This is a genomic window from Kribbella sp. NPDC104740 (assembly GCF_055583505.1).
Genome location: NZ_JBVJNV010000002.1, coordinates 1,201,904 through 1,408,671 on the forward strand (window position 1 = coordinate 1,201,904; position 206,768 = coordinate 1,408,671).

At 69.2% G+C, this 206,768-nt stretch carries 200 protein-coding genes, 2 rRNA genes and 1 pseudogene (1 of these 203 cut by a window edge); 76 read left to right on the top strand and 127 right to left on the bottom strand.

Going from position 1 to position 206,768, the window contains the following annotated elements; genetic code table 11:
* Both ACZ6Z4_RS15080 and ACZ6Z4_RS15085 read left to right on the top strand, forming a co-directional pair.
* Positions 1–261, top strand: partial view of a phosphorylase family protein gene (locus ACZ6Z4_RS15080; RefSeq protein ID WP_465563107.1) — the final stretch only. It extends 591 nt beyond the left edge of the window; only the last 261 of its 852 coding nucleotides appear in the window; its start codon lies off the left edge, out of view; it ends in the stop codon at positions 259–261.
* Positions 258–1,295, top strand: coding sequence for an NAD-dependent epimerase/dehydratase family protein (locus ACZ6Z4_RS15085; RefSeq protein ID WP_465563110.1), 1,038 nt, complete (start codon positions 258–260; stop codon positions 1,293–1,295). The genes ACZ6Z4_RS15080 and ACZ6Z4_RS15085 overlap by 4 nt, the downstream gene beginning before the upstream one ends.
* Here ACZ6Z4_RS15085 and ACZ6Z4_RS15090 read toward each other — a convergent pair.
* Both ACZ6Z4_RS15090 and ACZ6Z4_RS15095 read right to left on the bottom strand, forming a co-directional pair.
* Positions 1,276–2,412 carry a sensor histidine kinase gene (locus tag ACZ6Z4_RS15090; RefSeq protein WP_465563113.1) on the bottom strand — a complete coding sequence of 379 codons (1,137 nt, stop codon included), beginning with the start codon at positions 2,410–2,412 and terminating at the stop codon, positions 1,276–1,278. The genes ACZ6Z4_RS15085 and ACZ6Z4_RS15090 overlap by 20 nt on opposite strands.
* The gene (locus ACZ6Z4_RS15095; protein WP_465563116.1) at positions 2,409–3,107 is read right to left on the bottom strand and encodes a response regulator transcription factor; all 699 of its coding nucleotides are present in this window, start codon (positions 3,105–3,107) and stop codon (positions 2,409–2,411) included. The genes ACZ6Z4_RS15090 and ACZ6Z4_RS15095 overlap by 4 nt, the downstream gene beginning before the upstream one ends.
* 102 nt (positions 3,108–3,209) lie before the next feature.
* Here ACZ6Z4_RS15095 and ACZ6Z4_RS15100 point away from each other — a divergent pair, with 102 nt between their 5' ends.
* The 5 genes from ACZ6Z4_RS15100 to ACZ6Z4_RS15120 are packed head-to-tail and all read left to right on the top strand — an operon-like array spanning position 3,210 to position 7,584.
* On the top strand, positions 3,210–3,869 hold the full coding sequence (locus ACZ6Z4_RS15100) for a glycosyltransferase family 2 protein (RefSeq protein ID WP_465563119.1): 660 nt from the start codon (positions 3,210–3,212) through the stop codon (positions 3,867–3,869).
* A complete protein-coding gene (locus tag ACZ6Z4_RS15105) occupies positions 3,866–5,110 on the top strand; it encodes a DUF2064 domain-containing protein (RefSeq protein WP_465563122.1) in 1,245 nt (414 codons plus the stop codon). Before ACZ6Z4_RS15100 ends, ACZ6Z4_RS15105 begins: the two co-directional genes overlap by 4 nt.
* Entirely contained in the window at positions 5,107–6,420 is a 1,314-nt protein-coding gene (locus ACZ6Z4_RS15110) for a glycosyltransferase 87 family protein (RefSeq protein WP_465563124.1), read from the top strand. The genes ACZ6Z4_RS15105 and ACZ6Z4_RS15110 overlap by 4 nt, the downstream gene beginning before the upstream one ends.
* A gap of 38 nt (positions 6,421–6,458) precedes the next feature.
* Positions 6,459–7,316 (top strand): ATP-grasp domain-containing protein, encoded by an 858-nt coding sequence (locus ACZ6Z4_RS15115; protein WP_465563126.1) that lies wholly within the window; start codon positions 6,459–6,461, stop codon positions 7,314–7,316.
* A gap of 10 nt (positions 7,317–7,326) precedes the next feature.
* Entirely contained in the window at positions 7,327–7,584 is a 258-nt protein-coding gene (locus ACZ6Z4_RS15120) for a WhiB family transcriptional regulator (protein ID WP_465563131.1), read from the top strand.
* Here the strand turns inward: ACZ6Z4_RS15120 and ACZ6Z4_RS15125 are convergent.
* Positions 7,581–9,038 carry a glycosyltransferase family 87 protein gene (locus tag ACZ6Z4_RS15125; protein ID WP_465563135.1) on the bottom strand — a complete coding sequence of 486 codons (1,458 nt, stop codon included), beginning with the start codon at positions 9,036–9,038 and terminating at the stop codon, positions 7,581–7,583. The two genes, ACZ6Z4_RS15120 and ACZ6Z4_RS15125, sit on opposite strands and share 4 nt — an antisense overlap.
* A 152-nt stretch (positions 9,039–9,190) precedes the next feature.
* Between ACZ6Z4_RS15125 and ACZ6Z4_RS15130 the strand changes: the two genes are divergently transcribed.
* Positions 9,191–9,694, top strand: a complete 504-nt coding sequence (locus ACZ6Z4_RS15130) for a SigE family RNA polymerase sigma factor (RefSeq protein WP_465563138.1) — start codon at positions 9,191–9,193, stop codon at positions 9,692–9,694.
* Complete coding sequence (locus ACZ6Z4_RS15135) at positions 9,694–10,389, top strand: hypothetical protein (protein WP_465563141.1); 696 nt, start codon at positions 9,694–9,696, stop codon at positions 10,387–10,389. The genes ACZ6Z4_RS15130 and ACZ6Z4_RS15135 overlap by 1 nt, the downstream gene beginning before the upstream one ends.
* On the opposite strand, the gene ACZ6Z4_RS15140 is transcribed toward ACZ6Z4_RS15135, so the two are convergent.
* The 7 genes from ACZ6Z4_RS15140 to ykgO all read right to left on the bottom strand — a co-directional run bounded on the left by ACZ6Z4_RS15140 (position 10,358) and on the right by ykgO (position 17,245).
* A complete protein-coding gene (locus ACZ6Z4_RS15140) occupies positions 10,358–11,839 on the bottom strand; it encodes an arylsulfatase (RefSeq protein WP_465563145.1) in 1,482 nt (493 codons plus the stop codon). The two genes, ACZ6Z4_RS15135 and ACZ6Z4_RS15140, sit on opposite strands and share 32 nt — an antisense overlap.
* Positions 11,836–12,819 carry a LacI family DNA-binding transcriptional regulator gene (locus ACZ6Z4_RS15145; protein WP_465563150.1) on the bottom strand — a complete coding sequence of 328 codons (984 nt, stop codon included), beginning with the start codon at positions 12,817–12,819 and terminating at the stop codon, positions 11,836–11,838. The genes ACZ6Z4_RS15140 and ACZ6Z4_RS15145 overlap by 4 nt, the downstream gene beginning before the upstream one ends.
* Before the next feature lie 15 nt (positions 12,820–12,834).
* On the bottom strand, positions 12,835–13,716 hold the full coding sequence (locus tag ACZ6Z4_RS15150) for a carbohydrate ABC transporter permease (protein WP_363668484.1): 882 nt from the start codon (positions 13,714–13,716) through the stop codon (positions 12,835–12,837).
* Entirely contained in the window at positions 13,713–14,648 is a 936-nt protein-coding gene (locus ACZ6Z4_RS15155) for an ABC transporter permease (RefSeq protein ID WP_465563156.1), read from the bottom strand. Before ACZ6Z4_RS15155 ends, ACZ6Z4_RS15150 begins: the two co-directional genes overlap by 4 nt.
* A gap of 3 nt (positions 14,649–14,651) precedes the next feature.
* The gene (locus tag ACZ6Z4_RS15160; RefSeq protein ID WP_465563159.1) at positions 14,652–16,298 is read right to left on the bottom strand and encodes a type 2 periplasmic-binding domain-containing protein; all 1,647 of its coding nucleotides are present in this window, start codon (positions 16,296–16,298) and stop codon (positions 14,652–14,654) included.
* A gap of 113 nt (positions 16,299–16,411) precedes the next feature.
* The gene (locus ACZ6Z4_RS15165; protein ID WP_465563163.1) at positions 16,412–17,065 is read right to left on the bottom strand and encodes an HAD family hydrolase; all 654 of its coding nucleotides are present in this window, start codon (positions 17,063–17,065) and stop codon (positions 16,412–16,414) included.
* A 57-nt stretch (positions 17,066–17,122) separates the two neighbouring features.
* Positions 17,123–17,245, bottom strand: a complete 123-nt coding sequence (ykgO, locus tag ACZ6Z4_RS15170) for a type B 50S ribosomal protein L36 (protein ID WP_363668478.1) — start codon at positions 17,243–17,245, stop codon at positions 17,123–17,125.
* A gap of 278 nt (positions 17,246–17,523) precedes the next feature.
* Here ykgO and ACZ6Z4_RS15175 point away from each other — a divergent pair, with 278 nt between their 5' ends.
* Positions 17,524–18,399, top strand: coding sequence for a serine/threonine-protein kinase (locus tag ACZ6Z4_RS15175; RefSeq protein ID WP_465563166.1), 876 nt, complete (start codon positions 17,524–17,526; stop codon positions 18,397–18,399).
* An 11-nt stretch (positions 18,400–18,410) separates the two neighbouring features.
* Here ACZ6Z4_RS15175 and ACZ6Z4_RS15180 read toward each other — a convergent pair whose 3' ends face one another.
* From ACZ6Z4_RS15180 to ACZ6Z4_RS15195, 4 genes are all read right to left on the bottom strand, one after another.
* The gene (locus tag ACZ6Z4_RS15180; RefSeq protein WP_465563169.1) at positions 18,411–19,049 is read right to left on the bottom strand and encodes a hypothetical protein; all 639 of its coding nucleotides are present in this window, start codon (positions 19,047–19,049) and stop codon (positions 18,411–18,413) included.
* Between the two features lie 317 nt (positions 19,050–19,366).
* Positions 19,367–19,975 (bottom strand): hypothetical protein, encoded by a 609-nt coding sequence (locus ACZ6Z4_RS15185; protein ID WP_465563172.1) that lies wholly within the window; start codon positions 19,973–19,975, stop codon positions 19,367–19,369.
* Between the two features lie 57 nt (positions 19,976–20,032).
* Entirely contained in the window at positions 20,033–20,590 is a 558-nt protein-coding gene (locus ACZ6Z4_RS15190) for a hypothetical protein (protein WP_465563174.1), read from the bottom strand.
* Positions 20,591–20,809: 219 nt separating this feature from the next.
* The gene (locus ACZ6Z4_RS15195; RefSeq protein WP_465563177.1) at positions 20,810–22,819 is read right to left on the bottom strand and encodes an MMPL family transporter; all 2,010 of its coding nucleotides are present in this window, start codon (positions 22,817–22,819) and stop codon (positions 20,810–20,812) included.
* Between the two features lie 73 nt (positions 22,820–22,892).
* On the opposite strand from ACZ6Z4_RS15195, the gene ACZ6Z4_RS15200 reads away from it, so the two are divergent.
* Positions 22,893–23,378, top strand: a complete 486-nt coding sequence (locus ACZ6Z4_RS15200) for a MarR family winged helix-turn-helix transcriptional regulator (protein ID WP_465563179.1) — start codon at positions 22,893–22,895, stop codon at positions 23,376–23,378.
* On the opposite strand, the gene ACZ6Z4_RS15205 is transcribed toward ACZ6Z4_RS15200, so the two are convergent.
* Genes ACZ6Z4_RS15205 through ACZ6Z4_RS15220 form a run of 4 tightly spaced genes read right to left on the bottom strand, consistent with a single transcriptional unit; the run spans position 23,375 to position 26,072 of the window.
* A complete protein-coding gene (locus ACZ6Z4_RS15205; RefSeq protein ID WP_465563182.1) occupies positions 23,375–24,034 on the bottom strand; it encodes an anti-sigma factor in 660 nt (219 codons plus the stop codon). The genes ACZ6Z4_RS15200 and ACZ6Z4_RS15205 overlap by 4 nt on opposite strands.
* On the bottom strand, positions 24,018–24,587 hold the full coding sequence (locus ACZ6Z4_RS15210; RefSeq protein WP_465563185.1) for an RNA polymerase sigma factor: 570 nt from the start codon (positions 24,585–24,587) through the stop codon (positions 24,018–24,020). The genes ACZ6Z4_RS15205 and ACZ6Z4_RS15210 overlap by 17 nt, the downstream gene beginning before the upstream one ends.
* Before the next feature lie 55 nt (positions 24,588–24,642).
* Positions 24,643–25,254, bottom strand: a complete 612-nt coding sequence (locus ACZ6Z4_RS15215; protein ID WP_465563187.1) for a class F sortase — start codon at positions 25,252–25,254, stop codon at positions 24,643–24,645.
* The gene (locus ACZ6Z4_RS15220; RefSeq protein ID WP_465563190.1) at positions 25,251–26,072 is read right to left on the bottom strand and encodes a DUF4397 domain-containing protein; all 822 of its coding nucleotides are present in this window, start codon (positions 26,070–26,072) and stop codon (positions 25,251–25,253) included. Before ACZ6Z4_RS15220 ends, ACZ6Z4_RS15215 begins: the two co-directional genes overlap by 4 nt.
* Before the next feature lie 140 nt (positions 26,073–26,212).
* On the opposite strand from ACZ6Z4_RS15220, the gene ACZ6Z4_RS15225 reads away from it, so the two are divergent.
* Positions 26,213–27,631, top strand: a complete 1,419-nt coding sequence (locus tag ACZ6Z4_RS15225) for a TIGR01777 family oxidoreductase (RefSeq protein WP_465563193.1) — start codon at positions 26,213–26,215, stop codon at positions 27,629–27,631.
* On the opposite strand, the gene ACZ6Z4_RS15230 is transcribed toward ACZ6Z4_RS15225, so the two are convergent.
* The 3 genes from ACZ6Z4_RS15230 to ACZ6Z4_RS15240 are packed head-to-tail and all read right to left on the bottom strand — an operon-like array spanning position 27,583 to position 31,029.
* Positions 27,583–28,578 (bottom strand): methyltransferase, encoded by a 996-nt coding sequence (locus ACZ6Z4_RS15230; RefSeq protein WP_465563196.1) that lies wholly within the window; start codon positions 28,576–28,578, stop codon positions 27,583–27,585. The genes ACZ6Z4_RS15225 and ACZ6Z4_RS15230 overlap by 49 nt on opposite strands.
* A gap of 4 nt (positions 28,579–28,582) precedes the next feature.
* A complete protein-coding gene (locus ACZ6Z4_RS15235; RefSeq protein ID WP_465563200.1) occupies positions 28,583–29,548 on the bottom strand; it encodes an iron-siderophore ABC transporter substrate-binding protein in 966 nt (321 codons plus the stop codon).
* A gap of 44 nt (positions 29,549–29,592) precedes the next feature.
* Entirely contained in the window at positions 29,593–31,029 is a 1,437-nt protein-coding gene (locus ACZ6Z4_RS15240) for a GuaB1 family IMP dehydrogenase-related protein (protein WP_465563204.1), read from the bottom strand.
* A gap of 134 nt (positions 31,030–31,163) precedes the next feature.
* Between ACZ6Z4_RS15240 and ACZ6Z4_RS15245 the strand changes: the two genes are divergently transcribed.
* Complete coding sequence (locus tag ACZ6Z4_RS15245; protein ID WP_465563207.1) at positions 31,164–31,973, top strand: glycoside hydrolase family 16 protein; 810 nt, start codon at positions 31,164–31,166, stop codon at positions 31,971–31,973.
* Here ACZ6Z4_RS15245 and ACZ6Z4_RS15250 read toward each other — a convergent pair.
* The 13 genes from ACZ6Z4_RS15250 to ACZ6Z4_RS15310 all read right to left on the bottom strand — a co-directional run bounded on the left by ACZ6Z4_RS15250 (position 31,961) and on the right by ACZ6Z4_RS15310 (position 38,679).
* On the bottom strand, positions 31,961–32,344 hold the full coding sequence (locus ACZ6Z4_RS15250; protein WP_465563211.1) for a MarR family winged helix-turn-helix transcriptional regulator: 384 nt from the start codon (positions 32,342–32,344) through the stop codon (positions 31,961–31,963). The two genes, ACZ6Z4_RS15245 and ACZ6Z4_RS15250, sit on opposite strands and share 13 nt — an antisense overlap.
* 56 nt (positions 32,345–32,400) lie before the next feature.
* Positions 32,401–32,607, bottom strand: a complete 207-nt coding sequence (locus tag ACZ6Z4_RS15255; RefSeq protein WP_465563218.1) for a hexameric tyrosine-coordinated heme protein — start codon at positions 32,605–32,607, stop codon at positions 32,401–32,403.
* Between the two features lie 169 nt (positions 32,608–32,776).
* Complete coding sequence (locus ACZ6Z4_RS15260; RefSeq protein WP_465563221.1) at positions 32,777–33,007, bottom strand: DUF4926 domain-containing protein; 231 nt, start codon at positions 33,005–33,007, stop codon at positions 32,777–32,779.
* Positions 33,008–33,075: 68 nt separating this feature from the next.
* Positions 33,076–33,492, bottom strand: coding sequence for a hypothetical protein (locus tag ACZ6Z4_RS15265; RefSeq protein WP_465563225.1), 417 nt, complete (start codon positions 33,490–33,492; stop codon positions 33,076–33,078).
* A 38-nt stretch (positions 33,493–33,530) separates the two neighbouring features.
* Positions 33,531–33,863, bottom strand: coding sequence for a hypothetical protein (locus ACZ6Z4_RS15270; protein WP_465563228.1), 333 nt, complete (start codon positions 33,861–33,863; stop codon positions 33,531–33,533).
* A gap of 25 nt (positions 33,864–33,888) precedes the next feature.
* Positions 33,889–34,740, bottom strand: coding sequence for a hypothetical protein (locus tag ACZ6Z4_RS15275; protein ID WP_465563231.1), 852 nt, complete (start codon positions 34,738–34,740; stop codon positions 33,889–33,891).
* Entirely contained in the window at positions 34,737–35,054 is a 318-nt protein-coding gene (locus tag ACZ6Z4_RS15280; protein WP_465563234.1) for a hypothetical protein, read from the bottom strand. The genes ACZ6Z4_RS15275 and ACZ6Z4_RS15280 overlap by 4 nt, the downstream gene beginning before the upstream one ends.
* A 117-nt stretch (positions 35,055–35,171) precedes the next feature.
* Entirely contained in the window at positions 35,172–35,603 is a 432-nt protein-coding gene (locus ACZ6Z4_RS15285; protein WP_465563237.1) for a hypothetical protein, read from the bottom strand.
* A gap of 174 nt (positions 35,604–35,777) precedes the next feature.
* Positions 35,778–36,470, bottom strand: a complete 693-nt coding sequence (locus ACZ6Z4_RS15290; RefSeq protein WP_465563240.1) for an Imm52 family immunity protein — start codon at positions 36,468–36,470, stop codon at positions 35,778–35,780.
* A 27-nt stretch (positions 36,471–36,497) separates the two neighbouring features.
* Positions 36,498–37,025: a hypothetical protein gene (locus ACZ6Z4_RS15295; protein ID WP_465563243.1), complete on the bottom strand. Its 528-nt coding sequence runs from the start codon at positions 37,023–37,025 to the stop codon at positions 36,498–36,500.
* Positions 37,026–37,094: 69 nt separating this feature from the next.
* On the bottom strand, positions 37,095–37,655 hold the full coding sequence (locus tag ACZ6Z4_RS15300; RefSeq protein ID WP_465563246.1) for an imm11 family protein: 561 nt from the start codon (positions 37,653–37,655) through the stop codon (positions 37,095–37,097).
* Positions 37,656–37,865: 210 nt separating this feature from the next.
* Positions 37,866–38,096, bottom strand: coding sequence for a hypothetical protein (locus ACZ6Z4_RS15305; RefSeq protein WP_465563249.1), 231 nt, complete (start codon positions 38,094–38,096; stop codon positions 37,866–37,868).
* 373 nt (positions 38,097–38,469) lie between these two features.
* Complete coding sequence (locus ACZ6Z4_RS15310; RefSeq protein WP_465563256.1) at positions 38,470–38,679, bottom strand: hypothetical protein; 210 nt, start codon at positions 38,677–38,679, stop codon at positions 38,470–38,472.
* A gap of 357 nt (positions 38,680–39,036) precedes the next feature.
* On the opposite strand from ACZ6Z4_RS15310, the gene snpA reads away from it, so the two are divergent.
* The 3 genes from snpA (at position 39,037) to ACZ6Z4_RS15325 (ending at position 40,790) form a co-directional block, all read left to right on the top strand.
* The gene (snpA, locus tag ACZ6Z4_RS15315) at positions 39,037–39,696 is read left to right on the top strand and encodes a snapalysin (RefSeq protein WP_465563261.1); all 660 of its coding nucleotides are present in this window, start codon (positions 39,037–39,039) and stop codon (positions 39,694–39,696) included.
* 126 nt (positions 39,697–39,822) lie between these two features.
* On the top strand, positions 39,823–39,981 hold the full coding sequence (locus tag ACZ6Z4_RS15320) for a hypothetical protein (RefSeq protein ID WP_363668442.1): 159 nt from the start codon (positions 39,823–39,825) through the stop codon (positions 39,979–39,981).
* On the top strand, positions 39,981–40,790 hold the full coding sequence (locus ACZ6Z4_RS15325) for an amidase (RefSeq protein WP_363668440.1): 810 nt from the start codon (positions 39,981–39,983) through the stop codon (positions 40,788–40,790). The genes ACZ6Z4_RS15320 and ACZ6Z4_RS15325 overlap by 1 nt, the downstream gene beginning before the upstream one ends.
* On the opposite strand, the gene ACZ6Z4_RS15330 is transcribed toward ACZ6Z4_RS15325, so the two are convergent.
* Positions 40,787–41,797 (bottom strand): alpha/beta fold hydrolase, encoded by a 1,011-nt coding sequence (locus tag ACZ6Z4_RS15330; protein ID WP_465563265.1) that lies wholly within the window; start codon positions 41,795–41,797, stop codon positions 40,787–40,789. The genes ACZ6Z4_RS15325 and ACZ6Z4_RS15330 overlap by 4 nt on opposite strands.
* 173 nt (positions 41,798–41,970) lie before the next feature.
* Here ACZ6Z4_RS15330 and ACZ6Z4_RS15335 point away from each other — a divergent pair, with 173 nt between their 5' ends.
* The 3 genes from ACZ6Z4_RS15335 to ACZ6Z4_RS15345 all read left to right on the top strand — a co-directional run bounded on the left by ACZ6Z4_RS15335 (position 41,971) and on the right by ACZ6Z4_RS15345 (position 43,759).
* The gene (locus ACZ6Z4_RS15335; protein ID WP_465563269.1) at positions 41,971–42,408 is read left to right on the top strand and encodes a cupin domain-containing protein; all 438 of its coding nucleotides are present in this window, start codon (positions 41,971–41,973) and stop codon (positions 42,406–42,408) included.
* 99 nt (positions 42,409–42,507) lie between these two features.
* The gene (locus tag ACZ6Z4_RS15340; protein ID WP_465563273.1) at positions 42,508–43,227 is read left to right on the top strand and encodes a molybdopterin-dependent oxidoreductase; all 720 of its coding nucleotides are present in this window, start codon (positions 42,508–42,510) and stop codon (positions 43,225–43,227) included.
* The gene (locus ACZ6Z4_RS15345; RefSeq protein ID WP_465563276.1) at positions 43,220–43,759 is read left to right on the top strand and encodes a cytochrome b/b6 domain-containing protein; all 540 of its coding nucleotides are present in this window, start codon (positions 43,220–43,222) and stop codon (positions 43,757–43,759) included. The genes ACZ6Z4_RS15340 and ACZ6Z4_RS15345 overlap by 8 nt, the downstream gene beginning before the upstream one ends.
* Here ACZ6Z4_RS15345 and ACZ6Z4_RS15350 read toward each other — a convergent pair.
* Positions 43,725–44,594: an alpha/beta fold hydrolase gene (locus ACZ6Z4_RS15350; protein ID WP_465563279.1), complete on the bottom strand. Its 870-nt coding sequence runs from the start codon at positions 44,592–44,594 to the stop codon at positions 43,725–43,727. The genes ACZ6Z4_RS15345 and ACZ6Z4_RS15350 overlap by 35 nt on opposite strands.
* Before the next feature lie 83 nt (positions 44,595–44,677).
* On the opposite strand from ACZ6Z4_RS15350, the gene ACZ6Z4_RS15355 reads away from it, so the two are divergent.
* On the top strand, positions 44,678–45,130 hold the full coding sequence (locus ACZ6Z4_RS15355; protein ID WP_465563282.1) for a CGNR zinc finger domain-containing protein: 453 nt from the start codon (positions 44,678–44,680) through the stop codon (positions 45,128–45,130).
* Here the strand turns inward: ACZ6Z4_RS15355 and ACZ6Z4_RS15360 are convergent.
* Genes ACZ6Z4_RS15360 through ACZ6Z4_RS15370 form a run of 3 tightly spaced genes read right to left on the bottom strand, consistent with a single transcriptional unit; the run spans position 45,127 to position 48,914 of the window.
* Entirely contained in the window at positions 45,127–45,696 is a 570-nt protein-coding gene (locus ACZ6Z4_RS15360) for a flavoprotein (protein WP_465563285.1), read from the bottom strand. The two genes, ACZ6Z4_RS15355 and ACZ6Z4_RS15360, sit on opposite strands and share 4 nt — an antisense overlap.
* Positions 45,697–45,748: 52 nt before the next feature.
* Complete coding sequence (locus tag ACZ6Z4_RS15365; RefSeq protein ID WP_465563288.1) at positions 45,749–46,657, bottom strand: AraC family transcriptional regulator; 909 nt, start codon at positions 46,655–46,657, stop codon at positions 45,749–45,751.
* A gap of 40 nt (positions 46,658–46,697) precedes the next feature.
* The gene (locus ACZ6Z4_RS15370; protein WP_465563291.1) at positions 46,698–48,914 is read right to left on the bottom strand and encodes a penicillin acylase family protein; all 2,217 of its coding nucleotides are present in this window, start codon (positions 48,912–48,914) and stop codon (positions 46,698–46,700) included.
* A gap of 127 nt (positions 48,915–49,041) precedes the next feature.
* Here ACZ6Z4_RS15370 and ACZ6Z4_RS15375 point away from each other — a divergent pair, with 127 nt between their 5' ends.
* Positions 49,042–49,974: a GNAT family N-acetyltransferase gene (locus tag ACZ6Z4_RS15375; protein WP_465563294.1), complete on the top strand. Its 933-nt coding sequence runs from the start codon at positions 49,042–49,044 to the stop codon at positions 49,972–49,974.
* On the opposite strand, the gene ACZ6Z4_RS15380 is transcribed toward ACZ6Z4_RS15375, so the two are convergent.
* The gene (locus ACZ6Z4_RS15380) at positions 49,971–50,762 is read right to left on the bottom strand and encodes an MBL fold metallo-hydrolase (RefSeq protein ID WP_465563297.1); all 792 of its coding nucleotides are present in this window, start codon (positions 50,760–50,762) and stop codon (positions 49,971–49,973) included. The genes ACZ6Z4_RS15375 and ACZ6Z4_RS15380 overlap by 4 nt on opposite strands.
* Positions 50,759–51,562 carry an alpha/beta hydrolase gene (locus ACZ6Z4_RS15385; RefSeq protein WP_465563300.1) on the bottom strand — a complete coding sequence of 268 codons (804 nt, stop codon included), beginning with the start codon at positions 51,560–51,562 and terminating at the stop codon, positions 50,759–50,761. Before ACZ6Z4_RS15385 ends, ACZ6Z4_RS15380 begins: the two co-directional genes overlap by 4 nt.
* Positions 51,563–51,676: 114 nt before the next feature.
* On the opposite strand from ACZ6Z4_RS15385, the gene ACZ6Z4_RS15390 reads away from it, so the two are divergent.
* Positions 51,677–52,624, top strand: coding sequence for a helix-turn-helix domain-containing protein (locus tag ACZ6Z4_RS15390; protein ID WP_465563303.1), 948 nt, complete (start codon positions 51,677–51,679; stop codon positions 52,622–52,624).
* A gap of 513 nt (positions 52,625–53,137) precedes the next feature.
* Complete coding sequence (locus tag ACZ6Z4_RS15395) at positions 53,138–53,506, top strand: zinc ribbon domain-containing protein (RefSeq protein WP_465563306.1); 369 nt, start codon at positions 53,138–53,140, stop codon at positions 53,504–53,506.
* A gap of 13 nt (positions 53,507–53,519) precedes the next feature.
* On the opposite strand, the gene ACZ6Z4_RS15400 is transcribed toward ACZ6Z4_RS15395, so the two are convergent.
* Positions 53,520–54,128: a hypothetical protein gene (locus tag ACZ6Z4_RS15400; protein WP_465563310.1), complete on the bottom strand. Its 609-nt coding sequence runs from the start codon at positions 54,126–54,128 to the stop codon at positions 53,520–53,522.
* Between the two features lie 169 nt (positions 54,129–54,297).
* On the opposite strand from ACZ6Z4_RS15400, the gene ACZ6Z4_RS15405 reads away from it, so the two are divergent.
* The 3 genes from ACZ6Z4_RS15405 (at position 54,298) to ACZ6Z4_RS15415 (ending at position 57,165) form a co-directional block, all read left to right on the top strand.
* Positions 54,298–54,681, top strand: coding sequence for a hypothetical protein (locus ACZ6Z4_RS15405; RefSeq protein ID WP_465563315.1), 384 nt, complete (start codon positions 54,298–54,300; stop codon positions 54,679–54,681).
* A 608-nt stretch (positions 54,682–55,289) separates the two neighbouring features.
* Positions 55,290–56,495: a chymotrypsin family serine protease gene (locus ACZ6Z4_RS15410; RefSeq protein WP_465563318.1), complete on the top strand. Its 1,206-nt coding sequence runs from the start codon at positions 55,290–55,292 to the stop codon at positions 56,493–56,495.
* Between the two features lie 430 nt (positions 56,496–56,925).
* A complete protein-coding gene (locus ACZ6Z4_RS15415) occupies positions 56,926–57,165 on the top strand; it encodes a hypothetical protein (protein WP_465563322.1) in 240 nt (79 codons plus the stop codon).
* Between the two features lie 41 nt (positions 57,166–57,206).
* On the opposite strand, the gene ACZ6Z4_RS15420 is transcribed toward ACZ6Z4_RS15415, so the two are convergent.
* From ACZ6Z4_RS15420 to ACZ6Z4_RS15430, 3 genes are read right to left on the bottom strand one after another with little or no spacing between them, the layout of a single operon-like run.
* Positions 57,207–58,418 (bottom strand): acyl-CoA dehydrogenase family protein, encoded by a 1,212-nt coding sequence (locus ACZ6Z4_RS15420; RefSeq protein WP_465563325.1) that lies wholly within the window; start codon positions 58,416–58,418, stop codon positions 57,207–57,209.
* The gene (locus tag ACZ6Z4_RS15425) at positions 58,418–59,722 is read right to left on the bottom strand and encodes an acyl-CoA dehydrogenase family protein (RefSeq protein ID WP_465563328.1); all 1,305 of its coding nucleotides are present in this window, start codon (positions 59,720–59,722) and stop codon (positions 58,418–58,420) included. Before ACZ6Z4_RS15425 ends, ACZ6Z4_RS15420 begins: the two co-directional genes overlap by 1 nt.
* A 27-nt stretch (positions 59,723–59,749) precedes the next feature.
* Positions 59,750–60,964 (bottom strand): alpha/beta hydrolase fold domain-containing protein, encoded by a 1,215-nt coding sequence (locus tag ACZ6Z4_RS15430; protein ID WP_465563331.1) that lies wholly within the window; start codon positions 60,962–60,964, stop codon positions 59,750–59,752.
* Positions 60,965–61,085: 121 nt separating this feature from the next.
* On the opposite strand from ACZ6Z4_RS15430, the gene ACZ6Z4_RS15435 reads away from it, so the two are divergent.
* Positions 61,086–61,523 (top strand): alpha/beta hydrolase, encoded by a 438-nt coding sequence (locus tag ACZ6Z4_RS15435; protein WP_465563336.1) that lies wholly within the window; start codon positions 61,086–61,088, stop codon positions 61,521–61,523.
* Positions 61,516–63,060: an MFS transporter gene (locus ACZ6Z4_RS15440; protein ID WP_465563340.1), complete on the top strand. Its 1,545-nt coding sequence runs from the start codon at positions 61,516–61,518 to the stop codon at positions 63,058–63,060. The genes ACZ6Z4_RS15435 and ACZ6Z4_RS15440 overlap by 8 nt, the downstream gene beginning before the upstream one ends.
* On the opposite strand, the gene ACZ6Z4_RS15445 is transcribed toward ACZ6Z4_RS15440, so the two are convergent.
* The gene (locus ACZ6Z4_RS15445) at positions 63,011–64,285 is read right to left on the bottom strand and encodes an RNA polymerase sigma factor (RefSeq protein ID WP_465563343.1); all 1,275 of its coding nucleotides are present in this window, start codon (positions 64,283–64,285) and stop codon (positions 63,011–63,013) included. The two genes, ACZ6Z4_RS15440 and ACZ6Z4_RS15445, sit on opposite strands and share 50 nt — an antisense overlap.
* Positions 64,282–64,881, bottom strand: coding sequence for a TetR/AcrR family transcriptional regulator (locus ACZ6Z4_RS15450; protein ID WP_465563346.1), 600 nt, complete (start codon positions 64,879–64,881; stop codon positions 64,282–64,284). The genes ACZ6Z4_RS15445 and ACZ6Z4_RS15450 overlap by 4 nt, the downstream gene beginning before the upstream one ends.
* 100 nt (positions 64,882–64,981) lie before the next feature.
* Between ACZ6Z4_RS15450 and ACZ6Z4_RS15455 the strand changes: the two genes are divergently transcribed.
* Positions 64,982–66,727 (top strand): ABC transporter ATP-binding protein, encoded by a 1,746-nt coding sequence (locus ACZ6Z4_RS15455; protein WP_465563349.1) that lies wholly within the window; start codon positions 64,982–64,984, stop codon positions 66,725–66,727.
* 488 nt (positions 66,728–67,215) lie between these two features.
* On the opposite strand, the gene ACZ6Z4_RS15460 is transcribed toward ACZ6Z4_RS15455, so the two are convergent.
* The 15 genes from ACZ6Z4_RS15460 to ACZ6Z4_RS15530 form a co-directional block, all read right to left on the bottom strand.
* A complete protein-coding gene (locus tag ACZ6Z4_RS15460) occupies positions 67,216–68,049 on the bottom strand; it encodes an alpha/beta fold hydrolase (protein WP_465563352.1) in 834 nt (277 codons plus the stop codon).
* 79 nt (positions 68,050–68,128) lie between these two features.
* Positions 68,129–68,974 carry an ABC transporter permease gene (locus ACZ6Z4_RS15465; protein WP_465563355.1) on the bottom strand — a complete coding sequence of 282 codons (846 nt, stop codon included), beginning with the start codon at positions 68,972–68,974 and terminating at the stop codon, positions 68,129–68,131.
* Entirely contained in the window at positions 68,971–69,924 is a 954-nt protein-coding gene (locus tag ACZ6Z4_RS15470; RefSeq protein ID WP_465563358.1) for an ATP-binding cassette domain-containing protein, read from the bottom strand. The genes ACZ6Z4_RS15465 and ACZ6Z4_RS15470 overlap by 4 nt, the downstream gene beginning before the upstream one ends.
* A 104-nt stretch (positions 69,925–70,028) precedes the next feature.
* A complete protein-coding gene (locus ACZ6Z4_RS15475) occupies positions 70,029–70,622 on the bottom strand; it encodes a PadR family transcriptional regulator (protein WP_465563361.1) in 594 nt (197 codons plus the stop codon).
* Positions 70,623–71,016: 394 nt separating this feature from the next.
* Complete coding sequence (locus ACZ6Z4_RS15480) at positions 71,017–72,603, bottom strand: phytoene desaturase family protein (RefSeq protein ID WP_465563364.1); 1,587 nt, start codon at positions 72,601–72,603, stop codon at positions 71,017–71,019.
* A gap of 1,232 nt (positions 72,604–73,835) precedes the next feature.
* The gene (locus ACZ6Z4_RS15485; RefSeq protein ID WP_465563367.1) at positions 73,836–74,663 is read right to left on the bottom strand and encodes an HpcH/HpaI aldolase/citrate lyase family protein; all 828 of its coding nucleotides are present in this window, start codon (positions 74,661–74,663) and stop codon (positions 73,836–73,838) included.
* 70 nt (positions 74,664–74,733) lie between these two features.
* On the bottom strand, positions 74,734–75,978 hold the full coding sequence (locus ACZ6Z4_RS15490; RefSeq protein WP_465563370.1) for a CaiB/BaiF CoA transferase family protein: 1,245 nt from the start codon (positions 75,976–75,978) through the stop codon (positions 74,734–74,736).
* Complete coding sequence (locus ACZ6Z4_RS15495) at positions 75,975–77,966, bottom strand: formylglycine-generating enzyme family protein (RefSeq protein ID WP_465563373.1); 1,992 nt, start codon at positions 77,964–77,966, stop codon at positions 75,975–75,977. Before ACZ6Z4_RS15495 ends, ACZ6Z4_RS15490 begins: the two co-directional genes overlap by 4 nt.
* Entirely contained in the window at positions 77,963–78,841 is an 879-nt protein-coding gene (locus tag ACZ6Z4_RS15500; protein ID WP_465563375.1) for a ribokinase, read from the bottom strand. Before ACZ6Z4_RS15500 ends, ACZ6Z4_RS15495 begins: the two co-directional genes overlap by 4 nt.
* Complete coding sequence (locus tag ACZ6Z4_RS15505) at positions 78,834–80,150, bottom strand: ADP-ribosylglycohydrolase family protein (RefSeq protein ID WP_465563377.1); 1,317 nt, start codon at positions 80,148–80,150, stop codon at positions 78,834–78,836. Before ACZ6Z4_RS15505 ends, ACZ6Z4_RS15500 begins: the two co-directional genes overlap by 8 nt.
* 11 nt (positions 80,151–80,161) lie before the next feature.
* The gene (locus tag ACZ6Z4_RS15510; RefSeq protein ID WP_363668343.1) at positions 80,162–81,310 is read right to left on the bottom strand and encodes an ADP-ribosylglycohydrolase family protein; all 1,149 of its coding nucleotides are present in this window, start codon (positions 81,308–81,310) and stop codon (positions 80,162–80,164) included.
* Positions 81,310–82,590 (bottom strand): ABC transporter substrate-binding protein, encoded by a 1,281-nt coding sequence (locus tag ACZ6Z4_RS15515; RefSeq protein ID WP_465563383.1) that lies wholly within the window; start codon positions 82,588–82,590, stop codon positions 81,310–81,312. The genes ACZ6Z4_RS15510 and ACZ6Z4_RS15515 overlap by 1 nt, the downstream gene beginning before the upstream one ends.
* 26 nt (positions 82,591–82,616) lie before the next feature.
* Positions 82,617–83,450 carry a carbohydrate ABC transporter permease gene (locus tag ACZ6Z4_RS15520; protein ID WP_465563386.1) on the bottom strand — a complete coding sequence of 278 codons (834 nt, stop codon included), beginning with the start codon at positions 83,448–83,450 and terminating at the stop codon, positions 82,617–82,619.
* Positions 83,447–84,385, bottom strand: coding sequence for a carbohydrate ABC transporter permease (locus ACZ6Z4_RS15525; RefSeq protein WP_363668337.1), 939 nt, complete (start codon positions 84,383–84,385; stop codon positions 83,447–83,449). Before ACZ6Z4_RS15525 ends, ACZ6Z4_RS15520 begins: the two co-directional genes overlap by 4 nt.
* Positions 84,382–85,371 carry a LacI family DNA-binding transcriptional regulator gene (locus ACZ6Z4_RS15530; RefSeq protein ID WP_465563391.1) on the bottom strand — a complete coding sequence of 330 codons (990 nt, stop codon included), beginning with the start codon at positions 85,369–85,371 and terminating at the stop codon, positions 84,382–84,384. Before ACZ6Z4_RS15530 ends, ACZ6Z4_RS15525 begins: the two co-directional genes overlap by 4 nt.
* Before the next feature lie 519 nt (positions 85,372–85,890).
* Here ACZ6Z4_RS15530 and ACZ6Z4_RS15535 point away from each other — a divergent pair.
* From ACZ6Z4_RS15535 to ACZ6Z4_RS15545, 3 genes are all read left to right on the top strand, one after another.
* Positions 85,891–87,327 carry a serine hydrolase domain-containing protein gene (locus ACZ6Z4_RS15535; protein ID WP_465563393.1) on the top strand — a complete coding sequence of 479 codons (1,437 nt, stop codon included), beginning with the start codon at positions 85,891–85,893 and terminating at the stop codon, positions 87,325–87,327.
* A gap of 77 nt (positions 87,328–87,404) precedes the next feature.
* Positions 87,405–87,881 (top strand): HAD family hydrolase, encoded by a 477-nt coding sequence (locus ACZ6Z4_RS15540; RefSeq protein WP_465563396.1) that lies wholly within the window; start codon positions 87,405–87,407, stop codon positions 87,879–87,881.
* On the top strand, positions 87,851–89,653 hold the full coding sequence (locus tag ACZ6Z4_RS15545) for a hypothetical protein (protein WP_465563399.1): 1,803 nt from the start codon (positions 87,851–87,853) through the stop codon (positions 89,651–89,653). The genes ACZ6Z4_RS15540 and ACZ6Z4_RS15545 overlap by 31 nt, the downstream gene beginning before the upstream one ends.
* Positions 89,654–89,690: 37 nt before the next feature.
* Here the strand turns inward: ACZ6Z4_RS15545 and ACZ6Z4_RS15550 are convergent, their stop codons facing one another.
* The 3 genes from ACZ6Z4_RS15550 to ACZ6Z4_RS15560 form a co-directional block, all read right to left on the bottom strand.
* On the bottom strand, positions 89,691–90,641 hold the full coding sequence (locus tag ACZ6Z4_RS15550; RefSeq protein ID WP_465563784.1) for a potassium channel family protein: 951 nt from the start codon (positions 90,639–90,641) through the stop codon (positions 89,691–89,693).
* Positions 90,613–91,506, bottom strand: a complete 894-nt coding sequence (locus ACZ6Z4_RS15555) for a GNAT family N-acetyltransferase (protein WP_465563402.1) — start codon at positions 91,504–91,506, stop codon at positions 90,613–90,615. Before ACZ6Z4_RS15555 ends, ACZ6Z4_RS15550 begins: the two co-directional genes overlap by 29 nt.
* Before the next feature lie 81 nt (positions 91,507–91,587).
* Positions 91,588–91,989, bottom strand: coding sequence for a hypothetical protein (locus ACZ6Z4_RS15560; protein WP_465563405.1), 402 nt, complete (start codon positions 91,987–91,989; stop codon positions 91,588–91,590).
* Positions 91,990–92,151: 162 nt separating this feature from the next.
* Between ACZ6Z4_RS15560 and ACZ6Z4_RS15565 the strand changes: the two genes are divergently transcribed.
* On the top strand, positions 92,152–92,760 hold the full coding sequence (locus tag ACZ6Z4_RS15565) for a hypothetical protein (RefSeq protein ID WP_465563407.1): 609 nt from the start codon (positions 92,152–92,154) through the stop codon (positions 92,758–92,760).
* Between the two features lie 275 nt (positions 92,761–93,035).
* A complete protein-coding gene (locus ACZ6Z4_RS15570; protein WP_465563411.1) occupies positions 93,036–94,826 on the top strand; it encodes a glycerophosphodiester phosphodiesterase family protein in 1,791 nt (596 codons plus the stop codon).
* Here ACZ6Z4_RS15570 and ACZ6Z4_RS15575 read toward each other — a convergent pair.
* Entirely contained in the window at positions 94,816–95,859 is a 1,044-nt protein-coding gene (locus ACZ6Z4_RS15575) for a carboxylate-amine ligase (RefSeq protein WP_465563414.1), read from the bottom strand. The genes ACZ6Z4_RS15570 and ACZ6Z4_RS15575 overlap by 11 nt on opposite strands.
* Positions 95,860–96,093: 234 nt before the next feature.
* On the opposite strand from ACZ6Z4_RS15575, the gene ACZ6Z4_RS15580 reads away from it, so the two are divergent.
* Together ACZ6Z4_RS15580 and ACZ6Z4_RS15585 are read left to right on the top strand one after the other, a co-directional pair.
* A complete protein-coding gene (locus ACZ6Z4_RS15580; protein WP_465563417.1) occupies positions 96,094–96,831 on the top strand; it encodes a HipA family kinase in 738 nt (245 codons plus the stop codon).
* Complete coding sequence (locus ACZ6Z4_RS15585; RefSeq protein WP_363668317.1) at positions 96,828–97,226, top strand: DUF3037 domain-containing protein; 399 nt, start codon at positions 96,828–96,830, stop codon at positions 97,224–97,226. Before ACZ6Z4_RS15580 ends, ACZ6Z4_RS15585 begins: the two co-directional genes overlap by 4 nt.
* Here the strand turns inward: ACZ6Z4_RS15585 and pgm are convergent.
* The 6 genes from pgm to ACZ6Z4_RS15615 form a co-directional block, all read right to left on the bottom strand.
* Positions 97,223–98,845 carry a phosphoglucomutase (alpha-D-glucose-1,6-bisphosphate-dependent) gene (gene pgm, locus ACZ6Z4_RS15590; RefSeq protein WP_465563421.1) on the bottom strand — a complete coding sequence of 541 codons (1,623 nt, stop codon included), beginning with the start codon at positions 98,843–98,845 and terminating at the stop codon, positions 97,223–97,225. The genes ACZ6Z4_RS15585 and pgm overlap by 4 nt on opposite strands.
* A 63-nt stretch (positions 98,846–98,908) precedes the next feature.
* A complete protein-coding gene (locus ACZ6Z4_RS15595) occupies positions 98,909–100,399 on the bottom strand; it encodes a fused MFS/spermidine synthase (RefSeq protein WP_465563423.1) in 1,491 nt (496 codons plus the stop codon).
* A gap of 18 nt (positions 100,400–100,417) precedes the next feature.
* Entirely contained in the window at positions 100,418–100,771 is a 354-nt protein-coding gene (locus ACZ6Z4_RS15600; protein WP_465563426.1) for an MmcQ/YjbR family DNA-binding protein, read from the bottom strand.
* A gap of 12 nt (positions 100,772–100,783) precedes the next feature.
* Positions 100,784–101,422, bottom strand: coding sequence for a response regulator (locus tag ACZ6Z4_RS15605; RefSeq protein WP_465563429.1), 639 nt, complete (start codon positions 101,420–101,422; stop codon positions 100,784–100,786).
* Between the two features lie 8 nt (positions 101,423–101,430).
* Entirely contained in the window at positions 101,431–102,618 is a 1,188-nt protein-coding gene (locus ACZ6Z4_RS15610) for a sensor histidine kinase (RefSeq protein ID WP_465563432.1), read from the bottom strand.
* A 9-nt stretch (positions 102,619–102,627) separates the two neighbouring features.
* A complete protein-coding gene (locus tag ACZ6Z4_RS15615; protein ID WP_465563434.1) occupies positions 102,628–103,098 on the bottom strand; it encodes a hypothetical protein in 471 nt (156 codons plus the stop codon).
* A gap of 215 nt (positions 103,099–103,313) precedes the next feature.
* On the opposite strand from ACZ6Z4_RS15615, the gene ACZ6Z4_RS15620 reads away from it, so the two are divergent.
* Positions 103,314–103,874 carry a hypothetical protein gene (locus tag ACZ6Z4_RS15620; RefSeq protein WP_465563439.1) on the top strand — a complete coding sequence of 187 codons (561 nt, stop codon included), beginning with the start codon at positions 103,314–103,316 and terminating at the stop codon, positions 103,872–103,874.
* 126 nt (positions 103,875–104,000) lie between these two features.
* On the opposite strand, the gene ACZ6Z4_RS15625 is transcribed toward ACZ6Z4_RS15620, so the two are convergent.
* The 4 genes from ACZ6Z4_RS15625 to ACZ6Z4_RS15640 form a co-directional block, all read right to left on the bottom strand.
* Positions 104,001–104,945, bottom strand: coding sequence for a hypothetical protein (locus ACZ6Z4_RS15625; RefSeq protein ID WP_465563441.1), 945 nt, complete (start codon positions 104,943–104,945; stop codon positions 104,001–104,003).
* The gene (locus ACZ6Z4_RS15630) at positions 104,942–106,606 is read right to left on the bottom strand and encodes a peptidase M16 family protein (RefSeq protein ID WP_465563448.1); all 1,665 of its coding nucleotides are present in this window, start codon (positions 106,604–106,606) and stop codon (positions 104,942–104,944) included. Before ACZ6Z4_RS15630 ends, ACZ6Z4_RS15625 begins: the two co-directional genes overlap by 4 nt.
* 140 nt (positions 106,607–106,746) lie before the next feature.
* A complete protein-coding gene (locus ACZ6Z4_RS15635; protein ID WP_465563451.1) occupies positions 106,747–107,253 on the bottom strand; it encodes a hypothetical protein in 507 nt (168 codons plus the stop codon).
* A 165-nt stretch (positions 107,254–107,418) separates the two neighbouring features.
* On the bottom strand, positions 107,419–107,973 hold the full coding sequence (locus ACZ6Z4_RS15640) for a YceI family protein (protein WP_465563454.1): 555 nt from the start codon (positions 107,971–107,973) through the stop codon (positions 107,419–107,421).
* 182 nt (positions 107,974–108,155) lie between these two features.
* Here ACZ6Z4_RS15640 and ACZ6Z4_RS15645 point away from each other — a divergent pair, with 182 nt between their 5' ends.
* From ACZ6Z4_RS15645 to ACZ6Z4_RS15655, 3 genes are all read left to right on the top strand, one after another.
* Positions 108,156–108,644: an FBP domain-containing protein gene (locus tag ACZ6Z4_RS15645; RefSeq protein ID WP_363668293.1), complete on the top strand. Its 489-nt coding sequence runs from the start codon at positions 108,156–108,158 to the stop codon at positions 108,642–108,644.
* Between the two features lie 85 nt (positions 108,645–108,729).
* On the top strand, positions 108,730–108,984 hold the full coding sequence (locus ACZ6Z4_RS15650; protein WP_363668291.1) for a hypothetical protein: 255 nt from the start codon (positions 108,730–108,732) through the stop codon (positions 108,982–108,984).
* 32 nt (positions 108,985–109,016) lie between these two features.
* Positions 109,017–109,901: a DUF429 domain-containing protein gene (locus ACZ6Z4_RS15655; RefSeq protein WP_465563459.1), complete on the top strand. Its 885-nt coding sequence runs from the start codon at positions 109,017–109,019 to the stop codon at positions 109,899–109,901.
* On the opposite strand, the pseudogene pyrE reads toward ACZ6Z4_RS15655, so the two are convergent.
* The 3 genes and pseudogenes from pyrE to ACZ6Z4_RS15670 all read right to left on the bottom strand — a co-directional run.
* A pseudogene (pyrE, locus tag ACZ6Z4_RS15660) lies at positions 109,828–110,277 on the bottom strand (orotate phosphoribosyltransferase); the annotation flags it as partial. The gene ACZ6Z4_RS15655 and the pseudogene pyrE overlap by 74 nt on opposite strands.
* A 1,040-nt stretch (positions 110,278–111,317) precedes the next feature.
* Positions 111,318–112,550: an exonuclease domain-containing protein gene (locus tag ACZ6Z4_RS15665; protein ID WP_465563462.1), complete on the bottom strand. Its 1,233-nt coding sequence runs from the start codon at positions 112,548–112,550 to the stop codon at positions 111,318–111,320.
* A gap of 84 nt (positions 112,551–112,634) precedes the next feature.
* A complete protein-coding gene (locus ACZ6Z4_RS15670; protein WP_363668285.1) occupies positions 112,635–113,267 on the bottom strand; it encodes a hypothetical protein in 633 nt (210 codons plus the stop codon).
* 18 nt (positions 113,268–113,285) lie between these two features.
* Between ACZ6Z4_RS15670 and ACZ6Z4_RS15675 the strand changes: the two genes are divergently transcribed.
* Positions 113,286–113,441, top strand: a complete 156-nt coding sequence (locus ACZ6Z4_RS15675; protein ID WP_344182890.1) for a hypothetical protein — start codon at positions 113,286–113,288, stop codon at positions 113,439–113,441.
* Here ACZ6Z4_RS15675 and ACZ6Z4_RS15680 read toward each other — a convergent pair.
* Positions 113,438–113,929 carry a metallophosphoesterase family protein gene (locus tag ACZ6Z4_RS15680; protein ID WP_465563466.1) on the bottom strand — a complete coding sequence of 164 codons (492 nt, stop codon included), beginning with the start codon at positions 113,927–113,929 and terminating at the stop codon, positions 113,438–113,440. The two genes, ACZ6Z4_RS15675 and ACZ6Z4_RS15680, sit on opposite strands and share 4 nt — an antisense overlap.
* Positions 113,930–113,933: 4 nt before the next feature.
* Positions 113,934–114,926, bottom strand: a complete 993-nt coding sequence (locus ACZ6Z4_RS15685; protein WP_465563470.1) for an NAD-dependent epimerase/dehydratase family protein — start codon at positions 114,924–114,926, stop codon at positions 113,934–113,936.
* Positions 114,927–115,087: 161 nt separating this feature from the next.
* Between ACZ6Z4_RS15685 and ACZ6Z4_RS15690 the strand changes: the two genes are divergently transcribed.
* Entirely contained in the window at positions 115,088–115,402 is a 315-nt protein-coding gene (locus tag ACZ6Z4_RS15690) for a hypothetical protein (protein WP_465563476.1), read from the top strand.
* 97 nt (positions 115,403–115,499) lie between these two features.
* Here ACZ6Z4_RS15690 and ACZ6Z4_RS15695 read toward each other — a convergent pair whose 3' ends face one another.
* The 8 genes from ACZ6Z4_RS15695 to ACZ6Z4_RS15730 form a co-directional block, all read right to left on the bottom strand.
* Complete coding sequence (locus ACZ6Z4_RS15695) at positions 115,500–116,123, bottom strand: hypothetical protein (RefSeq protein WP_465563479.1); 624 nt, start codon at positions 116,121–116,123, stop codon at positions 115,500–115,502.
* A gap of 44 nt (positions 116,124–116,167) precedes the next feature.
* Entirely contained in the window at positions 116,168–116,395 is a 228-nt protein-coding gene (locus ACZ6Z4_RS15700; protein ID WP_363668276.1) for a hypothetical protein, read from the bottom strand.
* A gap of 211 nt (positions 116,396–116,606) precedes the next feature.
* On the bottom strand, positions 116,607–116,984 hold the full coding sequence (locus tag ACZ6Z4_RS15705; protein WP_465563484.1) for a hypothetical protein: 378 nt from the start codon (positions 116,982–116,984) through the stop codon (positions 116,607–116,609).
* The gene (locus ACZ6Z4_RS15710; RefSeq protein ID WP_465563487.1) at positions 116,981–118,330 is read right to left on the bottom strand and encodes a restriction endonuclease fold toxin-2 domain-containing protein; all 1,350 of its coding nucleotides are present in this window, start codon (positions 118,328–118,330) and stop codon (positions 116,981–116,983) included. Before ACZ6Z4_RS15710 ends, ACZ6Z4_RS15705 begins: the two co-directional genes overlap by 4 nt.
* A 10-nt stretch (positions 118,331–118,340) precedes the next feature.
* A complete protein-coding gene (locus ACZ6Z4_RS15715; RefSeq protein ID WP_012922179.1) occupies positions 118,341–118,601 on the bottom strand; it encodes a hypothetical protein in 261 nt (86 codons plus the stop codon).
* Between the two features lie 16 nt (positions 118,602–118,617).
* On the bottom strand, positions 118,618–119,295 hold the full coding sequence (locus tag ACZ6Z4_RS15720) for a hypothetical protein (RefSeq protein WP_465563492.1): 678 nt from the start codon (positions 119,293–119,295) through the stop codon (positions 118,618–118,620).
* Positions 119,292–122,042, bottom strand: coding sequence for an FtsK/SpoIIIE domain-containing protein (locus ACZ6Z4_RS15725; protein ID WP_465563495.1), 2,751 nt, complete (start codon positions 122,040–122,042; stop codon positions 119,292–119,294). Before ACZ6Z4_RS15725 ends, ACZ6Z4_RS15720 begins: the two co-directional genes overlap by 4 nt.
* A 124-nt stretch (positions 122,043–122,166) precedes the next feature.
* Positions 122,167–122,562: a VOC family protein gene (locus ACZ6Z4_RS15730; RefSeq protein ID WP_465563498.1), complete on the bottom strand. Its 396-nt coding sequence runs from the start codon at positions 122,560–122,562 to the stop codon at positions 122,167–122,169.
* Positions 122,563–122,988: 426 nt separating this feature from the next.
* On the opposite strand from ACZ6Z4_RS15730, the gene ACZ6Z4_RS15735 reads away from it, so the two are divergent.
* From ACZ6Z4_RS15735 to ACZ6Z4_RS15745, 3 genes are all read left to right on the top strand, one after another.
* Positions 122,989–126,084, top strand: a complete 3,096-nt coding sequence (locus ACZ6Z4_RS15735) for a PD-(D/E)XK nuclease family protein (RefSeq protein ID WP_465563501.1) — start codon at positions 122,989–122,991, stop codon at positions 126,082–126,084.
* An 84-nt stretch (positions 126,085–126,168) separates the two neighbouring features.
* Entirely contained in the window at positions 126,169–130,530 is a 4,362-nt protein-coding gene (locus ACZ6Z4_RS15740; RefSeq protein WP_465563508.1) for a UvrD-helicase domain-containing protein, read from the top strand.
* A 255-nt stretch (positions 130,531–130,785) separates the two neighbouring features.
* Complete coding sequence (locus tag ACZ6Z4_RS15745; RefSeq protein WP_465563511.1) at positions 130,786–131,409, top strand: LysE/ArgO family amino acid transporter; 624 nt, start codon at positions 130,786–130,788, stop codon at positions 131,407–131,409.
* A gap of 568 nt (positions 131,410–131,977) precedes the next feature.
* Here ACZ6Z4_RS15745 and ACZ6Z4_RS15750 read toward each other — a convergent pair.
* The 5 genes from ACZ6Z4_RS15750 to ACZ6Z4_RS15770 form a co-directional block, all read right to left on the bottom strand.
* Positions 131,978–132,334 (bottom strand): hypothetical protein, encoded by a 357-nt coding sequence (locus tag ACZ6Z4_RS15750; RefSeq protein ID WP_465563514.1) that lies wholly within the window; start codon positions 132,332–132,334, stop codon positions 131,978–131,980.
* A gap of 112 nt (positions 132,335–132,446) precedes the next feature.
* The gene (locus tag ACZ6Z4_RS15755) at positions 132,447–132,791 is read right to left on the bottom strand and encodes a hypothetical protein (RefSeq protein WP_465563517.1); all 345 of its coding nucleotides are present in this window, start codon (positions 132,789–132,791) and stop codon (positions 132,447–132,449) included.
* Positions 132,792–132,817: 26 nt separating this feature from the next.
* The gene (locus ACZ6Z4_RS15760) at positions 132,818–133,606 is read right to left on the bottom strand and encodes a hypothetical protein (protein ID WP_465563520.1); all 789 of its coding nucleotides are present in this window, start codon (positions 133,604–133,606) and stop codon (positions 132,818–132,820) included.
* Positions 133,607–133,937: 331 nt separating this feature from the next.
* Entirely contained in the window at positions 133,938–134,318 is a 381-nt protein-coding gene (locus tag ACZ6Z4_RS15765) for a hypothetical protein (protein ID WP_465563523.1), read from the bottom strand.
* An 82-nt stretch (positions 134,319–134,400) separates the two neighbouring features.
* Positions 134,401–134,613: a hypothetical protein gene (locus tag ACZ6Z4_RS15770; protein WP_465563526.1), complete on the bottom strand. Its 213-nt coding sequence runs from the start codon at positions 134,611–134,613 to the stop codon at positions 134,401–134,403.
* Between the two features lie 301 nt (positions 134,614–134,914).
* Between ACZ6Z4_RS15770 and ACZ6Z4_RS15775 the strand changes: the two genes are divergently transcribed.
* Complete coding sequence (locus ACZ6Z4_RS15775) at positions 134,915–135,541, top strand: DUF6308 family protein (protein WP_363668246.1); 627 nt, start codon at positions 134,915–134,917, stop codon at positions 135,539–135,541.
* A gap of 21 nt (positions 135,542–135,562) precedes the next feature.
* On the opposite strand, the gene ACZ6Z4_RS15780 is transcribed toward ACZ6Z4_RS15775, so the two are convergent.
* Positions 135,563–137,161: an LLM class flavin-dependent oxidoreductase gene (locus ACZ6Z4_RS15780; protein ID WP_465563531.1), complete on the bottom strand. Its 1,599-nt coding sequence runs from the start codon at positions 137,159–137,161 to the stop codon at positions 135,563–135,565.
* Between the two features lie 93 nt (positions 137,162–137,254).
* Between ACZ6Z4_RS15780 and ACZ6Z4_RS15785 the strand changes: the two genes are divergently transcribed.
* A complete protein-coding gene (locus tag ACZ6Z4_RS15785; RefSeq protein ID WP_465563534.1) occupies positions 137,255–137,686 on the top strand; it encodes a MarR family winged helix-turn-helix transcriptional regulator in 432 nt (143 codons plus the stop codon).
* Positions 137,687–137,690: 4 nt separating this feature from the next.
* Positions 137,691–138,608 (top strand): PLP-dependent cysteine synthase family protein, encoded by a 918-nt coding sequence (locus ACZ6Z4_RS15790; RefSeq protein WP_465563537.1) that lies wholly within the window; start codon positions 137,691–137,693, stop codon positions 138,606–138,608.
* Here the strand turns inward: ACZ6Z4_RS15790 and ACZ6Z4_RS15795 are convergent.
* On the bottom strand, positions 138,597–141,623 hold the full coding sequence (locus ACZ6Z4_RS15795) for an ATP-binding protein (protein WP_465563540.1): 3,027 nt from the start codon (positions 141,621–141,623) through the stop codon (positions 138,597–138,599). The two genes, ACZ6Z4_RS15790 and ACZ6Z4_RS15795, sit on opposite strands and share 12 nt — an antisense overlap.
* Positions 141,624–141,751: 128 nt before the next feature.
* On the opposite strand from ACZ6Z4_RS15795, the gene ACZ6Z4_RS15800 reads away from it, so the two are divergent.
* From ACZ6Z4_RS15800 to ACZ6Z4_RS15820, 5 genes are all read left to right on the top strand, one after another.
* Entirely contained in the window at positions 141,752–142,321 is a 570-nt protein-coding gene (locus ACZ6Z4_RS15800) for an NADPH-dependent FMN reductase (RefSeq protein ID WP_465563543.1), read from the top strand.
* 14 nt (positions 142,322–142,335) lie between these two features.
* Positions 142,336–142,875 carry a dihydrofolate reductase family protein gene (locus ACZ6Z4_RS15805; RefSeq protein WP_465563546.1) on the top strand — a complete coding sequence of 180 codons (540 nt, stop codon included), beginning with the start codon at positions 142,336–142,338 and terminating at the stop codon, positions 142,873–142,875.
* Positions 142,876–143,057: 182 nt separating this feature from the next.
* Positions 143,058–143,600, top strand: coding sequence for a hypothetical protein (locus ACZ6Z4_RS15810; RefSeq protein ID WP_465563549.1), 543 nt, complete (start codon positions 143,058–143,060; stop codon positions 143,598–143,600).
* Positions 143,597–144,082, top strand: a complete 486-nt coding sequence (locus ACZ6Z4_RS15815) for a hypothetical protein (protein ID WP_465563552.1) — start codon at positions 143,597–143,599, stop codon at positions 144,080–144,082. The genes ACZ6Z4_RS15810 and ACZ6Z4_RS15815 overlap by 4 nt, the downstream gene beginning before the upstream one ends.
* Positions 144,083–144,185: 103 nt before the next feature.
* Positions 144,186–144,860 carry a class I SAM-dependent methyltransferase gene (locus tag ACZ6Z4_RS15820; RefSeq protein WP_465563555.1) on the top strand — a complete coding sequence of 225 codons (675 nt, stop codon included), beginning with the start codon at positions 144,186–144,188 and terminating at the stop codon, positions 144,858–144,860.
* On the opposite strand, the gene ACZ6Z4_RS15825 is transcribed toward ACZ6Z4_RS15820, so the two are convergent.
* A complete protein-coding gene (locus ACZ6Z4_RS15825) occupies positions 144,857–146,227 on the bottom strand; it encodes an FAD-binding oxidoreductase (RefSeq protein WP_465563558.1) in 1,371 nt (456 codons plus the stop codon). The two genes, ACZ6Z4_RS15820 and ACZ6Z4_RS15825, sit on opposite strands and share 4 nt — an antisense overlap.
* 209 nt (positions 146,228–146,436) lie before the next feature.
* On the opposite strand from ACZ6Z4_RS15825, the gene ACZ6Z4_RS15830 reads away from it, so the two are divergent.
* A complete protein-coding gene (locus ACZ6Z4_RS15830; protein WP_465563561.1) occupies positions 146,437–147,012 on the top strand; it encodes a dihydrofolate reductase family protein in 576 nt (191 codons plus the stop codon).
* On the opposite strand, the gene ACZ6Z4_RS15835 is transcribed toward ACZ6Z4_RS15830, so the two are convergent.
* The 8 genes from ACZ6Z4_RS15835 to ACZ6Z4_RS15870 all read right to left on the bottom strand — a co-directional run bounded on the left by ACZ6Z4_RS15835 (position 146,990) and on the right by ACZ6Z4_RS15870 (position 156,715).
* Positions 146,990–147,655 carry a GntR family transcriptional regulator gene (locus tag ACZ6Z4_RS15835; protein ID WP_465563566.1) on the bottom strand — a complete coding sequence of 222 codons (666 nt, stop codon included), beginning with the start codon at positions 147,653–147,655 and terminating at the stop codon, positions 146,990–146,992. The two genes, ACZ6Z4_RS15830 and ACZ6Z4_RS15835, sit on opposite strands and share 23 nt — an antisense overlap.
* Before the next feature lie 58 nt (positions 147,656–147,713).
* Positions 147,714–148,616 carry a D-2-hydroxyacid dehydrogenase gene (locus ACZ6Z4_RS15840; protein WP_465563569.1) on the bottom strand — a complete coding sequence of 301 codons (903 nt, stop codon included), beginning with the start codon at positions 148,614–148,616 and terminating at the stop codon, positions 147,714–147,716.
* Entirely contained in the window at positions 148,613–149,470 is an 858-nt protein-coding gene (locus ACZ6Z4_RS15845; RefSeq protein ID WP_465563572.1) for a carbohydrate ABC transporter permease, read from the bottom strand. Before ACZ6Z4_RS15845 ends, ACZ6Z4_RS15840 begins: the two co-directional genes overlap by 4 nt.
* Positions 149,470–150,414, bottom strand: coding sequence for a carbohydrate ABC transporter permease (locus tag ACZ6Z4_RS15850; protein ID WP_465563787.1), 945 nt, complete (start codon positions 150,412–150,414; stop codon positions 149,470–149,472). Before ACZ6Z4_RS15850 ends, ACZ6Z4_RS15845 begins: the two co-directional genes overlap by 1 nt.
* Positions 150,415–150,416: 2 nt before the next feature.
* Complete coding sequence (locus tag ACZ6Z4_RS15855; RefSeq protein WP_465563578.1) at positions 150,417–151,730, bottom strand: ABC transporter substrate-binding protein; 1,314 nt, start codon at positions 151,728–151,730, stop codon at positions 150,417–150,419.
* 88 nt (positions 151,731–151,818) lie between these two features.
* On the bottom strand, positions 151,819–153,717 hold the full coding sequence (locus ACZ6Z4_RS15860) for an alpha-amylase family protein (protein WP_465563585.1): 1,899 nt from the start codon (positions 153,715–153,717) through the stop codon (positions 151,819–151,821).
* A gap of 47 nt (positions 153,718–153,764) precedes the next feature.
* Positions 153,765–154,622: a 2-hydroxy-3-oxopropionate reductase gene (locus tag ACZ6Z4_RS15865; protein ID WP_465563590.1), complete on the bottom strand. Its 858-nt coding sequence runs from the start codon at positions 154,620–154,622 to the stop codon at positions 153,765–153,767.
* The gene (locus ACZ6Z4_RS15870) at positions 154,622–156,715 is read right to left on the bottom strand and encodes a family 10 glycosylhydrolase (protein ID WP_465563596.1); all 2,094 of its coding nucleotides are present in this window, start codon (positions 156,713–156,715) and stop codon (positions 154,622–154,624) included. The genes ACZ6Z4_RS15865 and ACZ6Z4_RS15870 overlap by 1 nt, the downstream gene beginning before the upstream one ends.
* A gap of 94 nt (positions 156,716–156,809) precedes the next feature.
* On the opposite strand from ACZ6Z4_RS15870, the gene ACZ6Z4_RS15875 reads away from it, so the two are divergent.
* From ACZ6Z4_RS15875 to ACZ6Z4_RS15890, 4 genes are all read left to right on the top strand, one after another.
* Entirely contained in the window at positions 156,810–157,610 is an 801-nt protein-coding gene (locus ACZ6Z4_RS15875; protein ID WP_465563599.1) for a hydroxypyruvate isomerase family protein, read from the top strand.
* Between the two features lie 244 nt (positions 157,611–157,854).
* Entirely contained in the window at positions 157,855–158,706 is an 852-nt protein-coding gene (locus ACZ6Z4_RS15880; RefSeq protein WP_465563603.1) for an alpha/beta hydrolase family protein, read from the top strand.
* 49 nt (positions 158,707–158,755) lie between these two features.
* On the top strand, positions 158,756–159,442 hold the full coding sequence (locus tag ACZ6Z4_RS15885; protein ID WP_465563608.1) for a DUF429 domain-containing protein: 687 nt from the start codon (positions 158,756–158,758) through the stop codon (positions 159,440–159,442).
* A 24-nt stretch (positions 159,443–159,466) separates the two neighbouring features.
* Positions 159,467–160,525 (top strand): hypothetical protein, encoded by a 1,059-nt coding sequence (locus ACZ6Z4_RS15890; RefSeq protein ID WP_465563611.1) that lies wholly within the window; start codon positions 159,467–159,469, stop codon positions 160,523–160,525.
* A 3-nt stretch (positions 160,526–160,528) separates the two neighbouring features.
* Here ACZ6Z4_RS15890 and ACZ6Z4_RS15895 read toward each other — a convergent pair whose 3' ends face one another.
* The gene (locus tag ACZ6Z4_RS15895) at positions 160,529–161,323 is read right to left on the bottom strand and encodes a methyltransferase domain-containing protein (protein ID WP_465563615.1); all 795 of its coding nucleotides are present in this window, start codon (positions 161,321–161,323) and stop codon (positions 160,529–160,531) included.
* A 30-nt stretch (positions 161,324–161,353) separates the two neighbouring features.
* The gene (locus ACZ6Z4_RS15900; RefSeq protein ID WP_465563618.1) at positions 161,354–162,328 is read right to left on the bottom strand and encodes a helix-turn-helix transcriptional regulator; all 975 of its coding nucleotides are present in this window, start codon (positions 162,326–162,328) and stop codon (positions 161,354–161,356) included.
* A gap of 57 nt (positions 162,329–162,385) precedes the next feature.
* Here ACZ6Z4_RS15900 and ACZ6Z4_RS15905 point away from each other — a divergent pair, with 57 nt between their 5' ends.
* The 3 genes from ACZ6Z4_RS15905 to ACZ6Z4_RS15915 all read left to right on the top strand — a co-directional run bounded on the left by ACZ6Z4_RS15905 (position 162,386) and on the right by ACZ6Z4_RS15915 (position 164,605).
* On the top strand, positions 162,386–163,522 hold the full coding sequence (locus tag ACZ6Z4_RS15905; protein ID WP_465563621.1) for an epoxide hydrolase family protein: 1,137 nt from the start codon (positions 162,386–162,388) through the stop codon (positions 163,520–163,522).
* Between the two features lie 133 nt (positions 163,523–163,655).
* Positions 163,656–164,015 (top strand): hypothetical protein, encoded by a 360-nt coding sequence (locus ACZ6Z4_RS15910; RefSeq protein ID WP_465563626.1) that lies wholly within the window; start codon positions 163,656–163,658, stop codon positions 164,013–164,015.
* A complete protein-coding gene (locus ACZ6Z4_RS15915; protein ID WP_465563629.1) occupies positions 164,012–164,605 on the top strand; it encodes a hypothetical protein in 594 nt (197 codons plus the stop codon). The genes ACZ6Z4_RS15910 and ACZ6Z4_RS15915 overlap by 4 nt, the downstream gene beginning before the upstream one ends.
* A 6-nt stretch (positions 164,606–164,611) precedes the next feature.
* Here ACZ6Z4_RS15915 and ACZ6Z4_RS15920 read toward each other — a convergent pair whose 3' ends face one another.
* The gene (locus tag ACZ6Z4_RS15920; protein WP_465563632.1) at positions 164,612–164,824 is read right to left on the bottom strand and encodes a hypothetical protein; all 213 of its coding nucleotides are present in this window, start codon (positions 164,822–164,824) and stop codon (positions 164,612–164,614) included.
* Positions 164,825–165,010: 186 nt separating this feature from the next.
* Between ACZ6Z4_RS15920 and ACZ6Z4_RS15925 the strand changes: the two genes are divergently transcribed.
* Complete coding sequence (locus ACZ6Z4_RS15925; protein WP_465563635.1) at positions 165,011–168,112, top strand: DEAD/DEAH box helicase; 3,102 nt, start codon at positions 165,011–165,013, stop codon at positions 168,110–168,112.
* Positions 168,113–168,193: 81 nt separating this feature from the next.
* Positions 168,194–169,168, top strand: a complete 975-nt coding sequence (locus tag ACZ6Z4_RS15930; RefSeq protein ID WP_465563638.1) for an aldo/keto reductase — start codon at positions 168,194–168,196, stop codon at positions 169,166–169,168.
* 99 nt (positions 169,169–169,267) lie between these two features.
* Here ACZ6Z4_RS15930 and ACZ6Z4_RS15935 read toward each other — a convergent pair whose 3' ends face one another.
* Together ACZ6Z4_RS15935 and ACZ6Z4_RS15940 are read right to left on the bottom strand one after the other, a co-directional pair.
* Positions 169,268–170,149, bottom strand: a complete 882-nt coding sequence (locus ACZ6Z4_RS15935) for a LysR family transcriptional regulator (RefSeq protein WP_465563641.1) — start codon at positions 170,147–170,149, stop codon at positions 169,268–169,270.
* A gap of 61 nt (positions 170,150–170,210) precedes the next feature.
* A complete protein-coding gene (locus tag ACZ6Z4_RS15940; RefSeq protein ID WP_465563644.1) occupies positions 170,211–170,414 on the bottom strand; it encodes a hypothetical protein in 204 nt (67 codons plus the stop codon).
* An 85-nt stretch (positions 170,415–170,499) separates the two neighbouring features.
* On the opposite strand from ACZ6Z4_RS15940, the gene ACZ6Z4_RS15945 reads away from it, so the two are divergent.
* Positions 170,500–170,916: a hypothetical protein gene (locus ACZ6Z4_RS15945; RefSeq protein ID WP_465563648.1), complete on the top strand. Its 417-nt coding sequence runs from the start codon at positions 170,500–170,502 to the stop codon at positions 170,914–170,916.
* Positions 170,917–171,064: 148 nt separating this feature from the next.
* Positions 171,065–171,901, top strand: coding sequence for a L,D-transpeptidase family protein (locus ACZ6Z4_RS15950; RefSeq protein ID WP_465563652.1), 837 nt, complete (start codon positions 171,065–171,067; stop codon positions 171,899–171,901).
* A gap of 9 nt (positions 171,902–171,910) precedes the next feature.
* On the opposite strand, the gene ACZ6Z4_RS15955 is transcribed toward ACZ6Z4_RS15950, so the two are convergent.
* From ACZ6Z4_RS15955 to ACZ6Z4_RS15975, 5 genes are all read right to left on the bottom strand, one after another.
* Complete coding sequence (locus tag ACZ6Z4_RS15955) at positions 171,911–174,268, bottom strand: hypothetical protein (protein ID WP_465563655.1); 2,358 nt, start codon at positions 174,266–174,268, stop codon at positions 171,911–171,913.
* Positions 174,265–174,504: a hypothetical protein gene (locus ACZ6Z4_RS15960; protein WP_465563658.1), complete on the bottom strand. Its 240-nt coding sequence runs from the start codon at positions 174,502–174,504 to the stop codon at positions 174,265–174,267. Before ACZ6Z4_RS15960 ends, ACZ6Z4_RS15955 begins: the two co-directional genes overlap by 4 nt.
* 126 nt (positions 174,505–174,630) lie before the next feature.
* Complete coding sequence (locus ACZ6Z4_RS15965; protein ID WP_465563661.1) at positions 174,631–176,001, bottom strand: amidase; 1,371 nt, start codon at positions 175,999–176,001, stop codon at positions 174,631–174,633.
* A gap of 12 nt (positions 176,002–176,013) precedes the next feature.
* Positions 176,014–176,991, bottom strand: a complete 978-nt coding sequence (locus ACZ6Z4_RS15970) for an SDR family NAD(P)-dependent oxidoreductase (protein ID WP_465563666.1) — start codon at positions 176,989–176,991, stop codon at positions 176,014–176,016.
* 250 nt (positions 176,992–177,241) lie between these two features.
* Positions 177,242–179,035 carry an aldehyde dehydrogenase family protein gene (locus tag ACZ6Z4_RS15975; RefSeq protein ID WP_465563790.1) on the bottom strand — a complete coding sequence of 598 codons (1,794 nt, stop codon included), beginning with the start codon at positions 179,033–179,035 and terminating at the stop codon, positions 177,242–177,244.
* Positions 179,036–179,132: 97 nt separating this feature from the next.
* Here ACZ6Z4_RS15975 and ACZ6Z4_RS15980 point away from each other — a divergent pair, with 97 nt between their 5' ends.
* Positions 179,133–179,360: a hypothetical protein gene (locus ACZ6Z4_RS15980; protein WP_465563793.1), complete on the top strand. Its 228-nt coding sequence runs from the start codon at positions 179,133–179,135 to the stop codon at positions 179,358–179,360.
* Between the two features lie 61 nt (positions 179,361–179,421).
* Here ACZ6Z4_RS15980 and ACZ6Z4_RS15985 read toward each other — a convergent pair whose 3' ends face one another.
* The 7 genes from ACZ6Z4_RS15985 to ACZ6Z4_RS16015 form a co-directional block, all read right to left on the bottom strand.
* Positions 179,422–180,285: an ATP-binding cassette domain-containing protein gene (locus tag ACZ6Z4_RS15985; RefSeq protein ID WP_465563673.1), complete on the bottom strand. Its 864-nt coding sequence runs from the start codon at positions 180,283–180,285 to the stop codon at positions 179,422–179,424.
* 287 nt (positions 180,286–180,572) lie between these two features.
* Positions 180,573–181,625, bottom strand: coding sequence for an ABC transporter ATP-binding protein (locus ACZ6Z4_RS15990; RefSeq protein ID WP_465563678.1), 1,053 nt, complete (start codon positions 181,623–181,625; stop codon positions 180,573–180,575).
* Positions 181,622–182,482 carry an ABC transporter permease gene (locus ACZ6Z4_RS15995; RefSeq protein ID WP_465563681.1) on the bottom strand — a complete coding sequence of 287 codons (861 nt, stop codon included), beginning with the start codon at positions 182,480–182,482 and terminating at the stop codon, positions 181,622–181,624. The genes ACZ6Z4_RS15990 and ACZ6Z4_RS15995 overlap by 4 nt, the downstream gene beginning before the upstream one ends.
* A 34-nt stretch (positions 182,483–182,516) precedes the next feature.
* Positions 182,517–183,464, bottom strand: coding sequence for an ABC transporter permease (locus ACZ6Z4_RS16000; RefSeq protein ID WP_465563686.1), 948 nt, complete (start codon positions 183,462–183,464; stop codon positions 182,517–182,519).
* Between the two features lie 78 nt (positions 183,465–183,542).
* Positions 183,543–185,054 (bottom strand): ABC transporter substrate-binding protein, encoded by a 1,512-nt coding sequence (locus tag ACZ6Z4_RS16005; RefSeq protein ID WP_465563689.1) that lies wholly within the window; start codon positions 185,052–185,054, stop codon positions 183,543–183,545.
* 163 nt (positions 185,055–185,217) lie between these two features.
* A complete protein-coding gene (locus ACZ6Z4_RS16010; protein WP_363668157.1) occupies positions 185,218–185,712 on the bottom strand; it encodes a hypothetical protein in 495 nt (164 codons plus the stop codon).
* A gap of 180 nt (positions 185,713–185,892) precedes the next feature.
* The gene (locus ACZ6Z4_RS16015) at positions 185,893–188,451 is read right to left on the bottom strand and encodes an MXAN_6230/SCO0854 family RING domain-containing protein (RefSeq protein WP_465563692.1); all 2,559 of its coding nucleotides are present in this window, start codon (positions 188,449–188,451) and stop codon (positions 185,893–185,895) included.
* A gap of 402 nt (positions 188,452–188,853) precedes the next feature.
* Between ACZ6Z4_RS16015 and ACZ6Z4_RS16020 the strand changes: the two genes are divergently transcribed.
* Positions 188,854–190,095: an MFS transporter gene (locus ACZ6Z4_RS16020; RefSeq protein ID WP_465563695.1), complete on the top strand. Its 1,242-nt coding sequence runs from the start codon at positions 188,854–188,856 to the stop codon at positions 190,093–190,095.
* 76 nt (positions 190,096–190,171) lie between these two features.
* On the opposite strand, the gene ACZ6Z4_RS16025 is transcribed toward ACZ6Z4_RS16020, so the two are convergent.
* Positions 190,172–190,348, bottom strand: coding sequence for a DEAD/DEAH box helicase (locus tag ACZ6Z4_RS16025; RefSeq protein WP_363668150.1), 177 nt, complete (start codon positions 190,346–190,348; stop codon positions 190,172–190,174).
* A 146-nt stretch (positions 190,349–190,494) separates the two neighbouring features.
* On the opposite strand from ACZ6Z4_RS16025, the gene ACZ6Z4_RS16030 reads away from it, so the two are divergent.
* Positions 190,495–191,784 (top strand): GGDEF domain-containing protein, encoded by a 1,290-nt coding sequence (locus tag ACZ6Z4_RS16030; RefSeq protein ID WP_465563699.1) that lies wholly within the window; start codon positions 190,495–190,497, stop codon positions 191,782–191,784.
* A 144-nt stretch (positions 191,785–191,928) separates the two neighbouring features.
* Here ACZ6Z4_RS16030 and ACZ6Z4_RS16035 read toward each other — a convergent pair whose 3' ends face one another.
* The gene (locus ACZ6Z4_RS16035) at positions 191,929–192,915 is read right to left on the bottom strand and encodes a zinc-binding dehydrogenase (protein ID WP_465563704.1); all 987 of its coding nucleotides are present in this window, start codon (positions 192,913–192,915) and stop codon (positions 191,929–191,931) included.
* Positions 192,916–192,984: 69 nt separating this feature from the next.
* Here ACZ6Z4_RS16035 and ACZ6Z4_RS16040 point away from each other — a divergent pair, with 69 nt between their 5' ends.
* Genes ACZ6Z4_RS16040 through ACZ6Z4_RS16050 form a run of 3 tightly spaced genes read left to right on the top strand, consistent with a single transcriptional unit; the run spans position 192,985 to position 197,072 of the window.
* The gene (locus tag ACZ6Z4_RS16040; RefSeq protein WP_465563707.1) at positions 192,985–195,789 is read left to right on the top strand and encodes a DEAD/DEAH box helicase; all 2,805 of its coding nucleotides are present in this window, start codon (positions 192,985–192,987) and stop codon (positions 195,787–195,789) included.
* Entirely contained in the window at positions 195,786–196,601 is an 816-nt protein-coding gene (locus ACZ6Z4_RS16045; RefSeq protein ID WP_465563710.1) for an SWIM zinc finger family protein, read from the top strand. Before ACZ6Z4_RS16040 ends, ACZ6Z4_RS16045 begins: the two co-directional genes overlap by 4 nt.
* A 30-nt stretch (positions 196,602–196,631) precedes the next feature.
* Positions 196,632–197,072: a hypothetical protein gene (locus ACZ6Z4_RS16050; protein WP_465563713.1), complete on the top strand. Its 441-nt coding sequence runs from the start codon at positions 196,632–196,634 to the stop codon at positions 197,070–197,072.
* On the opposite strand, the gene ACZ6Z4_RS16055 is transcribed toward ACZ6Z4_RS16050, so the two are convergent.
* Positions 197,050–198,027 carry a GDSL-type esterase/lipase family protein gene (locus ACZ6Z4_RS16055; protein ID WP_465563717.1) on the bottom strand — a complete coding sequence of 326 codons (978 nt, stop codon included), beginning with the start codon at positions 198,025–198,027 and terminating at the stop codon, positions 197,050–197,052. The two genes, ACZ6Z4_RS16050 and ACZ6Z4_RS16055, sit on opposite strands and share 23 nt — an antisense overlap.
* A gap of 175 nt (positions 198,028–198,202) precedes the next feature.
* Between ACZ6Z4_RS16055 and ACZ6Z4_RS16060 the strand changes: the two genes are divergently transcribed.
* From ACZ6Z4_RS16060 to ACZ6Z4_RS16080, 5 genes are all read left to right on the top strand, one after another.
* Entirely contained in the window at positions 198,203–199,393 is a 1,191-nt protein-coding gene (locus ACZ6Z4_RS16060) for a hypothetical protein (protein WP_465563719.1), read from the top strand.
* Positions 199,390–200,052 (top strand): hypothetical protein, encoded by a 663-nt coding sequence (locus ACZ6Z4_RS16065; RefSeq protein WP_465563724.1) that lies wholly within the window; start codon positions 199,390–199,392, stop codon positions 200,050–200,052. Before ACZ6Z4_RS16060 ends, ACZ6Z4_RS16065 begins: the two co-directional genes overlap by 4 nt.
* Positions 200,045–200,698, top strand: coding sequence for a hypothetical protein (locus ACZ6Z4_RS16070; RefSeq protein WP_465563727.1), 654 nt, complete (start codon positions 200,045–200,047; stop codon positions 200,696–200,698). The genes ACZ6Z4_RS16065 and ACZ6Z4_RS16070 overlap by 8 nt, the downstream gene beginning before the upstream one ends.
* Complete coding sequence (locus ACZ6Z4_RS16075) at positions 200,695–204,369, top strand: coiled-coil domain-containing protein (protein ID WP_465563731.1); 3,675 nt, start codon at positions 200,695–200,697, stop codon at positions 204,367–204,369. Before ACZ6Z4_RS16070 ends, ACZ6Z4_RS16075 begins: the two co-directional genes overlap by 4 nt.
* Before the next feature lie 1,283 nt (positions 204,370–205,652).
* Positions 205,653–206,306, top strand: a complete 654-nt coding sequence (locus ACZ6Z4_RS16080) for a hypothetical protein (protein ID WP_465563737.1) — start codon at positions 205,653–205,655, stop codon at positions 206,304–206,306.
* Positions 206,307–206,419: 113 nt separating this feature from the next.
* Here ACZ6Z4_RS16080 and rrf read toward each other — a convergent pair.
* Positions 206,420–206,537, bottom strand: a 5S ribosomal RNA gene (gene rrf / locus ACZ6Z4_RS16085).
* 143 nt (positions 206,538–206,680) lie between these two features.
* Positions 206,681–206,768: ribosomal RNA gene (locus tag ACZ6Z4_RS16090) — 23S ribosomal RNA — on the bottom strand; the annotation flags it as partial.

Consider the following 206,768-nt stretch of genomic DNA (forward strand, 5'->3'; position numbering starts at 1 on the left):
CTGGTCGGCATGACCGGCGCCCCCGAGGCCTCCATCGCCCGCGAGCTGGCGCTCTGCTACACCTCGATCGCCGTCGTCACCGACCACGACGCCGGCATCGTCGCCGGCGAGGGCGTCACCCAGGCCGAGGTGTTCGAGGTCTTCGGCCGCAGCATCGAGCGCCTCAAGGCCCTTCTCACGAGAGCGATCGAAGACCTCCCGACCGGCGACTGCAGCTGTCACCACTCCCTCGACGGCACCGCCGCGGAGCTGGTCCGGTGAGGGTCCTGCTCACCGGCGGCGCCGGCTTCATCGGGCAGCACGTCCGCGCCCAGCTCCTCGCCGAAGGCCACGACCCCGTCGTCCTCGACTCGCTCCGCCCGGACGTCCACAGCACCCCACCCGACTTCGACCTGACCATCGGCGACATCCGCGACCCGGACGCCGTGGCCGCGGCGCTGCGCGGCGTCGACACCGTCATCCACCTCGCCGCGAAGGTCGGTCTCGGCGTCCACCTCGACGACATCGACGACTACGTCTCCAGCAACAGCCTCGGCACCGCGATCCTGCTCAAGCAACTGGCCGCGGCGAACATCCGCAACCTCGTCTACGCCAGCTCGATGGTCGTGTACGGCGAGGGCCGCTACGAGTGCGACCGCCACGGCCACGTCGCCCCCGGCCCCCGCCGTACCGAGGATCTCGACGCCGGCCGCTTCGAGCCGCCGTGCCCGATCTGCGGCGAGCAGCTGCGCCCCGGCCTCGTCGACGAGACCGCACCGACCGACCCGCGCAACACCTACGCCGCCACCAAACTCAACGGCGAACACCTCGCCGCGACCTGGGCCCGCGAGACCGGCAGCCGCGTCACCGCGCTGCGCTTCCACAACGTCTACGGCCCCGGCATGCCCCACAACACCCCGTACGCCGGCGTCGCGTCGCTCTTCCGCTCGGCCATCGCCCGCGGCGAAGCCCCGCGCGTCTACGAGGACGGCGCCCAGCGCCGCGACTTCGTCCACGTCCACGACATCGCCACCGCGGTCACCACCGCAGCCGCCACAGCCACCACAGCCATCGCCGCCCAGGACGCAATCACGGCGTACAACGTCGGCAGCGGCACGGTCCACACCATCGCCGACCTCGCCACCGAGCTGTCCACAGCCCTCAACGGACCAGCGCCGATCATCACCGGCGAGTACCGCCTCGGCGACGTCCGGCACATCACCGCCAGCTCCCAGCGCCTCCGCGACGCCCTGGGCTGGAAGCCCACCTACGACCTGACGACCGGCATCCGCCGGCTCACGGCAGATCGATACTGAACTCGCACCCACCCGGCACGTTGGTGACCCCGATCGTCCCTTCGTGCGACTCCACCACACCCTTGGCGATCGCCAGCCCCAGCCCGCCACCGCTGCTGCTCCCCGCCATCGCCGGCGTCCGCTGCTCGTCGCCACGCCACCCGATGTCGAACACCCGCTCCAGGTCGTCGTCGGAGATCCCGCCGCAGCCATCGGTCACAGCGAGCCGCACCCGCCCGTCGGCCTCCCGGTCGACGCTCACCTTCACCGTGCCGCCAGGAGCCGTGTGGCGAATCGCGTTGCCGACCAGGTTCGTCACAGCCCGCGTGAGCTCGTCCCCGTCGCCGTGCACCGCCAGCCGATCGTCGTCATCCGGTGCATTCACCGCCACCGTCACCCCGTTCGCCCGGGCATGCTCAGCGGTCTCCCCCACCACGTCCTCGGCCAGCTCACGCAGGCTGACCGCCGTACGCCGCCGCGGCGGCGGAGCCGTCGACAGCCGGGACAGCTCGAACAGGTCGTCCACCAGCCCGGTCATCCGGTCCACGGTCGTCTGCATCTGCCGCAGCGCACCCGGCACGTCCTCGATGACCCCGTCCTCCAGCCCCTCCGACAACGCCCGCAGCCCGGCCAGCGGCGTACGGAGGTCGTGGGACATGAAGGCGACCAGCTCACGTCTGCTGGACTCCAGCGCCCGCTCCCGCTCCCGGGAGGCCGCCAGGCGAGCCCTGGTCGACTCCAGCTCGTCAGTCAGCTCAGCCAGCTCAGCGGGCACGTTGCCGTTCGCAGCAACGCCCACTGCCTCGTACGACGTACCGAGGTGTCGCAGGCGCCGCCCGACGTCCCGCGAGCCCGTGCTGATCCAGTGCGCGAGCACCACCGACATCGCCAGGCCGAGCAACCCGGAGAAGGCCAGCGTCCACAGCACCACCAGCGAGTCGTGGGCGGAGATGAACATCGCCCGCACGCTCTGCCCGACCGCTGCGAGCGCGGCCGCCAGCGGAGCCAGCGAGACCACGATGATCGTGACCCGCAGCGAACGCCGCCGGAACTGCCACAGGACCGCCGCACCGATGGCGCCGACCACGAGTGTCCAGAGCGCCGTCAGCGCCAGGATCATCGCCTGGTCGCGACTCATTGCGCGTCACCGACGAACCGGTAGCCGGTCCGCGGCACGGTCAGCACCAGCTTCGGGTCGGACGGGTCGGCCTCGATCTTCTCGCGCAACCGCCGGATGTGCACGGTCACCGTCGAGGAGTCGCCGAAGTCCCAGCCCCAGACCCGGCGCAGCAGCTCGACCTTCGTGTAGGCCTTGCCCGGGTGCGCGACCAGGAACGCCAGCAGGTCGAACTCGCGGTGCGTCAGCGACAGCTCGGCGCCGTCCAGGGTCGCGATCCGGGCCGCGGTGTCGATGATCACCGGCCCCGAGTGCAGCTTGGTCGGCGTCAGGTCGAGCCCGGCCAGCCGCTCCTCGCGGCGCAGCATCGCCTGCACGCGCAGGATCAGCTCCCGCGGGCTGAACGGCTTCACCACGTAGTCGTCGGCGCCGAACTCCAGCCCGACCAGGCGGTCCTCCTCTTCGCCGCGGGCCGACAGCATGATCACCGCGGCGCCGTCGTCGGCGGCGCGCTGCCGGCGCAGCACCTCGAGACCGGACAGCCCGGGCAGCATCACGTCCAGCACCACCACCGACGGCTTCCACTGCTGCCACACCTCGACCGCCGTCACGCCGTCGGCGACCACGCGGGCGTCGTACCCGGCCTTGGTCAGGTACGCCGAGACGACGTTCGAGACGGTCGGGTCGTCGTCCACCACGAGCACACGAGTAGCCACGGTAGTGAGCCTAGGTGCTCCGCAGCCGATGACGAGGAGCCGTAAGGGAGCTGTAGGCGCTGAACACCCCGCGGGAGTGACGAATCTCCCTACGGTCGAGAGGTGTCTGTTGCCGAGGTCGATCTGATCCTGCCGTGCCTGAACGAAGCCGCCGCGCTCCCCTGGGTGCTTGGGCGGCTCCCGGACGGCGTCCGGGCCGTTGTCGTGGACAACGGCTCCACCGACGGCTCGGGGCCGCTGGCCTTGCAGCTGGGCGCCACGGTGGTGCACTCGGCTCAGCGCGGGTACGGCGCGGCCTGCCACGCCGGGCTGGAGGCGGCGACGGCCGACGTCGTGGCCTTCCTGGACGCCGACGCCTCGCTGGACCCGCGGCAGCTCGTTCGGGTCACAGCACCCGTGCTGTCCGGCCGGATCGACCTGATGGTCGGGCGGCGGCGGCCTGTCTCGCGACAGGTCTGGCCGTGGCACCTGCGGCTGGCCAACGCGGAGCTGTCGCGGCGCATCAGGCGGCGTACCGGCGTACAGCTGCACGACCTCGGGCCGATGCGGGCTGCTCGCCGGGAGGCGCTGCTGGAGCTGGCGCTGGTCGACCGGAGATCCGGCTACCCGCTGGAGACGGTGGTGAAGGCCGCTGACGCCGGCTGGCGGATCGCAGAGGTCGACGTGGACTATCTGCCGCGCTCGGGACGCTCCAAGGTCACCGGTACGCCGCTGGGCGCGCTGCGCGCGGTGCAGGACATGTCGAAGGTGCTGGCCCGATGACCACACTGATCGTGATCGCCAAGGCGCCGCAGCCCGGCAAGGTGAAGACCCGGCTGCAGTCCGAGTTCACTCCGCAGGAGGCGGCAGCACTCGCCCGGGCCTCGCTCTCCGACACCCTGGCCGCCGTCAGTGCGACACCGGCCGACCGGTACGTCGTGGCGCTCGACGGCGAGGCAGGGTCCTGGCTGCCCGACCACTTCGCGGTGGTGCCGCAGCGGGGCGACGGGCTCGACGAGCGGCTCGCAGGCGCGTTCGAGGACGCGTACGACGGGACGCCGATGCTGCTGGTCGGGATGGACACGCCGCAGCTGACCCCTGCGCTGCTGAGCGCCGACTGGGACAGCCACGACGCCGTACTCGGGCTGACCGAGGACGGCGGCTACTGGTGTCTCGGGCTGCGCACACCTGATCGCTGGGCACTGGTCGGCGTACCGATGTCGACCGACCACACCGGGCGCGACCAGCTGACGCGGCTGCAGGCGCTGGGCTACAGCGTGAAGCTGCTGCCCACGCTGCGGGACATGGACACTCCGGTGGATGCAGCGGTGATCGCTGCGGCGTACCCGGAGCTGCGGGTGTCGCGGCTGCACCGGAGGCTGCAGACGTCGGCTCACCCGGCGCTGCTGTTCGAGCGGGCGCTGGACGGAGTAGAGGTCGTTGCTACCGGCACTGACGGGCGGATGGTGCCTTCACTCAGTGAGATGGATCGCTGGAGCGCTCCTGCCGACGAGACCGATCTGCTGGCGCTGAGCCGCTGCGAGGGACCAGTGCTGGACATCGGCTGCGGGCCGGGGCGGATCGTGACGGCCCTTGCGGAGCAGGGCATCGCGGCGCTCGGTGTGGACATCTCCGAGCAGGCCGTCCGGCTGACGACGAAGCGCGGTGCACCGGCGCTGCTCCGGCCGGTCGAGTCGGCGCTTCCCGGTGAGGGACGCTGGGGCAGTGTGCTGCTGATGGACGGCAACATCGGCATCGGCGGCCGCCCGGAGGCGTTACTGCGGCGCTGCGCCGAGCTGATCCGCCCCGACGGCATCGTACTGGTCGAGGTGGACCCCGACGACGACCTCGACGACACCCAGCCGATCGTCCTCCGTACCAGCACCGGCCGCCGGTCGCACCCACTCCCCTGGGCCCGCCTGGGCACCCGCGCCGTCCTCCGCCACGCCCACACCGCCGGCCTCCACCCCACCGAGGACTGGCGAACCCCGCACCGCGCCTTCCTCACCTTCCGGGCCTCATGAAGACACTCATCACAGCTGTCATCTGCAGTACGGCGGTGATCGTCACCGCCGTCCACGGCTGGCACCCGAACGCCGTACTGATCTCCACCACCGCGCTGCTGCTCGTACTGATCTGGCGAGGCGGCACCAAGTCCACCCTCCTCCTGGTCGCCGGCGCCGCCCTCTGCCAGGTCCCCGCCCTCACCCACCCGCCGATCACCAGCACCGACGCCTACCGCTACGTCTGGGACGGCCGCGTCCAGCTCTCCGGCTCCTCGCCGTACACGCACGTCCCCCTCGACGACGCCCTCGCCGAGCTCCGCGACCCGATCCTCTTCCCCGGCCTCACGCCCACCGACCGCACCGGCATCACCGGCCCACCACGCGCCGACGCCTCCTTCGACGACGACCCCCGCACCCGGATCAACCGCCCGCACGTGCCGACCATCTACCCGCCGGTCGCCCAGGCCTACTTCACCGTGGTCGCCTTCCTCACTCCCTGGTCGGCCGGCACCTTCGGCCTCCAGCTGGCCGCGGCGGCGATCGCCGTCGCGCTCACCTGGCTACTCGCTGTAGAGCTGAAGCGGCGCGGCCGCGATCCACGCTGGGCAGCCCTGTGGGGTTGGTCACCGATCGTCGCCCTCGAAGCCGGCAGCTCGGCGCACGTCGACGTCCTCGCCGCGCTCCTGATCATCGCCGCCCTCACCCGGCGCCGTGCCTGGCTCACCGGCGTCCTGCTCGGCGCGGCCGGCGCCGTCAAGCTCCTCCCGCTCCTGCTGCTCCCCGCGATCCCGCGCCTCCGCCCCAAATTCCTTGCCCTAGGCACCTTCTTCGCCGGCTACCTCCCGCACCTCGCCGTCGCCGGCCCGCTCGTGATCGGCTTCCTCCCCGGCTACCTGCGGCAGGAGGGCTTCTCCGACGGCAGCACCCGGTACGCGATTCTCGCGCTGGTACTGCCTCCTGAGCCCCGCCAACTGGTCGCCGTGCTCATCGCCGCCGCACTCGCGGTGCTGGCCCTTCGCCGCGGCCCGACCGCCGTCACCGCCTGCTGGCTGTACGGCGCGGCGCTGCTGCTCGCGACCCCGACGTACCCCTGGTACGGCCTTCCCCTGATCGCCCTGGCCGTGCTCGCCGCCCGCCCCGAGTGGATCGCCGTACCGCTCGCCGCGTACCTCGCCTACGCCAGCGCCGGCCACGACGTCCGCCAGGGTCTGATCCACCTCGCGGCCTTGTCGATCGTCATCGCCGCAACTACACTCCGTAGTCATCCGGCAGCACCAACCAGGTTGATTTCTGGCCGTGCCGCTCGGACACTGATCCGGGCGCCGTAGCCACGGAGCCTCGAAGGCTGCACCCGAAAGGCACCACCGTGACCGTGCGTATCGCTCTCGCGACCTCCGCCGAGCACCCGGACCTGCACGAGCACGACCTGCCGCTCGTCACCGCGCTGCGCTCCGCCGGGCTCGAGCCCGGCGTCGAGCTCTGGACCGACCCGTCGGTCGACTGGTCGGCGTACGACGCCGTGCTGCTGCGCTCGGTCTGGGACTACCACACCCGGTTCCTGGAGTTCACCGAGTGGCTGGCCCAGCTCGACAAGGCCGGCGTCCGGGTCCTCAACGACTCCGACGTGGTCCGCTGGAACGCCGACAAGTCCTACCTGCTCGAGCTGCGCGAGCGCGGTGTCGCGATCGTGCCGTCGCAGGTCGCGGCCGGGGCCTGTCTGCGCGAGGTCGTCGGCGGCCTGTCCGGTCAGGAGGTCGTGATCAAGCCGACCGTCAGCGCCAGCGCGACGCACACCGTCCGCGGCGTCGCCGGCTCCGACGAGCTCAGCCGCGCGATGGACGACCTGCCCGACACCGTCTACCTGGTGCAGCCGTTCCAGCCGGAGATCCAGACCGCCGGCGAGTGGTCGCTGATGTTCTTCGGCGGCGCCTTCTCGCACGCGGTCGTGAAGCGGCCCAAGGCCGGCGACTACCGGGTCCAGGACGACTTCGGCGGCACCGCCGAGCTCGCCGAGCCGCCGGCCGTCGTGCTCGGCGGCGCGACCGACGCCCTGGCCGCGGCCCGCGCGACCGGTACGCCGTACGCCCGCGTCGACGGCATCGTCGCGAACGGCCGGTTCCTGCTGATGGAGCTCGAGCTGATCGAGCCCTACCTGTTCCTGCCCGAGCACCCGGCGGCGTACCAGCATCTGACACGGAGCATTGTAAGTGCACTGAATCAGTAGTCTTTCGGCCATGAGGCCGACGCTGACCGTGATCGTGGATCCTGCCGACCAGTGGATGAGCCGGGCCGCCTGCATCGGGCAGGGCCCGGCGTACGACGAGACCGCCAGCCAGTGGGAGCAGAAGGCCGCCCGGCGGCTCTGCCTCAACGAGTGCCCGGTGCTGGCCGAGTGCTACGCGTGGGCCCGCCGGACCAAGTTCACCGGCACCGCCGCCGGTGAACGCTTCCTCGAAGGCCGCCGCCGGGGCAAGCCCGGCTCCGCCGCCTAGACCGGGACCCGCTCCCGCGGCGGCAGGTCCGACTCGACGCCGTCGCCCGGGTCGTCGACCAGGTCACCCTGCCGCACCGGGTCCTTCTCCGGCAGCAGGATGTCGCGGGAGACGACCAGCATCAGGTAGAGCGTGCCGGCCATCCGCAGCACGACGGAGAACCAGTAGATCTTGTCCGGTGCGTCCGGCGTACCGGGCGCCAGGAACTGCGCCAGATGCAGCCAGACCATCATCCAGTAGAAGCACTCGCAGGCCTGCCAGATCAGCCAGTCCCTGAGCTTCGGCCGGGCCAGGGCGACCAGCGGCAGCAGCCAGAGCACGTACTGCGGTGAGTACACCTTGTTGATCAGCAGGAACGCGGCCACCACCAGGAACGCCAGCTGCGCGAACCGTGGCGGCTTCGGCGCCATCAGGCCGAGGATCGCGATCGACAGGCAGAGCCCGGCGAAGATCACGATGTTCAGCTTGTTGACGTCGGCGACCTCGTGGTTGGCCAGCTTCAGCACGTACCAGATCGAGCCGTAGTCGCTCGCGCGCTCGTCGTTGAAGACCCAGAACGACATCCACTCGTTCTTGGCCAGCAGGTAGATCGGCGCGTTCACCAGACCCCACGCGACCACCGCCGCGACCGTCGCCTGGAACCACGGCCAGAGCTTGCGGCCACGCAGACAGACGATCAGCAGCGGGCCGAGCAGCAGGAACGGGTAGAACTTCGCCGCCGTCCCGAGACCGAGCAGGATGCCGAACCAGATCGGCTTCCCGCGCGCCCAGGCCCACATCGCACCAGCGGTCAGTACGACGGCGAACAGGTCCCAGTTGATCGTCGAGGTCAGCGCGAGCACCGGCGCGGCGGCGACGTACAGGGCGTCCAGCGGCTGCCCCCGGGCCGCGCCCGGACGCGACGCGACCCCGCGAGCGGTCGCGACGGTTAGCCCGACCAGCAGCAGCGCGCAGACGAACAGCAGCGCGATGTTCACCACGAAGAACACCCCGGCGGTGTCGCGCTTCTGCTCGACCGTGACGTCGTGCTTCGGGTCGCCGGTGAACAGCCAGGTGATCTGCGCCGCGACCTCCATGAAGCCGCCGGTGAGCACCGGGTACTCCAGGACCGGGTAGTTCCCGGTGTCCAGGAACGGCCGGTTGCCCTCGGCGAAACCGCGCTCCTGGTACAGGTAGCCGATGTCGGAGTAGCAGAGCGCCTTGAACGGCCGCCAGTCCTGCCGGTCCCAGCCCTTCTCCATGCACGGCGCCTTCTGCAGCACCCCGAGCGCGAAGGTGATCGTGCAGACCGCCAGCGCGATCCGCAGCGGCGTCCACCACGAGGAGCTCAACCGGGCGAACCGCCCGGACGGGCCACCCAGACCGACCGTCAGGCCCGCGACGGCCGGATCGGTCTCCGACGGAGCCGGCCGGGCCTGCGCGTCCTGGGCGTCACGTGAGGTCACGGGGGACATCGTCTCCTATCGGATCGGCCGCCGGGGCAGGCGGCGCCCGCCAGGTTACCCAGGAACCCTTCCGGCATGCGCAACCGACACCGAGGCGTCCTGGCGGCGACCCGATCCGTATCTAGGCTTGACCACCGACCGCCGCCAGAACGGGACCCCCGATGGGCGAACGCCGCGACCGCGAGTTCACCGAGTTCGTGCTGACCAGACAGTCCCGCCTGCTCGGCGCCGCCTACCTGCTCTGCGGCGACCTGCACACCGCCGAGGATCTGGTCCAGACCGCGCTCACCAAGCTGTACGTCGCCTGGCCGCGGGTCCAGCGCTCCGGCAGCGAGGACGCCTACGTCCGCCGCATCCTGGTCAACGCCTCCATCGACTCCAGCCGCCGCGCCTGGCGCCGCGAACGCAGTACGGCGGAACTGCCCGAGGTCGTCGAGCCCCCGGACTTCGCCCTCGAGGACCGCGACGAGCTCGTCGCCGCGCTGTCCCAGCTGGCCCCGAAACAACGCCGCATCGTGGTCCTGCGCTACTGGATGGGCCTCCCCATCGAAGACGTCGCCGCCGACCTGCAGGTCACCGCCAGCACGGTCAAGAGTCAGAGCGCCAAGGCCCTCAACAACCTCCGAGCCCACCTGTCCCCCGCGTTGCTGCCGGAGGAATGCTGATGAACGACGAAGACCTGATCACCCGCCTCGCCACCAGCGCCGACCGCACCAGCCACCTCGGCTTCGACCCCGACGCCCTGATCACCGCCGGCCGCCGCCGCATCGCCCGCCGCCGCGTCGCGGTCGCCGCCTCCACGGTGCTGACGCTGGCCGTGGCCGTCGCCGCGACGCTCACGGGCATCCGCTCCACCACCACCGGCCAAGCACCGGAGGTCGCGAGCAGCCCGGCGCCCTATTCTCACCTCGTCGAACTGCCCACCATGACGCCGATCGCCATGGTGCTGCACAACCACCTCGGACCGCAGAAGTCACCGATCGTCGTCTCGCGCTACCTCGATGCCGCCCCGCCGGCGGTCAAGACGACGGACGCCAACGGCACGGTCGCGATCCTGGAGGTGACCAGGGCCGGAGACACCTGGGGCAACGACCCGGACCGCTGCGCGATCCGCGGAGAACTCTCCACCTTCACCAGCTGCTCGGTGATCACCGTCGCCGGTCGTCAGGTCAGGGTCGGGCAGCGCGACGACCGCGCCTACTTCGCCAGCACCTCCAGGCCCGGCGGTGTTCTGGTCGCGGCCTTGCTCGACAAGGACGCCAGCGCACCGGGAGACCGGCCCGGCAACTTCTTCTACGACATCGACGTGGACGACCTGGTCGCCCTGGTCATGGACCCGCAGGTGCCGAATCCGAAATGAGCCGCCGCGTGTGCTCCAAGATCGTCGTCACCGGCCGCCCGGTCACCAGCTCCCCGTCCTCCACGAACCCCTCCTCGCGACCGGTCAGATCCTGGATCAACCGCCCCCGCCACAACGCCCGCAGCTCCGGCGCCTCATCGACCAGGTTGTGCAGCTCCCCCGGGTCGGCCACCAGGTCGAACAGCTGCTCAACCCCCTTCGCCGACCCCCACACGTACTTCACCCGACCATCAGTCACCCACTGCAGCGACTGATCCCAGTACACGTGCTCCCCGTGCAGCCACTCCCGCACCTCCGGAGCCTCACCCCGCACGAACCCCGCCAGCGACTTCCCGTCCACCGACTCTGGAATCGGCAACCCCGCGAGATCCAGCAGCGTGGGCATCACGTCCCGCAGCTCGACCACCTGGTCCACCACAGCACCCCGCACAGCGGACGCATCCGACCGAGAACCAGCAACGATGAACGGCACCTTCGCCGACCCCTCGTACGGCACCGACTTCCGGAACATCCGGTGGTCGCCCATCATCTCGCCGTGGTCGGAGGTGAACGCGATCACCGTGTCCTCCAGCAGCCCGAACTCCGCCAGCGACTCCCGGATCCGGTTCACCTGCAGGTCGATCTGCGCCATCAGCCCGTAGTACCCGGCCCTGGCCCGGTGGACGACCCGGTTCGGCAGCTCGCCGATCGCGGCCTGGTAGTCCCCGTCCTGCCGGAACTCGTCCCAGGCGCTCTCCCAGTCGCCGAGCACCTGCTGGTACGCCGGCAGCGCGTCGTACTGCTCGAACGCCCAGCGCGGCGGGTCGTACGGCGGGTGCGGGCGGTGGAACGACAGGTACAGGAAGAACGGCTTGGTCGGGTCCCGCCGGTACATCCACTCGACGGCCTGCGTCCCGATCCAGTGCGTCGGGTGCAGCTCCTCGGCCTTGTCCCACGGTCGCGCGACCACCGAATTGCAGTTCACCCCGTGGTCGAAGTAGTCCGCGTCCGGGCTCACGCCGGGCTGCCGCCGCAGCCAGGGCACGTAGTCGTCGAAGAACCCGAAGTCGCGCCGCTGCGTCCGCCGCGCGTAGTGCAGAAACCCGTCGTGCAGTACGACGTCGTCGAAGCCGAGCCGCGCCCGCTCGGGCCAGACGTGCATCTTCCCGATCGCCTGCGTGTGGTACCCGGCCTTCTTGAACTCGCCCTGCACGGTCACCGGGTGCGCGGCCTCGAACGGCACGCCCTCCTGGTACCCGACCCGGCCGTGCGACTCCTGCGACTGGCCGGTGAACAAGGCGACCCGCGCAGGCACACACGTGGGCGTCGCCGAGTACCCGTTGCTGAACCGCACGCCCGACCGGGCCAGCTCGTCCAGGTGCGGCGTCTCGACGTACGGGTGGCCGGCGCAGGACAGCGCGTCGCCGCGCCACTCGTCGACGCAGATCAGGACGACGTTCGGCCGGCTCATCGGGTGGACTCCCGGACGATCAGCTGCCAGGGGAAGTCGAACACCTTGCCCGGGGCCCCTTCCCGGTCGGTCAGCCGGCCGACCAGGATGTCGGCCAGGGCCTCGTTGAAACCGACCGGTCCGACCGTCGACAACGACGGGTCGAGGTGCTCACCGTCGGGGGTGTTGCCGACGCCGATCACGGCTACGTCACCCGGTACGTCGAGCCGCAGCCGGTGCGCGGCGCGGACCGCGGCGATCGCCGCGAAGTCCGTCGTACAGAACAGGGCGGTCGGGCGGTCGTCCTTGGTGAGCAGGGACATCGCGGCCCGGTACGCGCTCTCGGGGTGCCGCTCGAAGACCACGACGTCGTCCTCTCGGTAGGGCAGCCCGGCGGCCGCCAGGCCTTCGACGTACGCGCGGAAGCGGGTCAGCCGGTGGTTCTCGGAGGTGAGCGCGCCGATCCTCGTGTGCCGCTCGAGCAGGTGCTCCATCGCGAGGTGGCAGGTCGGTTCGGCGCCGGAGCGGATCACGTCGAAGCCGCGCGGTTCGAGCACCTCGCTGAACGCGACGATCTGGACGCCGCGGTCGGCGAACCGCTCCAACTCGGCGACCACCTCGGGCTCGGGGTCGACGTTGTCGATGAAGATCACGTCCGGGGTCCGGTTGGCCAGCAGGGTCCGCCAGTCGCCGTCGGCGACGATCAGCGCGGTCTTGCCGAGCGGCGTGACGCGCTCGTTGACGGTCGCCGCGACCGCCTGCGACCACGGATCGGCGAGCACGGTCAGCGAGAGCAGCACCAGGTCGGACTTGCCGGTGCGGATCGCCCGGGCCGCGTCGTTGCGCCGGTAGCCGAGCCGGGTCGCGACGTCGCGGACCCGGTCGGCCGTGGTCGCCGAGATCGTCCGGCCCCGCTCGTGCCCGGACAGCACGTACGAGACGGTCGCGATCGAGACCCCGGCCTCGGCGGCGACGGTGCGCAAAGTCGGTCGGTCGGACATGAAGGACATTGTCTCCTAGCCCTTCACCGCACCCGTGATCACACCCTTCGTGAAGTGTCGCTGCAGGAACGGGTAGACCATCGCGATCGGGACCAGCGCGACCACGACGACGGCCATCTGCAGCGACTGCGGTTGCGGCAGCGGTTCGACGCCGAGCTGGTCGGCCGACAGCGACTTGCCCTGCAGCACGTAGGTCCGCAGGATCACCTGGACCGGCCACTTCGACGTGTCGTTGAGGTAGAGCAGCGCGTTGAAGAAGGCGTTCCAGAAGCCGACCGCGTAGAACAGCCCGACCACCGCGATCACCGCCTTCGACAGCGGCATCACCACCTTGCGCAGGATGGTGAAGTCACTGGCGCCGTCGATCCGGGCGCTCTCCAGCAGCTCGCCGGGCACGTTCATGAAGAACGTCCGCAGCACGATGAAGTTGAACGCACCGAGCGCGCCGGGCAGGATCAGCGACCACAGGCTGTCGATCAGCCCGAGCTGCTTGACCACCAGGAACATCGGGATGATGCCGGGCGCGAACAGCAGCGTGAACAGCACCATCAGCAGCACCGGCCGGCCGAACAGCACCGGCCGCGAGGTCGCGTAGGCGAGCGCGATCGTGGTCGCCAGCGCGACCGCCGTACCGACGATCGTGACGAACAGGCTGACCCCGATCGCGCGCGCCATCAGGCCGCCGCTGAACAGCGTCTCGTACGCCTTGACCGTCGGGTGCGCCGGCCAGAGCACGTACCCGCCGGCGTCGATGATGTCCTGGTCGCTGGCCAGCGAGGTCGAGATCACCACCATGATCGGCACGATGATCGCGACCGCGAACCCGCCCAGCACCAGCGTCTTCACCGACTGGTACAGCGGCGACGGCCGCTCCTTCCAGATCGGGCGCGCGCTCATTCGGCTCCTCGTTTCTGGAAGATGCCCGGCTCGCCGAGCCGGTGCGCGATCGTGTTGGCCCCCCAGAGCAGCAGCGCGCTGATCACGCCCTTGGCCAGACCGGCCGCGGCACCGCTGCTCCAGTCGCCGCCGACCACTCCGGCGTAGTACGTGAAGGTGTCGAGCACTTCCGCGGCACCCGGTCCGACCGAGTCGCGCTGCAGGATGAACTGCTCGAAGCCGACGCTCAGCACGTCACCGATCCGCAGGATCAGCAGCAGCACGATGACGGTCCGCATCGACGGCAACGTGATGTGCCACAGCCGCCGCCAGCGCCCGGCGCCGTCCGCGGCCGCGGCCTCGTACAAGGCCACGTCGACGCTGGTCAGCGCGGCCAGGAAGATGATCATCGCCCAGCCCGCGTCCTTCCAGACCAGCTGCGCGACGACGAGCAGCGGGAAGGTGTCCGGGTTCGTCATGAACGGGATCGGGTCGAGCCCGGCCTGCCGGAGCAGGTTGTTCACGAACCCCGCGCCACCGAGCGACTGCTGGAACAGTGCGATCACCAGCACCCAGGACAGGAAGTGCGGGAGGTAGGCAACGGTCTGGAAGGCGCGCCGGATCCGGTTGCTGACCAGCGAGTCGACGATCAGCGCGAGCGCCAGCGGTACCGGGAAGAACAGCACCAGCTGGGCCAGCGCGAGGATCAGCGTGTTGCGCAGCGCGTCCCAGAAGTCGGGGTTGGCGTACAGGTTGACGAAGTTCTGGACGCCGTTCCACTCGCTGTGCATGATCCCGAGGTACGGCTGGAAGTCCTGGAAGGCCACCACGTTGCCGATCACCGGCAGGTAGAAGAAGACCAGCAGGAACACGACGCCCGGGATCATCAGCAGCACCATCTGCCAGTCGCGGCGCCAGCGGACGGCGAACGGCAGCTTGTCAGGTCCACGCATCGCTCAGGACCCGGTCACCGGAACGCCCGCGGGCAGCACGGCCTCGAACTCGCCGCGCATCTTGTCACCGCCACCGGACTTCCAGCGCTTCAGCGCCTCGTCGTACGCGCCGATCTTCTGCCGGCCGGTGACGATGTCGACGATGGTGTCGCGGAACGCCTCGGTGAGCTTCGGCCCGACCTTGCTGCTGGTGTCGGAGTAGGTCCCGGCGGTCGGGTTGCGCATCGCGAACTTCAGCAGCTGCTGCTCGGTCGCGTGGATCTTGCGCGTGTCGTCGGGGTACGCCGGGTTGAAGATCACGCTCTCCGGCGCGGTCATGATCTGCAGCGCGCTGACCAGCCCCGGCGCCTGCTGCGTCCCGGCCTTGGTCAGCACCGGGTTCTTCTGCGCGTCCAGCTGGTACTGCTCGCCGGCCGTACCGAAGTTCTTCTGCAGGAACTCCTTGGTGCCGAACGGCGCCGACAGGTAGTTGACCAGGGCCAGCAGCTCCCGGATCCGGCCCTCGTCGGTCTTCTTGAACGGCGTGAACCCGACCGTGCCGTAGCCCATGTCGTAGACCGGCTCGGCCTTGCCGTCGTGGCCGAACGGGATCAGCGTGTCGACGAACAGCGTCGGGTCGAGCGCCCGGAAGTCCGACGTCGCGCGCGGGCCGACGGTGACCTGGGCGGCGATCTGGCCGTTCACGGTCTTCGGCGTCGCGTCGGCCAGGTTGAGGTCGGGGTAGAAGACCTTCGCGGCCCAGAGCTTGGCGGCGTACTCGACGGCGGCCTTGTAGTTGTCGGTCTCGTACAGGTGGGTCAGCGAGCGGTCGGAGTTGACCCGCCAGCCGTTCGGGGCGCCGAACCACTCGCCGAACATGTGCAGCATGTTCACGATCGCGGGCTCGAGCGCGTAGTTGGTGCCGCTGGTCAGCTCCTTGCACTTGGCGAAGAACTCCTCGGCGCTCGTGCACTGCAGGCCGCCGACCTTCGCCCAGGTCTTCGGGTTGCCCATCATCACCTGGCCGAACGGCGTCGACGGGATCGGGGCGCCCCAGATCTTGCCGTTCACGACCGCGGTCCGCCACGAGGCCGGCTTCAGCGCGGCCAGGTTCGGGTACTCCAGCACGGCGTCACCGGACAGGTACTTGGTCAGGTCCTGGAACTTCGCCTCCAGCATCGGGCCGACGTTCGGGATGCCCTGGTTCGGCGGCAGCCACATCAGGTCCGGCAGCGAGTCGCCGGCCAGCAGGGTGGCGAACTTCTCCGGGTAGCCCGGGTCGGTGCCGATGGTGAGCTTCAGGTCCCCGCCGAGCGCGCGGTTCAGCGCCTGCCACATCGGGTTGCTGCCCATCGGGGGCGGCGGCGTCGCGAACGTCTCGGTGAGCGCGGTCACCGCGCTCTTCAGCGGCGGCGACTGGACGCTGGCGATCGCGTTCTCCGGGAACTTCAGGAACCCCGGCTCGAGCCCGGACTCGGCGCCCGGCAGTTCCGGCGTCAGCCCGCCGAACGGCTTGTACGTCGGCAGCGCGACGTCCCCGGACGCCTTCGCGCCGCCCGCCTGCGCACCCCCGTCGCCGCAGGCGGAGGCGAACGCCACCGCGCCCACCGCGGCCGCGCTCAGCCCGAGGAACCGTCGCCGATCCAACCTGCGTTCCGCCGTACCCGACATGACCTGCCTCCTCGGTGACTGTTTCTGATCTTTTCGACGCCAAACGCTCAGAAAAAATCAGTTAAACGTTAACTCGGAGACCGTAGACCGCCGACCGACGTCGGCGCAAGAGATCAGTCGGCCAGAAGTGAGAGCGCGTCCGGGACCGAGTCGGTCACCGGGAAGCCCGTTGCCTGCAGCGCCGTCCGGGACATCGCACCGGTCGTCACCAGCACGCACTGCGCCCCGACGGCCTTGGCGGCGTTGGCGTCGTCGACGACATCACCGATCAGTACGACGTCCGCCGGGTCCAGCCGCTGCGCCTCGAGGTGCAGCGCCAGATGCTCGGCCTTCGAGCCGCCACCGACCGCGCTCTGCAGCCCGTCGACCCGCTGGAACAGCTCGGTCAGCCCGAATCCGTCGATGGTCGGGACCAGCTGCGCGTGGAACCACATCGACAGCAGCGACTGGGTCCGGCCCGTCGCACCCCACGTCCGCAGCCCGTCCGGTACGCCGATCGCCAGCCCGCACGTGTGCAGCAGCAGGTCGTACCGGTCGTGGTAGAGCTTGTCGACCCGCGCCCAGTCCTCGTCGTCGAGCTCGCGGCCGAGGAGCTTCTCGTACGACAGCTTCATCGGGCGGGCGTACACCTCACGCCACTCGTCCCAGGTCAGCACGGGCCGGCCGAAACCGGCGCAGACCTCGTTGACCGCGGCAAGCACCGCGGCGTTGTCGTCGAGCAGCGTGCCGTTCCAGTCCCAGACGATGTGGGACACCTTGAGCCTCATCACGCCGGTAACCCTAAAAGGCCCGCGCCGGGCGCGGGCCTTCCGGGGTTGGCGTTCCTAGCCCTGACGGGCCTTGACGCGCGGGTCGCGGCGGTTGATCACGAAGACGCGACCACGCCGCCGGACCACCTGTGCGCCGGGGCGCGACTTCAGTGCCCTGAGCGAGTTCCTGACCTTCATCCGTGGCTCCTTTCGTCCTGCTGCTGACAGAACACGGAAGGGGCCCGTGGTGTTCCCGGGGGTGTGAGATCGCGGCAGGTGGGCACCGAGTAGTCAGGTAATTCAACGACCCGCGGGTAGTTCAATTACTCAGGTCGCGCGCGTTGTGCGAACCAGCGCGCGCGACCGACCTCAATCATCGCCCATCCGCCGATCCGTTGCCCACTCGTCGCGGTCCGCGCATGGCCGGTCACCGCCCGGGGTACCTGACGGGTCACACGGGGACCCGGGAGGCGACGATGCGGATCGCGAATCGGTACCAGCTGGAGACGGTGCTCGGGCGGGGCGGGATGGGTGAGGTCTGGCGGGCCACCGACGAGCTGCTCGGCCGACCGGTCGCGATCAAGCTGCTGCCCCCGGAGCACACCGACGCCCGCGCGATGGAACGCTTCCGCCGCGAGGCGCACGCCGGCGCGGTGGTGAACAACCCGCACGTGATCGGCGTCCACGACTTCGGCCCGTACGGCGACAGCTGCTACCTGGTGATGGAGCTCGTCGACGGCAACAACCTGGCGGCCGAGCTGCGCCGCGAGGGCTCGTTCGACCCGTCGTCGGCCGCGTGGATCGCCGCCCAGGTCGCCGAGGGCCTCGCCGCGGCCCACTCCGAGGGCGTCGTGCACCGCGACATCAAACCCGGCAACCTGCTGATCACCGCCGACCGCACAGTGAAGATCGCCGACTTCGGCATCGCCCGCTTCGTCACCGACACCGCCGACGACGCACCGCCCGGCCACATCCTCGGCACCAGCTACTACCTCGCCCCCGAACGCGCCAGCGCCCAACCCTCCGGCCCCGCCGCCGACGTCTACTCCCTGGGCTGCGTCCTCTACCAACTCCTCACCGGCGACCCACCCTTCGTCGCCGACACCCCCACCGGCGTCCTCCGCCAGCACGTCCACGAGTGCCCCGCCCAACCGGACCAGGTCCACCGCAACTTCCGCCGCTACCTGCTCCGCATGCTCGCCAAGAACCCCACCGACCGCCCCAACGCCGCCGACGTCGCCACCTGGTGCTGGCACACGTACCTGAAGTACCCGCACCGCAAGCCCCGCCGCATCCCCCTCCCCACCACCCCAGCGGCCGACACAGCCCAGGCAACAGCCTTCACCCTCTGACGGCCTCCCCGCTAGCGGCCCTCCACCAAGTCCGCACAGATGCTCCAGGTCGCGCGCCTGATCAGCTCGGCGGTCTCGGCGTCCACCCCCTTCACCGGCACCTCGATCCCCACCGGGTTCTCCCCCAGCAGCGCGACCAGGAACACGCACGCCGCCAGGTAGCTCCCCGCCGGCGCCGGGTGACTGTTGTCGCGATCGTGCAGCACCGGTTCGTCGTACGTCGCCAAGAACCGCTCCCACACCAGCCCGACCGGGATCAGCGTCGCACCAGTCTCGGCCGCCGCTTCGGCGTACGCCGTCGTCAGCGCGGCCTGGGCCTCGGGCTGGTTGCGTCGGGCCCACGTCAAGTAGAGCGCCGTCCGCGCACCCGCCGCCTCGATCGCCGCGTGGAAGTCGCGCACGCTCTCGCGCATTCGCGCCGGGCTCTTCACCGGCAGCGTGCTCTGCTCCTGCAGCACCACCACGTCGTACTCGCCGGACGCGATCTCCGCGAGCGCCTTCCCCGCGTTCAGGTGCTGCCGCAACGACGCACCACCCGCCGAGATCAGCCGATGCTCCACGGAGATCCCCCGCGTCGCCGCCATCGCGGCGAGCGTCCCGGGCAGGTTGTTGCGCGAGGTGAAGCTGTTGCCGACGTACAGGATCCGCATCCGCCGACGGTACTGGACGCAAGGGCTTGTCTCCCGATTCCCGCCGTAGCGAGCAGGTGCTCGGTGCGGTAGCTCGGAGTGCTGGAGGGAAGCCCTCGATGCTTTTCCATCGTGGGCTTTTCTCCAGTGCTCCGAGATGCCGTGCCGAGTGCCGCGCAGTAGGCGGGAATCGGGAGACAAGCCCTAGGGGCTCGGCCTGGCCGTCACGGGGGGAACGGCCAGGTCGAGCCGGAAGGAAGGTATCGATTCCAGCAGGGATTCGGCAAGCCCTTGAGAGAAATCGACACCGTTCAGTCACCTAAGGGACGGTTGAAGGCTCAGCCGCAGTGCTGGGACTTCTCTTCGGGAGTCATCACGGCGGTCTTCTTGGTGATCAGTCCGGGCGCGTCCTTGACCGGGCCGACCGCCTCGAACTCCTGGTACCAGATGTAGTGGTCGTAGTACCGGTCCGGGAAGTGCATCTCGTACTGGCCCTTGACCCGGTTCATCTCGGTGGCTCGCTCAACCCAGCCCTTCTCGCCGGGTTTCACATCGATGCTGTCGTCCTGGCCGACCGTGCTCGAGCTCTCCCAGGTGTGCTGGTACGACGTCTCGATCGACACCTTGAACACGTCCGAGAACCCGTACTCCGCCGACAGCGAGACCCCGAAGCTGTTCGACTCACCGGTCGTCTCGGACCACTTCACCGTCGAGCGCTGCAGGTCGGCCGTGCAGTTGAAGACCGTGTCCCCGACCTGGTGCACGTCACCGCGGAACGTCTCCGGCGGCCCGTACGGGTGGAACACGCAGCTGTCGGTCCCGTTGTTGCACTTGTCCAGCAGCTCCCGCCCGGTCGGGCCGTCCGCGGCGTACGCCGAGCCGGCGGTCAGGGTGGTGGCGGCCGCGAGGAACGCGGCACCGGTCAGGGCGATCACTCGTTTCGACATGGTTCTACTTCCTCACTTGATTGGTTGGGGCGAAACCGTCGCAGGGGAAGGGGAATCTCAGCTGAAGCCGACGGAGTCGGTGCGGTCGTCCATGAACTCGCCGATCCAGCCGGTGTTGGCGGTGAAGGGGCCGTCCCGGTCGCCGGTCAGGTTGGCGTCGGGGTAGAGCCAGATCTTGCAGCTGGCCCAGGGCTGGACGGAGCTGATCCGGTTGAACCAGTCGTCCGGGAAGGTGAACTCGTAGTTGATCACTCCGTCGGAGCCGTCGCACAACCCAGCTCCGGTGACGGTGAAGGAGGCGCCGCCGAAGTCACGGTTGTCGAAGAACGTTCCTTGAATGACCTCGCCAGCAGCATCCCGACTCGCACTGATCCTGGAGTTCAGCGCTGCCTTCTCAGCAGCGTTCGGTACTCCGGCCGGCGCCGTCGTCACCGCGCCGTGCGTCGCCGTGCTGATCGCCTCGGTGAACGTCCCGAAACACTGCTGGGCGCCGGTCGTCCTGCTCCCCACGCAGTGCTGGCCGGGCGGCGGCGCCGCGGATTCTGCGGACGGGACGGACAGCAGTCCGGTGATCCCCAAGGTGGCGACTCCGGCCAGGGCGGTTGCCTTGCGCATCTGAATCAACTCCAACGTCGGCGGACACTCGACGCAGCATGTGCCCGCTCTCACGCCGTCCCAGACAGCTCATCTGAGCGCCAACTAGTTGCCTCATCACCCTTTTTCGACGCCTCCACGCGGGAGACAACGCTTTCCGATCACCCGCGCCTTTTTGCACACGTTAGGTGACCGCAACGTCACCGAGATGTGCGGAACCGTTTGCGCAAACGATTCCCTTCACTCCGCCCGCACTCGCGCCGGCCACCAGAACCGATCCCCGAGCAGGAAAGCCAGAGCCGGTACGACGACCGTCCGCACCAGCAGGGTGTCCAGCAGCACCCCCACGCAGACGATCACCCCGACCTGCGTCAGCGTGATCAGCGGCAGCACCCCGAGCACCGCGAAGACAGCTGCCAGCAACAACCCGGCACTCGTGATCACCCCACCCGTCACCGCCAACGCGACCCGCATCCCCTCCCGAGTCCCCCGCGTCGCCGCCTCCTCGCGCGCCCGCGTACTGAGGAAGATGTTGTAGTCCACCCCGAGTGCCACCAGGAACAGGAACGACAGCAGCACCACCGACCCATCGAGCGCCGGGAACCCGAAGACGTGGTCGAACACCAACCAACTCAGCCCGAAGCTCGCAAAGAACGACGCCACCACGGTCAGCAGCAGAAGCAGCGGCGCCAGCGCCGACCGCAGTACGGCGACCAGCACCGCACCCACGAGCAGCAGCACCAGCGGAATCACGATGAACTGATCCCGTCGATCCGCCTCGCGAAGATCCAGACTCTCCGCCGCACCGCCGCCCACCAGCACATCGGTGCCAACGGCATCGAGTTCGGCCCGCAGCCGCTCGACGGTCGCGAACGACTCCGCACTCCCCGGCTCCGACGTCAGCACCACGTCGTACTGCGCGAGCTCGGCCGTCCGCGCTCCCGGCCGCACGGACGCGACGCCGTCGACACCCTTCGCGACCCGCGTGATCTCGGCGGCATCACCAGGCGACCCCAGTACGACGACCGGCTCGGTCGTCCCCGCCGGGAACGCCGCCGCGAGCACCTTCGCCCCCTGCACCGACTCGGGCTCCACCCGGAACTGCTCGTTCTGCGCCAGCCCCGTCCGTACGCCGAACGTCCCCGCCGCGAACCCCGCGAGCAGCAGCGTCGCCGCCACCAGTACCGGAACCGGCCGCCGCGCGACCATCCCGCCGAGCCGCCCCCACACCTTGCCGTCGCGCGCCGCGTCGCCGACCCGCGGCACGAACGGCCAGAAGATCCCGCGCCCACAAACCGCCAGCGCGGCCGGAAGCACCACGAGCCCGGCGAGCATCGCCAGCGCGATCCCGATGATGCAGGTGACCGCGATCCCGCGCAGCGTCTCCGTGCTCGCGAGCAGCAGCACCGCGAGCGCGCCGATCACCGTGCCACCACTCGCGAGCACGGGCTCGGCAACTCGTCGTACGGCGGTGCGCAAAGCCTCCAGCGCATCCTCAGTGCCACGCAACTGCTCGCGATAGCGCGCGATCAGCAGCAGCGCGTAGTCCGTCGTCGCGCCGAAGACCAGCACGCTGGTGATGCCGGTGACCTGCCCGCCACCCGGCAGACCGAGCGCCGCGAGCGCCTGCTCCGACAGCGCGGTCGTCACCTGCTCGGTCAGCGCGACGACAACGAGCGGAACGAGCACGAGCCCAGGACTGCGGTACGTCAGCAGCAGCAGTACGGCGACCACTGCCGCGGTCACGATCAGCAGCCGCACGTCCGCGCCGTCGAACACCCGAGTCAGGTCGGTCGTGAACGCGGGCGGCCCGGTCACCTGCGCCTCGACGCCATCCGGCAGCTGCTCGCGGACGCTCGCCCGCAGCTCGTCGACCTGCCGCTCGGTCCCCGCCTCGTCCGCGGCGGGCAGCGGCCGGATCACCAGCGCGACCTGACCGTTCTCGGCGAACTGCGGCGGCGGTCCGGCCTTGGCGAACTGCCGGATCGCACTCTGATCCCCCGCGCTCAGCCGGCCGTCACCACCCCGGCTGAACACGATCAACGCGGTCGACTCGTCGGCCTTCGGCAGCTTGTCCCGCAACTGCTCGACCTGCGCCGACTCGGCGCTGGTCGACAGCCCGGTCGCCGACCGCGGCTCGGCCGGAGTGGCCGTCGGCAACAGCAGCGCCAGGACGGCGACGCCGAGTCCGCCGAGCACCACCAGCGCGGCAGCCCGGCGGGAGCGAAGGACGGAACGGACACCTGGCACAGTGACTCCACACAGTTCGACGGGAAATCTTGAGAATCAAGTATCTTGATGATCAAGACAATAGGAGGTGCAGGTGACTGCGCGCAAGCCGCCGGAGGCCGGACGCGACGAGCTGGTCCGGCTGGTGCAGACCTTCGTGGCCGAGGGACAGCGGATCGGCCATGCCTTCGCGCACCGGCACGGGGTGCACGGGACCGACATCGAGGCGCTGATCCGCGTCCTGGTCGCCGGCGACGGCGGCCGCCCGCTGACCGCCGGCGAACTGGCCGCCGAGCTCGGCCTCACCACCGGGGCAGTGACGACGCTGCTCGACCGGCTCGAACGGGCCGGTCATGTCCGCCGTGAGCGCGACGAGCGTGACCGGCGGCGGGTCAACCTGCACTACGGCGACGCGGGGCTCGAGCTGGCGCAGCAGTTCTTCGGCCCGCTCGGCAACCTGCACCGCGAGGTCACGAGCGACTTCACTCCGGAGGAGCTGGCTGTCGTACGCCGGTACCTGAGCGCCACGATCGATGCCTTCCGCACCTACCGGACCCAGCTGGACTCCGGCGAGGCCTAAGCCGGCAGCGCCCCCCGGATGATGCTGTCCAGCGAGTGCGCCGGATTCCCGTCATCGGGCTCCAGCGACACATCCACGATCCGGTACCCCTGCGCCGGCAGATCCCCCGGCACCTGGAACGTCCCGTCGTGCCCACCCGCGAGCACCCCGAGCGACACCATCCGCTTCCCGTCCTCGTTGATCAGCCACACCTCGAAGTACCCGCTTTCAGCGGCCAGCCCCGACGCCGAGACCCGCAACTGCTGCTCACCACCGGATCGCACCAACCCCGCCGTACCGCTCCCGGACTTCCCGGCCAACGGCGCCAGCTGTACGACGGCCGCCGGCTCCTCGTCCTGCCCGACCAGCAACGTCCCGCCGATCCCGACACCGATCCCCAGGACCGCAGCGACACTCGCCGCCAGCACAACCGACCACCGCCCGCGCCGCCGTACCGGCGTAGCTCCGGCCAACCCGAGCTCGGCACTCACCCGCTCCCACACCTCAGCCGGCGGCGCCTCGATCCGCGGCAGCTCACCACCGGCCAGCTCCCGCAGCTCCTCCAGACTGCCCGCGCACTCAGCACAGTCGCGAAGGTGATCGGCAGCCTCGCCGGAGGGCGCGACCCGCTCGAACGCCCACGCGGCCAGCTGCTCGTCGTCAAGATGCGTCGTCACCCTTCACCTCCTTCAACCGGTCCCGCAGCTGCAGCAGCCCACGGCGTACATGACTCTTGACCGTGCCCAACGGTAGGCCGAGCCGGTCCGCGATCTGCGCGTACGTCCGGTCTTCGTAGAAGGCGAGCCGGAGGATGGTTCGGCGCGGCTCGTCGATCCGGTCCAGCTCGTCGGCGATCACCACACGGTCGACCAGCACCTGGTCATGCCCGGGCTCGGCCTCCCGCTCGAGCACGCTCTCGGCCGCGACCTGGTTCCGCTGGGCGCGGTACCGCTCGGCGAGCCGGTCCGCGATCCGGTGCCGCGCGACCCCGGCGAGCCAGGCGCCGAGCTCACCGGCGCCCGGATCGAAGCTGCCGCGGCCGCGCCACGCCGAGACGAACACCTGCTGGGTGACGTCCTCGGCGTCGGCGCGGTCGCCGAGCGCGCGCAGGCAGAGCGTGAAGACCAGCCCCGACCAGCGCCGGTAGGCGTCGGCAAGGCTGTCCTCCCGGCCGTCCGCGAATCCCTTCGCGATCTCGGCCGGCGCAGGCCCGGACTCCACGCCGCTCACGAGCGGCACTCTAACCGCCTGAGCCCGGTCTCGGTCAGTGCGCAGCCGCGGCGACTCACTGCGGCGATGCGCTGACGACGAGGTTGTCGCGGTACCCACCGCCCTTCGCGTCGTACGGTCCGCCGCAGGTGACGAGGTGGAGCCGGCGGGCGCCGGTGCGCGCGAAGAGGTCACCGACAGCCAGCTCCCGCTTGTCGACATCGCGCACTCCTTCCACCCGGTACGTCGTCGTCGAGCCGCCGGCGCGGACCTCGATCACCGCGCCCTTCCGGAGCTTGCGCAGCTTCACCAGCGGCCCGACGCCGTACTCGCGGCTGTCCAGGTGCCCGCCGAGCACGACCGAGCCCTCGCGGTCCCCGGGCGCCGGCCCGAACTTGTACCAGCCGACGACGGCGGGGTCCTTCGGCAGCTCCATCTGCCCGTCCGCGGCCACCCCGACCGCCCGGACCGGAAGGTCCAGGCCGATCGAGGCGATCGCCACCCGCTCGGGCGCCGGCACCGGCTTCGGCGCCGGCTTCTGCTCCGGCTCCGACTCCGGTACGACGGTTGCTGATGGCAACGGAGTTGCGGGAGGTTCTGCTGCTGTTGGCGCGCTGCCACCGCATCCACTCACCAGCAGCAGCAGCAGCAGCAGCAGCAGCAGACCAACGATCACCCAGTTCCTCACGACCGAGCGCGCACCACTGTCACACCGGCACCGACCACCAGCGCCCCGGCCAGCAGCCCGATCCACACCGGCATCCCGCCGTCCTGCTGCGCGGCCTGACCACCGGTCCCGCCCGGCACCCCGCTCGGGTTGCCGTGCAGCCCGGAGATGCTCTGCACCGCGAGCTTCAGGTTCTTCCCGCTCGCACTCCCCCACGCGTACACGATCGTGTTCGTGCCCTCCTTCAGGTTCACGTCGGCCGGCCCGATCGCGACCGTCGACGTACCGGCGAGCACGACATCCGCCTTGACGGTCCCGGCCGGCAGATCGGCCTTGACCTCCTTCGGGTTGGTCAGCCCCTCGAAGACCGGCTTCCCACCAGCCCGTACGTCGACCGCCGGCGCGGCCGCGGTATGCCGCACGGTCAGCCGCGCCTTGCCCGCGGCCAGCTTCGACGTGTCGTTCACGAACGGCGTCAGCACCGGCTTGCCGGCCGCGTCCAGGTGCGCGACGACGGTGACGTTCGCCCCACCCGGTACGGCGACGTCGTTGGCCTGGATGACCGCCGCGCCACCCGCGCCGGCCCCGGCCGCGGTCACCTTCAGGTCGTACTCGCCCTCCGGCAGCTTCAGCGGGTCGGTCAGCGTGCCCGGCTTGAAGTCGGTGAGCAGCGCCTTGCCGTTGGCGTACACGTCGACGGTCGCGCCCGGGACGGCGTGCAGCACCGAGACGGTCGCGTTGGCGGTCGGCCGGGCCTGCGCGCCGGTCGCGGCCGCGAGGGGCAGCGCCGCGGCGAGCAGCCCGGCCGCGGTCAGAGCGGTGATACGTCGTACAGACATGGAACCCTCCTGGTCCGGTGTTCTGGTTCCTGTCTGTTCCGGCCCGGGCCGCGCGGCGGATGCACCGGGTGCGGCGCCAAACTTATGCAAAACTGGCGCGGTGGGATCCTGGTGACGAGTCGGCGACCGAAGGAGACACCGTGGGCCTGAGCCTCAGCAGCATCGTCCCCGCGCCGCGCGACGAGGTCTTCGGGTGGCACCAGCGGCCCGGGGCGATCGAGCGGCTGACGCCCCCGTGGATGCCGGTCCGGATCAAGCAGGAGACCGACGACCTGGGCGCCGGGCAGGCGGTGCTCGGCTTCCCGTTCGGCATCGACTGGGTCGCCCAGCACTCCGACCTGTCCGCGCCGGACCACTTCGTCGACGAGCTCACCTCGGCGCCGCTGCGCTGGGCGGTGAACTGGAAGCACACCCACTCGTTCGATGCCGTGGGCAACGACCAGACCCGGGTCACGGACCGGATCGACAGCAACGTGCCCGGCTTCCTGCTCCGCTCGATGCTCGCCTACCGGCACCAGCAGCTCGCCGACGACCTGGCCGCGCTGCGTCGTGTCCCGGGCTTCAAGCCGCTCACCGTCGCGGTCACCGGCACGCACGGCACGGTCGGCCGCGGGCTCGTCGCTCTGCTCGGTACGGCGGGGCACACGGTGGTGAAGCTGGTCCGCGGCGAGCCGTCGAGTCCGTCCGAGCGCCGGCGGGACGTCGATGGCACACCGTCGAGCCGGCGGGACGCCGATGGCGCACCGTCGGCTCCCTCGGAGCGCCGGTGGAACCCTGATCACCCGGCCGACGACCTGCTCGACGGCGTCGATGCCGTGGTCCATCTGGCCGGCGCGCCGATCGGCGGCCGGTTCACCGACGCGCACCGGCACGCGATCGTCGAGTCCCGGATCGGCCCGACGCGCGCGCTCGCGACCCTCGCGGCCGCGAGCGACCCGCGGATCTTCGTCTGCGCCTCAGCGATCGGCTGGTACGGCGCCGACCGCGGCGACGAGCTGCTCACCGAGCACAGCGAACGCGGGACCGGCTTCCTCTCCGACCTGGTCGAGAACTGGGAGCGCGCGACCGACCCGGCCCGCGACGCCGGCCTGCGCGTCGTGAACGTCCGCACCGGGCTCGTGCAGACCCCGGCCGGCGGCATCCTCAAGCTCCAGTACCCGATGTTCGCCGCCGGGCTCGGCGGGCCGCTGGCCGGCGGCAAGCAGTGGCAACCGTGGATCGGCGTCGACGACCTGCTCGACATCTACCACCGGGCGCTCCTGGACGACGAGCTGTCCGGCCCGGTCAACGGTGTCGGGCCTGACCCGGTCCGCAACCGCGACTACACGCGCGTGCTGGCTGATGTGCTGCACCGGCCGGCGCTGTTCCGCGTCCCGTCGATCGGCCCGCGCATCCTGCTCGGCCCGGAAGGCGCGAAGGAGCTGGCCGAGGCGTCGCAGCGTGTGGTGCCCGCCGTGCTCGACCGCCTCGGACACACCTTCCGCTACCCCAAGCTCGACGGCGCGCTGCGTCACCTGCTCGGACGCAACTCCACCGCCGACAGCGCTCCCAGCACCTGACGGGTGCCGGCAATCTCGAGTCCGGCCTCGGCCGCCAGCGCGGCATACTCCGCCTCGGTGCGCTCGCCTGCGCCGAAGACGGCGTACATCAGCAGGTCCGAGGCCACGTCGGCGGCGTTGTCTGCAACGCCGTTCACTCGCTCGACCACGACGATCGGCTGGTCGCCCGCGGCGGCGGCCAGCCGCTTGAGGATGGCAACGGTCTCGGCGTCCGCCCAGTTGTGCAGCACCTGCACGATCAAGTAGAGATCGGCGCCTGCTGGCAGCTCCTCGAAGAAGCTCTGCGCCGCGATCGTCACCCGGTCGCTCACGCCACGTTCCTCGAACAGACGCGTGGCTCTTGTCGCCGTTGACGGCAGTTCCACCAGCGTCGCCGTGACCCCCGGCCGCGCCTGGAGAATCGCCGCCAGCAACGCGCCCGTGCCGCCGCCCACGTCGACGACATGCTCGGTCGTCAACCCGAGCAGCTCGACCAGCCTCGTCGTCCAGTGCCCCGACCACTCCGCGAGCTGCCCGTCGAACGTCGCGACCAGCCGCTCGTCCTCGCCGAGATCGTCGTAGAACGCCTTCCCGCGCGCAGCTTCGTACCCGGACCCGCCCGAGCGGATCGCCTGCAGGAGCCCGGGCCAAGCGTCGTCCACCCGCGCGTACCCGTTGGCGTGGTCGAGGCGGGCCCGCACCGCGTCCTCCAGCAGCATCCAGCCGCGCTCGCCCAGGCCGACCTCGTCGTTGTGGAGAGTGAAGAAGCCGTCGAGCACCCGGACCAGCTTCCGCAGCCCAGCCGGCTGGGCGCCGACGGCCTCGGCCAGCGCCTCGACCGACCTGGGGCCGTCGGCCATCTGCTCGGCCAGGCCGAGCGAGACCGCCGCGCGGACGGCGTACGGGGTGGTGAGGTCGGTGATCCGGTGCAGTTCCTGCAGGGCGCGCTCGGTCTCGGCGGGGTTCATCCGGTCAGTCTTTCAGGGCCTCCGCGAACAGCGGAACGACCTTCTCCAGTGCGTACGTAGTCGACAGCACCGAGTCGGTCGCGAACGCCGAGCTGATCGTCTTGTCGTCGAAGACGACCACGTGCCCGGCCTTCACCGACGGCACCGCCTGGAACAGCTGGTCGGCGGTGATCTCCTGCGCCTTGACGCCGATCGGCGCCATCACGACGAGGTCGGCGTTGAGCTGGTCGAGATTCTCCCGCGACACCGGGACGGAGAACTTCTCGGTCGCCTTGGCCTGGATGGTCGGGTTGTTCTTGAAGCCGAGCCGCTCGACGAAGTTCACCCGGCCGGTCCCGCTGACGTACGCGCCGTACCCCTCACCGGTCTTCGCACCCAGCGTGATCGTCTTCCCGGCGAACTCGGGGTTCGCGGCAACGGCCTGCGCGAACTTCTCCTTGGTCGCGGCAATCAACTCCTTGCCCTGGTCAACCTTGCCGAGGGCCGCGGCAACCATCTCGGTCTGCTGCTCCCAGGACACCTTGTACGACTCGCCACCGGTCGGTACGCCGACCGTCGGCGCGATCGCCTTGAGCGTGTCGTACCGGTCCTGGTCACCACTGGACTTGGTGTCCAGGATCAGGTCCGGCTTCAGCGCCGCGACCTTCTCGTACTCCGGCTCCAGCGTCCCGATCAGCTGCGGCGCCTGCTGGTACTTGCCCTTGGCCCACACTCCGACGCCCTCGCCGCCGAAGGCCAGCCAGTCGCTCGCGCCGACCGGCTGCACCCCGAGCGCGAGCGCGGTCTCGGCGTCACCCCAGCCGAGCGCGACCACCCGCTTCGGCTCCGCCGGGATGCTCACCTCACCGAACTTCGTCGCCACCTTCGCGTACGGCGCTCCGCCGCTCTCGGTACCGCCGGAATCGCTTCCGCACGCCACCAGCGACGCACCCAGGACGGCAACCAGCGTTGAGGCAACAAGTCTGCGCATGAACTAAGGATAGGCTGCCCTAAACCTGCTTGAGCATCGGGTCCTCACCAACTCTTGTCGAGCGGCTTCCCCTCGGCGTACCCCGAGGCCGTCTGGATCCCCACCACCGCACGCTCGTGGAACTCCTCCAGCGTCCCCGCCCCGACGTACGTGCACGAACTGCGCACCCCGGAGACGATCGAGTCGAGCAGGTCCTCGACGCTCGGGCGTTCCGGGTCCAGGTACATCCGCGCGGTCGAGATGCCCTCGCCGAAGAAGCTCTTCCGGGCCCGCTGGAACGGCGTGTCCTCGGCGGTCCGGTTCGCGACCGCGCGCGCCGACGCCATCCCGAAGCTCTCCTTGTAGATCCGCCCGTTGCTGTCGTGGTGCGGATCACCCGGCGACTCGTACGTCCCGGCGAACCACGACCCGATCATCACGCTCGACGCACCGGCAGCGAGCGCGAGCGCGACGTCGCGCGGGTGCCGGACACCGCCGTCGGCCCAGACGTGCTTCCCGAGCTCGCGGGCCCTGGCCGCACACTCCAGTACGGCGGAGAACTGCGGCCGCCCGACGGCGGTCTGCATCCGGGTCGTGCACATCGCGCCCGGCCCGACGCCCACCTTGACGATGTCGGCGCCGGCCTCGACCAGGTCGGAGACCCCGTCGGCCGTGACCACGTTCCCGGCGACCACCGGGATCTGCGGATCGAGGGCGCGAACGGTACGCAGTACGTCGAGCATCCGCTCCTGGTGACCGTGCGCGGTGTCGATCACCAGGACGTCGATCCCGGCGTCGAGCAGCGCCTTCGCCTTCTGCTCGGCGTCACCGTTGATCCCGATCGCGGCCGCCACCCGAAGCTTGCCGCCGGCATCGACCGCGGGCTCGTACAAGGTCGCGCGGACCGCGCGCTGCCGGGTCAGGATGCCGACGATCCGGCCGTCGCCGTCGACGACCGGGGCGAGCCGGTGGCGGCCGTCGTACAGCTGATCGAACGCGGCCTCCGCGTCGATCCCGGCCGGAAGCGTGAGCAGCTCGCGCGACATCACCGAGTCGAGCTGGGTGAACCGGTCGACGCCCTGGCAGTCGGCCTCGGTGACGACGCCGACCGCGCGGCCCTGGTCGATCACGATCACCGCGCCGTGCCCGCGCTTGGGCAGCAGGTTGAGCGCCTCCCCGACGGTGTCGCCCGGAGTCATCACCAGCGGCGTGTCGTAGATGGTGTGGCGGTCCTTGATCCAGGAGACCACCTCGGTGACCACCGGCACCGGAATGTCCTGCGGGATCACCGCCAGGCCGCCACAGCGCGCGATCGTCTCGGCCATCCGGCGCCCGGAGACCGCCGTCATGTTCGCGGCGACGACCGGGATCGACGTCCCGCTGCCGTCGCTGGTCGACAGGTCGACGTCGAGCCGCGAGGCCACCGCCGACCGGTTCGGCACCAGGAAGACGTCGTTGAACGTCAGGTCCTGCCCTGGTACCGGTCCCTGGATGAAGCGCACACCGACCACCTCACTGTGTTGTCCCGCCCGGACGTGCTCCCGGTCCGAGGCTACGTGACCTGTTCCGGTCAGCGGCCGATCCGGGGCGCGAGGCGCTTGGAGAGTGGGCGAACCCCCACCTCGAGGAGCTCGTGATGCGAAAAGTTCTCCTGGCCGGCCCGCTGCTGGCCCTCACGCTGTGTACCGGACTGCTCTCTCCGGCCACGGCTTCCACGTCGGCTGACGCCTCCACCTCAGCTGACGGCACGACCGCGGCGGAGACCTTCGACTGGGGCACCCCTCTCCCCCAGTCCGACGAGTTCGACTACACCGGCTCCCCCGACGCCGCGAAGTGGTCCCAAGCCGGCGAGTGCTGGCCCGGCCACGCCGGCAACGGCCGCCGCTGCGCCTCCCGCTCGACCGTCGCGAACGGCGTACTGACCCAAACCGGCCTGGCCAACGGCGACTCCGCCTGGCTCGCCTCGAAACTCGGCCGGCAGTACGGCCGCTGGGAAGCCCGCATCCGCTCGAACCCCCAGGGCGCCGACAACGGCCGCCAGTACCACCCGCTCCTGATCGTCTGGCCCGACTCCGACCGCTGGCCCGAGGACGGCGAGTACGACTTCCTCGAGAACGGCGCCCCCGGCGAGGCCTGCGCCGAGTCCTTCATCCACTACCCGCACAACGCCGACGCCGCCGTCCAGCAGATCTTCACCCGCGAATCCGACTGCGGCACCCCACTCACCGACTGGCACAACGTCGCCGTCGAGTGGACCCCCGACCACGTCCGCGGCTTCATCGACGGCAAGCAGTGGTTCTCCCACTCCGGCGGCGCCAACAACCTCCGCAAGTGCATCCAGTGCATGCCGTCCGGCCACCTGACCATCCAACTCGACAACTTCCACGGCAACGCGATGCAACCGGCGTCGTACGACATCGACTGGGTCAGGATCTACGCACTCTGACCGTCGAGCGCCTCGACGACCTGCGCACACAACGCGCGCAACGTCTTCTCCTGCTCGGCATCCAGCCCCACCAAGCACAGCATCGCGTCAGCCACCCCACTGGCCTGCTGCTGCAACGCGCGACCTTCCTCCGTGACGGTCACCACCAGGCGCCGCTCGTCCTCCGACGAGCGGCGTCGCGCCACGACCCCCCGCGCCTCCAACCGCTTCAGCAACGGCGTCACCGCCGCCGAGTCCAGCCGAGCCCGCCGCGCGATGTCGTTCAGCGACACCTCATCGCGCTCCCACAGCAGCATCATCACGACGTACTGCGGATAAGTCAGCCCCAGCGGCTCCAGCAACGGCCGATAGGCCCGCGTGATGCTGTGCATCGCCCCGTACACAGCGAAACACGGCTGCTCCAGAATCGACGGTGTCGCGCTGATCGCTACCTCCAGTACTCGTTGGCCGCCGCAATGGTCGCGAACTCCACCGCCACCACGTGCGCCACCGCAATCAAACTCCCCGCATCCTCAGCGTAAACGGCCCGCAACCTCCCCCGCACCTCAGCATCCGGCTGCGCCGCCTTCACCGACAACCGAGCCAACTTCACCGCCAACTCCCGCCCAGCCTCCGGCGTCTCCGTCAACAACATGTTCGCCACCACACATCCCATTCCTTAACGCTTTAACTATTAATACGCAATCTATCAGCGCGACCCTGGACGGTCAACAAACCTGTTATCGAGATACCAAGGTCTAAGCCGCAAGGCCCCCGTCACGCGGGCCTGCGCCGCCAAGAAGTTCTCTCACCCGCGAATCCGTTCAGTCCCCCTGACGCCAGCCCGAGGTGTCATCCAGTTCGACCAAGCCGGCTTCGACCGCCCCGACGAAGATGCTTCTCCCCTCGGAGTCCGTGACCTCGATCTCGTACGCGGTCCCCCAGACCTCCAACACAACACCCCGAGCCCCCGCAGCCACCCCGTGCTCCGGAAGCCCCGCCGGAATCCGCACAACGTCAAGCGGACTCAGCACACTGCGCCCTCCCACGTCCACCGACCCAGCTCACCCCCGACCGGGTCAGCCATCACCAGCGTCCCCGAACGACGTCCTCGTACTTCACCTCACAGCTCGAACTCCCGCAGCTCGAAGTCCCCAGAGACCTTCTTCCCTTGGTAATACCCGACGAACAACCTCGTCGCCTCAACCCAGTCAAGCAACTCGTTCCCCCGCACCTGCAACGAGTAGTTCCCCGAGTCCCAGGTCACGGTCTCCAACCCGTCCTTCCGGCCGCCCGCACGCCCGATCACAAACTGCCGCCGTAGTCCGACATCCACCTTCTGGATCTCCACCGTCATCCGACTCGCAGTCCCAGCACACTGGATGTACCCCGCAGACCACACGTTGCGGTCGAACTGATCCAGGCTCTTGCCAACCGGCATCGGCCACAAGCAGACGGCGAAGATCTCAGCCCCGTCCATCCTCTCCAGCAACCGCCCAATGTCCTCGGCCGGAGTAGGCCGATGGTGAATGAACTCCATCGAGAAACCACCGTTCATCGTGATCGCATGCGTAGGTATCACCAACCACTCCCCCTCTCAGCAACAAACCCGCCCCTCAGATGCCCGACGACAGCGCTAACGGCAACACTCAACGGACTCCCCTCCAACCTCGCCACAACCTCGTACTCCGCCGGCAAGTCCACGGCGACCTCCAGCTCCACGGTGAAGTGCCCGGGGCGCTCTCTCCACGAACTGACGTAGGCCAACCGACCGGACGTAGCAGCGCCGATCAGCCCGATCGCACGCCGATCACCCTCCCAGTGGTCCTCCACCTGCCAGTCCGGAAAGACCTCGGACAACGCCGACAGAAACCCGTGGATCGTCTCGTCCTTGCCCTCGAGAGAGTTCATCCATCACCTCGGCAACCCGCACCGGTCACAGCGTTCCGCAGTACTGCGCGACCTCGGCCAGGAGACCAGTGAAGCTCCGGTCGCGTGGGTCCGCGTCCTCTTTGACACGCCACTCTTCATGGAGCTCAGCGGCGGCAAGGCCAACGGCCTCCAGCACCCTGTTGCCCTGGGCACTCTCGAGGAGGTCGACGAGCAACCCGTCCAGCGCGATCGCCTGCTCGAACACGTAGAAGTCGTCAGGATCCGCACCGATCTTCACCTGACTGCGTTCGAGCAGGATCCTGAATTCGTACCGCGCGATGATCCACACATCGTCGTCGGTCAGTGCCAGTGCCGCCATCAGGAACCTCCAGACAGTTCGAGAAAGAAACAGCGGCCCGCTGTCCAGCTCGCTGAGCATGAACGCGTGTACGCCGCCCGGGACGGCGTCGAAACGCAGGACGAGGCGCGGCACCGCCATGATCCGGCCGGAGTCGAAGCGCACGATCTCGGAGCGCTCCTCGTCCAGCGCCGCGAGGCGGCGGGTCGCGGCGAAGATCTCCAGGTGGGCGTCGGGGCACGACAATCGCAGCAAATCACCATGGCCGCGAAGGACAGGTCTGAGCTGCTCGGCGACCGCGTCCTCGAGGATGATGACCGACGTGTTGAGCCCAGGCGTCACCGCCCTTCTCAAGGTCCTCCCGTCTTCATCCGTTCGGACCACCTCGACAGGCGCCGGCCGCCAATCAGCACCCCGCGGCACACCATTCAGCCCAAGAAGTTCCAGATCTACGTCGTAGTCCGGCAGGGCCCACTCGTACCCCGGCACCCGCCGCGCCACGTAGAACGCGCGCCGCTTCCACCCACCCCGCGCCTCCAACCTGAACGTGGAATTCACCCCTCACCAAGCAGGATCAGCGCAATGTGCTCGAGTCGCCCGGTGTAGCTCCGGTCCCACTCGTCCGCATCCTCTTTGACGCGCCACTCCGCGAACAACTCATCCGCGGCGATCCCGATCGCTCGCATCAGCCGGGCCTCCTGAGGGTTTGCCGGCGCCTCGATCACCAGGCCCTCCAGCGCGATCGCCCGCTCGAGACGGTCGACGTCATCCTGATCTCCGCCAACTCCCTCCATTGCTCGCTCCACGAGAATGCGAAACGCCAGTCGCGAGAAGATCCACGGATCGTGGAAGGGAACCGCCAGAACAGCCATCAGAGAACAATCTTGGCGATGAGGACCCGAGCCCTCCGCAACGACGCAGCCCTGTGAAGGATCGACGCATCCTGACGCATGCGACGCTGCGAGATTCCGCGAACGCACCACGTCACGTCACTCCACCGCCTCCCTGTGCGCGGCACGTTCGCAGATCAGGTCGACCGCTCGCTGCAACCGCTCCTCCTCGAGGAGAGCCTGCTCATCGTCCTCTTGGTCCTCGTCGTCCTCTTCGCCGATGTCGCCCGAGTCTGTTGGCACCCGCGACTCGAAGCATCGTCCGATGGCTTCGCGAACCATTTCCTCAACTTCAGAACGTGCCAGCAGACTGAAATCGCCGTCAACCCGATCGGCCATCACCAACATCTCCCAGACGACATCCTCGTACTCGTTCGGTTGGTTCGGATGGACGACGAACTGAGGATCTGTCTCCTCGAGAGCTCTCGACAACAACTCGAAGGCGCCAGGAAACCGACGCCGCAGAAACGGGCCGATGGACGCCAACTCGCCTCCACCATTGTTCGACCAGAACTTTTGCCGCGGCCACATGCGATTCACCTCCCTTCCAGTACGGTTCTCGATTGAGCGGTGCCATTCTTCATGATCCGTTAACCGCGTAGCTGGCCTCGTCCGAACGGAACGAGCAAGCTGTCCGGGTTCGTGCCTGGAATCGTCCGTTCGGGAAGCCATGGGACATGGCAGCTGGGGGCTCCGGTCGGCTACCTACTGGCGCTCGAGTTCGGCTCGCAGTCTGAGGGCTGTCTCGACGTAGGCAGGATCGGTGATTGCGGAGTCCACGGCGTACAGGACGCCGTTGTCCAGCTGCTCAGCTCGGACGCCTGATGTCGCCAACTGACCTGTCGGCCGTCCCGATGTATCGGCCAGGTACGTAAGCCAGCCGACCACAGGGAAATCATCTTGATGCTGCTGGACTTGCAGAGCAACCGTGGACAACACAGACCAATCCGGCTGCCACACGTCAGCGACGGCGCGCATCAGCGGCGCTGCAACGCTTGTCTCCAGCAGTTCGTTCTTGTTGCGGTCTCCGATATCCGGAAGGTCGATGACACAGGTGTTCAGGAGCCCCTCGGTGTGGGCGAACACCCCACAGTTGATCGAGATGACCACGGGCATCCGGAGGTTGTTCTGGTTCCACAGATGAACCGAAAACCCCAACTCCTCGATGACGTTCTGCCCAAAATCCGTCCGGTTGCGTCCCTCCAGCAGCAGCCCGATCAACTGATCGGTCTGCCCTCCGACCGCCACCTCGCCCCGGGCCCGCCTGTCGTACCACTGGCGCAAAGCCGGGTGCAGGGCAGACAGCCGATCGAGGAACGCCTGCAGCCGCTGGGCACAGTCCCCTACCGACTCCGCACGATCGCTCCAATAGGCACCTAGGTACACGGGCTCACCCATGGTTCGTCACCTTACTTCTGAGGAACATCAGGCGTCCTCCGTGGAGGAGACCCAGGTGATGAAGGCGTCACTTGGGACCTCTTCGCCGGAGACGATCTGCTGTGCGTAGGTCGCGAGGACCAGGTCAACGTCGAAGTTGTACTTCGGATTCGGAACGCCAGAGAATCCCATCAGCACGTGTCGCTGGAAGGCATCCTCTCGCGACCCCTTGTCGAACATGACCCACTTCAGTCCGGGAGACCGCTCGATCGCCACGTCACCGAGGAACAACGCCAAGTCGTTCACCACCGCGTACCAGACCGATCGAAGCCGACCGGGCGCATCGCTGCTCTCAACCTCCGCACAGAACCAGTCGTTGAGCCGCTGCAGACCGTCGTCGTCCGTTGAGAGCGCCACACCGTTCGACGCCAGCAACCGGCGCAACTCGTCGATTCGCTCGCTCTTGGCCGCCATCAGCCGGTTGAAAGCTCCGCGCGCCTCCCGCTTGCTCAACTCGCCCAATGGCTGCCGAACCCCCGGATCAAATGGCGTGTAGACGCCGCACGAGACAGTCATGGAACGATCGTCCACGGGGTCCTCGCCTTGTTCAAAGCCTGCACCAGCGGCCCTGTAGGTCCGTTGAGGTCAAAGCCGGGTCGCCTCTTCGAAGTCGACACCGTCCAGTTCGACTGCATGCCGAATCTCCTTCACCAATTGTTCGGAGAGCAGCAGAGACTGGTTCCTCGGCTCCTCGAGGACGAAGGCATGCACCTCGCCGGGGATTTCTTCGCTGCGCAGCACCAGGTGTGGCACGGCCATGACGCGGCCCGAGGACAAGCGGACGATCTCGGAGCGCTCCTCGTCGAGCGCGTCGATCGTCCTGGTCGCGTTGAAGATCATCAGGTCGGCTTCAGAACTGACCAACGGCAGCAGCTCGCCGTGCGGCTCCAGGATCGGCTTCAGCCGACTGATGGCGTCGTCCCTGATGGCCATGACGGTGTGGTTCACCCACAGCATCAAGGCTTTCCGGAGGACCGCACCGTCCATCCCGTGCCGAAGAAGGTGCACCGGCGGAGGCTCCCAGGCCTCCGCCCGTGCTAGACCTCCCAGCCCGCGAAGGTGGCGGTGATCCTCGCCGTCTGGCATCACCCGTTCGTACCCATCCACACCGACCGGCAAGAAGAACCTCCGGGCCGCCTCGCTCATCACGGAAATCCTCCCGAGGAACGTTGTCGAGTGTGTCGAGGAGATCCTGTCGACTTTGCACTAGCGGCAGCACTCGCAACAGTTCGAGGTGCTAGCCCGCCGTTGCTAATCGATGAGCGCGCGCGGGCGCGACGGGCGCATCGACAAACAACCCGTCGCACGATGGTCAACGGCTGCCCTAGGAATTTTCGACGGCGACCATTAGAAATCTCAAGATAATTCGAACTCTCGCATCTCGAATCCGTCATAGATTTCTACGCCCTGGTAGTAGGCGACGAATATCCGGGTTGCCTCAACCCAATCGAGAAGCTCGTTCGGCCGGACCCGTACCGAGAAGTTGCCGGAATCCCACGTCACCACCTCGAACCCATCTTTCCGACAATCGACACGGCCGACGACGAACTGCCGTGCCACACCCGAATCTTTCTTCCGGATCTCCACGGTCATACGATCCGCACTGCCGGCACACTGGATGTACTCGCCATGCACCCTCTGACATCCACTGCATCCAGTCTCCTCCCGGCCGGTAAGGCCCACAATGAGACAGCGAAGATTTCAGCCCCATCCATCCTCTCCAGCATCTGCCCAATCTCTTCGCGAAGAGTGGGACGCAGGAGGCTGAACTCGAACGTGAAATCTCCGTTCATCGTGACTGCATACTTTGACGTCATGCAATCAAGGCCAATTCACCAAGATGACCGAAGTGATCGTTATCCATTTACCGTTCAATCGCGCTCGCGCCGGAGTTCCGTTGTTGACAGCATCGTCGAACTTCAATTGTTGTGCGTTGAGCCGTGCAGTATTGGTTTTGACTTCAATTCCGAGGTGCGCACCCGCGGTTGTAGGTCCTGGTGAGGGAGTGCGGTGCCGACGGTGTCTTCGCGGCGAACTTGTCGTCCACCAGCCACGTCACCTCACCGGTCGCCGTCGGCAGCACCTTCACGAAACCGGTAGCCAGCAACGCCAGGGACACCGCGACCGCCAGCAGTTTGGGCAGCAGCAGAGCACGCAAGCGAACAGTCACGAGAAAACTCCCCCATCATCAGCACCCCCGAGGTGCACCGCCGGAATCGCAGGCAGCCGGAACAGGCTGCGGGGTGCTGGAGAACCGCGGCAAGACTCATCCCGAACGTTGCAGGAAGCTGCAGTTTCGGGGTGAACAGGGCACGGAAGTTGGGCGACGAACGGGCCAACTCCGTTGTCGCCGGAGCGGTTCGGGGGTAGTGGGGCCGAGCGCGCAGGACAACCCGGAAGTGGCGAAGGTTAACCCCAGGGTTTTCGCCGGGGTGGTGCGGAAAAGTAGTGGGGGTGTCACGATCCGTGGCGTTGCGGTCAGTAGTCCGCTGGTCGCAGTCCGCCACGACTAGGGAGTGAGGCTCCTATGTCCCGCCGTTTGCTTTCCGCTGTCACCGCTGTTGCCGCCGCCGCGCTGGCTGTCCCCGCCTTCGCCGCGTCGTCGTCCACCGCCGCACCTGAGACCGCACCGACCGCCGAGGCCGCCACCTCGGCGTACGTCGGGACGGCTCAGGAGGAGGCCGAGACCAAGGCCTTCTACGACGCGGTGATGAAGTCCGCCCGGGCCAAGCAGGCCAAGAACCCGGACAAGACCGCTGCTGTCACGGTGGTCTACAACGCCAGCCGCGCGCCGCGGTTCGCGTCGCAGATCTCGCGCAGCGCGCAGATCTGGAACAACGCCGTCACCAACGTGCGGCTGGTCTCCGGCAGCAACTACGACTTCTACTACCGCGAGGGCAACGACCCGCGCGGGTCGTACGCGTCGACCAACGGTCACGGCCAGGGTTACATCTTCCTGGACTACCGGCAGAACCAGCAGTACGACTCCACCCGGGTCACCGCCCACGAGACCGGTCACGTGCTCGGCCTGCCCGACCACTACTCCGGTCCGTGCAGCGAGCTGATGTCGGGCGGCGGTCCCGGTACGTCGTGCACGAACTCGCAGCCGAACGCCGCGGAGCGCAGCCGCGTCAACCAGCTGTGGGCCAACGGCTTCACCGCGGCAGGCTTCACCACCGCCCGCTGAGCGACACCCCCTCGATCGGGCCGGTCCGCACAGGACCGGCCCGATCCCTTTTCACCAGGACCGAACAGCTTGGCCTGTGGTTCGTCGCGGCGTTTTACTGACAGCTCCGCCCCGAAGGAGACTGCCATGAGGAACACCCGCCCCCATCTGGTCGCGCGCCGGCGCCTGCTGCTCGGCGTACCGGCCGTCGTGGCCGCCGCGACCCTTGCCCCCCGGGCCGCGTCGGCCACCGAGCACCGTCCGCACGTGATCGAGTGCGTCGCCGATCTGCTGCAGGCCACCTGATGGCCACGATTCCCTGGCTGGCCGACGTCCTGCGCGCCGCCGGCGTCCAGGTCGTTGAAGAAGGCAACTGGCTGGGCCGCGCGGTGAGCGGCTCGTTCAACCCGATCGGCGTGCTCTGGCACCACACCGCGTCGTCCACCACGAGCCCGAGCAACCCGCACCCGGCGCTCAACATCGTCATCAACGGCCGCCCCGACCTGCAGGGCCCGCTGGCCCAGGCGCTCGTCGACTACAACGGCGTCTTCCACATCATCTCGGCCGGCCGTTGCAACCACGCGGGCGCGGCCAGGGTCAGCGGTCCGATCCCGGCCGGCGACGGCAACACGATGCTGATCGGCTGGGAGATCGACTACAACGGTGTCAGCCAGACGATGAGCCCCGCGCAGTACCAGGCCTCACTCAAGGCAACAGCCGCCGTACTCCGGCAGCTTGGCCGCGACGCGTCGTACGCCCGCGGCCACCGCGAGACCAGTACGACCGGCAAGATCGACCCGTACGGCGTCAACCTCGACACGATGCGCGGCGAGGTCGCCGCGATCCTCGGCGGCACCCCGCCGCCGACGTACAACTTCAGCACGTACGGCGCCGGCGTGAACGTCCGCGCGGACGCCCGGCTGAACGCGCCGATCGTGACCACGCTGGGCGGCCCGACGCAGGTGTTCGTGCAGTGCCAGAAGCAGGGTGACACCGTGAACGCCGAGGGCCACACCAACAACTGGTGGTCGCGGCTGCGCGACCAGGGCGGCTACATCAGCAACATCTACATCGACCACCCGGCCGCGCAGCTCCCCGGCATCCCCAACTGCTAGAGCCGGTCCGCGTCCATCACGGCCTGCGCGAACGCCTGCGGCGCTTCCTGCGGGACGTTGTGCCCGATCCCGGCGAAGACCCGGTGCTCGTACTTGCCGGTGAACTTGTCGCGGTACCCCGCCCCGTCGGCAGCGGCTCCGTCGAAGTCGCTGCCGATGGTGATCGCCGGTACGCCGATCGCCGGCCCTGCCTGCAGTACGCGCTCGTACCGGTCGTACCGGCGTTCGCCCTCGGCGAGGCTGAGCCGCCAGCGGTAGTTGTGGATCACGATCGCCACATGGTCCGGGTTGTCGAACGACGCGGCCGTTCGCCCGTACGTGGCCGCGTCGTACTTCCACAACGGCGAGACGATCTTCCAGATCAGCTCGTTGAACGCACGCCAGTTCTCCCGGTAACCGACAACGCCGCGCTCGGTGGAGAAGTAGTACTGGTACCACCAGCCCAGCTCCGCGGCCGGCGGCAGCGGCTCGAGGTTCTTCTCCAGACTCGTGATCAGATACCCGCTGACCGACACGATCGCCTTGCACCGCTCGGGCCACAGCGCCGCGATGCAGTCGACCGTCCGCGCACCCCAATCGAACCCACCCAGCACCGCCTGCTCGATCTCCAAAGCATCCATCAAAGCAACGATGTCGAGGGCAACAGCTGACTGCTGCCCGTTGCGAAACGTCTTCGCCGACCGGAACCGAGTCGGCCCGTACCCACGCAGGAACGGCACGATCACCCGATACCCCGCCTCGGCGAGCAACGGCGCGACGTCGACGAAACTGTGCGGGTCATACGGCCAACCGTGCAGCAACACAACAGGCTGCCCGTCCTGCGGCCCGAACTCGGCGTACGCCGTCTCGAGCACACCGGCCTTGACCCGCTTGATCAGCCCGAGCGAGGTGTGCGCCCCCGCCCCGCCACGAAGCTCTGGTACGGCGGCCGCGGCCGTTGCCCCGGTCAACGCACTCCCCGCGACGCCGGCCGCGACCGCCTGGGTGAACCGTCTCCTGCTGATCATCTTTCCTCCTTGGTCACCCGGCCACCCTGCCGTGCCGGTGTAGACGTTTTGTCTACGCCGGGGCGTCGATCAAACGTCTATCCGGCCGGAGTAGCCTCCGAACTGGTTGTCCTGAGCAACTGGGCCCAGGGCAACCAGTCCGGATCGGATCCCACTCGGAGGACAGCCCCGCCATGCCCAGAACTCCCCGCCTCGCCCTCGCCCTGACCAGCACGCTGACCGCCGGCCTGGCGCTCGCCGTCGTCCCCGGCACCGCCGACGCGACGCCCGGCAGCGGTGTCAGCGCGGTCACGCTCTTCGACTACACGGTCGGCGACACCCAGTACGTGCTGCGCGAGATCACCATCGCGCCCGGCGGCAGCACCGGCTGGCACGAGCACCCCGGCACGCTGCACGGCGTCGTCACCAAGGGTGTGCTCAGCCACTTCGACGCCACCTGCAAGAGCGACGGCGTCTACAAGGCCGGCCAGTCGGTCAGCGAGGGCAGCAACTACGTGCACATCGGCAAGAACCTCGGCGCCGTTCCGATGGTGCTCGACGTGCTCTACACCAACCCGGCCGGTCAGCCGCTGGCGATCGACGAGCCGAACCCTGGCTGCGCCTTTCAGTAGTCAGTAAGCGAGCGGTAATGCGTCACCCCTTTGACTGGTGACGCACAGAAGCGGCATCATCGACACCAGTCCAACCGGTGACGACGAACGAGGATGCCGATGACCGACAACGCAGCACCCGACGACTCCGCCGGCCGCCCGATCGGCCGGCGGATCGTCCTGGGCACGATCGCCGCCGGCGTCGCCGGGCTGTTCGTGGCGCCCACGCTGCAGAACAAGTGGAGCGACCTGCTCGGCGCCGCCTCCCAGCGCGACCCCACCGGCCTGTCCGGCCTGCTCCCCAACCCCGGCGGCTTCCGCTACTTCAGCGTCGCCGGCTCGGTCCCGGAGAAGGACGCGTCGACGTACGAGCTCACCGTCGACGGGCTGGTCGCCAAGCCCACGTCGTACACACTGCCGGGCCTCCAGAAGCTCCCGCAGGAGCGAGTGACGCACGACGTCGTCTGCACCGACGGCTGGCGCGTCGACCAAGTCCCGTTCGTCGGCGTCCGGTTGTCCACGATCCTCGACGCCGCGGGCGTGCAGCCGACCGCGAAGGCCGTCCGCTTCACCTGCTTCGACGGCGTCTACAGCGAGAGCCTCACGATGGAGCAGGCGCGCAGGCCCGACGTCCTGGTCGCCGTACAGATGCTGGACCAGCCCATTCCGCACATCAGCGGCGGCCCGGTCCGGCTCTTCGTCGGCCCGATGTACTTCTACAAGTCGGCGAAGTGGCTGTCCGGGATCACCGTCACCGACGAGGTGATCCCGGGCTACTGGAAGGAGTACGGCTACCCGGTCGACGGCTGGCTGCCCGGAGAGGAGCCGGCCGGTGCATAGATCCGTACGCCGCTTCAGCCGCGCCGAGCGGCTCGTGCACCAGACGACGCTGGTCTTGATGGTGATCTGCCTCGCCACCGCCGCCGCGATCTACTTCGGCCCGCTCGCGGCGGCGATCGGCCGGCGCCACCTCGTCGCGACCGTGCACGAATGGTCGGGGATCCTGCTCCCCGCACCGTTCCTGCTCGGACTCGCATCCCGCGCGCTGCGTCTCGACGTACGCCGCCTCAACCGCTTCACCGGCACCGACGCGCATTGGCTCCGGAACGCCTTCACCCGCAAACCGCACGACCACCTGACATCGGGCAAGTTCAACGCCGGCCAGAAGGTGTTCGCCGCCTGGCTCGCCGGCGCGATCGTGGTGATGGTGCTCACCGGACTGCTGCTCTGGTTCAAGTTCAGCCTGTCCGGCATCCCCCGCGCGGGCGTGATCGCGGTGCACGACACGCTCGCCTTCGCGATCCTGGTCGCGCTCGTCGGCCACGCCTACAAGGCGTTCACGACCCGAGCCGGCGGTCCAGGAAGTCGGTGATCAGCTCGCAGGCCTCCTCCAGGTGGCTCTCCAGCAGGAAGTGGCCGCCGTCGAGGAGGTGGATCTCGGCGTCCCGGACGGAGGTCGCGAAGGCCTCCGCACCAGCCGGTGCGAAGATCGGGTCGTTCCGCCCCCAGACCGCGAGCACCGGGGTCTGGGTCGCCGTCAGGTGCTCGTGCAGCTTCGGGTACAGCGCGGGGTTCGTCACGTAGTCCCGGAACAGCTTCAGCTGCACCAGATCGTTGCCCGGTCGCGTCACTTTCTGTACGTCGTGGTGCCAGGTGTCCGGGCTGACCACACTCTCGTCCGGCACCCCGGCGAGGTACTGCCACTTGATGCCCTCCAACGTCAGCGCCGTCCGCACGCCCGCCTCCGTCGTCGCGTTCGGCTCGCGCTGGTAGTCCCAGACGCCCTGCCAGAAGTCCTCGACGAAGCCCGCCTCGTACCCGTTGCCGTTCTGGGTGACGATCGCCGTCACCGGCGACGGATCCTTCAGCGCGAGCCGCCAGCCGATCGGCGCGCCGTAGTCCTGGACGTAGATCGCGTAGCTCTCGGCGCCGATCGCCCGGAGCAGACCGTCGGTGAGGTCCGCGAGCGCGTCGAAGGTGTAGTCGAACTCGTCCACCGACGGCGCGTCCGACAGCCCGAAGCCGAGCAGGTCCGGCGCGATCACCCGGTACCTCCCGGGCAGCCGCGGGATCAGGTCGCGAAACATGTACGAGCTGCTCGGGAACCCGTGCAGCAGCACGATCGTCGGCCCGCCGGCCGGTCCGGCCTCGCGGTAGAACAGCCGCTGCCCGTCGATCTCGGCGTACCGGTGGTGCACGGTGACCATGACTAACTCCCTTGATCGGTTTGAGTGGTTAGATGAAAACCCATCATCGTGTAACCTGTCAACATGACCAAGGGGGTTAGGCAATGACCGACGAGGAACTGCTGCTCGAGCTGCTGAACAGCACGCCGCTCGTGGCGGGCGTCGAGCACGACCTGCTCGAGGAGACCGAGGCGTGGGCGTCCGACCCGGCCGGGCGCAAGGCGCTGGTCGCGGTGCGGTCGGCGCTGCAGGACGTCGTACGGGGTGAGCAGGCGGTGAGCGTGCTCACCCCGTTTCTCCGCGGCGTTCGCCAGGTGCCGTTGCTGACCGAGGACGGTGTCGACTGGGCGCTGGAAGGGCCCGCGGCCACCCGTACGGCGGTACGCGCGGTGCTGGCCTGGAACGCGGTCAAACCCGGTCGACTCCGCCCCTGCGAGAACCCCGAGTGCCAGCTGTTCCTGCTCGACCGCAGCAAGGCGAACACCGCGCGCTGGTGCTCGATGGCCAGCTGTGGCAACCGGATGAAGGCCCGCCGGCACTACCAGGCGAACCGTTAGGACAGCATCGACCGGAGCTGCTGGATGAACTTCGGCGGCGCGGGCGGCATCGGGCTGTCGACGAAGGCTTTCAGGCCGACGTCGTACCGCGGCCCCCAGTCGGGCTCGACGACGTCGTAGCCGTCTGCACGGAGCTGGGTGACGTTGCGCTGGACCGCGGGCTTGGTCCACATGTCGCCGGTCATCACCGGGAAGAACACCACCGGGTACGTCGCGTGCAGCAGCGTCGTGCCGAGCAGGTTCGGCGCGGCACCCGACGCGGCGGCCGACAAGGTGTTCGCGGTGGCGGGGAGGACGGCCATCAGGTCGTGCTCGGCGGCCAGGCTGACGTGGTTGTCGGTGGGCCAGCCGGCGGGCGACTCGGCGGTGACGACCTTGTCGGCGAAGAGGGCCATCGTGTGCGCGGGGAGGAAGGTCGCCGCGGTGTGCGTCATCAGCACCGTGACCGTCCCGGTGAACTGGGCGCGCAGGGCGGAGAGGTACATCGGGAGCATCGCCACCGCGCCGGACCCGGTCGCGCCGATCAGCAGCCGTCCCCCGAACTGCGTCGCATCGTTGTCTGTCATGCGGTCAACGCTAGGCGGCACGGACGGCGGACCGAGCCGTTCTGTGCCACGCCTACTGACGATTCGTGCCAGTCGCTCGATAAGCGCCCGGAGTCGTGCCCGTGACCGACCGAAAGGCGCGGTTCAGTTGCGCGGCGCCCCCGAAACCGGACGCTCGGGCAACGACTTCCAGCGAGGGATTGGTCGCCGAGAGCAACAGTTGCTGTGCCTTGTTCACGCGGACCCGGCGGACCAGCGCACTGAGCGGCTCGTCGTCGGCGAGGGCGCGGTAGAGCGTACGCCGGGAGATCCCGCACCCGGCCGCCACCGCGGCAGCGTCGAGATCGGGGGCGGCCGCGTGACGGCGGACGAAGTGGTGGATGCGCTCGCGGGTCAGCGCCGCGTTCGACGGCGCGGCACCGGCGGCCCAGTCGAGCGCGGAATCGAGCAGGCCGACGGCGTGCGGAACGAGCTCGGCCGTCGGCGTCCGCTCCAGCCCGACCAGGAAGTCCGCGACCAGCCGGCCCGGGCCGTTCGGGTCCAGGGCGACGGCGGTGGCGCTCGCGCGCGTCCTGGTCGCCGACCGCGGCACCCGCACGACCAGCTGGGAGAACGGCCCGTCGAAGCCGAGCGAGTACGGGCGTGCGCTGTCCACGAAGGCGATCGCTCCTGGCGACAGTACGGCGTACCGGCCGTCCTGCTGGATCCGCGCCTGGCCCTGGAGCTGGACGTTGGCCAGCAGGTAGTCCTGGTCGGCCCGCGCGATCATCCGCCGGGTCCGGTCCACCGCCTGGGCGCCCGACGAGATGGCGGCGAACTCCAGCTCGCCGAGCGCGAGCTGCCGCATCCGTCCCTCGAAGACCTCGGGCCGGGCGGGCCGCGCCGACACCTGGACCAGGGCGTCGCGCACCACCTCGGCCCAGGAGTCGATCTCGCCCGTCGACCACTCCGCCCGTCTGATGCCCTGCGCAACCACTGTCACGACTCCATGGTGCCCAGGGCAAATAGACGGCTGGTAGACGCTACGGGTGGTAGCTGCTCTCGATGTGGCCGCGGAGGTCGTCGGGGTGGAAGTACACGGGTCGCAGGTTCCCGCTCGCGTAGCGTTTCACCTGGTCGTCGAAGTGCTCCGAGTCCGGATCGCCGCTGACACCGCCCGCGGTCACGGCCCAGGCGCGCAGCTTCGGGCCGAACTCGACGACCGCGACGAAGCTGTTGCCGCTGGTCCCGTAGTACCGCTTGGTGCCCGGATACCGGCGGGCGCCGAACGAGGCCAGCGAACCCCACTGGGCCGAGGTGAACGGCACCGGGCTGCTCGGCTTGGAGTCGTCGAAGGTCTGCACGATCGCGCCGTCGTTGCGCTGGAAGCGGTTGATCTGGCCCCACGGGACCTGCCAACTGCCGAAGTCCTGAACGAGCCGCGCCTGGGCCTCCTCGAGCGCGGTCAGCCGCTGCGCGTCGGTCGCGCGCTCGGCCAGGTAGTCCCACATCGACATCCCGGCGTCCCGCGCGGCCTGGGCCAGCGGCGCCCACAGTGCCTCGCCCCAGAAGACTGCCAGCGACGTCTCGGTCGAGCTCGCGCTCCAGCGGTGGTTCCACCGGCGGAGCAGCCGGATCGGCCCGGCGAGCTTCGTCTTCTGCGCCGCGCCGCCGGGCAGCTTGTCCCACGCCGCGACCAGACCGGGCACGAGCCGCGCGAACGCGGTCAGATACGGGTCGAACGCCGCGTCGATCAGCTTCTGCGGCGTGAAGCGGCGCTCCCGGCTCAGCACGCGGATCGCCTGCGGCCCGCGCGGGTTCTCCCCCGCCTGGTCGAAGTACTTCGGGAAGTCGGCGGCCTTCGGGCTGTCGGCGCCGGCTGCCGTCCACGGCCAGTTGTTCGAGTTGTACGTCCAGCCGTTCCGCGGGTTCACCACCTGCGGCAGGCTGCGCAGACTGTGCTCGCCCTTCCAGTCGGTCGCCGGGTCGCTGCCGTCGACCGGCTTGCGGTAGTCGAACCGGTCGTCGCGGACCGGCATGAACTGCGGCATCAGGAACGCGATACTGCCCCGCGCATCGGCGAAGAGCGTGTTGTTCGAGCTGTTCGCTCTGAAACCGGCGACGTCGATGAACTCCCGGTAGTTGCGCGCCTTGGTCCGCAGGAAGCTCTGCTGCAGCGCCGCGACCGGGCGGTTCATCAGCGCGAACGCGATCCACTTCCCGTCCGCCTCGCGCACGATCGGCCCGTGGTGCGTCGCGTACGTCGAGAAGCTCCGCTGCGCCGTCCCACCCTCCGCGGTCCGGTAGGACAGCGTGATCCGCTTCGTCGTCACCGGGCGCAGCGCGTCGCCGTACCGGTAGGAATGGTTGCCGTCGGCACCGGTCACGACAGTCTCGGCGAACTCGTCGACGTTGTCGACGCCGCTCGAGGTGTGCATCCAGCCGGCGGTCGCGTTGAAGCCCTGGTAGATGAAGAACTGGCCCCAGGTGGCGGCGCCGTACGCGTTCAGGCCCTCGCCGCTGGTGACGTGCTGCTCGGCGCGGAAGAAGAAGCTGGTGTGCGGGTTGATCAGCAGCAGCGCGCGGCCGTCGCGGGTGTGGCTCGGCGCGATCGCCATCCCGTTCGACCCGCTCGGCTCCTTGAACAGCAGCCCGCGCTCGTCGTCGGTCATCGGCAGGTCGCGCATCGCGTAGAACGCCTCGAGCTGACTGAGCGGCACCCGCTCGATGTCGCCACCGATGCTGCCCTCGGAGAAGCTCAGCGCCATCCACGGCTCGAACCGCGTGATCACCCGCGGCTTCACCTCCGGACGCGTCGCGAGGAAGTAGTTCAGGCCGTCGGCCCAGGCGCGCATCAGCGCCCGCAACCAGGCCGGGCTGCTCGCGTAGTCGCGCTTCAGCACCGCGTGGTCGACGAACAGCCGCTGCCGCAGGTCCTGCCAGATCGCGCTCTCCCCCTGCGCCTCGGCGAGGCGCCCGAGGCTGATCAGGTAGTTGTTCTCGATCCGGTTGAAGTCGTCCTCGGCCTGGGCGTACATCATTCCGAACACGGCGTCCGCGTCGGTCTTGCCGACGACGTGCCCGACGCCCCAGTCGTCGCGGGTGATCCGGACGCGCCGGGCGTGCTCCTGCCAGCGGGCGTTGTCAGCGTACGTCGTACTGGTGGCTGCGGACGCCGCTGTGCTCGGCAGGCCGAGGGCGACTGCTCCGGCCGCAGCGCCTCCCAAGACCCGGCGCCTGCTGACTTCATCGTTGTACACGCGGAGCTCCGTCACTCTCGGGACCAGGACCGCAGCCACGCTAGATCCCGTCCGTGACGATGACAACACTTCGCGTATACAACATTCACGGCGGTCGATCGTCCGGGATCGGCCCTAGCATCGGGCCATGGAGCACGAGCTGAGCGGCGAGATCGTCGAGTGGCGCGGGCCTGCGCCGTATTACTTCGTCCCGCTGCCCGAACGAGCCTGCGACGAACTCCGGTCAGCCGCCTCCGCCGCGGGGTACAACGCCTGGGGCATGCTGCCGATCCGCGCCCGGCTCGGAGCCACCGAGTGGCAGACGTCGCTGTGGTCGAAGGACGGTGGGTACTGGCTGCCGCTCAAAGACGCGGTCCGCAAACCCCTCGGTCTCGACGCCGGCGACGTGGTGGAGCTCCGGCTCACCTTCGAAGCTCCGGTACGCCGGAAGCAGCCGCCGGCCAAGCGGGCGCCTCGCGCGACAGGCTCACGCGAGCCGATCGCCCTCGAGCAGCTCACGATCGTCCCCGCCAACCAGGCGACACCAGCTGACCTCACCGCGGTCTTCGGCTCCGGCGACGCGGCCCGCTGCTCGTGCCAGCGCTTCCGGATGCTCCCCAAGGAGAGCTGGGCCTCCGAGGGCCCGGAGGAGCTGGCTGCCCGCCTCCGCGACCAGACCGGGTGCGGCAACCCCAAAGCGAGTACGACCACCGGCCTCGTCGCCTACCTCGACGGCGAGCCCGTCGGCTGGTGCGCCGTCGCCCCGCGCTCCCAGCACGTCCGCCTGCTCCGCGACTACCGCGTCCCGTGGCAGGACCGCAGCGAGGACAAGACCGACCCGACCGTCTGGGCCGTGACCTGCTTCGTCACCCGCGCCGGCTACCGCCGCCGGGGCGTCGGGCGCGCGCTGGCCCGTGCCACGCTCTCCCACGCCCAGAGCAACGGCGCCCGCGCCGTCGAGGGCTACCCGGACCTGGTCGACGGCGGCTCGGTCGGCACGCTCGCCATGTTCACCGCCGCGGGGTACGCCGTCGTGAGCCGGCCGGGCAACCGGCGGGCCGTCGTACGGGTCGACTTCTAGACCGCCAGCTCCTTCGGCTCGCCCGGCGTGAGCCAGGTGAGACTGTCGCGAACCGCGGCGGGTGCGGCGGCGAAGGCGCGCTCGATCGTGTCGCGGCCCTGGGTGAAGTGGCGCCAGCCCTCGTAGTGCACCGGTACGACGGTCCGCGGCTGGGTCAGCTCACACAACCGCACGCCGTCGGGGCCCGACATCGTGTACCGCACCGGCCCGGTGATCCCGAACTGGACCGCGCCGAGGTGCAGCAACATCGTGCCGACGTCGAAGCGGTCGGCGACCGCGCGCACGCCGTCGTACAGGACGGTGTCGCCGGTGATCCACAGGACGCCGTGCTCCTGGCCCTCCCAGCGCAGCGCGAAGCCGACGACCTCGCCGGTGATCGCGCGGCTGAGCGGAGGGCCGTGGCGGCACGGCGTCGCGGTGATCTCCAGCGTCGGCCGGCCCGCATAGTGCAGCGAGTGCGTCGACCACGGCGTGAGGCCGATCGCGTTGCCGCCGAGTCTCCGCGCGCCCGCGACGGTCGTCACCACAGCAGCCGCGCCCGGCAGCAACGCGCGACCGGCTTCGTCCAGGTTGTCGCCGTGGTGGTCGTGGCTGAGCAGTACGGCGTCGATCGGCGGCAGCTCGTCGACGGCGACCGCCGGCCCGGCGACCTTGACCGACGACGTCCCCCACCCGAACGGGTAGCGGCGTCCGGGTGGGTCGAACGTCGGGTCAGTGAGCAGCCGCCAGCCGCCGATCTCGATCAGCGCTGTCGGACCACCGATGTGCGTGATCCGAACGCTGCTCACGAGCGTTTCGCGGCCTGGGCCAGCGCCCAGTCGAGCACCTCGTCGGCGATCGCCTGCCAGCCTTCCTGCGCCGGGAGCAGGTGCGCGTAACCGTCGTACAGCTTGAGCTCGGTGACGGTGTTCGACTTGTAGTGCTTGGCGTTCGAGCGCTGGATCTCCGGCGGCATGATGTGGTCCTCGGAGCCGGAGACGAACAGCAGCGGCGCCCGGTTGTCGTTGTGGTAGTCGACCCAGGTGTCCTGGTGGCCGGGCTGGAAGTTGGCCAGCACGCTGCCCCAGAGGATGCCGCCGTTGGCCGGGATCGCGTAGCGCTCGTACAGCGCCCGGGACTCCTCGTCGGTGAACGTGTTGGTGAACGCGTACTGCCACTGCTCGAAGGTCAGCGGCACCGCCTTGTGCCGGTTGGCCGGGCTCTTCAGCACCGGGAACGTCGACTTCACCTGCGACAGCGGTACGACGCGCACGCCCTCGGTCGGCGCCGAGTTCATCGCCACCGCGGCCGCGCCGAAGCCGTGGTCGAGCAGCACCTGGGTGAAGGCGCCACCGGCGGAGTGCCCGATGATGATCGGCGGTGTGGCCAGCGCGCCGATGATCGCCTCGTAGTGCGCGATGATCTGCGGCACGGTCAGCTTCACGATCGGGGTCGGGTCGGCGTTCAGCGCCTCGACCTCGACCTCGAACCCCGGGTAGCCGGGCGCGAGCACCGTGAAGCCGCGCTGCTCGTAGTGGGTGATCCAGTGCTCCCAGCTGCGCGGCGTGACCCAGAAGCCGTGGACCAGGACGATCGTGTCGGGTGCCATGACCGGAACCTAGTCGGCCGTCGGCGGTGCGACCTAGGATGTGGCTGCACAGGGATGGGCTCTCGGTGCACACTTCGGCTGGTCGGCGGGGGCGACGGCGGCAGGGGGGTTGACGTGGCTGTTCTGCTGGACACCGCCGCGCTGCCGCGTGCGGACCGCGAGGAGGCCTTCTACACGGCGATGATGTCGGCGAGCGTACCGGCCCGGGTCGAGCACGAGACGCCGTCCGGCGAGGTCCACGCGCGGATGGATTTCTGGCTGCTCGGTACGCCGGACCTGTTCCGCAACGAGGGCACCGGCATCCGCCTGGTCCGGACGCCGAAGCACGTCCGGATCGGCGCGCCGGAGCGCCTCGCGCTCGCCGTACAGGTGATCGGGACGGGCAGGTTCGACCAGGCCGGCCGCGAGCAGCGGGTCCGCACCGGCGAGCTGATGCTGGTCGACCTGACCGCGCCGTACGACTTCGCCTGGCGCGGCGCCGGTGCGTCGCAGGCGTTCCAGATCGACTACGCCGACCTCGGCCTCAGCGTCGAGACGGTCCGCGCCGCCGCGCCCCGGCTGCGCAGCAGCCCGCTCTACGACCTGGTGCTGCACCACCTGACCGTGATGCCGACTGTCATCGACACCCTTCAAGGCACCGAGTCAGCCGTCCAGCTCGGCGAGGCGACCACCAGCCTCGTCCGCGCCCTCCTGACCTCCGCCGCCGACCACCGCGACTCCTCCCCCGCGATGGCCGACATCCTCTTCGCCCGCATCACCTGGTACGCCCGCAACCACCTGACCGACCCCGGCCTCACCCCGGCCCGCGTCGCCGCCGAGCACAACATCTCCCTGCGTTACCTCTACAAACTCTTCGCCAAGCACCAACTCAGCTTCGAGCAGTGGCTCATCACCGAACGCCTGGCCGGCGCCCGCCGCCAACTCACCAGCACGCCGCATCGCCCGATTGCGTCAATCGCTGCGCAGTGGGGGTTCCTGGACCCGGCGCACTTCACTCGGCGCTTCCGGCGGGCGTACGGGATCACTCCGCAGGAGTATCGCCGCCAGCATGACAAGTTCTGACACCCATTCAGGAAGCATCTGTCGGCTTGACCGTGACCTCCACCGCCGTAGCGATGACCGCCGCGGTGAAGGATCTCGTGCACGGGCAGCCCGTCGGCGAGGACGTCCCTGGTGCGCCAATGGACCACAACCCGTTGAGCGATGCCGTTGGGCTGCCTGATCCGCATCGGATCAACGAGCTGCGCAATCACCGAATACGTGTCGACGTCATCAGCAGACCCTTGCGTTGGACGGTGCAGAGTCGAATCCGCCCTGGAAACGCACTGCCCCGTGCCCGGCGCGGCCCTGCAGGCACGGGAAGGTAACGGTCGACCAGTTTATTTGCAGTCAGTGACTGATGACTGTTCCGCAGGTCGCAGAATAGCCCTATGCTCTGCGGAGTCGGCCACGCAGGCTGCAGTGCAAATGTTTGAATCGCCTGCTTGAATATGAGGTCGTGTCAATAGTCCCGGAGGCAGATTCGGCGAGGGGGGTCTTGCCGCTGCCTGCACAAGATCGAGGGGGATTTTCCGAATGGCGCTAGTGGCGTGCCGTGAATGCGGCAGCAAGGTATCTAGCAGTGCACCGACTTGTCCGAACTGTGGCGTAACTGCACCGGGAGGGCAGGCACGTCTAGAAATTTCACGGGTCAAGCGACTGCAGGGCGCACTGATTCCGCTGTCGGTGTGGGTCGACTCCAACCACGTGGGGAACCTGGGTGCGGGCAAAAGTCTCACTCTCTCGGTCTTGCCGGGCCTTCATCGAATCGAGTGCCAGCTTCAGCAGCCTCCTGCCAAGGGAGCGGCCCAGGAGGTGAATGTACCGGCCGGTGGTCATCTCGTCGTGACTGTTGCCACCAGCCGGATGACAGGGACACCGAGCTTCGCGCTCGAGTTGGCCTGAACCGCGGACCTGCTCAGGCGGCTCGATCGTCCTTCCACGATCGAGCTGACCTGATCCGCATCCGTAATGCGGATCCGAGGACTCCGATGCAACTCATGGCGGGACACACCCACCAGTCTCCTGGTTCTGGGCCGTTCTTCGCCGAAAAGGCGAAGACGGCCCACACCAGACCAAGCAGATAGCCGCCGACTAGGCCGAATAACGGTGTCCAGTGATGATCGCCGTGCTTCTCCGCCCGCGACGGAACCAAGTACAGGCAGCCGAGGACAGCGATGGCGCCGAACAGCGCGGACCACCGTACAAGCTCCTCGAATCCGCCCCCCTGGCCCGGCGAGTCGCGCGAGCCGGCCCAGATCTGCGTGACGAATGACGCGGCAAGGTAATAGACCGACCACCACACCGCCAGCCGAAGCGTCGCGCGCACCTTGAACGATCTCAGCCCGAATTTGTCGTGCGACCGGTCCAGAAGGACCTTGGCGGTAGTCAGCGAATCCCGCGCGAGGCTCCACCACGCCCAGAGACTGTTCAACACCAGAAATGTGGAAACCACCAGAGAGGGTGAGCCGAACAGAATCCCCAGAAACCAGGCAGCTGCAGAGTCCGGGGTGGGTGGGTCGATCATCGTCGAATTGTGTCACAAACAGCGACACCTCGAAACCACGATCTGACTCATCGGATCGCGAGCTGATCTATCAACCTCTTGACCACCAGCATCGTCAGCGCTCTCGAACCTGAGCAATGTGCTGAAGCTATTATGTCGAGAAATTTTCGGCATGACTCCGTGGTGCTGCGTGAGCCATTTCGAGCAAGGCATGTCGAAGGTCCTTATACACGCATCAAACTACCGGAAGCCGATCTGCCGGGCAGAAGATCCAGAGCCAGTAGCCGATTGCTCGGCAGGACGGATCTTCAGCCAGGCGATGACTCGGATTGATCTGCTGATCAACTACGGCTACAAGGAACCTGACGGAGGAGTTTCCGGCATGACCACCCAGGGCAAGCGCGCAGCGCGGCACTACCACAGGAACATGCTGATGGCGGATGGGTCAACAGAGAGGGGTCTCGAACCTCCTCGTCCCATCCGCCCGGGAGTTGGTGCCCCGTTCGGGATCGAAGGCGCACGTGTCGCCAAAGCGGGCTCAGAGCTTGGGCTTCCGCACCAGGTCAGCTGGTGAGGCACGATGCCAGGGCGGCACCGTCGGCGGATCCGCCACTGGAGGGACCGGGACGTCCGGGTCTGGAAGGACAAAGGCGAGGCCGTCGGTCGCCGCTTCGAGTTCGGCCGCACGATCCGCGTCTGCCCGGTCGAGCGAGATAGCGATCAGACCCGTGTCCGAGTCAACGCCCACTGAGGTGATCCGCGTCGATCCATCGGGTATTGCTTGAGACGGCATGAGGCTGAGGAGCCATGTCTGTACCGGCTCCAACTCGGCCTCCGGTGGACGCCAGCGCCGAACACGTAAGTCTTGGGGCGACCGCACCCTCCTCACAAGATCGGCACGCGCCCGCGCCATCTCTTCGCGACCGGGAACGTTGACGATGAGCAGGGTGTGGCGGGAATGAGCATGCGGATCGGGAATCTCAGTGAGCCTGGCCTCAGCGCCGGGATTCTCTGCCATCCAGGCTTCGACGACCAGCCGATCGCTTCGCTGCGGTGCAGTCGGCGCAGGATCCGGCATATTGGCCCCCTCGCTTTCCAGCTCAGAAATTTGCACCAAGTTGCAAGTGCTCTTCGTTGGCCTCCAAGCGTAGACGCTCCTACGGTGAGTGAGGAGGTGGGGAAATGACACGACGATGGATATCTCTCTGCACATTGGCGACAGCGGCGACTGTGACCTTTCTGGGCTCGACAACAAGTGCAGTGGGAACGACGCCGATGGGCGATCCCAGCGTCCCGGCAGCGCCGATCCCGGTCGATATGCTCCCCACCGCAGCCGAAGATACCGCCAGCGCGTTGGCGGGCTGGCTCGAAGCCAACCCGACGGCGGGCGAAGGCGGCGTCGCCATCTCGGACGACCTCACATCAGTCGACGTCTACTGGAAAGGCGCTTCACCAACCGGCATTCAGAACCTGGCCACGAATCAACCCGCCAGAGTTACGTTTCGCACTGCCCGCTACTCAAAGGACGAACTGATCGCCGGAGCGAAGAAACTACTGGACCTGGCACCGACCTGGGTGACGTCAGCGGCACCGAGTCCTGACTACTCAGGGATCACGATCACGCTCAGCTCTCAGGCGCCCTCGACGGCCTTGCCCTCGCTGACATCATCATCACCGATTCCGGTGGTGTCGGCAGGCATCGACGATCCGGCACCGCTCAGCCGGAACGCCGACTACGCACCCTGGTACGGGGGCAGCCTGATCACCTCGTCCACAGGAACCTGTTCCACCGGAGTCGCCGTCAGCATCGGGTCCGCCAGTTATATGACAACCGCATGGCACTGTGGAACCGGCTCGTTTCGCGGCTTCGACAACGGTGCGAACCTCGGAGTCGCCAATAAGCGCAATTACCTCAGGGACACCCAGGCGATGCCGACCAGCAGCAATCCCAGGGTCTGGAACGGCGCATGGAACACCTCAGCGAGCAACGCCGTCTACACCGCCAAGCGTCCTGTGGCCAATATGCGTGTCTGGATCAGCGGCGGGGTCTCCGGGACGACGGGCCAAGCCCGCTACGTCCGGCTCACGAACGAATATTGGCCTCTCAACGGTGGTTCAGTCGGACCTGGCTTCGTCATGATGGAGTCAGCGGCGGGGTGCGGAGGAGGCTGCGGAGGTGTGATGACTCGAGGTGACTCAGGGAGCCCCGTGATCCGCTACGTATCGTCCGGCGTCGAGGTCTCCGGTTTCCTCTCGGCCTCCTACGGCCCAGCCGCGACATTCTGTCAGCCCCGGCATCCCGGCTTCGCGTGCGGCTGGGCTCGCGCAAGAGTCGTGTACGCCCCCGACGCGTTGGCCGGAATCGGTGCAAAGCTCAAGGTCGGGTAGCCCTCGGACCGATGGGTTTGCCAGTCAACGCGCTGATCGCTCATCGTCGATCTTGTCCCTGGTCGGCGGCCGGCGAAGGAGTCAGGATCCAACGCGGGTGAATCCGACAGGGTGCGCGCCCTCGGCAGGTGGAGCATCGGACAACGAGGCCCCGTAACAACAGCCGCCACTCAACGCGCATGGTGTGCTTCGGTGACCGGGTGGATCTCCGCGCGCTGCCCGGAGGCGTCTGCGGACGTGTTCGTGATGCAGGAAGCATGGCGGCGGCACATTCAGCCACCGGTGAACTGCGCGACAACAGATCCTGAACACACCCACAATTCCGTCGTCGCAACACGGCGGTGGGTATTGCGGCGGCGTTCATCCAGAGGTTTCCCACAGCCCCCCACAATCGGAGCTCCTCTTTCGGTAGAACAGATTGGGAGCCAAAGTGAAGAAGCTGTTCATGGCCGTCGCGGCCGCTGCTGTAGTCGTCGGCGGAGGCATCGTCACGGCGCCTGCAGCCTCGGCGTCGCCGCTGCGCTACTACACCACCTTCTACGGCGGTGACACCTACTCCCAGTGCATCCAGCGCGGAAACCAGGGTCTCCGCAACGGCGAGTGGTGGGACTACCAGTGCAGGCTGGAGAGCTACGGCTCGGACCTCTACATCCAGATCAGCCCGAACTGACCCATCGGCCGGCCGTCACCCGTGTCGGGTGGCGGCCGCGCCTACTTCAGCTCGGCTGACGTCTTGCCGAGCAGCCTCCGCGCCACGATCAACTGCTGGATCTGCTGCGTCCCTTCGAAGATGTCGAGAATCTTCGAGTCCCTCGCCCACTTCTCCAAGAGCTCGTGCTCGGAGTAGCCGATCGAGCCAGCGAGTTCGACGCAGCGCAGCGTGATGTCGTTCGCCGTACGGCCGGCTTTCGCCTTGGCCATTGAGGCTTGCAGTGAGTTCGGGCGGGAGTTGTCGGCCATCCACGCGGCTTGCAGGGTGAGGAGATACGCCGCCTCCCAGTCTGCTTCGAGCTGGAGGAACGTCGCGGCGGCTGCGGGCTGGAGGTGGACGGGACGGTCGTAGTCGACCTCCACCCCGGCCTCCTTCAGCAGCTCCTTCGTGACCTCCAGCGACGCCCTCGCGCAGCCGACGGCCATCGCCGCGACCAGCGGCCGCGTGTTGTCGAAGGTCTGCATGACACCCGCGAAACCCTTGTCGGGATCGACATCCGGCGAGCCGAGCAGGTTCTCCGCGGGGACGCGGCAGGCGGTCAGGCGGATCGTTGCGGTGTCGGACGAGCGGATGCCGAGCTTGTGCTCGACCCGCTCGACGGTCAGCCCGGGCGCGTCCTTCGGGACCACGAACGACTTGATCGCTGCCCGCCCGAGCGACTTGTCGACGGTCGCCCAGACCACGACCGCGTCGCAGCGGGCGCCGGCGGTGACGAAGATCTTCTCGCCGTCGAGCACGTAGTGGTCGCCGTCGCGGCGTGCGGTGGTCTGGATGTTCGCCGAGTCCGAGCCGCAGCCGGGTTCGGTGATCGCCATCGCGGCCCACACGCCGTCGAAGCGGCGCAGCTGCTCGTCGGAGGCGACCGACGCGATCGCCGAGTTGCCCAGCCCCTGCCGCGGCATCGACAGCAGCAGGCCGACGTCACCCCAGCACATCTCCATGATCGACAGCACCGACGACAGGTTCGAGCCGTTCTTGATCTTGCCGTCGTCGTCACCATCAGTACGCCGTACGCCGCCAGCTCCCGCACCCGAGCCGGTCCCACTGGCCCCCAGCCCGTCGACCATCGCGGCCAGCAGGTCGAGCTCCTTCGGGTACTCGTGCTCGGCCAGGTCGTAGCGCCGCGAGTTCGGCCGGAGCATCTCGGCCGCGACCTGGTGCGCCTGGTTGACGAAGGCACGGAACTTGCGAGGGGTCTCCAGGTTGATCATCAGACCAGCACCGCGCCTTCCATCACGCCGACGGCCCGCAGGTCGCGGTACCACCGCTCGACCGGGTGTTCCTTGACGAAGCCGTGCCCGCCGAGCAGCTGGACGCCGTCGGTGCCGATCTGCATGCCCTTGTCCGTGCACAGCCGCCGCGCGAGCGCGACCTCCCGCGCGTACGGAAGCCCTTGTTCGGCACGCGATCCGGCACGGTAGGTGACGAGGCGCATCCCCTCCAGCTCGATCGCGATGTTCGCGACCATGAACGCGACCGACTGCCGGTGGCTGATCGGTTCGCCGAACGCGGTCCGCTCGTTCACGTACGGCGTGACGTGGTCGAGCACCGCTTTCGCCGTACCGAGGCTCAGTGCGCACCAGCCGAGCCGCGACAACCGCACGCACTCGGCATAGTCCTCCAGCGTCCCGAGCTGTGTCGCCGGTACGTCGGCCAGCAGCACCCGGCTCAGCGACGCCGCCCGCAGCCCCATCGACGGCTCGGCCTCGATCGTCACGCCGGGGTGGTCGGACTCGATCAGGAACAGCGCCGGCCCCTGGTCCTCGAGCTGCGCCGCGACCACGAACACCTCGGCCTCGGCGCCGCGCGGGACGAGCGACTTCACGCCGTTCAACAGGTACCCGGTGCGTTGCCTGGTCGCGCGGGTCTTCAGCGTGAACGGATCGAACAACGGCCGCGGCTCGACGATCGCGAGCGCGGCCGCCGGGACGTTCTCGCCGGTGAAGTGCGGCAGGTACGTCGCCTGCTGCGCCTCGTCGCCCCACAGCGAGATCGCCGTACTGACCGCGGCCGGGGCGAGGCACGCGACGGCCTGACCCATGTCGCCGTGCGCCATCGCCTCGGCGACCAGGACGCCGGTCATCGCGGACCGCTCGGTGACGATCCCGCCGAGCTCTTCGGGCACCTCGATCAGGCTCAGCCCGAGCTCGGCGGACTGCGCGAGCACCTTCGGGTCGGTGGTCGCGGCTGTGTCGGCCTCGGCCGCCGCGGGCCGCAGGACCTCGGCGGCGAACTCGGTCACCACGCCGACGACCATCGCCTGGTCGTCGGTCGGCGTCAGGTCGAACCGGCTCCTGTTCTGCGCCGAGGGCAGCCGGGCGGGTTTGCCGAGCTTCGTCGCCGTCGTGAAGCCCCTGGTCAGCGCCCCGGCGGTCCGGAACCCGGTCCTGGTCGCCTCGAACACCACCCGCTCGGCGCGCTTGCGGAGCCCGAACCGGTCGATCACCCGGGCGCCGGCCACCTTGTTGAGCAGCGCAACGCCGTACCCGATCACGTCCCTGCGGTCGTCGGCCATGCGGCAACTGTAAACCGAAGTTACAACTCAAGTCACGTTCGGCCGGGCCGCCGTCTCACTCGGCCCGAGCAGCCCGGCGGTGAACTCTCCGATCTTGGTCAGCGCCTCCTGCGCCTCGGGCAGGAACGACCAGAACAGCTGGAAGATGTGCGTGTCCACGGCGTACAGCTCCGCGACCACCGGGACCCCGTCACGCTCGGCGTGCTCGACCAGCAGCCGCGCTCCCGGTGCCACCGGGTCGCCGGTCGCCATCTGGATCAGCAGCGGCGGCAGCCCGGTCAGGTCGGCGGCCAGCGGGTCGATCAGCGGGTCCTCGATCGGGTGGTCGCCGATGTACCAGTTCACCACCTGAGCCATCGTCGAGAACCCCTCGTGCCGCGCCAGCGGCGACGTACCGTCCGCGATCGCTCCCATGTCGACCCCGGGACACAGCAGCAGCGCACCGGCCGGCAGCGGGTGCCCCTCCTCCCGCAACGCGATCAGCAGCGAGACCACCAGCCCACCACCGCCGGAGTCTCCACTAAGTAATACCTGTTCTGGCCGAACTCCCTGCTCGATCATCCACAGGTAGGCACTCCGAGCATCATCGAGCGCCGCCGGGAAGGGATGCTCAGGCGCCAGCCGGTAGTCCGGGATCAGCACACCCGCGCCGATCGTGTCCGAGAGCGCACCGGCCAGCCCGCGATACCCGTACGCCGATCCGAGCACGAACCCGCCGCCGTGCAGGTGCAGCACCGTCGGCAGGGCCTGGGCGCCCACCTTGAGCGCCGGCACTCCCCCACAGGTCACCGGCGCGATCACCATCTCGGCCGGCGGCGGCGCCTGCGCCAGCATCACCTCGTACGCCGCCCGCATGCCCACCAGGTCCTCGGCACCCGGTCCGCCCAGGGCAACCGGCGCCCACAGGCGGTTGGCCCGGCCGACCAGCTCCCCACCGACAGACCTGGTGGTCGCCACCGCCGTGTCCAGGTCGGCCAGCAGCGAGCGCGCCCGGTCCAGCAGCGCGTCGCCGGCCAGCGTCAGCTCCACCCGGTGCGTGGACCGCCGGAGCAGGTCGCAGCCGACCAGTCGTTCCAGCGCTCGGATCTGCCGGCTCAGCGCAGGCTGCGACAGGTACAGCCGGGTCGCGGCCCGGCCGAAGTTCAGCTCCTCGGCGACCGCGACGAACGCGCGCAGGTGCCGCAGCTCGATCGCGTCCGGGGTGTTGGACATCGCCAGCACGTCGGCGGACTCGTTGCTCATACCTGCCATTCTCACCACAGCAGCAGGCCGTTCGCCGTACGCCGGTGATGCCGATGCTGCACGACGGCCATGCACGATCGGCCTTTCCCCTGGACCAGGTCGCGCTGCGAGCGTTGCTGCCATGACCTCACCACTCGTGACCCGTAGCGCGGCCGTCCAGCTGCGCGGTACGACCGGGCCGATCTGGGCCCGCATCTACTGGCCGGCACGCGGCGGTGCCCGGACACCGCCGCTGCTGGTCTTCTTCCCCGGCTCCGACAGCACCGAGCCCGACCAGGAGTGCCGTGAGCTCTCCCGGCGCGGCGGTCTGGTGATCCTGGCCGACCCTACCGCACCGGAGCCCGAGCAGGCGCTGGCTGACGCCCGCACGATCGTCGGCTGGGCAGCTGACCACGCTGCCGAGCTGGAGGCCGACCCGGCCCGCCTGCTGATCTCCGGCCGCGGCGACGGGCTCGCGCTGGCGGTGGAGGTCAGCCGGATCGCCGTACAGGAGGGGTGGCCGGAGCTGCTGCTGCTCACCGACCTGATCACCACGTTGGAAAGGACGAACCATGAGTGAGACCACGACACTGCGCGCGACCAGACGGGAGTGGATCGGGCTCGCCGTACTGGCGTTGCCGACGCTGCTGCTGTCGCTGGACATCAGCGTGCTCTACCTGGCGCTGCCGAAGCTCAGCGCCGATCTGGGTGCGAACAGCACGCAGCAGCTGTGGATCCTGGACATCTACTCGTTCCTGCTGGCCGGCTTCCTGGTCACCATGGGCACGCTGGGCGACCGGATCGGTCGCCGGAAGCTGCTGCTGATCGGAGCTGGTGCGTTCGGTGTCGCCTCGGTGCTGGCGGCCTGGTCGAGCAGCCCGGAGATGCTCATCGCGACCCGTGCCCTGCTCGGCGTGGCCGGTGCGACGCTGATGCCGTCGACGATGGCGCTGATCCGCAACCTGTTCCGCGACCCGCAGCAGATGGGCCAGGCGATCGGTCTCTGGTTCAGCTGCTTCATGGGTGGCATGCTGCTCGGCCCGGTGGTCGGCGGAGTGATGCTGGAGCACTTCTGGTGGGGCTCCGCGTTCCTGCTCGGCGTACCGGTGATGGCACTGCTGCTCGTCGTCGGCCCGGTGCTGCTGCCGGAGTACAAGGACCCGGACGCCGGGCGGCTCGACCTGGCGAGCGTCGTACTGTCACTGGCCACGATCCTGCCGGCGATCTGGGGGCTGAAGGAGCTGGCCCGGTCCGGCTGGGCGGTGTGGCCGGTGCTGGCCCTCGCTGCAGGCATTGCTGTCGGAGTGCTGTTCGTACGACGCCAGCAGGCGCTGGAGCACCCACTGCTGGACCTGAGCCTGTTCCGGTTGCCGCGCTTCAGCCCAGCGCTCGGGGTGCAGTTCGCCGGTGGGGTCGTGATGGCCGGGATCGCCTTCCAGGCGGCGCTGTTCCTGCAGGTGGTCGAGGGGCTGTCCCCGCTGCACGCTGGGCTGTGGCTGATCCCGCAGAACGTTGCCATGATCGCTGGGCTCACGCTGGCTCCGCGGCTCGGGCAGCGGTGGCCGACGTCGACGGTGGTCGCCGGCGGGCTGGTGCTGTGCGCCGCGGGCCTGCTGGTCGTGACGCTGACCAGCAGCGACGGCGGGCTCGGCGTACTGGTGGGCGGGCTGGTCATCGCGTCGTTCGGGATGGGGCTGCCGATGGCGTTGACGATGAACCTGATGATGGCGGCGACGCCCCCACAGCGTGCCGGGTCTGCGGCCTCGCTCAACGAGACCAGCGGCGAGGCCGGGATCGCGTTGGGGATCGCGCTGCTCGGCAGCCTGGGGACCGTGGTCTACCGGCACTCGCTCGATGGGGAGCTCCCGGCTGGTCTGCCGAGCGGTGCTGCGGACCAGTCACTCCAGAGCGTCACAGCGGCTGTTGCCACCGCTGGGCAGCTACCCGGGCAGCTGGGCACTGAGCTGGAGGCGCTGGCGAAGGCTGCGTTCACGTCTGGTCTGCACGCCGTGGCCGCGGTCGGAGCTGTCCTCTTCCTCGGCTGCGCGGTGATGGCGGCCGTCCGGCTCAGGACTCCTGCGGAGGAGCCTTCGGGTCGGGAGACCGAGCTGGTCTGACGTTCGCCGTACCGGCTGCTTTGGCCGTCAGGTAGCGCTGCTCCGGCAGGCTCGTCGTACGACGCGCTGCCGCGAGGAAGTGCTCCCTGGCGGCACTGGCGTCGCCGGCCCGCTCCAGCAGGTGTGCCCGGACGGCGTCTAGGCGGTGGTTGTCGGCCAGGTGCTTGTCGTCGTCCAGCGTCGCCAGCAGCTCGAGCCCGGCCTGCGGGCCCTCCACCTGGGCGAGCGCGATCGCGCGGTTGAGCGTGACCATCGGGTTCGGCGCGAGCTTCTCCAGCAACAGGTAGAGCCCGAGGATCTGCGGCCAGTCGGTCTCGTCGGCGGTCGGCGCCTCGGCGTGCACGGCGGCGATCGCGGCCTGCACCTGGTACGAGCCGACCTCGCCCTCGGCGAGCGTCTTCAGGACCAGGTCGGCGCCCTCGGTGATCGAGTCCTGGTTCCACAGCGAGCGGTCCTGCTCGTCGATCGGGATCAGCTCGCCCGCGTCGGTCGTCCGCGCGGCCCGGCGCGCATCGGTGAGCAGCATCAGCGCGAGGAGCCCGGCGACCTCACCCTCGTCCGGCAGCGACTCGCGCAGCATCCGGGTCAGCCGGATCGCCTCGGCGGTCAGCTCGACGCGCTGCAACTCCTCGCCGGAGCTGGCCGTGTAGCCCTCGTTGAAGATCAGGTAGAGCACCTGCAGTACGACGCGCAGCCGGTCGGCGCGCTCCTCCTCCGGCGGGAGGACGAACCGGCTGCCGGCCGCCTTGATGCTCTTCTTGGCGCGACTGATCCGCGGCGCCATCGTTGCCTCCGGCACCATGAACGCGCGCGCGATCTCCGCCGTACTGAGGCCGCCGACCGCACGCAGCGTCAGGGCGACCTGCGAGGCCGGGGTGACGGCTGGATGGCAGCAGAGGAAGAGCAGCGTCAGCGTGTCGTCCGCTGCCGGCTGCTCGTGGTCGGCGCCGGGCGAGACGAGCTCCTCCGGACCGCTCATCGCGGCGACCGAGTCCTCGCGCTTGCGCCGTGCGCTCTCGCTGCGGAACTGGTCGGTGAGGCGCCGGGTCGCGACGGTGATCAGCCAGCCGCGCGGGTTCCCCGGTACGCCGTCGGTCGGCCACTGCTGGGCGGCCGCGAGCAGGGCCTCCTGGACGGCGTCCTCACAGAGGTCGAACTGGCCGTGGCGGCGGGCGAGGAAGCCGAGCACCTGCGGAGCCAGCTCCCGCAGCAGCGGCTCGATCACTGGTCGTCCGACGGTTCGAGGATGCCGGACTCGATCGTCTGCAGCACGATCGCCTGCGCCTGCAGCCGCGACAACGCCTTGTCCTCGACGGCGTCCCAGCCGATGAAGACCATCCAGAGCAGCATCCGCATGATCCAGTCGACGGTCATGTTCCGGGCGATCACGCCCTCGCGCTGCCCACGCGCGATCAGCACCTCGACCGGCTTGCAGACCAGGTCGAGCTTCGCGAAGAACTGGGCGACCTCGGAGTCGGGGTCGGGCTGGTTGAAGCTCGGCTCGCTGAACAGGAAGTAGATCCGCTGACCGAGTTCGAGGTAGCCACCGATCAGCCGCTGCAGCGCCTCGCGCGCCGGCCCTTGATCGGTCTCGGCCTCGCGGATGACCCGCTCGAACACCGTCAGCAGGTCGTCGGCGAGCGCCTGGACCAGCTCCGCGCGGTCCGGGAAGTACCGGTGCAACGTACTCCGGGCGACCTGCGCCTCCGCCGCGACATCGGCGAGCGACGCCGCCCGGCGCTGCGCGAACACCCGTACGGCGGCGTCCAGGATCGCGCGTCGGGTCCGGCTCCGGCTGCCCGATTCGACCGTGTCAGTCATAGATTCCGACCTTATACGCCTGGGGCGCCTGTGTATATTAATGGGACAGTGATGTCCGATTCTGCTACCTTGATGTTTCGCCGTTCCGGGAGGGGACCTGATGAGTGAGAACAAGCGCTGGCAGAACCTGAGACTCCTGTGGTCGTTCGTCCGGCCGCACCGAAGAACGCTCTGGATCGGCATCGTGCTGGGCCTGATCGCGACCGGCGCCTCGCTGGCGACCCCGCTGGTGACCAAGTCCGTGCTCGACGGGCTCTCGTCGTCGCAGCCGATCGCGCCCGCGGTCACGGTGCTCGTCGTGCTGCTGGTCGCGGGCTCACTGATCGGGATGGCGCAGTGGATCCTGCTCGGCCGGATGGGCGAGCGAGTGGTGCTCGACGCGCGCAGTTCGATGGTGCGCCGGCTGTTCCGGCTCCGGATCGGCGAGCTCGCCACCCGCTCCCCCGGCGAGCTGGTCACCCGCGTCACGTCCGACACCGTCCTGCTCCGCGAAGCCGCCGCCTCCAGTCTGGTCTCGCTGGTGAACGGCACGATCGGCCTGTTCGGCGCGCTGATCCTGATGGGCATGCTCGACGGCACCCTGCTGCTGACCACGCTCGCGGCCCTCGCGGTGGTCGGCGCGGTCATCGGCCTGCTGATGCCGAAGATGGCCAAGGCGCAGGAGCAGGCCCAGGGCGCGGTCGGCCGCCTCGGCGGCGTACTGGAGGGCGCGTTACGCGCGATCCGTACGGTCAAAGCCAGCCGCGCCGAGGGCCGCGAGAGCCGCCGCGTGATCGGCGAGGCCGAGGAGTCCGCCCGGCAGGCGATCCGCGCCGTCCGCTACGAAGCCGCCGCCTTCACCGCGGCCGGCTTCGGCGTCGGCCTCGCGATCATGCTGATCCTCGGCCTGGGCGCCTGGCGAGTCAGCGAGGGCCTGCTCACCGTCTCGGCCCTGGTCGCCTTCCTCCTCTACGCCTTCCAGCTGATGGAACCGGTCAGCACCCTCGCCATGACCTTCAGCAGCCTCCAGGCCGGCATCGCCGCCGCAGCCCGAATCCGCGAGATCGACGCCCTCGACGTAGAACCCAACGACCCCGCTCCCACCCGTCGCACCCCCACCGACCTCTCCACCTCAGCCCTCGTCTTCGACAACGTGACCGCCCGCTACGCCCCCGGCGCCGCCCCCGCCATCCAAAACATCTCCCTCAAGATCCCCCGCCGAGGCCACACCGCCATCGTCGGCCCCTCCGGCGCCGGCAAAACCACGATCTTCTCCCTCCTCCTCCGCTTCCTCAACCCCGACTCCGGCCAGCTAGTCCTCGACGGCCTCCCCCTCCAGAACTGGCCCCTGGACGACCTCCGCCGCCGAATCGTCTACGTAGAACAAGACACCCCCTTGGTCCCCGGCACCCTCCGCGAGAACCTCCTCTACACCCACGAATCCGCCACCGAACAAGCCATCTGGGAAGCCCTCACCGCAGTCCGCCTCTCCGACCGAGTCAAAGAACTCCCCGACGGCCTCGACACCGCCCTCTCCACCGCCGTCATCTCCGGCGGCGAACGCCAACGCATCGCGCTAGCCCGAGCCCTCGTCGGCGACCCCGAAATCCTCCTCCTCGACGAAGCCACCGCCCAACTAGACGGCCTGACCGAAGCCGCAGTCCACGAGGTCATCGACAGAATCGCCCGAACCGGCGCCGTCCTCACCATCGCCCACCGCCTCAGCACCGTCATCGACGCAGACCAAATCCTCGTCCTCGAAGCCGGCCACCTCCGAGCCCAGGGCACCCACGAGACCTTGCTGGCGACCGACACCCTCTACCAAGACCTGATCGCCGCCTTGAGAATCAGCACCCCGGCCCGCTGACCCGCGCATCACCTCGAGCCAGCCGCCCTCCACGGCACCTTCCGCAGCACCCACGACCACCGCGTCTCCCGACCAGCGCGGCGCCCTCTCGCGCCTGCTGAGGCTCACACCATCGCGCGGGCCGACGTACTTCCGTCTCGCTGCGGAGGTTTCGTCCGACACCGCTTGTTGGCGAGTTCTGACACCGCCGGGCACGTGTCGGTGCCGCGGATGTTGGTTTGCGTCGACGCCGTGCTTGCGCTGCAGCGCGCGGTTGGACATCCCAGATCGGGCATCCCGTCGGATCGCCGCGTACAGGTCGACCCGGCAACGCTGACCGCATGCGACCACAGCCTGGAATCACTGGCCCTGCCGAGGAGCCCGGTCATGTGCTGCGCAGGTCGAGTCCCACTGAAGCCCAGGTCAGTACGACGGCCCGGCCTTGCGTGGCGACGAAGATCTGCTTGCGCGGTGCCTGATCGGTCTTCCCGCACCACCTCGCGGGCCTCTCAGTGTTCGCTGCGGAAGAACCGTAGCAACAGTGGGCCGATGGTCTGTGGGTCGACGACGTGGTCCGGCCCGTCGAGGGTCTCCCGTTGAGCGTGGGGTAGTAGGTCTGCAAGCTCGTCGGCTGCGCGGTCGAAGAAGTCCGAGGGCAGGCCTGCCATGTAGGGGACCGTGATCGGTCCTCCGGTGGTGACCAGGACCGGTTGGGTGACCGTTGCCAGTCGATCGGTCGGCAATTGGTAGCGGTCGTGGAAGACGCTGTCGTGGACCAGCGTGGGAGCGAGGGCGACCGAATCCGCCCAATGCGACGTCTGCTTGCCTGCCGCTTTCCGGGCCGCGATGTTGTCGTCGGAAGCCCCGGACAGGCGCATGAACAGTTCGAGAACCTCCTCGTCTCGCCCGGCGTCGAAGGCGCGTCGGGTGCCCGCGACGTACTCCTCGAATCGCGGGCGTATGTCGTCCCCGATCGCGTAGGGCACCTCCCACACAGCGATCGTGTCGATGGCTGACCCGGCCGCGGCGGCTTCCAGCGCCAGCGCGGCACCAGAGGACGCCCCGAACAGGTGTGCCGAGCCACCCGCCTCCGCGATCAACGCATCCAGGTCCTCGATCTCTCTTTCCACGGCGTAGGGCTCGGTGAAGCCGCTCGCGCCGCGTCCCCGACGGGCATAGTTGTAGACCGTGAAGTGCTCGGCGAGAGCAGGTACCAAGGAAGCGTTCTCGGCTCCGTCGTCCAGCGCGCCGCCGACGAGGACGACAGCCGGGCCGCTTCCCTTCCGGTCGTAGGCGATGGTGGTGCCATCGTTCGATGTCACGCGAAAGTCCATCTCGTTCATCTCACATCTCCGTTCGAGAGGTTTGTCTCAGCACCTGAGCAGCGCGCCGACGACGACCAAGTGCTCGCGGTAGCGGCAGCTACTTCTTGTTGCGGTAGAGGACCATGCTGATGGGACCGAAGACCGCGACGAGAAGTACGGACGAGACGAGCACCCAGCCGATTTCCCCGGCGGGCACCGAGCCGGCCATCAGGCCGCGTACCACGGTTGCCAGGTGGCTGATCGGGTTGACCTCGACGACCGCCTGCATCCACCCGGGCATCGTCTTCGGGTCCACGAAGATGTTGCTCACGAACGTCAGCGGGAACATCACCATCATGCTGACCCCCGCCACCGAGTTCGGCGTGCGCAGAATCAGGCTGAGCATCGTCCACAGCCACGACAGGCAGAACGAGAACACCAGCAGCAGCGCGACCGACAGCACCACCCCGACGGCGCCACCCTCCGGCCGGAACCCCAGGACCAGCCCGAGCGTGATCACGATCGCCGACCCGATCGAGTAGCGCATCACATCGCCGAGCAGGGCGCCGACCAGCGGCGACGGTCGCCACACCGGAAGTGACCTGAACCTGTCGAACACCCCCTTCTGGATGTCGGTGTTCAGCGTTATGCCGGTGTTCATGGTGATCATGACGTTCGCCTGCACCAGGATGCCCGGCAGCAGGAACTGCAGGTACTCCTGAGTCGACCCGGCGAGCGCGCCACCGAACAGGTAGGTGAACATCAGCGTGAACATGATCGGGAACATGGTCACGTCGACGAGCTGCTCGGGCACGTGTTTGATCTTCAGCACAGCGCGCCAGCCGAACGTCAGCGAGGTGAGCACCGGTCCGGGGCGCGACGGCCGCTCGCCGGCCAACAGCACACTGCGCAGCGCATCCTCGGTCACCGGCACCGACGCCTGTTCCGCGGTCGTGGCACTCATGCGGCATCCTCCTCGGCGGCGTGTCCGGTGAGGGTGAGGAACACTTCGTCCAGGCTCGGCTGACCGAGCGCGAACTCGGTCACGTCGATGCCGCTGCGGGACAGCTCGGCCAGGGCGCGGGCGACCCGCTCGGGGTCGGAGATCCGCGCGGACAGCGCGGCCGGGTCGGCGGACGGCTCGGCCGGTACTTCGAGAACGCCGGCGAGGACCCGTTCGGCCTCGGCCCGCTGCTCGGGCGCACGGAGCCGTACGTGCAGCGAGCCGGCACCGACCGATGCCTTGAGCTCGCCACTCGAGCCCTCGGCGATCACCTTCCCGTGGTCGATCACCGCGATCCGGTCGGCCAGCTGGTCGGCCTCGTCGAGGTACTGCGTGGTCAGCAACACGGTGGCGCCCTCGGCGACCATCCCCCTGACGATCTCCCAGACCTGGTTCCTGCTACGCGGGTCGAGCCCGGTCGTGGGCTCGTCGAGGAAGATCAGTTCGGGGGTGACGACCAGGCTCGCCGCGATGTCGATGCGCCTGCGCATCCCGCCGGAGTACTTCTTCACCTGCCGGTCGGCCGCTTCGGTGAGACCGAACGCGTCGAGCAGGTCGGCCGCCCGCTCCCTGGCTCGGCGGCGTGAGTAGCCGAGCAACCTGGCGAGCAGCAACAGGTTCTCCAGCCCGGTGAGGTCCTCGTCGACCGACGCGAACTGCCCGGTGAGGCCCACCCTGCTCTGCACCGCCCGGGCGTCACGCACGACGTCGTAACCGAGCACTTGCGCCTCTCCGGCGTCGGGGCGCAGGAGCGTGGCCAGCATGCGGATCGTGGTGGTCTTGCCCGCCCCGTTCGGACCGAGTACGCCGTACACGCCCCCGGCGCTCACGGCCAGGTCCACGCCGGCCACCGCGTGGGTCTTGCCGAAGCTCTTCTTCAACCCGCTCGTCTCGATCGCGAGCTTTCCCATGGGTTCGACTCCTTCTCTCGGTGTCGCGAACCAATTGGTTGAGTGCTAGTCAAATTTGAGTACTTGATCAGACTGCATGAGAAGGAAGAGCTAGTCAAGTTTTACTAGAAGGACATCTCGAGGTGATCGGGGACCGTTCGCCACGAACCCGGATCATCGGCCATGGTGTAGGCGCCCTCGGACAGTCGTTTGCTCAGGCTCTTCGCCCACTCCAGTTCGGTGCGTGCATGTCCCGCCCAGAGTTCGGCCTGATCGCGAACGTGCTCGGGGGTGTCCCGACTGGAGTGCTCGCGCCACTTGGCCTGCTCTACGAGCTCCGCTTCCAGGCGCACGACCCGCTCGTTGACGTGCGCGATGGCATCCGCCCTGGTCAGCATGGGCAACATGGCGATGGCCGCATCGAGCATGGTGGAGTCATGGGTACGCCGCAGACCGTCGCGGACCAGATCGACGATCTCGTCACGTCCCCGAGCTGTCACGCGGTACAGAACGCGCTCCGGCCCGGAGTTGCCCGGCTCGGCGTGTTCGGTGAGGAGGCCATCAGCCGCCGCCTTTTTCAGCGCGTGATAAATCGAGCCGGGCTTGATCTTGGCCCAGATCTCCGCACGCCAGTTCTGCAGTTCGGACCGCACCTGGTAGCCGTGCGCGCCGCCGGAGAGGTGCACGACACCGAGCACCAGGAGCTTCGTCGCCGACATGCGCCCCCCTCCGCTCAATCTGTTCGGACTCGCTCCGCTTGCGCGCCCGTCAGGATGGTGTCAACTCCTATCAATACTAAGGCGCCCTCCTGGTCCGGGTGGTGTCAGCACTGACCTACAAACGGTGCTGGTGGAGACCTCCAAAGCCATCCGTCCCACCAGCGGCGGCGCTTCAGCGCCGACAAACTCCACCCGCAGCTGCTCAGCAATCTCTTCAGCAAGCCCGAGGCGTCAGGCTCCCGACGACACCGCATCGGCGAACCTGCTGCAGTGACGACGCGGACCATCGACCAGGCGGGTCATCGGTCGCGCTGCACCGAGAGGCCGTGAGCTGATCCCCAGCGAGAATCACCGGCCGCTAATCCGCCGGCGGCACGCCTGCACCGGAGTCAGCTCACCGCTGCAGATGCCGCAGCGCAAAGGTCGGGAACGCCCTGGTCACCGGCCCCAGCACCGACGCATCGCGGAGAGCGGTGCGCGCCGCCAAGTGCCCGCACGCGCCGTGAACCCCTGGCCCCGGGTGGATCGCGGAGCTGCCGAGGTAGAGACCCTGGACGAACGTCCGTGCACTCCCCAACCCGATCGTCGGGCGGAAGATCAACTGCTGGTGCAACTGAGCGGTTCCCCCACCCAGTGCCCCCAAGCCCAGTGACGCGTTGGACTTGATGAAGTCCCCCGGCCGCTGCAGATCCCGGTCCAGCACGACCTTCGAGAAGCCCGGGGCATAGCGCTCGATGTGGCGATCCATCCGGTCGCCGAGCTTCTCGGCTGAAGCGTCGTCGGCGACCCCGCGCGGCAAATGCGCGTAAGCCCAGACCGCCTCAGTCCCCTCCGGCGACCGCGTCGGGTCCGATTTCGTGGTCTGCCCGATCAGCAGGAAAGGAGCCGACGGCAACCGCCCGGTGTCCAGGTCAGCCGAGATGTGGACCAGATCATCCGCAGACCCGCCGAGATGCACCACCCCGGCCTGCCGCGCGTCGTCCGAGTTCCACGGGATCGGCGCACTGAGGCGGTAGTTCAGCTTGACCGTCGGGTAATCCCACTCGAACTGCTTCAGATCCCCCCGCAGCCCCGCCGGAATACTTGCTTCAGGCAACAGCCTGTCGTACAAGGTGCCGGCCGAGACGTCGCCGATCACCGCCCGCCCAACCGCGATCCGCTCCCCCGACGCAGTCTGTACGGCGACCGCGCGCCCACCGGCCAGCTCGATCCCGGTCACCGGCGTACCGGCGACGAACAGCGCCCCCGCCCGCTCCGCCCGTCGCCGCAGCGCGGTGGAGAGCGAGCTCGACCCACCCTCGGCCACCGGGAACCCGATGTCTTGGGCAAGCATCGCCAGCAGCCAGCCCATAGTCCCGCTCACCGAACCAGTCAGCGAAGCGTCGGCGTGCAACGCGTTCCCCGCGAGCAGCGCGCGCCCACCGGGCCCGTCGAACAACTCCTGCGCCATCCGATGCACCGGCATCGCCATGAACCGCGCGAACCGCACCAACTCCCCCGCCGACCCCAACCGCCGCGCCAACCGAGCGCCCGGCAGCACCGGCGGCCAAGAGGTCAGCAGCGACTGCAGCAACGGCTCCCGGATCCGCACGTACTTCGAGTACAGCTCAAGCCAGGCATCGCCGTCCTGCGGGTGCTCCCGCGAGATCGAAGCAGCCGTGTCGTTGGGATCCGGATGAATCGCCACCGAACTCTCCGGCTCCAGCAAATGCGCCAAAGGCAACGGAGCATGCGCCCACTTCAGCCCGAACTTCTCCAACTCCATCGCCTTGAACACCGGCGACGCCAACCCGAGCGGGTAGTTCGAGCTGAACCGATCACTCACCCATCCGTCCTCAGACGTAGAGCGCACCGCGCCCCCGAACGTCTCCGCCCCCTCCAGCACCAGCACGTCCCACCCGGCATCAGCCAGCTCGACCGCACTCACGAGCCCGTTAGGCCCGGACCCGATGACCACCGCATCGACCCTACGAGGAAGCATGCCTACGACCCTAAAGCATGCCCCACGTCACACCCGGTACGCCGCCACCAACCTGCGTGCGCCGCACGGTGCGCAGGTGATTCGCCGCAGGTGCTCGCCGGCACGCCACGAGGTGTGCGGCGAGATCGAGCTGCCGACGCCGGGCCCCCGACGGCTGGCGGGCGAAGCTCGAACTACTCGCCAACGCTCCCTGAGCCTCGAGCACGTCGCTGGCCGAGGCGCCCCGGCACCTGCTATCCGCGCGGCATCCGCGACCTCGGCTGCTCGCTGGGCAACACGCCGGTGGCGACACCGATCAGCACCGTCCAACCACTGACCACCCGACGCCCAGCCGATGCTCGTCGCCGCGGACCTCCACCACTCACCAAGCCCACCGACGGCCAGCTCACCACGCGCAAGCCACCCAAGAACATCCGAAATACTCCGCCTTACTGAGTGATGCAGGTCCATCGCCGCCAGCCGACAACTCCTGTGGGCAGACGACCCGGCGGTGAGATCTAGCTCCAACTCCACCCGACGCGGGTCCGCCGCGCATCGCGCGGTGGCGCGCCGCTCGTACGTCGCCTTGTCGGCCGACTGCTGCACCATCTCGCGGGTCGGCGTCGGCAGCGCCCGCTCCACCCGCCTCCGACGTCACGCCGAACCCGAGGGGCGAGAAGCGTCAAGCGCACATCCAGCCGCCTGCAGCGCACCCAGCCGACCCTCCTGGAGACCCAACCGAACACCAACCACCACGCTGCCCAACTGCCCAACTGCCGCCGAGTGTGGATCCGCCGGGCCAGCTCGGGGGCGACAGGTTTGTTGTGGAGGATCTTCCGGTGCGTGGCCTGGAGCGGCGCTGAGCAGACCGCTGCGTCGCCGTCCAGCGTGATCTGGGCGAATGTCCGACGAACCCCGCCGCAACCCGGCCGCGGGTCGGAGGGTTGGTGGCTGACGAGCTCAGTGCAGAAGGCGGCGTCGCGGCGGCCGAGGCGCTGGTCGCGGAGCGCCTTGTTGAGGGCGAGGGGCGACGACGCGGTGGCAGTGGCGGATGGCTCGTCGGTCCAGCCGCGGGGACGGAGGTTGGTGGGTCAGCGACGACCCAGTGGTGGCAGCGGTGGAGGGCTCGTGGATCCGGCCACGGGGACGGAGGTTGGTGGGTGAGCGACGAGCCGGTGGTGGCAGCGGTGGATGGCTCGGGTGCAGCCGCGGCGGGCGGAGCGTCCGGGGTGCCGCGCAGTAGAACGACGTCGTCAGGCCTGGCGGGACTCGATTTGTTGCATGAGAGTGGTCAGTTCTCTGGCTCGGCCGAGCATTGCGGGGTCGACCATGCGGCCGTCGGGGAGGACGATCACGCCGCCTTCGGTGACGCCGGCTTTTTCTACTGCGGCGAGGAGGTCCGCGGCGTCGGCGAGTTGGGTGGCGGTGGGGGTGAAGGCTTCGACGATGGTGGGGAGTTGGCGGGGGTGGATCGCCGTGCGGCCGACGAAGCCGAGGGTGCGGCCTTGGAGGCTGGTGCGGCGGAGGCCTTCCTCGTCGTTGACGTGGGGGTAGACGGACATCATCGGGGCGCCGAGGCCGGCGGCTCGGGAGGCGGAGACGAGGCGGCCTCTGGCCCAGCTGAGGCCTTCGGGGGTGTCTACGCCCAGGGCGCTGGAGAGGTCGGCTTCGCCCAGGGCGACGGCTACTACCCGGGGGTCGGCCGAGGCGATCTCGAAGGCTCGTTCCAGGCCCAGTGGGGATTCGATGAGGGCGGTGATCTTGGCTGAGGGGACTTGGGCCAGGACTGCGTGGACGTCGGCGGCGCTTTCGACCTTAGGGAGGCGGACGCGGACGTCGGGGACTGCCGCGAGTGCCGCTAGGTCGTCTTCGATCCACGGGGTGCCGGGGGCGTTGACGCGGATCTCGAAGGAGCCGGTGGCTCGGGCGGCGATCCAGGCGACGGCCCAGCCTCGGGCGTCGGATTTGTCGTCGACCGGTACGGCGTCCTCGAGGTCGAAGACCACAAGGTCGGGGCCTGCGGCAACGGCTTTGGCGAAGCGGTCCGGGCGGTTGGCGGGGACGTAGAGGGCGGTCAGCACGAGGGTGCTCCGGGGTTGAGTACGACGTACGGCATCAGTCCGCTCCGGGATTGCGCCGGCGTACGCGGCATCAGACCACCCCGGACTCTCGCAAAGCAGCCAGCTGCTCGGGGGTGACGCCGATCTCGGCCAGGACCGCGTCGGTGTCGGCGCCGTGCGGGCGGCCGGCCCAGCGGATCTCGCCGGGAGTTTCCGACAGGCGGAAGAGGACGTTCTGCATGGCGACCGGGCCGCCCAGTTCCTCGTCGTCGATCGTCGTGATGGTGCCGAGAGCGGCGTACTGCGGGTCCTCGACGATGCCTCGGATGTCGTGGACGGGGCCTACCGCCGCCTCGGCTTTCTCGAAGGCTGCCATGACCTCGTCCAGCGAGCGGGCGGCGATCCAGGAGCCGACGGCGTCGTCGAGTTCGTCGGCGTGTTCGGCGCGTTGGCGGCCGGTCGCGAACCAGGGTTCGGCGACCAGGTCGGGGCGGCCGACGAGCGTCACGACGCGTTCGGCGATGCTCTGGGAGCTCGTCGAGACGGCGACCCAGCGGCCGTCAGCGGTCTGATAGACGTTGCGCGGCGCGTTGTTCGACGAGCGGTTGCCGAGGCGGGGCTGGACGTACCCGGTCTGCTGGTACGCCGTGATGCCGCCACCGAGCATCATCAGGATCGGTTCGATGATCGCCATGTCGATCACCTGCCCCTGGCCGGAGCTGTCGCGTTCGCGGAGGGCGACCAGTACGGCGTACGCCGTCGCGAGGGCGGTGATGCCGTCGGCCAGGCCGAACGGTGGGAGGGTCGGCGGGCCGTCCGGCTCGCCGGTGACCGCGGCGAAACCGCTCATCGCCTCGGCCAGCGAGCCGAAGCCGGGGCGGTTCGACCATGGGCCGACCTGGCCGAAGGCGGTGACGCGGGCGATCACCAGGCGCGGGTTGGCCTCGAGGAGGACGTCGGGGCCGAGGCCCCAGCGCTCGAGGGTGCCGGGGCGGAAGTTCTCGACCAGGACGTCCTGGTCGCGGATCAGGTCGAGGAGGACCTCGCGGCCGCGGGACAGATCCAGGGTCGCGAGTCGCTTGTTGCGACCCAGGGTCTTGAACCACAACCCGATGCCGTCTTTCGAAGCACCGTGCCCGCGCGCCGCGTCGGGGCGGGCCGGGTGCTCGATCTTGGTGACGTCAGCGCCGAAGTCTCCGAGGAACGTCGCGGCGAGAGGGCCGGCGAAGAGGGTTGCCGCTTCGACGACCTTGACTCCGGCCAGGGGTGCTTGGCGACCGCTCACCGTGGTCCGGGGAAGACTTGGTTTGCTGGCGGGGTCTGCTGCGTTGCTCACCGCGCACACCGGAAGCCGATGGTCTCCGAACGGTCCAGCCCGCCGCCGGTCAGCACCAACTTGAAGCTCACCTCCGGCTCCTGCGGCCCGCCGTCCGAGTACCAGTCGGAGCCCTCGGCGACATACCAAGAGCCGCCCTTCAGGATGCTGAAGCGGCTGCGGCCGTCGCGGTGCTCGGACTCGGTCCAGTTCCAGACCAGCGGCTCCAAGCGCGTGAAGCCGTCGAGCCCAGCGGCGACCTGCCACTCGTCCTCCGTGGGCAGCCGCCCGCCGGCCCACTCGGCGTACGCCCGCGCGTCGGCGAGGTCGACGTACGTGACCGGCTGGTCCTCGGTGCCGGCGGCGGGAGCGCCGTCGACCCAATGGGCCAGGAATCGGTTCGCGATCAGCGGCCGGTACCCGGAGGCGGACATGAACGCAGCAAACTCAGCGTTCGTCACCTCGCGCACAGCGACAGACACCTCAGTGAGCGACACCTCACGAGAAATCGTCTGCTGATCGTGCAGGCGCGGAGGCAACGGCTTCCACTCCTCCACGTACGGCGCCGTGTCGTACAACCCCGTCTCCCGGCGCCGATGCCGGACCACCAGAGAGCGCTCTCCAGCGGGCACGACCACAACCGGACCGAACGAAGCCTCGCCAACAGGCACAGGCGGCGGAACAAGCCGCCCCGGCGCAACAGGGAACGCCGAGTCCTTCACATGCGGCCGCGACATCGTCCCCAGCCGGCGCGCAGTCGCCCGGCACGAAGCACCAGCCGTCGCTCCAACCCGGACGATCCCAGCCACACCACGCCCCGGTACGACCAACCGCACACCTTCATCATCAGCAGTGATCGGCACGCCCGAGGTCACGTCGTACCAGTCGCCGACCTGGTCCTCGGAGCGCAGTACGACGCCCTCGAAGTCCTCGTCGTCGCGGTTGATCAGCGTCCAGAACGTGACGTCGGCCAACTCGAAGCGCGACCCGAAGATCCCGTGCTCGCGGGCCTTGTCGGGGATCTCCGGTGTCAGCGGGATCCAGTCGCCGTTGATGAGAACCTCGGAGAACGCTCTCTGGGCCGCGACCATCCGCCGCAGCGTGGCGCGGTCGCGGGCGTTCCAGCCGACCCACGCCCCGAAGACGCTCTCCCAGACCAGGATGCCGACGCCGTTCACCCACGCCGACTGCAGCTCGTCGCTGTGGTCGCGGTTCCAGCGCCGGGTGTGGTGCATCATGTGCCGGCGCTCGTACAGGTGCGCCCGCAGTACGCCGGGCGCCCGGGTGTCGGCGAACCACTGCGCCCACGACAGCGCGTGGTCCGAGATCCTTGCCAGCGGCAACCGTGACTCGCCCTCGAAGGCGATCGCCGGGTTCACCTTGTTCAGCGCCCGGGTGAACGCCGGGTCGCCTTCCTTCAGCGTGTCGAGAAAGGCGCCGTCGGCACCGAAGTCGGCGACCAGCGCCGCGAACTCCTCGGCGTCCGGCCCGTCCGCGCGCCGGGTGCCGACGTCCCACGGGTTGTAGTCGAAGAACACCTTCAGCCCGAGGCCGTGCAGATCGTCGACCAGTTGCCGAAGGCCCGGAACGTCACGGTAGAAGTCGAACTGGTTGCGCGAGTCGATCCCGATCACCGGGTACGCGTGCCACAGCACCACCGCGTCGTACCCGCCGAAGTCCTCGACACCGTGCTGCACGAACGCCTCAGGGGTGAACGTCCCGGAAGCGACGTCGTAGAGCTGGTCGTCCCAGAGCCAGACCAGCGCCACCGAGTACGCCGTCTGGGTCCACTCGCGACCGGGCTGCTCGTAGTGCGAGCCACCGTCGTACGCCGTCCGCCCGTAGGCTCCGGCCAGCCACTCGGCGAGCTTGCCGCGCCAGCGCGGCAGGTCGGCCGGATCCTCGGGCGCGCCGAGGATCTTGGCGTCGTCGAGGAAGGTCAGGTCGGCCCGGAGGCCGAGATCGACCTTCGCGGGCAGATCGATGGGCCTCGGCTCCAGCGGGTTCACAGGTACACCTCCGCACAGCGCGCGTCGATAGCTTCCCCGTGAGGTACCGAAGGGATCGCCCCCGCGGTCTGGACACTCAATGAAGCAGCAACGGTAGCGCGTCGGACCGCATTCGTCAGGTCGCGCTCGGTAGTTGACGTCGCAGCGAGCGTCGCGGCGAGCACACCGCAGAACGTGTCGCCCGCGGCGGTCGTGTCGACCACCTCCACCCGCACCGCCGGCACCCGCACCTCGGCCACCGAACGGGTCAGGATCACCGCGCCCTCGGCGCCCAGTGTCACCACCGCCGCCGGCACCCGGTCCAGCAGGGCGGACAGCTTCGCACCAGCCACCGCTTCGGCCTCCGTCTCGTTCACGACCAGCAGGTCGACATGCCCCAGCAACTCGTCGGACAGCTCGACGGCCGGGGCGGCGTTCAGGATGAAGTACCTGCTCGCCACGGCCGCCGCCTGCACCGTACCGAACGGAATCTCCAGTTGGGAAAGCACTATTTTCGCCTCGCCCACGGCGGCCAGCGATCGCGGCGTCAGCGCCAGCAGACCGTTCGCCGAGGGCGCCACGGTGATCGCGTTCTCGCCGTCGGCGTCGACCGTGATGATCGCCGTCCCGGTCGGCGCGTCCACAGTCTCGACCAGCGACAGGTCGACACCGTCCAGGGCCGCGCGCAGCAGCGCTCCCCCGTCGTCGGCGCCGAGCGCCGCGACGAACGCGGTCGACGCGCCGGCCCGGGCCGAGGCGACCGCCTGGTTCGCACCCTTGCCGCCCGGACCGCGGGTCAGCCCGGAGGCCAGTACGGTCTCGCCGGGGCGCGGGATCCGCTGGACCGGGAGCACCAGGTCCACGTTCGCGCTGCCCACGACCACGACGTCAGCCACGCCGCTCCTCCTTCTTCACCACGGCCAGAGTTCTCGCTGCGAGTTCGTCGAACGAGACCTGGTTCATCCCCGGCAGACTGGTGGTCAGCCGGTTCTCCAGAGGTGCCGACCACTCTGCCGGAACACCCAGGACGGCGCCAAGCACAGCGCCGACGGTCGCGCCGACGGAGTCGGTGTCCCAGCCGCCCATCACCGCGCGGCCGACACCGGTCGCGAAGTCCGGAGCCGTCAGCGCGTACGCCGTGAGCGCGCTGTTGTTGATCGCGTGCACCCAGTGCAGCCGCCCGTACTCCGCGTGCAGCACGTCGAGCGCGTCGTCCAGCGGCTTGTCCGCGAGCGACAGCCCGAGCTGGACCGCCTGCGCGATCTCGCTGCCGGGATCGATCGCCTCGAGCCCGGAGAGCGCGATCTCGCGGGGATCATCGAGCACCAGCGCGGCGGCGGACATCGCGGCGACCCAGATCGCGCCGTCGACGCCGGCGCCGGTGTGACTCAGTCGCGCGTCGGTCAGCGCGAGCCGGGCGGCCGCCGTACGGTCGCCGGGGTGGACCCAGCCGTACACGTCGGTCCGGATCTGGGCGCCGATCCACCAGCGGAACGGGTTGCGGACCAGTGCGGCGCGCTCGGGCGCGACGCCGTCGAGCAGGTTCCGGTACGCGACCCGCTCGGCGGTGAACACCCGCCCGGCCGGCAGGTCGCTCAGCCACGCCTGCGCCACGTCCTCGGTGGTCAGCGCGTCACCGTGCTTCTCGACCAACTGCAGCGCGAGGATCGCGAAGTTCAGGTCGTCGTCCTCGGGCATGCCCGCGATCACTTCGCGCAGACTCGTCGGCTTCGAGCGCCGGTTCCACGGCCACCGCGCCTGTACGTCGTCAGGCACCCCCACGGCGGTCACGTACTGCGTCAACGGCCACTGCCCAGAGCTCGCCAAGATCTCCCGGATCCCCTCCCGGGGAATCTTCTCCACCGGCTTCCCGAGCAGGTTGCCCGCGGCCCGGCCGACCCAACCATTCGAAATCCGGCGTTCGATGCTCCGGGTGACCCGGCCGCCCGGGCCGAAGCCGGCGGCGAGCCGGGGAAGCTCGGGGATCTCCGGCGCGGTCCACGGGGTGGAACGCTTGTCGAGCTCGTCGAGCAGCACGCGGGCCAGCGCGCGAAGCTCCGGCCCGGCCGGGGTGGCCGAGGCTCCGGAGACCGGGGCCTCGACCGTTCCGCCGGCCGACTGCCAGCGCGTGACGATGTCCTGCACGTCCGCGCCCTCGGCCGCGGACTGGACCAGCTGGTGCGGCAGCAGATCTTCCGGCTGCACCCAAGTCAGTCTCATCCGAGCGCGTCCAGTGCTGCCGTACGCCGGGCCCAGCGCTCGGCGTCCGCCGTCCGCAGGTCCCGCGCCACCGACGCCATCACCAGGCCGGGCGCGACCAGGTCGGTCTTGCTCGCCTCGGCGATCCGCGTCGTCCACTCCTCCGGTACGCCGGCCTGCCCGCTCAGCGCGCCGGTGACCGCGCCGGCCATCGACGCGATCGAGTCGGCGTCGCGCCCGTAGTTGGTCCCGCCGAGCACCGCCTGCCGGACGTCGCCTCCGGACACCAGGACGAATCCCAGCGCCACCGGCAGCTCCTCGATCGCCTTCGTCCGACTCGGCCGCCGCGCGTCGAGCGACTGGTCGCGGTAGTCCGGACCGACCGTGTCGAACGGCTCGATCGCCTTCCGCAGCAGCGGAATCGCCTGCTCCCAGTCGTCCAGCCCCTCGGCCACCTCGGCGACCGCGGCAACGGCCAGCCGGGTTCCGTCCTTGGCCAGGTCGAGCGCAGCCTCGACCGCGCCCGAAGCCGTTGCCCCAGGCACCATCGCCGCGGCGACGGCGGCCGCGAACACGCCGGCCGCCTCCCGCCCGTAGCTCGACTGGTGCGCACCGGCCAGGTCGATCGCTTCGGCGTACGCACCCGCCGGGTCACCGGCGTTGGCGATCCCGATCGGGGCGGCGTACATCGCCGCGCCGCAGTTGACGATGTTGCCGACGCCGGCCTCGCGCGGGTCGATGTGCCCGTAGTGCAGGCGTGCGACCAGCCATTTCTCGGCCAGGAAGACCCGCTGCAGCAGCAGCGCGTCCGCCTCCAGCTCCGGCACCCAGCGCTTGCCGGCCAGCATCTTCGGCACCAGCTTCTCGGCGACGGCGTACGCGTCCAGGTGGGCGCGCGTCTCGTCGTACACCTCGACCAGCGCATGTGTCATCAAGGTGTCGTCGGTGATGTGCCCGTCACCCTTGTGGTACGGCGCGATCGGGCGCGCGTTGCGCCAGTCGTCGTACCAGGGCCCGACGATGCCGGTCACCCAGCCGCCGTGCCGCTCCCGGATCGCCTCCGGGGTCCAGCCCTCGACGGCGCCGCCGATCGCGTCGCCGGCGGCGGAGCCCAGCAGGGCTCCGACCGACTTGTCCTCCAGCAGAGACTTCGTTTGGTCAGGCATCAGCTGTTGACCTGGCCCCACCCGTCGTTCAGCTTCTGGCCGAGCGCCGCGAGGTCGATCTTGTTGGCCAGGAACTCCTGCAGCGCGGGAGTGGCGATCTGGTCCTTCCACTTCGGGTAGTTCTCCACGCTCTGGAACGGCGCCTTGGTCATCTCGGTGCCGCTGGCCAGCGTCTGCTGCCAGCCGTTCTTGCCGCCGGTCGCCTTCTGGATCGCGTCCCGGGCCGGCTGCGTGGTCGGGATCAGCCAGTCGCCCTGACCGACCGCGGCCAGGTTCTCGGCCTTCATGAAGAAGTCGATGAACTCCGCCGACTGCTTGATGTGCTTGCCCTCAGCGGGCACCGACAGCGTCTGCGGGTTCGCGGCCTGCTTCTCCGACGTACCCTTCAGCGGCGGCAGCACCTCCCACTGGAAGCCCTTCGGTGCCTGCTCGACCATCTGCTGGGCGGTGTAGTTGCCCGCGACAACCATCGCGTACTTGCCGCCGAAGAAGCCCGGCAGCACGTCGGAACCGCTCTGGGTCAGCGACGTCGGGTCGATCGACTTGTCGGTGTAGGCCATCGCGTGGATCCGCTTGGGCACCTCGAGCTCGGCGTCGCCGATCTTGGCCTTGGCGTCGCGGCCGCTGCCCTCGAAGAACGCGGCGTCGAAGTTCATGCCCAGGTTCAGCACGGTCGCGGTCGGGCTCTTCAGACCCCAGCCGAGGCCGAACTTGCCGCCGGTGGTCAGCTTCTTGGCGTCGGCCTGCAGCTGGTCCCAGGTGAGCGAGTCGCCGGTCGCGGTGACGCCGCCCTGCTTGAGCAGCGCGGAGTTGCCGAACACGACGTACGACTGCAGCAGGGTCGGTGCGGCGATGATCTTGCCGTCGCCGGACTTGACCGTGTCCCAGACCCCGGCCGGTACGGCGTCCTTCGTCTCCTGGCTCAGGTACGGCGTGAGGTCGGCCAGGTAGCCCTGGTTCGCGAACCCGGTGATGTCGGCGGACTCGTCGTGGATGATGTCCGGCGCGGTCGAACCCTGGAACTGGGTGACCAGCTGGTCGTGCACGGAGTCCCAGCTGCCCTGCACGTACTCGACCTGGACGTCGGGGTGCGCGGCGTTCCAGTCGGCGACGATCTTCTTGGTCGCCGCGACCGTGGTCTTCTGGAAGGCCAGGCTCTGGAACTTCAGCGTCACCTTCTCGCCCGGCGCGGGGTCGCCCGAGCTGTCGTTCCCGCTGCCGCAGGCCGCGAGCGCCACCAGGGCACCTGCCGCCATCAGGGCGGTCAATGCTTTCTTCATGGGTTTCTCCTCAGGGGACGGGCTGTTCAGCCCTTGACAGCGCCGGACAGCAGGCCGGACGTGAGCCGGCGCTGCAGGAAGGCGAAGAACACGAGACTCGGCACGGTGGCCAGGACGGACGCGGCCGCGAGCGGGCCGAACTGGACCTGACCCTCGGCCCCGACGAAACGGGCGAGCACCAGCGGCAGCGTCTTGAGCTGGGGGTCCTGGAGCAGGACCAGGGCGAAGAAGAACTCGTTCCACGCGGAGATGAAGGTGAACATCGCGGTCGCGATCAGGCCCGGCCGCAGCAGCGGCATCACGATCGAGACGATCGTGCGGACCCGGCTCGCGCCGTCGACCGACGCCGCCTCCTCCAGCTCCCGAGGTACGGCGGCGACGTACCCCTGCAACATCCACAGGGCGAACGGCATCGACCAGACCATGTAGACGATCACCACACCGGGGATCGTGTTGGTCAGGTGCAGCTGGCGCAGGATCACGAACAGCGGGATCACGATCAGGATCACCGGGAAGACCTGGCTGACCAGGATCCAGCCGTTGGTGATCGGCCGCAGCTTCGAGCGCAACCGGGCCAGCGCGTACGCGACCGGGAGCGAGACGATCAGCACCAGCACGGTGGTGGCGACCGAGATCTGCAGCGAGTTCAGCATCGAGCGGACCAGGCCCTGCTCCTCCAGCGCGTCGCTGAAGTTCCTGAAGGTCGGTGCCTGCGGCAAGAACGTCGGGTCGATGCTGGCGAACTCGCGCGGCGACTTCAGCGACGCGGAGATCAGCCAGACCAGCGGGAAGCCGAGGAACAGCAGATAGGCCAGTACGGCGACGTACTGGGCCGCGCGGGTGGCCGGACGCGTTCTCATGCCTCGCTCCTCAACCGGTTGCGCAGGTAGAAGGCCAGGAACACGATGATGATCACGACCATCACGTCACCCATCGCGGCGGCCATCCCGAAGTTGCCGTACCGGAACGCCTCGTTGTAGGCGAACAGCATCGGCAGCATCGTCTTGCCCCCCGGACCGCCGGCAGTCAGCACGTAGACCAGGCCGAACGAGTTGAAGTTCCAGATCATGTCCAGGCTGGTGATCGCGACGATCACCGTCCTGAGCTGCGGCAGCGTGATGTACCAGAACTGGCGCCAGGCACCGGCGCCGTCGACGGCCGCGGCCTCGTACAGGGAACGGTCAATGCCCTGCAGGCCGGCCAGCAGCGTGACGGTCGTCATCGGCATGCCGACCCAGATCCCGACCACGATCACCGCGGGCAACGCCGTACTGAAGTCGCCGAGGAAGTTGATCGGGTGGTCGGTCAGGTGCGTGGTCTGCAGGATGTCGTTGACCGGGCCGTTGGTCGGGTGCAGCAGCAGGCGCCACATGATCGCGACGACCACCGGGGGCATCGCCCACGGGATCAGCGCGAGCGTTCTCGCGATACCGCGGAACTTGATGTTCGTGTTCAGCAGCAGAGCGAGGCCGAGGGCGGCGACGAACTGCAGGACGGTGACCGAGACGGTCCAGATCAGGCCGATCCGGAAGGAGTCCCAGAACAGGTCGTTGTGCAGCAGCTTGCCGAAGTTGCCGAAGCCGATGAAGTTCGTGTCGACGTTCAGGCCGGCGCGGGCATCGGTGAAGCCGAGCGCGATCCCGCGCACCAGCGGGTAGACGCTGAGCAGCAGCACCGGGATCAGCGCCGGCAGGAACAGGAAGATCGCTTCCCGGTTCTGCTTCGGGCGCCCGGTGTTGCGTCCCGGCGGCTTCCCGGCCGCGCTCTCCGGCGCGAGAACAGCTTGGGTGGTCATGAAGATCTCCGCACACTCAGGGACGGCTGCACCACGATCCGCCGCGGGGCCCGGCTGTCGTCCTCGATCCTTGCCAGCAGCAACTCCGCCGCCCGGCGCCCGCGCTCGGCCGAGCCCAGGTTCACGCTCGTCAACGGCGGGAAGGACTGCTCGGCGAGCTCGCTGTCGTCCATGCCGATCACGGCGACGTCGTCGGGGACTTTGAGGTTTCGGGCGGCGAGCTCGTGCATCACGCCCACGGCGAGCAGATCGTTGGCCGCGACCACTGCATCAAGTTCTGTGTTCTGGTCGAGCAGTTCGCGGCCGGCCTTGCGACCGGCGGCGAACGTGAAGTCTTCCGCCTCGACCTGCGCGACCGGCGTCAGGTTGTTCGCCTTCATCGCGTCGGCGAAGCCCTTGGCGCGGGCGGTGCCCGGGACGGTGTCGACCGGGCCGTTGACGAAGGCAACCTTGCGGCGGTCGGTGGTGAGCAGGTGCTCGACCGCCAGCAGGATGCCCTTCGGGGAGTTCGCGCGGACGGTGTCGACGCCGGCCTTCGCGGGGACGTTACCGGCGACGACCACCGGTACGTCGCACTCCTGGATCGACTTGATCAGGTCGTCGTCGACGCGCAGCGGGCTGATCACCAGGCCGTCGGCGTACCCGCGGGCCATGCCGCGGACCAGGGCGACCTCGTCGGCGACGTCCGGGCCGGTGGTGGTGACCACCAGCCGGTACCCGGCGGCGGAGACGACCTCCTCGACGGCCCGCATCATCGTCACGTACACGGGGTTACCGACATCGGCGACCGCCAGCGTCAGCTGGAACGTGCGCCCGACCTTCAGCGAGCGCGCCCGCGCGTCCGGCACGTACCCGAGCTCGGCGACCGCGCGCTGGACGCGCTCGGCCATCTCCTCGGTGGCCGGCAGACCGTTCAGCACCCGGGAGACCGAGGCCACCGAGACCCCCGCGGCCCGGGCCACGGCGGCGATCGTCGGACGACTCACGCGGCGCTCCTGTAATCGTTCTTGTAATCGTTTACAGATCAGACTTTAGGTCGCCGGAATCGCCGAGTCAAGAACGGACCACTCCGTCACGTGGTCCGCACGGTCCGCGACCGGACCAGACCGGGAGCGGAGAGCGCGGGGAGCGCTCTCCGGCGTACTCGGCGCTCTCGCGCGCACTTGGCGCGGCCCTGTCGTCTCCGCCCACTGCGCTGTTCGCGCTCACCCGCGCTCACCGGCGTTTTCGGCGCTCGCCCGCGCACTCAGCGCCGCCCTGCCGTCTCCGCCCACTCCGCGCTGTCCGCGCCGTCCGCGCCGTCCGCGCCGTCCGCGCTCTCCCGCGCTCTCCGGCGTTCTCGGAGCTCGCCCGCGCACTTGGCGCTGCCCTGCCGTCTCCGCCCACTCCGCCCACTCCGCGCTATCCGCGCTCTCCGCGCTCCTTCGTGCTCTCCGCTAATTCGCTCGCCGCCGCCGCTCCCCCGCCGTACCGTGAGGCCGCCCCGACGAACCGAAGGAACGACCATGCGACCCACCGGCCACGCCGACGAGAAGTTCGGCGCCGTCGCCGACGCGTTCGCGCGCAACTTCGACGACTTCCCCGAGCTCGGCGCCGCGGTCGCCGTCTACTCCGGCGGGCGCAAGGTCGTCGACCTGTACGCCGGGACCGCCGACGCCACGACCGGTCGGGCCTGGACGAGCGAGACCGTCGTCCCGGTCTTCTCCTGCGCCAAGGCGCTGGTCAGCGTCTCGATCCACCTGCTCGCGCAGCAGGGCCGGCTCGACCTCGACGCGCCGGTCGCGACGTACTGGCCGGAGTTCGGCAAGGAGGCGATCACCAGCCGGATGGTCCTCGGGCACCGCGCCGGGTTGCCGGTGCTCGATCGCACGTTGACCTTCGACGAGATCGCAGCCTGGACTCCGGTGGTGCGCGCGATCGAGGAGCAGGAACCGCTCTGGGAGCCCGGTACGACGTACGAGTACCACGGCCACGTCTTCGGCTTCCTGCTCGGCGAGGTGATCCGGCGCATCACCGGGCTCACTCCCGGGCAGTACTTCCGGCAGGCGATCGGCGACCCGCTCGGCCTGCGCGCCTGGATCGGCGTACCGCCCGACGAGCCGGTCGCCCGCCTCACCGAGGCCGAGGGCCGCCCACCGATGCCCGGCCCCGAACACCTGCTCACCCGCATCGTCACGATGAACGGCGCCCTGGCCTTCCCCGGCCTCGACGAGCCGCACGGCTGGAACGACCCCGACCTGCTGGCGATCGAGCTCCCCGGCGCCGGAGCAGTCGCGTCAGCCGAGAGCCTCGCCGCGCTCTTCGCCGCAACGATCACCGGCCTCAGCCCGGCCGGGTCGGGCGTGAGCCCGGATGGGGTGGGGGTGAGCCCGGCCGGGGTGGGCACGAGCCCGGATGGGGTGGGCATGAGCCCGGCCCGGGCGGGCATGAGCCCAGACAGGGCAGGCGCGACTGCGGACGGGGCGGGCGCGCGCCCTGCCGGCGCAATCCCGGCCGCGGCGGGCGTGAGTCCGACCGGCGCGATCCCGGGCGGGTCGGGCCCGAGCCCGGCCGGCGTGATCCCGGGCGGGGCGGGCCCGAGCCCGGCCGGCGTGATCCCGGGCGGGGCGAGCATGACTCCGGCCGGCGTGACCCCGGGCGCGACCGCCTCCGGGCCGCTCCTCTCCCCCGCGACCATCACCGACGCGTTGACCGAGCAGTCCTCCGGCCCGAGCTACCTGGGCTTCGACGCCGGCGCCCGCTGGGGTTCCGGCTTCCTGCTCGACTCCGCGTTCCGCCCGATGCTCGGCCCGCGCAGCTTCGGCAACGACGGCGCCGGCGGCCAGTTCGCCTTCGCCGACGACGAGCACGGCCTCGCCTTCGCCTACGTCACCAACCGCATGATCGGCCACGGCGACGCCAGAGCAGTCAACCTGGTCGCGGCGGTCGGACAGAGCCTCTGACCGTAGAGAGTCGCCTGTTCAACGATCGCGGTCCCGCACTAGGCTGTGGCGACTGTACGCATGATTGACGGAGGCAGATGGAGCGGGTGGCACAGTACGTCAGGGCCACCCCAGCACGTGCTCTCGAAATCTGTCTCAGCTTCCGGCCCAAGGTCCTGATCCTGGACGTCGAGCCTCTGTTGATCGATTGGCGAGCCCCCGATGGAGCATGGGCACTCGACCTGGCCAATCTGCAGGCAAGGGTCTCTGACAGCGGCGTTCGGAGGCTGATCCTGCTGACCAACTCGAGGCGTCCCTTCTCACAGCTGCCCGAGGAGCTTTCCGCACAACTGATCAGGCGCGCCTGGAAACCATGGACCAGCCGACGGCGTCTCAGTCTCACCTCCGACGACGCACCCGGCGTCGTCTGCGGTGACGTGTCCCTGACCGACGGCCTGCTGGCAGCCAGACTCGGGTACATCTTCGTCCACCTGGAGATCGGCGACCGGCCGCTCTACCCGATGTTGCAGGACTGCTGTGGGCCATGGCTCAGAAGAAGGGCACAAAACCGATGAACGCACCTGAGCCTCCGGACGCGACAGTGGTGATCGAGGACTACGTCGCCACCCGGGAAGACGAGCGCTCCTTCCAAGCGACACAGGTCGCTCTGGCGTCCCTCGCGCTGACCACGCTCGGCGCGCTTGGAGGTCTAATCGGGCGCTACGTGCTGTCGGTGTCAGGAAGCCAGAACCCGATCCCTCCCGGCTTGCTGGTGCTGACGCCGATGGTCCCGCTGGCTCTGTTCGTCATGTTCGCACAAGCAGGCGCCCAAGCTACCCTCCGAAACCACTACCTGCGTGACCTCGAGCGCAAGCTGACGCACGCCAACTCGAACCAGTCCGGCATCCCGAGCCCTTCGTTCATCCGCATCGCGAGCGTGCTGGTCGGCCTACGCCACGGCAACTTCGCGTACCGCGCAGCCACGGGGATGTTGATCTCGATCGCGCTGGCGGCGTTCGTTCTCATCCTCATCCTGATCGGGACCCACGTACCTGCTCCCTGGGCGGCAGGCATGGCGGTGACGTACGCGTCCGCGATGTTCCTGCTGGCCCATCTGTCATGGATCGCGACCACCCACGGACGCAGCTTCTACCGATCAGCACGACTCCGACTCTCACGTCCCGGTTCAGCAAACAGCGCGCGGGCGAAGCTGATCAGTTACCTGGCGCTGCCTCGTCCTGCCGACTTCGTGAAGAGTCTCTACTTCATCGCAGGCTGTCTGCTGGCGAGCAACCTCGGAGAGACGGCCGACCGCACGCCGCTCCAACAGCTTGGAACCGCGATCTGGGGGTGGGTCGTCCTCGAGCTGCTCAGTTACCAAGCGCGGTATCAGTGGAACGACATCCGGGGCCGCGCCCGGGACAAGCTCCACCCCATGGCGGCGAACCGACGGCGGCTTCCGGACGTCGAAGGAAATGTCCGCGCCTCGGGGCTTGTGGCCGCGTGGAGAATCGCAGCCGCACTGGTGCTGGCACTCGGCGCACCGATGGGATCGCAGAAGGTACTCCTGATCGGCATCGCGGCAATCTTTGCACTCGCCGTCTGCTACGAGACGGCGCGGTACAACGGCTGGCAGTGGATTGTGATCTTCCTGGTTGCTCTCGGCTACCCACTTCGATTTCTCCTCGGGCTGGCCGTCGCAGGCTACGCCTGGCGGCCAGACGGACCGGCCGTCGTCGCCTTAGGGCTGGTTGCCTTCGCAGCCATCGGCTGGAGCACGGTAGGCCTGACCTGGACTCTCGAAGCGGATCATGTGCGCCCCTCCGGTACCGCGCCGGATGGTCATCAGGCGAGGCTCTGGCGCTCCGCGTCTCTGCCGCTCGACAAGCCGCACCCGTACGTTGCTCCGTTGAAGGTCGGATATCCCCTGTTCACCCTGCCGAACGTCGCACAACTGATCGGGTGCGTCGCGGTGACTTGTCTAGCGCATATCGCAACGCCAGCCGGCTGGTCCGGGCGCGCGGGAGTTCTTCTGATCGTCGCCGGTGCGGCGATGCTCGTCCTGTGCTGGCTGGGCATCCACGGAGCGTGGACCTTTGCGGTCCTGGCGCTGGGGCTCGCTGCTGTCACCGGAGCATCCTTCTGGTCGTCGTCGCACCCAACCGCACTCTGGGCCCCGGTCCTCTGGGGTGCCTTCGCCGGCTTCTACCTGGTTTTCAGGAATTCCAGATACCAAGACTTGAACACGTTCGGCGAGACCGCGACGAAGGTCGTCATCGGGACAGGTCAACGGGTCGGACGCTGGCTCGAGACGGGCGAGCGGACCAGCGGGACCCCATCGAACTGAGCAGCGTCCGCCACTCAGCCGAGACCTCGAGGCCTGGCTAGTCGTCCTGCTCGTCCGCCCCCGGGCGCTCGGCCCACGGGGTCTCCTTGGCGGGCCGTACGACGATCAGCTTGTCGCCCGCGGCGAGGACCGAGACGTTCGAGTCGTAGTACCGGTGGACCTTGCCGTCGCGGACGACGGAGACGACGCGGTCGGGCACCGACGACGGCGCCTTGCCGACCTCGCGGCCGAGGACCGGGCGTTCGGCGACCTCGAGGCCTTCGCCGTAGGTCAGCAGGTCCTCCATCACCTCGCCGAGGTTCGGGCTGACCGCGGACAGGCCGAGCAGCCGGCCGACGGCCTCGGACGACGTGACGACCGCGTCGGCGCCGCTCTGGCGCAGCAGCGGGACGTTGTCCTCCTCGCGGACCGCGACCACGATGTGGGCCTCGGGGTTGAGCTGGCGGACCGCCAGCGTGACCAGTACGGCGGAGTCGTCGCGGTCGGTGGTGACGATCACCTCGCGGGCCAGCGACACCTCGGCACGCCGCAGTACGGTGCGGTTGGTGGCGTCGCCGTGGAAGGCGGCCATCTGGTCGTTGCCCGCGTCACCGATCGCCTGGGCGCGCGGGTCGATCACGACGATGTCCTCGCGCTTCACCCCGTTGCTGAGCAGGGTCTGCACGGCCGAACGGCCCTTGGTGCCGTAGCCGACGACAACAGTGTGGTCCTTCATGCGCTTCCTCCACCGCGAGTCGCGCATGATGCGACGACCTTCGTTCGCCAGGACTTCCAGGGTCGTGCCGACCAGGACCACCAGGAACGAGATCCGCAACGGGGTGACGATGAACGCGTTCACCAGCCGGGCCGCGGGCGTCACCGGGGTGATGTCGCCGTACCCGGTGGTGGTCAGGGTCACCGTCGCGTAGTAGATGCTGTCGATCAGGTCGACGCGGCCGTCGTAGGTGTCCTTGTAGCCGTCACGGTCGACCACCACGATGAGCACCATCACGGTCAGCAGCCCCACCGCGATCAGCAGCCGGCGGAACAGCTCCAGGACCGGCGAGCGCGTGCTCGCGGGCAGGTTGACCAGTAGACCGTGCGGGTTGCGACCGGTGGGCAGGGATGGCACGCGTCTGACGATAGGGCACCGGCCCCCGATCCACGGAATGCGACAGGCTCTGCGCGGACAGCGCGATGGCCACCATCAGGTTGTCCCCGTCCGGTACGACGCGCGTCCGCATCCGCAGACCCTCCACCGTCCGCAGCATCGCGGCGTTGTCCGGCCGCACCAGACAGACCACCCGATCGGCCCCGAGCAGCCGCGCCTCACCAACCACCAGCCGCAGCAACTGCGACCCCAGCCCGCGCCCCTGCCACCCGTCCTCGACCAGTACGCCGATCTCCATCGCCGTACCTTCCAGCTCCTCCCAAGGCGCCGCAGTAGCCATCCCGACGACCACTCCATCGACAGTCGCCACCACAGAGACTCCACCGGCCGGAGCCGACAGGTGCCGAGCCGTCCGAGCCGTCAGCCGCGGCATGGGGACGTGGTAGCGCCGCGTGCGGCTCTCGTACGAGCAGCGGTCGTGCATGGCAACCACAGCAGCCGCGTCCGCAACAGTCGCCCGCCGCACCTCCAGCGCGCCGCCACTGTCCGGCCGCGGCGCGTCCTGCGGCTCGTCGAAGTACTGGACGGCCAGGCGCCCGGCGATCTCGACCAGTACGTCGGCGCGCGCCCACTGCTCCGAGCTGTACTCGCCGAAGCCCTGCAGCGCTTCCAGCTCGTCGTCGACGCTCAGCGGGTCGTCGATGAGCCGGAGCACCGCCTGCAGGTACCTGGCCGGGTCGTCGGTGGGGATCTTCCAGAGCATGAGGCCGCCCTCCCTCGTGGATCGTCAGTCCACTGTGGGCGACAGGTGTGACCGCGTCGGGTCCGGCGTGTTACGCGGGTGTCAAACCTTGCGGCGCCGCGGCTTGGGGAGGCGGTCGGTCAGCTTCGGGCGCTGCTGCGCGGCCAGTACGGCGGCCGGCTCACGCCGGTCGAGGTCGGCGTGGCGGAGCAGCTCCGGGTACGTCGCCTGGGGCACCGGTGGGTACGTCGTGACGATCGCGTCGCCGCTGAACACGAAGAAGATCGCCGAGCCGTCCTTGATGACCTTGAGCAGCGATCCCTCCCGCACGGTCAGCGCGTGCTCAACGGCCTTCCGGCGCGCCGAGCGCTTGGCCAGCGCGGCCTGGATCGCCTGCTGGGCCGGCTCGCGCCCGTGCTTGACCGCCTCGAACGCCATCGGTCCGTACCGGACGCCGTACTTGACCAGGTTCTTCGCCAGTCGCCCACGCTGAGGAGTCGCCATGCCGTCGACTGTACTAGCGGACCTGCACCACTCACCAAGGATCGCCGTGGCGGTTCGACCCGGCGGGAGCGACGGCCGGAGGCGGCGGAGAACGGAGGTTGGTGAGTGGTGGGCGTACCGGGTCGGCATGCGACTGTCGGCGGTGTCGGGGATCATGACTGCGTGACCGTTCCTACTCCGCGCCGGCCGATCCTGCCCGGCAACCAGCTGTTCGAGTCGCTGCCCGGTGCGGCGGCCGACCCGGCGAAGGTCGCCGAGGTGGCGCACCGGACCGCCGAGCTGCTGGTCCGTGGTGCCCGGTCGAGCGAGGACGAGGAGGTGGTCGCGCGGGTGGTGAAGCTGGCCGACGACTACGGTCTCGACGAGCTGGCCGACCTGTGGTCGGACTCCCCCGCCGACTCGCTGCCGGGGTCGCTGTGGCGGCTCTACCTGCTGCGTTCCTGGGTGCACAAGCAGGCCGACGCGGTCTCCCGCGAGTACGAGACCGGCCGCAAGTACGCCGAGGTGCACGCGGTCGTCGCCGGCGTCGCGGACCCGCCGGGCCCGGACGAGGTGCGCGCGATGGTCGACGCCGTACTGCGCGGTGTCGCGACCGGCGACTTCGCCACCACGCTCGACCGGGCGGCGGCGTTCGCCCGGATCGTGGCCACCGGCCGGGCGCACCTGGCCGACGACGGGCACGACCAGGTCCGGTCGGCGTCGAAGCTGGTCGAGATGGCCGACCAGCTCGCCACCGCGGCGCGCACCGAACGCGCCGGGCAGCTCTGGTAGTTGCGAAAACCGCTCGGTGGTGTTAGCAACCTCTCGCCGGAAACTCCAACAGGACAAGGGGTTTGGGCACCCGCTACACTGATCTACGCGTCGGGCCGTGGTAGCCCCGGGTCCCAAAATTAGCCGCTACGAGCGGCCACGCGCCGTGAGGCGCTTCCCGGTCCGGCGCACAAATCTTTCTGTAGCCTTGCTGTTCACGGTGAATTACTTGCCAACCGCGGGCGGTCACTGGTTACCTCGAGTCGGTCCCGTCGCCGACGAACAGGAAACCCCTCATGCGCCGCCTCTCCCGCGCGCTGCTCCCGCTCGCACTCTCCGCCGCCCTGCTCGGGCCGGGTCTGGTCACCGTCGAGGCGTCCGCGTACCGCGGCCGCGAGCTCGACCTGCAGGCCCACCGTGGCGGGCTCGGCCTGACCGTCGAGTCCACGATCGCGTCGTTCAGCCGCGGTCTGGAGACCGGCGTGAGCACGCTCGAGCTCGACGTCCAGATCACCGAGGACGGGTACGCCGTCGTCACCCACGACCGCCAGGTCACCGGCGCCAAGTGCAAGGACACCGCGCCGTACACGGCCGGGGACCCCGAGTACCCGTACGTCGGGAAGTACATCAACACGCTCACCCTGAAGCAGGTCCAGCAGCTCGACTGCGGGTCGCTCCCCCAGCCCGGCTTCCCGGGCCAGACGCCCGACCCGGGCGCCCGGATGCCGCAGCTGCGCGACGTGTTCGCGCTGGTCCGGCGCTTCCACGCCGACGACGTGAAGCTGAACATCGAGACCAAGGTCGAGGCCGGCGCGCCGACCCAGACCGCGCCGCGCGAGCAGTTCGTGCAGGTCGTGGCGAGCGAGATCCGCAAGGCCCGGATCGGCCGCCAGGTCACCATCCAGAGCTTCGACTGGGGCTCGCTGATGCGGATGCGCCAGGTCGCGCCGGAGCTGCCGCTGGTCGCGCTGACCACGCCGGAGATGCTCGCGGTCGGTCAGCCGGGCAAGTCGCCGTGGCTGGGCGGGCTCGACATCGACGACTTCGGCGGCGACCTGATCAAGGCGGTCCGGTCGTTCGGGGCGAGCGCGATCTCGCCGGTGCACGGCTCGCCGCAGGACGGGAAGGTCGGCGATCCGGCGTACAAGCCGTACGTGACCGAGGCGATGGTCAAGTCGGCGCACAAGGCCGGGATCAAGGTCGTGCCGTGGACCGTCGACGACCCGGCGACGATGGAGTCGCTGATCGACAAGGGTGTCGACGGGATCATCTCCGACTACCCCGACCGGCTGCGTCAGGTCGCCCGCGCGAACGGCTTCAAGCTCCCCAAGGCGTACGACGCCCCGGCGATCCGCCCGCTCGCCTCGGCGCACGCGCACAACGACTACGACCACCGCCGCCCGCTCCAGGACGCGCTCGACCGCGGCTTCAACTCGGTCGAGGCCGACGTCTGGCTGATCGACGGTGAGCTGCGGGTCGCCCACGACCTGGACTACGCCGTACCGGGCCGGACCCTGGAGAGCCTGTACCTGAAGCCGCTCGCCGACCGCGTCCGCGCCAACCACGGCCAGGTCTACAAGAGCGGCCGCGACTTCCAGCTGCTGATCGACATCAAGAGCGACGGCCCGACGACGTACGCCGCGATCGACGCCGCGCTGCGCAAGTACCGCGGGATCAGCACCGTCTTCGCCGGCGGGCACACGTTCCGCGGCCCGGTCACCTCGGTGATCAGCGGCAACCGGCCGCTCGACGTCCTGAAGGCCCAGAAGATCCGGTACGCCGGCTACGACGGCCGCCTGTCCGACCTCAACTCGAAGCTGCCCGCATCGCTGATGCCGCTGGTCAGCGACAACTGGACGAACAACTTCACCTGGCAGGGTGTCGGCCCGTTCCCGGCGGCCGAGCGGGAGAAGCTCCACCAGATCGTCACCACCGCGCACCGCTCCGGCTACCGGGTCCGCTTCTGGGCCACCCCGGACACCCGCGGCGCCGCCCGCGACGCACTGTGGGCCGAGCTGGCGGCCGCCGGTGTCGACCACCTCAACACCGACGACCTGCACGGCCTCGAGGACTTCCTCAGGAGCTAGCGATCTCCGTGAGGGCGACCACGTCGTCGCCCTCACGGAGAGCCTTCCGCTGCTTCACAGCGCCGTTGCCCTCGCGAAGCAGCCGCTCGATCGTCGTCTCCACCCGCTCGACCTCACCCAGCAGCTCCAGCGCCGGGCGCGCATGGTCGACCAGCAGCCGCAGCACCTGCTCGATCGGCAGCACCTCGGCCTTCAGCACGTCCAGGTTGTTCCCGGTCAGCCCGTCCTTCGCCGCCAGCCAGTACGCCGCCCGCAGCACCTCAGGTTGCAGCTCCGGCCCCAGGCTGCCGTCAGCGAGCGCGGTCATCACCAGCGCGCGGACCAGCGTCGCGTGCAGCACGGTCTCGTCCACGGTCAGCGGTACGTCGCTGACCCGGATCTCGACGGTCGGCAGGTGCGACGACGGCCGGACGTCCCAGTAGACCATCCGCTCGTCCATGATGCTGCCGGAGTCGACGTGGGTCCGGACGAGTGCGTCGTAGTGCGCGGCCGACTCGAAGTACGGCGGCTGCCCGACGCACGGCCAGCGCGACCACATGATCGACCGCCAGCTGGCGAAGCGGGTGTCAGCACCCAGGTAGACCGCCGAGTTGGCGCTCAGCGCGAGCAGCGACGGCAGCCACGGCCGCAGGTGATTGCTGACCCGTACGGCGGCCTCCCGGTCCGGTACGTCGATGTGCACGTGGCAGCCGCACACCGCTTGCTCCTGCGCCAGCAGCCCGTACCGCTCCTCCATCTCCTGGTACCGCGGCTTGCGGGTCACCAGGTGCGCCGCCTCTCCGGTGGGCGGGGCAGCGATCGCCAGCAACCGCCCGCCCTTGGCAGCAGCGGCAGCAGCCAGCTCAGCGCGCATGGCGGTCAGCTGCTCGTGCAGCTCGTCGGAGGTCTCGCAGACCGGCGAGTTGGTCTCCACCTGCGCCCTGGTCAGCTCCAGCTCGACGTCGACCCCCTCTGTCTCGGCCGCCACCGCCTTTCCCTCTGGCAGCGGCTGCCCGGCGGCGGAAACCAGCAGCAACTCTTCTTCGACGCCCATGGACGGATGCTTCACGCCGAGTCGGTACCCGGCGCCCACCGCGCAGAAACGGCCCTCTAGGGCAGGTCTCCCCGTTCCCGCCGTAGCGAGCAGGTGCTCGGTGCGGTAGCTCGGAGTGCTGGAGGGAAGCCCTCGATGTTTTTCCATCGTGGGCTTTTCTCCAGTGCTCCGAGGTGCCGTGCCGAGTGCCGCGCAGTAGGCGGGAACGGGGAGACATGCCCTAGGCTCTCCCGGGTGAGTCTGCAGACCGTCACCGCCACCCGCTACGTGCTGCCGTTGCGCGAGGGCGGATCGCTGCCGGGTGTTGTCGAAGGCAACGATCTCGGGACCTACGTGCTGAAGTTCCACGGCGCCGGCCAGGGCCCGAAGGCGCTGGTCGCCGAGGTGATCGCCGGTGAGCTGTTCCGCCGGCTCGGCCTGCGGATCCCGGAGCTGAAGCTGTGCCACCTCGACCCCGCGATCGGCAAGTCCGAGCCGGACGAGGAGATCCAGGAGCTGCTGGTCCGCAGCGCCGGCCTGAACCTCGCGGTCGACTTCCTGCCCGGCTCGTTCGGCTACGACGGGTCCAGCGGTACGCCGGACGCCGCGACCCGGGCGCGGATCCTCTGGCTGGACGCGTTCATCGCCAACGTGGACCGCTCCTGGCGCAACCCCAACCTGCTCGTCTGGCACAAGGAACTCTGGTTGATCGACCACGGCGCGGCCCTGTACTTCCACCACTCCTGGATGTCGGCGGAGCGGTTCGCCGCGCTGCCGTACGACGCGAACGACCACGTCTTCCGCGACGACGCGGCCGCCGTACCGGCGATCGACGAGGCGCTGGCAGCCGAGATCACCACGGACCTGCTGACCCAGGTGATCGCGCTGGTCCCGGACGAGTGGATCGCCGAGGGCGACCGGGACCGGTACCTCGGGCACCTGACCGCGCGGCTGGCCGACCGGTCCGCGTGGCTCCCGGGCGGTGCGCGATGAGCACCCCCGAGCTGGGCGACCTGGTCCCCTTCGACTACGTGATCCTGCGCGCCGCACCGCGCATCCACCGCGGCGAGTTCGTGAACGTCGGCGCGGTGCTCTACTGCCGCGGGATGGACTTCCTCGGCGCCGCCTGGGACGTCGACCCGGCCCGGCTGCGCGCGCTCGACCCGGCCGTCGACGTCGACGTGGTCTGCGCGTCGCTGGAGCACATCCGGGCGATCTGCGCGGGCGACCCGGCCGGCGGTCCGGCCGCGCAGACGCGGATCGGCGAGCGCTTCCGCTGGCTCGCGGCACCGCGCAGTACGGTCGTCCACCCCGGCCCGATCCACAGCGGGCTGACCAGCAGTCCCGCCGCGGACCTGGACCGGTTGGTGGACGCCTTCGTCCGCTAGGACAGGGCGTTCGAAACGACCTCGCGGGCCTCGACGAACACCTCTTCCAGGTGCTCGGCGCCCTTGAACGACTCGCCGTAGATCTTGTAGAGGTCCTCGGTCCCCGACGGCCGGGCCGCGAACCACGCCGACTCGGTCGTCACCTTCAGCCCGCCGACCGCCGCGCCGTTGCCGGGCGCGCTGGTCAGCCGGTCGAGGATCGGCTCCCCGGCCAGCTCGGTCGCGGTCACCGCGTCGGCCGAGAGCGCGGCCAGCTTCGCCTTCTGCTCGCGGCTGGCCGGCGCGTCCACCCGCGAGTACGCCGAGGCGCCGAACCGGTCGACCAGCTTGGCGTGCGCCTGCGACGGGGTCTCGCCGGTGACCGCGGTGATCTCGCTGGCCAGCAGCGCGAGCAGGATCCCGTCCTTGTCGGTCGTCCACACGCTGCCGTCGAAGCGCAGGAAGCTCGCGCCGGCCGACTCCTCGCCGCCGAACCCGACCGACCCGTCGATCAGCCCCGGCACGAACCACTTGAAGCCGACCGGCACCTCCCACAGCCGCCGGCCCAGGTCCGCGACGACGCGGTCGATCAGGGACGACGAGACCAGCGTCTTGCCGACCGCGACGTCCGGACCCCACTGGCGGTTCGCGAACAGGTACGAGATCGCGGCGGCCAGGTAGTGGTTCGGGTTCATCAGCCCGGCGTCCGGCGTGACGATGCCGTGCCGGTCGGCGTCCGCGTCGTTGCCGGTGGCCAGGTCGTAGCGGTCCTTCTGCGCGACCAGCGAGGCCATCGCGTACGGCGAGGAGCAGTCCATCCGGATCTTGCCGTCGTGGTCGAGGGTCATGAACGACCAGGCCGGGTCGACCCGCGGGTTCACCACGGTCAGGTCGAGCCCGTGCCGCTCGCCGATCGCGGCCCAGTAGTCGACGCTGGCGCCGCCGAGCGGGTCGGCGCCGATCCGCAGCCCGGAGGCCCGGATCGCGTCCAGGTTGATCACCGACGGCAGGTCGTCGACGTAGTGGCCGAGGAAGTCGTAGCCGCCGGCCTGGCTCCGGGCCTGCTCGAACGGCGTACGGCGTACTTCGCGGTTGCCGCCGGCGATCAGTTCGTTGGCGCGAGCCGCGATCCAGCCGGTGGCGTCGGAGTCGGCCGGGCCGCCGTGCGGCGGGTTGTACTTGATGCCGCCGTCGCGCGGCGGGTTGTGCGAGGGGGTGATGACGATGCCGTCGGCACCGGCTCCGTCGCTGCGGTTGAGCCGCAGGATCGCGTGCGAGACCGCGGGTGTCGGGGTCAGCCGGTCGGCGCTGTCGACGAGGGTCTGGACGCCGTTGCCGGCCAGCACCTCGAGCACGGTGCGCCAGGCGGGCGTGGACAGGCCGTGGCTGTCGCGGCCGACCAGGAGCGGGCCGCTGGTGCCCTCACCGGCGCGGTACTCGCAGATGGCCTGCGTGATGGCCAGGATGTGGGCCTCGTTGAAGGCGCCGTCCAGGCTCGAGCCGCGGTGGCCCGACGTACCGAAGACGACCTTCTGGGCCGGGTTGTCGACGTCCGGGGTGATCCCGTCGTAGGCCGCGAGCATCGCGTCGACGTCGACGAGGTCCTCGGGCTGGGCGGGCTGACCTGCGCGTGGGTGCATGTGCACATGCAACAAGCCCGCGGCGCGGAGCACAACTCCACCCGCCCGTTGCCCAACTTCCGGTCAGGCGGGGAACGGCGTCAGGAGCTGGTCGACCGGCGCGAAGTCGTCAGTCAGCAGGGGTGCGTCGCCGACGAACCGGCGGACGGCGTCAGCGCCGCTCACCACGTCGGCGCGCTGACCGAGCCGGGTCTTCAGGGCGGCGATCGGCAGCTCCTGGTCGGACGCGACCAGCACGAAGTTGCCGCCCTGCTCGCCCTTCAGCGCCGCGCCGGTCGAGACCACCGCGACGTTCGCGAACTCCGCGGCGACGGTCCGGACCTCCGCCTTGAGGAAGCTCTGCGGCCCGAAGTCGATGATGTTGGCGACGTACAGGCCGCCCGGCCGGAGCACCCGGTGGACGTCGGCGACGATCTCGCGGGTGGTCAGGTGCCACGGCACGGCGACGCCGCCGAACGCGTCCATGATCACCAGATCGCGGCTGTCGGACGGCTCGGACCGGACGCCGAGCCGCCCGTCGCGGATCTGCAGGTCGAGCTCCGGCCCGGCCTGCGCGCCGAGCTCGGCCTTGTCCAGCGCGATCACGCCCGGATCGATCTCGTACACCTTGTTCTGGGTGCCCGGCCGGGTCGCGGTCAGCCAGCGCGGCATCGTCAGGCCGCCGCCGCCGACGTGCAGCGCGTCCAGCCGCTGACCGGCCGGGAAGGCGCTGTCGATCACGGCCGCGAAGTTCTTGATGTACTCGAACTGCAGGTACGTCGGGTCCTGCAGGTCGACGTACGAGTGCCGCAACTGGTCGAGGTACAGGATCCGGCCGCTGGCTCGGCTCGGGTCGGTCTCGATCCGCGCGCAGTGGTACGCCGTCTCGACCTCGCACGGCCGCGGCGCCACCAGCGTCAGCCCGGTGCCGATCAGCGCGAGCGCCAGCGGCTTGGCGGCGGCCTGGATGCCGCGCAGGAAGATCGTGAGCACCGCGCCGGTGACCACCAGCACCCCGCCGAGGCAGAGCACGATCACGCTCGTCGGCACCTTGGCGACGAACAGGAACCCGGTCAGCACCGTCCCGACGATCCCGCCCACGGTCGCGTACGCCGACAGCCGGCCGACCACCGTGCCGGTCTGCGTCAGCGTCGACAGCCGCAGCTTGGTCACCATCGGCGTCACCGCCGCCAGCAACGACGCCGGCACGAACATCGCGACCGCGACCGCGAGGAACACCGCGTTCTCGCCACCACCGCGAACCGCTTCGCCGGTCCACCGCACGACCGGCAGCACCAGCAGCACGAGCGCGCCGCCGAGCAGGACCATCGGGCCCAGCGTCCGCGTCGGCGACACCGAGTCGGCGAACCGTCCACCGAGCGCCGCGCCGGTCGCGATCGCCGCCAGCGCCACCCCGATGATCGCCGTGTTGGTCTCCAGCGTGAGCCCGAGGTACGGCGCGACCAGCCGCAACGAGACCAGCTCCAGCACCATCACCGCCGCCGAGCTCCCGAACGACATTCCGATGGCCAGCTTGTCGCCGATCCCGCGCACCCGGGTCTCAGTCTCACTCACCCGGGCCACCCTATCGACCTAGTCCACTTGGGCTGCCAACGTCTTGGGTGCGACTTGGCGGTAGGCATCTCGGACGAGCTCGCGCAGGTGCTTCCAGTCCACCGCGTCGACGTCGAGGTAGACGCCGACCCAGCCGCGGTGGCCGACGTACGGCGGTCGGAAGAAGTGCTCGGGGTCGGTGGTGAGCAGTTCCTCCTGCATGCCTTCGGCGGCCGCGCACCAGAAGCCGACGCGGTCGTCGTGGTGCTGGTTCGCGAACATCACGAACGTCTTCCTCTCCCGGATGAACCAGGTCGGCTCGCCGTGGCTGAGCCGCTCGGTCACCTCGGGCAGCTCAAGGCACAGGGCCCGGAGGCGTTCCAATCCGTCCATGGCGTGTGCCTTTCAGTGCTGCGGGCCCGGGGCGACGACACCGGCTTCGTACGCGTACACCACGGCTTGGGCGCGGTCTCTGAGGTCCAGCTTGGTCAAGATCCGGCTCACGTGCGACTTCACGGTCTGCTCGGCGAGCACGAGGTCGGTGGCGATCTCGCGGTTCGAGCGGCCCTTGGCGAGGAGTCGAAGGACGTCGGTTTCGCGCGGGGTCAGCTGAGCGTCCGGCACCGGCAGCACCGGCCGCGCCTTCGCGAAGTCCTCGACCAGCCGCCGCGTGATCGACGGCGCCAGCAACGCGTCGCCCGCGGCCACCACCCGGACGGCGTTCGCCAGCTCGTCCGGCGACGCGTGCTTGAGCAGGAACCCGCTCGCCCCCGCGCGGAGGGCGTCGTACACGTACTCGTCGAGATCGAAGGTGGTCAGGACGATGACTCTCGTCGCTGTCGTTGCGAGGATCTCGCGGGTTGCCGCGATGCCGTCGAGCACCGGCATCCGCACGTCCATCAGGATCACGTCCGGGCTGGTCCGCCGGGCGACCTCGATCGCCTCGGCGCCGTCGCCGGCCTGGGCGACGATCTCCAGATCCTCCTGCGCGCCCAGGAGCGCGCTGAAGCCGGCGCGGACGATCTCCTGGTCGTCCACGACCATCACCCTGATCACAACGGCATCGCCGCCTCCACCACGAACCCACCGTCCGGCGTGCTCTCCGCCCTCACGGTCCCATCCACCAGGCTCACCCGCTCCCGCATCCCCAGCAGCCCGTGCCCGGCGCCGCTGCTCGCCGCCTTGCTCCCCGCCGCGTTCGACACCGTCACCTGTAGCTCGTCCTGGTTCTTTCGTACGAGGACACTGATCGCCGCACCCGGCGCGTGCCGTACGGCGTTGCTGATCGCCTCCTGCACCACCCGGTACGCCGTCAGCCCGACTGCTGCGTCCACGCTCTCCGCTGTCAGCTCCAGGTCGATCGACGCGCCCGCCTGTCGAGCCCGCTCGACCAGACCTTCCAGATCCTCCAGCCCCGGCTGCGGCTCCAACTCCCCCGGCTCAGCCCGCAGCAACCGCAGCACGCGCCGCATCTCCGTCAGCGACGACCGCGCCTCCTCGGCGATCCCAGCGAACTCCGTCCGCACCTCCTCCGGCAGCTCCTGCAACCGGTGCGGCGCACTGTCCGCCCGTACGACGACCACCGACAGGTGGTGCGCCACGACGTCGTGCAGCTCCCGGGCGATGCGCGCCCGCTCCTGCCAGAGCGCCCGCTCGGCCCGCTCGGCCTCGGTCAGCTCCTCCTGCTCGACCAGCTGCTGCCGCGCCTCAGCCCTCTGCTCCACCAACTGCTGCCGCGACCACAGCAGCTCACCGATCACCACCGCGACCAGCGACAGCACCGCCATAGTCAGCAGCCCGACCCAGGACCCACGCTCTGGCGCCAGCAGCATCCCGGCGACGCCGGTGAGCTGCGTAGCGACCCACCAGCCCGCCACCACCTTCCTCGGCGCACCACGGGCCGCGACCACCGCCAGCACGATCGAGTGCCCGAACACACTCGTCACCGGCCACGGCCACGGCTCGTCGGCGGTCACCGGGGTGGAGACTGCAGCAGTCAGCGCTGACACGAGCAGCGAGCCGGACACGCTGACTGCTCCGCGATGCCAACCAGGACCGCCTGCCGACTGCGGCTGGAGCCAGGCCAGCGCGAGCGTCAGCGCCCGCGCAGCACCCAGCGCGAGCGCCGCACCGAGCGGCAGCCGGTAGTGCTGCCCCAGATCCATCGCCGTCAGCACCAGCAGCGCCGCCGTACCGGCACCAGCGACCCACTTCCAGCGGCCGCGTGGCCATCCCGTCATCTGGCGACCCTAGATCTGCCGCAGCCAGGAGACGAACAGCACCACTCCACCAGCGGCGATCAAGATCGTTGCCGGAAGCACCCACCAGCGCATCGCCGCGCCGTACAGGCCTCGGGTCACCGCGACATGCAGCGAGCAGATCCCGCGCAGCGCGAGCGGAATCAGCACGATCACTGGCACCGCCACGGCGGCATGCACAGCCCAGGCGCCGGCTCGTGTCGGCCCGCCCCATGTGCCCGGGGCGACCGGTCCGTGCTCGACGAAGCCGTAGAACGGGCCGCGCACGATGGCGATCACCCACATCACGAGCAGGAAGCAGCTGAGCAGCCCGAGCACGACGCTGAGTACGCCGTGCGCAGCGACCAGAACGCGGGAGGGGCGCCAGAGCCCGCGCAGGCCCGCAACGACCAGCGTCACGTCGTACCGGATACTCTGCGTGATCTTCGGCAGCACCGGCGTGGTCGTCAAGGTGTCCGTCATCGCGTTCTCCTCGGTCTCAGGTGGCGAGATCAACGCTAGAAATCCGCGCCGTTCCGCACATCCGGCCAGGGAGCGAAACCGGACCCGGTACCCCGGTACGGGGTGTGATGTGATCCAGGTCACAGTGACCACGGTCCGTGTCGCCGCGTTACACGAACAGTGCCGGTGGTAGCGGCAGTCCCACGCTCACGGCACCCGACAGGAGGTTCGCACCCATGCGCATTCGGAACCTGGCGGTGACCGTCACGCTGATCCCGGTCCTGATGCTCGCCGGTTGCGGCGCCGGCGAATCGGCCGATGTGGCCGCGTCGTCCCCCGGCGCCCAGAAGGCGTCCAAGCACACCGACATCCCGGCCGGAGCGGCCCAGCCGGAGGCCGCCGCCGGCTCCGACGACCCGGTCGTCGACGCCTACTACGACTACCGCGCCGCGCTCGACACGATGATGAAGAGCGGCGGCAAGGCGACCAAGCAGCTGGTCCCGGTGATGACCCCGCAGCTGTACAAGGCGTACAGCGCGCAGGCGAAGTTCTACCGCGCCCGCAAGCTGCGCAACACCGGCGCCACCAAGGTGATCTGGGCCAAGCGCACGGTCGCCGCGTCCGGCGTCATCGTCCGCGCCTGCTACGACACCAAGGCGGCCCGGACGGTCGACACCAAGGGCCGCAGCATGATGCCGGCCAAGTCGCCGACCCGCTGGGTCGACGAGATGCGCGTCGAGCAGCACAACGGCCGCTGGGTCGTCGACGGCGGCAGCACCACGCCGCAGAAGTGCTGACCCCCTGAACAACCTCCGGGCCTTGCCGGAGGAGAACCAGACTCCGGACCGCCGCCCTCGGGCACACCTCGCGACTCGGAGCCAGCCAACAGCGCGGAGAGCCCGGCTCTCCGCGCTGTCGGCTTGTCAGGCGAGTCCGAGCGCGCTGTTCCGGCCGATCAGGAAGTTCTTCGCGGGTTCGCCGGGTAGGTAGCCCCACGGGAACGACGTCAGGTTGCCGCCGATCTGCTCGAACACGTGAGCGGCGGCCGGCAGGTCGCCGCTCACACTGAACGCCAGCGCGAAGGTGTTCAGGTACACCGCCGAGCCCGGCCGGAACTGCGCCGCCGGATGCCAGATGGAGTACTCCGCGGCGGTCCACAGATCCCGCCGGACGTCCGCACGGCTGATGTACCGCGTCGCCGCCTCGCCTTCCCGATCCGTCATCACCTCGAGGTGCGCGACCGCGACGAGGGTGTGCAGCATGCTGCCGTCGGGGCTGCGACGGGCGGCGTCCTGGGCGAAGCTGTGCATCCACTGCTCGTTGCCCTGCCACTTGGCGCACAGGGTCTGCAGCCACTCCTCGTGCGCCTTCAGGTGCGTCGGCTGCCGTTCGATCGCCTGCCGGAACCGGAACTCGCCGTCCTCCAGCGGCAGCTGCAGCCCGCGGGCCGTCCGGACCAGGAACGCCCAGGCGGCGACCTCGTCCGGGTCGCGCGCGACCACGTCGTACAGGCAGGACTCGGCGATCCGGAGCCGCTCGAAGAACAGCCGGAACTGGTCGGCCTGCGTGTACTGCGCGCGGTAGCCGCCGCGCGCCTGCCACGCCCAGGCGACCGCGTGACAGCCCTGGACGAGCTGAGCGAGCGGGTCGTCGACAGCTCCGATCCAGTTCTGGACGCCGAACGCGGAACCCGCGGTGTCGAGCAGGAACGCGCGGTCGTCCGGATGCTCGGTGCGCTCGAGGATGCCGCGCGCGGTCGGCCAGTCGCGGGCGCTGAGCGCGTCGCAGAACGTGCGGGCGGCCGGATCGCCCATGCAGGGATCGATCTCAGGCAGCTGCTGCTGTGCGGACTCACGGCGGAGTCTCATGTGCGTGATCCTCCGTCGCGGCGGTGCTTGACGTAGCTGACCAGCCCGACGATCGCGCCCATCGCGACGAACTTCGACGCCTGCGTGGCGATCTCCTCCGTCGCGACCGCGAGCACCACGCCGAGGAGACAGAGCACCAAGAAGGGTGCCCACACGATCGGGCGGTTACCCCAGTACTGCACCTTGTCGCGGGTCCGCACCGAGCTCTTCGGGATCTCCTCCGGCGCCCGCTCGGGCAGCTGCACCCGCAACGGCCTGGCCACCGCCGAGTCGAGCAACGCAACAGCCTGCTGCCCCTTCTGCCACATCGTCGGCTCGACGGTCACCTGGTAGCCGTCCTGCCGGATCAGCAACCGCCCGCCGTCCGGGTAGGCGACCATCGCGGCCAGGTCGTCGTACTGCGCGGAGATCGCCGCATCCTCAGCCTGGCGGTGGATCTCGGTCCGCCCGACGGTCAGCTCCCCCTTCGCTACCGGACTTCCGACCGCCCGGAACCGCTGGCCGCTCGGCTGCCTGCCGGCAGCAGGAGGACCGTCCAGCCAAGTCAGCTGGGGACTACCGGCACCAGCTCGGTCGACAGAGACCAGCAGGTCGCGCCACAGCCCGTGGGCAGCCTGCCGGACGTCAGCGACAGTCACCGCCTCGGTCTCGGCAACCAGCTCGTCGGCGCTGGTCGTCACCGGGCGTCCGGTCAGCACATCCCGCGCAGCGAGGACCGGCAGCCACTCGTTGATCGGATGGGAGGTGTACTGGCGGACCTGCTGGTTCAGGTCGTCGCGCAGCTCGGTCGGGTCAGGCCCCCGGTCGCGGAGCCGGCGCAGCACCGCCGTGCTCTCGTCCACCACCGTCGGCACCGCCTCGGCGATGACATCCATCCCCGCGGTCAGCATGGCGTGATCAGCATCGACCGGCTCGTACGACGACCAGGCGCTGTAGCCGACACCCGCTCCGTGCCGCAGTCCTCGCTGCAGGTCCCGCTGCAGCGCCCGCAGCATCGTCGTCGCCGCGCTCGACCGAGCGATCGTCCCGGACAGCGCGATGGTGTTCTGGCGGCCGACGAACCCAGCGGGCGTCGGCTGGTCACAGGGCCGAGCAGGAGCCGGGAGGACTCGTGGGCCCGGCCTGAGCGGTAGCTCCAGCCCAACCGGAGGCGGTCCCGACAGCGCGAGTATCGCGTTGCCCTGTGCGTACGCCCTTCCGGCGAGCGCGCGGAGCCCGTCAGGCTCGGCGGTGTAGAGCCCCAGCTCGTCGTACCCGGCAAGGCCCGCGCCGCGGGCGCCGTACCGCCAGAGCATGTGGCCGCCGGTCAGGCCACCGCCGCCGCGGGACTCGCTCTCGGCCCGCAGTACGCGCCGCTCGTGCTCCAGGTCCGTGAAGTCCGGCTCGGCCAGCCAGCGGCAGACGTCGCGCAGGAACGCCACCACGTCCTCCGGCTCGCCCTCGACGTCGAAACTCGAGTAGAGCAGGCTGACGTGCCCGTTCACCGGCACCCGCACCGAGTCCCGCCCGTGCAGCGCCAGGTGCTCGAGCAGGTGCAGCCAGCCGCGCGTCGGCAGCGACTCGTCCACCATTCCGGCCCGGAACCACAAGCTGGCCCGCAGCACCCCGTCCCCCGGCGCCCAGTACACCGGTACGCCGTCCACCTCCGTCGACTGCAACACGTCGCCGCCCACCCCTGGACCCCCAGATCTCGACCAAATACCGGCTCATCTTGCCGGATGTCGAGACGCGGAGTCGCGGGATTTGCGGGATTGCAGCTTTTGACATCGTCCGGCGCGGGCCGGCGGACGTCGACGGGTCGCTAAAGCGGGTGACGGGACTCCTGGGCGATCAGCTCCTCGACGGCCGCGCGCAGCTCGGCATCCTGGTCCGGCCCGGACCAGACCACGATCCGCGCCTTGTCGCCGAGCTTGTCCGCGACCAGCTCGCGGGCCGGCGTCGGGTCGCCCTGGTTCAGCAGGACCACCAGGCGCCTGCCGTCGCGCTGCAACCGGTCGAGCAACGGCGGCAGCGTCGACCCGCGGAACAACCCCGGATCGCTCTTCACCTTCGTCTCGACCATCACGCCCCGCCCGCGCACCACCAGCAGGAAGTCGGCGCGGTCCCGCGCGAACTCGCGGTCGTGGTAGACCCGCGCCTTCGGCCACAGCCGCTGCAGCGCCTCGTCCACGTCGGCGTCGTACCGGGCCGCGAGCCGGCTGACCCGCGAGCTCGTCCCGCGCGGCCGGAACGACTCCGGCGTACGGCGTACCGGACGGCGGCGCCCGATCAGCGGCAGGAACCATCGGTAGAGCCTGGTGTCGATCATCGGCGGACCCCCTGGCCCTAGGTCGTCACTCACCGGGGAGTTTTCCAGAGCCCGGGAGCGGCAAAACCTTCCCGCCGGTGTCGACGGCCGATCGTGACCGCACTGCGACAAAAGACCGGGGCCGCCGACCAGCGGCGACCCCGGTGAGAACTGCTGCCGATCCGATCAGGCGTTCTTGATCGCCGAGACCTCGATCTCCAGGGTGACCTTCTCGCTGACCAGGACGCCGCCGCCCTCGAGGGCCGCGTTCCAGGTGACGTTCCAGTCCTTGCGGTTGATGGTGACCGCGCCGTCGAAGCCGACCCGGACGTTGCCGAACGGGTCGGTCGCCGTACCGGTGTACTCGAAGTCGATGGTGACCGGCTTGCTGATCGCCTTGATGGTCAGGTCGCCGGTGACGGCGAAGACGTCGTCGCTCTTCTGCTCGACCGAGGTGGAGACGAAGGTGATCTCCGGGTGCTCGTCCATCTCGAAGAAGTCGTTGCTGCGCAGGTGCTCGTCGCGCTGGCTGTTGCGGGTGTCGATGCTCTTGGCCTGGATCGTCACCTTGACGGAGGAGTTCGCCGGGTTCTCGCCGTCGATGTGGGCCGAGCCCTCCCACTCGTTGAACGAGCCGCGGACCTTGGTCACCATCGCGTGCCGGGCGACGAAGCCGGTACGGCTGTGCGCGGTGTCGATCGTGTAGTCGCCGGTCAGCGCGGCGTAGCCGGTCGTGCTCATAACTGGATCCTCCGAGGGCAGGTAGTTGAAGTTTGTACCGTTAGCGTGCCAGATCCAGGTTGATAAGTCCACCCCATGATGCGGCTGTCATCGAGCTGTGACGGACCGGTGTCCGGAATTTGAGTTGCCTCCGTCCTGGATCCGGGTTTGAGTTGGGGCTCGGTCCAGGTGAGGAGTACGTGGTGCAGGCGCTGAACGCGGACGAGATCCGGCGGTCGTTCGTCAACTCGTCCAAGAGCCAGGTGAAGGCGATCACGCTGCCGGCCGGGCTGACCGAGCTGCCCTGGGAGTCGCTGGACTTCCTCGGCTGGCGCGACGCCAAGGCGCCGGCCCGCGGGTACGTCGTCGTACCGCGCGGGGACGGCGTACTGGGGATCGCGCTCAACACCGCGGCCACCGGCAAGCCCCGGCGCGGGACCGGACTGTGCGACCTCTGCCACACCGCGCACCAGGTCAGCGACGTGTCCTTGTTCGCCGCCCGCCGGGCCGGCTCGGCCGGTCGCGCCGGCAACACCGTCGGCACCTACATCTGCGCCGACCTCGCCTGCTCGCTGTACCTGCGCGGGCTGCGCGACCCGGAAGTCCCGCAGGGCGAAACCGTCGGCCCGGAGGTCCGGATCGAGCGTCTGGAAAACCGGCTTGAGAGTTTCGTGTCGCGGGTACTGGCGTAGCGGCTGGAGCGGCAGAATCGGCTCCGGCAGACTGGACTCGGGGAACCAGGCTGGGATCAGGCCGGACAGGGAGAACGAGGTCGCGATGTCGGAGTTCAGAATCACCCACGAGATCCACGAGGTCCACCCGGACATCCGCGAGAAGCTCACCACCGCGACGATCGACGCGATCAACGAGTCGAGCGCCCGCTCCGCCGAGGACGCCGCGCTGGTCCTGCGCAACCGCCTCGGCGAGATCGGCGTCCACATGAGCCCCGAGGCCTGCCTGGCCGCGGTCGAACGCATCCGCTCCGGCAAGAGCCTGCGCTTCGAGATCGAACGCGAGGACCCGGAGGACTGACCACTCCGTACGCCGCCGGCTCTCCTGACCGGATGTACGTCGGCGTCGACCTCGCCTGGGGCCAACGCGGCGTCACCGGCCTCGCGGCCGTCGACTCCGCAGGTCGCCTTCTGGACGTCACCGTCCAGCAAACCGACGAGGACATCCTGGCCTGGCTGAACCACTGGACCGCCGGCCCGTGCTTCGTCGCGTTCGACGCCCCCGTCATCGTCCGCAACGCCACGGGCCACCGCCCGTGCGAACGCCTGATCTCCCAGTACTACGGCCGCTACGGCGCCTCCTGCCATGCGGCGAACACCACGAACCCCAGCTTCACCAACGGCTCCCGAGCGCTGCGCCTCATCGAGCACCTGGGCCTCGACCTCTCCCCCACCGCCGAACGCCGCGCCGCCGAGGTCTACCCCCACCCCGCGCTGGTCGTCCTCTTCGACCTCCCGCGAATCCTCCAGTACAAAGCAAAACCCGGCCGCGACTTCGCCCACCTCCACCAAGAGATGCTCCGCCTGGCCGCTTGCTTGGAGTCCCTGTCTGCGGCGACCCCGCCCCTGGTCCTGGACACCCCCACCTGGCACACCCTCCGCCAGTCCCTCACCACAGCCACCCGCAAGGCCGACCTCAAACGCGCCGAAGACGCCCTCGACAGCATCGTCTGCGCCTACATCGCCGCCTACGCGACAACCCACCCCGCGAAGGTCCGCGCGTTCGGCGCTCCGGACTCAGGCCAGATCCTCGCCCCGGTGACCCCAGCCCAAGCAGCCCGCTACGACGCTGCTGTCACCCCTTCAAATCATCTGCCCTCAGCAACGAAATCAACCCCAGCCCAATCTCCTGCAACGCCTCCGCCCCACCCTGCTCCCGATCAATCACACACAACGCTTCCCGAACCTCAGCCCCCAACCCCCGCAGATCCTGCGTAGACAACACGATCTGCCCACCACTCGTCACCACGTCCTCAACCACCAACACCCGCCGCCCCGCAACCTCAGCCCCCTCAGCCAACCGACACGTCCCGTACCGCTTGGCCTCCTTCCGCACAAACGCACACGGCAACCCGGTATGCCGCCCCAACGCCGTCACCACCGGAATCCCACCCATCTCCAACCCCGCCAGCACCTCAACCCCCTCCGGCACCAACGCAGCCATCGCCTCCCCCACCGCATCCAACAACACCGGATCCGCCTCGAACCGATACTTGTCGAAGTACCGATCAGTCGTCCGCCCCGACCGCAGAGTGAACTCCCCGGTCAGATACGAAGCCTGATAAATCCGCCGCCCCAGCTCAGCTTTGTCCACGCCAGAAACCCTAATTCACCGATCCCACACCACCCCGCCCACCACCACGCCCCGCCCACTCCCACCACGCCCCAGGCCTTCGCTCCCCTTCACGCACGGCGTACGCACACCCCACATAACCACCCCACAAGCACCCACCGCGGCGCCCAGCGACGGTCCCCGTCACCATCGGCTCGCCACGCCCCTCATGAGCGCTGGCCAGCTCCGCCGCCGCCGGCCGCGCGCCACTCCCCTCACCACCACGCCCCGCGCAGCCGCCCCGACTACCACCCACGCGATGAACGCCAACGCCGATCAAACACGGCGCGCACCCCGCCCAATCGCCTCCCCACCGACGCCCATCTCCACCACCGACGCGCAGGCTGCACTACAGAGAACGTCCGACAGCGTGGGAGTCGCCACGCCGACTGCTGCATCCACCGGCGGCTTGGCACCACACCCTCGCGACCGCCGGTCCACCGCGCCAACTCCCGCCTCACCACCACGCCCCGCGCACCCACCACACCGCCCGGCCGACACCGACGCCGACCACGCTGGGCGGCGCACCCCGCACAACCCCAAACACCCACATCAGCCCCAAGCGACGCCCCCATCACCGCCGGCCCACCACATCTCAGCATCGCCGGCTGCCGCGACCCGCTTCCCCTCACCACCAAGGCCGCCGCTGCCCCAACTCCCGCCGACACCGACGCCGATCACACAACGCGCGCATCCCGCACAGCCACCTCACCCGCCCCCACGGCAGCCCCAGCGACGACCCCATCGACCCACCGACGGCGAGCATCTCCTCGTCCGCGCCGGCGAACGCCCCGCCTCGGCGACGTCAGCTACGCCGGCAAGTTGTTGCAACGCCGACGGCCAGCCGAAGATCGTCTCGGGGGAGGCTGCCGGTGCAGCCACGGCGGGTCCTCCACGGCCGCCGACAGGCTCGGCAGCCGCCGGCGTACGAGCGCCCCCTCACCGACTCCATCGCCACCGGCGTACGGGCGCCCCCGCCTCACTCACAACCCCGAGCCAGCTCCCGCCCCTCGGGCGTCCCCTCACCCCGCCTTGCGTTCCTCCTCCGGCGGCAGCAGCTTCCGGAACGCCTCCACCCCGATGATCGGCACCCCCAGCTCCCGCGCCGCCCGCGCCTTCAGCGACAAGCTGTCCACATCCGCCGCCACCACGAACGTCGTCTCCGCTCGCACCGCCTCCTGCGGGCTGAACCCGGCCGCCACCGCCCGGTCCCACCAGACCTCGCGCGGCTCCACCATGTCACCGGTGAACACCAGCGTGCTCCCCGGCGGGAACCCACCCGCCCCAGGCCGCGCCGGTACGACGTACAACCCGTTGCTAGCAGCAACCAACGCCTCGTCCACATCCGAGGCCTGCCGCCCCAACATCGCCGCGACCCGATCCAGGTCCGCCCGCTGCTCGTCCGTCAGCCCGCCATCCAGCCAAACCGCCGCAGCCAGCTCCGCCAGGTACACCCCATGCATCCGGTCAACCTGCGACCGCGTCAGCCCCAGATCCGTCGCCACATGCACCAGCAGATCCGCCCCCGCCGCATCGATCTCCCGATCCGCCAGCAGCGTGTCCAGCACGCTCAAGTACGAGTCAGCCTGCGGCGGCTCCGACACCCGTGGCAACTGATCGACGAGTCGACTCATCCACCCGTGCCGCCCACCCGCGTGCACCGGCCGCACCGTCGGCTCCCGATGCGTCCCCGGCAGCACCGGCCACGGCAGCGACCGAATCTCCTCGTACGCCCACTGCCAAGGCGGCGGCGACGGAAACGACTGCAGATACCGCCCGAACAACTCCGCCGTGGCCCGAGTGTCAGCCAGCGCCGAATGCCAACCCTCCAAGGCGATCCCGGCCGCAGCGCAACAAGCCCCCAGCGTCCGCCGCGAGCCCGGAAACAGATACCCCGCGAGCGCCATCGTGCACATCGACCGCTCGGTGATCAGCGGCACCTCATGCCCCAACCGAGCGAACTCCGCCCGCAGGAATCCCAGATCGAATTCGACGTTGTGCCCCACCACCATCCGCCCCGCCAGCAGCTCCCCCAGCCGAGCCGCGACATCGACGAACTCCGGCGCGGCCAGCACGTCGGCGGTGAGAATCCCGTGAATGTGCTGCGGCCCCAGATCACGCTGCGGGTTGAGCAGCGTCACCCACTCGTCCTCGAACCGTCCCTGCGCGTCCAGCAGCACGACGGCGATCTCGATCACCCGGTGCTGGTGCCCGGGCAGCAGGCCGGTCGTCTCGGTGTCGATGACGGCATACATCGGCGACGCCTCCTCCGGATCGGTCCGTGGTTTCCAGCTGCGACCAGCCAATCACAGCCCACCGACAATTCCTGACGCCGCGAACTACCGCGGTACGTCGACCGCGATCTCCTCGCCGAGCGTCGCCCCGAGCCCGAGGTCCAGGTCGTCGCCGCTCCAGAACCGTCCCGGGTCGTACCAGTTCGGCCGGCGCCCGCCCGGCAGCAGCCCCATCTCCTCGTACGTCAGCGCCACCACCTCCGCGCAGTACGCCGTCTCGAGCACCAGCTCACGGTCCCCGCGCCGGAACGCCGGCACCCGGCCGCGGATCCACCGCGACGCCAGCCGCGCCGTCGACGGGAACGGCGTACCGTCCAGGCGCGCGACGACCCGCAGTACGGCGTCCTCCATCTCCTTGCCGACCTCGTGGTCCAGCTGCCGCAGCCAGGCCCGCTGGCCGTACTTGTGCGCCCACGTGGTCACCGCGTCGCGCAGGTCGTGCAGCTGGACGCCGCGCTGGTGGTTGCCGGTCCAGACGTCGGGCAGCGACCGGCCGAGCTCGGCGTGCCACATCAGCGGCGGCAGGTCCTCGATGACGATCGCCATGCCGACATGGTTGACCGGGCTGTTGGTGGTCAGCTGGATCGCCCGGTCGGCCGCGGACTCCCCGCGGAACAGCCAAATGTCACCTGTTCGTGTCAGTTCCGTAGCGTCGTCCAGCGTTATCCGGGTCTCCACGTCGCTAGGTTAGTGCTCATGAAGGTATGGAAGGTGCTCGGAGTCGCCGGACTGGTGGGTGTCGCGGCGACCGGTGTGGTGATCGCACGGGGCGAGCGCAAGCGTCGCTCCTACACCCCCGAAGAGGTTCGGGACCGGCTGAAGGCCCGCGTCAAGGAAGCGGCCAACGCCTAAAGGTTGTGCAGGGCAACATCTTCCAGACGGCCCGAGGTGATCGTGGCCGTCTGGTAGGTGCAGTACGGCTGGCTGCGCCGATCCGTCGGCGAACCTGGGTTGAGCAGCCGCAGCCCGCGCGGTGACGTCGTGTCCCACGGGATATGGCTGTGCCCGAACACCAGCACGTCGACGTCCGGGTAAGCCTTCTCCGCGCGCAGCTCGCGCCCCTGCTTGCCACCAGTCTCGTGTACGACGGCCAGCCGCACCCCGTCGAGCGTCTCCCGGGCGACCTCCGGCAGCCGCTTGCGCAGCTCCGGTCCGTCGTTGTTCCCCCAGCAACCGATCAGCCGCTCGGCGCGCTCGCTGAGCTCGTCGAGCAGCTCCACGTTCACCCAGTCGCCGGCGTGGATCACCACGTCGGCGGCGTCGACCGCGTCCCAGACCGGCTGCGGCAGCTTCTTCGCCCGGACCGGCAGGTGGGTGTCGGAGATCAGCAGCAGCTTCATGTCCTCAGTCTCTGCCGAGCTGCGCGATCAGTTCGCGCTCCCGCGCCGGGCTGAGCCCAGCCTTGCGCTCCCGGTCGAGTCCCAGCTCCTGCTCCCACGCCAGCGTGTCCCGAAGGACCTCCTCCCGCGACCGGTGCTGCAGACCGGCCTGAGCCGCCGCCTCGCCGCTGCGGTTCGACCAGCCCTCGTAGCCCGGCTCAGTGAGCCACATGGCCAGTGAGTCGGGTCCCATGTACTGCTCGACCTTCTGCTCCTCCAGCCACTCCCTGGAGGCCAGCACCACAGGGCCGGTGTGACCACCGATAGCCCGCGCTGCCTCGATCCACTCGCCGAACGGCACCACTGGTCCCACAGTGTCGAACGTCCCGGTCACACCCTGCTCAGCACAGTCCAGCAACCAGGAGGCCAGGTCCCGTACGTCGATGATGGAGGTGGCGAGCTCTGGCGTGTCAGGTACCAGCAACGGCTCCTGCGGCGCCCTGGCCGCCCTGGCGACCCATGCGCCGCCCCGGTCGCTCCGGTCGCCCGGTCCGCCGATCAGGCCGGCCCGGGCGATCACCAGGCGGTCCCCGACAGCAGCTGTCGAGGCCTGCTCGCAGGCGACCTTCGCTTCGCCGTACTGGTCGCGGTCGGCAGTCAGCGCCTCGGTGGGCTCACGCAGCGCGGCTGACTCGTCAGCGCCCGGCGTACTGAAGTCGGCGTACACGTTGCCGGTCGACACGTACGTCCAGTGCTTCGCCCGTACGCCGAACGCCTCCAGCGCCTCCTTCACGAAGCCCGGCTGCCACGACACCTCGAACACCGCGTCCCACTGCTGCTCCGGTACGCCGTCGTACGCGCCGGGCCGGCTCCTGTCGGCTGTGACGAGCGTGGCGCCGTCCACCACGCCGCCGCTCTCGCCGCGCGCCACACAGGTGACCGCATGTCCGCGGGCCAGTGCCTGCGCCGAGATCTCGCGCCCTAGAAAGGCCGTGCCGCCCAGTACCAGAATCTGCATGCCTCACAGCCAAGCAGCTCGCTGCGGCGTTTCCCACTGCCTCTGCTGACAGCAGAGAGCGTCCTGCCGCCAGCAGCCAGTCACCACGGCGTACGGGGTCTTGCGGAGCACCTGGTCGCGGCGCACTGTCAGCAGAAGAGGCCAACACCAAGGGGGATGCCATGACCGGCTTCGTGCAGTTCATCGAGTACCGGACGTCGCGGCAGCAGGAGATCGCCGCACTGATGAGCGACTTCCGCGAGAAGCGGCAGGCCGCGGCCGACGGGCCCAGCCCGACCAGAGCGATGTCGTGCGCCGACCGCGACGAGGAGGGCAGGTACTGCGCGGTGATCGAGTTCGCGTCGTACGAGGAGGCGATGGAGAACTCCAACCGCTCCGACACCGGCGAGTTCGCGGCCACCCTGGCCGAGCTCTGCGACGGCCCGCCGACCTTTCGCAACTTCGACCGGCAGGACGTGGAGGAGTACCAGCCCTGACGTAGCGAGCGGGCCGGCACCGGAGGGAGTTCGGTGCCCGGCCCGCTCGGCGGGAGGACCAGGTCCGCGGCGCCGGACCCGGTCGTGGTCAGGGTGGTTATCTGGTCAGCCCACGCTGCCCCGTCGTACTCAGCCCGTTGTCCATGAACTCGGAGAACAGGCCCTTGCCGGGAGAGAACCCGGAACGCTCCGCGGGGAACACCGGCCCGGCCGAGCCGTGCTCAGCGGGGAAGATCGGCCTGGTCGCCCGCCGCCCCGAGCCTTCGCTGCTCCCCGGTTCCTGCGCCTCGCTGTCGCCGCCTGACTGCTCCGGCTGGCTGTCGCCGCGCGGTACCTTCGCCCGGCCGTCGCAGCCCGGCTCCTTCGTCCGGCCGTCGCAGCCCGGCTCCTTCGTCCGGCTGTCGTCGCCGGGTTCCGCCGCGCGGCTGCCGCCTCCCGGCGGGTTCAAGCTCGGCCCCGGCCCCTCGTCCTCCGCCTCCGGCGCCGGATGCAACTCCGGCCACGGCTGCGGCGGCAGATCCTCCCGTCGCAGTACCTCCGGATCAGGCCCAGGATCAGGATCCAGCCACTCCACCTCGGTAGCCCCGCCATGCCCGTGGATCGCGATCACCGACTCGATCCCGTCCCAAACGGTGGTCGTCGGGTAGTCGCCGTACCACCGCAAGGCAACAGCCCCGTCGGTGAACTGCACCCCTTCGGCAACCGCCCCAGTCCCACTCACCCCCGACACGTCCTCGTGCCGCATCAACCGAAACCGGCGAGATCTCATTTCGGCGCGACCTCCCACAACCGCTCCCCCGGCAACGGCCGCCCGGTCCCCGGGTCCCCCGCCGCCACCGGCTCACTGGTCACCCGAAGCCCCGCGAACCGCCGCGACATCGCCGCCGCGTACCGATCCGCCAACTCCGCCTCAGCGCAGTAGTCCGCGACCGCATGCTCCCCGAACCAGACCCGCACCCGCCGCCGCTGCGGCCCCGCATGGTCCCCGCCCATCAGTGCACCCGACGCAAAACCAGGAGGCCCACCAACCGGCCCCGTGACCTACCCACCAGCGACATCGACTCGCACATCACGTCATCACTTCCACTTCCTGTGGGGATGGGTTCACAGATAGTGACGACCCCATCACCACTTCATGACGCGACTTCCGAGATTCTTTTTCAGCCCACCCTCGACAGGCTCACCGGACGCCTGCAGGCGCAGTTCATCTCCACTGCCGCAGCACCTCCTCCACCGAGATCCCACTTCCCAGCTCGACACTCCGCATCGAACCCGGTTCGATCAGATGCACACCGGCCTCCCCCGGCACGACAACCGACACGAACCACACCGCGAACTCCGCAGCCCCCTCGAGGTGAGCCGGCTCGAGCGTCACCGCCTGCCCGGTCCCGCTCAGCGCGATTCCCAGCTCTTCGCTCTCCCCATCAGCTGGGATCAGCGCCTCGAGAGCCATGCTCGACCCCTCGACAGCGCCCAGCTCGACCCGTACTGCGGGCCAACGCTCACGCAGCGCGACCGCGAACTGCTCCGCGCCGACCCGCCACTGCGGCTCGTCCATCGGTGCCACCAGAAAATCGCTCATGCGCCGTCCTCGTCTTCGACTGTGACCGTGCCCGGGACGTCCAGGTCCGCCATCCGATCCTGAAAGTACCGGGCCGCCAGCAGGTCGTTGGTGATGATCTCCAGGCCTTCCACAGGCGTGTCGGCGTCTTTGATCACCTCCCGGTACTTCATCAGCATGTGATCGTTCTTCTCCTCCGCGATCTTGCGCAGGAACGGCGGCAAGGTGTCGGGGCGGTAGAACGACTTCTCCGACTCGGGTGCCACGTACTTCGCGTCCTGCGCTCTTCGCAGCAACGCGTCCAGGCCGTCGGCCCAGACCGCACGAGGTAGTCGATCGTCACGCGTCAGCCTGAACTCCACCGGGCCGCAGTACCGCCGCTGAAACTCCATCTCCGGTCCCGAGCCGACGATGGGTCTGACCCGGCCGCTCTCGGCCAGTCGCGCCCGGTACTCCTCGAAGCCCGTGACCGCCTGCAGGTCGTCATCCGAAGTCCCGACCTCCGGGACCTTGATCTCGGGCATCGACTGATCAGGCTGATCGATTCCGCTGCTGGGCGGCTCGACGCCGAGGTCCGGAAGCTCGATGTCGACGATCACCGGCTGGGCCGGCTCCTCGCCGTACTCGAAGCTCGCCGTCACCCGATCCACCGCGATCACCAGCTCAGCCCGCTCCCACGCCTGCTCCCCCGCCGCAGTCATCGCCTCCAGAAGCTCCCGCGCCGCCTCCCCCAGATCAACCGAGATCTCGTACTCCGGCTCCTCAGGCTCCTCATCCTCTTCCGACGAGTCCGAGTCCGAGGACTCCTTCGCAGCAGCCCGCAGCTCCCCCTTCGGGTCGACCACGATCTCGACCTCGAGCTCCTCCTCCGGCTGCTCCTTCTCGCGCTCCTCGGCGTCCTTCTCCTGCCGCTTCCGCAGCTTCTCGAACGCCTTCCGCGCCACCCGCACGACCGGCGGCTCCCCCTCCTCCGGTGCCTCCAACGGCTTGAACCGCGCAGTCAGCCGCCGAGTCCGCCCGAACACATCCCGCTCAGCGACATCGTCGCCCCCGCCAGTCGCCTTGTTCCGATCCGCAGAACCCTCATCCGGCCGCGACGACGACCGCCTCTCTCCCACCAGCCGCTCAGCCCACGCCCGCGCCTTCGGCGGCGCCATCGACAGGTAGTGCGCCGCCGCCTCACAAGCCCGAGCCGCAGCGTCCAGCTGCTGCGCAGCAACGGTCGCCTGCCCCTGCGACGCCACGATGGCCAGTGCAGCGTTCTCCCGGCACCGGTCCGCCGTCCGCTGCAGGTGCTGCACCACCTGCGGCACCTCGTCCAGGCACTCGACCAGTCCCCGGGCCACCCGCTGCAGATCAGACGGCACGCGCTGAGACCTAGATCTGGTCCGCGTAGCTCTTGCAGCCGGCCGACGCGATCTCCAGCGCCTCAGCAGCCTGCTCGACTGCCTTGCCGGCCGCGTCGAGGATCTCCGAGATGTCCCGGTCGACCCCGGTCGCCGTACCGGCGATCAGGCTCTCCACCTGTGCGCTGTGCTGCGTGAACCGCAGCTTGAACCCGGCCAGCCCGCCTGCTGCCTGCTTGGCCTCGGCAGATACCTGGTGCAGCTGTTCCTTGAGCCGCTGTACGTCCGACACGTCGACTGCCTCTTCCCTAGGAGTTGCGCTTCTTCGGCAGCACGATCGCCGTACCCGACACCACCACCGGTACGCCGATCGCCAGCCACCACGGCAGCCCGGCAGCCATCAGTACGACGACCAGCCCGGCGCCACCCCAGCCCCACCAGCGTGCTCCAGGCAGCCGGGGCAGGCCCAGCACCCGGGACGCCGCCAGCATCGTCACCGCAGCGATCGCCGCGGCTTCCACACCGGCCAGGAACGACTGCGCCACCCACACCACGAGCAGGGCGGCCACTGTCAGGGCGGCGCTGATCGTACGGCGCTTGCGCCGCTCCTGCTCGGCCAGGGCCGCTGCCCGGACCTCCTCCAGCTTGTCGACGGTCTCCGCGAGCTGCTTGGTGATCCGTGCGGCGACCACCTCGATGTCAGCGATCGCCCTGATCTCCGGCAGCGGTACGGCGGTCCGCTTCCCGTCCGGCGGCAGCCCTGCTCGCTGCAGGCTCACAGCAGCCTTCTCGGCAAGCCCGTTGAGCCGCACCTCCAGCTTGTGGCCCCGCTCGGCCATGGCGTTGGCTTCTGCCAACGCTGTCGCCTCAGCCTGGGTCTTGGTCGCCGTACGCCGGTCCTGCTCCTGCTGCGCATCCGTACGTGCTCCAGCAACCTGCCGCAGCGCCCGGGCGTACTCAGCCCACTCCTGCTCTTCCGTCTTCATCGGCGCACCAGCTCCAGGTAGCGGTCGACCTCATCGACGCGCAGCGGCGCGTACGGGACCACAACCTGCGCCTCTGGGTGCAGCCCGTCCCACAGCAGCCCACGGTGCGGCTCCGATGCCCAGCGCACCAGTGGTCCAGCAACAGCCCGTACGCCGTCCTGCGGGTGCCGCAAGAACAGGTGGGTCGCCACGTTGGCCCGCCCGTACCCCAGCTGCTCAGTGCAGACGTGCAGCCGGTTCCACCACCCGAACGTGACCAGCCCCTGCGTGGGCCCGTCCCGCACGATCTCCTGCAGCGCGTTCGACGGGCTCTCGAAGAAACCCTCCGCGTGGACCTGCATCTTCGGTACGGCGTGCAGCCCGAAGCCCAGCAGGTACGTCGTACCGCCGACGCGCCCCTCCTTGACCATGTCGCGGAGCGCGAACAGCTTCGGCGCGACATCGCCGTGCTTGTCCACCGTCTCCACCTCGCAGCCGAGCGACCGCAGCGCCTGGATCAGCGCGCCCTTGCCCTCAGCAACGGCAGGAGCCGAGTCGGTCCCGTCCAGGAACATGAACCGCGGCGGTACGGCGGCAGCAGCCGCAGCAGACACCGCCAGCCCAGTCAGTACGCCCAGTGCATCAGCAGGTCCGTCTCCGAGCACCAGCACCCCAGCACCGGGCTCCGGCTGCACCTCAATAGCCACCGGCTCCTCGGTGACCGCAATTGGCAGCCCCATCCACGGCCGCCCCAGCTCTGCCTTCACCGCAGCAGCAGTGTCGGTCAGCCGCGCCGGCTCGGCCAGGTGGAACACACGCGGCGCCCGCGTCGTACCGGAGCGCTGCCACAGCTCATGCCGCAACTCGTCGAGCACAGGCTTGTCCGCGAAGCTGACCAGCACGTGCTGGTTGTCGTCCGGCGAGCCGAAGTTCGCGTTGAGCACCGCCTCACCACGGAACTGCAGCTCGGCAGCAGCGGTGTTCGCGGTCCGCAGGATCGCCTGCGAGTCCGCAGGGGTCGTCTTGAGCGCGATCCGGTACGGCACCTGTCCGAAGATCGAGTCCCGCCGCGTCGACAGCCGCTTGACCCCCTCGATCGTCTGCGTCGCCAGTACGACGTGTACGCCGTACGCACGTCCCAGCCGGACCAGCCGCTCCAGCAGCCGCGCCGCCTCGTCAGCCAGCTCGTCGTCGTCCTCCAGCAGCACCTGGAACTCGTCCAGCACTGCCAGGATTCGCGGCGGCCGCTCCGGCCCAGGAGCCAGCTCAGCGATGTCAGCAACGTTGCCGTGCGCCTTGAAGATCTCGCTGCGCCGAGCCAGCTCGTCGGAGAGGTGCCGCAGCACAGCGAGGCCGAACGCCCTGTCGCTGTGGATGCCGAGCACCCGGACGTGCGGCAGCCAGTGCTCGCGCTCGGCGGCCGGTCCGAGCGCTGAGAACTCCACACCGTGCTTGAAGTCGAGTAGGTACATCTCCAGGTCCTGCGGCGCGTAGCGGGCGGCCAGACCGTGGATCATCACCAGCAACAGGTTCGACTTGCCCTGACCCACCGCACCGCCAACCAGTACGTGCGGCAGCGCCGGGTTGCCGCTGCGCAGCCGGATCAGCGCCGGCGTGCGGTCGTCGTACCCGATGACTGTGCTCAGCTCATCTCGAACCGGCTGCCACCAGCTGGAGCGGTCCGGCAGAGTCCGCTCGAAGTCGATCGTCGGCAGTACGGCGATCTCGGCCAGCTCGGCCACGACGTCACAGATGCCAGTAGCAACGTTCGCCTCGAACGGCGGGTCCAGCTTGGCCTGCACGTTGGCCAGCTGGGCGACCTCCACCTTGCCGTTGGTCACCGAGACCGGCGTCAGCAGGTCCAGCAGCTGGCGCGCGTCGACATCGGAGTCGGCTGCCATCGCCGGGTCGTGGTGGACCAGGAAGCAGATGCCCCGCTCGCCACCGGTCGCTGCGAGCCGCAGCAGGTCGCGCTGGGCGAGCGTGTCGATGCCGGCCGGGTAGTCGAAGAGCACGATCAGCCGGTACGGATCGGTGACGCGCCCAGTCTCCCGGATCAGCTCCTCGAACCGCTTGTGCCCCAGCTGCGCCTGCCTGCTGGCCCGCAGCGACGACACGTCGACCAAGCTGGACAGCACCGCGTGCAGCTGCTCGGCGGTGTGCGTTGCCCTGGGCACCAATTGCGGGTACTTCGTGGTCAGGTGGCCGAGCAGGCCCATCATCCCGGTCAGTCGCGGGTCGAACGAGTCGATCCGCAGCCGGAACGGCTCGGCCGCCGCGATCAGCCGCAGCGCGGTGCTCTGCAGCAGCTGACGCGCCGCCTCCGGCCGGTCGGCGGTGACCCGCCACCCGTTCGTCCGCAGCAGCGGCGCGACCACCGGCGTACCGGCGTCGAGCTCACCAACACGCACGTACGACGGGATGCCGGCGCCGACCAGCTGGCGCGAGCGCCAGCGGGCGTCGTTCGGAGGGATGGAAGCGAGTCCGGGAGCGAGTCGGTCGGCCAGCAGCCGCGCAGCAGGCTCAGCACTGGCCAGCGCCTCAGCGGTAGCGGCCTCGACCAGCCCGCTGGACTCACGCCGGGCGATCGCCGTCTGCTCCTGCAGCTGACGGTGCAGCTGTACGGCGCGCTGGTGCTCACCACGGGTCAGCTGGTGGGCGTTCTCGAGCAGTTGCGCCAGTGCGTGTTGCAGACCGCGGATCCGGGCTTCCAGCACCTCCGGAGAAACCGGTCCGGGCGTCGTTCCCCCGTCAGGCGCCTCCGTCACGAGCACCGTCCTTCCACCTTCGCCCCGCGACCTTCACTGCCGCGGTCAACCATGTCACACCAACCGTCCCATGTGTCACTCCAGGCACCACAAGTCTCACCTGCCGACCTCTCCGTCCGCCGCCTCAGAGCGGGGCGACGATCTCGAGCTCGTAGCCGTCGCCGTTGTGCAGGAACGCGGCGTAATGCCGCGGCCCGCCGGCGTACGGGTGCCGGTCGGCGAACATCAGTGTCCACCCCTGGTCGGAGGCCTCGGCAACGATCGCGTCGACCTCGGCCCGGCTGTCCGCGTTCAGCGCGAGATGGTTCATCCCGGGCCGCAGCCGGTCGTGCTCGGTGGCGCTCAGCGCAGGGCTCTGCTCGACCACCAGGTAGCTGCCGTCGGGCGCGGTCCAGATCTGCCCGCCCGGCCAGCTGTCGCCGTCCTTCCAGCCCAAACGGCCGAGGACCCAGCCCCAGCTCTCGACGGCGCGGGACAGGTCCGGGACCCAGATCTCGACGTGGTGCAGCGCGGCGGCCATCGGAGCATTATCTGTGCTCGTCGAGACGGGTCGACACCGCCATCGAGACCAGCCCGGAGACGACCAGCCAGACCGTCGCGGCGACCAGCCACGCCACCACTCGTGCCCGGCCGCGGCGGTCGCGACCGCCTTCCCGAAGAGCCCACCGGCAGGCGCGAAGACGAGCACCAGCAGTGCCCGCGCCACGGTGGTCTCCTTGGTCATACTTCATTGTCCGAGCCGATCGCCGCGCTCGCAGCGACACGGCGCGCCTTCCCCTTTTCCAGCGGTGTTTTCCGGCCGTTCGGCGCGAAGTCCCGGTCGAGTCCCGAAGAGTTCCGGTAGAGGGCCGGTTGAGGTCCTGGGCCGGGCCGTACCGCCTTGGAAAGATTGTCCGTAGCAGGGTTTAACGTCTTTCTGGACAACGGAAACAGGATCGGGGGCACAGTGAGCGGGACCCGGATCGAGACCACGTCGTACGGCGCGGCCGCGCTGGAGCGGCTGTCCGAGGTCGTCGCGCGGCTGAAGGCCGACGACCCGATGAAGCCAGTCACGCTGCTGCTCCCCGACAACCTGACCGGTGTCGTGGCGCGCCGATTCCTCGCCTCCACAGGCATCGCGGCGTTGTACCTGGCGACACTGTCCCGACTCGCCGAGCAGCTGGCGGCCGGTCTACTGGCGCCTCGACGACCGGCGACCCGGCCGATCGTCGCCGCGACCTGGCGAACCGCCCTGTCCAGGGCAGCAGGCATCTTCGAGGAGGTCGCCGACCACCCGTCCACCATCCAAGCGCTTGCTGCAGCGCACCGAGAGCTGCGCGACCTCAGCGATCCCGCGCTGGATAAGGTCTCGGCCGCCTCCGGTCTCGGCCCGTCGCTGATCCGCCTGCACCGCACGGTCCGCGACGAGCTCAGCAGCGACTGGTACGACGAGACCGACCTGCTCCGGGCCGCCGCAGCCCGTGCCGAGGCCGAACCGGCCGTCGTCGCCGAGCTCGGTTCCCTGGTGCTGTACCTACCGCAGGAGCTGAGCCAGGCCGAGGCTTCGTTCTTCGCCTCGCTCGGGATCGCCGCCGCCGATCTCACCGTCGTCGTCGGGCTGACCGACGTCCGCCGAGCCGACCGCGCGGTCCGCCGATCGCTGGAGCGGATCGGGATCGACCTGCCGCCCTCGATCTCGAAGAACTACCCGGTCGCGACCGAGGTGCTCAACGCGTCGGACGCCGACGACGAGGTTCGCTGCGTTATCAGGGATCTCGTCACCGTGCTCGAGAAAACGCCCGCGCATCGCGTCGCCGTGCTGTACACCGCGGCTTCGCCGTACGCCCGGCTGCTGCACGAGCACCTCGCAGCGGCCAAGATCACCGCCAACGGTCCCGGCACCCGCCCGGTGCACGAGCGCGCCCTGGCACGGACGCTGCTGGAGGTCCTCGCGCTGGTCGACCGCGACCTCCCGCGCGCCGACCTGTTCCGCGCACTGGCCAACGCTCCGACCCGTGACTTCACCGGCGAGCGGATCCCGGTGCCGCAGTGGGAGCGGCTCTCACGCGTCGCCGGCGTGGTCCTCGGCGACGACTGGGAGCGGCGCCTCGGCCGGTACGCCGAGGCCGAGCGACGGACCGCCGAGCAGGAGCAGCTCACCGACGATCCACGCCCCGCGGTGATCCGCCGCGCGCAGTACAACGCGTCGCACGCGCATCGCCTGCACACCTTCGCCGTCGAGCTGCGCCGCAGGCTGGGCGCCGCCGCGGTGATGGAGAGCTGGACGCAGTTGTCGGAGGTGGTGCTGCGGCTCTTCCACGACCTGCTCGGCGACTACGCGACGCTGCCGGTCGAGGAGCAGTACGCGGCGGTCGCGGTCGAGGGATCGCTGCGCGGGCTGTCGACGCTCGACGAACTGGGTACGCCGGCCAGCCTGAGCGTGCTACGCGACGTACTGGATCTGGAGCTGCAGCAGTCCCTGCCTCGGATCGGGACGTTCGGCACCGGCGTACTGGTGGCTCCGCTCTCGGCCGCCGTGGGCCTGTCGGTCGACGTCGTCTACGTGGTCGGCCTCGCCGAAGACCTCTACCCGGGCCGCCTGCACGAGGACGCCCTGCTCCCCCACCACGTCCGCGAAGCGGCCGCGCCCGAGCTGGCCTCGGCGCGCGATCGTCTCGACGAGAAGCAGCGGCATCTTCTCGCCGCGTTCTCGGCCGGATCGGCGCGGGTTGTTGCGTCGTTCCCGCGCGGCGACCTCCGTCGATCGAGCCGTCGCCTGCCGACCCGCTGGCTGCTCGGCACGCTGCGCGATCTCAGCGGCGACCACGCCCTGGCCGCCACGCTCTGGGACCAGACGTCGTACGGCGACCGCCTGCTGACCTCCGCGTCGTACGCGGGATCGTTGACCACGGCAAGGATGCCGGCCACCGAGCAGGACTGGCAGGTCCGCGCCGCGACGGCTGGGCTGAACCTGTCGGACAGCGTGGTGGACGGCGCCCGGTCGTTGCTCCGGGCCCGCGCCGGCGACACCTTCACCCGCTTCGACGGCAACCTGTCCGGCGTCGACGGCCTCCCCGACTACGCGCTCGAGGACCGGGTCGCCTCACCGACCTCGCTGGAGTCGTACGCGACCTGCCCGCACGCGTACTTCGTCGAGCGGCTCCTCCAGGTCGAGCCGCTGGAGGCGCCCGAGGACCTGCTCGTGATTTCACCGGTCCAGATCGGCAACCTCATCCACAACAGCCTGGACGCCTTCGTCAGCCGCCTCGCGGGCTCGCTCCCCGGGTACGGCGAGCCCTGGACCGCCGAGCAACGATCGCTGCTGCTCGCGATCGGCGCCGACTTCGCCGACCGCTTCGAGGCCGAGGGCCTGACCGGCCATCCCCGCCTGTGGCAGCGCGAACGCCTGCGCATCCTCGGCGACTTGCTGGTGCTGCTCGACGACGACGATCACTGGCGCGCCGAGCACAACGCCTCGGTGGTCGCCAGTGAGCTCCGCTTCGGCCTCGACGGTGAATCACCGGTCGAGATCCCGATCCCGTCCGGCCGCGTCCTGCTCCGCGGCTCGGCCGACAAGGTCGACCTCGGCAAGGACGGCACGATCTACGTCACCGACGTGAAGACCGGCGGCTTCTCCCGGTACGAAGCGATCGAGGCTGATCCGGTCGCCGCCGGAACCAAGCTGCAGCTCCCGGTCTACGCGTACGCCGCCCGCGCCCGGCTCGGTGAGGAGTCGACACCTGTCGAGGCGTCGTACTGGTTCGTCCGCAAGGGCGGCCGCCGGATCCCGGTCCCGCTGACCGCCGAGGTCGCCGACCGCTACGTGCACACCCTCGACGTGATCGTCTCCTCAATCGCCGCCGGCCACTTCCCCGCCAAGGCTCCCGAGATCCCCGACTTCCTCTGGACCCAGTGTCCCTACTGCAATCCCGACGGCATCGGCCACAGCGAAGCCCGCGCCCGCTACGACCGCAAACGCTTCGACCCGACCCTGGAGCGCCTCGTGCGGCTGATCGATCCCACCGCCCTGCCGACCTTCGAGGAGCTGAGCCTCGATGACTGAACTGCTCGACGCTAAGGCCTCTGTGTCGCTGACCGTGGCCCGCCGCAACTCCGGTACGCGGCCCCTTGCACGGAAGAGGATCCGATGACGGAGTTGCTCGACGCGGACGCCCGCGAGCAGATCCGCACCGACACCGGCACCACGCTCTTCGTGGAAGCCGGTGCCGGCTCCGGCAAGACCCACGCCCTGGTCGAACGCGTGATCACCCTGGTCCTGCGCGACGGAGTACCGCTGCGCACCATCGCCGCCGTCACCTTCACCGAGAAGGCCGGTGCCGAGCTGCGCGACCGCCTCCGCGTCGAATTCGAGAAGGCCCGCAAAACCGCGGACCGGGAGCGCGCAGACGAGGCTCTCGACGACCTCGACTCCGCCTCGATCGGCACCCTGCACTCGTTCGCCCAGCAGATCCTGCTCGCCCACCCGATCGAGGCCGGCCTCCCACCCCTGATCGAGGTCCTCGACGAGGTCGGCTCCTCGGTCGCCTTCGAAGAACGCTGGTCCGAGCTCCAGCAACAACTCCTCGACGACGACACCATCGCCGAGCCCTTGCTGCTCGCCATGGCCGTCGGCGTGGAGCTCAAACACCTCCGCTCCCTGGCCCGCCTCTTCGGCAACGACTGGGACCTGATCACCGACCGAGTCCTCGTCGACCCACCCGAGCTCGTCGCCATGCCCGACCTCACCGGCCTGATCGCCGCCGCAGCCAAGATCGGCGCCGCCGCCACCGACTGCCGCTCCGACGACGACCGCCTCCTCCCCAAACTCCACCGCATCCGCGACCTGGGCCTCATGCTTGCCGCCGCCACCGACGCCGAAACCCAACTAGCCGTCCTCCAGGCCCTCCGCACCCTGAAGATCGGCAAAACCGGCCGCAAAGAGAACTGGCCCGACATCACCCACACCCGCTCCGACTGCACCGAAGTCGTAGAGGTCGCCGGCTCCCTCGTCGAGCTCCTCCTAGACGCTTGCCTAAGGCACCTTTCTCACTGGATCGCCGAACGAGTCCTCGAGTCCGCCGAACACCGCCGATCCGAAGGCCGCCTCGAATTCCACGACCTCCTCGTCCTCTCCCGCAACCTCCTCCGCCAAAACCCTGCAGTCCGCTCCACCCTCCAATCCCGCTACCACCGCCTCCTCCTCGACGAGTTCCAAGACACCGACCCCATCCAGATAGAACTGGCCGTCCGCATAGCCGCCGGCGCCGCAGCAACCTCAGAAAACTGGCAAGACATCCAAATCCCCGAAGGCTCCCTCTTCGTAGTAGGCGACCCCAAGCAATCCATCTACCGCTTCCGCCGAGCCAACATCGCCACCTACCTCACCGCCCAGTCCCTCCTGGGCGAAACAGTCACGCTCACCACCAACTTCCGCACCCTCACCCCCATCCTCACCTGGATCAACACCGTCTTCACCACCCTCATAACCCCCGCCCCCGAAGCCCAACCCACCTACCACCCCCTAACCCCCCACCGCCCCATCCCACCCACACTCCAGCTCGCCTCCACCTCCCTGTATACCGCCACCTCTCTAGACGCCCCCACGTCCCCAGAGGCTCCCACCTCCCCGGGTGCCACCACGTCCCCAGGCACCCCCACCTCCCCGGGCGCCACCACATCCTCAGACACCCCCACCTCCTCGGGCACCACCAGATCCCCAGACACCCCCACCTCTTCGGGCACCGCCACATCCGACTCCCCCACGCCCCCGGGCGACCCCACGCCCCCGCCCAACACCTCCACAGAACCGCCTGCCTCTCCACCGGCCGCCGCGACCTCAACCCCCGCGAACCTCACCGGCCGCATCCCCACCACCTCAACCACCAACGACCCGACCAACCCGCCCCGCAGCGACGCCAGCCCGACCACCCCGGACGCCCCCACGTCCCCGGACACCGCCATGTCCCCGGACGCCCCGACCTCCCCGCCAAACCTCCCCACCCAATCCCCTCCAGTCTTTCCACCGGCCGCCGCGACCTCAACCCCCAGCGACCTCAGCGGCCGCATCCCCACCACCTCAACCACCGACGACGCGATCAACCCGCCTCGTAGCGAGACCAGCCCACCCCCGGCCGACCCCGAACCCACCACCCCACCCCCACCTCGCCTTTCCTCGGCCGCCGCGACCGCAACCCCGGCCAACCCCACCGGCCACATCCCCACCATCCCAGCCGCCGGCGACCAACTCTCCCTCTTCACCGACAGCGACACCGACGAACAAGCACCACCAGACGACGACCATCCCCTAGCCACCGTCACCCACATCCGCCGCCACCTCACCGTCGTCCCATCACCCACCGACAAACCCGCCTTCACCGCCGCCACAGCCATCCCCGGCTGGACCCCCACCGACAACCCACCCACGCCCCAATCGACCAACGGCCCAGCAGTCACAATCCTCGGCGCCACCCCCCACAACGACCTCCCCCGCGCCCAAGCCTCCACCCTCCGCGAACGCGAAGCGGCAGACGTCGCCCACGTCATCACCCAAGCCCTGCAAGAAAACTGGACAGTCCACGACGAGAACACAAAGACCTGGCGCCCAGCAACAGCAGCCGACATCGCCATCCTCGTCCCCGCCCGCACCTCCCTCCCCTTCCTCGAAGACGCCCTCGACAAAGCCGACATTCCGTACCGAGCCGAAGCCAGCTCTCTCGTCTACCAAACCGCCGAGATCCGCGACCTCCTCGCCTGCGCCCGCGCCCTCGGCGACCCCAGCGACCAACTGTCTCTGGTGACCACCCTCCGCTCCCCCCTCTTCGCCTGCGGAGACGACGACCTCTTCACCTGGAAGCACAACGGCGGCACCTTCACCCTCACCGCGAAGACACCGGACAACCTCCTCACCCACCCAGTAGCCGAAGCCATGGACTGGCTCCGCAAGACCTACTACGCCTCCCGCTGGCTCACCCCCAGCGAGGTCCTCGCCAAGATCGTCGCCGACCGCCGAATCCTCGAAGTCGCCGCAACCGGCCCAAGGGCCCGCGACACCTGGCGCCGCATCCGCTTCGTCGTCGACCAAGCCCGCGCCTGGTCCGAGGTCCAGCACGGCGGCCTCCGCGCCTACCTGGCCTGGGCCGCCCACCAAGGCGAAGAGACCTCCCGCGTAGCCGAAGCAGTCCTCCCCGAAACCGACGCCGACGCAGTCCGCGTGATGACCATCCACGCCGCCAAAGGCCTCGAGTTCCCCATCGTCATCCTCAGCGGCATGACCGCCTCCCCCAACCGCCAACGAGGCGTCCAGGTCCTCTGGCCCCAAGCCGGCGGCTACGCGGTGAAACTAAAGTCCTCAGTCCAGACCGAAGACTTCGACCTGGTCCAACCGGTCGACGAACAAATGGACGAGTACGAACGCCGCCGCCTCCTCTACGTAGCCGCCACCCGAGCCCGCGACCACCTCGTCGTCTCCCTCCACCGCTCCAACACCCGCCGCCACTCCAGCAACGCCGAACTCCTCACCGCAGCCAACGCCCTGGAGGTCCCGAACCTCCGCCACCTCCCCCCGTCCCCAGCCACCCCCATTCCAGCAACCGCCCACACCCCACCAACCGAAACCCCAGCCGCAGGCGGAGCCGGAGCGTCCATCCCAGCCGGAGCCGGAGCGTCCATCCCAGCCAGAGCCGGTACGTCCACCCCAGCCGGGACCGGTGCGTCCACCCCAGCCCAAGCCGCAGCGTCCACCCCAGCGGCGGCCGGAGCAGGAGCCGGAGCCGCCGCTCCCGCCTCCGCCTCCGCCTCCGCCTCCGCCTCCGCCTCCGCCGACGGAACCTCTCAACCAACCCCCAGTCCATCGGCCTCCCCAACAATCTCCCCACCCCTCAACCGAGCCGAGTGGCAATCCCGCATCACCGAATCCCGCGCCGCCAGCCGCCGCCGTTCCACCCACAGCCCCTCCGGCCTGGAAGGAACCACCCCAGAAGTAGCCCTCCATCAAACCGACCCAGGCACGGCCAAAGCAGCCCGCGACATAGACCTCCCACCCTGGTCCAAAGGCCGTTACGGCACAGCAATCGGCCGAGCCGTCCACGCCGTCCTCCAGGTCATCGACCTCAAAACCTCAGCCGGCCTCGAACCAGCAGTCCACTCCCAATGCCTGGCCGAAGGCATCGTCGAGTACGCCGACGTGGTCCAAGCCCTGGTCCGCTCAGCCCTGACCTCCGAGATCGTCCAAAGAGCCGCCTCCCGCGACCACTGGCGCGAATCCTTCGTAGGCATCCCCCAGCCCGACGGCACCATCCTCGAAGGCTTCATCGATCTCCTGTACCGCGAGGACGACGGCACCCTGATGATCGTCGACTACAAAACCGACGCCATCCCCGCCGCAGCCCTCGAAGCCCGCATCGCCCACTACACCCCGCAACTCCAGGCCTACACCACCATGCTCCCCACCAAGGCAAAAGCAACGCTCCTCTTCCTGACCCCCACCAAGTCCCACGCCCACTACCTCTAACCACTTGCCCGAAGCAACCAATAACCAGCGAGCGTCCAGGTCGACGACGTCAAGCTTCCCGTGCCCAGGCCGCGCACCTCACACCCTCGGCCAGCGCGTTCTCGGGGCTCGTAATTCACATGCCGCCGACCGCCCACAGTCCGACGATCAGTACATGACCACGACCAAAGCCCACCCGCTGCTGCCTTCCACCGATCGTTCGGTGGCGGCCAAGCAGCAGACCGGCCGACCGCTGGGAGCGATCACCTCCCGCACGTGATCACCGCGCTCGTCGCGGGCCTCATCGCCGGCTACGGCATCGCCATCCCCGTAGGCGCCATCGGCACCTACCTCGTAGCCCTCACCGCCCGTACGACGCTCAAGGTTGGTGCCGCAGCAGCCCTCGGCGTAGCCACCGCCGACGGCCTCTACGCCCTCATCGCCACCATCGGCGGCTCAGCCATAGCCCCCGCCCTGGCCCCCATCACCACACCCCTCAAGTGGATCTCGGTAGCAGTGCTCCTGGCCCTAGCCACCCGAGGCGCCACCACAGCCATCACCCACCACCGCCGAATCCACACCACGAAACCCATCCCACCCCCACCCACGCCACTCAGCGCCTACTTCACGTTCCTCGGCATGACCCTCCTCAACCCCACCACAATCCTCTACTTCACAGCCCTGGTCCTAGGCGCCCAAGACTCCACAACCCCCACTCAACCCCACCAAGCCATCTTCATCACCGCGGCATTCATCGCCTCCACCACCTGGCAACTCCTCCTCTCCACCAGCGGCGCCCTCCTGGGCCGCATGCTCACCACCCCCAAGGCCCGCCTCGTGACAGCACTGACCTCGAGCGCGGTGATCACTGCCCTAGCACTACGAATCCTCATCACCTGACGACACAGTTGGCCGCGCGGGACTCGGCGAGCAACACAGACGATCAAAGTGATGCAACGATCTCTTCGGCACACCGGCCGACGATCACGGGAGTCGAAGCACGCCCACCCTCGGCCGGTGTCGCCATCCGACGGGCTCAGGTGTACCCGCAGGCATCTAGCCCGTACGCAGCACCTCGTCCAGCGGGGCGCCGGCCGCCCGCGTCTTCTCTCGTCCGCAACGCGAACACAGTCGCCGCGTGGCAGCCAAGCGTTGCGTCGTCCCCCTCCACGACGGTAGGTCACCGCAGAGCGGTGCCGTGCCCGACAATGCAGCGTCCACCGGGATAGGGGCACACGGACGGAGTCGGGCGGCGACCGCAACGTCGGCGTCCTGTGACGATTCTGCCGCCACTACCGGACGGCATCCCCAGAGCACGGACTCGTGCACAGGCACGCCGGCAGCCGCGGGCGCTCGGGCTGCATTGGGGCTCGTCGGGGGCGGTGGCGAGGATCTGCTACTTGATCTCGCGCTCGCGGGTGAGGATGGCCGCGGTCGACGTCACGCCGGCGCGCGAGTAATGCGGTATTCAGCGCTGATCGTTCCGCCACCAGGAGTCGTCCATCTCGTAGTCGTCGAGCTTCGCCCCTTGCTTCCTGACGTGCTCGACGAACACGCCAGGGAGCCGGACCTCGTGCTCGATCAGGTAATGGCTAAGCCCCTGCGGCCAGATGTAGACGAAGTCGGTCAACTCGACCGATCCGTTCCGCTGACCACACATCCGACAAGTTGCCGGGCCCAAGTAAGCCCGGGCAACCAGTCCGTGGCGCAGGTAGACCGCGGTGACGTCCCGTTCGTCCTCGTCCCAAGTCGGGTCGACGAATGAGCGGACGTCAGGCCACGCGTCGTTGCCGTCGCCCCAGTAGCCGATTCGGATCAGCTTCATCGGCGACTCCTTAGATGGAAGTACCCAGTTGGCGCAGGAAGCTGGCGTCGGACGAAAAGACCGCGGATCGGCGACCAGCGCGCTTCGACCTCGGTGTCGACAACGGCGACGCTCACGAGTCACCGGAGCGATTCGTCGGCGGCTGAGATCTCCACCAGTCGACGTCTCTGTTGACATCCTCGATTTGATCCAGCCTCGTGAGCACATGACTCACGAAGGCTTCCGGCAAGCGAACGTTGTGGGCTGTGACGTAGTTCTGCAGTCCGTCCGGCCAGTACCACTGGCCATCCGTCAATTCCAGCGCGCCGTTCGTCGCTTCGCAGAAGCGGCAGGTGGAGACTCCACCGAAGCCGCGAAAGACGACTCCGGTCGTCAGATACTCTCCGACGGCTTCGCGTTCCTCGCGGTCCCAGTCCGGGTCGACGAAGTCGTGGACGTCGGGCCAGCCTTGCGCCATCGGGCCCTGCCAGTAGCCGATGAGCCTCAGAGTGATGGGCTCTCGCGTGGGCGGTGTTGTTCCCTCGGGGCGCGGGCCTCGAACCATGGGCTGCCCTTTCCTTCCCACTCGGCGCGGTACTGGTCGAAGGTCAACGGCGCCGCGGTTCCGGGGTCGTCGTCGTTGCCGAACTCGAAGGCGCATCGCGGGCACACCTCGTACGACGGACGGCCGAGATGCACCTGGTACGGAGGGTGCATCACCAGGCCTGCAGGTGGCGGCCAGATCTCGTACGGCTTCACCTCGAGCTGGTTCTCGCCGCAGACGGGGCATTCGAAGAGCGCCGCAGCTTCAAGGAGCCATTCGAGGGCGCCTGTTGGCGATGGAGCGCCTGGGGTGTCCAGCGAGACGTTCAGGGTGTGGCTGTCCGGGGTCGAAGCGCCGAGCCAGTACCAAGTACGCCGGCTCGGGCGGAGCCACTCGATCCAGCCGGAGAGCTCCCACGGGCCCTCGTCGACGTCGCGTTGCTCTTCTGGGGTGAGCGAGTGCCACCATTCCAAGCGGCGCTCGGTTTCTTCCGGAGTCGATTCGGGTGCGCAGGAGTTGACGAACCAGCGTGGTAGCTCGACCGCCCACTCTTCGAGGCTCGGCCAGTCGTCTTCACCGAAGCGGAGGACGACGCTCAACACTTCGCGGCACCGGGCGAGGGTGGATGCGCTGTCGACGACATCCACTGCGATCTGCACGCCAATGCCTTGCAGGATGTCGTTCTTTCCGGTCAACGGAGAGATCTCGCTGCTCAGCAGCCGGCGGAGTTCCTCCTCACGCCTCAGCATCGGGCCCACCACCAGACGGACGCCTCGATTGCGAACGCGAGGTGCAAGTCGCCGACTGAACGCCTCAAGCCCCGCGTGGTCCGGGTGCTCGGCCGACTGACCGAATCAGTGGAGTCAACGCCACAGCAGCTCGGCGAGCGGCGAGGGCGGGTCGAGTACTTCCGGGCCTGAGGCATCAAGCTGGGTGAAGTCGTTGTCAGCGCAGCAATTGACAGCGATTGCTGCGACTGGCGAGCAACACGCATTGCCGCGACCGAGCTGCAGTCCATTTCGACAACCTCCACAAAGCCTCGACGGGATGTCACAGAGAGCTTATGGCGAGTGCGCACCGTCACGCTTCAGATGTTTCACGACCTGTGGATAACCCGCGCCACCAGGTGTCGTCGATCTCGACGTCGTCCATCAGGTCGGTTCGGGTCTGAATGTGGTGCATGAACTCGGCGGGGAGCTTCACGTCGTGTTCGGCGACGTAGTGCGCCAGTCCTTCGGGCCAGATGTAGACGAGGTCGCTGAGTTCGAGTGAGCCGTTGAGCTGGTCGCAGATTCGGCACCTCGACAGGCCGAGGTAAGCGTGGACGACAACACCCCGGCGCAGGTAGTGGATCGCGTCCAGACGGTCGTCTTCCCCCCAGCGCGGATCGACGAAACCGCGGACGTCCGGCCAGGTGTTGTCGTCACCATCGGCCCAGTAGCCGATCCGGATGAGCTTCATCGTCATCTCCAGGGCTTGACTCTCACGATGGTCGGCGTCAGTCGGGGCAACTCGTAGTACCTGCCACAGGTCGGGTCTCGGGTCACGGCTCTTCCGAGGGCCTGGATCTGGGTCGCCGACTGGGGTGAGAGCTCGGCGTCGTCTTCGCCGAGTTGTCGCACAAGGCTTCGAAGGCGATATCCGGTTCACCGGCGTCGAGGAGTCGGCGGATCATCTGCAACTCGTCCGCGGTCAGACGCTCCTCGACCGCCGTCGTCAGGACTTGCAATCCGGCGATGACCTCGTCCCAACTCATCGTCGGCACTGGCTGGGGTTTCTGCTCATGAGCGGGAGCGCAAGAAGGAGACAGGTCGCGCGATGAGGCGTCCGCATGGCTCTCTCCGATCGCCGGGAATCTGGTCACGGAGAGTTTACGGGGATTGCTGCGGGTTACGGGGGTGGGAGATGTGGGCTGTGGATGGAGGTGGACGTCACCCTGTGGGCGGGGCGGGGGTGCTTTCCCCTACGATGCACCGCATCCGGATTTGATCGGATTCCCGGTCGGATCGCCCAATCCGGCTGGCGGGTTCGCCACCAAGAGTGTGAGGGTGTGGCTCATGAACATCGGTAGTCGGAAGATCGTCGTGGACGAGGCGATCGCGCAGTTGCGGATCTACTGTGAGTCCAACGGCGCGGTGCTGCGGTACTACGACGGGCTTCCGGGGCTGACCACGGTCGGTGGGTCGGAGCCGGACAAGGTGACGCTGGAGGATCTCGCGCGGACGATGGTGATCGGGTCGGACCTGCGCGCGCTGGACATCCCGTGGTTGCTGGAGGTGGACGCGGACAAGGAGTTCGCGGCGATTCCGGTGGACGCGAAGCTGGAGGATGCGGCGCCGGGGTCGGAGCTGTTCGATGCCGCGATCGCGCTGGACGAGAAGTTCTCGGGGCACCGTGGGTTCGGGCACGCGAAGAAGGCGAAGCTGCTGCACCTGAAGCGGCCTTATCTCTTCCCGGTCAGCGACAGCTTCATCCGGATGACGTACAGCGATGCTTCCGCGGGGGCGGAGTTCCTGGCGGCGGTGCACCGGGATCTGGTGCACCCGGCGAACGTGCGGGACTTCAAGGCGCTGCAGGTGCGGTTGATCGCTGAGCCGGCTACTTCGGCGGCCAAGGTGCTTTCGGAGGCGCCGACGTTGCGGTTGCTGGACATCCTCGCGTCGCTGCTGGGTGAGGCTAAGTAGGCGGTACGGCGTACTGGTGCACTACATGACGCCGAGGCGGGCCAGCGGTTCGACGAGCTCGCGCTCCTCGTAGGACAGGTGGGACAGCAGGGTGTCGTCGAGCAGGTCGACGGCGGCGCGGAGGTCATCCAGAGTGCCTTCGCCGGAGACCAGGTTCACCAGCGCCTTGTCGACGTTCTCGAGGACGTCGTGGATGACGAGGTGCTCCTCCTGGAGGCGGTCGACGACTGGTTTGAGGCGGTCGTCGGCACGGCGCAGTCTCGGGAAGAGCGAGGCGTCCTCGATGGAGTGGTGCGTGGTGACGAGGCGGCAGTAGGACTCGCAGTAGGTGCCGAGGGTCCAGTTGTTCTGGCGCATGGTCATGGTGTTGATGTGGGAGCGGGCGGCGCCGACGCCTAGCTGACCGGCTGCTACCTGGTCGACCAGGTCGTGGATCTGTTCGAGCTCGGCTCGCAGGTGGTCGTGGACCTGGATGAGGTGCTCACCGGAGGAGAGCTGGTACGGCGTGTAGGTGCGCTCGGGGTCAAGCGCTGGTCCGGTGGGGCGCGCGGACTCGTCCCAGACCTGTACTGCACTTCGCCGCGACGTTGGCGGAGGGGTCGGTACGACGGGGAAGTTGGCTGAGGTCGGCGAGGAGACCGACATGGCGGAGCCGGCGGTACTGTCTTCAACAGGAGTGGCGTCGCCCGGGCCGGCGGCGTTCGCCGCGGCGGAGCGGGCGGGCGTCTGAGCGGAGAGCGAGGCGGCGCGCGCTGCGCTCACCGACTCCTTCACGCCCTCGGCTACCTCAGCGAAGCGGCGGATGTCGTCGGGGTTGTCGGAGGCGAGGATGTACGTGCTCATGCCCTCCGACAGCGTCAGCTCGGTCAGCTGGTCGATCCACAACGACTCAGGCCCCTGGAGGAAGCCGCCGGACCCCGCGAAGGTGCCGGAGAGGTTGTAGAGGCGGCGGATGGCTGACGGGTTTCGGCCGGCGGCGACAGCGGCTTCGTCGATCTGCTTGTTCAAAGCAGCAAGGGCCTCGGGGCCCACGTAGCCGCTGGAGGGGAGCCAGCCGTCGGCCAGGCGGCCGGTGAGGGCGAGCATGCGGGGCTTGTAGGCGCCCAGCCAGATCTCGACGGGGTGAGCGGGCGCGGGGCCGCGCTTGGCGCCGGTCAGCGAGTAGTGCTTGCCGGGCAGGCGGATGCCGCCGCCCTCGGGCTTCCAGACCTCGCGGATGATCGCCAGCGCCTCCTCCAGGGCGGCGATGCTCTGGCCGGCGGTCAACGACGGGCCGCCGTTCGCGGCGACGGCCTCGCGGAAGCCGCCTGCCCCCAGGCCGAGCTCGACGCGACCGCCGGAGATCAGGTCGAGGGACGCGACACTGCGGGCGAGAACGACCGGGTGCCGCAGCGGGAGGTTCGCGACGTTGGTCGCGACGCGCACGGTTCGGGTCTGGGCGGCGATCACGCTCAGCAGCGTCCAGGCGTCCGCCAGCCGAGGCTGGTACGGGTGGTCCTGCAGCGTGACCAGGTCGAGGCCGGCCTGTTCGGTCAGCTGGGCGAGGGCGATCACGCGGTCGACCTGATCGATCGCCGGTGTCAGGAACGTTCCGAAGACCAGCTCGTGCCCGTAATCCACGTCCACTCCCACAACTAGTTCGTACCACGTACTATTGTCCTGACGAACAAATTACTTCGCACCACGAACAATCACAAGTCAGGGAGCACCACCATGGACGAGACGCTGAGCACCGCGAGCAGCCTGGTCCGCCTCACCCACCTCGTGCACACCCTGTACGCCGAGGTGGGCCGCGGCTGCGACCTGACCACCGCCCAGGCGCAGATGCTCTGCTCCCTCGGCAACCGCCCGACCGGCATGGCCGAGCTGTCCGCCACGCTCGGCGTCGAGCGCTCGAGCCTCACCGGCCTGGTCGATCGCGCCGAGCACCGCGGTCTCGTCGTACGCCGGCCGGACGCGCAAGACCGGCGCGCGGTGAAGGTCGTGCTGACGAACGAAGGCATGGACGCCCTCCAGCGGTTCCACGACGAGCTGACCAAGAAGCTGGAGCAGCTCCTCACTGAACTCCCCGCGGCGGAGCGGGACCAGTTCACCGGGACGTTGCGGCGAATAGTTGCCGACGCCCCCGCTGTCTTCGCAGACTGACCAGATGATCCTGCACTCCGCGCTCCAGGCGATCGGAGCGACTCCCCTGGTCCGTCTGAGCAACACCGTGCCCGAAGGCGTCGCGCAGGTCCTGGTCAAGCTCGAGGGCGGCAACCCGACCGGCAGCTACAAGGACCGGATGGCGCTGGCCATGATCGAGGGTGCCGAAACAAAAGGCACCCTCCAACCGGGCCAGCGCGTCGTCGAGTTCAGCGGCGGCAGCACCGGCTCGTCGCTGGCGTTCGTCTGCGCGGTCAAGGGCTACCCGCTGACCGTCGTGTCGTCGGACGCGTTCGCCGAGGAGAAGCTGCGCACGATCCGCGCGTTCGGCGCCGACCTGATCGTCGTACCGAGCGAGCAGGGCAAGATCACCCCCGACCTGTTCGTCCGGATGCGCGCAGAGGTGGACCGCGTCATCGAACGCGACAACGCCTTCTGGACCGACCAGTTCAACAACACCGACGCGCTGCGCGGCTACAGCGTGCTCGGCGAGGAGCTGCTCGCCGAGCTGCCCAGCATCGACGTCTTCACCGCCGGCGTCGGCACCGGCGGCCTGCTGGTCGGCGTAGGCCAGACCATCCGCTCCAGCACCGGCCGACTCGTCGCACTAGAGCCGGCAAGCTCCCCGATCCTCACCAGCGGGTACGGCGGCCCGCACCGCGTCGAGGGCCTCGCCACCGGCATCGTCCCGCCGCTACTCACCAGCACCGCGTACGACGAAGCCCGCGCGGTCGACGAGGCCGAGGCGCGCCAGCTGGTGAAGCTACTCGCTCAGCGCGACGGCGTCTTCGCCGGTACGTCGTCAGCCCTCAACATCCTCGGTGCGATCCAGCTGGCCGCCGAACTGCCGCCCGACAAGACAGTCGTGACCGTAGCCGCCGACACCGGGCTCAAGTACCTCAACGGAGACCTATACGCCTGAGAGCGCGTAGGCCTCTTCCAGCGTCAGCAACCGACCCGCCTCGAACGCCTCGGCGTACTGCGAACCCAGCGCGGACTGCGTCGCCAGGATGATGCGCCGCCCGTCAGCCTCCTCGGCCGGCGTGGCCGGAGGGCCTCCGTCGGCCGCCCGCGCTGCGGCGATCGCGCCGAGCAGACGTGCCGCGACGGAGGGAGTGCCCGGCACCAGCGTCCCCGCGATGCCCTCCAGGGACCAACACATCGCCCGACGCGACTGCTGCTCCGCCGACAGCTCGTAGGCCTCCGCGTGCAGCGCACGAGCTCGCGCCAGCTCCCCGCGCACCTCCATCAGGAACCCCAGCTCATCCAGCACGATCGACAGGTACAGCACCGGCTCGTCCTGCCGCCGCGCCTCGTCAATCAGCGCCTGCAACCTCTCCTCGGCAGCGACCAGATCACCGCTACGCCGAGCAGCAAACCCCAGCACCAGCGCACCGAGTGACTCCAGCGGCCGGTTGCCCTGCTCCATCGCCAGCTGGAACGCCTGCTCCCCGTACGCCGCCGCCTGCGCGTAGTCGCCCTCCCGCACTGCGGTCCACCCCAGCCACCCGTACTCCCCCGCAACGTCCGGCCAGAGCCCCAGCTCCTCCGCCATCCGCAGCCCCTCGGTGTGCAACCGCACGGCACCGCGGAAGTCCCCCACCAGCTCCGCGTGCGCCCCCAGCCAGCTGGTCGCCTGCAGCAGCCCCCACCGATCGCCCAGCGCCCGGAACAGCCGAGCACTCTCCGCAGCATCCTTCTGCAGCGCCGTCAGGTCGTCAGCAACGTGCGCATGCTTCGCCCGCGCAGCCAGTACCGCAGCAGTCCCCCACCGATCACCAGACGCGGTGAAGTCAGCCAGACACTGCTCCAGCATCGCCAGCGCCTGCGGCAGGTCGCCGAAATCGCTGCAGTGCAAGGCCATCCACAGCACCGACCGCGGCCCGACCTCCGCCAGACACCGGTCCCGTACGGCGAAAGCCTCCTTGTCGCCCTGCAGATACAGGTAACCCGCCAGCCACGCCGTCAGCTCAGCTGTCTCCGGCACCGCCTCGATCGACCGCCGCGCCTCAGTGAAGCGCCCCCGCAGGAACCAGTACCAGCCAAGCGACGACACCAACCGCTGAGCCAGCAAGTCATCCCCAGCAGCAACAGCCCCGTCCAGCGTGCTCCGCAGGTTCCCGGACTCGTCATCCAGTCGCTGCAGCCACAGACCCTGCTCAGCGCCGTACAAACCAGCAGACGCGACAGCAGCGAACTCCACGTAGTACTGCCGATGCAGCGCCCGCATCGACTCGTACTCGCCGGCCTTGTGCAGCTTGTCCACGCAGTACGCCGCCACTGACTCCAGCAACCGGTAGCGCATCCCATCAGCACCAGCCACCGGTACGACGAGCGACCTGTCGACCAGTCGAACCAGTACGTCGAGCACGTCGCCCCCGCAGACCGCCTCGGCCGCCTCCGGCGTACAGCCGTCAGCGTGCACAGCAAGGCGCCGCAGCACCACCTGCTCCTCAGGGCTCAGCAGCTCCCACGACCAGTCGATCATCGCCATCAGCGTCTGCTGCCGCGGCGCCGCACCGCGATGCCCGGTCGCCAGCAACCGGAACCGGTCGTCGAGCCGAGCCACGAGCCCAGCAACGCCCAGCGCCCGCACCCGCGTCGCCGCCAGCTCCAGCGCCAGCGGAATCCCGTCGAGCCGCCGGCACAGCACAGCGACCGCCGATGCGTTCTCGGAGGAGAGCTGGAAAGCACGGTCCGCCGCAGAAGCCCTTGCCACAAAGAGCTGCACAGCAGTGGACTCCTCAACAGCAGCTCCCGGCTCAGGAACCGCCAGCGTCGGCACGTTCCACACGGCCTCACCAGTGAGCCCCAACGGCTCCCGGCTGGTCGCCAGCACCCGCAGCGACGGCGCAGACGCCAGCAACCGATCAGTCAGCGCAGCAACCTCACCGATCACGTGCTCGCAGTTGTCGAGCACCAGCAACCGCTCCCCCAGTACGCCGGCCAAGTGGTCCACGGCGTCGACCCCACCCGTGTCCCGAAGATCCAGCGCAACCTGCAGCGCGTCGGTCAGCGACCCGCTGATATCCAGCGCGTCCGACGCGATACCGGCCAGCTCCACGAACGTCACCCCGTCGCGGAACCGCCCAGCCGCAGCAGTCGCCGCAGCGATCGCCAGCCGCGTCTTGCCGACCCCACCCGGGCCGGTGAGCGTCAGCAGCCGGTCCTCCGACAGCCGCCGGTCGATCTCGACCAGCGCTTCGTCCCGGCCGATCAGCGACGTCAGCTGCGCCGGCAGGTTGTTGCGACGCCGCGGCAGGTCCTGCGTCAGCACCGACTGCTGCAGCGCAACCAGCTCCGGACTCGGGTCCAGCCCGAGCTCCTCCGCCAGCAGCACCCGCAGCTGCTCGTAGCTCTCCAGTGCCTCGCTCTGCCGACCAGCCTGGTACAGCGCCTTGATGTGCGCGGCTCTCAGCTTCTCCCGCAACGGATGCTCAGCCACCAGCGAGGCCAGCACGCTGACGTCAATACAACAAGACTCCTGAGCCCCCAGCCGCAGCTCGCTCAGCCGCGCCACAGCTGCTGACACGAAGCCGTCGTCAGCGAAGTCGGCGTACGCCGGTCCGCGCCACAGCGCCAGCGCCTCCTCCAGCCGCCCCTGCTCCAGGTACGCCGCGAACTGCAGCGCGTCGTACGTCGCGCTGTCGACCTTCAGCGAGTAGCCCGCCGGACCAGAGACCACCAGTGCCCGCGCACCGGGCTCCGCGTCCTCGAACGCTCGGCGCAGCTGCGACACCTTCGCCGACAGCGTGCCGGACGGGTTGCCGGGCAGGTCGTCGCCCCACAGGTCGTCCAGCAACCGGTCCGCCGGCACCGGTCGGCCCTCGTGCAGCAGCAGGTCGGCCAGCAGCGCCCGCACCTTCAGGCCGGGCACAGTGACCGGTTCGCCACTGTCGGTCCACGCCGCCACCGGCCCCAGCACCCCGAATCGCATGGCCGCACCCTACATTTCGGGCCGTCCGCAACGGACCGGAAAGAAACCGTAAACCCCCTCCGGCAGAGTCCTCCTCAACAGCACGAAGCAGCAAGGGACAGCAGGAAGCCAGCACGCAGGAGGTGGACATGAGACTCGCAGTGATCGTCGCCAGCACCCGGAACGGACGCTTCGGCCCCACCGTGGCCCACTGGTTCGCCGACCAGGCAGCCAAGCGAGCAGAGCTCACCATCGACCTGATCGACCTGGCCGCCACCCAGCTGCCGGCGGTACTGACCGACACCGACGAGCCGACGCCCGCCGAGGTCGCAGTACTGGCTCCCCGGCTCGCTGCCGCGGACGCCTTCGTGGTGGTGACGCCGGAGTACAACAGCAGCTTCCCGGCACCGCTGAAGACGGCACTGGACTGGTACTACGAGGAGTGGCACGCCAAGCCGGTCGCCATCGTCAGCTACGGCCGCGAGACCGGTGGCCTGTACGCCGCCGCGCAACTGCGGCAGGTCTTCACCGAGCTGCACGCTGTCGCCATCCGCAACACCGTGGCCCTGCCCTGCTACTGGGAGCAGTTCGCCGCCGACGGTAGTTGGCCCCGCCCGGGGTCAGGCTACGAGCACGCCGTCAAGACCACGCTCGACCAGCTCGTCTGGTGGGCCGCCGCACTCCGCACGGCCCGCCTCCACACGCCGTACCAACCCTGAGAGGAACCACCACCATGCGCAAGATCGTCGAGAGCACCTTCGTCTCCCTCAACGGCGTCATCTCCGACCCGCACCTGTGGAGCGCGCCGTACTGGGACGACGACCACTCCGGCTACAGCATGAAGCTGATGGAGAACACCGAGGCGCTGCTGCTCGGCCGGGAGACCTACGAGTCCTTCGCCGAGGCCTGGTCGGCCCGCAGCGGTGACCCGTACACCGACAAGTTCAACTCGATGCCGAAGTACGTCGCCTCCCGGACGCTGACCGAGACGACCTGGAACGCCGAGCTGCTGCAGGGCGACACCGCCGAAGCGGTCCGCAAGGTCAAGGAAGGCGAGGGCGGCGACCTGCTGAAGTTCGGCACCGGCGAGTTCTCCCGGACGCTGCTGGAGAACAAGCTCGTCGACGAGTACCACTTCTGGATCTTCCCGGTGGTCGCCCAGGGCGAGCACATGTTCCAGGGGCAGGACCTGGCCGCGACCCACCTGGAGCTGCTCGACACCACCACCTTCAAGTCCGGCATCGTCGTCCACAAGCTGGCCCCGAAGGCCTGATCACCCGTCGCAGCCGGTCACCGACGCACCGTCGGCGGCCGGCTGACGCGCTTCACCTTCCAGGGCGTGGGTACCGAGAAGAGTGCACGGGGAGCTGGACGGACCGCGGAAGCGGTCCGGAGCCATCGGTCCCCTGCTGTTCCGGTTGGGGACGTGGTGGCGCGTCCCTACTGGAGGGTTTGATGGAGATCATCGTCATCGTGGTGCTGGTCGTCGTCCTGGCCGGCGCGGCGCTGCTGTTCTACCAGCGCCAACGGTCCGGGCAGCTGCAGAACAGGTTCGGGCCCGAGTACGACCACGCGGTCGAGGAGTCCGGCGACAAGCGCGCCGCCGAGCGTGACCTGCGCGGACGCGAACGCCGGGTGGCCAAGCTCGACGTCCAGCCGTTGACCGGTGCGGCCGCCGAGCGCTACCGCGCCGAGTGGAACACGGTCCAGGCCGGGTTCGTGGACGAGCCCGGGCAGGCCGTCGAGGAGGCCGACCGGCTGGTGCTGCGGATGATGCGCGAGGCCGGGTACCCGGTCGACGAGTTCGACCAGCGGGTGAACGACATCTCGGTCGACCACCCCGAGGTCGCCGAGCACTACCGCGCCGCGCACCGGGTCGCCGTCGCGCGGGACCGCGGCGAGGCCGACACCGAGGAACTGCGGCAGGCGGTCACGGCGTACCGGCAGTTGGTCGACGCGCTGCTGACCGACCACGACAACTCCAAGGAGCAGGCATGACCGAGAACCGCCCGGACGAGCGCCGCGACGAGCGCCCCGAGGACCCCACGGACGACCGCACCGCCGACCTGACGGACGAGCGCACCGCCGACCCCACGACCGAGCGCACCGCCGACCTCACCGAGGCCGACTTCTCCGACCGTCCCACCGATGAGCAAGCCGTAGGGCAAGCAGCAGAACGGACGCCGGAGCAGCCCGTCGCCTCGACCTCGACCGACGGACCACTCGTCGCCGACGACGCCGCGGTCGACTTCCGCTCCCGCTGGGAGGTCATCCAGCAGGGTTTCGTCGACGACCCGCGGCAAGCGGTCAGCGACGCCGACAAGCTCGTCGACGACCTGCTCAAGCGCCTCTCGGCGACCTTCGACGAGCAGCACCAGGAGCTCGAGCGGCAGTGGTCCGACGGTGAGCCGTCGACCGAGGATCTGCGCGGCGCGCTGCAGAAGTACCGCGCGTTCTTCCAGCGCCTCCTCGCACTCTAGAGCCGCACCAGCAACGCCCCGGGAACGGAGTCCACGATCCGTTCCCGGGGCGTGCCAACGATTCCGGCGCCGCAGGCATCTCCTTTCTGTGACAAGGAGACGCATGCTGACCTGGGAAGAGGCCCAGTCGTTCAACCGGCTGGCCGAGCGCTACGACCGCCTCGCGGAGCTGACCGACGACCCGGTCGGCGGCTGGCTGCCGTCGGTGCTCGGCGACGTACGCCGTACGGCGAACGCGCTCGAGCTCGGCTGCGGCGCCGGCCGGCACAGCATCCTCCTCGCTGCGCGCTTCGATCGCGTGGACGCTTACGACCTGTCCGGCGCCATGATCCGGCTGGCCCGCCGGAAACGGGCCCGCGGCAACATCTCCTACCTGGAGAGCGATCTCTCCGACGTCGACGGCCGCTACGACTTCGTCCTCAGCGTCGCCACCCTCCACCACGTCACTGATCTCGAGGGAGCGCTCTCCCGGATCAAGGCCGCGACCAACCCCGGCGGCCGGGTGGTGCTCGTCGACACCGTCTCGCCGCGCACGGCCAACCCCCGCTGGCGCCTCTACGGCAACGAGGTGCGCAAGGTGCTGCGCAACCTCGTCCGCCGCGGCGCCCGCGAGGCCTGGGAGATCTTCCGGTTGTCGACCGGTCCCTGGCTCGACCACCGCGTCAGCGACCGCTACCTGAGCCGGGAGCAGTTCGAGAAGCTGTACGCCGAAGCGTTCCCCGACGCCACTTTCACCCGGGTCGGCAACGCCCACGCGATGATCTGGGACGCGCCCTAGGGCGCGATGTTCTGGTTCAGGTGGAAGACGTTGTCCGGGTCGTAGGCCCGCTTCACGTCGACCAGCCGCGCGTAGTTGTCCTTGTAGTTGTCGGCGATCCGGCCCTGGTCGTCGTCGGCCATGAAGTTGATGTAGCCGCCGGACTCCGAGTGCGGCGCGACGTCGTCGTAGTACGAGCGCACCCACTCGACGTTCGCGTCGTTCTGCGCCGGGTCCGGCCACATCCCCGCGATCACCGTCGCGAAGTTCGCGTCCCGGTACGCGAACGCCGTCGCGTCGGCCGGGACGCGGTGGCACGCGCCGTCGATCGGGTAGATGTGCACGGTCGAGTTCACCGCCGGCAGGCCGGGCGCGTGCCGCAGGTGCGCCTGGATCGCCTCGTCGGTCAGCTCGGTGACGAAGTTCGCCTTCCAGTAGTGCTGCAGGCCGGGCGGGACCAGCCCGTCGAAGGCCGCGTTCAGCGCCGGGTACGGCATCGGGCCGACGTGCTCGGCGACCACTGGCGCGAACTCGCGGAAGCGGGCGATTCTCGCCTCCCCCTCGCTCAGGTCGCCGGCCCAGCAGCCGACGATCAGGCAGAAAGGCTCGCCGTGCCGGTCCTCGGGGATGAACGGCAGCGGCGGCGCCAGCTGGAACGCCGGGAACCCGCCGAGCGCCTCTGGCGCGTCCTTGATCAGGTCACGGAATCCGGCTACCACCGCGGCCGCGTCGGACATCTCGAACAGCATCGGGCCGCCGTACACCTGATCGACCGGTTCCAGCCGGAACTCCAGCGCGGTCACGACGCCGAAATTGCCACCGCCGCCACGCAGCGCCCAGAACAGGTCCTCGTGCTCCTTCTCGCTGGCGATCAGGAACCGGCCGTCCGCGGTCACCACGTCGGCCGAGATCAGGTTGTCGCAGGACAGCCCGAGGCCGCGCGCCAGGTAGCCGATCCCGCCGCCGAGCGTCAGCCCGCCGACGCCGGTGGTCGAGATGATCCCGCCGGTCGTCGCCAACCCGAACGCATGCGTGGCGGCATTGAAGTCACCCCAGGTCGCCCCGCCAAGTGCTCGCGCCGTCCGCGTGACCGGATCGACCCGCACCGCCCGCATCGCGCCAAGGTCGCAGACCACGCCGTCGTCGACCGTCCCGAAGCCCGGCACGCTGTGCGAACCACCCCGGACCGCCAGCTCCAGCCCGTTCTCCCGCGCGAACGCGACGGTCGCCATCACGTCGCCCGCGTTCTCGCACCGCACCACCACGCGTGGGTGCCTGTCGATCATCGCGTTGTAGACCTTGCGCGCCTCGTCGTACGCCGGATCGCCGGCCGCGATCACCGCGCCGCGGGTCCGCTCCCGCAGGTCCTCGATCGTGTACTCGCCCATGACTCCTCCACAGCCGTACGGGCCTCACACGTCCCCGGCCGATCCCCCAGCCACCCGCCCCGACCGGCAGCCCCCGAAGAGCAGTGCCGGACCTCAACCCCTGTCCTTCGACCTTCCCGCCGCGGGCTCCCGAAATCAATCCCGCAGCCGATGTCAAAGCAGCGCGACCGGCTCCGACCAGGAGGCAACCAAGCCGAAGGAGCAGGACGATGCGCAAGACCATGTACTACGTGCACCAGTCGCTGGACGGGTTCATCGAGGGCCCGAACGGCGAGTTCGACTGGGCGCAGCTCGGGCCGGAGCTCGGCGCCTACTCGATGGGGCTGGCCGCGCGGTCGGATCTGTTCCTGTACGGGCGCACGGTGTGGACGATGATGTCGTCGTACTGGCCGCACGCGCTCGACCTGCAGCCCGACGAGCAGCACGTGCAGGAGTTCGCGCCGGTGTGGCTGAGGACGCCAAAGCTGGTGCTCTCGACGACGCTCGAGGACGACCAAAGCTGGAACACTTCCGTCGTACGCCGTACCGAAGACCTCCGCGCGATCAAGGAGCAGCCCGGCGGCGACATCCTGATCACCGGGAGCGCGAGCGTCGCGCACTCGCTGGCCGAGCTCGGGCTGCTCGACGAGTACCACGTGATCGTGCACCCGGTCGTGCTCGGCGGCGGCAAACCGGTGCACCAGCCTGGCGCCGCCCGGATCGAGCTGCCGCTGAAGGAGTCCCGCGTCCTCGACGGCCGCACGGTCCTACTGCATCACGAGGTCAGTCCTTCTGCAGCGAGCTGAGCAGCCGTCCCTGCGCCTGCTCCAGGTGGTACGCCATGTGCTCGGCCGCGGCCACCGGATCCCCGGACTCGATCGCCTGCAGGATCGCCGCGTGCTCGGCGGCGACGGTCGACGGCTTCGCGGTCCGGTGCGCCTGGTACTGGCCCATCGTCAGGTGCACCTCGCCGATGATCAGCTCGTGCATCCGGGACAGCCGCCGGCTGCCGACGCCGGCCACCAGCGCGCTGTGGAAGGCGATGTCGGCCTCGACCTGGTTCTCGAACAGCTGGTCGCGGGCGGCGTACTCGATCGCGACCTGCGCCTTCGCCGCGGCCGGCGGGACCTCGCCCCCGGCCGCCAGCGTCGAGACCGCGGCCTTCTCGATCGTCGTCCGGCTGAAGAAGAGATCGCGGATCTCCTCCTCGTCCAGGGTCGGCACGACGGCGGTCTTGTGCGCCGTACGCCGTAGCAGCCCGAGCGCGGTGAGCCGTTCGAGCACGGCCTTCGCGGTCGGCCGGGCGACGTTGTACTCGCCGGCCAGCCGCACCTCGGTGAGCTTCTCCCCCTGCGGGATGTCGCCGTTCACGATGCGCTTGCGCACCGACTCGTAGAGCGCCTCGGTCAGCGAGGACGGCCCGAGCTCCAGACTCGATTCGGTACCCACCGGGCACCCCCTTCCCCTCGATTGGTCAGGCAAGTGTACGGGCCATCCAACCCCCTGCTCAGTACCCGGCGGACTTGTCGACCACGTTCATGAGTTCCTGCTGTGACAGGAAGCGTCCCAGGTTCTCGCGCACGATCTGCTCGCCACGCCGGGCCGTCCCGGTGCTGGTCGCGCCGTTGTGCGGTGTGACGATCACGTTCGGGAGATCCCAGAACGCGCTCTCCGGCGGCAGCGGCTCGATCCCGTGCGCGTCCAGCCCGGCGCCGGCGATCTGCCCGGTCCGGAGCGCGTCGAGCAGCGCGTCGTCGTCCGCGATCCCGCCGCGGGAGATGCAGACGAAGTACGCCGACGTCTTCATCCTCGCGAACTCCGCGGCCCCGAACCGGCCGGCCGTCTCGGAGGTCCGCGGCGCGGTCACCACGACGAAGTCCGACTCGTCGAGCAGTTGCTCGAACGACACCTGCTCGACGTACGGCGAAGGCTCACCGACGCGTCGCCGTACGCCGATCACTCGCATGTGAAAGGCCTCGGCCTTGCGCGCCAGGTCCAGTCCGGAATGCCCGAGCCCGTAGATCCCGAGTGTCAGCCCGGCCAGCTCGCCGTGCGTGAAGCGCTCCCAGCGGTGCTCGGCCTGCGCCTTCAGCCAGCGCGGCACCTCCCGGTTCAGCATCAGCATGAGCAGCATGGAGTGCTCCGCGAGCGGGATCGCGCCGTTGCCGACCGAAGACGTCAGCACGACGTCGGACGCGAGCATCTCCGGCGAGAGATCCGCGTCGACGCCCGCGGCCGGGCTGTGCACCCAGCGCAGCTTCGGCATCCGCGCCAGCAGCTCGCCCGGCACCCGCCCGATCACCGCCTCGACCGGCTCCAGCGGCACGCCGTCCCAGCCCTCGGTGAACAGCAGCCGGTCGCCGGCGATCTCCACCAGGTCCGGCCGGTGCTTGCCAATGACAACAATCATTTGAGTCCCGTCGTCGCGATACCCCGGATCAGGTACTTCTGGGCGAAGGCGAAGAAGACCAGGATCGGCAGCAACGACAGCAGCGACATCGCGAACAGCATGCCCACCCCGCTCTGCGTCTCCGAGTCGACCATCGAGTTCAGCGCCACCGGCACCGTGAACACCTGCGTCCGGGTCAAGTAGATCAGGGGGACGAAGAAGTCGTTCCAGGTCCAGATGAAGGTGAAGATCGTCGTGGTCACCAGGGCCGGCCGCATCAGCGGCAGCACGACGTACCAGAAGGTCAGGAACGGTCCGGCGCCGTCGATCCAGGCGGCCCGATCGAGCTCGCGCGGCAGCGTCCGGATGAACTGCACCATCAGGAACACGAAGAACGCGTCGGTGGCCAGGAACTTCGGGATCAGCAGCGGCCAGTAGGTGTTCACCAGATCGAGCTGGGAGAAGAAGATGTACTGCGGGATCACCAGCACGTGGAACGGCAGCATCACCGAGGCCAGCGTGATCGCGAAGTACACCTTGCGCATCCGGAACTGCAGCCGGGCCAGCGCGTACGCCGTCAGCGAGCAGCTGAACAGGTTGCCGACGATCGAGCCGACGGTGACCAGCAGGGAGTTCAGGAAGAACACGGAGAACGGCCGGTTCAGCGCGTGCCAGCCGTCCTTGAAGTTGTCCAGGGTCAGGTCCTTCGGGATCAGCCCGGGGTCGGTGAGGATCTGGTCGGCGGGTTTGAACGCGCTGACCACCATCCAGACCAGCGGGTAGATCATGAAGGCGACGAAGATCAGCAGGCCGGTGTGCTTGAGCGCTGACTTGATCCGCTGCTCACGTAAGGGCGGCGCCGTGGTCAGAGTCATCAGTTGTCTCCGTAGAAGACCCAGTACTTGGACGCGACGAAGTGCAGCGCGGTGACCACACCGATCACAGCCATCAACACCCAGGCCAGCGCGGAGGCGTAGCCCATGTCGAAGGCAACGAATCCCTGCTGGTACACGTACAGCGTGTAGAACAGCGTCGAGTTCGCCGGGCCGCCGGTGCCGCCGCTGATGATGTGGGCCTGGGTGAAGGTCTGGAACGCGCCGATCGTCTGCAGGATCAGGTTGAAGAAGATGATCGGGGTCAGCAGCGGCACGGTGACGTGCGTGAACGTCCGTACGACGCCGGCGCCGTCGACCTTCGCCGCCTCGTAGAGCTCGTCGGGGATCTGCCGCAGTCCGGCCAGGAAGATCACCATCGGCGAGCCGAACGTCCACACGTTCAGGACGATCAGTGTCGCGAGTGCGGTGCTGGGATTCTGCAGCCAGCTCTCGCCGTCGATCCCGATCACCGCCAGGCCCTTGTTGATCAGGCCGGCGTCGCCGAAGATCTCCCGCCACAGGATCGCGATCGCGACGCTGGTCCCGAGCAGCGACGGCAGGTAGAACGCGCTGCGGTAGAAGGCCAGTCCGCTCAGCCCGCGGTCCAGGATCAGGGCCAGCAGCAACGCGAACCCGAGCTGCAGCGGGACCGACACCACGACGTACACCAGCGTGACCTTCACCGACGCCCAGAACTGGTCGTCGTGCACCATCCGGCGGAAGTTCTCCAGCCCGGACCACTCCGGCGGGTTCAGGATGTCGTAGTCGGTGAAGGCCAGGTAGAGCGACGCGAACAGCGGCACCGCGGTGATCAGCAGGAAACCGAGCTGCCACGGGATCAGGAAGACGTGCGCGGCCCGGCCCTGCCGGTTGAGGTGGAAGACGGGCCGCTTGCCCTTCGGCTTCGGTGGTTCCTCGACCGCCCGCTCACGGTCGGTCAGCAGCGTCATTGGGCCCGCTTGATGCCGGCCGCGATCTCCTCGATCATCTTCGCCGAACCGTCGGACACACTGCGCTTGCCGAGCGCGATCTCCTCGCAGATCCGGGCCATCGTGGTCCGCCAGGTGCTCGACCCGGGCGGCGCCTCGTACCGCGGTTTGCGCTGCGCGGTGCGGTCGGTCGCGACGACGGCGAGCATCTCCTTCTCGTCCGGGCTCGCGAACGCACCGGCGGCCTCGGCGACCTTCGGATTGGTCGGCGCACCCATCGTCAGCCGGACCGTCTTCAGCATCTCCGGGTTGTTGACGTTGTAGTCGAGCACCTTGCCGGCCGCTTCGAGCTTGTCGTCGTCGATGCGCTGGTAGATCGCCATCCGCGGGAAGTACAGGTACTTGTGCCCGGCAACGGCGTCCGCGTCGGCCGGCATCGTGCGCAGCCGGAACTTCTCGGTCGGGAACATCTTGGCGTCGTCGATGATGTGGTTGGAGTTGCCGAAGTTCACCAGGACCTTCTTGCCGACCTGCGCCCAGTCCGGGCCCATGCCCTCCTGCTCGCTGAGCGACAGCGCGGCTCCGGCCTTGCGCAGCTTCTCCCACCATTCCAGCCAGCTGCCGAGGCCGTTGGCGGTGAAGCCGACCTGCCCGTCCTCGGTCCACAACTGCTCGCCGTGCTGCCGCAGCCAGGCCTCGAAGGTGAGGTCGTGGTCCGGCGCGTACGGCGTTCCCTTGCGCTTGCCGGGGTTGTTCTTGGTGTACGAGATCAGCAACTCAGAGAGCGCGTTCCAGTTCCAGCCCGCGCCGTCCGCGGGCAGCGTGACCTGGTCGGCCTTGGCGACGGTCTCGTTGTAGCGGATCACCGGGACGAAGATCGCGAACGGGACCGTGTTCAGCTCGCCGCCCAGCTTGAAGGTCTCCAGGTCCTCCTTGCTGTAGTCGCCCCAGTTCAGCGTCGGGACGTCGTCGAGCTTGCGGTACAGCTTGCTCTTCGCGTATGTCATCACCTGCGGCGACGCGATCCAGAAGATGTCCGGGACGTCGCGAGCGGCGATCTGCGTGGTCATCCGCTCCTGGAACGCGGTGTACTCGGCGAACTCGGGCTCGATCCCGATGTCGGCGTTCGCGGCACTGAACTGCTGCAGCGCCTTGGTGTAGTTCTGCTGCCGGATGTTGTTGCCCCACCAGGCGTAGCGCAGCGTGGTCTTGCCGCCGGCTTCGCCGCCCCCACCACTCCCGCCGCAGCCGGCCACCGCCGCCACGGACAGGCTCGCCGCCGTCGTACCCAGGGCGAGCTTCAGGAACCCTCGCCGATCCAGTCCGGTCATCACGGTCTCCTGTTTCCTCAGGGTGGGTTCATTGTTTGGTTCTGGCACATGACGGTCAAGAGGTCATGCATAGTTGTTTGACAATTTGTCAAAAGACAAGCGTCTCGAAGAGCCCGATCGGCGGGAGCTCGACGTGGCCGTCAACGACCGGCAGCTGTACGCCGGCGCGCAGCGCGCGAACCTCGGCGGCTTCGTGTGGCAACTTCAACCAGGTCGGCGCGATCGGCAGCGGCTCGGCGAACCGCTGATCCGCATCGCCCGACCTGTTCAGCAAATGAATCACGTGTCCGGCGACCGACCGCCCGACCACGATCTCCACCTGCTCGGGCAGCCCGGTCCCGATCTGCTGCCCACCCGCCCACAGCACCTCGTCGACGACCAGCTCGCGATGCGCACTCAGCCCGACCTCGCGATACGCCCGCCCGACCGTCCACGGCAGCATCACCGCCCGCCCCCGCCCGTACGACGCCCGCAACCGTCCCGCGTGCTCCAGCTCGAGATGCCCGTAGCACTTCTCCGGCGGCCCGTAGGGAGCACGGGAGAGCGCTCTCTGCCCGATCTCGGCGTCCGGCGACGGCTCGACCAGGTCGAACGCCCCGACCACCGGCACGACGCCGTACTCGGTCCGCAGGTGCAGCGACCGGACGGCCTCCTCGGTGTCGTGGCTGGCCAGCCGCCGTTCGGCCGGGAGACATTCGAGCTGGATCTCCTCGGCGACCACGCCGCTGTTGCCGGTAGCAACGATCGCGCCGCCCGCGCGGCAGTAGCGGTCGAGCGCGGGCGCGATCCCGCGCCCGAGCGGCCCGAGATCGGGCAGCACCACCACGTCGTACCGGCTCAGGTCGATGTCGCCGAGCCGCTCCTCCGGCAGTACGTCGAACGGGACGTGCCGCTGCAGCAGCGCGAGGTACAGGCCCTGGAACTCGCGGATCGCGCCGGGCTTGAACTGGTCCGGCCGGACCAGCAGCGTCCCGGCCGCGGGGACCAACTGGCGGTAGACGTCGTGGTGATCGCGATGGAACCGGGTCAGCTCCCCCGCGATCTTCAGGCACTCGTACGGGTTGTCCTTCGGCGTTCCCATGATGTACGTCGACGGGTTGGCGCCGCGCGCGATCGCCTGCACCAGGTACTGCGCGAAGTGGTGCGGTTCCTCACCGGCCATCCGGTACGGCATGTCGACGAAACCGACCGAGTTGGTCAGCACCGGCACGGTCGGGCGGAAACTCTTCGCGGAGCTGACCGCCTCGCTGGTCCGGTGGTGCCACAGCGGCCGGCCGACGGCGTTGTTCGCCTCATGGAACACGATGTCGGCGCGGTCGCCCAGCACCAGCGGCGCCTCGGGGCGGCGGCGGGCGAGGTGGTCGCGGATCCGGCCGGTCAGATCGGCGAGGATCTCGCGGGAGAACTGCTGCCAGGTCTCGTACCCCGGAGACTCCTTGTCCTCGGGCAAACTCTCGCCTGGCGCGTACTCGGCGTACCGGCTCATGCAGGCCAGGCAGTGGCAGACACCGCGGTAGACGCGGCTGTAGTCAACCTCGTTGAACGACATCCAGTTGCAGAAGAACCCGTCGACGGGATAGCGGTCGAGGACCTCGTCCAGTACGTCGAACAGCTTCACCTGGTAGTAGTCGCCGCTCGGGCAGACGCTGGTCAGCCCGTTGTAGACCTGCGGATCGCCGGCCGCGTCGACGAAGCACCAGTCCGGGTGCTGCTCGGCCCGGCGGTGGTCGATCTTGGAGAAGTCCATCCGGCCCATCACGCGGATGCCGCGCCGGCCCGCTGCCTTGACGGCGTCGCCGACGAGGTCGCCGGAGGCGCGTTCGGACAGGTAGGGGTTGCGGGTCTGGAAGTCGAGATCGGTCGGGTAGTTGGACAGGATGCCGCCGACGCTCAGCAGCCAGGTGTCGGCGCCGAAGTCGACGAGGTAGTCGAGCACCTCGTCGACGTCGAGGCCGGCGTCGATCTCGCGGAGGTTGGTCTGGAACATGCGGAAGGGGTCCTGCCACCAGGGCCGCGGGTGGGGCTGCTGCTTCGTCACGACTGCGGCCCGCCCGTCTGCTCGCGCCTGAGCGTCTTGTAGAGCGCCGAGTGATCCAGGTCCCCGTCGCCGTCAGCGATCGCGGCGTTCATCAACTGCTGCGTGGCGGCAGTGTTCGGCAACGCGATGTCCAGCTCCGCCGCCGCCTCGATCGCGAGCTTGAGATCCTTACGGTGCAACCTGATCCGGAACCCCGGATCGAAGCTCCCGTCGACCATCCGCTGACCGTGCAGCTCCAGCACCCGCGACTGCGCGAACCCACCCATCAGCGCCTCCCGTACGACGCCCGGATCAGCTCCCGCCTTCTCCGCGAACAACAACGCCTCGGCGACCGCCTCGATCGTCAGCCCGACGACGATCTGGTTCGCGACCTTCGCCGTCTGCCCAGCGCCCGTCGGGCCGATCAGCGTGATGTTCTTCCCGAGCGTCTCGAACAACGGCTTCGCCCGCTCGAACGCTGCCGGCTCCCCACCGACCATGATCGTCAGCGTCGCCTGCTGCGCGCCCACCTCGCCGCCCGACACCGGCGCGTCCAGGTAGTCGCACCCCTCGAGCCGCTGCGCGAAGGACTTCGTCGCCGTCGGCGAGATCGAGCTCATGTCGATCACCAGCGTCCCCGGCTTGATGCCCTCGGCAACCCCCTGCTCCCCGAACAGCGCCCGCTCGACGTCCGCGGTGTCCGGCAGCATCAGGATCACCACCTCGGCCTCGGCCGCCGCCTCCGCCGCCGACCCGCAGTGCGTGCCCGGCAGGCCGTCGCGCCCCCGGTAGAGGAACAGCTCGTGCCCGGCCGCGGCGAGCTGCCCCGCCATCGGCGTACCCATCACTCCGAGCCCGACGAACCCGATCCGCATCACGACCTCCAGACCAGGTGCACGATCTCCAGCAGCCCGGCGGTCGGGATCGTCACCACCGCCCGGCCGTTCTCGACCGTTGCCTCGACCTCGACGTCGGCGACCAGCAACCGCGCCCGGACTTCATTGCCGGGAACAATCACTGACACGGTTTGCGGGGGTAAGGGCAACGTCTCCCGGATCGCGCCGCGCATCGCCATCGGGTTCGTGAGGTTGACCAAGGCAACGGCCACCTCTTCGGGCCCGCGGTGAACTGCGACGTCGACCAGACCGGCGCCCTCCACGGTGACCTCGGGATCCTTGCCCAGGGCCCATGCCACCGCGTTCGCGACCAGCTGCCCGTGGTCGCTCTGCAGCGCCTCCCAGAAGATCGCGCCGAGGTTGAACGGGAAGTACACGGTCCGCCCGCCGCTCGCGTGCTCGCGGCAGACCACCCCGGGCCGGTCCGGAGCCTCGCGCGGGTAGACCTCCTCCATCGGCAGGTCTGGGAAATCGGGGATGAAGCGGAACGGCACTTGAGCGTCGTCCGTCGCCTCGACGCCGAGGATGTGCGAGCCGCCGATGATCCTCGTCGTCCCGTCGTACCCGCGGTTCAGCCGGTGCTCGCCAATGAGCGCGATGTAGTTGTTCTTCACCTTCCGCGCGGGCTCCTCGAGGTGCACCCCCAGAACGTCGCCCAGCCCGAAGTCGTCGCGCGGGCGGCCGAGCTCGTCGTACAGGGAGGTCTGGTACGCCGCGACGAGCGAACCGCCGCGTTCGACGTACTGCCGCAGCGCCGCGAGCTGCTCGTCGCCGAGCTGCTCGGCGTTCGCGAGCACGATCACCTTGAAGCTGTCGAGACGCTCGGGCTTGAGCTCCTGGTCGGAGATGAACTCGAACGGGACGCGCGCCTCGACCAGCGCCTGGTAGAAGCCGTCCTCGTGGCCGATCCCGTCGGGCGTCCGGAGCTGGCCGGCCCGGGTCGGGTCGAGCATCGCGACCTCGGCGGTGATCTTCAGGTCCTTCAGCACCGGCTCGACCTGCGCGTGCAGGGTGAACGCCTCGACGACCGGCGGGACCCAGCGGTGGTCCGGGACGCTCGCGTTGAACTTCGTGAACCACGGCAGCGCGCCCTGCGCGAACCCGTCGACGATCCAGGTCTTGGTCTCCTCGGCCGGCGCGACCGAGTCCTTCCAGCGGTACTGGTGGTGCTCGGGACCGACCGACGTGATCAGCCGGACCGGCCGGTCGGGGAAGACGCCGCGGTTGCGCTTGCCGTTGCGGCCCGCGGCCCACGGCGCCTCGGTCCCGGAGCGGCCCTGCTTGTCGATGAAGAAGATCGGGTAGTGCTTCTCGACCAGCGCGCGATCGAGGTCGCGGGCGGCCAGGGCGCCGAGGTTGGGGATGAACCGGGTGTGCGGGCGCACGTCGCGGACCGCTTCGTCCCAGATCGAGACCAGCCGGCTCAGTTGCCGACGGCGCCAACCGACGTACTCGTGCCAGTTCTCCTGGTGCTCGGCCTCGGGCAGGTCGAGACCGGTCTCGTCGCGGAACGAGCGGCGTGCGCCCTCGCTGTACGAGATGCCGCCGTACCCTTCCCAGCGGTTCGCGAAGATCGCGTCGACGTCGTACTCGCGGACGATCTCGCGCGCCACCTCGGTGATGAACTCGCGGTGGTACCCGGTGAACGCGCAGGTCAGCCAGATGTTCGGGTGCGCCCAGTGCTCCAGCGCGTTGCCGTCGAGGTCGCGGGCCAGCCAGTCGGGGTGCGCCGCGGCCGCGTCGGCGTGGATCGCGTGCGGGTCGACCCGGGCCATCACGCTCATCCCGAGCTCGCGCGCGCCGTCGACGAGCGCGCCGAACGGATCGGCGTCGCCGAGGAACTTGCTGCGGTAGTGGTACTCGATCTGCGTCGGGTAGTAGGCGACGTAGCCGCCGGCGCTGATGCAGGTCGCGTTGGACCGGCTGTCGCGCATCAGGCCGAGCCAGAAGTCGGCGTCGAAGTGCAGCGGGTCGTCCTCGGCCAGCGTGATCTGCGCCCAGCGGGTGGCCCGCTCCGGCCAGTCCGGAGTCCGGTCGGCGCTCAGGGGCGCTTGGTCGGGATCGGTGCGCATACGGCTCCTCCTGGGGATCGGCCTTGAATCGGCTTGCTGGAGATTGTTAGACAAGATCGCATGAGTGGCAAGAGTTGGTGCTAGCCTTTTCGCTATGGATTTCCGCGGCTTCGAGGTCAGCGCCAACGTGTCGATGCTGTTCACCGAACTGCCCTACCTGGACCGCTTCGCCGCGGCGTCGCGCCTGGGGTTCAAGGTGGTCGAGTCGTGGTGGCCCTTCGCCGGACCGACCGCGTCACCGGCCGAAGTCGACCTGTTGGTCACCGCGCTGAAGTCGGCCGGCGTCTCGTTGAGCGCGCTGAACTTCTACGGCGGCGACATCCCCGGCGGCGAACGCGGCGTCGCGTCGCACCCGGACCGCCAGGAGGAGCTCGCGGCGAACATCTCGCTGATGGTGGAGATCGCGGAGCTGACCGGGTGCCGGCTGTTCAACCTCCTGTACGGGCAGCTCGACGCGCGGTGGACCGCCGCCGAGCAGGAGGCGTGCGCGGTCGAGGCCATCCGGTCGGCGGCTGCTGCTGTCGCCGGGGTTGGCGGGGCGGTGCTGATCGAACCGCTGACCGCCGGACTGAACGGCGACTATCCGTTGCTCACGGCAACCGACGTACTGGGGTTGCTGGACGGGCCGCTGAAGGACGTGCCGAACCTGTCGCTGCTGTTCGACACGTTCCACCTCGCCAGCAACGGCGTCGACCTGGTCGCGTGTGCTTCCGCTGTCGGCGCCGACCTGGCGCACGTCCAGCTCGCCGACTCCCCCGGCCGCGGCGAACCCGGCTCCGGCTCGGTGGACTTCGCCGGCGTACTGGACGCCCTGCGGCTGGCCGGCTACCAGGGCGTCGTCGCGGCGGAGTACAAGCCGACCGTCGACACCGCCTCCAGCCTCGGCTGGCTCTGATCGTTGCGGGGATTTTCGCCCGGTTTTCTCCCCCGCGCCGCAGACTGAGGAGATGAACCGGCGGATGACGTGGGCGGGGCTCGCCACGCTCGGGATGACGGCTGCGGTCGCCTGTACCACCACGGACGACGCAGCACCCCCTGCGTCCACTCCGAGTACGGCGGTCAGCTCCACCCCCGTTGCACCATCCGTTCGCCCTTCTTCGCCGCCACCCTCCACCCCTGCAGCGCCGGCCCCTGACCCGGTGTCACTGCAGGCGTTGGCGGCGAAGAAGTTCACCGGCGGCCCGCTGCGCATCGGCCGCGTCCTGGCCCGCAACCCGGCGTACACCAGGTACTTCGTCACCTACCCCAGCGGTTCCCTGACGATCTCCGGCATCCTCAACATCCCGTCGACGCCCGGCCCGCACCCCGCCCTGGTCCTCAACCACGGCCACATCGACCTCGACATCTACACCAACGGCCGCGGCCTGATGCGCGAACAGGACTACCTCGCGCGCCGCGGGTACGTCGTCCTGCACACCGACTACCGCAACCACGCCCAGTCGTCGAAGGACCCGTCGTCGGAGGTCAACGTCCGCCTCGGCTACACCGAGGACGCCATCAACGCCGTCCTGGCGCTCCGCACCTCGCAACACGTAGACCCCACCCGCATCGGCATGCTCGGCCGCTCGATGGGCGGCGGCATCACCTACAACGTCCTGGTCGCCCAACCCGACCTGGTCAAAGCCGCCGTCGTCTTCGCCCCCGTCAGCGCCGACGCCACCGACAACTTCAACCGCTGGACCCGCCCCAACCCCCAAATCGCCAACGCCATCACCCGAGCCCACGGCTCCCCGACCAGCGACCCGACCTTCTGGCGCAACCTCTCTGCCCTCAACTTCTTCGACCAGGCCAAAGCCCCGATCCTCATCCACCACGGCATCGCCGACTCGACGTGCCCCATCGCCTGGTCCACCAAGGCGTTGGCCGCCCTGAAGAAGGCCGGCGCCAACGCGACCATGTACACCTACCCGGGTGAAGAACACACCTTCGGGCCGGCGTGGCCCACGTCGATGGCCCGCACGGTCGCGTTCCTGAAACAGAACGGCCTCTGAGCGCTCGCCGTACGGCAGAATGCGACCCACGCGACGAACGGGGGCTGCGATGTCACGGGTACTCGGAGTGGACGCCTGCAAGGCAGGGTGGGTCGGCGTCGCGCTCGGCGACGAAAAGATGCAGGTGTACGTCGCCGCGACGATCGGCGCGCTCGTCGATCGCGCGCTCGAGCCCGGTTCGCTCGACGTCGTCGCGATCGACATGCCGATCGGGCTTCCGGACGCCGGCCCGAGGCGCGCCGACCTGCTCGCGCGGACCTCGATCGGGCGCTTGGCGTCGTCGGTCTTCACCACCCCGGTCCGTGCTGCCCTGCTCGCGTCCACCCACGCCGAGGCCGTCACCATCAACCGGGAGCTGACCGGGCAAGGCCTCTCGATCCAGGCGTACGGCCTGCGAACGAAGCTGTTCGAGGTCGACACCTGGGTTCGGCGGACCGCCGTACGCGTGGTCGAAGTACACCCCGAGGTGAGCTTCGCGGTTCTCGCCGGTGCTCCGTTGACGGTGCGCAAGTCCACGTGGGCCGGAGTCGAGCAGCGACGACAGTTGCTCCGCGACGCCGGCATCGCGCTGAGCGGTGAGCTCGGCCTGGGTGGTCTCGCCGTCGGCGTCGACGATGTACTGGACGCGGGTGCGGCGGCCTGGTCGGCACGGCGCGTCCACCTCGGTACGGCCACGTGTCTGCCCGACCCACCCCAGGTCTTCGAGGACGGCTGGCCGAGTGCGATCTGGGCCTGACGGACATCACGAGGGAGAGAGCGGATGGCCCTGTACGAGCTGACCACCGACGGTCTGACCGAACGCGCCGCAGGTGAGTTCGCGGCGCTGGAGCTGTACGAGCGTGCCGATCTCCAGCGGCTGATCGCCGCCGAACCGAAGGTGCTCGGCGAGGAGTTGCTCGTGATCGCCGAGGAGTTCGGCGGCTGGGAGGATGCGAACCGGCGGATCGACATCCTCGCGCTGGACCGCGACGGGCGGCTGGTGGTGATCGAGCTCAAGCGCACCACGAGCGGCGGTCACATGGAACTGCAGGCGCTGCGGTACGCGGCGATGGTGTCCTCGATGACCTTCGACGAAGCCGCGACGGCGTACACGAAGTACTGGACGGACAAGCGCCCGGGCAACGAGATCGACGCCCGCGCCGAAATGATGGACTTCCTGGAGGTCGACGGCTCCGACGATCCGGACCTGTCCACCGACGTCCGGATCGTGCTGGTGTCCGCCGGCTTCGGCCGTGAGATCACCACCACCGTGCTGTGGTTGAACCGCTTCGAGGGGATGGACATCCGGTGCGTGCGGCTCACGCCGTACGAGCTGGACGGACGGGTGCTGATCGACATCCAGCAACTCATCCCGCTGCCTGAGGCCGGCGACTACCAGGTGCGGCTCCGGCGCAAGGACCTCGCGCGAGCGCGGGCGCCGCGCGTCGACGGGCGGGACTTCACGCGGTACCACGTCGTCGTCGACGGGGAGGAACATCCGGATCAGAACAAGCGCCGGACCATGCTGCTGCTGATCGAGCAACTCGCGGAGCACGGAGCCCCGCTCGCCGAGATCAAGGCGATGCTCCAGCCGCCACAGCTGAAGGTGATCCCGGCGATCGTCACCGACCCGGACGAGGTTCGCCGCCTGCTGTTGGCCGGCGAACCGTCCATCAACGTGGATCGCTACTTCACCGACCATCCGCTCGTCGATACCGCCGGCAGGCGGACCTATGTCCTCACGCTGATGTGGGGCGCGAAGACCGAGTCGGCGATGAAACGTCTGGTCGAGGCGTTTCCGCAGGCCGGCGTCACGTTCCGCGTCGCCGACGCGACCTGAGAGTCAGCTTGCCGGCTTCACCGCAGTGACCGCGTACATCGTCAGCGACATGTGGAACCCGTTGCGGTCCGCGGCTTCGGCGAGCGTCCGGGTGAGGGCCTCGGCCTCCGCCGGTGTGATCGTCCCGTTGGCGGCGCCCGCCTGGATCATCGTCGGGAGGAAACCCTCGCGCGCGCCCGACTGCGGCTCGATCCACGTTGCGGCGGTTTCGGCGGTGATGGTGAGGGCGTTGTCAGCGAGCAGTGCGCGGAGCGTGCGGCCGGCGTACGGGTTGGCGGAGTCGGCAAGCAGCGCTTGGGTGAGGCGTTCGTAGACGCCGGGGACGACGGGGTGCAGCAGCGCGGTGCCCCAGTCGGTGTCGATCAGGGCGATGCGGCCGGTCGGGCGGAGGACGCGGGTCATCTCCGCGACGGCCTGTGCGGGGTCGGCGAGGTGTTGGAGGACGCGTTCGCAGCGGATCACGTCGAATGACGCGTCGTCGAACGGGAGCTTCAGCGCGTCCCCGTCGACGATCTCGAGCCCGGGAAAGCGCCGTACCGACTCGGCCCGAAGCCCCTCGCTCGGCTCGACGCCAACGGCCCGGCCAGTCAGCTCGCGGAGCGCCGCGACGTCCTCGCCGGTCCCCGAACCGACATCGAGCGCGTCCTCACCAGCCCGCGGCGCCAGCTCCTCCAACGCGAACGCCTTCAACTCCCGTACGGCGGACCGCTGCGCGATCTGGTCGAGGATCCACGCCATCCGTACGGCGTCCTCCGGCACCCCGTCGACCCGCTTGAACCCGCTCCCGAATCCGCTCATGTTCCCCTCCCCTCCTGCCAAGGTAGCCGTTCACCCCGGCGGCGCAACCGCCTGCAGGTATCTCTGCCCGATCAGCCGCAGGTGCTCGACCAGCGCCGCCGGCGCCGTCACCTGGAAGTCGATGCCGAGCATTCCGATGTACACGGCAACGACCTCGAGCGATTCCGCTCCGGTCACCAGCACGCAGGTGTGCTCGTCGACCGGCTCCACGATCCCGACCGCCGCATGGATCCGCGCCAGCACCTCGTCGGCCGACGCGAACACCGTGATCCGAGCATGCACCTTCCAGCCCGCGGTCGCGACGTCCCGGAGTACGAAGTCGGTGTAGTCGTCGTCCGGCATCGGCCGCGGCTGGTACCGCCGGCCCGTTGCCATCCGCAACTGCATCCAGTCGACCCGATAGGTGCGCCAGGCCCCTTTCTCGTCACGCGCCGCGAGATACCAGTACCGCTGCCAGCTCATCAACCGGTACGGCTCGACCAGGATCGGGAAGCCGGGCTCGGTGTCCGGTACGGCGTACTCGAAGCGCAGGTAGTGCTGGTCGCGGATCGCGGCCGCGATCGTCGCGACGACGACCGGGTCGACCTCGGGGTCGGGCACGTTCGAACCCGTGTTGTCGGGGCCCTTCGTCAGCGTCGTGTGGATCGCGTTGACCTGCCGCCGGAGCCGGTGCGGCAGCACCTGCTCGAGCTTGGCCAGCGCCCGCGCGCTGCTCTCCTCCATGCCGCTGACGCCGGCGCCGGTCCGCAGCCCGACGGCGACCGCAACCGCCTCCTCGTCGTCGAGCAGCAGCGGCGGCATCTTCGCCCCGATCCCGAGCTGATAGTGCCCGGCCGGCCCGCGGGTCGCGTCGATCGGGTACCCGAGCTCGCGCAGCCGGTCGACGTCGTTGCGGATCGTCCGGCCGCTCACCTCCAGCCGCTCGGCCAGCTCCGCGCCGGTCCAGGCCGGGCGGGTCTGCAGCAGCGACAGCAAGGACAGCAATCTCGACGAGGTTTCACGCACAGGTAAATACTCTCAAATAGGAATCCAACTTGCCTATACGACTTCTACAGTGAAGCCATGAACAACAACGAGAGCAGCATCCGGCCCTTCACCGTCACGATCGACCAGGCCGACCTGGACGACCTGCAGACCCGCCTCGCGAACACCCGGCTCCCCGAGCCGGCCCCGGGCGACAACTGGGACCTCGGTACGCCGAACCACTACCTGCGCGAGATGGCCGACCACTGGCAGAACGGCTTCGACTGGCGGGCCCAGGAGGCCCGGATGAACGAGTTCCCGCAGTACCTGACCGAGATCGACGGCCAGACCGTGCACTTCCTGCACGTCCCGTCGGCGGTCGAGGGCGCGACGCCGCTGCTCCTGATCCACACCTACCCGGGCTCGTTCGTCGACTTCCTCGACATGATCGGCCCGCTCACCGACCCGGTCGCGTACGGCGGCTCGGAGTCCGACGCGTTCTCAATCGTCGTACCGTCGATCCCCGGTTTCGGTTTCAGCACCCCGCTGGCCGACCGCGGCTGGACGATGGCCCGGGTCGCGAAGACCTTCGACCAGCTGATGCGCCGCCTCGGCTACGACTCGTACGGCTCGCACGGCTCCGACGCCGGCGCGATGATCTCCCGCGAGCTCGGCCTGCTGAACCCTCCCGGCTTCCTCGGCCTGCACGTGCTGCAGCTGTTCAGCTTCCCCAGCGGCGACCCGGCCGAGTTCGAGAAGTTCACCGGCGAGGACTACGCCGCCCTCGAGCACCTGAAGTGGTTCCAGTCGGTCGGCGGCTACAACGCGATCAACTCCACCCGCCCGCAGACCGTTGCCGTCGGCATCTCCGACTCCCCGGTCGGCCAGCTCGCCTGGAACGAGCTCTTCAACAACTTCGGCGACGGCAAGAGCCTGGTCACCCGCGACCAGATCCTCACCGAGGTCTCCCTCTACTGGTTCACCAACACCTCGGCCGCCGCCGGCCGCTACCACTACGAGGAAGCCAACGCCGGCACCGAACCCGCCGTCAACACCGCCCCCACCGGCGTCGCCGTCTTCGCCGACGACTTCAAAACCATCCGCCCGCTCGCCGACCGCGACAACACCAACATCATCCACTGGACCAACTACCCCGACGGCGGCCACTTCGCGTCGCTGGAACGCCCGGAGAACGTCACCGCGGACCTGCGCAAGTTCTTCGCCAACCTCCGCTGACACTGCTCCCCCGACCGGCCGGCCCCGCCCTGGGCCGGCCTTCGGGCGTTTGGGGGCTGTGGACAACTCGCCCCAGGTCTCGCCGATCTTTCCTATCCTGAAGCCGACGCTTGCCAACCTGGAAGGACCGGCCATGGACTCCGACGAAACCCAGCACCTGCTCCCGAACGGGGACACGGCCTGGGTGCTGTCCACCACCGCCGCGTCCGAGAACCTCGGCAACCTGCTCAGCCTGTACCGCTCGGGCAACGCCGAACCGCTGATCTTCGGCGACGCGGGCCAACCCGAAGGCGTGGTCATCCCCTTCGAGGTCTGGCATGCCCTCGTCGAGGCCACCGCCGATGCAGAAGGCTTCGACGCCAGCTACTCCGTCGCCCGTCACCGCCTGAAGAACCCCGGCGGCCCCTCCGTCCCACTCGAAGACGTCGCCGCCGAGCTCGGCTGGGACCTCGACGACGACACCGACGACTCCGAGTTCCGCAAGCCGACATGACGCAGTACCGCCTGCTGATCAGCCGTGAGGTACTCCACCAGCTCCGCACCCTCGAACAGGCGGCCAAGACCCAACAGCCCGGCGGCCTCCGCGACCGCGAGTACCGCGCCCTCCGCGCCGGCCTCCGCGCCCTCGCCAACGGCGACGAAGCCGCCTTCGACGGCAAGCGCCTCGGCTTCAAGACCCACGACCTCAGCGACTGCGCCGAGATCAAACTCCCCGTGATCCCCGAGTCCCGCGGAAACCACTCCCTCGGGCCGTCGCACCGCCTGATCTACCGCGAGTTCACCCCGGACGACGACGGGCCGCCGTACCGCGAGGTGCTCTGCTTCGAACACCGCGGCAACGACCGCCCCTTCGAGGTCGCCGCCCAACGCCTCGGCCGCGAAACGGGTAAGCGGCTCCACACGTTGCGAGGTGTCGCCACCCAACGCCCCGGCCCAGTACGCCAGCCGCTCCCGCCCGACCTGGCCCGAGCCCTCAAAGGCATCGCCTCGCCCCGCGGAGCAACCGCCCCGCCGGGAGCCCTCCACTCGAGCGCAGCATCGCACGCCGTACGACGCCCACCAGAACCTGTTCGAGACCGTTAGCCCGCCCTACTGCGGCCCGAGCTCCCAAAGCCGCTCGTTCGGCAACGGCCGCACCGGCGCCCCATCACCAGGCACCGCCTCGTTCGTCACCTGCAAGCCGGCGAACCGTCGTTCCATCGCCTTCGCGTACCGCTCGGCCAGGGTTGCCTCGGCACGGTAGTCGGCGATCACGTGGTTCCCGAACCAGACCCGGACCCATCTCTGCTCGACACTCGTCACGATTCCTCCTCAAGCCCAGCCGCTCTCAGTATCAGCAGCCGCCGCTAGCTCGGAGGAGGGCGAACCACTGTCGGAAACCGGCATGGCAGGAACCAGACGCCCGACCAGCCAGTAAGACGCCGGGCCGATCCCGATCCGTCATCTTGTCGGTGCGGTCTGGCAAGCTCTCCGCGTGGGGGTAATCGGATGAAACCAGGGATCTACGACGCACTCGTGACGCAGGGATTGCTCGAAGCATTGCGGCAATCCGATGACGTCACGTCCAGCACCGGAAAGGTCGACGACGCCGATCAGCCGGAAGTGCTGTCCCGACACCTGCGGGAGGCCGTTCTCCGCGTCCTCCAATCGACCCGTGACGAGGCCAAACGACTCGTCATCGTCAATGATTTGCTCGCCCAATTGGCACAGCACGCTGATGCTCTTCCCGAGCCACCGCTTGAGCGGCTCCTCTCGATCGGCGAGGCGGCCGGCCTTGGCGTTCAGTCGATCGCATTAACCCGACCGACCACGCCGCTGTCGGATGCCGCGCTGCTGACCAACGCTCACGGTGAGCCAGCGCTGGGCACCGAACTCCGCGCTGAGATCGATTCATCCAACGAGGTCGATCTGCTCTGCGCTTTCGTCAAGTGGCACGGGCTGCGAGTGCTTGAGCCTGAGTTGCAGCGGCTGCGGCTGCGGGGCGCGCCGTTGCGCGTCATCACCACGACGTACATGGGCGCCACCGATCGACGGGCACTCGACCGACTCGTTCAAGACTTCGGGGCAGAGGTCAAGGTGCAGTACGACGCACTGCGGACCCGGCTGCACGCCAAGGCTTGGCTCTTCCGCCGCGCGACCGGCTTCGATACGGCGTACGTCGGTTCCTCGAATCTCTCCCGCGCTGCATTGCTGGACGGCGTCGAATGGAATGTCCGGCTCTCCAGGATCGGCACGCCGAGCTTGCTCAACAAGTTCGCGGCCACTTTCGACACCTACTGGAACGACCCGAGCTTCGAGACCTACGATCCCGAACGCGACCGGGATCGTTTGGACGATGCTCTCGCGCATTCCCGGCGGGACAAGACCGCGCAGCAAGGCACAGTGTCGCTCGCAGGGCTTGAGGTACGGCCTCGCGCGTATCAGGCAGAGATGTTGGAGACGCTCGACACCGAGCGCGCAGTTCACGATCGGCACCGCAATCTCGTGGTCGCCGCGACCGGCACCGGCAAAACAGTCATTGCCGCCCTCGATTACCGCAGGCTCAAAGAGGCCGCTGAGAGTCAGGGGCTGCCCGCACCATCGCTCCTCTTTGTCGCTCACCGACGGGAGATCCTGCAGCAATCGCTACGAACGTACCGCGAGGTTCTGAGCGACGCCTCGTTCGGCGAATCGTTCCACTCTGGATCACGCCCCGAGCGGTGGCGGCACGTGTTCGCCTCGATCCAATCTCTCTCCGTCGATGACGTCACGGCAATGCCTCGCGATGCGTTCGACATCGTGGTGGTCGACGAGTTCCATCATTCGGCCGCGAAGACCTATCGGACGCTGCTGGAGCACCTGCAACCACGCGAGCTCCTCGGTCTGACGGCGACACCGGAACGCACGGATGGCTTCGATGTCCAGACGTACTTCGGCGGCCGGACGGCGGTGGAGCTCCGGCTCTGGGACGCGCTCGCTGACGATCTACTCTGCCCGTTTCACTATTTCGGCATCGCCGATGGCACTGATCTCGCCGGACTGGATTGGAAGCGCGGCCGGTACGACGACAGCCAGCTCAGCGAGCTGTACACCGGCAACAGCGCTCGCGCCCGCATCGTTTTGCGTGAAGTCCGCGACAAGATCACCGATGTTCAGCGGATGCGCGGGTTGGGATTCTGCGTCTCCGTCGCGCACGCGGAGTACATGGCTCGCGTCTTCACCGAGGCTGGCATCCCGGCAAAAGCAGTGTCGGGACAGACCTCATTGGTCGATCGGGAGCAGGCGCTCGCGGATCTGAAGGACCGCCGGGTGAACGCGCTCTTCGCAGCCGACCTCTTCAATGAGGGTCTGGATCTGCCAGAGGTCGACACCGTGCTGTTCCTGCGGCCAACCGAGAGCCCCACGATCTTCCTTCAGCAACTCGGTCGAGGCCTGCGCCAGGCGCGCGGTAAGCCCGTGTTGACGGCGCTGGACTTCGTCGGCCACCAGCGCAAAGAGTTCCGCTTCGATCGGCGGTTCCGAGCGCTGACCGGCGATACCCGGCGTGGACTCGAGAAGCAGGTCGAGCGGGGCTTTCCGTTCCTCCCGTCCGGCTGCCAGATCATTCTCGACAAGGTCGCGCAACAAGCAGTGCTCGACAACATTCGCTCGCAGATCGGTAGCCGTTGGAAGGATCTGGTCACCGAACTGCGGGACCACGGCGACCAGACCTTGCCGACGTTCTTGGCTGAGACTGGCGTTGAGCTCAGTGACGTTCTGCGCCAAGGCACCCCACAGCGCACGTGGACCACGTTGCGCAGGGATGCAGGTTTGCCAACGCGCGCCGGTGGCGATTCCACGCTGCTCAGGCGTGTTCGTGCGCTGGCCCATGTCGATGACGTTGAACGGACTCAGGCTTATCGCAGGCTGATCATCGACGGAGCACCGTCGTACGACGAGCTCGATGAATCCGAGCAGAGCTACGCACGGATGCTGTTCTTCTCGCTCTGGCCCAACGGCGGCGGCTATTCGTCGTACCAGGAAGGCTTTGAGGCGCTCCGCGCCGAAGAAGCAACGCGCGACGAGATGCTGGAAATCATCGACTACGCGATGGATCAGGCTCGGCATCGCGCCCAGGCCCTGGCCGGCCCACTTCGGCGACTGAGCTTGCGCGTGCACGCCCGCTATCAACGGGAGGAGATCCTCGCGGCGCTCAACCATGCGAGCCTGAAGCAGCCACCGAGCAACTTCCGCGAAGGGGTGCTGGCCTTGAAGGAGCCCTCGACTGATGCGTTCTTCGTGACCTTGAAGAAGTCCGAGGCGGATTACTCGCCGACCACGATGTACCAGGACTACGCGATCAGCCCCGAGCTCTTCCACTGGGAGTCGCAGAGCACAACGTCGGTCTCGTCCTCAACGGGTCAGCGCTACTTGAATCACCTCGAACGCGACTCGAACATCCTGATCTTCGCGCGGATGCACAAGAAGAGCGACCTCGGTACCGCGCCGTACCTGTTCCTCGGGCCGGCGACGTACACCGGCCATACCGGCGATCGACCAATCGCCATCACGTGGAAGCTCCACTATCCGATGCCCACGGACGTGTTCCAGGCGGCCTCAGTGGTCGCCTGACCTGCACTCAGAAGCTCGACCGATCGGACTGTGCGGATTCTTCTGTTGGAAGTCTGAGCCCCCGGCACGCAGGGTGGGAGTATGGACTTTACTCAGCTTGGGCGGACGGGACTGAAGGTCAGTCGGATCGTGTTGGGGACGATGAACTTCGGGCCTCACACGAGCGTGGAGGACTCCCACGCGATCATGGATGCGGCGCACGAGAAGGGGATCAACTTCTTCGACACCGCGAACGGGTACGGGCGGGCGATCTACCCGGGGCGGACCGAGGAGATCATCGGGGAGTGGTTCGCGAAGGACCCGGTGAAGCGGCACAAGACGGTGCTGGCGACGAAGGTGTACGGCGACATGGGCGAGGGGTGGCCCAACGAGGGCAAGCTGTCGGCGCTCAACATCCGGCGGGCGCTGGACGCTTCGCTGAAGCGGCTGCAGACCGACTACATCGACCTCTACCAGTTCCACCACGTGGACCGGGAGACGCCGTGGGAGGAGATCTGGCAGGCGATCGAGGTCGCGATCCAGCAGGGCAAGATCCTGTACGCCGGGTCGTCGAACTTCGCCGGCTGGCACATCGCGCAGGCCCAGGCGGCCGCCGAGAAGCGCAACTTCACCGGGCTGGTCAGTGAGCAGTCGATCTACAACCTGATCGTGCGCGACGTCGAGCGCGAGGTGCTGCCGGCCGCGGAGTGCTACGGCCTCGGCGTCATCCCGTGGTCGCCGCTGCAGGGCGGTCTGCTCGGCGGCGTGATCCGCAAGGACACCGAGAGCGTACGCCGCCTCGAGGGCCGCGCGAAGGAGACCGTCGAGCGTCTCCGCCCGCAGATCGAGGCCTACGAGTCGTTCGCCGACGAGCTCGGCACGCAGCCGGGCGACCTGGCGTTGGCCTGGCTGCTGCACCAGAAGGCGGTCACGGGCCCGATCGTGGGTCCGCGGACGATGGAGCAGCTGGAGTCCGCCGTACGGGCGGTCGACCTGAAGCTCGACGAGAAGGCGCTGGCCCGGCTCGACGAGATCTTCCCGGGGTACAAGACCTCGCCGGAGGACTACGCCTGGTAGGGGTGGACGCCGGCTAGAGCGCTTACGCATCGGGTCGTTCGCCGAGGGATCGGCGGGCGGCCCGATTCGGCATTCAGGAGCAGAGCGGCGTAGGGCGTACTAAGTGCGCGTGGTTGGGAGCATCCCGATCAACGCGTCCGCGGTGAGGCTGGCTGCCGGGCTGGTGGGGACGGCTACTGAGACTTGCCAGGCGGAGGCGGAGTTGGGCTTGAGGGGGACGGTTTTGTGGTCGCCTCGTTTGGCGGCGATTCGTTCGGGAACCAGCGCGACGCCTAGGTCGTGGGCGACGAGGGCCAGGAGGGTGTGGACGTCGTTGACCTCGATGGTGACGGGGTGGGCGACGTTGGCGGCGGCGAAGGCGTGGTCGGAGATGGCTCGGGCGCCCCAGGTGCGGTCGAAGTCTACGAAGGACTCGCCGGCCAAGTCCTGGAGGGAGACTTCGGTGGCGCTGGCCAAGCGGTGGTCGGGGGCGCAGACGAGGACCATCGACTCGGTGGAGAGGGGGCGGAGGTCGAGGCCGTCTACCGGGTGGCCGGCGGTGGCTACGAAGGCTACGTCGAGGCGGCCGGAGGCCAGTTCGTCGAGCATGGGGGTGGAGCCTGCTTGGCGGACCTCGATTTCTACGCCGGGGTAGGCGGAGCGGAACTTCGCGAGGAGGGCGGGGACGTCTACCACGCCTAGGCATTGTTCTAGGCCGACCGTGAGGTGGCCGCGGACTAGGCCTTGTACGGCGGCGACGGCGTCGCGGGCGGCTTCGGCCGCGGCGAGGGTGCGGCGGCCTTCGCAGAGGAGGGCTCGGCCGGCTTCGGTGAGTTCGACGCTGCGGGTGTTGCGGACGAACAGGGAGGCGTGGAGCTCGCGTTCGAGGGCGCGGATCGACGCGGACAGGCCCGACTGGGAGATCGACATCGCCTCGGCGGCCCGGGTGAAGTGCTTCTGCTCGGCGACGGCGATGAAGTGTTCGAGGTGGCGAAGCTCCATGACTCAGAAGTTTAGTCGATGGATGTTCAGTGATTGACCGGTCGCGTGTTTGACGATCCCATCAGAACCGCACGTACGCCGTACGGTCGCGCCCGGGGTTGTAGATCGAGACGACCCGGCGGCCTTCGAGGTCGCTGACGCGGCGGGCCTCGCGGAGTGCGGCGTCGCGGTCGGCGAGGCGGGTGGTGAGGTCGAAGGTCGCGCCGCCGGTGGTCAAGGTGCGGGTGGTGATGCGGTGGATGGCCTCGGTCGGGATCGGTCGCACTGCGGCTCCTCCCCGTGGACGGCTGGCCGGCGCCCCGGCAGGGTAGCCGAGCGAAACCGTCGTACCGGCTGGGTAGGGTGTGCGCATGGCGGATGAGGAGTTTCGGGTTGTTGTCGAGCTCGGGAACGACGAGCACGGGCTGACGTTCTGGGAGCGGTTGCGGGCGCTGGATCTGGACGACGACGCGCGCAAGCGGCTCGGGCGGCAGGTGACGGTGACGCGGGACGGGAACCGGATGCTGCTCTACACGCACACGTTCGAGGACGCTCAGGAGGCGGAGCGGACGGTCAAGGAGCTCGTCGCGGACGACGAGCTGAGCGCGGAGTACACGGTGACGCGCTGGAACGCGGCGCAGCAGGAGTGGACCGACCCGAGTGTCCCGGAGGGGACGCACACGCCGGCCGAGGACGCCGCGAAGAACGCGGACATGGAGGTCCCGGACCCGCGGTACGTGGTGATGCAGGCCTACAAGCCGGAGTTCCTGCGCGACCTCGGGCTCTGATCGGCAACGGTTCGGTGACGGGTGCGGTAATGACCGCGCCCGCGCACCTCTCCACGCACTAGCGTTCAGCGAGCGCGCGGTCACGGCGAGGCTTCCGCCCTGGACGGCCCCTGTCTGCGACGCTGATCGTCTGAGGAGAGGGGATTCCGTGGCGCGTCGTCGTGGTCTTCTGGCTGGGGTACTGGTACTGGGCGTGGTGCTGAGCGGCTGCACGGACGTCGCCGCGGAGGAACCTGCGAAAACGCCCTCCGGTACGCCGACAGCCGTGCCGACCGGTACGCCGACGACCAGCGCCCCGACAAGCACACCGACCGGCGCCCCGACGAGCACCCCCACGGGCGCCCCGACCGAGGCGCCGACCACCACGCCGACGACGACCCCGACCACCAAGCCCACGGTCAAACCGACCGCCGCGGTCAACTACCCCCTCAAGGTCGAGAAGCGCCTGGCCGCGTGGGGTTATCCGGTCGGCGACGTCGACGGCGAGATCACCGCGCGCACCAAGCAGGCGCTCTGCGCCTGGCGCGAGACCAACGGCCTCCCGATCAACCGCGAGCGGCTCAGCACCGCCGACGTCCGATCGGTGCTCCTGGCAAAGAACCGCCCGGCCCCGACGAAGCCGGCCGGCATCTACGTCAACAAGACCTGCCAGGTCCTCTACCAGGTCGTGAACAACACCTACCGCCGCATCGTCTGGGTCTCGACCGGCGCCCCCGGCTACGACACCCCGAACCGCACCGGCAAGGTCTGGCGCAAGTGGGCCGGCGCGCACGAGAGCAGCCTGTACGACGACGCGTACATGTACGACTCGATCTACTTCCTCAAGGACCGCCCGGGCATCGCCCTGCACGGCTCCCGCTCGAACAGCCTGATCAAGACCTACCCGGCCTCGCACCGCTGCGTCCGGGTGATGCGCCCGCAGATCCGCCAGATCTTCAAGGAGACGAAGATCGGCACGACGGTCTCGGTGTACGGCCAGTACTAGTCGCCCCGATCACGGCTGGACGACGGGCCGCGCACGGCGTGACCGCAGACTGATGTCCAAACGAGCGGCGATCGTGGCCGCCTCGCGACGCAGATTTCGTGACACGTCGGAGCCGGTCACGTCGTCCATCAGTTTTGCGGTGACGTCCAGCGCCTTCATCAGCGGACGCAGATAGAGCCCTGGCTCGTCACGAGCAAGGTCCCGATACGCATCCACGGCCTGTAGCGCAACAGATGACCCCTCGACACGCAGGCCGGCCGCCTCGCAGATGGAAGCCAGGCCGGCCTGCCCAGACGCCAGCGCCGGTCGGTAGATCATCGGTTCCCGGGTGGCAAGCTCCGTCAGCAGCCCGATCGACTCCTGGTAGGCGGCGATGCTCTCATCAGTCCGCCGGACCGCGTCGAACCGGCTGGCCAATGTGGTCAAAGCCGACGCAAGCTGTGGTCCGTACACGAGAGGCTCGGCCTGGTACAGAACCCGATTCACAGCCACTGCTTCCACCGCGAGGTCGAGGGCGCCGGTCCGGTCTCTGATCGATTCGTGCCGCAGGGCGGCGCTCTGCAGCGCAGCGGCGAGGTCGGCCATCTGGTTGCGGTCGCCGGACTCACTCAGCATCCGACGGATGACGACGGCCTCGTCAGCTGCCCGTAGCGCCCCGTCCGGATCGCTGCTCTCCGCAAGCCGCCGACTCAGTTCCCCGAGCCCGAACGCGAGATCCGTCAAGTACCGGCCGGGATCGATGTTCGCCAGCTCTCGATGGATCGCGATCGCTGACTTGATCGCACCCAAAGCCTGGTGAGGTTCCTGTTCGGCCCACCGCCGACTCAGATTCACGTAGTTCTCGGCGCGGACCGCATCGGGCAGCTCGTCGATGAACTCCGAGAAGCCTCGGTGTGCCAGCTCGGCCGCCGGGCCGCTGACCTCTCGGCGGTGTCGCGGAAGCTTCGCAGAGAAACGGCGCTGGAGTTCGGAGTCGGCTTCGCTCGACATCAGCTCCACCAGATCCGCCGGTGCCCACTGCGCGAGGTCTGGCAACTTGCCCACGAGTCCCAGCAGCGTGTCGCTCACACGCGGGTAACGTCGAGCAGCGGCCGTCAGCACCGTGAGACAACGCCTGACCGCCACATCGTCGAGACCGAGCATCGACGCGGGAGCTCCCTCCAGCAGACGGCACAAAGCTCCCACAGGGTCGTTGTGAACGAGCAGATGACTGTTGACGAAGTCCTCTCCGAATCGGTCCGGACGCAATGGATCCAGCTCGTGCGACTCCTCGGCCGAGGCCGGGTACAGCTTCCGGAAGAGATTTAGGAGGCTGCCGGCCTGTACCTTCGATTCCGCCAGCTGGGCGTGGATCAGGAGGTTCTCGGCCGCATGGGTGGGGGCCACCGGGCCGAACAGCGTTGCGAGCAGCACCATCTGCTCGACGACCTCGACCTCGGTACCTCCTGCGATACCGCGTGGCGCATTGGCGGTCCAGTACCTGCGTTCGTGCATCAGCAGGTAGTCCGACAGGTCGGACAGCGAAGGTGCCGGCTCATCGTCGATCCGGGCGCACACTGCTGCCAACGCCACCATGTGAATGCGGAGCGGTGAGGATCCATCTGCGTCGGTCAGCGCGGAATCGACCACAGCGGCCAACTCCGGATGCTGCAGACGTGTGGCGAACGCTTCGACCGCCTGCGTGAACACCGGCATCAGGTCCGATGGCTCAGTGACGAAATCGCCGAGCGGCAGAGGATCCTCACAGGCGATCTCGACCCGCATCAGTTCGGCAGCGATGTTGCGCCATGCCGATGCGCCGCTTCTCGACAGGAGCAGGATCCGCAGTATGCGGTCGGAGTGCTCGATCCGGAAATCAGTCACCATGGCGGACAGCGCTTCCGGCGGCCACCGGTCCGCGTAGTCCACCACGATCAGGATAGGATCCCCGTCCCCATCGGACACCGCCCCATCGTCGGCTGTCCGACGGCGAACGGTGGACTTCTTGACCGCCTGCGCCACGGTCCAGCCGCGTTCGTACGTCGCGGACGCGAACTCCGAAGCCAACCGAGTTTTCCCGTAGCCTCCTGGCGCGTGCACCATCAGCAGTGACGCCGCGGACTGGCCGTCTCGCCATTGCTCCAGGTCGGTCAACTCGGGTCGCATCCTGAACGGCACGGCCTCATGCTCAGGATCGAGCAAGAAGCTCGGCCGGATCGCGACGCCGGTCTCGGCGGCCGAGCCCGACGGTTTGAGGTATTCGATGCGGTACTCGGGGCGATCCAGGGCGATGTGAACGTCACCGGCCGCGTGACCGATCTGGATGTTGTGTCCGGTGACGCGAGTCCTGGAGATCGACTGCCGGATCCGGTGACTGTCCGAGCTCACTTCTTGCGTCGGCGATTGAGCTCGATGTTTCGGCCGTTGCCGATCTGGACGTTGTCTCTGCCGATGGTGGTTCTCGATACCGACTGCTCAATACGCCGGGACGCCTGACCGCTAGTACCGCCAGAGGTGCCACGGCCGACCAAGACCGCCGCGAGTTGCAGGGCCAGGCCGAGCAAACCACAGCCGGCACCGACGATGCTGCCCCACTTGTCCGCGTCGTCCAGGCTGATCTTCACCCTGTAGATCCCCCGGCCAAGAGCCCCAGACCAACGATCACCAAAACCGCCACGAGCGCGATCCGCCACCTCATGGAGCAAGTGTGCGTCTAGCGCCCGCTTCGGGGCAACAACGCGGCAAGTCGCTCAGAGCGTCGGCCAGGTCGTCGGGAATGTGGATTCCAGCCACGTCGCCAGGCGGAGCGCGGCGTGGTCCTGGAATCTCGGGGCGGCGATCTGGAGGCCGATCGGGAGGCCGGTGGTGGTGCGGCCGCAGTTGACGGTGAGCGCCGGGTGGGTGGACATGTTGTACGGGACGGTGAAGGCGATGTGCTCGAAGGGTTCCAGCGGGTTGCCGGTCGGGTAGGCGAGGTCGGCGGGGAAGGCCGCGATGGGGGCGACCGGGGAGATGATGAAGTCGTACGCCGCGAAAGCCTGGTCGACAGCGGTCGCCATGGTCTGCATTTGTGAGTAGCCGTGGAAGACGTCGTACTGGGTGAGGGTGGCTGCGGTGCTGGTCCACTCCTGGATGGCGGGGAGGACTTTCGCGCGGCGGGCCTCGGGGAGGGCGGCGAGGTCGGCGGCGGAGCGGACGCGCCAGAAGTGGTCGAGGCCGTCGAGCATTTCGCGGGTGATGATGGGTGGGATCTCGGTGATGGTCGCGCCGGCTGATTCGAGGGTGTGGGCGGCGTTGGTGACGGCGGCGGTGATCTCGGGGTGGACGGGCAGGCCTGGGCCGGCGTTCAGGAGGAGTGCGATGTTGAGATTCTTCAGGTCGAGCTCGGTGTCGTCGACGGTGAGCGGCGGGAGCGACGTGTGGTCTCGGCGGTCAGGGCCCGAGAGGACCTCCAGGGCGAGCGCCGCGTCGGCCGCCGTACGGGTGATCGGGCCGATCGCCCTTCCTGGGTAGGGGTTTCCGACGGCGATGCGGCCGTGGGTCGGCTTCAGGCCGACGACTCCGGACCAGCCGGCGGGGAGGCGGATCGAGCCGCCGATGTCGGTGCCGAGGTGGATCGGGCCGTACCCGGCAGCAGCCGCCGCGGCGGCGCCCGCGCTGGAGCCGCCGGGGGTCTTGGTGAGGTCCCACGGGTTGCGCGCGAGGTGGTGGAAGGTGCTGACGCCGGACGACAGCATGCCGTACTCCGACATGGTCGTCTTGCTGAAGATCACGGCGCCGGACGCGCGGAGGCGAGCTGCGGCGGGGTGATCCTCCGGCGCCGGGATGAGCTCGGTGGCGGCGGTGCCTTGCGGGACGGGGGTACCTCGGGTGGCGATGTTCTCCTTGACCGTGACCGGTACGCCGTCCAGCGGGCCGGCCGGTTCGCCTTTGAGATAACGCTTCTCGGAGACGGCAGCTGCCTGGAGAGCGCTCTCTGGGTCGAGCGCGTACGTCGCGCAGAGGCGCGGCTCGACGGCCTCGACGCGGGAGAGCACGTCCTCGATCACCTCGACCGGTGAGAGATCGCCCGCGCGGTACCGCGCGACGAGTTCGGTGGCGGTCAGGTCGGCGAGGCTCATCAGCGGTCTCCGTCAGTTCGGGGGGTTGAAGCGGCCGTCGACCGCGGTCCAGCCGGCGTCCACATGCAGCACCGAACCGGTGACGAAGGAGGCCGCGTCGGACGCGAGGAAGACGACCGCGCCGGCGAGTTCGTCCGGGGTGGCCCAGCGGTTGAGGGCGCTCTTGGCGGCGTACGCGTCGTACCAGGGTTGGTTGGCTTTGATCTGCTCCGTGAGCGGGGTCTCGACGACGCCGGGGGCGATGGCGTTGACGCGGACGCCGGTCGGGCCGAGCTCGGCGGCTGCGGTGCGGAGGAGCTGGACGAGGCCCGCTTTGGTTGCTGCGTAGACGGATTGGCCTGGTTCGACGGTGGTCGCGCGGATGGAGCTGAAGCCGATGATGCTGCCGCGGCCCCGGTCGGACATTTGCTTGCCGAAGGCCCGGATCAGGTCGAAGGAGGCGCGGAGATTGAGGGCGACCACGCGGTCGAACTCGTCGCCGGTGTAGTCGAGGATGCGCTTGCGGACGTTCGTGGCGGCGGTGAAGACGAGGATGTCGACGGGGGCGAGGGTTTGGGCGGCGGTGGTGATGGCTTGGGGGTCGAGGACGTTGAGCTCGTACGGCGTGAGCGCGGGGGGTTGGGGGGTGGTGCCGGGGCTGGATGTAGCGCTGGAGCTGGGCGCGGAGTCGGCTCCGTCGGCGGAGTTGGCGCCAAAGCTGGGCGCGGAGTCGGCTCCGGCGGCGGGCGCGGAGTTGGCGCTGGAGGCGGGCGCGGAGTTGGCGCTGGAGGCGGGCGCGGAGTTGGCGCTGGAGGCGGGGGTGGATTCAGGTACGGCGTTGCCTAGGGCAACCGTTTGTTCGGCGGCGGGGAGGTCGCGGTCGGCGCAGGTGACGCGGGCGCCGTGGGCGGCCAGGGCGAGGGCGGACTCGCGGCCGATGCCGCTGCCGGCGCCGACGACCAGGGCGTGCCGGCCGTCGAGGCGGAACAGGTTCGCGTAGTCGTGCGGCACGGGGGCTCCCGGGGTCGGTGGGTCAGGGCATCGGGGCGGTTGGTCGTCGGAGCGGCTGGTCGTCGGCTGGGTTGGTCGTCGGGCGGCTGGTCGTCGGCTGGGTTGGTCGTCGGGGCGGCTGGCCTTCGGGTAGGTCAGTCGTCGGAGCGGTTGATCGTCGGGTGAGTTGGTCGTCGGGGCGGCTGGTCGTCGGCTGGGTTGGTCGTCGGAACGGGTGTCGTCGGGGCGGGGCGGGCGGGTCGGCAGCGAGTCAGAGGTTCGGGCGGATGATGGCCATGCGGGTGGTGGTGAGCTCTTCGATGGCGAACCGAGGGCCCTCGCGGCCGGTGCCGGAGTCCTTGACGCCGCCGTACGGCATCACGTCGGAGCGGAAGCCGGGGACCTCGTTCACGACCACTCCCCCGACGTCGAGCTGGTCGATCGCGGCGAAGGCGGTCGCGAGCGAGGCGGTGTAGACGGCGGCGTGGAGGCCGTAGCGGGTGTCGTTGACGACCTGGAACGCGGTCTCGACATCGGGAACCGAACGGATCGCGATCACCGGGCCAAAGATCTCCTCGTCCCACGCCTGCTGACCGTGCGGGAGATCGAGGAGGACGGTCGGACCGAGGATCGGGCGACGGCGTACGGCGGGCGCCGTCGACTCGCCGGCACGGGTGGGCGTCTGCCCGTCGGCGGAGGAGGCGCTCGGTCCGTCGGCGAAGGAGGCGCTCGGCTGACCGGCAGAGGCGGCGGTCGGCTCGTCGGCGGAGCCGGAGGCAAGCTCGCTTGCGGGAGCAGCGGCCGGTTCGTCGGCCGAGTCGGCGGCTAGCTCACCTGTCGACTCGGTCAGCTCGCTCGCACGGGTCGCCGTCGGTTCGTCGCTGGAGCTGGAGGCGAGCTCGCTCGCGGGGCCAGCGGTCCGCTTGTCGGCGGAGCTGGAGGCCGGCTCGTCGGTGGGTGTTGCCGTCAGTTGGTCGGAAGTCGCGGCCGTGAACTCGTCCGCGGCGGCGGCTGGCGGGAACGTGGTCTGGTGGGCGAGGGTGGCGCCGGCGGAGAGGGCTTCTTCTATCCACGTCGTCACGCGCTGGGTGGAGCGTTCGTCGATCAACGCTGAGACCTGGGTGGTGGGGTCGCGGGGGTCGCCTACCTTGATCGCGTTGAGGCGGGGTTTCAGTTCGGCTAGGAAGGCGGAGCGGACTGAGTCGACGACGATCACTCGTTGCACGCTGATGCAGGCTTGGCCGGAGGCGTAGTAGCCGCCTCGTACTACGGCATCGGCCGCTGCTGCGAGGTCGGCGTCTTCGGCGACGACGAGTGCGGAGTTGGAGCCGAGTTCGAGGAGGACCTTGGTGGGGGCGGCGTCTCGGGCGATCTGGTGGCCTACGGCGGCTGAGCCGGTGAAGGAGACTGCGCCGATTCGGCCGTCGGTGGTGAGGGTGGCGCCGACGTCTACTCCGCCGGTGACCAGTTGTACGGCGTACGGCTGAGCGCCTGCGGCTACGAGGGCTTCGCGGATGAGGTGGACCAGCCAGAGGGTCGCTAGTGGGGTCTGCGGGGCTGGTTTGACGATGACTGGGCAGCCGGCGGCCAGGGCGGGGGCGATTTTGTGGGCGGCTAGGAGGAGGGGGTAGTTGAAGCCGGTGATGCCTATGACGACGCCGATCGGTTTGCGGACCCAGAAGCCGATCAGGTTCTCGCCGCTGGGGAGGAGGTCGAGGGGGACGGTTTCGCCGTGCAGGCGGGCGACTTCCTCGGCGGCGGTCTGGAGGGTGAGCAGGGTGCGGTCGAGTTCGACCTGGCAGTCGACGCGGGGTTTGCCGGTTTCGAGGATGAGGAGGTTCACGAAGTCGTCGCGGCGGGCGGAGATCGCGGAGAGCGCTCCCTGGAGGGCTGACCTGCGGGTATGCGACGGGAGGTGGGCGATCTCGGAGCGTGCGGAGAGCGCGATCTCGAGGGCTTGGGTGGCTAGGGCGGGGGTGCCGACGGGGGCGTGGGCGACGAGGGAGCCGTCGTAGGGGAAGTGGATGGGGGCGGTGGTGGGGGTAGCGAGCCAGCTGTCGCCGATGGGGAGGCCGGAGGGGAAGGCGGGTACGACGTGCGGCGGGGAGGCCGGCGTGCCGGGGGCTGGAGAGGGCGGTGTGCCGGGGGCCGGGGAGCCCGGCGTGCCAGAGGACGGGGCCGGGGACGCCTGCGTACCGGAGGACGGGGCCGGCGTACCAGGAGTCGGCGTCGGAGAGGTCGGCGTACCGGAGGACGGGGTCGGGAAGCCCGGCGCGCCAGAGGACGGGTCCGGGGAGGCCGGCGTACCGGCGGACGTCGCCGGAGACGTCGGCGTGCCGGGGACCGGGGCCTCAGCCGGGGAGGTTGGCGGTTCGGCGGCCGAGGCCTGAGGCGGGGAGGCCGGTGTACCGGGGACCGAGGCCGGGGAGCCCGGGGTGGAATCGGGGGTGGTCATTTGGGGGCTCCCTTCGGGAGGAGGTCTTGGGGGGTGGCGCCGGCGAGGGCCTTGGGGAGGGTGGGGATGGCGGCGACCAGGCGGCGGGTGTAGGGGTGGCGGGGGGCGGCGTAGACCTCGCCGGTGGTGCCGGTTTCGACGATTTCGCCGGCGTGCATGACGGCTACGCGGTCGCAGACGTGCTTGACGACCGAGAGGTCGTGGGAGACGAAGACGAGGGTCAGGTCGAGCTCGTCGACGAGGTCGGAGATCAGGTTGAGGACCTGGGCGCGGACCGAGACGTCGAGGGCGCTGACTGGTTCGTCGGCGATGAGGATCTTGGGGTTGGGGGCCAGGGCGCGGGCGATGGAGATGCGTTGGCGTTGGCCGCCGGAGAATTGGTGGGGGTAGCGGTCGCCGGCGTCTGCTGAGAGGCCTACTGCGTCGAGGAGTTCGCGGACTCGGGCGGAGGAGGCGGGGTGGCCTTGGACTACGAGGGGTTCGGCGATGATGTCGCGGACGCGCATGCGGGGGTCCAGGGAGCTCATCGGGTCCTGGAAGACGAGCTGCAGGTTCTCGCGGAGGAAGCGGAGGCGGCGTTCGGGGAGGGCGGTGATTTCTTTGCCGTCGACAACTACTTTGCCGGAGGTGGGGCGGTCGAGGGCGGCGATGATGCGGAGCAGAGTCGACTTGCCGCAGCCGGATTCGCCGACGATGCCGAAGCGTTCGCCGGGGTGGACGTCGAGGGAGACACCGCGGAGGGCGTGGACGACTTCGGCGCGTTTGAGGAGGGAGGTGCGGGGGCGGGGGTAGTCGCGGGTGACGTCGGTGACGCGGATGAGGGGGTCCGCCGAGTGAGGCAGTCGACTCAGTTCAGGCATCGGGGCCTCCTCGGGGGTGTGCGGTGCTTGCGGTTGCTGATGATGCGGCCGCGGAGGTCGTGGGGGTGAGGTCGGCTTCGGCCCGAAAGACGAGCGGAGTGTTCCGGAGTAGCCAGCTCCGGGTGGCCGCCGTTGACGCCGGCGAGAAGGTGCTAGTTGCGGTTGGTGGTGATGCGGCCGGGGAGGTCGTGGGGTGAGGTCCGCTGCGGCCGGAGAGGCGAGAGGAGTGTTGGGGAGTGGCGAAAAGGTGGTGGTCGGCGTCGGGGGCCTCTGCGGGCGGGAGCGGGTCAGGCATCGCTGACCCCCGCGGGGTGGTGGGAGGCGTCGCCCGCCGGGTGGTGGCACGCGTAGCCGGCGGTTTGGTCGCCGGTCCAAGGGGGTGCGTCGGCGCAGAGGTCTGTGGCGTGGGTGCAGCGCGTTCGGAAGACGCAGCCGGTGGGGAAATGGCCGGCTGCGGGGACCGTGCCCTGGATGGTGGGAAGGCGGCGGCGGGCTGGTTCCGCTGTGGTGACTGGGCCTGAGTCCGCGGATTCGAGGTCGGAGGCGGCGAGGAGGCCTTGGGTGTAGCGGTGGTGGGGGTTGGTGAAGACCTGGTGGACGGGGCCTGATTCGACCACTCGGCCGCCGTACATGACGAGGACTCGTTGGCAGATGGTGGCGACGACGGCCAGGTCGTGGGTGATGAAGAGGAGGGCGGCGTCGCGGGCGGTGACGCCTTGGAGGATGAGGTCGAGGACCATCGCCTGGACGGTGACGTCGAGAGCCGTGGTGGGCTCGTCGCAGATGAGGAGGGCGGGATCGTTGGCCAGGGCAATCGAAAGGACTACGCGTTGGCGTTGGCCGCCGGAGAGTTGGTGGGGGTAGGCGCGGGCGACGTCGGTGAGCTCGACGCGGTTGAGGAGGTCGACGGCGGCGGCTCGGGCGGTACGGCGGGTGGTGCGGGTGCGGTGGATGAGCATCGTCTCGGCGACCTGGTCGACGATGCGCATGGTGGGGTTGAGGGCGGTCATCGGTTCCTGGAAGACCATCGCGAGATGGTTGCCGCGGATGCGGGACAGGCGGCGTTCGTCGGCGGCGATCAGGTCGTGGTCGACGCCGGCGAGGCGGACGGAGCCGGTCGCGGTGACGTCGTCGGGGAGCAGACCGAGCAGCGAGAGCGCGGTCAGGGACTTGCCGGAGCCGGACTCGCCGATCAGGCCGACGCGCTCCCCCGGGCCGACCGTCAGGTCGACGTCGCTGACGAGTTGCAGGTCGCGGACGGAGACGGTGAGGCCGCTGACGGTCAGGACGTCGGGAGGCGCCGTGTCCGAGGGCAGCGGGGTGTCCACCGGGGCAGTCATCGGCGGTCCTCGAGTTTGGGGTCGAAGTGGTCTCGGAGGCCGTCGCCGAGGAGGTTGAAGCCGAGGACGGCCAGCGCGATCGCGATCCCGGGGAAGACGGCGAGGCGCGGCGCGGTGAAGAGGAATTCCTGGGATTCCTGGAGCATGCGGCCCCACGACGGGGTAGGCGGTGGGGTGCCGTAGCCGAGGAACGACAGCGCGGCTTCAGCGAGTACGGCGATCGCGAACGAGACCGAGGCCTGGACGGTGATCAGGCTGACCACGTTCGGGAGTACATGCCGCACAGCGATCGGGAACGGGCGGCGGCCGGCGGCGCGGGCGGCCAGCACGTACTCCGTGCGCATCACCTGCAGCCCGCCGCTGCGGATCACCCGGACGAAGCTCGGGACGGTCGCGATGCCGATGGCAATCATCGCGGTGAGGGTGCTCGCGCCGAAGACCGCGCCGAACATGATGGCCAGCAGCAACGCCGGGAAGGCGAGCAGCAGGTCGTTCGCGCGCATGACGAGCTCGCTCGACCAGCGGCGGGTCATCGCGGCGAGGATGCCGAGCGGTACGCCGATCACGGCGGCGACGCCGACGGCGACCAGGCCGACGAAGAGCGTGGTCCGGGATCCGACCATCAGCTGGCTGAAGATGTCGCGGCCGAACTTGTCGGTGCCGAGCCAGTGCGACCAGGACGGCGGCTGCAGGCGGCCGGCCGGGTCGACGAGCGTCGCGTCGTACGGGGTCCAGATGAAGGAGACCAGGGCGAGCAGGACGATCAGCAGGACGATGAAGCCGCCGACGAGGAGGCTCGGGTTCCAGCGGCGGCGACCGCCGACGGCACGGCCGACCGGGCCGAGCGTGGCGCTCATCGGCTTCCCCGCAGACGCGGATCCGGCGCGGCGCTCATCGGCTCACTCGCAGGCGCGGGTCGAGGGCGACGTACAGGAGGTCGACCAGGAAATTCACGACCAGTACGGCGACCACCAGCACCATCACGACGCCCTGGACCAGCAGCAGATCGCGGTTGGAGACGCCGTCGAGCAGGAGGCTGCCGAGGCCGGGGATGACGAAGACGCGTTCGACGACGACGGCGCCGATCAGCAGGGTCGCGAGCTGCAGGCCGAGGACGGTGACGACCGGTACGGCGGCGTTGCGCAGCCCGTGGCGCCACAGCGCGCGAAAGGGCCGCAGCCCCTTGGCGCGCGCGGTGCGCAGGTAGTCCTCACGGAGCACGTCGAGAACGGCGCTTCGCACGTACCGGGTGAGGACCGCGCCCTGGACGAGGCCGAGCGAGAGCGCGGGCAGGACGAGTTGGCGCAGGAACATTCCTGGATCCTCCGCCGGTGGGGTCCAGCCGTTCGCGGGCAGCCAGCCGAGCTTCACGGCGAAGAGCATGATCAGGAGGATGCCGGCCAGGAACGCGGGGACGGCGACGCCGACCTGCGAGATCGCAGAGAGCGCGAACCCGGAGATCTTGCGGTGCCGCGCCGCCATCACCGTCCCGGCCGGGGCGGCGACGAGCAGCGCGATCACCATGCCGGTCACGACCAGCCAGAGCGTGACCTGGAAACGGTCGGTGATCTGCGGGCCGATCTCCGCCTTCGAGATGTACGACGTACCGAAGTCGCCGTGCAGCAGCCCGGTCAGCCAGTCGACGTACTGGGTCGGCAGTGGGCGGTCGAGCCCGAACTGGCGGCGCAGCTCGGCGACCGCGTCGTCGGAGGCGTTCACGCCGAGCGCGACCCGCGCGGGGTCGCCGGGCAGCACGGCCAGGAACGCGAACACCAGCACCGAGCTGACCGCGAGGCTGACCAGCAGCACCGCGGTCCGCGAGACCAGACGCAGGATCATCGCGGCCTCCGCGCGGACCGGCGCCGCTCACGCCCGCAGACCCGCAGCTCACCGATCATCGCGACACCGGTCGCAGGGTCATCGCGACAGCGTGGACAGGTCGAGCGACTCGGTGATCGCGTTCTGCGGCAGGCCCTTCAGGTCCTTGTCGGCGACCATCAGGTTCGGGATCAGGAACAGCCAGTCCGCGGCCGCCTGGTCCGACAACCGGCGGGCCGCCTTCTTCATCTCGGCGATCTGCGTCGCCTCGTCGCCGGCGTCGGCCGCGGCCAGCTCCTGCTGCAGCGTCGGGTCGTCGTACCGGGTGTAGTACTTGGCGTTGAAGACGGCACCGAGGTCGCGCGGCTCGACGTGCGCGATGATCGACATGTCGTAGTCCGCGTTCTTCAGTACGGCGGTCAGCCACGCGGCCGGGAACTCGAGCTGGTCGATCTGCACCTTCAGCCCGGCCTGCTCCAGCTGGCTCTTCACGACCTGCCCGCAAGAGGTTGCGTAGGGCAACGTTGGCAGCCGCAACCGAAGACTCTTGCCGGTGGCACCAGCTGCCTGCAGCAACGACTTCGCCTTGTTCAGGTCGTACGGCGCGACGCCGGTCAGGTCCTCGTACCAGGGATCGGTCGGCGGCACCATCGACCCGATCAGCTTGCCGCGGCCCGCCCAGCAGGTGTCGAGCAGCGCCTTGTGATCGATCGCCGACCGGATCGCCTGCCGGACCCGGATGTCGCTCAGCGGCGCCTTCGAGTTGTTGAACGACAGCAGCACCTCGCCGTTCGTCGTCCCCTCGATCACCTGGTACTTGTCGTTGCTGGTGAACTGGCTGAGCGCCTCCGGCGCCTGCACGGTGCCGACCACGTTGATGGTTCCGGTGAGCAGCGCGTTGTTCAGCGCCGTCGGGTCCTTGAAGTACTTCAGCGTGACCTGGCCGAAGTACGGCTTGGTCCCCCAGTACGCGTCGTTGCGCTGCAGCACGATCGAGTCGCCGCGCTTCCAGGAACCGAACTTGTACGGGCCGGTGCCGACCGGGTCGGTGGCCAGCTTGTCGACGCCGGTCTTGGAGAACATCGCGCCGATCCGGGTCGTCATCCGGAACAGCCAGTCGTTGCTGGGCTTGGCCAGCGTCACCTGGAGCTCGGTCGGCGACACCGCCTTCGCGGTCTGCACCACGTCCATCGCGGCCTTCAGCGACGTCGTCCACGCCGTCTTCACCCGGTCGATGCTGAACACCGCGTCGTCGGCGGTGAAGGCCTGCCCGTTGGTGAACTTCGCGTTGTCGACCAGCGTGAACACGTAGGTCTTCCGGTCGGCCGAGACCGTCCACGACTTGGCCAGGTCCGGGACGATCTTGCCGGTCTCGTCCTGCTTGACCAGGCCGTTGTAGACGTTGCCGAGCAACGCCTGCGGGATCGCGGCACCGTCGGTGGTGGTGAAGTCCAGGCTGGCCGGCTCGGCGACCAGCCCGATCGCCAGCGACTGGTCCGCGCCGGGCGAGCCCGACCCCGAGGAGGAGCCGGAACCGGCCGAGCAGGCCGCGACCGCCAGCAGCGTGGCCGAACCGAGCAGCGCGACCACGGGGGTGAGGTAGGACTTCACGCAGGAGCTCCTGAACTGGTCGGACAGTGTGGCCCCCTAGTCTGCCGCGCGGCGCGCGGCAGGCTCGGAGGCACGCCCTCGGGCAAACCGGTTCACCAGGGTTGTCCGACCGTCAGGAGGTGTCAAGGACCTTCCGGCCGTACGCCGTACGGCCCGACGCTGGTCAGGTGTCGTGTTCCACCACGCGGACCCTCGGCACCTTCAGCTCCTTGCGCGCCCGGGTGGTCCAGTCCGAGCAGACGAACCGGGCGGCGGTCTCCGGCCAGGCGACCACGACCACCTCCTGGCTCTTCGTGCTGTTCACCAGGGTGCGCAGCGCGAGCAGGATCTCGCCATGCGTGATCGAGACGTTCACGGTGCCCGGGTTGCGGCCGCGCAGCCGGCGCGAGCTGTGCTCGATCACCGACGCGAGGTCGTACTGCGGGTCCGCGAGCGCGGTCGCCGTACCGGCTTGGGCGGCGGCACGGGACAGCCCCGCAACGTCGGCGAAGCTGGACCCGAGCAGGGCCATCGGCCCGGCGATGCCCTCGGTCGGATGGCTGGAGACGAGCAGGTGGTAGTCCACCGCGTCGTCGTGTCTCGCGTGCAGGGCGGCGACCCTTGCGGCGTCGCCCTCGCTCATCTCACGTTCGATGAGCACCACCACGTCGTAGCTCATGGTTGGCTCCCTTCGCCGACTCTTCCTTTGTACTCCGGTCCTGAGCTCACGTCGCCGCCGCACCGCGGCGCGTCACCGGAATGTGAAACTCCGCAACCTTGTCGCGACGCGACGCATCGGGGTGAGTGGGGCCCGTGCAGGTGCTGCCGGAGGGTGAGAGTCCGGCAGCACCGCCTCAAATCAGTGAGTAGTGAGGCGGGCTCTCGCGTCAGGCTTCAGCGGGGAGAGCAGCGTCGGGGCGGCGATCAGATTGTGAGTTGTGGGGTCCAGCAAGCGTGGATGCAGGGCGAACACCGTCGCGCCCGGCGGCGGGCTCAGGTCCTCGCCGGAGATCACCGCGACGAGGTCCGCGCGCTGCGCCGCGTCGGTGTCCCAGACGCGGTCGGGCTCGCGGCGCGTGGTCAGGCGCTGGGCGAAGGTCGTGGTGTCCTCGTCCGGCGTCCGCACGTAGCCGACGACCGAGCCGTCGGCGCAGCGGACGACGACCTCGTCGGTGCGGGCCGCGGCATGCCAGCAGGCGATCTCCCAGAGCGAGACGCGGTCGCCCGAGCCGTGGACCTCCTCGAGCGCGGCCGACATCAGCGCGAGCTGCCCGGCGTACTTCGCGATGCTGTGCCGGTACCCGGCGGCGCTCAGGTTGACGTCGTACCAGCGCAGCTCTTTGGTCTCCAGGTCGACACCGAACGGCATCAGGATCTTCGCCGGGCCGGTCAGGTCGAAGCGGTCCTCGACGGCCAGCGGGTCGAACAGGTCCGCCGGCCGCCGCATCACCCCGGCGAACCCGCGCTGCAACCGGTCGAACGGCACGTTGTTGTAGCTGAAGACGACCGGCAGCAGGTACCGCCCGCCGACTCGCCGTACGGCGACGAGATCGAGGTCGACGAACTCCGTCGCCCCGAGCGGACCGGGCGCCGACGTCAGATCGCCGGAGTGCACCAGCGCGTCCTGGTCGAAGCGCAGCCGGGTGTAGTCGCACAGCCCGACGAACCGCCACTCGGTGTCGAAGACCGCGACGGACAGGTCGAGATCGACGCGCTGTGTCGGCGGCTCCTGCCAGTGCAGGAACAGGCGCAACTGGTCGTCGAGCGGGACCGGCTGGGCACTACCCCGCGTCATCCGCAGCAACGTCGACGAGGTCGCGCGCTCGGAGCCGGGCGCGGCCAGCAGGCTCAGCTCCTCGTCGAGGAAGGCGCGTCGCAGCCGTGGCAAAGCACTTGCCCTGCGCAACAACTCGGCGACGATCAGGCCGGCCAGCGCGGCCGCGAGCGGCGCCGGGAGCGGGTCGCGTTCGTCGACCGTGGTCCAGACCTTCGTGGTGCCGCCGCGCGGGAAGAACAGGCGCAGATCGCCTGGTGGTGTGCGGATCTGGCCGAGCGCGGCGGTGAGGACGACGGGTGAGACGTCGGAGACCGCCGTACCGAGCGCTTCCACCAGTACGCCGTGCGCATCCGGCGGGAGGACGCGTGCCAGGTGGACGAGTCGACGCACCAGCTCGCCCGGTCGCTGACGCAGCAGGTCGAGCGCGGCGACCGGCCGGTTGTCGGCGAAGGCGCCCTCGAGGCGGCTGGCGAAGGTGTTCGTCTTCAGCCGCACACCGCCGCCGGGGGCAGGCTCCAGGCGCAGCCACGGGTGCCGCGCGGCTTCGGACAGTACGGCGGCGTGCGCCGAGGTCAGCGTCGTGCGGCGGATCAGCGCGAACGCGGTCGCGGCCGCCGGGTGGCGCTCGGCGTACTCGAAGGGGTGCAGGTTCTCGGCGATCCGCTTCCAGGCGCGCTCGTGGCGAAGCAAGTCCTCGACTAGGGCCTCCAGCGGGATGCGGTCGAGGCGGGCCAGGACAGTACGCCGTACGGCGCGCGGGAGCGAGCGGCGACGTACAGGAGCGCTGCGGAGACCGGGGTCGGCGTCCATCAGCGTGTAGAGGAGGCGCAGCACGTCGGTGGCGGTTTCGAGCTGGTCGACGACCGACGGGTGTCGCTGCATGAGCTGGGCGACGACGACCGCGCGGGTCTCGCGGACGGGGATCTCCGGTGGGAGCCAGCTCGGGTCGGCGTCGTGCAGCAGGACGGCGAGGTCACCGCGATCGACCACGGACAAGGGCGATCGGCGCGCGAGCAGGTCCGCAGCGGTTGTCTGCGCAGCGCTGGGCGGAGCCAGCCCCAGCAGGCGCAGCCGATCCCCGTCGACCGGCCCCGGCACCTCGTCGTACGACGGCTCCAGGAACGGGTCGTCCTGGTCGATCCGCCGCAAGCACAGCGGGCACGCGCTGAAGTCCGCGCCGTCCCAGCAAGCCCGGCAGACCAGATGCGCGCACGGCGACACCGGATGCACCTTGCCGGTCTCGCCGCACAGCACGCACGGCTGCTCCGGCTCCTGCAGCAGCCTGGCGAAGACCCGGTTCACGTAGAAGGTCTCCGTGTTGCCCGGCACGCTCTCCGGGAAGCCGCGGAACAGCGGGACGTGCTGAGCATCAGCACCCGACTCCTGGTCGAGCAGCGCGAGCAGGTCGCCGCCGAAACCGGTCAGGGCCAGCGGGTTGAGGCCGGCGGCGTACCGGTAGAGCGCGACCGACATCAGGAAGCCGCGCTGGATCAGGTCGGCCTGCAGCGCGCCGAGACCGGTCTGCGTGCTCAGCGGACGCTTCAGCCACTGCCAGGCGGAGCGGCGGACCGGTGGCGTCAGGCGGTCGCCGTCGACCAGGCGCCGGCGGCGCAGCAGCACCGCGGCGAGCGCGTCCGGCATCGAACCTCCTGGCAGGCGAAGGAGAGCAGCGCCAGGGGCGGAGAGCGGACGCGCTACTTGGCCTTGGAAAGGAGAAGGAAGCACGTCCAGGAGCCGCCCCTGGCCAGAAGAACGCTACCGGTAGCCACCGACAGTTTGCTGCGATCCGGGGAGAGACTCTCGAACCCGGGAGCTGAGCTCCAGTACCAGGGTCGGGGCCGCCCCGCCCAGACCCCGGTACCGAAGGACTCCAGGATAGAGGGCCCGGACAAGCGCATCGACACCCGGGCCAGGGATGTGGCACTGATTCGCCGTACTCAAACCCTTGATCCACGCCTAATGTCGGCAAGGTCACGCCGAAGGGATTCCCCTGTCGTCACAGCGGGCAGGTGTGGCAGCACTGATTGTGGTTAAGGTCTCTGCATGGTCGGTGGGGTGGGGGTGGAGCGTGCGCGCTGGCGGAACGTCTTCGGGCACACGGAGTTCCGGGCGCTGTTCCTGGCCGGGATCCTGTCCGTCGCCGGTGATCAGCTGGCTCGTGTTGCGCTGTCGGTGCTCGTCTACGAACGCACCGCGTCAGCCGGACTGACCGCTCTCACCTACGCGCTGACCTTCATCCCGGACTTGGTGTTCGGGCCGTTGCTGGCCGGATTCGCCGACCGCTACCCGCGTCGTCAGGTGATGATCGTCACAGACCTGGCGAGGGCTGTAGTCGTTGCAGCCATGGCGATCGAGGCTCTGCCGCTGTGGGCAGTCATCGTGCTGCTGCTCGGTCTGCAGGCGTTCGGCTCGCCCTTCAACGCAGCACGTGCCGCCACGTTGCCAGTGGTACTACCGGGCGACCACTACGTGCTGGGCAAGGCCGCCAACGACATGGTGGTCCAGTTCAGCCAGGTGCTCGGCTTCGGAACCGGTGGAGTCATCGTGGTCGCCGTCGGCGTCTCGGGTGGCCTACTGCTGGACTCCGGCACGTTCCTCCTGTCAGCACTGCTCATCGCCATCGGTGTCCGCAGCCGCCCGGCTCCTCCACAGGAGGGGCACAGCGAGCGAGCACGCGGCAGCTACTTCAGCGACCTGGCCGCCGGCCTGTCACTGGTCCTCCGTACGCCGAAGCTGCGCGCCCTGATCGCCCTGGCGACCATCGCCGGCTTCTACGTCACCGTCGAAGGCCTCGCAGTCCCGTACGCCGACGCCATCGGCCAGGGCAAGGAGGCGTCGGGCCTCCTGCTGGCCGCCAGCCCGGCCGGAGCCGTGCTGGGCATGTGGCTGATCACCCTCCTGCCGCCGGAGCGCAGGATGCGGCTGATCGGGCCGCTGGCGGCAGGGGCGTGCATCCCACTGATCCTGTGCGCGTTCGAGCCCGCACTGCTGCCCACTGTCGGGTTGTGGGCGCTGTCAGGGCTCGCGTCGGCGTACCACCTGCCCACGAGCGCCGCCTTCGTCCAGGCCGTACCGGACCACCAAAGGGGGCAGGCCTTCGGTGTGGCCAGTACCGCGCTGAAGGGCAGCCAAGGACTCGGCATCCTGCTCGCGGGAGCGCTCGCGGAGCCGTTCGGAGCGCCGCTGTCAGTCGCCGTGATGGGCACCGCGGGCACGCTGGCCGCGGTCGTGGCAGGCGCTGCCTGGGCGCGCGCCCGCCGCGCTGCGACCGAGCCCGGAGAATAACGGAGCGGTAAATCCCGAATACCGTTCCGGAATCACCGGGTTTGAATGTAAGAGGGCAGTAAAGATTTACCGACCGTCACCAGTCGTTGCTGGCCGTACGAACATTTCCGCAGAACCAGTCGTTGCTGCCGCCGGTGAACCAGTCGTTGCTCCCGCCGACGAACCAATCGTTGCTCTGACCAGCGAACCAGTCGTTGCTGCCACCGGTGAACCAGTCGTTGCTGTGGCCCGTGCCGCGCGTCGTCTTAGCCATGGTTCTCGACCCTTCCGAACAGTTGAATGAGGATTCCCCCGGGGGTGGGGGTGACCTGAAGTGAGCAACCCACTACGATGTTCGTAATACCGTTCAGGCTGAACAGTGTGAGGCTAATGATGATTCTGATCGGTCGGAGCGGTTGGGTGCCACCCCGGCAATGGAAACTGTGGTCGCTGCCGCCCTCGGCGCTCGGTTACGTGCTCGCGGTCGACGCGGTCGCGCTGGCCATCACTGTTCTGGCCGTGCGGTCGTCGGTGCTCGGCGGCCCGATCACCACCGCGGAGTGGACGGCGTTCGCCGTGCTCGCGGTCGCGTCCACGCTGCACCTGGAGTCCGCTCGCGGGATCGAGCGGCGCCGGGAGATGGCCGCCAACACCTCCCCGCACACGAACCTCAAGTGCCTCTGGTTCTTCGCCAGCCTGCTGCTGCTCCCGCTGTCGCTGGTGATCCCGCTGATCGTGCTGTCCTACGTGTACTCGTGGTTCCGGGTGTTCGGGCGCACGATCGCGCACCGCAAGATCTTCTCCAACTCCACCTGCATCCTGGCCAGCGCCGCTGCCGCTGCCGTACTGCGCAGCGGCGGTCTGCTGACCGAGCCGCGGGTGCCGACCGACTTCTGGTCGCTGCTGGTCGTCCTGGCCGCTGCTGCGACCTGGTGGCTGGTCAACTACGCGCTGGTCGTCGGAGCCATCCTGATTTCGTCGCCGGAGGCAACGGCCAAGGACGCGCTCGGCGAGCTCTCCCACCAGCTGGTGATCTGCGCCGGTCTCGGGCTGGGCATCGCGATCGCCGCGCTCCAGTCGTCGTACCCCTGGGTCGTGCCGGTGCTGATGGTGACCGTCCTGGCGCTGCACCGGGACCTGCTGCTCCCGCAGTACCAGCGGGCCGCAGGTGTCGACGTGAAGACCGGCCTGGCCACCCCGTCGTACTGGGCGAACGCCGTACCGGCCGAGCTCGCCCGGGCCGAGTCGCTGCGCAGCAGCGTCGGGCTGCTGATGCTGGACCTGGACAAGTTCAAGGAGATCAACGACACCTACGGACACCCGGCTGGTGACCGGGCGCTTCGTGCTGTCGGTGAGAGCGTCCGCGCTGAGGTCCGCCAGGGCGACCTGGTTGCCCGGGTCGGTGGCGACGAGCTGGCCGTGCTGCTGCCCGGCGCCTCCGAGGGCGAGGTGCTGGAGGTCGCCGAGCGGATCCGCGACCGGCTCAGCGCCCTCACCGTCTCGGTGGAGACGGCCGCCAACCGCACTGCGGTGATCAGCGGCGTCCCGGCCTCGTTCGGTGCCGCCGTGTACCCCGACGTCGCCGGCACCATGGACCAGCTCGTCCTGGCCGCCGACAACGCCCTGCTGACCGCCAAGCGCGGCGGCCGCAACCAGATCGTCTCGGCGCGGCCCGCTCCCCCGCTGGACCACCAGCCGCTCGACAACTGACGCACGCCTGTGGCGTGCAGGGCTCAGCACAGGTGTGGCCATCGGCGGGACCTCCCACCTGTCTGGTGCCCGCCTGAGCCCTGCAGCTAACCCGTCGTGGCCCAGTCGTAGTCGTCTCGGTACTGCTCGCGTGCCACGCGGTAGTCAGCTGACGCGGATCAGGGCCTTTCCGACGAGTTCGCGGCCGGTCATGGCGCGGTGGGCGGCGGCCAGCTCGGCCAGTGGGTAGACCCGGTCGACGACCGGGACCAGGTCTCCGGCGGCGGCCCGGCGGAGGACCTCATCGGGAGTGACGGTGGTCGTGGTGGTGTCGACGCGCAGGTCGAGGATGCCCTTGACGGTGATCCCCCGGCGCGCCGCGTCCGCTTCGTCGTACGCCGCGAAACCGCCGCTCGGGGCACCGTGCGCGGAGAACCAGCCGTGGTCGGCGGTGACCGTGAAGGCGGTCGCGCCGAGAGTGCCGCCGGCGCCTTCGAAGACGACGTCCGCGCCGGCGCCGTTGGTTGCCTCTAGCACCGATTTTTCCCAGCCTGGTTGGCTGTAGTCGATCACGACGTCCGCGTGGTGCGCCTTGACCAGGTCGAGCTTGGCCTGCCCGCGCGCAGCGGCGATGACGTGCGCGCCGGCTCGGTGCGCGAGTTGGACCAGCAAGATGCCCATTCCGCCCGCGGCCGCGGTGATCAGTACGTGCTTGCCGGTCAGGTCGGGGGCCAGTTCCTCGAGCATGAGAGCGGTGTAGCCGTCGCCGGAGACTGCGAGGGCGGTCTCCAGGGTGAGGTTGGCGGGGACCTCGTGGAGGCCGTCCGCCGCTGCGACGAGCTGCTCGGCGTGCGCGCCGAAGGATGCTGTCCGGCCGGTGACGGTCTTGCCGATCCAGTCGGCGCTGACGCCCTCGCCGACCGCGCGGACGACCCCGCCGAACGAGTTGCCGGGCACGTACGGCGGGGTGACGTCGAAGAAGCCGCCGTGCTGGCCGGCGCGGATCGCGGTCTCGACGAAGATCAGGTCGGTCAGGTGGACGTCGACGAGCACCTCGCCGGCGGCGGGGACGGGTCGGGGAAGGTCGTGGATCTGGATCACGTCGGCGTCGCCGAAGGCGGTCACGACGGCGGCTCGCATGGTGGCTGTCATGGGTTGCAGCCTGGTACCTGAACGATGGTTGAGGTCAAGTTGTCGGTGCGGCCGCGTACATTGCGGGGCGTGGTCGAGGTGGTCTTCCTTCCCGCCGACCCGCCGCGCGCGGGCCGGCTCGCGCTGTACGGCGACGGCGTGCGCGGGGACGAGCGCGGGGACGAGCGGATCGAGGTGGTGCAGCCGCGGGGTGAGCGGGTGCGGCGGGTGACGGTCGCCGCGAAGCTGCTGAGTGTGCGGGAAGCGATCGAGTATCTGAGTTCTGATGAGGTGAACACGAGCCTCAGCGGACGGGCCTGGGCCGCCGCTCTCTGGGCCGGCTTCGCCGTGATCGGCCGCGGGCGGATCGTCCCCGAGGCGACCCCAGCCGGCTTCGGCGCCTGGCGCGTCGCACCGCTCGACCCCACCGACCGCGGCTGGCTCAAGAACCTCGCCGCCGCGATGCCGGCGTACGGGCATGCTCTGCCGGTCCCCGGGTCGAAGCCGCTCCGGCTGGTCGCTCCCGACGACCTGGTGCGTGCCTTCTGGGACGCCCTGGCCGACACCCTCGTGCGCACCCCCGCAGCAGCGGTCGCCGTACGAGCTGGTGCGGCAGCGTTCGCCGACACCGAGCCGCGCGAGCTGACCGGCCCCACTGACTGGCTGAGCGAGACAGCGCTCGCTGAGGAGGCGGGCGCCCGCCTGGTGCTCCGCATCGAGCCACCCGACCACCTGGAGGACTTCCGCGCAGTGCTGCAGCTGCGCAGCGGAGTAGACCCGAGCCTGCTGGTCGACGTAGCCGACGTCTGGAGCGCACCTCCCGCCGTACTGGCCGCGCTGGGCGAGCGAGCCGAGACAGACCTGCTCCTGGCGCTCCGACGAGGCGCACGCGTCTGGCCGCCGCTGACAGCAGCGCTGGAGGATGCGGCGCCCTCCGACATCACCATCGACGACGACGCGCTCGACGACCTCGCCACCGACAGCACCGCACTGGACGGCGCAGGCATCGAGGTGCTCTGGCCGGCTGAGCTCTTCGCCGGAGAGCTCGCCGTACGAGGCGCAGTGGCAGCCACACCGACTCCGACAGCAGTCAGCGGCCCCGACTTCACGCTGCACGACCTCCTGGCGTTCAAGTGGCGCCCGACACTCGACGGCTCCGAGCTGACCGAGCAGGAGATCACCGCACTGGCCGAGGCGAAGCGGCCGATGATCCGGATGCGCGGCCGCTGGGTCCGCATCGACCAGGACCTCGTCCGCAAGCTCCGCCGGGGCACCTCCCGCAAGCTGACCGGTGCTGAGGCGCTGGCCGCCGCACTGACCGGCCGGGTCGAGGTGGACGGGGAGCTGGTCGAGTTCGAGCCCAGCGGCTCGCTGGAGACGATGGTTGACCGGCTGCGAACAGCTGAAGAGCCGCAGCCCTTCGCTGAACCACCAGGTCTCCGCGCGACCCTCCGCGACTACCAGCGGCGCGGTGTTGCCTGGATGACCCAGCTGGCTGAGCTGGGGCTCGGCGGCTGCCTCGCCGACGACATGGGCCTGGGCAAGACGATCCAGGTGATCGCCCTGCACCTCCACCTGTCCGGCCGTGGCCGCGGCCCGACGCTGGTGGTCTGCCCGTCGACACTGCTCGGCACGTGGGAGCGCGAGTTCGCCAAGTTCGCGCCCGACGTCGCCGTCCGCCGGTACCACGGCACCGCCCGCTCGCTGAGCGATCTCGGCGCCGACGAGGTCGTGCTCACGACGTACGGCGTGGTGCGCCAGGACCACCGCGTGCTCGGTGAGATCGGCTGGGGCCTGGTCGTCGCCGACGAGGCGCAGCACGCGAAGAACCCGTTCTCCCGGACCGCGCGCACCCTCAGAACGTTGCCCGGAGCAACCAGAATCGCCCTGACCGGTACGCCGGTCGAGAACCGGTTGTCCGAGCTGTGGTCGATCCTCGACTGGGCCGCGCCGGGGCTGCTGGGCACGCTGGAGCGGTTCCGGCACAGCCTCGCCGTACCGGTCGAGCGGTACCACGACGAGGAGGCGACCGCCCGGCTCGCCCGCGTGACCCGGCCGTTCCTGCTGCGGCGGCGCAAGTCCGACCCGGGCATCGCGCCGGAGCTGCCACCAAAGACCGAGCGCGACGTCGTCGTACCGCTGACGACCGAGCAGGCGACGCTGTACCAGGCTGTTGCGAAGGAGACGCTCGCCAGGATCGAGCAGGCGCAGGGGATCGAGCGGCGCGGGCTGGTGCTGAGCCTGCTGACGCAGCTCAAGCAGGTGTGCAACCACCCGGCGCAGTTCCTGCACGAGCCCGGTCCGCTTCCCCGGCGCTCCGGCAAGCTCGCGGCGCTGGACGAGCTGCTCGACGTCATCCTGGCCGAGGGCGAGTCGGTGCTGATCTTCAGCCAGTACGTCGAGATGGGCCGGCTGATCGAGGCGCACCTGGCGTCACGGCAGATCGGTTCGCTGTTCCTGCACGGCGGCATCGGGGTCCGGCGGCGCGAGCAGATGGTCGAGCAGTTCCAGTCCGGTGAGCAGCAGGTCTTCCTGCTGTCGCTGAAGGCCGGTGGCGTCGGGCTGACGCTGACCAAGGCCACGCACGTCGTGCACTACGACCGCTGGTGGAACCCGGCGGTCGAGGACCAGGCCACCGACCGCGCGTACCGGATCGGCCAGGACCAGCCAGTGCAGGTGCATCGGCTGGTCACGGAGAACACGCTGGAGGACCGGATCGCCACAGTCATCGCCGCCAAGCGCGACCTGGCCAACGCGGTGGTCGGCTCCGGCGAGGCCTGGCTCAGTGAGCTGTCCGACACCGAGCTGACGGAGCTGGTCGAGCTGACGACGGCTCCGGTGCCTGCTGGTGCTGCCAGCGTCCACAACCCTTCTGCTGTAGGGAAGAAGCCGTGAGTACGCCGTGGCAGGGGTGGCGGCGCTCTGGCGACAACGCCGGGCTGCCGGCAGCCAAGGGGCCGGGTGCCCGCAGGCCGTTCGGTACGACGTGGTGGGGCAAGGCCTGGGTGGAGGCGCTGGAGCACCGGGCCCGGCTGGACCCGGGGCGATTGGCGCGCGGCCGGTCGTACGCGCGGCGTGGCAGCGTGCTGGAGCTGGTGGTCGAGCCCGGCGCCGTACGGGCGGAGGTGCAGGGCAGCCGCGTCACGCCGTACGGGGTGACTGTGGAGATCAACGCGTTCACCGACGCCGAGTGGAACGCGGTGCTGGACGTGGTGTCGGCGCAGATCGGGCGGGTGGCGGCGCTGCTCGACGGTGAGCTGCCGCCGGAGCTGCTGGACGACGTACAGGCTGCTGGGCTGGAGCTGCTGCCGGGTGCTGGTGAGGTGCGGACGGCGTGCAACTGTCCGGACTTCGCTGTGCCTTGCAAGCACTCGGCAGCGGTCTGCTACCTGATTGCGGATGCGCTGGACGACGACCCGTTCGCGTTGCTGCTGCTGCGAGGGCGGCGGCGGGATGAGCTGTTGGAGGCGCTGCGGGCTCGGCGGAAGAGCAGTGCTGCTCCGACAACTGCCGTCAAGGTGAAGCCGAGCGGCGTACTGGCTCGGCAGGCGTTTGCTGCGACAGCTGCTGCTGTGCCGACGCCGCGGCGGCCTGGTGGGCAGGCCGGCGTACCGGCTGCTGTGCTGGCGCTGGGGCCGCCTCGGTCGTCAGGTGTTGAGGCGGCTGACCTGGTGACGCTGGCGACGGACGCTGCGCGGCGCGGGTAGGAGCTGGCTGTTGGAGATGGGGACGGCGGGTTGTCGCTGAGTTTTGAGCAGGACTTGGCTCGGCGGGCGGCAGAGGTGCTCGGCCGGGCGGCGCTCGCTGACCTGGCGCATCGCGCCGGGATGTCGTCGCGGAAGCTGACGAGCTGGGCGGTTGCCTGGCGTGAGGGCGGAGCCGGTGGGCTCGCGGTGGCTGCCGAGGCGTTCACACCGGAGCCGGGAGCGCTGGCTGAGGGCGAGGCCGCGCTGGCGGCTGCGGAGGCCGACAGTGGTCGGCTGGCGGGCGCTAGCCGCGGGCCTGCTTGGGCCGACGCGCCCCGGGTCGACAGGAACCGGGTGACCTCAGGGCGGCGGCAGCTGCGGCTCGGGCGGGACGGGCTGTGGTACCTGTTCGCCGAGCACTTCGGCGACTGGACGCTGACCGGTCCCCCGGCGGCGGACCCGCGGTCGCTCAGCGACGCCGGAGACCGGTGAGCTCCTCCAGGACGGGGATCAGGCGGTCGGCGATCGCGGCGTGACCGGCGACCGACGGGTGCAGGCCGTCGGTGCAGTCGGCCTCGGTGATCCAGCCGGTGGTCGAGACGTAGTGCACGGCCGCGTCGTCGAGCGACTTCACGCCGGTCTCGATCTCGGCGGCGTACTTGCCGCTGAAGGGGCTCAGGGCAACGATCGTGCTGGTCGGGTACGCCGTCCGGACGACGCGGACGTAGTCGGCGTACTGGTCGGGGGTGAGCGTGTCGTCGTTGACGCCGAGGTTGAGCACGACCAGGTCCGGGGCGGCGATCCGGAGCGCGCGGGAGCCGGCGAAGTTCCAGCCGAACGACTCCGGACCGGCCGGGACACCGCCGTTGCCGGGCTTGACGACGCCTTGGCGCCCGAAGCCGACCTGGTACGCCGTCGCGCCGAACGCGCGGGCGGTCAGGTACGCGAACGCGCGTGTCCCGTCGGCGCCGGCCGACTCCGGGTCCTCGCTCAGCGCGCGGACGCCCTGCGTGATCGAGTCGCCGTAGAACTCGAACCGCGGACCGCCCGGCTGCGCACCGAGCCGCAGCGTCGACCGGTCGTTCAGGACCAGACCGGCGAAGCTCACCGCGCACGCGAACGGCGGCTCCCAGCGGTTCACGAACTCGTTGACGTCCTTCACCACGAGCTCGACCGTGTGCCGGCCGTCCTCGACGTCCAGCTGCAGCACCGGCTCCTCGATCAGGTGCAGGACCGGCTCGTTGTCGTCCACGGTCACCCACAGGTGCGGCGCGACCTCGAGGCCGTCGGTGTCGAACAGCACCTGCAGCCCGGTCCCGCTGAAGCCGAACGCCATCCGCGACCCGGTGTTCACGGTCACGGCCAGGCCCGGCTGGTGACCCCACTGGCCCTCCAGCAGGATCCGCGGATCCCCCGGCGCGACGACTTCACCCGGTACGAACGGCACGGCGACTCTCCCTGTTCGGCGACGACCGGGCCAATTCTCCCCGGGGCGTGGCTTCGGTGGGCGGGCGGGTTGTCCACAAGATGCCGGTCAGTCGGTTTTCGGTCTGGTGCCCCCGGTCGCTAGAGTCCGTTGTCTGGTCGCCGAACAGGGGCGGAGACCTACGGGAGGAGGTGCGATGGACGCCACTTTGCTGGACGCCGAGGCGGAAGCCGCGGTGCTGCGGGTGTACCGGCAGGTGTTCGCCGTGCTCGCCCGCGAGGCCGGCGCGATGATCGTCGACCCGGAGCTGCTCGACGTCGACCAGGCGATCCTGGACGCGTTCGCCGAGGCCGGCAGCGACGGGATGACCGTCGAGCAGGCGACCCAGGCCTGCCGCGCGTTCCCGCACGACCTGGTCGTCCGCCGCTTCGAGGTGCTGCGCCAGTACGGCGCCATCACCAAGCTCGTCGACCGGCCCAACGAGCTGCGCCACCGCGCGGCGTTCGCGCCGTACGTGATGCTGATGTTCCTGCGCCGGATGTCGGTCCAGGGCGGCCAGGGCGAGCTGCACCAGCTGCTCACGCTCGAGGCGCACAGCGTCAGCGACCCGCGCGCCACGCAGGACGAGGGCCAGGCGTCGATCCTGCGGCTGACGAAGGTCTTCCGCCTGCTCGGGAACGAGCTGGCCATCCTGGTCTCGACCAGTACGACGGCGCAGCTGCGCGAGAACGCGCAGCTCGCCTGGGGGAACGAGCGGCTGATCGAGCAGGCCGAGAAGGTGCACCGGACCGTCCTCGAGCGCTGGCCGTCGCTGCACCGCGACTGCACCCAGCTGCGGATGGCGCTGGCGGCGTACGCCGACGCTGTGCAGCTCGCTGCCGGGCGGCTGGTCGAGCGGGCCGGGACGACGCGGGCGCTGGGGTTGCTGCCGATCGAGACGTGGCTGTCGTTCACGCGGGGTAGCGAGACGGAGGTGTTGGCCGGCGTACTGGATGGGCTGCTGTTCGACGCCGCCGCGCCGGACTTCTCGCCGGAGACGATGCTCGAGGCGGTCGAGACGGGTCGGCGTACGGGGTCGGCGCGGATGGCTCCGCCGCGGCCTTCGGGGGAGACCGAGGCGCCTGAGTCGGCGGCCGCGACGGACCGGGAGGATCTGCGCGCGGAGGCCGAGCGGGTGCTGGCCGGGCGGTCGAGCGTGGACATCGTTGCCGTGGTCGACGACGCCGGGGACTGGGTGACCGCGCGGCGCGTGCTCGCGGAGCTGACCGCGGCGCACCTGCATGACGAGCTGGACTACGAGCTGGTGTGGTCGGACGGGATGCGGATCGATCCGTCGGCCGGGACGCCGTGGGCGACCGAGGGCGTGTTCCGGCGGGTGGTCCGATGACGTCGGAGGTCGTGGAGAACGGGCGGGTATACAACGCGCTGTGGTGGGCGAAGGTGCAGTCGGGTGGCGCTCTGAAGGTCGATGTGGACACGCCTGCGGTCGCCGGTCTGGCGCGTGCTGTCGAGCCTGACGGCTCCGGTGTTTGGGTCCTGCCGATGCTTCCTGAAGGCGCTGGTCACCGCGTGCTGGAAGAGCTCGGCGCTCCGCCGGTCGCGGTGGAGATGCCGAACGAGACGGCGCGGGTGCTGTCGATCTGCGTCGCCTGCTGCTGGGCCGAGCGCGATGCATCGGCGTGGCCTGGTGTCGTTGGGACGTTGACTCAGATCAAGGCTGTGTACGCCGGGATGCGTGGTCGGCCTGAGCAGTCGAGCGACCTGACGCTGATCATCGGGAGCCTGCGCCGGTTGGCCGCGACGCAGTGGATCCTGTGGGACGAGAAGAACGGCGAGGTCCGGCTCGGGCCGCGGACGATCACGTGGGGGGTGAGCGACCTGGCGACGCTGCGAGAGATCTGCCGGGTGCTGCCGGACCCGCCGGCCGCCGTACTGGTTGAGCGGAGGCCGGAGACACCGGCGGATCCGCTGCCGTCGGAAGACGAGGCTTCAACTCCAGACAACAATTCGTCTGAGCCCTCCTCCCCGGAGGACTCCGTTGACTGACCAGCACGCCCTCTTCGACCCGATCCTGCGCGACCTCAGCGACCGCTCCCGCGACGAGGTCCTGGCCGCCTTCAGCGCAGTGCAGTACGCCGCCAACCCGGTCGCCGAAGTCCAGCTCCCCGGCCTTCGCGACGTCACCCTCCGCCGCCAGGTCCAGAAGATGCTGACCCTGATCGGCCGAGTCCTGGTGAAGGTCGACGGCACCCACTGGACCTCCGGCTACGCCGACGACGTCGCCGAAACCCTCACCGCCCAAGGCTGGCAACCACTTTCAGCGGTCGACCGCGCCGTACTGGTCCTCGTCTTGGTCCACTCGGTGGCGATCCCCCGCAGCGAAGGCATCCTCACCGGCGACAGCTGGAAATCAGCCCGCCCCACCACCGTCGACGAGCTCCGAACCACGAAGATCAGCGGCGAAGAACGCCGCCTGGCTCTCCAGAGACTCCGCGCCGCCGGCCTGATCCAACTCTCCGGCGACCACTCCGGCGGCCCGAGCTACATCCCCGGCCCCCAACTCCAACGACTCACCCCGGCCGCCCGCCGCCGCCTCCAGGACCAGCTGATCCTCGCGGCCGCCCCAGCCAGCCCGATCGCGGAAGCCATCCGAGCCCGCAAAGGCATCACCGAAGACGAGGCACCGGCATGACCCCACCCCAGCCCGAGCAGCCGAAGGAATCCCCGAAGGCAGCCGCGCCGCCCGCGTCGTCCAAGCGCTCGAAGAAGGCAACACCAAGCACCGCGTCGGCGAACACGTCGGACGCAGCACCCGCCGCCGCGGACACCGCGGCCACGGACACGCCTGCCTCGGCGACGACCCTGTCCGCGACAGTCACCCTCCAGGAAACCGCGGCCACGGACACACCTACCTCCGCGACCACCCCGGACGCAGCGACCGCGGAGACCTCTGTCTCCGCGCCCCCAGAGCCCAGCGCTCCCATCAACTCCAGCACCCCCGCCGAGTCCAGCACCGACGCGAGCCCCAAGCCCACCCGCGCGAAGCCGAAGGCGACCAAGTCCACCGCCGCCACCACTCCCGCGGACGCGACAGACTCCGACACCCCCGCCGCAGACGCCCCCGGCGACCCCAAACCCAAACCCCGCCGCACCCCCGACTCCCCCGCCGACGGCGCCTTCGACATCCTCGGCTCGAAGGTCCTCCTCGGTGTACAGGTCGTCGACCTCTCCCGCCTCTCCACCCACCCGATCCCGATGGTCGGCCAAGGCCTCGTCACTGTCGCCGGCCAAGGCCCGGTCGACTCCAACGGCGCCGGCAAGTCCTCCTGGATCGCCGCCCTCTCCCTCCTCCACGCCGACGACCAGTGGCGCCTCACCAGCGGCGCCCCCGGCGCCGCCGAGCTCCTCTTCACTGCCGAGGCAGCCGGCCAGGAAGGCAACTGGTCGAACGTCGACCGCGGCTACATCGTCGGCGTCTTCTCCGACCCCGACCTGACCGACCTCGCCGAGATCGAAGCGGCCGCGATCACCGTCTGGATCCGCATCAACCGCAAGGCGTCGTACCTCGATCTCCGCTGGAAGAACGGCCTGCACGTCCCGTACGGCGCGACCGAGTCCGAGCGCGCCGCCGGCGCGGACGCCCTCTGGGCCGCCCTCCCGCACTCCAACGGCCGCACCGACTACCACGCGAACAAGCTCTCCCAGGTCCTGTACGGCGGCCAGGTCCGCTGTGTCTCGTTCCTGTCGACGTCGGTCCGCTCCAGCCCGACCGCGAACCTCCTCGCCGAGCCCCTGAACGAGCTAGGTCCCGCCCGCATCTTCAACGCGATCGCCACGCTCACCGGCCTCGACCACGAGCTGGAGCAGGAGCAGGCGCACCGCTCCGCCGAACACACCCAGCGCGAGGCGACGAAGCAGGCGGCCGCTGACCTGCAGCGCTGGGAGCAGGAGATGGCCACCGTCGAGGCGGGCATCCTGCAGCGAGCAGCAGCCCGCTCAGCGCTGGCAGCAGCCAAGGAGTCCTGGCTGGCGCGCTGCGCCCGGCACCTGGTCGACGGCGACGCCCGCAACACCGAGATCCTGCAGGAGCTGGCCACGCTCGACGAGCGCGTCGCCGAGCAGGAGGCACGCCGCGAGGCGGTCGACAGCGAGATCGACGCGTTCGGCAGCGAGGAGAACCTCCTCCGCGACGTGCAGCTGACCCGCCAGGAGCGCGACAAGCTCGACGCCCGCGACCGCGAGCTAGACCTCGCGCAGCGCTCTGTCCGCGAACAGCTGGAGCGCCTCGGCCAGGAGCACCGCCGCCTGGTCGACGCCGGTCGCTCCGCCGACGGCCGTGAGCTGGACGTCGCGCTGACCGAGCAGGACGAGGCGCGCGCCGTACTGGAGGAGCACATCGGCCGCGACCACGCGGCCCGGCTCACGGTCGACCAAGCAACCGCCGACCTCCGCGAGGCCGAGAGCGGCCAGACCGTCTCGGCCCCTCAGCAGCAGGTACTGGAGAACGCCGGCATCGCCTGCGGCGCCCTCACCGACATCACCGAGCTCCCCACCGCGGCCCGCGCCGAGTGGGAGCCGCGCCTCGCGCCGTACAGCGAAGCCGTCGTCGTCAACGCAGACGACGCCACCCTCGCCGCCACAGCCCTGGCCGACGCCGGCTATCCAGGCTTCCTCCTCATCCTCGCCAACCGCCCCGGCGACAGCGCCCCGACCGCGTCCGCCCCGGACACCGACGCGTCTGCCGCCTCGGCCTCCGCCGCAGCGGCCAAGGCCCGCAAGTCCGGATCCAGCACGCGCGAACCAGGCGGCCCCACCTCCGCCGACTCGCGCTTCTCCCTCGACACCTTCTTCGCCACGCTCGCCGAGCGCGCCTCGAAGGAGTTCATCGACGACCCCGCCGGAGTCCTCTCCGTCGGCCAGCACGACGAGCCGATCACCGGCCGCACCGCCCGCATCGAGGCGGCCCGCCGCCGCCTGGAGTCGGCCGTCGAGGCCCGCACCGACGCCGCGGCCGCCCTCGAGCAGGCCCGCTCCCGCGTCCAGCAGGCCGAACGCCGTACGGCGGCCGCCCGCGCACTCGGTACCGCCTCCGACCTGCAGGAGCAGATGCTCGCCCTGCGCGAGGAGAACGACCGCCACGAGTCCGACCGCGACCTGCTAGCTCCCCAGCTCCAGGCCGCGAAGGAGTCCGCCGAGGCAGCCGCCGGCCAGCAACTGGTCCGCGACGAGCGCCTGAAGAACCTCGAAGCGACCCGCCGCGAGCACGATCGCCTCCTCGACGAACTCGGCGGCCGCCGCCTGGTCCTCCTCGAGGAGCAGACCGGCCTCGACCTCGTCTCCCGTACGACGGCCTGGGGCGGCACCGCCGACGAGGCGTCCGAGTTCCTCCTCGCCCTCCCCGCCGATACCCAGCGCCGTACGACGGCCGACTGGAACCACCAGACCTCAACGCAGCTCGACGACGTCATCCGCCGCTGCTTCCCGAACGCACGCTCCCGGGAGGAGATCCCGTCCGAGCTGTGGGAGATCCTCAACGGCGCCGACGGCTGGTCGACCGGCACCCTCGGTACGCGCGTAGGCCTGGTCCCCGCGCTGCAGCGCACGCTCGCGAGCCACCTCGCCCAGCACGAGACTTTCGACAGCCTCCAGCAACAACAAATCGCCAGCCAGCGCGCCGAACGCAACGCCGCCCTGGAACGCGCCCGCGAGGGCCTCGGCGAGGCCGAAAGCACCGCCCGCGCCCACCGCGCGTCCCTGGCCGACGGCATCAAGTCCCGCCTGCGCCTCGTCTCGAACGAGTTCGACCGCCTCGACCAGGCGTACGGCGGCTACGGCGCCAAGCTCGAGTTCCCCGAGCCCGACCCGCCGTCCGAGCCCGACAAGCCCTGGCGCTGGACCGTCACCCCCAAGTGGCGCCGCTCCGAGGGTGGCCCGTTCTCCGCCTTCAACGTCAAGGGCAACACCGCCCAAATGGACGAAAAGGCCGTCAAGCTCGTCTGCGCCGCCGCCCTGGCCGGCGGCAGCGACCGCCCCCTACTCCTCATCCTCGACGAACTGGGCCGCAACCTGGGCTCCCAGCACCGCCGCGAGGCCGTAGCCCTCTTCGAACAAATCGGCCGAGACCGCAACATCACCGTCATCGGCGCCCTCCAGGACGACATGGAACGCTACGCCCTGGCCTCCTCCCGCCTGTACGTAAAACTCCGCCGAAGCTCCGACACCATGCCCTACAACCAGTCCCCCGTCGTCAAAGGCAACGAAGACTACGCAGCCCGAGTAGAACTCCTCCGAACCTGGCTCGACTCCTACCGAGGCCCCGCCCCCGCCCTCGACCTGCCGACCCCCACCCTCGACACCCAGTAACCAACCACAGGCGCGTCCACCAACTGCCCACCAAGGCCACCCACCCAAGCCCCCTCCCCCAAGGGCCACGTTCGTGGGCGCCCACCACACCCCAAGCCCACCCAGGCCTCCGCTCACCCCAAGCCCACCGGGGCCTCCGCTCACTTCAAGGGCACCCACCCGGGCGCCCAGCACATCCCAAGCCCGCTTCCGCGAGCCCTCCGCCGAGCGCCACCCCCGCCAAGCCAAGACACGCCTCTGCCGTGCCACGCCCCGGCCAGCCTCACCTCCACCGGCCCGACTCTCCGCAGGCCTCACCACCGCCACGCCACGCGCCGGTTCGCCCACCTGTACAGAGCCACGCCCGCGTGACCCCCACGTGCACCGGACCACACCTGCGTGACCCCCACCTGTATCGAGCCACGCCTCAGCCAACCCACCTCCGCCGGGCCGAGCCCCCGCAGGCCCACCTCGGCCGAGCAATGCCTCGGCCAGCCCCCACCTCCCCCGTCTCTCCCTCTCCTCCCGGCCGCAGCGACCTCACCCCAGGCAACCTCACCGGCCGCACCCCCACCTCCCCAGCCCAACTGCCTCCACCACTCCCAGCGCAGCGCCAAGCCCCACGCACCCTCCAAGCCCCGCCCTCCGCCGAGCCAGTAACGCCGTCCCCAGCGCCCGTCTCTCCTTCTCCTCCCGGCCGCAGCGCCCTCACCCCGAACAACCTCACCGGCCGCATCCCACCTCCCTAGCCCAGCGCCTCCACCATCCAGGGCACCGCACTAACCCCACGCCCACCCCGCACCCCGAGGCCCGCCTCCGGCTCCGGCTCCGCCGAGCCCCATCACCACCGTCCCCACCTCTCCGTCCCCCTTCTACTCCCGGCCGCAGCAACCTCACCCCAGGCAACCCCACCGGCCGCATCCCCACCTCCCCAGCCCACGCTGGCCCGAGAGCCTGTCGGATCCGGCCGTCGACCGAGACCCGGCTGCGGCTGCGGCTGCGGCTGCGGCTGCGGCTGCGGCTGCGGCTGCGGCTGCGGCTGCGAAACAACGTCCCACGGCTCCCCTCCGACCCACCTCACCCACCCGACCAAGGCGCCCCCACCACCACCCGATTCCACCGCGATCCTCCGAAAACCCACCCCGATGGTCTGGACCGATCCCCCGATCCGGCAAACTAGACCCGTGACGCGTCTGCCGAACGGGGTTCTCCCCCGCTCCCACCGCTCACATCTGGCCAACCCGTCATCACGCGGCGTACCGTCCGTGGGGCAACTCCAGCCGGTAACCGATCGGAGGGCGTGAATGGCAACCTGGCTTCTGCGCGCCCAGTGGTCGCACCGCGACGAGTCCGTCGAGCAGCGCGCTCTCCGCGTCGGCCGAACACTCACCGCAGTCGCCGTGGCCTTCCCTGACGTCCACGCCTGGACTCAGGACGAGCGCTGGGGCTACCACGTGCTGGAAGCCGACGGCACCACTCCCCTCGAGGAGATGGTCGAGGCCACCACGAAGGTCCTCTCGAACGGTTCCAGCACCACCAGACTCCACCTGCAGAGCACCGGCGACCTCCCGTGGCTCTTCGATCTCTCCATGGGCAGCACCCTGACCACCGCGTCGGACCAGCTGACCCTTCACTGGAGCGACGAAGAAGCTCTCATCCAGTCAGAGCGCTTCGCTCAGGTGCTCCGTGCGGTAGTCACCATCTGGGAGCCGGAGTGGGCGAGCATCGCCGACACCGAGCTCGCGACCTCCGCCGGCCTGTTCCGCCGCGGAATCCCCACGATGGGCTGGCTGACCTACGTCCGCGGCATGGTCGCCGGCGCCCACGGCATCGACATCGACCTGACCCCGTTCGAACGCGGCACTCTTCTCCAGGCCCCGGTAGCCCCGATCGACCTCTCCCCGGTGCACATCTGCGCCGCGGCCGCCCTCGTGGGCATCACCCCCGAAGACCTCTGAACGCACGAAAGCGGCCGGCCTGTAGGCCGACCGCTCAATCGATCTGCTGACGAAAAGTCCTGGGGAAATGTTAAGGGCCACCCCGGTGTGGGGTGGCCCTTAACAGTGTGAATGTCCGGCGACGTCCTACTCTCCCACGACCTCCCGGTCGCAGTACCATCGGCGCTGAAGGGCTTAACTTCCAGGTTCGGAATGGAGACTGGGTGTTTCCCCGACGCTATGGTCACCGTAACTCTATAGAAATATCAACCAACCACACACACAACCACAATCGATCTGGTTGGGGGTTGACCGTATTCCGGGAACCGTACAGTGAACGCGAACATCGTTACGCAGCAATAAGGTCTCTATGTATGACCACCCGAGGGTGGTGTTGAGACAAGCCCTCGGCCTATTAGTACCAGTCAGCTCCACACCTTACGGCGCTTCCACCTCTGGCCTATCAACCCAGTGGTCTACTGG

Excerpts from the sequence above, each read along its gene's own strand:
- ACZ6Z4_RS15090 (WP_465563113.1), bottom strand. The coding sequence starts at position 2,412 with ATGAGTCGCGACCAGGCGATGATCCTGGCGCTGACGGCGCTCTGGACA.
- ACZ6Z4_RS15105 (WP_465563122.1), top strand. The coding sequence starts at position 3,866 with ATGACCACACTGATCGTGATCGCCAAGGCGCCGCAGCCCGGCAAGGTG.
- ACZ6Z4_RS15110 (WP_465563124.1), top strand. The coding sequence starts at position 5,107 with ATGAAGACACTCATCACAGCTGTCATCTGCAGTACGGCGGTGATCGTC.
- ACZ6Z4_RS15120 (WP_465563131.1), top strand. The coding sequence starts at position 7,327 with ATGAGGCCGACGCTGACCGTGATCGTGGATCCTGCCGACCAGTGGATG.
- ACZ6Z4_RS15125 (WP_465563135.1), bottom strand. The coding sequence starts at position 9,038 with ATGTCCCCCGTGACCTCACGTGACGCCCAGGACGCGCAGGCCCGGCCG.
- ACZ6Z4_RS15130 (WP_465563138.1), top strand. The coding sequence starts at position 9,191 with ATGGGCGAACGCCGCGACCGCGAGTTCACCGAGTTCGTGCTGACCAGA.
- ACZ6Z4_RS15135 (WP_465563141.1), top strand. The coding sequence starts at position 9,694 with ATGAACGACGAAGACCTGATCACCCGCCTCGCCACCAGCGCCGACCGC.
- ACZ6Z4_RS15140 (WP_465563145.1), bottom strand. The coding sequence starts at position 11,839 with ATGAGCCGGCCGAACGTCGTCCTGATCTGCGTCGACGAGTGGCGCGGC.
- ACZ6Z4_RS15145 (WP_465563150.1), bottom strand. The coding sequence starts at position 12,819 with ATGTCCGACCGACCGACTTTGCGCACCGTCGCCGCCGAGGCCGGGGTC.
- ACZ6Z4_RS15150 (WP_363668484.1), bottom strand. The coding sequence starts at position 13,716 with ATGAGCGCGCGCCCGATCTGGAAGGAGCGGCCGTCGCCGCTGTACCAG.
- ACZ6Z4_RS15155 (WP_465563156.1), bottom strand. The coding sequence starts at position 14,648 with ATGCGTGGACCTGACAAGCTGCCGTTCGCCGTCCGCTGGCGCCGCGAC.
- ACZ6Z4_RS15160 (WP_465563159.1), bottom strand. The coding sequence starts at position 16,298 with ATGTCGGGTACGGCGGAACGCAGGTTGGATCGGCGACGGTTCCTCGGG.
- ACZ6Z4_RS15165 (WP_465563163.1), bottom strand. The coding sequence starts at position 17,065 with ATGAGGCTCAAGGTGTCCCACATCGTCTGGGACTGGAACGGCACGCTG.
- ykgO (WP_363668478.1), bottom strand. The coding sequence starts at position 17,245 with ATGAAGGTCAGGAACTCGCTCAGGGCACTGAAGTCGCGCCCCGGCGCA.
- ACZ6Z4_RS15175 (WP_465563166.1), top strand. The coding sequence starts at position 17,524 with ATGCGGATCGCGAATCGGTACCAGCTGGAGACGGTGCTCGGGCGGGGC.
- ACZ6Z4_RS15180 (WP_465563169.1), bottom strand. The coding sequence starts at position 19,049 with ATGCGGATCCTGTACGTCGGCAACAGCTTCACCTCGCGCAACAACCTG.
- ACZ6Z4_RS15185 (WP_465563172.1), bottom strand. The coding sequence starts at position 19,975 with ATGTCGAAACGAGTGATCGCCCTGACCGGTGCCGCGTTCCTCGCGGCC.
- ACZ6Z4_RS15190 (WP_465563174.1), bottom strand. The coding sequence starts at position 20,590 with ATGCGCAAGGCAACCGCCCTGGCCGGAGTCGCCACCTTGGGGATCACC.
- ACZ6Z4_RS15220 (WP_465563190.1), bottom strand. The coding sequence starts at position 26,072 with ATGTCTGTACGACGTATCACCGCTCTGACCGCGGCCGGGCTGCTCGCC.
- ACZ6Z4_RS15230 (WP_465563196.1), bottom strand. The coding sequence starts at position 28,578 with ATGAACCCCGCCGAGACCGAGCGCGCCCTGCAGGAACTGCACCGGATC.
- ACZ6Z4_RS15235 (WP_465563200.1), bottom strand. The coding sequence starts at position 29,548 with ATGCGCAGACTTGTTGCCTCAACGCTGGTTGCCGTCCTGGGTGCGTCG.
- ACZ6Z4_RS15245 (WP_465563207.1), top strand. The coding sequence starts at position 31,164 with ATGCGAAAAGTTCTCCTGGCCGGCCCGCTGCTGGCCCTCACGCTGTGT.
- ACZ6Z4_RS15250 (WP_465563211.1), bottom strand. The coding sequence starts at position 32,344 with ATGCACAGCATCACGCGGGCCTATCGGCCGTTGCTGGAGCCGCTGGGG.
- ACZ6Z4_RS15255 (WP_465563218.1), bottom strand. The coding sequence starts at position 32,607 with ATGTTGTTGACGGAGACGCCGGAGGCTGGGCGGGAGTTGGCGGTGAAG.
- ACZ6Z4_RS15265 (WP_465563225.1), bottom strand. The coding sequence starts at position 33,492 with ATGGAGTTCATTCACCATCGGCCTACTCCGGCCGAGGACATTGGGCGG.
- ACZ6Z4_RS15270 (WP_465563228.1), bottom strand. The coding sequence starts at position 33,863 with ATGAACTCTCTCGAGGGCAAGGACGAGACGATCCACGGGTTTCTGTCG.
- ACZ6Z4_RS15280 (WP_465563234.1), bottom strand. The coding sequence starts at position 35,054 with ATGGCTGTTCTGGCGGTTCCCTTCCACGATCCGTGGATCTTCTCGCGA.
- ACZ6Z4_RS15285 (WP_465563237.1), bottom strand. The coding sequence starts at position 35,603 with ATGTGGCCGCGGCAAAAGTTCTGGTCGAACAATGGTGGAGGCGAGTTG.
- ACZ6Z4_RS15290 (WP_465563240.1), bottom strand. The coding sequence starts at position 36,470 with ATGGGTGAGCCCGTGTACCTAGGTGCCTATTGGAGCGATCGTGCGGAG.
- ACZ6Z4_RS15295 (WP_465563243.1), bottom strand. The coding sequence starts at position 37,025 with ATGACTGTCTCGTGCGGCGTCTACACGCCATTTGATCCGGGGGTTCGG.
- ACZ6Z4_RS15300 (WP_465563246.1), bottom strand. The coding sequence starts at position 37,655 with ATGAGCGAGGCGGCCCGGAGGTTCTTCTTGCCGGTCGGTGTGGATGGG.
- snpA (WP_465563261.1), top strand. The coding sequence starts at position 39,037 with ATGTCCCGCCGTTTGCTTTCCGCTGTCACCGCTGTTGCCGCCGCCGCG.
- ACZ6Z4_RS15320 (WP_363668442.1), top strand. The coding sequence starts at position 39,823 with ATGAGGAACACCCGCCCCCATCTGGTCGCGCGCCGGCGCCTGCTGCTC.
- ACZ6Z4_RS15325 (WP_363668440.1), top strand. The coding sequence starts at position 39,981 with ATGGCCACGATTCCCTGGCTGGCCGACGTCCTGCGCGCCGCCGGCGTC.
- ACZ6Z4_RS15330 (WP_465563265.1), bottom strand. The coding sequence starts at position 41,797 with ATGATCAGCAGGAGACGGTTCACCCAGGCGGTCGCGGCCGGCGTCGCG.
- ACZ6Z4_RS15335 (WP_465563269.1), top strand. The coding sequence starts at position 41,971 with ATGCCCAGAACTCCCCGCCTCGCCCTCGCCCTGACCAGCACGCTGACC.
- ACZ6Z4_RS15340 (WP_465563273.1), top strand. The coding sequence starts at position 42,508 with ATGACCGACAACGCAGCACCCGACGACTCCGCCGGCCGCCCGATCGGC.
- ACZ6Z4_RS15350 (WP_465563279.1), bottom strand. The coding sequence starts at position 44,594 with ATGGTCACCGTGCACCACCGGTACGCCGAGATCGACGGGCAGCGGCTG.
- ACZ6Z4_RS15355 (WP_465563282.1), top strand. The coding sequence starts at position 44,678 with ATGACCGACGAGGAACTGCTGCTCGAGCTGCTGAACAGCACGCCGCTC.
- ACZ6Z4_RS15360 (WP_465563285.1), bottom strand. The coding sequence starts at position 45,696 with ATGACAGACAACGATGCGACGCAGTTCGGGGGACGGCTGCTGATCGGC.
- ACZ6Z4_RS15375 (WP_465563294.1), top strand. The coding sequence starts at position 49,042 with ATGGAGCACGAGCTGAGCGGCGAGATCGTCGAGTGGCGCGGGCCTGCG.
- ACZ6Z4_RS15385 (WP_465563300.1), bottom strand. The coding sequence starts at position 51,562 with ATGGCACCCGACACGATCGTCCTGGTCCACGGCTTCTGGGTCACGCCG.
- ACZ6Z4_RS15395 (WP_465563306.1), top strand. The coding sequence starts at position 53,138 with ATGGCGCTAGTGGCGTGCCGTGAATGCGGCAGCAAGGTATCTAGCAGT.
- ACZ6Z4_RS15400 (WP_465563310.1), bottom strand. The coding sequence starts at position 54,128 with ATGATCGACCCACCCACCCCGGACTCTGCAGCTGCCTGGTTTCTGGGG.
- ACZ6Z4_RS15410 (WP_465563318.1), top strand. The coding sequence starts at position 55,290 with ATGACACGACGATGGATATCTCTCTGCACATTGGCGACAGCGGCGACT.
- ACZ6Z4_RS15420 (WP_465563325.1), bottom strand. The coding sequence starts at position 58,418 with ATGATCAACCTGGAGACCCCTCGCAAGTTCCGTGCCTTCGTCAACCAG.
- ACZ6Z4_RS15425 (WP_465563328.1), bottom strand. The coding sequence starts at position 59,722 with ATGGCCGACGACCGCAGGGACGTGATCGGGTACGGCGTTGCGCTGCTC.
- ACZ6Z4_RS15430 (WP_465563331.1), bottom strand. The coding sequence starts at position 60,964 with ATGAGCAACGAGTCCGCCGACGTGCTGGCGATGTCCAACACCCCGGAC.
- ACZ6Z4_RS15435 (WP_465563336.1), top strand. The coding sequence starts at position 61,086 with ATGACCTCACCACTCGTGACCCGTAGCGCGGCCGTCCAGCTGCGCGGT.
- ACZ6Z4_RS15440 (WP_465563340.1), top strand. The coding sequence starts at position 61,516 with ATGAGTGAGACCACGACACTGCGCGCGACCAGACGGGAGTGGATCGGG.
- ACZ6Z4_RS15450 (WP_465563346.1), bottom strand. The coding sequence starts at position 64,881 with ATGACTGACACGGTCGAATCGGGCAGCCGGAGCCGGACCCGACGCGCG.
- ACZ6Z4_RS15455 (WP_465563349.1), top strand. The coding sequence starts at position 64,982 with ATGAGTGAGAACAAGCGCTGGCAGAACCTGAGACTCCTGTGGTCGTTC.
- ACZ6Z4_RS15460 (WP_465563352.1), bottom strand. The coding sequence starts at position 68,049 with ATGAACGAGATGGACTTTCGCGTGACATCGAACGATGGCACCACCATC.
- ACZ6Z4_RS15465 (WP_465563355.1), bottom strand. The coding sequence starts at position 68,974 with ATGAGTGCCACGACCGCGGAACAGGCGTCGGTGCCGGTGACCGAGGAT.
- ACZ6Z4_RS15470 (WP_465563358.1), bottom strand. The coding sequence starts at position 69,924 with ATGGGAAAGCTCGCGATCGAGACGAGCGGGTTGAAGAAGAGCTTCGGC.
- ACZ6Z4_RS15475 (WP_465563361.1), bottom strand. The coding sequence starts at position 70,622 with ATGTCGGCGACGAAGCTCCTGGTGCTCGGTGTCGTGCACCTCTCCGGC.
- ACZ6Z4_RS15480 (WP_465563364.1), bottom strand. The coding sequence starts at position 72,603 with ATGCTTCCTCGTAGGGTCGATGCGGTGGTCATCGGGTCCGGGCCTAAC.
- ACZ6Z4_RS15510 (WP_363668343.1), bottom strand. The coding sequence starts at position 81,310 with ATGCCTGACCAAACGAAGTCTCTGCTGGAGGACAAGTCGGTCGGAGCC.
- ACZ6Z4_RS15515 (WP_465563383.1), bottom strand. The coding sequence starts at position 82,590 with ATGAAGAAAGCATTGACCGCCCTGATGGCGGCAGGTGCCCTGGTGGCG.
- ACZ6Z4_RS15520 (WP_465563386.1), bottom strand. The coding sequence starts at position 83,450 with ATGAGAACGCGTCCGGCCACCCGCGCGGCCCAGTACGTCGCCGTACTG.
- ACZ6Z4_RS15525 (WP_363668337.1), bottom strand. The coding sequence starts at position 84,385 with ATGACCACCCAAGCTGTTCTCGCGCCGGAGAGCGCGGCCGGGAAGCCG.
- ACZ6Z4_RS15535 (WP_465563393.1), top strand. The coding sequence starts at position 85,891 with ATGCGACCCACCGGCCACGCCGACGAGAAGTTCGGCGCCGTCGCCGAC.
- ACZ6Z4_RS15540 (WP_465563396.1), top strand. The coding sequence starts at position 87,405 with ATGGAGCGGGTGGCACAGTACGTCAGGGCCACCCCAGCACGTGCTCTC.
- ACZ6Z4_RS15545 (WP_465563399.1), top strand. The coding sequence starts at position 87,851 with ATGGCTCAGAAGAAGGGCACAAAACCGATGAACGCACCTGAGCCTCCG.
- ACZ6Z4_RS15550 (WP_465563784.1), bottom strand. The coding sequence starts at position 90,641 with ATGGTGCTCATCGTGGTGGTCGACCGTGACGGCTACAAGGACACCTAC.
- ACZ6Z4_RS15555 (WP_465563402.1), bottom strand. The coding sequence starts at position 91,506 with ATGCTCTGGAAGATCCCCACCGACGACCCGGCCAGGTACCTGCAGGCG.
- ACZ6Z4_RS15560 (WP_465563405.1), bottom strand. The coding sequence starts at position 91,989 with ATGGCGACTCCTCAGCGTGGGCGACTGGCGAAGAACCTGGTCAAGTAC.
- ACZ6Z4_RS15570 (WP_465563411.1), top strand. The coding sequence starts at position 93,036 with ATGCGCCGCCTCTCCCGCGCGCTGCTCCCGCTCGCACTCTCCGCCGCC.
- ACZ6Z4_RS15575 (WP_465563414.1), bottom strand. The coding sequence starts at position 95,859 with ATGGGCGTCGAAGAAGAGTTGCTGCTGGTTTCCGCCGCCGGGCAGCCG.
- ACZ6Z4_RS15585 (WP_363668317.1), top strand. The coding sequence starts at position 96,828 with ATGAGCACCCCCGAGCTGGGCGACCTGGTCCCCTTCGACTACGTGATC.
- pgm (WP_465563421.1), bottom strand. The coding sequence starts at position 98,845 with ATGCACCCACGCGCAGGTCAGCCCGCCCAGCCCGAGGACCTCGTCGAC.
- ACZ6Z4_RS15600 (WP_465563426.1), bottom strand. The coding sequence starts at position 100,771 with ATGGACGGATTGGAACGCCTCCGGGCCCTGTGCCTTGAGCTGCCCGAG.
- ACZ6Z4_RS15605 (WP_465563429.1), bottom strand. The coding sequence starts at position 101,422 with ATGGTCGTGGACGACCAGGAGATCGTCCGCGCCGGCTTCAGCGCGCTC.
- ACZ6Z4_RS15610 (WP_465563432.1), bottom strand. The coding sequence starts at position 102,618 with ATGACGGGATGGCCACGCGGCCGCTGGAAGTGGGTCGCTGGTGCCGGT.
- ACZ6Z4_RS15615 (WP_465563434.1), bottom strand. The coding sequence starts at position 103,098 with ATGACGGACACCTTGACGACCACGCCGGTGCTGCCGAAGATCACGCAG.
- ACZ6Z4_RS15620 (WP_465563439.1), top strand. The coding sequence starts at position 103,314 with ATGCGCATTCGGAACCTGGCGGTGACCGTCACGCTGATCCCGGTCCTG.
- ACZ6Z4_RS15625 (WP_465563441.1), bottom strand. The coding sequence starts at position 104,945 with ATGAGACTCCGCCGTGAGTCCGCACAGCAGCAGCTGCCTGAGATCGAT.
- ACZ6Z4_RS15635 (WP_465563451.1), bottom strand. The coding sequence starts at position 107,253 with ATGATCGACACCAGGCTCTACCGATGGTTCCTGCCGCTGATCGGGCGC.
- ACZ6Z4_RS15640 (WP_465563454.1), bottom strand. The coding sequence starts at position 107,973 with ATGAGCACGACCGGCTACGCCGCGCTGACCGGCGACTACACGATCGAC.
- ACZ6Z4_RS15650 (WP_363668291.1), top strand. The coding sequence starts at position 108,730 with ATGTCGGAGTTCAGAATCACCCACGAGATCCACGAGGTCCACCCGGAC.
- ACZ6Z4_RS15655 (WP_465563459.1), top strand. The coding sequence starts at position 109,017 with ATGTACGTCGGCGTCGACCTCGCCTGGGGCCAACGCGGCGTCACCGGC.
- ACZ6Z4_RS15665 (WP_465563462.1), bottom strand. The coding sequence starts at position 112,550 with ATGTATGCCGTCATCGACACCGAGACGACCGGCCTGCTGCCCGGGCAC.
- ACZ6Z4_RS15675 (WP_344182890.1), top strand. The coding sequence starts at position 113,286 with ATGAAGGTATGGAAGGTGCTCGGAGTCGCCGGACTGGTGGGTGTCGCG.
- ACZ6Z4_RS15680 (WP_465563466.1), bottom strand. The coding sequence starts at position 113,929 with ATGAAGCTGCTGCTGATCTCCGACACCCACCTGCCGGTCCGGGCGAAG.
- ACZ6Z4_RS15685 (WP_465563470.1), bottom strand. The coding sequence starts at position 114,926 with ATGCAGATTCTGGTACTGGGCGGCACGGCCTTTCTAGGGCGCGAGATC.
- ACZ6Z4_RS15690 (WP_465563476.1), top strand. The coding sequence starts at position 115,088 with ATGACCGGCTTCGTGCAGTTCATCGAGTACCGGACGTCGCGGCAGCAG.
- ACZ6Z4_RS15700 (WP_363668276.1), bottom strand. The coding sequence starts at position 116,395 with ATGGGCGGGGACCATGCGGGGCCGCAGCGGCGGCGGGTGCGGGTCTGG.
- ACZ6Z4_RS15705 (WP_465563484.1), bottom strand. The coding sequence starts at position 116,984 with ATGAGCGATTTTCTGGTGGCACCGATGGACGAGCCGCAGTGGCGGGTC.
- ACZ6Z4_RS15720 (WP_465563492.1), bottom strand. The coding sequence starts at position 119,295 with ATGAAGACGGAAGAGCAGGAGTGGGCTGAGTACGCCCGGGCGCTGCGG.
- ACZ6Z4_RS15730 (WP_465563498.1), bottom strand. The coding sequence starts at position 122,562 with ATGGCCGCCGCGCTGCACCACGTCGAGATCTGGGTCCCGGACCTGTCC.
- ACZ6Z4_RS15740 (WP_465563508.1), top strand. The coding sequence starts at position 126,169 with ATGACGGAGTTGCTCGACGCGGACGCCCGCGAGCAGATCCGCACCGAC.
- ACZ6Z4_RS15750 (WP_465563514.1), bottom strand. The coding sequence starts at position 132,334 with ATGAAGCTGATCCGAATCGGCTACTGGGGCGACGGCAACGACGCGTGG.
- ACZ6Z4_RS15755 (WP_465563517.1), bottom strand. The coding sequence starts at position 132,791 with ATGGCGCAAGGCTGGCCCGACGTCCACGACTTCGTCGACCCGGACTGG.
- ACZ6Z4_RS15760 (WP_465563520.1), bottom strand. The coding sequence starts at position 133,606 with ATGCTGAGGCGTGAGGAGGAACTCCGCCGGCTGCTGAGCAGCGAGATC.
- ACZ6Z4_RS15765 (WP_465563523.1), bottom strand. The coding sequence starts at position 134,318 with ATGAAGCTCATCCGGATCGGCTACTGGGCCGATGGTGACGACAACACC.
- ACZ6Z4_RS15770 (WP_465563526.1), bottom strand. The coding sequence starts at position 134,613 with ATGAGTTGGGACGAGGTCATCGCCGGATTGCAAGTCCTGACGACGGCG.
- ACZ6Z4_RS15775 (WP_363668246.1), top strand. The coding sequence starts at position 134,915 with ATGAACATCGGTAGTCGGAAGATCGTCGTGGACGAGGCGATCGCGCAG.
- ACZ6Z4_RS15785 (WP_465563534.1), top strand. The coding sequence starts at position 137,255 with ATGGACGAGACGCTGAGCACCGCGAGCAGCCTGGTCCGCCTCACCCAC.
- ACZ6Z4_RS15790 (WP_465563537.1), top strand. The coding sequence starts at position 137,691 with ATGATCCTGCACTCCGCGCTCCAGGCGATCGGAGCGACTCCCCTGGTC.
- ACZ6Z4_RS15795 (WP_465563540.1), bottom strand. The coding sequence starts at position 141,623 with ATGCGATTCGGGGTGCTGGGGCCGGTGGCGGCGTGGACCGACAGTGGC.
- ACZ6Z4_RS15800 (WP_465563543.1), top strand. The coding sequence starts at position 141,752 with ATGAGACTCGCAGTGATCGTCGCCAGCACCCGGAACGGACGCTTCGGC.
- ACZ6Z4_RS15805 (WP_465563546.1), top strand. The coding sequence starts at position 142,336 with ATGCGCAAGATCGTCGAGAGCACCTTCGTCTCCCTCAACGGCGTCATC.
- ACZ6Z4_RS15810 (WP_465563549.1), top strand. The coding sequence starts at position 143,058 with ATGGAGATCATCGTCATCGTGGTGCTGGTCGTCGTCCTGGCCGGCGCG.
- ACZ6Z4_RS15815 (WP_465563552.1), top strand. The coding sequence starts at position 143,597 with ATGACCGAGAACCGCCCGGACGAGCGCCGCGACGAGCGCCCCGAGGAC.
- ACZ6Z4_RS15820 (WP_465563555.1), top strand. The coding sequence starts at position 144,186 with ATGCTGACCTGGGAAGAGGCCCAGTCGTTCAACCGGCTGGCCGAGCGC.
- ACZ6Z4_RS15825 (WP_465563558.1), bottom strand. The coding sequence starts at position 146,227 with ATGGGCGAGTACACGATCGAGGACCTGCGGGAGCGGACCCGCGGCGCG.
- ACZ6Z4_RS15830 (WP_465563561.1), top strand. The coding sequence starts at position 146,437 with ATGCGCAAGACCATGTACTACGTGCACCAGTCGCTGGACGGGTTCATC.
- ACZ6Z4_RS15840 (WP_465563569.1), bottom strand. The coding sequence starts at position 148,616 with ATGATTGTTGTCATTGGCAAGCACCGGCCGGACCTGGTGGAGATCGCC.
- ACZ6Z4_RS15845 (WP_465563572.1), bottom strand. The coding sequence starts at position 149,470 with ATGACTCTGACCACGGCGCCGCCCTTACGTGAGCAGCGGATCAAGTCA.
- ACZ6Z4_RS15855 (WP_465563578.1), bottom strand. The coding sequence starts at position 151,730 with ATGACCGGACTGGATCGGCGAGGGTTCCTGAAGCTCGCCCTGGGTACG.
- ACZ6Z4_RS15860 (WP_465563585.1), bottom strand. The coding sequence starts at position 153,717 with ATGTTCCAGACCAACCTCCGCGAGATCGACGCCGGCCTCGACGTCGAC.
- ACZ6Z4_RS15865 (WP_465563590.1), bottom strand. The coding sequence starts at position 154,622 with ATGCGGATCGGGTTCGTCGGGCTCGGAGTGATGGGTACGCCGATGGCG.
- ACZ6Z4_RS15870 (WP_465563596.1), bottom strand. The coding sequence starts at position 156,715 with ATGCGCACCGATCCCGACCAAGCGCCCCTGAGCGCCGACCGGACTCCG.
- ACZ6Z4_RS15875 (WP_465563599.1), top strand. The coding sequence starts at position 156,810 with ATGGATTTCCGCGGCTTCGAGGTCAGCGCCAACGTGTCGATGCTGTTC.
- ACZ6Z4_RS15885 (WP_465563608.1), top strand. The coding sequence starts at position 158,756 with ATGTCACGGGTACTCGGAGTGGACGCCTGCAAGGCAGGGTGGGTCGGC.
- ACZ6Z4_RS15890 (WP_465563611.1), top strand. The coding sequence starts at position 159,467 with ATGGCCCTGTACGAGCTGACCACCGACGGTCTGACCGAACGCGCCGCA.
- ACZ6Z4_RS15895 (WP_465563615.1), bottom strand. The coding sequence starts at position 161,323 with ATGAGCGGATTCGGGAGCGGGTTCAAGCGGGTCGACGGGGTGCCGGAG.
- ACZ6Z4_RS15905 (WP_465563621.1), top strand. The coding sequence starts at position 162,386 with ATGAACAACAACGAGAGCAGCATCCGGCCCTTCACCGTCACGATCGAC.
- ACZ6Z4_RS15910 (WP_465563626.1), top strand. The coding sequence starts at position 163,656 with ATGGACTCCGACGAAACCCAGCACCTGCTCCCGAACGGGGACACGGCC.
- ACZ6Z4_RS15915 (WP_465563629.1), top strand. The coding sequence starts at position 164,012 with ATGACGCAGTACCGCCTGCTGATCAGCCGTGAGGTACTCCACCAGCTC.
- ACZ6Z4_RS15925 (WP_465563635.1), top strand. The coding sequence starts at position 165,011 with ATGAAACCAGGGATCTACGACGCACTCGTGACGCAGGGATTGCTCGAA.
- ACZ6Z4_RS15930 (WP_465563638.1), top strand. The coding sequence starts at position 168,194 with ATGGACTTTACTCAGCTTGGGCGGACGGGACTGAAGGTCAGTCGGATC.
- ACZ6Z4_RS15935 (WP_465563641.1), bottom strand. The coding sequence starts at position 170,149 with ATGGAGCTTCGCCACCTCGAACACTTCATCGCCGTCGCCGAGCAGAAG.
- ACZ6Z4_RS15945 (WP_465563648.1), top strand. The coding sequence starts at position 170,500 with ATGGCGGATGAGGAGTTTCGGGTTGTTGTCGAGCTCGGGAACGACGAG.
- ACZ6Z4_RS15965 (WP_465563661.1), bottom strand. The coding sequence starts at position 176,001 with ATGAGCCTCGCCGACCTGACCGCCACCGAACTCGTCGCGCGGTACCGC.
- ACZ6Z4_RS15985 (WP_465563673.1), bottom strand. The coding sequence starts at position 180,285 with ATGCCTGAACTGAGTCGACTGCCTCACTCGGCGGACCCCCTCATCCGC.
- ACZ6Z4_RS15990 (WP_465563678.1), bottom strand. The coding sequence starts at position 181,625 with ATGACTGCCCCGGTGGACACCCCGCTGCCCTCGGACACGGCGCCTCCC.
- ACZ6Z4_RS15995 (WP_465563681.1), bottom strand. The coding sequence starts at position 182,482 with ATGAGCGCCACGCTCGGCCCGGTCGGCCGTGCCGTCGGCGGTCGCCGC.
- ACZ6Z4_RS16000 (WP_465563686.1), bottom strand. The coding sequence starts at position 183,464 with ATGATCCTGCGTCTGGTCTCGCGGACCGCGGTGCTGCTGGTCAGCCTC.
- ACZ6Z4_RS16010 (WP_363668157.1), bottom strand. The coding sequence starts at position 185,712 with ATGAGCTACGACGTGGTGGTGCTCATCGAACGTGAGATGAGCGAGGGC.
- ACZ6Z4_RS16015 (WP_465563692.1), bottom strand. The coding sequence starts at position 188,451 with ATGCCGGACGCGCTCGCCGCGGTGCTGCTGCGCCGCCGGCGCCTGGTC.
- ACZ6Z4_RS16020 (WP_465563695.1), top strand. The coding sequence starts at position 188,854 with ATGGTCGGTGGGGTGGGGGTGGAGCGTGCGCGCTGGCGGAACGTCTTC.
- ACZ6Z4_RS16025 (WP_363668150.1), bottom strand. The coding sequence starts at position 190,348 with ATGGCTAAGACGACGCGCGGCACGGGCCACAGCAACGACTGGTTCACC.
- ACZ6Z4_RS16035 (WP_465563704.1), bottom strand. The coding sequence starts at position 192,915 with ATGACAGCCACCATGCGAGCCGCCGTCGTGACCGCCTTCGGCGACGCC.
- ACZ6Z4_RS16060 (WP_465563719.1), top strand. The coding sequence starts at position 198,203 with ATGGACGCCACTTTGCTGGACGCCGAGGCGGAAGCCGCGGTGCTGCGG.
- ACZ6Z4_RS16065 (WP_465563724.1), top strand. The coding sequence starts at position 199,390 with ATGACGTCGGAGGTCGTGGAGAACGGGCGGGTATACAACGCGCTGTGG.
- ACZ6Z4_RS16075 (WP_465563731.1), top strand. The coding sequence starts at position 200,695 with ATGACCCCACCCCAGCCCGAGCAGCCGAAGGAATCCCCGAAGGCAGCC.
- ACZ6Z4_RS16080 (WP_465563737.1), top strand. The coding sequence starts at position 205,653 with ATGGCAACCTGGCTTCTGCGCGCCCAGTGGTCGCACCGCGACGAGTCC.